Below are 230,686 nucleotides of genomic sequence, written 5' to 3' on the forward strand. Positions count from 1 at the left end.
AATTGCTGTCAAATCCATAGTAATCCCGGTATAAATTAGTTTTTTTCCGCCCGGTATCTCCGGCAACGCTAACGTGGCTTCAGCCACACTATTCAGCCCGCCAATATGCGTAACCATAACTGCCGGATTAATGAGCTTCTTTTCTGTCAGCCGCAGTGATTCGATCATATCATTTGTATTGCCACCGGTAGTCCCCACAACATGGGCCGAATTGTAATGAACATTATAATAGTTAATCAGCCCGGAAAATGACGTGTCGGTTGGTCCGGCAAAAAAGTTCAGGCAGCCGTCCCGTCCTAAAATCTGGTCAGCCTGTTCCACAACTGCTTTAACGGGAGCATAAACATGAACATCATCGAAGCCTGTGCCACCGGTCAGCTCCCGCAAATATTGCGGTACATCTTCTATATTGCTGGTATTGACGAACAATAGATCAATTCCAGCCTTTTTGGCCTCTGCCTGATCAAAGATGGCTTTCGCTCTCGTGATTCTGGCTTCATCTACATCAGTAACAACAATCAGTCCCGGCCGCCGGTCACCATGCAAGGCATAATCGACCGCCCCCAGCCCCATCGGTCCGGCACCTGCCAGGATAGCCAGTTTACCACCTGCAGCAATACCCATCCGGTGCTCATAAGCTCCCATATCGGTATGGTAGTTGGCATGAAAGGCACCAATAATGCAGGACATAGGTTCAGCGAGTGATGCTTCATAATAAGAGTCGCCTTCATATTTTAACAGGCAGCCAAGCTCCATCACTTCCTGCGGCAAAATGGCAAAGGTAGCGGCACCGCCGCAATAACGATAGGAATAGCCCGGTGAATCCATGCTCCCTTGATAGTTTAGCGCAGGCTGCATGGCAAATCTTTCACCTGCCTAAAACTGCTGCTGCCACTTGGCACCAACCTGCACAATATTACCGGCCATTTCATGGCCGATAATAATCGGATGTTTGTCTACGTCTTTGGGAACACGCTTATGTTCAGGGCCGAGAATAGCCGCCTTATAGCTGGACATGCAGATGCTGTCAGAAATAACCTGAACCAAAATCTCATCTTCTTTGATCTCCGGCAATTGAAAGGTTTCCAGCCGCAAATCCTTCTTACCATATAATCTAACTGCCCGCGTTTCCATCTTGATCACCTCTTCGCTACTTCTACTCTCCCTTTTGGGCCAGTTCAGCGACCAGCTTAGTCAAAGCTTCTGCCGCCTCGGCTTCATCAGGACCGTTAACGTTGAATTGAAAGGTGCTTCCGCCAGATAAGCCCAGCGAAAGCAGAGAAAGCAGGCTTTTTCCATCCACATCCCGTTCGCCTTTTACCAAGCGTACACTGCTTTGAAACCGGCTGGCAGTCTGTACCCACAGGGTAGCAGGGCGCGCATGCATTCCACTTTTATTGCCCATCACTATTTCACGGGTAATCATTTAGCATCACCTTCTTCGTCTATTTTAGCTAATGTCTACCTGGCACAATAATCTTGCTACTTCCTTCATCGAACCCGCCTGCGTCCCCGGTTGAATAACCGAAGCGGTAGCTGCAGCCGTTCCTAAACGGGCACAATCAGCTAATGACAAGCCCTGAGTTTGGCCGACAACAAAACCGGCAACCAGGGCATCCCCGGCACCAACCGTACTTTTTGCTATAACGGTTGGCGGTCTGACCCGGAGAGTTTGCTCTTTATCGGCAATAATTGCTCCTTGTGAGCCCAAGGTAACTACGACCTGCTTGATGCCACCGTCAAGCAGCTCTGCTATGGCTTTCGTAATTTCGCTTTCTTTTTCCAGCGATTTTCCCATCAATTGACCAAGCTCTTCCAAATTTGGTTTTATAGCATCCGGCATGGCCTTGATACCCTCGCGCAAAGCCAGCCCGCTGCTGTCGAGAAGCACCTTTACTCCCTGCTCTTTCAATATTTCAATTAGTTGCCTGTAAACAGTGTCCGCCAGTCCCTGGGGCAAACTGCCGGAGATAACAAACCATTGCCGTTCACCTGCCAGACGCCGGATGACGCCTGTCAGTTGTGCCAGGTCTGCGCCGGTACTGGTAAGACCGGGAAAGTTGATTTCCGTTACCTGGCCACTGTGATCATCGACAATTTTTATGTTCACTCTGGCGGCACCGGTCACTTCGACAAAAAAATTATCAATTGCCTGCCTGTGAAAATATTCATTGAATACCTTACTATTGTCCAGTCCCAGAAAACCGGTAACAGCAACCGGATAGCCCAGTGCCCGGACTACTTTTGCCACATTTATGCCTTTGCCGCCCGGGTCTATCCGCTGCTGCTGAACCCGGTTAACCGCTCCTGTCTGAAACCGGGGGATATGGACGGTATGATCCAATGCGGGATTGAGCGTAATTGTGACAATTTTTTGTTGTGCCTCATTTTTCACACATTATCACTCCCCGCTGGCATGCGTTGCTTTCATCACCCGGAGCAAGGACCCAAGCTGTTGTTCATCAGTTGCTGTAAGCCCGCTATCGGTAATTAGCAAGTCCAGGTCTTCAAGACCGCAGACCCGGCATAAACTTCTTTGCCCAAGCTTTGAGTTGTCAGCTACTGCGATTTTCTCTTTACCGGCATGGAGCATATATTGCTTAGTCTCTGCCTCTGTCAGATTGGGCGTAGTTATTCCAAACTCAACGTCAATACCGTTTGCTGCCAGAAACACTTTATCAAAATACATTCTCTTTAGAGCATCGTTGGTAAGATATCCTACCAGGGATCGGGTATTTTTGCGCAGTGTACCGCCAAGGAGCAAGGTCTCAACACCGGTTTCCTCGCTAAAAACCTGAGCAATATCCATACTGTTAGTAGCAACGGTTATCTTCTTCGAACGTAATAACCGGGCAATTTCCAGTGTGGTTGTTCCTGAATCAAGCAGAACCGTCTCCCCGTCCTGCACCAGATTGGCCGCTAATACTGCAATCTGCTGCTTTTCTGCTAAAAACCGGATTTCTTTTTCCTGAAAGCTCATTTCAAAACCGGTCTGAACCGAAATGGCTCCTCCGTGTGTCCGTTGGATAAGGCCATTGTCTTCCAGTTCCTGCAAATCCCGGCGAATAGTCGATTCGGAAACACCAAAATTCTGGCTTAAACTAGTCACGGTTACGGGCTTACCTATTTTAACAAGCTGCAAAATTTCTGTTTTTCTTTCTTCTGCAAACATAAATTCCTCCAGTTACCTTATCCATTTACAAGTGCTGTTTCAATATTTGCCGCTGTTATTGGTAAGGCAGGTAAATAACTCATCTTCACTTTCAGCTGCCATCAGTTGTTGCTTTTGATCCGCATCCATAAGAATGGCTGCCAGCTCGCCAAGCAAGCCAACATGCTCTTCCTCGCTGCCTGCAATGCCAAAGGCCAGATAAACCTTATTGCCATCGCTCCATTCTATACCGCGAGGAATCTTCACGACGACAATTGCCGCCTTTTTGACCAGGCGCCGGCTTGCCTCCGTTCCATGAGGAATTGCCACTCCTTCGGTAATATAGGTGCCAATATCCTGCTCCCGCTTATGCATAGCCTGCACATAATCAGGCTGTACTGCCCCGGTCTGAACAAGCTGGCCGCCTAAAAACTCGATGACTTCCGTCTTATTGAGAAAATCATTTCTGATAAAAACCAGCTTACGGTCAAATTTCATGCGATTCACCGCCTTTGCTATTAAGCAGCGTTAACGTTTGCTGCCTCTACTCACATTGGCTAATTACTTCGTCATACACCGGCGTGTTAATAAAATCCTGCACACCATAAACACTGGCTGCCGGTGCTGCAATTTTTTTTGCCCTTTCCACCAGCCCCATAGCGGTCAAAACAATATCTGCATCTTGAGGAATTTGATTGACCGGACTATGGACTACTTCGATGCCTGTTTTTCCGGCCTGGGCAAGTTTCTTCTTCAATACTGCAACTGCCATAACGGATGAACCCATGCCTGCCTCACAGGCAAATACAATTTTCTTTACCGGTCTCGTCTCGCTTGTCGCAAGAGCTTCACTTTTTGCAGAATCAATTACTTGCTCCTGAACTTTAGCCGGTTTCAAGGTCTTTACCAATTGCTGGGCTTTTGCAAAGTCTTCGCCGCTCTTATCATCTACATTGGCACTATAGGCCCGAACGAAAGGGCTGGAAACCAAAAAAGATACTACTGTGCCAACGGCAATACCTGCCATAACCCCCAGAAATCCGCCTTTCGGAGTCATCGCCAATTCAGTAAAGATACTTCCTGGCGAAGGGGTAGCGACTAAACCGGCATGAAACAGCAGGAATGTCAAATTTGCGCACAGTCCACCGGCAATAAGCCCGATGATGCACAGAGGGTTCATCAAAACGTAGGGGAAATAAAGCTCATGAATACCGCCAAAAAAGTGTATGATAATAGCTCCCGGTGCTGACTGTTTGCCCATGCCTTTGCCAAACACCCAGTAGGCCAGCAACAGGCCAAGTCCAGGACCAGGATTGGTTTCCAATAAGAAGAAGATCGACTTGCCGAACTCCCTGACTTCTGCTACCCCGATCGGTGAGAAAACGCCGTGATTAATTGCATTATTCAGGAATAATACTTTGCCTGGCTCGATCAATAGTGCTAAAAGAGGCAAAAGCTTAGCTTCAGCGATAGCTTTGGCTACAACACCTAAGAAGGTGGCAATGCTAGCCACTATTGGCCCGATAATACTATAGGCGAGCATGATAAGAATCATACCCAGAATACCTGCTGAGAAGTTGTTAACAAGCATCTCAAACCCGGTAGGAATCTTATTTTCAACTATGTTATCCCATTTTTTGATAATCCAGGCGGCAAACGGTCCAACCATCATAGCCCCCAGGAACATGGGAATTTCGCTGCCGACAATCACTCCCATTGTCACCATAGCACCCATTACGCCACCACGTATACCGTAGACCAGTCTGCCGCCGGAAAAACCGATTAATAGGGGCAGCAAATATTGAATCATCGGCCCGATAAGTTTCGCTAGTTTTTCATTTGGAATCCACCCAGTAGGAATAAAGCAGGCAGTGATGAACCCCCAACAGATAAATGCGGCAACATTTGGTATAACCATCCCGGCCAGAAAACCACCAAACTTTTGAAGCTGCTCTCTCATGTTCTCCCTCCTTACTCATTCGCAACCACTAATTTGTAATTCAAACTACAGTTCCACCTTCTCTCCATATTTTTCATTTTTGATTATTTATCGTTTCTTTTATTGATTGTTTATGCTCATTTATTTTCATTTATGCTCAAATTATAAAACCGATCGCAAGGCATTGTCAATATAGTCTGAAAAATATAAAAATAGTTAACCGTAAAATAATAAACTCCCCTTAGTCTCAAGCGACTAAGGGGAGTTACTATTTTGGGACAGCAGGGGACGGTCCTTTTTTGTCACTTTTGCTCTTAAAGCAACGCAGCATCGCCATGCAATAGATACAACAGCATGAACATTATAAGGATAACCAAATTGCTTCGGCTGAAAAAGGTGACAAATTAGGACCGTCCCCATTTGTCCATAAAGCAACGTAGCATTGCCACGCAATAGATACACAACAGGAGCATTATTAAGAATAACCAATTGCTTCAGCCGAAAAAGGTGACAAAAAAGGACCGTCCCCACTTGTCCATCATGAATAGGAACGGCTCTTAGTAATCAATTTGTCCATTACCCATTTGAGGAAGATAGCGAGAAAAAAGTAGCCTGGAACAGAGTATATGTGTTTCCAATCTATCAGCTTATATATATCAAGGTAAACAAGCATCGGTTCCGAAATAAAAGCAAATACGCAGGAAATGGCAAGCTGTGCAACAGCAAATGACTGCCATTGGGGAAAATACTGATAAATCAGCATATAACAAACTGGTAATACCGAGATATCATATGCGATAAATACATCCAGCAAGGGAAGCAGATCGTACTTATATTCCCACGCATCTGTTTCCACGCCAATCGCGTCCAATAAACCTGATATTAAAGCTACCAGCAGCCCATAGGTCATAATTTCGAATAGTCTTCTACGATCAACAAGTCTCCACCAGACTAAAATAGGAATAATGGATACGGCCACTAGCAGCCACCATTGATAAGTGAATACCACGTTGTGAAACCAGAATTCACGGCCTGCGGCGTCAGCTGCGGACTGCAGGGTATATGTCTCTTCGAAAGTTGGTATTCTCTTCATTGATTCACCCTAACCTAAAAGCTCATTATAGAATAGAACAGTATCGCTGATAGTTTCACCAATGTACAGCTGGATATGCGCTCGAAATGATCGTTTTGCTGGTGGCGCTGAAACGATAATAGAACCTTCTTTCATCCAAGAATGAAAGAGGTTCTATTATCCACGGACGGGTTGCGTTACAGTACTCTTACACTAGGCAATTCCCCATATTCTCTTTACGTCATCGGGTGTAGCCAAGTCGCGGCCGATGCTTCTAGCGATGCCGGCAATTCGCTCTACCAGCATTGTATTTGTCGCTAACACACCTTTTGTATAATAAACATTATCTTCAATCCCAACTCGCACATGACCACCCAGTGCCATAGCAACAGCGGATAGATTCACATGACTGGGCCCAATTACCGACACACTCCACACTGCATCAGACGGCAGGCTTTCCACCAGAAAAAACAAGTTTTTGGCAGTAGCCGGCAATGAACCTTTTACACCCAACACGAGATTGAAAAGCAGCGGCCCCTTTAACAGTCCCGCCTTCTGCAGATTGACGGCATTATGAATCATTGCAGCATCAAATACTTCAATTTCCGGTTTAATATGATTGTCGAGCATGATTTTTGCCATATACTCGATTAATTGTGGATCATTGGCATTAATGCTGGCAGGAAAATTGGACGACCCGGTAGCCAAACTGGCTGATTCAGGCTGTAACCCTAAGGATGCTGCGCGGGCTTCACCAGATTTTCCGCCGCGGGCACCAGTGGAGATTTGCTTGAGAATCGGGCAGCCTGACTCGTCAAGCAGTTTGACAATCTCTGCGAAATAGTGACTGTCACAAGTGGGGACTTCCTGCTCATCGCGGGCATGAATATGGGCTACGGCAGCCCCTTTCGCATAGCAGGCCACAATGTCAGCAGCAATTTCCGCCGGCCGTACCGGGACATGGGGAGTCATTGCTTTTGTCGGCACATTCCCCGTCGGTGCAATGGTAATGATCAGTCTTTCCATAAGCTCACTCCCTTTATTTTAGTGTGAAGTATGTTTGCTCAAATTCCTTAAAACCCGCTGCTAGGCCTGCCACAAGTCCATCAGCCTGGTCCTTGGTAATGATCAGCGGTGGGGCCAACAGGAACTGATCACCGTTTTCACCGTCGGCATTCCCGCTACCGGGGTATACAATGATGCCATGCTTCAGGAGCGTGACCGTCAGTTTTTCGGCCATTCCCATTGCCGCCGGATAAGGTTCTTTCGTCCCTTTATTGCGGACAATTTCTACCCCCAGCATCAGGCCTTTGCCGCGGACATCACCGACAAAGGAAAAGGGCAGCAAAGTTTCCTGCAGGCGGCCAAGCAGATAGGCACCGACAGTCCGCGAGTTTTCAGCTATATTGTCGGCAATCAGGGTTTTCACTACCGCCAGAGCAACAGCAGCTGACAAAGGATTACCGCCGTAAGTATGTCCATGGACAAATACTCCCGAGCCATGCTTAAACGTATCATAAATTTCCTGCTTGGCAATGACCGCGCCAAGAGGTGAATATCCCGCACTCATCCCTTTAGCGGCACAAATCATATCAGGTACAACACCCCAGTCATCAATACTAAACATCGACCCGGTACGGCCAAAACCGGCCATAACCTCATCATCAATCAGCAGAATATCATAATGGTCACAAATCTGGCGAATAATCTTAAAGTAATCCTTATGAGGAACAATGGCACCACAGGCAGCACCACCTACCGGCTCAGCAATAAAAGCGGCCACGTACTCGGCGCCTTCCATTTTAATTGCCCGTTCCAAATCAAGAGCACATTCTACCTCACAGGTCTCCTGCTCTTTGCCAAAAGGACAGCGATAGCAGTATGCCGGTGCAATATGGGGGAAATTCAAGAGCAGCGGGGTATACTTCTTGCGGCGTTTATCACCAGTCATGGATAAGGAGCCGACTGTATTGCCATGGAAGCTTTTCCAGCGGGAAATGATCCGGTATTTAGAGCTCTGACCGTCGCGCTCGACAAAATAGCCGCGCGCCATTTTCAGCGCCGATTCCGTTGCTTCTGAACCGCCGGATACCAGATAGAGTTTATTCAATGACCCCGGTGCCAGTTGTGCCACCAGGTCGGCCAGCTGCTGAATCGGCTGTGAGGTCCATCGCGATAAATGGCTGAACGCCACTTTCTGCGCCTGGGACATCATCGCTTCGAGAATGACAGGATGAGCATGCCCCAGATTGCTGACAGCGGCACCTGAACAAGCATCAATATACTGATTGCCGGCTGTATCATACAGGTAAATTCCTTTGCCATAATCCACTTCCAGGTACTCTTTGTTTACGGCACGATAAAATACATTACTCATTTTCCCTCACCCTTTGACTGTTTATTTGCTACCTATAGACGGATCGCTGGCCCTAGTATATCATGTAATCACATGTAGAAATAATGATTGTTTCATATGATTATAATCAGTTATACAGATAGAATTCCGGAGGGATTAAAATGGAGTTACGTCAGCTTCAGATATTTTGCGCAGCAGCCCAAACCCTAAATTTCACCAAAGCCGGTGTAAAGCTTGGCTACGCCCAGTCCAATATTACCGGCCAGATTCATCAGCTGGAAGAAGAACTGCAGGTAAAGCTGTTTGAACGGATCGGCAGGGGAATTCAGCTAACAAGCGACGGTAAAAGCTTTCTGGTGAATGCCACTCAAATACTCGCACTATGTGAAAAAGCCAAAGGCGAATTTCTCCCACAGGTAGTGCGAGGCGTATTAAATATCGGTGCCGCTGAGACGGTCTGTATATACCGGCTGCCACAAATATTAACCGAATACCGGCAACTGTACCCATTGGTAGATATCCGGGTGCAAACGGAAAGCTGTGAGCATTTTTTTGAGCTGATCAAAACCAGCAATATTGATGTCGCTCTAGTTCTGACTGATTCAGTAAAAAATCGGGAAATGACGGTACAGACATTATATCAGGAGCAGATGAGCGTAGTCGTCAGTCCCTCCCATCCGCTGGCAATGCATAAGAAAATTACGCCACATGCCTTTTCCGGTGAATGCCTAATCGTCACATTGCCGGGCTGCGGCTATCGTCCGCTCATTCTGGCAATGCTGCAAGAGTATGGTGTCAAGCCGGGAGCCCTTATGGAACTGTCCAGTATTGGCGCGATTAGGCAATGCACGATTTGCGGCCTGGGCGCTGCTATTTTGCCGAAGATTGCCGTCCAGGATGATATTGAACGGGGTAAGCTGATCGAATTGGCCTGGGAAGGACCTGCCTTTCCAGTGAAAACCCAGCTGATCTATCACCAGGACAAATGGCTGACACCTGCCATGCGAGCGTTTATCGAGCTAGCTAGTCAATGAGGCGAGATTTAACAAACCGTGAAGTCGTGCTATTTTATAGCACGACTTTTGTTGCCCCCAGAAATATGTTTACTAGTTATAAGCAATAATAGTTGACAAAGTCAAATAAAAACTTGACTTCGTCAACTATTATTGATACTGTAATATTGTAATCTTACTAACGTTTGGGAAGGGGCAGATAGCAATGGATAATCGTATTCAGGCCCAGATAAACGAAATCAGGAAGTTTAACCGGTTTTATACAAATATCATTGGTCTTGTCAATCAGACGATCCTGGAAAGCCCCTATTCTCTGGCAGAGGCACGGGTACTAGTGGAAGTGGATAGCGCCACTGCCTGCACTGCCAGCGCCTTAACGGAAATGCTGCAAATTGACCCTGGTTATCTTAGCCGTATTCTCCGGCGGTTTAAGAAAGAGGGACTCATCGAAACAAGCAAATCAGTAACGGATCGCCGGTCCCAAAACCTTGCAATAACGGATAAAGGCCGGGAGATCTATCGACGATTGTCAGAATCCTCCTCCCTTCAACTTGTTCATTTATTAGAACCAATTCCCCAAGGTGGCCAAAAGCAGCTGGTTGACCATATGATGGCAATACAAGCCATCTTATCAGGAAACAATACTTCGATTACAATTCGCGAATACAAGCCCGGTGATTGTGGCTACATCGCTTACCGTCACGGTGTGCTATACGCCCAAGAGCATGGCTTTGATCAGATATTTGAAAAGTATGTTTTACAAAGTCTCCTTACTTACCTGGAAAACCCGGCAGGCGGTAAACTTTTTGTAGCAGAGTACTGCGGCACTATTGTTGGTTTTATCGGTATCGTTACAACAGGAGATGACAGCGCCCAGCTTCGCTGGTTCTTAATCGAGCCCGGCTTCAGAGGAGCAGGTGCTGGCCGTAAGCTGTTATCAGCAGCTATGGATTACTGCCACAGCCAGCAGTACAAGCATGTATTCCTGTGGACCTTCAAAGGCTTGGATGCTGCCTGTCACTTATATGAGCAATACGGCTTTACTCTTACAGAAGAAAAAGAAAACCATACCTGGAAAAAGCAATTACGGGAACAGCGCTGGGATATTACGCTGCAGGACGATAAATAATACAATCCAGTAATAAAAAAGCTCCGGCTGAATTATAGCAATTCAGCCGGAGCTTTATTCATTTAATAAGACTTATACGCATAAAAATAGATAGATATTTTATAGGAACGGAGGGATAAAATGGGGACAATAGCATTGCAGTTAGAACGCTCAACGACTGGAGTAGTAGCAGCATCCGCCAGTGTTGTTTTTAATACCGTCTTATTTACAACAGGAAATATTAGTTATGCGCCCCTCACAGGCATTATCACAATCAATGAACCTGGCCGGTACGTCATTAATTGGTGGGCCGTCACACAAGCGGCTATTGCCTCGGCAGGCCCGGGCTTCGCCCTTTCTTCGTCACTGGGAGCCTCTATCCAGAGCAATTCACCCAATAAAATCGGACCATTCAGCGGAGCAGGCGTTATTAATATCACTTCCACACCTGCCACTATTTCCCTGGTAAATTCGACTTCCGGCGATATTACTTTTTCCTCACTGGTTCATACAAAAGCAGGCCTTACCTTGTTTAAAGATGAACCGCCAGGCGACTTAAGCGATTCCAGCCTTTGCTTCAGCTATGCTCAGCTGTCACATGTCATCGAACAGCTGATTACGTTATATCCGGCCAGCATCATGTCTGTTTTCACGACAAACGCCAATGTGGTAACAGGCACGGCAACTTCGCTCTATACATCGCCCAATGCCGATGGCGCTGGTCTGTTTATTGTGACTGACAATCTCGGTCAATCGCAGGCTGTGCCGCTTGCAGCGATTTGTGCCATTTATATTGGTGACGCTACCGTATATGATCCCGCCATTACCTATCTACCTCCGCCTTCGCCACTGCCCAAAGGCTGTGATACTGACCTGATTGCCGCAGTTAACGACTATCTGCCGATTCCCACCGAAGTCATTATTCAAATGGGAGTAACCGTTCAGGCCAGCGGCGAGGTTTACCAGAATGAATATGGCATACTGGTATTATCTGATGCGAGCGGCAATACGCCGATTTTTATTTCTGTCAGCAAAATCGCCAGAATTATTACCGCGGCTTCCGAATCAGCCGGCTCAAACAGTAAACCGGTTATTGTGAATAAGATTGCGGCAAACAGTGTCACGATATAACCTTATAAGCGCTCCAAAGGCCGGATTAGCGATAGCTAATTCCGGCCCTTTATTTTATCTTATTTTTTTAGTTTAGCAGCAATTCCAGCAACATATTTCCCTTGGAAGCGCGCACCTGCCAGTTCATTTTCACTGGGCTGCCGCTGCCCCTGTCCACCGGCTATAGTTGTTGCACCATAGGGCGATCCGCCTGTCATTTCATCAATGGTGGACTGGCCCGGATAAGTGTAGGGCAAGCCGGCAATCAGCATCCCGTGATGCAAGAGTGTTATATGAAAACTGAGTAAAGTAGATTCTTGCCCGCCATGCTGGGTGGCAGTGCTTGCAAATACACTTCCTACTTTACCAACAAGTGCTCCTTTAGCCCATAATTGGCCGGTCGCATCCAAAAATTGTCTCATCTGACCGCACATATTGCCAAAGCGGGTAGGCGTACCAAAGATAATTGCATCCGCCGAAACTAACTCTTCCACTGTGCAGACAGGGATGTGAGCAAACGCCTTTTGCGCTTCAACTGCTCCCATTTTTTCCAGTACTTCCACAGGCAGCGTCTCCGGAACCCGGCGCAGAATTGCTTCAGCTCCAGCTTCTTCCCGCACACCTGCAGCAATCGCTTCCGCCATCTGATGAACATGTCCATACATGGAATAATAGACAACCAACACTTTCATAACTTACACCCTCCTTACAGCTGAGATATGTACAAATACATTATCCTTTCTATTCTACTGATAACCATTTTTTCCCTCCTCAAAGTAATTAATATAAACTATATTTACACTCACTATGCCTGCTAAGCTCCTTATATATTTCTAGAACGCCTCTATTGATTTCACTCACATTTGTTCGCGCCACGCTAACACGTATGCCTTTTTTATAATACCGCTCATTAAGAAAGCACTCAGCACCAGGGGTAACTAAAATCCCTCTCCTTTTTAAATTCTCCACAAACTGTATCTCATTTATATAATTAGGCAGCATCAGATAGCAATAAAAACCACTCTCGCCACCTACCCATGCTGCACCATATTTTGCAGCATCTGCAAAATGTGTTTTTAGGCATTCAAGCCTCAAAGCTAATTCTTTTTTAATAGATGCAACATGCTTATGTAATAAATTGCTGCGTATATAGATTTCTAAAGTTGACTGCGATACCAGAGACGGAGAAAAATAAGAGTTGTAGTAGGAACAGCGCACTTGTTCAGTAAATAGTGGTAATAGATGCGTCGGAATGACACTTATGCCGATCCTAATCCAGGGTATTATCTTAATAAAACTTTTTAAGTAGATATGATGTTTAAAATCTCCATAAGAGTAAATAGGATCTCCATAATCACCTAATAGGACATCCCCAAAATAATCATCCTCAACAATGTATACATCATATTTTTCTGCTAATTGTGCAATGGCTTTACGCTGCTCCTTAGAATAGCAAGTACCTAGTGGGTTATGGCTGTTCGGTACTGTGTAAAAAAATTTAATTTTTTCTTTTTTGAAGATATCTTCAAGAAGATTTATATCAATTCCGGCTTGCTCTCGCGGGATACCCAGAATTTTGGCACCATTGCTTTTCAGATAATTACTATAATATCTGTATGTAGGTTGCTCAATCAAGATAACGTCCTTTTTGTTTGGGAAAGACATGTTATGTAATATATTAAGAGCTTGCTGGACGCCAAGATTAACAAAGATATTCTCAGGAGTAGTGAACACTTGAAAATCCGCCAGGTATTTGGGCAGCAATTTTCTTAAAGAAGGGACACCATATAGTTCATGCCAATCAGAGCTATTGGTATTGCATATGTCAATGGCCCTATCAAGACAATGTTTCAGATCAGGCGTAAAAACGTTCCCCAGTAATGGATTCCCACGTGAAAAGTCAATTACCGCAGCGCTCGGTTGCTCTACCTTGAAACGCTGCTCCAAAATATAGCACCCACTTTGAGGAATAGAATAAACTAAGTGTTTGCTCTTTAAAATATGATAGGCATTCACCGCTGTGTTTTTACTAACCTGGTAGGTGGCACATACTTCACGAATAGACGGCAACCTTTCCCGCGATCGAAATTTGCCTTCCCGAATCTCTCTCTCGATATCATCAGCAATTTTCTCGTATGCTGGCTTCATCACATTCAACCCCTAAACTGTATCGATACAGTTTCACTATAACACAATTGTTGGTTAACAGCCTCAACGTTATAATAGATTTAATTTAAATATACAGCTTAGAGGAGGTAAGCACGAGTGCATAATCAACAATTCCTGCTTAATACATCTCATATAATTATCGATGGTCTATTTGATAGTGTCCCGATACTCCTTTCCTTTATCGTCATTTCTTTGGGAGCTGGTGAAAAAGAAACCGGTATTATTATCTCTCTTGCTGTTATGGGAAGCACGCTTCTAGGGCTATCGACACTATTATTTTCCCGGTATTTAGGTTTGTTACGCACCCTAAGTGTAATAATCTTATTATATGGCATTGGTTTTTTTACTAGTGCCTTTTCAAAAAATATTTATCTCACAGGTTTTTGCTTTATCATAGCAGTTGCAGGTTATTGCGTGTTCCATAACATTGCATTTGCGTATCTTACAACGAACTCTGACCGCCGCTCCCTAGGAAGAAATATGGGCAATTTCACAGCTATTGGTGATATAGGTAGAATTCCATTTGCTTCACTTGCTGCTTTTATTGCTGCTTTTTCTACGTTCGGCCTTTCAGGATGGCAGATAGTGTGTTTAGCATATGGCTTAGGAGCGATATTATTTGCAGGCTATATATTTTTTTCTTCAAAAAAAGTGAAGATGACAAACTATCCTGAGGCTTTGCCAGCAGATGGACCAGCACGGCATTTCCCTTGTTTTTCGCTTCTACGCAAGCGCCAATATGCCTTGCCAATAGGTGCAAATATACTTGATGCTTTGGGCAGCGATCAAATATTTACATTTTTGCCATACCTAATCTTCGCAAAAGGTATTGATGCCAAAATCATTGCTAGTTTTGCCCTTGCTTTCACATTAGGTTGTATCCTTGGGAAAGTAGCATGCGGGCGGATGGTTGATCTATTTGGCACACGAAAAGTGTTTATCTTATCGGAGATTTTTATGGCATTACTGCTTGTAGTTCTTGTTTTAGGAGACCAACTGTTTATCATCATTGGAGCATCACTTTTACTTGGTATCGTAACCAAAGGAACCATCCCTGTTATTCAGACTATTATTACAGAGCCTGTTAAGGACAAACACAACTACGATGATGTTATTTCAATTAGCACCTTTTCTCGAGGAACTACCAATATGGTTACTCCTCTCTTCTTTGGTTTCATTGCTTCTTTATTCGGGATAAACTGGATTTATAGCATCATGGCTATTGCCGTCGTATGTGCAATTATACCTGTTCTCATAATGGATACGCCCGCTGCGAGACCGCTGGTTAAAAACATATAAACAACCCATATGCTGCATATAGAACAAAAAACCAGCACAATTGCTGGCTTTTGTTCTAATAATGTTGTACCCGCTTACTCTTTCACCAGGATTTTCGTAACCTCGGCGATATACAGAGTATGATGATCTTTATCGGGATAACATTGGTCATTCAGTTCTGTGGCAATGAAACACTCGGGCTGGTATTTCTGCGCATACAGTTTCTTGCAGAGAATAGCAATTTTTGCTTCGGAAAAATAGGGAACGCCGTCTATATGTTCAATATGCAGCCCGGTTTTGCCGATTTTATCTTCGTCTCTGCCCGATTTTGCCCCAAGATAACCCAAGGCTTTTTTAAAGCTGTCATCAAAAAACGTCAAGGAAAAGGTATCCGAGTTATCAATAAATTCTTTCGTATACCGTTGAGGGCGAATGGCAATATAGGCAACATTTTTTCCCCACATAACTCCAAGACCGCCCCAGGAAGCCGTCATGGTATTAGCCTTGCCATCCTTTTCGGCAGTAATGAGCATCCACTCTTCACCTATCAATTTAAAAGGACTATACACAAACTCTTGCGGCTGAATTTCTTTAAAATTAGCCATGATTCAATCGCCCCCTGCTTTATGCTATAACTCACTTTATGTACAAATAATAATATAAATTCCTCCCTGCGTACAGTATGCACTTTTTTGAATGTTACTTACTGAAATGATAGTAAGGGAGCTTAACGCCCCCTTACACTACTCTTCGATAAATTGTACAAGCTCTTTATTAAATTTATCCCGCTCGTCATAAAAAACCCCGTGACCACTGTATTTAAACGGGATTAGCTTTGAGTTCCGGATGCCGCGGTGTTGCGCGATTGCCAACGGGAAAAGGCAGACTTTATCATGAATGCCATGCAGAATCAGCGTAGGAATCCGGATTCTTGCGAGATCCTCAAACAGTTCTTCCTGCAGCCAGGCTTCAGCAACTGCACTTGTAGACCAGCCGGCCGCCTGTAAGCCCATTTGGAAAAACCAATCAGCGAAAGGTTCGGTAATATGCTGAAAGAAAAACATATTACCAAAGCCTTGCAGCATATTCGGACGGTCATTTAGCGTATCGTGAATAATTTTTTCTACATCTTCGCGCTTTAAGCCATGGGGAAAATAAGGACGTTCTATCAGGCTGGGAGCTGCCGCCGCAAATAACGCCAGCTTGGATACGCCATAGGCATTATGGCGTGCCACATACCGGACAGCAATTGCCCCGCCTGTTGAGTGACCGCCAAGTGTAACATCCTCTAAGCCAAGTGCCTCCATAACACAGCGGATATCGTCCGCCTGCTGATTATAGTCATAGCCGTCCCATGGCTTATCCGAGTTACCGAAGCCTCTGAGATCAATTCCGATACAACGATAGCCCAGCCGGGGAAGCTGATCAAACTGATATTCAAACATCCTATGATTTGCCGGCCAGCCGTGGATAAATACAATTGTTTTGCAGCCGCCGGGGTTCAGATCCTCTACATAAAGTTTTACGTCCGGTCCTACAGGAATATAATAGCCCATGTCAAATCACTCCATTTGCAAAGTTCTTCTCATGGTAATATATTCAAACCGGAAGTAAAATGCGCTAAGTTAATTTTTTATGTGACCTTGCCGCTATCTTTTTCGCATGCCAGTGAGATGCTCAATGCTGATTCGAATAACGGTACAATTATCCTTAAACGCCTCAATAACTTTCATGCCTTTTTCCTGAAAATCAGGACTATATTTCTTTACTAATTCCGTTAGCATTGCAATTTTTTCCTGTTCACCTGCCACATTAGCCTTACCAAAAACGATCACACTTTCGTATTTTGCCGTAAAAGATCCCGGTACTATTTCTAAATAGCCGATGACCGTGAAACACACGTTACTGTTAGCAGCTATGTTGTCCAGCTTATGGCCCTCAAGACCACAATGCAGATAAATTGCATTATCCAAGACAATATAGTTTAATGGTACACCATAAGGTAAGCCCTCTTTATCCGAGGTTGAAAGAACTCCATATTCACCCTGTTCCAGCATCTGCATAGCTGCAGCCCTTGTTACCTGCTTGTTAGCATCACGGGCGTTCCTCATCATTGCCTCCTAAAAGCTTAAAAAATTTTAACCTGCAACACTACTAAATTATTGGGGCCTCTATTTTGAAATCCATGCCCTTCACCTCTTGGCGACAGAATAATGTCTTTTTCCTCCAAACCAAATTCCTGTCCATTGATGGTAAGGACTCCGCTCCCTTCTACGATGTAAAAGACTTCGTCCATATCGGGATGGATATGCTCAGGTGTATTTTGTCCGGGAGCATATAGCAATAGCCCTACATCCAATTTACTGCCTTCATGGCCAATGGCCTTGCGCACCGATTTTTGCAGTGAGAATTCCAATAAGGAATCGGCATTAATTTTTTTCATAACTATTCCCTCCTTTTATTTCTTGTTAGATTTTTCCTAACTCTGTAATTTTTGCAAGTTCTCTTCTGATAACCGGCGGAAAAAATGTTGCAATCGGTACTGCTAAGCATATAGCAATCATCCAGTTTCTCAGCCAATGCTGCAGGAAATCCTGCAATCCATTATTCGCCAGAGTCAAAACAGCCGATATAATGAAGGATGTTAAACTTCCCATTATCATACCGAATAATAGTGTTATATATTTACCATTTATACGCATTTCAATCACCTCTCTTAAATTTCGCAGCAAGTTGGCGCATTGCCTAGCACTGCATTTGTTACTATAATAGGTAAGAAAGTTGCCGTCCGCAAGAAGGCACTATTTTGTTCGGTACCAACCATATGGTAACTATTATTGATTTTACTGGGGGATCACCATGGAAGAAATAAAAATATGCCCAATAGAAACAGCTGTGAATCTGATTGGGCACAAGTGGAAAGTTCTCATTTTGCGCAACTTGCTTTCGGCTGATCAGCAGCGGTTTCGTGATCTTCAGCGCGGAATAACTGGCATTAGTCAAAAAATGCTGACACAGCAGCTTCGTCAAATGGAACAGGATGGTTTAATTACACGGAAAATTTATGCCGAGGTGCCGCCCAAAGTTGAATATTCTTTAACGGAACTGGGATGGAGCCTGCAGCCAATTTTAGACTCGATTAGCAGCTGGGGTAAAAATTATTTAGAAAAGCAAGGAAAAGATTTGACAAATATCATTGACGACTAATTTTTTTACAGAAAAAAGGGCTGCCGCCTTAGGTTTCAAACCTAGGGAAGCAGCCCTTTCTCAATTATTCAGCGAACTCGATGCTTGCCATGATCCCATAAAATAAACAATAGGAGCAGGCTGGCAAAAAGCAAATTCAGTAAGGTAATAAAGGTTTGTTCTGTAATGCCCAGGATTGCTTGAATATGCTGGCCAATAAAAACAAAAAACACAAACGTCGGAAGGTATGCCAGGTAATACAAAAAGCAAACTCCCAAGACAAGGCCGATCAGCTTCTTCATATTCATCCCTCCAGCAGTTCTGTCCTCTACTACCATAATATGATTTTTCTGATTATTTTGTCAACACTTTCAAAAAAACAAACAAAAAAGCTGCCTCTTTTAAAAAGGCAGCTCGCAGTTTTAAAATTTGATAATACCTATTGAACTTAAAAATACAATAATGAGCAGAATAGGGGTAACATAGCGGACAAGGAAGAAGTATCCTTTTACCAGCCCCGCAATTTTAAGCTGCCCGTGATTGGATAATTCGGTCACTACCTCTTCCTGCTTGATTGAATATCCCATCAGCAGTGCAATGAACAGCCCGCCTAGCGGCAATAATATATTGGACGAAATGTAATCAAAAAGATCAAAAAAGCCTAAGCCAAAAATAGTAATATGCCCCAGAACACTGGCTTTATCAACCGACAGTGTAGCTAGTATCCCCACAGCAAACATAACGCTGGAGGTTACAATAGCCGCACTTTTGCGGGACATGCCCTTTTCTTCCGACAAATAGGCAACAGGAACTTCCACCAGTGACAGCATGGCCGTAGTAGCAGCAATTGCAGTTAAAAAGAAAAAGGCAATTAACAGAATAGTACCGAAAGGCATCTGGGAAAAAACGAGGGGAATGGTCATAAACAATAAGCCCGGACCGGCAGTGGGTTCCATCCCAAAGGAGAATACGGTAGGGAATATCGCAAGACCGGCCAGCATCGATACCAGCGTATCAGAAAAGGCTACTTTAATAGCAGTCTTAAACATATTGTTATCCTGCGTAAAATAACTGCCGTAAGTCATCATCGTACCCATACCAAGCGATAATTTGAAGAAAGCGAGTCCCAAGGCTGCCAAAATGGCTGCAGCAGACAGCTGCCCAAAATCAACATGAAACAAAAAGTAAATTCCTTCACTCGCTCCCGGTAAAGTCAAGGCGCGAATATCACAAATAATGATTAAAACAAACAATAAGGGCATTAGTGTCTTCGTAATCTTTTCAATTCCCTGCTTAACGCCCATTGCTAAAATGGCAGTAACGACTGCCAGTACAATGAACTGCCACACAATCGGTGATAAAGGCCCCATAATAACACTGCCAAACTGTGCCTTGGCGGTCTCCATGGTTACATTGGCAAAATCACCGAGTAGCGCTTTAAATAGATAAAAGTAAACCCACCCGGCCACACAGCTGTAGAAGAACATAATCAGGCAAGATGCGCCGACGCCCATAATACCAATATTTTTCCACTGCGTGCCTGGTTTAAGCTGCTCTAGAGCACCAACAGCATTTTTTCGTGTTTTGCGTCCGATATAAAATTCACTCAACATAATAGGCAGGCCGACAAATAAAATACACAAAAAATAAACCAATAGGAAAGCTCCGCCGCCATTTTGACCTGTCAGGTAAGGAAATTTCCAGATATTTCCCAGCCCAACTGCCGATCCCAGTGTCGCAAAAAATACTGCTAACCCGGAAGAAAAAGTCTCTCTTTTTTTACTTGTTGACAAACAATCCCACTCCCACTTTTAGATAGAATTTTTTAGAAAAGCCATGTCGTTTGCCATTAGAAAGTTATAACTTTTCTAATAAGGCGAAATAAACATACTTTACTATCATACCATGTTTTTGAGCCAAGAGCTTACTTTTCTTTTGCCAAACAAAAAAATACTTTATCTAGCACGAAAAATGCAAACCATCCTGTCAGAACAGTACGGTTTGCATTTGCTTCAGTGATTCGCCTGCTTTGCTAGACACCGTTTCGCGTCCTACTTTACCGGTCAATATCGGTGAGGAAGATTCGTGATACCGCATGTTTGCACGGACCCTGTCGAAGTTACTTGTGGCATAACAATAGATGCAGCCATGCGAACAACAGTCATAAGCACCAATATCGACGCTTTTCAGGCAATTACAGGCAGAGCGCTGATACTCATCTTTCAGTGGCTTGAGGCTGTAACCAGTAATTTCCTCAATCAGTTTCTGGTCAATGCAAGCCGCTTTTTTTATTGGATACAGGCTAAAATCAGCGCCTTCGCAGCAGGTTGCCAAGCTGAGCTGATACTCTTGCGCAATTTTGGCAAACCCCTGAGCAACCTTGTGCCTATCGGCCAGTAAAACCGGCTGCTTGACAATCCCCTGCATATTCCGCCTGATTTTGGGGTAAAGCTCAATAAAGCTAAATACACACTGTTCCGTATAGCTGCCAAGTGTGTTACACATGCTGCCAAACTTGTCCAGATGATAGTCTACCGAATACTCCTGATTGATGATGATAGGATCATACCGCCAAATAACCCGTCTGGGGCCGAGCAAACTGCTTAAGCGCCGGAATGTATCCATAATTACCGGCTTGTCCGGCAGATTTCGCTCTATCTGTTTCTCATAGGGCGTAATCGTAAATTGAAAGTAGTAAGGATAGTCCATAGCATCAATTAGGCCCAGCTTGCTAAGCATCGGCTGAGCGTTTTTTGTCCAAAAAACGATACAGTCAACACTTTCCCTGTCGAAGGTAATACGGGAGATATTCTTGGGATTATAGGGATTGCGTAAAAGAACACTCCCCGCTTTCAGCCGATTAATCAACCAGTCTGCATAAAAGGCAGGAATATCGGTTCGCCTGCTTGCACTAATTATCATAGTTGTCCTTCCCATTTCCTGCCGTTTTTCTATACTCCTGCGGCGTAAAGCCTATGTGTTTTTTAAAAAAATGATAAAAAGTCGACACACTGCCAAAACCGCATTGCAACGCAATCTGCAAAATAGCCTTGTCAGTTTCGCGGAGCAGTTGAGCCGCCTTTGCCGTTCGCAGTTGGTTGCTGTATTCCACCGGTGTTACATGATAATGGGTGTGGAATAACGCAATCAAATGATTACGACTAATGCCCAGCGCTTTGATTTTAGCAGCAAGCATCAAACGATCATCATAACAGGTATCCAAAATCCGCTTCACATTCTGCGCTGCTTCCAAGCCAGGATTAAACTCAATTAAATCAGGGCGGCATCTTTTGCAGGGACGCAGTCCATAATCATAAGCTTGTTGAATAGCATCAAAAAACAGGATATTATTCCGCAGCGGCACTTTTGATTTGCACGAAGGCCGGCAAAAAATTCCCGTTGTTTTTACTCCATACCAAAACAGATGATCGTATCGGGAATCGCTGCATACTACTGCATTCCATTTTTCCTCTTCTGTCAACATGCCCAGCCCTCCCTTGCTTAAGTTCCTCCCTTTATTGTAGCAAAGCTTGCCAGACCTGTCTTATGCTATTTCACTTTCTAAATGCAAAAAAGCGACCGTTTCTGGCCGCTTGTTAATGGTTAGTCTTTTACCATGCTGACGATTGTACCGACTTGTACTTTGTCAAATAGTTCCTCAATATCTTGATTATGCATTCTGATACAGCCGCCGGAAACCTCGCCTTCGACAGGGCCATTCCATGACCCATGGAGACAGGTCTTATCACTGGATAGAACCATCCGGCGAGAGCCAAAATCCAGGTCTATCTGCTCAGGTTTTGCGAACACCAGCTTTTCCAGTACTTGATAAACGCCCGGTGGCGTTGGTGTTGCTGCCCGGCCAATACCTATCGGGTATTCTTTTTGTAATTGATTATTCTCAAAATAATAAAGCCGGTATGTTGTAAGATTGACAACGATTTGATTTTTCATCCGTTCAATTTCCTTTATTCTCTTTGACTACTATACCCTTGGCACAAAAATCTTCAAACGTATCACAGAAAGTAAGCCTGCCATATTCACGACGATTATCAATGTATTGAGGAATACCTGCCTTGCGCAGCGTATCGCTGAAGATAACATAATCATAGCGGGCAGTATTGTCAATATAGCTGGCTACATCGAGAATTTCACGGCGAACCAGGTAAGTACAATGAATGACTTCTACCTGAATCAGGCCCTTAATTCTCTGATGGAAAATATCAAAGTATAACTCTGCATATTGATAATAGCCATATTCATTTACATGAAAATGATAGTTAGAATAATAGCTGTCAGCATTGTCGCAATTTTTTAGAAAAGGTCCGATAACAGGCATCCCGGTTTTAAGGAGTACTTCTAAGGTATCGGGGGCAATAAAATTATCGCAGTCAACAACAAAATAATGAGTATCTCTGGCGCGGGCCCATTCAATTGATTCCTGGCGCAGGCGCTTAAGTACAGTCAGCTTCAAATCATTCCAGTCATGCGGCGAATAGAGCTGCACCTGTTCATCAACATCACTGGAGGAGTAATAAATTTCCGAATACCGGTCTTTAACCTTCTCGATCCACTGTTCCAGTACCTTTGCAGTATTGTCATTATTATTATTTGTCCGAATATAAAGCTTGATTTTGGAAGCAGGATAGGTCTGGTTCTCAATTAGATCAAGGTAGAACGGTAAAACATGTGCTTTATCTTTGGCCAAAATGGCAATTGTAACAAAATCGTCAGCACTCATTTGATCCCAGCACTCCTTTTATTCTGTTCAATTCTCTTCTCTAATGCGGGCCAGATCAGCATCTACCATCATTTCAACTAATTGGTTCAGGTTGACTTTTGCTTCCCAGCCCAAGACCCTTTTGGCTTTAGCCGGATTGCCAAGCAAGATGTCGACTTCAGCGGGACGGTAGAATTTAGGATCAATTACCACATAATCTTCATAATTAAGACCCACATATTCAAAAGCAATTTTGCACATATCTCTGAGAGTTGTTGTTTTACCGGTAGCGACAACATAATCATCCGGACGATCCTGCTGCAGCATTAACCACATCGCCTCGACATAGTCACCCGCAAAGCCCCAGTCCCGTTTTGCATCCAAATTGCCTAACCGCAACTCTTTTTCTTTGCCTAGCTTAATCCTGGCTACGCCGTCAGTAACCTTTCTGGTTACAAATTCAATTCCCCGTATTGGCGATTCATGATTAAAAAGAATACCGCTGCAGGCAAACATGTTAAAGCTTTCCCGATAGTTTACGGTCATCCAGTGACCGAATAATTTTGCCACTCCATAAGGACTACGGGGATGGAAAGGCGTTGTTTCCGATTGTATCGGTTCATGTATCAGGCCAAACATCTCACTGCTGGAAGCCTGATAAAATTTGATTGACGGATCTGTTTGCCGAATTGCTTCCAACACATTTAATACACCGATCCCAGTAGACTGAGATGTTAAAATAGCCTGCTGCCAGGACGTTCCGACAAAGCTCTGTGCCCCTAAATTATAGACTTCACAAGGATTAGCCGCTTTTATCGCCCTAATAATGGACGCTACATCTGTTAAATCACCATTAATCAGTTCGATTTCCTCTTCCACGCTCAAATATTGCAGCCGCCATGTAGTTGCTGTTGCCCGCCGCGCAATTAAGCCATATACTTTATACCCTTTCTGCAGCAGCAGCTTAGCCAAATATGCGCCGTCCTGACCAGTAATGCCGGTTATTAAAGCAGATTTCATCCAACCACCTCCACAAGCCTACTCTACAAAACGAATCCGATGCTCCCTACTCGTAAGCCAGATGTCATATTGTATGCAGGCATGTGTCAAGTGGTGACAATCACCAATATATACCAGAAAGGGCAATAAAAGCCTCCGGCTATTTCCGCAGGCTTTGAGTCTTAACTAATGTGCACTTTGTCTCCCAGACGCCGGGCAAGCAGCTCCCAGCCCTGTTGGTCTTCCCTGGCCATTGCACCTTGAATGGCAAAAATCGGATATTGCTCCACCAGTCTAGCGTAATATTCAACCATTTCCTTTGTTGTACAAATAAAACCTTCGCCAGGGAAATTATATTCTCCATTTTCATAGTAATCGGAAGCTGCTACCTCAACGGCCAAAGCGATTTGCTCGCCCGCTTTATACCCTGCTTTTTGCACAGCCCCTACTATAACCGCTAACCCCTCTTCATTTGAAACCAAATTCGGCGTAAAACCACCATCACCATCAATGCAGGCACTGCGTCCCAGGTTATTTAAAATTTGTTCCACAGTATGGTAAACTTCCGTACACATTTGATGCGACTCAGCTGCTGTCAATTGACCTATAGGCACAATCATAAACCTGCAGAAGTCAAGAGTATTGGAAGCTTTTTTTCCTCCGCTGAAGATATTAACTGCCCCATCCATGCTTTGAACTTACCTCCTTAGCCTGCATTTTATCCTGCTTATCTCCAAATTAATAGTAGGAAGCAGATGTATGAAACTGTTTAATATGATACCATTATACTAACGATTATTTTGTGTTTCATGAACAATGTTGTTAAAATATAGCACAAAATTGTACTGGAGGCTGATTGCCATAAAGATGGCGATTGATAAAAATGGCCGTAAGTGTGATTTTAATATTAATAAAGATTTTCCGGTAGACATTCATCGCAGTGAACATTACCGTCAAGGAACGGCTTTTGAATGCCACTGGCATGAGAACTTCGAAATCCTTTATTTTGAACAAGGTGAGGCTTTGATCCATTGCAACTCCCGTCCCATTCATGTTGGCCCGGGGGAACTGATTGTCATTAACAGCAATGATCTTCATTATGGGGAGAGCTTATCCAATCAGCTGGTATATTATGTGATTGAGTTTAACCTTTCCTTTCTGCACAGCAATCAGCTTGACTTATGCCAGACAAAGTATGTCACACCTTTGGTAAACAACCGGATTCTTTTTCGCAACCAAATTGATCATAATGATGAATTGCTTAGCGAAATCCGTTATCTAATTGCTGAGTATTACCGTCAGGACTTAGGTTATGAGCTTGCCGTAAAAGCCTATATCTATCGCATCCTTGTCCTGCTGCTTCGCTTGTATGGCGAAAAAACTATCAGTGAAACGGAAAAAGAGCGTCAGCGCCGAACGCTTGACCGCCTCAATCCCATCCTGGAGTATATAGAGTATCATTATACCGAGCAGCTCAGTCTTGGCCGCTTGGCACAAATGGCAGCAATGAGTCCTCACTATTTTTGCCGTCTTTTTAAAACCCTAACAGGTAAGTCACCTACCGAATACATTAACCATCTTCGTTTAAACAAAGCAACCCTTTTACTACGGGAAACCGATCTTACCATTACTGAAATAGCAGTTGCCGTCGGCTTCAATGACAGCAATTATTTCAGCCGCCTTTTTAAAAAATATAAACAAGTGGCACCTTCACAGCTGCTGAAATAGGCAGGTTAAAACAGAAGAGCAACAAGAACTTAAACATTCTTGTTGCTCTTTTTTTAGCTCTCGTAACAAACCGACGCAGCGGCCGCCACTACATTTCCCACATAAGCTGAAACCTCCTGATGCACTGGATGAATCAAATACGTATCAAAATCAGCCATAGAAGCAAACCCGGTGATCAGCATTAAATCGTAAGAAGACGCTCCATGCCGAATATCTGTCTCTACTCGTATTTTACGAAGGACTTCAATCCGCCCCTCCATACTTAGCAGTATGCCCTTAGTCTGGGCTATGCTGGCAGTTGTTCGGTCCTGCAACTTTAACAGCAAATGATTAATAATCAATTTTTACGCCTCCTCACTCTCCATGCAGGGTAATGCATAATGCTGAAATCTTCCCAGCAGCAATAACAAAATCAAAATCAAGCGGAACCGGACTGCCGTCAAAGTTTCCAAAAACCTGGGCAGTAACGATATACCGGCTGCCCTCCGACTGCACGCCAATGACGTCCAGTCTGTCATCATATTGGGCATGGGTCCTTTCCAGCCAGCTTTTGATCGCTGCCGTTCCGCGCAATGTTTGACCTTCATCCTCCACAATAGCATCCTCTGTCAGACAAGCCAACATTGCCTCTACTTGAAAATCGTTCTTAGCCCGAACAAAATCTGCGATAATCGAAGGTAATTTTATAGACATGTTAACAGCTCCTTACTAGTATCTATTCGACACAACCTAATCATACAAAAAGAAATATGACAACAGCATGTCATATTTCTTTTACGGTTCATAGAGTGCTAGCGCGTGACGGAGCCGGTTTGTAATCAAATTCCTGATGTGTGTCGGTTCGATTACCTCTACCAGACTGCCAAAGGATAGAATATAGCTGTAAAGCCATTCCCCTTCAGGCAGGGCAGCTTCCAAGACGCAGCTTCCGTCCGGCCCGGAGGTAATAGCATTTTCCTCAAAATAATCGTATAGGCGGCTTAGGGCCTTGGCCTGAAATTGCAGCTTTACTTTGATCAGAGACTGTTGTGAAACTTCTGCAGCCTCGGGGTTTTCTATCTTTTTCCGCCCTGCAAACTGTTCATCCGTCACTTCCAGATTTTTTACCCGGGAAATACGGAAGGTTCTGCTTTCCCGCCGAAGCCTGCAATAGGCAGACAAATACCAGGAATTCCCTTTAAAGAGCAGCTTTTCCGGTTCTGCCAAACGAATGCTTTTCTGACCGTTACCATTTACATAAACAAACCGGATAACCTTGCGCTGCAGCATTGCCCTTTTTATCTCGGTAAACTTATTTTGCTCCTCAGGCAGGCTGCCCCAGGGTGAAAAATCCACTTCCACCCAGTCATGCTCAGGTATTTTCTTGAATAGGGCACTGATTTTTTCCAGTGCAGTATCCACACCCGGGTATTGTGTTGCCTGCAGTGTTTTAATGGCAAGCAGCAAGCTTTCACTTTCAGCCTCAGAAATCAATGTACGGTTAAGGGCATAACTCTCCAGCAAAGCAATTCCGCCGCCCTTGCCTTTATTCATATACACCGGCACTCCTGCTGTAGAAAGAACGTCTACGTCCCGGTAAATTGTTCTTGTTGATACCTGAAAACGTTCGGCCAGTTCTTTGGCCGTTACCGTTTGCCTGTTCAATAAAATTGTTGTAATTTCATATAAGCGATTTATTTTCATTTCCCACCAAAATTACTTTTATTATTGGGATATAATAGAAGAACCAGCTCGTATAGCAATACCGAATAGGAGAGTGCGCAAAAATGGCTTACTGGCTTGCCAAAACCGAACCTGAAAGTTACAGTTATACTGATCTTGAGAAATTAGGCCGCGACCGCTGGAATGGTGTAAAAAACTTTGCTGCCTTAAAGCATATTAGTAAGATGGTACCAGGTGATTTGGTTTTTATTTATCATACCGGTAAGGAAAAGGCTATTATTGGCGTCGCTGAGGTCGTATCCCCCGCCTACCAGGATCCTAATGAAACTGACGAGAGGTTCATCTTGACAGATGTTGAACCGCGCTACCGGTTAACCAGACCGGTAACCCTGAAGGAAATAAAAACAAATCCTGTATTTCAGGAATGGGAACTCGTCCGCCTGTCACGTCTTTCTGTCATGCCTGTTATCCCTGAGCATTGGCAGCTGATTCATGCTATGGCAAAACAATAATAGGAAGAAAAAGGACAACCTCTACCCTGCGTATCGAAGGTTGTCCTTTCTTATCTTGCAGAATTAGAACCGGATAGTTTTGGCGACACCTTGCCGGTTATAAAAGACGGCTTCAGCCTCTTCAATATAAAACAACTCAAAGCTAGGATCGTCAACACTGTATAGATTGCTAAGGAACGGAGCAGCAGCTAATGCTGCCTGCTTGGTTTCCTTGGTAGAATGAAAAACAGCTTTGCCCTTTAACCGCAGCCATTCATGTTCCTTGGACGTTGTCGATATTTCAAAATAAGGATTTTGTGTCAGCTGCTGATATACTTTCTTTTTATTACTGGTGCAAAAATACAGTTTTCCCTGATAATCCATTGCAAAGCCAAAAGGCCGCACTTTCGGTATAGTCCCCTCTACAGTTGCCAGATAAAAAGTCGGGTTTTCACTAAGAAATTGCAAAACTTCTTTCATTATAAATCTACCTTCTTTCCCTTTTTATGTTATTATGATGCTGCCGAAGAATAATATGCTCCCTACTTCCGGCTGAATAACAATGTTTCCCGGGCTGTATTGTCCCCGAATACCAAAGCTTAAACCGGCATAGCCTGCAAGCAGAACCGAATAATAAAGGTCGTGCCATCACTGCCAGTCTTAACACTAATTTTCGCGCCATGCCGTTCGGCTATCCGGTAGCACACAGGCAGCCCCAGCCCGGTTCCTTCTTCTTTCGTCGTAACAAAGGGCATTCCCAGTTTTGCCAGTACTTCTTCCTGAATTCCTGGTCCCTTGTCTTCAACGGAAAGAATCAGCCATTTGCCACGAGTATACGTACGAATTGTCACCAGTCCCTCTTGCTGCATCGCTTCCAGACCGTTTCTCACCAGGTTCAAAATCAACTGGCGGATTTCATTTTCGTCAAAGTTACTGTCCGGTATAGAATCCAGCTCGATGCCAATCTCATGCCCCCGGCGCAGGGCATCGGCCTGCAATAGCGGATATAAGGCATAAATAACCGTATTCAAATTGCCAACTTTCATATTGACCGCCTTATTTTTAGCCAGTGATAAAAATTCGGTTATGATGGAATTGGCCCGGTCCAGTTCTTCAATCATCGTATTGATTTGCTCTGCATGCTCGGCAAACTGCTGCTTTCTTTGAAACAGCTGTAGATATCCCCGCACGGTTGTCATCGGGTTACGCACTTCATGACCAATGCTGGCAGCCATATCACCTACTGAATCGAGACGGTCAATCCGGGCAATCTCCTGTAGAACTTTTTCCCGCTGCTGATGCTCCGTTTCCAGAGTATCGCGCAAACCGGCAATCTCCTCAATGAGAAATTGCAATTCAGGAAACTCACGCGTTAATTCTTCCTGCTGGTTGTGATTTTTGATATAAGCCGCCAGTCGTCTCAAGCCCCTGTACCACTTATTAAAGGCAAACCAAATCACCGCCAGTATGGCCATGTAAATAGCAGCTGTGTACAAAATCACCTGTGCCTGCACTACCTGCAGCTCAACCATAACATCCTCAGTTTTGGCAGAGGCCCAGGTATGTCCTACTACTTCGCCTTGATAGAAAATAGGATAGGCAATGTTAAGTATCGGCTTACCTCCCCAGCCGGTAGAGTTATTAAACCGGGAGTATTCTGGCTGCCTCGATGCGTATACTTTGAGTGACTCGTGACGTACTACCTTAATCAGACGGTTTTCATCAAACTCCGGCCCGATGGCTACAATCCTTTCTAATTGCTTGGAATATATACCAAAACCATAATCAGGATATTCCGCTGATAATTTCATTAATACTGGCTGGAGCCACTTATTGATAAGCAGGGCTTTTTCCTTTCCGCTAATAGCCATGTTATCAACAGTTGTTACTTGCTTGGTAAAGCTTTCCTTTTCAATATTCCGCTCTAATTCCGATGATATTCTGAGCAGCTGCAACTGCTTTTTATGAAGTAGTAAGTCTTCCTTTTCTTGTAAGAATAAATAGGTAGTTACTAAAGAGCATATTGTAGCAATTACCGTCAGGATAATGTATGTTTTTGCTGCGGTCCCCACCGAAAAGTACATTCATTAGCTCCTTATAAATACATATAAGCATAATAATTCTATTAATTCTTGCAAATGCTAAAAATCCCTTCCTTTTTTACCCATTTACAGCTAGGGCTGACACCTGTATGTCAATAAATAAAAAAACTTCTGTAAAAACAGCACAAACTTACCGCTATTTCTACAGAAGGTGTATATTTATTTACAATTTGCGCTGATAAAAACGGTTGTCTACTTTCATAACAGGGAATGCGGCTGGCAGTTCATGCTTCTCAATCTGCACGAAGTTATTTTTTTCATAGAAGCGGTGAGCAGCTAAAAACTTTTCGGTAGTTCCCAAATAAATTACTCCCATATCCTGTTGCTTTGCCCATATTAGCAGCTGCTGCAGCAACTGGTGACCCGTATTGTACCTGCTGCCTCTAAAAGCAGCTTTCACAAACATTTTTCGTAAAGCGCCTTGCCCATTACCAATATCCACTAACGCAATCGTGCCAATAACCTGATCATCATAAATCGCAAGCCAGAAATTGCCTTTCCCTTGTTGATAGAAGCCGGGAATATCACTTAAGTCTGGTTGATCTTCCCGGGTAATGGCAACATGAAATTCATCTTGCTGAATGCTCAGGATTAAAGCAATAATGTCCTCTTGATAGCTAGCTGCGTACTCGATTATCCGTATACCTTCCATCTATAATCCTCCGTATGATATGCCTATTTACCTGTTTTAAGCTGCTTCCAGTCCTGCTCAATATTCTCGCGCATTCGCTTCAGCAATACGTACACTGCTTCTTTTTCTTGTTCGTTAAAGCCGGCAAAACAGTTTTCAATATTGCGGTTTTCTTCCTCAATGATATAAGGATAGCTTGCTGTCGCTTTTGCGGCTGGATAAAGATGCCACATCCGCTTATCCTCTGCATTCCGTTCTTTCACAACATACTGTTCTTCAATTAACTTTTGAATTGCTTTTGTTGTCGTTGCTTTATCTACCTTAAGCACAGTAGAAAGCTCGACCAGGCTAATTCCGGGGTATTCACATATACGTGTCAAAAAAACAAACTGGCCTCGTTGCAGCTTCAGCTCGCGGAATTTAATATCACTAATGGATTGAATACAGCGGGCCAGCATACCAACTTCCCGCAGGACTTGATTTGTTAATTCCCTAATACCAATCCCTCCAAAATAATGATTGAAATTTCAACTATAATTAGCTTATCACATAAAAGTTGAAATTTCAACTAAATTTCCAAAAAATAATACATTGACCGCAGAAAAAAGACAAGCGTTGCCACTGGCAAGCTTGTCTTTTTTGTCCTATAGCTGGATAAGCACGGCCTTCCCCTGTTCCAGCGATGGTTTTACATCAATCATTCGCTGGTTCGAAGAGCCTTTGAACCGAAGTTCATAGCTTTTCAGGTCTTGTATGAAAGGCCCGTCAATCAAAATATCCGTGTAACAAAGCAGTTCCAGCACCGCTGGATCGGTTTTTACCTGTTCCAGCAGTTTTTCAAATGTAAAGCCCGTATAGGTAATAACATCAAATCCATTTTGCCGGGCAGCCTGCGCCAGCTGTGCCATCGCTGCACTTTGACAGAAAGGTTCACCGCCGCTTATCGTCAGGCCTTTTACCAGCGGATTCTTCAACATTTCCTCAATAATCTGCCCAGGCTGCGCAATAAAGCCGCCGTCAAATGGCCAGGACTGAGGATTGTGGCAGCCTATGCACTGATGGGGGCATCCCTGAGCAAAAACAACAAACCGTATACCGGGCCCGTCCACAATTGACTCGCGAATAACCCCGGCAAGTCTCAGTTGAATCAAAGAGTTTCCATCTCCCTGGTGTCTGCAGTTACATTAAGGTGCTTAACACGGTCTCTAACTTCGGCTCGTTTAGCATTATTGAATCGCTCCAACGTGCCGACAAGGTAACCGGTAATCCGCCGAATTCGTTCAAATGGTGGCCATTCGGTCTCGCTGCGGCCGCATTTAGGGCAATGATCACCAATAATCCCGTTAAAACCGCACTCAGGATCACGATCGACAGGATGGTTAATCGAACCATAACCTACGCCCTGCTCTTTCATGCAGCGAATAACCGATTCAAAAGCATCCAGGTTGCCTGTAGGATCGCCGTCTAATTCAATATAAGTGATATGGCCGCCGTTGGTAAACTGATGATAAGGTGCTTCCAAGTTAATTTTGTCGTATGCACTAATGGGATAATAAACCGGAACATGAAAAGAGTTTGTATAATATTCATGGTCGGTTACCCCTGGTATGCTGCCAAAGCGCTTGCGGTCAATCTCAATAAAGCGGCCTGAAAGCCCTTCAGCCGGTGTTGCAATCAGGGAAAAATTTAATTTGTATTTCTCTGCAGCTTCATCCATACGCTTGCGCATATAACCCACAATCTCCAGCCCAAGCTGCTGTGCCTTTACCGATTGTCCATGATGCTCACCAATCAAGGTTTTCAAGCATTCTGCTAAGCCAATAAAGCCAACCGTCAATGTTCCATGCTTCAGGACTTCCCGGATTTCATCATCAGGCCCCAGCTTTTCCGAATCAAGCCATACATTCGTCCCCATCAGGAACGGGAAGTTGCGGACTTTCTTCCGGCACTGGATTTCAAAACGGTCCAATAACTGATTAATACATAAATTAATCATATCATCCAGTTTTGCATAGAAATCAGTTATATCTTGATTGCTTAAAATACCGATGCGCGGTAAGTTAATCGAAGTAAAGCTCAGATTACCTCTGCTGTAGGCAATTTGCCGTTTAGGGTCATGCACGTTGCCAATAACCCGGGTCCGGCAGCCCATGTATGCAATTTCTGTTGCTGGATTGCCTTCCTGGTAATATTGCAAATTAAAAGGAGCATCAATAAACGAAAAATTGGGGAAAAGGCGTTTGGCGCTAACCCGGCAGGCAAGCTTAAAAAGATCATAATTAGGATCGCCCGGATTATAGTTTACCCCTTCTTTGATTTTAAATATCTGAATAGGGAATATGGGTGTTTCGCCAAAACCAAGTCCGGATTCGGTAGCGAGCATGATATTTTTCATTACCATGCGTCCTTCCGGAGAAATATCGGTACCGTAATTAATCGAGCTGAAGGGAACTTGAGCACCAGCGCGGCTATGCATCGTATTCAAATTATGGATTAAAGCCTCCATAGCTTGATAAGTTGCCCGATCGGTCTCTTCTAAAGCCTGTTCCAGGGAAAAAGCCTGCGCTTTTTTTAGTGTCTCAGCATCAAATTCGTCAACCAAAAGGGCATATTCCTGCTTAATATAATCGTTATCATTTGCCAGCACGGGTACCAGCTGCGTATTAGCAAAAATAGTTTTCGCAGCAGCTTTAACGGTATCAGCAACAGCTGCTGTACGACCCACCGCAAACTCAAGCGTTCTTACCAGATTTTCGATATATCGGCGGGCAAATGTTTTCCGAATGCCATCAGCAAGTCCGTAATCGAAATTCGGAATGCTTTGCCCGCCATGCTGATCATTTTGATTCGATTGAATCGCAATACAAGCAAGTGCTGAATAGCTGGCAATATCATTGGGCTCGCGTAAGAACCCATGTCCTGTGGAGAATCCATCTTTAAAAAGCCTTTGAATATCAATTTGGCAGCAAGTTGTCGTCAAAGTGTAAAAATCAAAATCATGAATATGAATATCACCGTCATGATTGGCTTTGGCGTGTTCCGGTCTCAGGATATACATCTCATTGTAGATCTTGGCACCTTCCGCACCGTATTTCAGCATGGAACCCATAGCAGTATTGCCGTCAATATTGGCATTATCGCGTTTCAAGTTACTCTCTTTCGAATCGCGATGGGTGATTTCTTCATATGTTTTCATCAGCCTGGTATTCATTTCCCGCGCCCTGGTACGTTCCGCCCGGTAAAGAATATAAGCTTTTGCCGCTCTCGAAAGATCGGCATCAATCAAAACCTGCTCCGCAATATCCTGAATTTCCTCAACCGTAGGAGCCGTTTTTCTGGAAAAACTCTCTTCACTCACTTGCTTGGAGACATCAATTGCAAGCGCGAGTGCAAGTTTATCATCGCTCATTCCACTGGCCTGAAGCGCTTTATTAATAGCATTACTAATTTTTTCTAAATTAAATGGTACTTCCCGTCCATCTCTTTTCACAATTGTTGTAATCATAACTGTCATTAGGCCATGCATAACATTCTACGGCCCCTCGCCTCCCCATTTAGATTGCTAACTACAATGTTATTACCATATATTGTGTTTGTCAATAGTAATACAACAAGATATAGTGCAAAAAAAAGCTTAACTGCGCTACAATATCTACTACATAGTATAACTGAAGCACGAAATGAAATAAGCCCTACGGCCGAAACCATAAGGCTTATTTCGCTTACTGATTATACACCGACAGTCAGAACTGTTAAATCGGCTCTAACTGGAAGGATACCTAAAAATGTTGTACTGTCAATTGCGCTCACTAATTGGAAGGTTACCGGAACAGCAGCAACAAAAATTAAAGCATTGCCGCTAAACTGGCCCGAACCAATTGGACTTGAAGACAGGAACGAACCAGCAGTAGAAGTTACAAGAGAGAAGGTAGGCATTGTAGCAGTTCCGTCACCGGCAATTCCATCTGCCGCCAGCCACCAATTAACATAATAAACACCCGTTGCAGACAGCGTCACCGTTCCCGTCACAGCGTCATATGCGATAACAGTTGACAGGTCATTGACAATCGCATCAAAGATAACTGGTGCACCTGGTGCAATTGCATCAACATCCCCTACCAATTGAACTTGGAGTCCCGCCAAGGCTACTGCAGGTCCAGTCGCGCCTGTCGCGCCTGTTTCTCCGGTCGCGCCTGTTGCTCCTGTTGCTCCGGTCGCCCCCGCTAGCCCTGCTGCCCCAGTATCACCTGTGGCACCCGTCGCCCCTGTGGCACCCGTCGCTCCTGTGGCTCCCGTGGCTCCCGTGGCTCCTGTGGCACCCGTGGCTCCTGTGGCACCTGTGGCTCCTGTGGCTCCTGTGGCTCCTGTGGCTCCTGTGGCTCCTGTGGCTCCTGTGGCTCCTGTGGCTCCTGTTTCCCCGGTCGCTCCTGTGGCTCCTGTTGCCCCAGCTAGCCCTGCTGCCCCGGTATCACCTGTGGCACCCGTCGCTCCTGTGGCACCCGTCGCTCCTGTGGCTCCTGTGGCTCCCGTGGCTCCTGTGGCTCCCGTGGCTCCCGTGGCGCCTGTTGCTCCTGTTGCTCCTGTTGCTCCTGTTGCTCCTGTTGCTCCTGTGGCTCCTGTTGCCCCTGTGGCTCCTGTTGCTCCTGTTGCTCCTGTTGCTCCTGTTGCTCCTGTTGCCCCTGTTGCCCCTGTGGCGCCTGTTGCTCCTGTTGCTCCTGTTGCGCCTGTGGCTCCTGTGGCTCCTGTGGATCCTGTGGCGCCTGTGGCGCCTGTAAACCCAGTGGCCCCTGGATCGCCTGTTGCTCCTGTTGCCCCTGTTACGCCTGCACCTGTGGCACCAGTGGCACCTGTTGCTCCCGTGGCTCCTGTTGCTCCCGTAGCTCCTGTGACTCCTGCAGCGCCTGCACCTGTTGCTCCTGTTGCCCCTGTTGCCCCTGTTGCCCCTGTTGCCCCTGTTGCCCCTGTTGCCCCTGTTGCTCCTGTTGCTCCATGCGGAACAATAATACAAATAGGACATGGGCATTGCTTGCATTGATGGCCGGAATTACATTGATGACAGGAATGGCATTGATGACATTTGGGACATTTATGATATTCATTATTCATTGCAAACCTACTCCTTTCAGAAAAAATTCAACCTGCATACTATCATACGTGCATATTAACCGAAATGTGACATATGTTAATTAGCAATTGTAGAATGCTGCAGATAAATAATCGCCATATTCCGCTAACCCAAGCAGCATAAGCTTAAAAAGGCTAAGAAATGATTGGATAGGCCCGGACTATCCAATCATTTCTTAGCCTTATATATGTTGCAAATTTATTTTTTAGCCAGTTTAGTAATGACAGCTTGAATTTTTTGCAAAATAATAATCCGCTGAATAACAGGCTGCAGCTCTTTTTGCTTATGTACGAGCCGTGAATATGTTTTATACAAGGACTCCTTGTTTCTGGACTTTAGACGGTAACCAAAAACTGCTCTTCTTTGCTGCCAGACGATTTTTAGTATCGTGCCGGCCAGCAGCAAGCTGCCCAGCATATACATCATTCCTCCACCGATTCTCAGAAACAGGTAGGGTCTCAGAAGAGCATCAGCCACCGACATGTGCTGATGAAGAACACGCAGCAAATAGGTTTGCAGCCCTCCGGCCATAACTAACCCTGCTGCCATTGTTAACATCCCGATGTGCAGCAGCAAAACTCCCCCCGAGCAGTAGCGTTCTTCTTTTTTTGTTAATTCGACACGCTCCAATAAGCAGTAGCTGGATATGGCTAGCGCAAGAAAGCCAAAAACACCAAATAAAGCAAGATGAGAGTGCGCAGAAACAATATAGGTGCCCTGGATATATTGATGTGTGGCCGGCAAGGCCAAAAACAGCCCCAGCATTCCAGCTCCAATAATATGATACACTAAACTGCTGCCAACCAGCATCAAAGAAAGCCGGGAACGGTAATCTCTGTTTTCGGTGAGCCAGTTCTGTATTCGTTGCAGCACCACTACGAAAAAGACCAGCGCCGGGACTACATGCAGCATACTGAAGCCACTGCCGGCTGCTGCAAGCAGCAGCCAGTTTTCCGGCCACAGCAGATATGCAGCACCGGCAGCTAGCAGCGCAAGTATCGCCATTCCCGCCGCCGCAAGAACAATAAAGGCTCCTTCCGGGCGTTCTATGGCTGCAAGCCTGATGAGCAGCAATACTGTAAGGCCCAGGCCGATCATTTCTGCACCGAATTCAATGCCGATATGAAAGGTAAGAAAACGGTGATACTCCGCCAGACCAGGATTCGTATAATAATAGACCGTAGAAGTATAGAAAGCCGTGAGTATCGATAATCCGGCAATAATTGCGGAAGGAATAACATGACCTTTTTCTTTTACTAGCGCCGGATAGGCTCGCAGCAAGTAACCGCTAAGCATAACCAGCGGCACCAGTAGCAAAGCCCGCAGAGTTACCGGCCCTTCCAGATATTCTCTGATTACGGTAAAATGCAGCGCCAAAATGGCCTGAATCAGCAAGGTCCCCAAGGAATAGAAAAGAAATATTGCTCCGGTAAAATACTGCGCCTGTTTATTGTTGATGGGACAAAGCAAGTAAAAAATTCCGCTCACGATCCCTGCGAAGGTCCAATAAAGGCTGATATTCACATGAAAAGTTCTGCCGTTGATATATTCAATAGGGAAAGGCAAATTGACAAACAATACCGACAATGCACCGGTATTCGACACCAGCCCCTGCACACCAAATCCGGCGATTGCAAATAAAGCAAACCAGCAGTGAACCCGCTGAAATAGGAACAATTTTATCCTCCTTTAAACGCCTTTTAGGTTATTTTATACAATATCTTTAGTATGAAAGAATTGGCAAAAAGATATTACAAAAAAGGACTGCCGGAATAGAATTTCCTCTATTCCGGCAGTCCTTTTTTTGTATATACATCTGGCTTCAATTTATTCTTGTCGACCAGCATGGCGATAAAGCATTCAACAAGGGCAGGGTCGAATTGATATCCTTTTCCTTTTTCCAGCTCACAAACCGCTTCCTCCGCAGAAAAATGATGGTTGCGATATACCCGCTTAATGGTCATGGCTGAATAAGCATCTGCGATTGCCAGAATGCGGCCTTCAATTGAAATATCCTCTTTTGCTTTTCCATAGGGATACCCAGTGCCGTCATAGCGCTCATGATGCTCAGCAATTGCCCGTATTACATCGCTCTTGACATCAAAAGACTGTAACAGGTTTAAACCGTATACAACGTGTTGTTGGATAGACTTGTATTCAGCGTGATTTAACTGCGCCGGCTTGCGTAATACCTCATTGGGAATAGCAATTTTGCCAATATCGTGCAGCCATCCGGCTAAAGCGATGTTATCTACAGCAAGAGGACTCAGACCGGAAAGCTGTCCGAGAGCCTTGCTATACCTGGCAACATACAAAGAGTGTATAAATGTGTACATATCTTTTTGCGATAAAACATTCAGCAGGTCTACAAACGGCTCCGGAATTTCTTCATTAACCTCACAGTTGAGCTGCCTGTTCTTCTGCGAGATCTTATGATAAAACAAATTTTTATCAGCAATGGTCAGCAACTGTTCAATCGTCACCGGTTCGCCCGGTGTTTGCACGGCAATACCATAAGAAAATACCACACAAATTGGAATCAGATCAGGGTCGGTAATGTAGCGTTTCTCTTTCATCTGCTCCAGAACTTCAGCAGCAGGCCTGCTCTCAATTTCTGTTTTCAGCAATATAACAAACTCATCACCGCCCATGCGGCCCACCAATGCTTCTGGTCCCATAAAACTGCGCAAAGTTTCGGCGAACTGGACGAGCACTTTATTACCGATAAAATGTCCATAAGTCTCGTTAATGTTCTTATAATTATCTAAATCAATAAGCACAGCCGTCAGTTTATGCCCTGCGTCCATTGCCTTCTGACCGCATTGAATCATATAGGAAAAGGTATGCACACCCGTCAAAGGATCAGTAATGCTGGATTTTAAAAAACGGTCACGCTCAAGCGTGATACCGCGCACAAATTGAATAACGGTTCCACTAAGCAAGCCGCATAAAATAGTGCCTATGACCTTCGTCGCCACCAGCCACCATTCTCCCTCAGCCTTATAGAAGAAAAAGTGAACCGCAAGGGTAGCCAGTGGTCCTAACGCATAAAAGGGATTTGACAATAATGGCGCATAGATAAATCCCGAGTTGATAATATATGGTGTCAAAACATCTACAGACACGGTCCGGTAACTTTGCATAGCAATAAGCAGAAAATGATGGACTCCTACCATGCAAGCTACCAGTACATAAGAGAAAGAAGCCCCACGATATTGATAAGCAGTAAATGCCAGGGCGCAAAATACCACCGACAGTAGCTGATACATATGCGATGGACTAACAGCAATAAAAGCCAGAGTAAATACAATAACAAGCAAACCATAAATAGCGCCGAACTTGCCTTGCAATTTGAACAAACTGCTCCCTCCAAATCTATTGCACAGTTGTTGTTCTGGTGATAAATGTCTGTTCGTAACCTAGGAGGGAGTAATAATACTTTTAAATCTTAATATCAACATTGAAGAGTGCTCCTCTTGTTTTTGCGCTGCCTTGCGTCAGAAGATTGCGAATAAAAAGCTGAGCATGGGACTCCATCTCTTTCTCAACTTCTTCTGTTAGTCTGCAAAGTAAATCGTTGTCGGCATCTGGCAAATTTTCTCTTATAATTTTTTGGATTTCCGCCTGATCAAGCATTGATGAAAACCTCCGCTTCCATATCCAACGGGCGTTTTAGCACTTTCAAACTGATAAAAATAAAACAGCACCAGTCATGCCCGACTGTGCTGCAATAACAATTCGCATTGAATCGGCAACCTGGCAATCATAGACAACTGTCCTTAGACCCATAGCTTTGCGTCCTTGCCTTTCGACAAGTTTGCCTATATATTTACTTAAATCACCAATAAAATTAAAAAAAATGTAGTATTTTGGTATAATTGTATTACGTTTTTACCAGATCGTCAATTCTTTTTCAGGACTACAGTCCGATGCCGGGATTTTTGTCCCAGGCAAGTGAACCAAAAAGCCTGGTTCTTCGGCAAGGGCAAATCCAATTTAAGAAAATCCCACTCTGTTCGATATATATAATATAGAGTGGAACTGATAGGCATTGTGCTTATCGCGGGAGGGAAAAAATCTATGCGAAATATAACGTTAGATGAAATACAGCCAGGCATGTACCTGTCAAAATCGCTTGTTTTGGATGACGGTACCGTTTTACTCCATGAAGGCATTGAAATGAAAGAGCGATATATTCAGTATTTGCGCAATCAGGGTATTACCTCCCTGTTTGTCGGGCAGCCGAAAGCGCAGGATTTCCCGGTAACAGAGGATTTTTACGATTTGAAACACCGGCAGGAGGCTGCAATAGCGGCCAAAAAGGTAGTTAATCAGTTCCGGGTGGGCAAAGGAGTCCAGCTGGATGGGGTTAAGGATATTGTCAGCAGCCTCATTACTCAGCTCAGCCAGCAGCCAGAGAACATGATTCATCTTTTGGACATACGCCGCAAACAGGAGTATATGTTTTCTCATGCGGTCAATACTTGTATTCTATCAGTCATGACCGGACTGGCCCTGGGCTATGATAACAACCAACTAAGCGAACTAGGTTTGGCCGCTATGCTGCATGATATCGGAAAAATTAAGTTCTCCCGGCAATTAGCCCTGCAGTTTCCAGACTATTTGTCCAAAGATGAACGCGAAGAGTACAGACGGCATCCATTTTATGCCTTGGAAGTCTTGCGGGAAAATCCTGGCCTGCCGGTTAATGTGATTAATGCCTGCTTTCAGCATCACGAACGCTGGAATGGAAGTGGTTATCCCATGGGCATTCAGGGTGACTCCATTTGCGAATATGCCCAAATCATCAGCATTGCCGATGTATATGACCGCTTAATTGCCGGACTGCCGCATCGCCTGCCTACGCCTGTCTATTATGCGGTTGCAATTTTAAACAAAGCTTCCGGCGAATATTTTAACCCAGCCCTGGTCGATATCTTTAACCAAAATGTTGCGATTTTTCCGATGGGCAAGTCGGTACGCCTTAATACACAAGAAAGCGGCGTTATTCTCGGAGTCGGCATCAAAAACAAAACAACTCCCATTGTCCGCGTCACTACTGACAAGAATGGAAATCCTGTCAACCAGCCAATTGAACTTGATTTGATAAAGAATCCCGGCCTTTTTATTCTCGATTTTGAAGATCCCTATTTTAATTATGCACAGGCCTACGCCGACAAAGCCTACAATAACATGCCGTCTCAGGAGCAATCCGTTATCTAAACAACGAATAAAGCAGCCGCTGACATGTTTGCAGCCGCTGCTTTACTTTTTCCCCAACGCTTTCTATTTTGTTATTTAACAACCATAACAGGGCAGTTAGAATGATACAATACATAACTGCTTACACTGCCTAACACTAATTGTTCAATCGTGCCAAGTCCCCTGCTGCCCATTATAACTACATCATATTTCTTCTCAGCACAAAAAGTTACCACAATATCTTTGGGCGATCCAATTTCTAAAAATCCCTTTGCCTCAACTTCAGGGGGGATTTTTTTTAATGCCTCATCAATAACGCTTTGTCCGGCTTCCTGAATATCGTCCAACACCCTGTCTGGAATATACCCCCCTGTACCTACATGCCCGATAGCTGCCACAGCGGACGATAAGTTCACAACATGCAGAACACCAATAGAGGCTGAACACTGTAAAGCCAGATACGCAGCATATGACAAAGCTCTTTCAGAATTGACCGAACCATCCACCGGAACTAAAATCGTTTGAAATTTAGGCATAACCTACCCCTCCTTACTTTATATTGTTTCCGATGCTGCAGGATCTGAGTCTCCCCTTTTCCGTCGGATAAGCAGTGCCAACAGGCTGCCAGCAAAACACAAGGCAGCAACGGTAAAAAACACGTCCTGGAAAGATAAGATAGAAGACTGACGGGAAATCATTTGCCCTAGCAGCGCTTTAAACATAACATACTGTCCAGGTAACAGACCATGCCCCGTTAACCACCCATTGGCGGCAGTCAGCAGCATGGCGCTGTCCATTCCCTGATTGGCCCATAATGCCTGCAACAGCCGGAAAACATCCTGTGAAGAGTGAATTGCCGGATTCAAATACTCATTTAATACGGCAGTATGATAAATTTCCCTGCGGGTTAACAGCGTCTCGGCAAAAACCACCCCGATACTGCCGCCAATAATTTTTGCCAAATTAAAGATTCCTGACCCGACACCGATTTTATCCTTCGGCAATGAGGAAACGGCACAATTGGTTAGAGGCGACATGGTAAGGCCTAGACCGATACCGAATAAGGAAAGGCGTGTGAAGAAACTCCAGGCTGAATAATCAGCACTGATCGTATCCAGTGAGTAAAGCGCACAGGCGATCAGGCTGATCCCGGTAAATGCCGGCAGCTGTGATCCGAAACGGTCAGCCAGTCGCCCGCCGATCGGTGAAAACAGTACCATGGCTGCCGTAAGCGGGAGCAGCATGATCCCGGCAGTAACCGAATTATAATGTAATATGGATTTCATGAAAAAGGGCAGTAAGAAATTTCCGCCGTAAAAAGCCACAAATGTGATAAAGCCAACCACATTAGCTACAGTAAAATTCATATTCGCAAACAACTGCATATCAACCATCGGCTGCTTCACTCTTAATTCAACCAGCAGAAATAAAACAAACGCGGCAAAAGCGAAATAAAATAGCACAAGAATATAAAGAGAATCCCAGCCTTCCTTCTGTCCCTGATTCAAGGCAACAAGCAGCGAACTGATGGCCGCAATAAGCATGCATGCTCCCAGATAGTCGACAGCAGCTTCCGGATTTTTTCTTGATGCGGGTATCACCGTTAGCGCAAAAATAATACTAAGCACACAAATCGGTCCAACGGAAAAGAAAATGGAACGCCAGTCAAATTTCTCTATTAAATAACCTCCGGCAGTTGGCCCGAGCGCACTGCCGGCAGCTGCCATTGCGCTCCATATTCCCAGTGCCTGCCCTCGCTCATGCGCTTCAAATGTTTCGGCGACAATTGTCATAGCATTGGGCAGCAGCATCCCGGCTCCAATCCCCTGAAGGATGCGAAAGAAAATCATTTCTGCAGAAGATGTAGCTATACCGCACAGTAAGGTGGTAATGGTAAAAAGCACCAGCCCTGTTAGGTACATGCGTTTTGCTCCATACAGATCCCCTAATTTGCCTGTCAGTGGCAGGGTCGATCCATAAGGCAGCATATATCCAAGCGATACCCAGACAACGGAGTCCATATTAAAGTTTAATGCCGCCATAATATTGGGAAGAGCAATATTTACACAACTGCTGACATAAGCACTTAGCACAGTGCCAAGGCAGACGGCGCATAAAATAGCATATTTTTTAATCATATACTAGCCTCTTTTAGTAAATTGGACACTGTAATTATTGAACCTTAACAGTAATTACAGCCGACATCCCCGGCTTTAATACAAAATCCGATTTTTCTGCTTTTACCTTAACTGGCAGCCGCTGAGTAACCTTCGTAAAGTTTGCTGAACTATTTTCTGTCGGCAGCAACGCAAACTGTGAGCCTGCAGCAGGTCCTACCTCCACTACATGACCGGTAAACGTCTTGCCCGGATAGGCATCAACAGTAAATTCGGCCAACTGACCTACTTTTATTCTACCGATATAGGTTTCTTCAATATTGGCACCAATCCATACATCTGAAAGATTGGTAATACTGAATAACTGCTGACCAAAGGAAATAATTTCACCGTCTTCCACTGATTTTAAGGCTACTACTCCCGAAACAGGTGCTTTAATTGTCGCATCCGCCAGCTGGATTTCGGCATTTTTCAAAGCTGCCTTGGCTTGTTGAACAAGAGCCTGCGCAATCAAAATATCTTCCTGGCGGGATCCTTCCCGGCTTAAACTGTATTGTTCGGTAGCAGCAATGTACTGTGCCCTGGCGATAGCAAGGCTCGTTTTACTGGAATCCCTTTGTTGAATAGAAATTGCTCCCTGCTGGAACAGGACTTCATCGCGCTCACTGTTTTTTTTAGCGTTTTCCAAATTTGCTTTTGTCTGCAGCACAGAAGCATTAGCTTGAGCAATTTCTTGCGGCCTGTTTCCTGCGATAGCAGCGGCAAGCCTAGCCTCAGCCACTGCAAGATTGGCTTTTGCCTGCTCTACCTGTACTTCAAATTCCTGTTGCTCAAGTATGGCTATTACCTGCCCAGGCGTAACATTATCGCCCTCATTTACCAATACCTTGTCTACTCTGCCACTTACCTTACTGCTAACCGCAACAATTGTTCCCTTTACCCGGGCATCATCCGTAGACACGAGCCTGGCTGCTCTCAGCCACCACCATATTCCACCGGCAATTAAAATTGCCGCCAATAAACCAATAATGATCACCATGTGCCGGTTGCTGATTGCAGGTGTCCCTTTATTCACAATTTCCCCTCGCCTTTTTCTTGTAAGTTGTTCTTTCGCTTATTGTCCCAGCAAATCTAAACGTAAGATGGCGACTTTCTGCTCTACTTGTTTCAGCCGCTCTTCCAGCATGACCTCCAGTGCCGGTATGCGCTCCCCACCTGCCTCAGTAAGCGTATAAATCCGCTTGCTGCGTGTAACGGTACTATCCCACTCACCAACAACATATCCCCGCTCCTCTAATGTACGCAGCAAAGGGTATAACGCATTCGTATTTGGTGTATACCCGCCTTGGGTACGATGTTTAATTTCAACAGCTAATTTGTTTCCGTGCGCCGGAGCCTGCTGAAGAATCTTCAGTATGTATAAACCTAACACGAGTCTTACATAACTCACGTAATTGTCGTTTGGCACAGCTGCTATTCCCACCTTTTCGCTTTTGATTAATATATCATTATTAATAATATCAATATTTGCCATCCAGTTCAATATCTTTTTGCGCTTTGTCCGCCAAAAGGAAAGGTCTGCAATACGCTGGTATTGCAGACCTTTCCTTTTGGGTATTGCGATTTTTATTAAATTCCTGCTCCATACAGGCTGCTTATATCATCCGGTTCGGTGAGTTTTTCCAAATCAAAAGGTGTACCCTGATAAACATAATAGTTTAACCAGTTTGAAAAAAGTAAATTTGCAGCGCTGCGCCAACGAACCACCGGCATTTTGGACGGATCATCATTGGGATAATAATTAGCCGGTATATTAATTGGCAGGCCTTGCAGAACATCCCGGTCATACTCAGCCTTTAGCGTAAGTGGATCATATTCGGAATGGCCGGTAATAAACAAAGCCCGGTGTTTTTTATCCGTTATTGCGTAGATGCCTGCCTGCTCCGATTCCGATAAGATGCAAAGCTCAGGTATCTTTTCAATATCTTCCCGTTTTACCTCGGTATGCCGCGAATGAGGAGCATAAAAGACGTCATCAAAGCCGCGAAACAGCATTTTTTCCTTAATATTTACGGTATGTGGAAAGACGCCAAACATTTTCTGCGCGAGGTCATGCTTGGGGATACCGTAGTGATGATACAGGGCGGCTTGCGCGCCCCAGCAGATATGGAGCGTAGAATAAACATTCGTTCTGCTCCAGTCCATAATCTCGCATAACTCCTGCCAGTAGTCAACCTCTTCAAAAGGAATTTGTTCCACTGGCGCCCCGGTAATAATCATGCCATCATATTTACGGCTTTTTACGGCTGCAAATGTTTCATAGAATTTAACCAAATGCTCATGAGGTGTATTTTTCGGTTCGTATGTCGTGGTATACATAAAATCAAATTCCACTTGCAGCGGAGAATTTCCTAAGAGCCGCAGCAGCTGTGTTTCTGTCACGATTTTTGTGGGCATAAGATTCAATAATAAAATACGAAGCGGCCGTATGTCCTGGGAATAAGCACGATCCTCATCCATGGTAAATATATTCTCTTTTTCGAGGATATTGACTGCTGGCAGGTTGTTAGGAATCTTAATTGGCATACCTTCCGCTCCTTTATACTGATCTATGTATTACGATAACTCTATTTCTTCCGAGTGATACAGCCTGACAACCGTTTTTTCGGCCAACAAAGGCAGCGACTGTTGGCGCCACAGGTAAATATGCGGCATCTGCTGATGCTTATCAAGGGCATTTTTATCCGTCCATCTCTCAACAAATAGTAAGTTCGAAGCATCATAGGGATCTTCCAGCAATTCATAGCTGATGCATTCCTCTTCCAGTCTGGTAGCAGCAATTAACGCCTTGGCATATTCAAGTAGTTCGCTCTTTTTCTCTGGCCTAACCGTCAACTTTGCCAATACAACTAACATAGCTTCACACTCCTATCTGTAACATATTTTACTATTAAACGCAAAAACCTGCAAAACAAACTTTAGTTTACACAGTCTGTTGCTGAGGCACCATCTGCGTTTTACCCGCCAGGAGTAGTTCTGTATTTTTAAAATCATCCCTGTCCACTTTTTCAATAAAAACCACATAAAAAACACACACTATGATCTCACACAGCTTTTTCTGCAGGAAAAGCAGCTTGTCCAGCGAAGCTTTTCTATAAAAAGGAGGAATGTAATTATGAATTCTACATTGCGTATCGTCTTAGGCAACACGGAGCGAACAGCCGAAGAAGTCATTTCCTTTTTTCGTCATCATGTCGATGATTTTGCCGGTTTGCATATGGAAGCGGTTGAAACTAATCCACAGCGCGTCGGCCAACTAATTATCGATGTTCAGGCTCCGTCCGAATCTGTTGATACCGCTAAGCTCCGGAAGATGCTTAACGAAACCGGCGAATGCATGTTTCAGGTTGATTCCATTGAGAAACGCTAACTAAAACTACGACCAAGGTCAACCCAGCCCGGCAATATGCCGGGCTTTTTGCTGTCTAATATTGTCAGAAAACAGCTTGTTTTAGCAAAGATATCCAAATAAGGATTTTTTTAGAGGATTATGTAAAAAAGAGTCTAATAATATATTCGTTTTGCTCATTAGCAACTGTTCTATTAGGGGGATTTTATGACCATATTGCACAAGGCATATCCAGCACAGATATTAAAGAAATGTCCTACAGGTATTCAAGGCTTGGATGATATAACTTTTGGCGGACTGCCACTCGGCCGGACAGCGCTCGTTTGCGGTGCGGCAGGCTGCGGCAAGACCTTGCTGGCGATGCAGTTTTTAGTAAATGGCGCACAATTATATAATGAACCGGGAATTTTTATGTCCTTTGAAGAAAACGAAACTGAACTGGCAGAAAACTTCGCTTCTCTAGGTGTGGATCTAAACGAGCTCACTGCACAGAACAAAATCAACCTAGATTATGTTCATTTGGATAAAAATGAGATTGCTGAAGCCGGTGACTATGATTTAGATGGTCTGTTCATCCGTCTGGATTATGCAATACAATCCATCGGCGCAAAGCGCGTAGTTCTTGACACCATAGAGGCTCTTTTTTCGGGATTATCTAACACTACTATTTTACGTGCCGAACTGCGCCGTCTTTTCCGGTGGTTAAAAGAAAGAGGGGTGACTGCAATTGTCACCGGTGAAAGAGGTAATGGCACGCTTACCCGCCACGGTATTGAAGAATATGTCTCTGACTGCGTTATCCTGCTTGAGCATAAGGTGGTAGATCAAATATCGACTAGGCGCCTGCGCATTGCCAAATACCGCGGCTCGGCTCATGGAACAAATGAGTATCCTTTTCTAATTGATGAACAGGGCATCTGTCTGATGCCAATTACCTCGGTAGGTCTTAACGCTGTGGCATCGATAGAACGAATTTCATCAGGCATCGAACGGCTTGATACTATGCTTGGGGGGCACGGTTTTTATGTTGGCTCCAGCATATTAATCTCCGGTACGGCCGGTACAGGCAAAACTTCACTTGCTGCCAGCACTGCAGATGCAGCCTGCCGCCAGGGAAAGCGGTGTCTATATTTTGCCTTTGAGGAATCGCGAAGCCAAATTGTCCGCAATATGAAGTCTGTTGGCATTGACCTGAACCAATGGCTCGACCAAGGTTTGTTGGAAATCCATGCCTCGCGTCCCACACTGTTCGGGCTGGAAATGCATCTGGTTAACATGTACAAAAAGGTCACTGAATCTAAGCCGCAGCTTGTTATCCTCGACCCAATATCAAATCTCACCGCTGCGGGAAATTGTTCTGATGTGAAGCTGATGCTTACCCGCATGCTTGACTTCCTGAAACTGCAAAACATTACCGCTCTTTTTCTTGACCTTTCCAATTTCAATCAAACCAGTCAGACCGATATCGCCATTTCCTCACTGACCGATACCTGGATTGCTTTGCAAAATATTGAAATTAACGGCGAACGCAACCGGGGCCTTTATCTGCTTAAATCACGAGGCATGGCTCATTCGAATCAAATTCGCGAGTTCGTTTTAACCGATCAGGGCATTGAACTGCTCGATGTGTATACTGGACCGGAAGGGGTTTTAACCGGCTCCGCCAGATATGCGCAAGAAGAAAAAGAGCTTGCACAAAGACTGCTGAGGGAACAGGAAATTGAGCGCAAGCGCCGTGAAATTGAGCGCAAGCACCAACAACTGACAGCAACAATAGCTAGTCTACAAGCCGATTTTGAATCAGAAAAAATGGAATTAGAAAAGATTATGGCCTTGGAAGGAGCTCATTTAACAGCCCTGGACAGCAACAGACTTCACTTAGCGAAATTAAGAAATGCTGACGATTAAATGCACATTCAAAGGGGGTATATCAGATTGGAAAGTATTGAGCAGGATTCAGAAGAATTGAGGAATGAGCATACATACAGGCTAAAGCTATATGTAGCAGGCCAAACCCCAAAATGTGTAAGGGCATTTGCCAATTTGCGCGAAATTTGTGAAACACATCTCTCTGGTAAATACAGTATAGAGATTATCGATTTAACCAAGAACCCCCAGCTAGGAAGAGCCGACCAGATCCTGGCTATTCCCACTTTAGTACGTCACCTGCCTTCTCCACTAGTCAAAATCATTGGTGATTTATCAAATACTGAGCGGGTATTAGTCGGATTAAGTATACAAACCAATTAGGAGGCGACCAGGTGGACGAACTAGCCCACTCTGTTCAAGAATTTGAACGAGCAGCTATTAAACCGGTAAATCAGGTATATGTCTTGCAGTTATATATCGCTGGGTCGTCGCCACGGTCCCAGAAAGCGGTTGTAAATGTCCAGAAAATTTGCAACCAGCTTTCGAGAAACAATTTTGAGCTGCAAGTAATTGATATCTTCCAGCAGCCCCTTCTTGCCAAGGCCGAGCAAATTTTTGCCGTACCGACATTAGTCCGAAAGTCTCCCTGTCCCAAGCGGCTATTTATTGGCGATTTGGCCGATACTGAAACGATCAAAGCAAGAATAGATTCCTAGTTACCGAAGAGTGAGGGTTACGATGATGAATGAATGTCATCCCGATGCTGCCTTATTAGCAGAAATTCAAGAACTGCGCCGGGAACTCGCGGAAGCCAACAGTATTATAAGTGCGATAAAACATGGAGAAGTCGATGCACTCCTGATCTCAAATGAATCGAGTGACCAAGTTTATGTTTTAAAAGGTGCAGACCATATTTACCGGGTTTTAGTAGAAGAAATGCAAGAAGGGTGCGCTACGATATCCTCTAACGGCGTGATCTTATTCTGCAACAAAAACTTTGCTGATATCGTGAAGCTTCCTCTTGACCGAGTCATTGGATCATCCATACATAACTTTATCAAGCAACCATACTCGGACGAGTTCACCACATTTTTATTAGCCCGCAAAGGCAGTTTGCGAGCAGAATACCATCTCAAGACAGGTGATGACTTCAGCACTCCGGTTATCATGTCAGCAATCAGCCTTACTTTGGACGGAGATACGTTCACCTGCCTGGTCGTTACCGATTTAACCGTACAAAGACACAGCGAACGTTTTGTTCAGATGATCTTCAGTCAGGCAAAGGAACCGATTATTGTCTGTGATAGAATCGGCAAGATTACCCAGGCCAATCCGGCTGCATTAGCCATGCTCAGTGGTCAGCTGGTAGGAAGCCATTTTGATACGGCAATTCCCTTATTCTATTCATCAGATGACACCCCATTCAAGCTTAGCGACGCAATACATTCTGATCATACGTATGGAATAGAAGTGCAATATGTGCCAACTGACGACAAACCATTAACGCTGCTTATTAACGCCGGTAAATTCAATTCTGAAACTGATGCATTTGGCGGCTGTGTAGTGATGTTAACCGATATTACGGACAAATGCCTGCTCGCTGAAGAATTGGCACGGTTGGACCGGCTAAATGTCATCGGTGAAATGGCTGCCGGTATCGGGCATGAAGTCCGAAACCCGCTTACTACCGTACGGGGCTATTTGCAGCTTTTTACCCGCAAGGCCAAATATGCCGACGACCACGAGCAATTTGCAATCATGATTGAAGAACTCGACAGAGCGAATTTGATTATTACCGAATTCTTGTCACTGGCCAAAAACAAATCCGTTGAGTTAAAGCCGGGAAATCTGAATGACACCATCCAGGCCCTGTTTCCCATGCTGCAGGCAGATGCCTTTCGCCTGGGACACGAGATTCAAATTGCCGCCGGTTCTATTCCTGTCTTATGTTATGACAGCAAAGAAATACGCCAGTTGATCCTCAATATCGTGCGGAACGGTCTGGAAGCCATGACAACCAGTGGTGTTTTAACGATTAGAACCTATACGGAGCATGAAAAAATCATTTTAGCAATTGAAGATACCGGACCTGGAATCTCCGAGGGCATTATCAATAAATTAGGAACTCCTTTCCTGACTACAAAAGAAGCGGGAACAGGATTAGGTCTTTCCATTTGCTATCGAATCGCAGAACGTCATGGCGCCAGAATCGAAGTGAAAACATCTGCAAAAGGCACTACATTTTTCATTAAATTTGCTGCCTGCAAATCAGAATAAAAATAAACAGGATATTCCCTGCCTTGACAGGGGTATCCTGTTTTATTTATGCAGATTATTTCGTAACTTTTGTATAAAAGAATAAATAAGTAACCAGCAGCAGCATCGCCGTACCCGTAACACCAATTGATGCAGAAACTGTAACAGAGTTTTGCGTGGCAAGCGTATACAGCCCCACACCCACACACATAAAGCTATTTTCAACAAAATTTTGCACAGCAATGGTCTTGCCTTCACCGATCGACTGCTGTCCGACACGCTGCAATACAGCATTCATCGGCACGATATAGATACCGCCTAATACACCAATCAACAGGAGAAAAGTAACAACGAGCATCAGGCTTTTGATATAGAGAAAGGTAAATATGCATAAAGCCATTGCATAACCAAACCAGACCGCCCGGTGAACCTGCTGAATGGTGATCAGCCGGGGAGCAATTGCCGCTCCAAGGGCAATCCCCACTCCGGTGACAGCAATAATGAGACTAATTGAACTGCCGCTGGTAATTCCGAGAGTAAGCGGAACCCAGGCAAAGACAATCATGCGCAAGACAGCGGACGCCAGCCAGAATGATCCGCTGCCAATCAGGGAGAAGTGGCTCTGCCTGTTGCGCAGCAGCATTACGCAGTCACTGCTAAACTCACTGATCGCCGCTTGATAGCGAATGCTGCGGTTGCCTGGATTGCTGGGAATAAGGGTGTTTACTGATACGGATGCTGCGTACAGCAGCAAACAAGTGGCCAATGCAAGTGGGATCGAAATATCGGATAAGATTCCTCCTGCAACCGATCCCGTTAATATCGCCAGGATCGTGCAGCCTTCCAAGGCGGAATTGGCACTGAGCAGCTCTTTTTCATTGCTGGTAAGATAGGGCAGTATGCCATACTTTGCCGGGCTGTAGATTACGGCCCCAATGCCAACTACAGCATAGCTTAGCGCAGGATTACCATGAAAGAGTATCAGTAACGCACCTGCCGCTTTGACTAAATTGCCGGCAACCAATACCTCTGCTTTAGGATTCCGGTCAGCGAAGCGTCCTACCCAGGGAGATAACAGGATATAGGAGGCTAAAAATGTGGTTTGCACAAAAGGCAGATAATAGGCAGGATAGCCATCCCGTTTAATTACCGCTAAAACAATAAACAATATCATATTGTCTACAAAAGCGGACAAAAACTGAGCTGTTAGCAACGCTTGCAAAGGTGATAGTTTAGGCATGGGTTTCCCCCTCTTTGCTTCTGTCAGCCTTGAGTGCCACGTAATCGGTTTTTCCGCTTCCCAATACGGGTAACTTATCCACAATGATAATCTCTGCAGGCATAGCCAGCATACTCTGCCCGGTTTGGCTGATAAATTCCCGCAGCTGCTGCTTCGTGGCTTGGGGATATTCGGTATAGAGAATGATCTTTTCTCCCTTTCTGGAATCAGGCCGATTAACGGCAGCATTACGATTAGTGCCAAAACAGCTTTCTGCCACTTTTTCCACGGCATCTAAACTAATCATTTCCCCTGATAGCTTGGCAAATCGTTTCAGCCGGGAACGAATACTGATAAAGCCTGACTCGTCAATACTAATAACATCACCGCAATCATACCACTCGGAAGCCGGTACAAACCCTCTCCCTGTTAATAAATACCCTGCCATTACGTTAGGGCCTTTTACAAACAGATTGCCTCCTTCGCTTATGCCGGGTACCTTCTCGATGCGCCACTCAATAGCCGGGAGAAATTTGCCTACGGTACCCGCTTTGGCAAACAGCGGCGTGTTAAGACTTACTACCGGCGCGGTCTCAGTTGTGCCGTACCCTTCTAAAATCCGCAAGCCAAATTTCTCCTGCCACAATTTACGTACTTCCTCATTTAGCTTTTCTCCCCCAGCCAGCACATAACGCATGCTGTAAAAATCATAATGATGGGCATATTTCGCATATCCTTGCAAAAAAGTAGGTGTTCCTAATAGCAACGTTATATTTCGATCATACGCAATTTCAGGAATCACTTTATAATGCAAAGGCGTGGGATATAAAAATACTTCCACACCATTTAGTGCAGGCAGCAGCGTCCCTGCCGTCAGGCCGAAGGAGTGAAACATGGGAAGAGCATTCAGCATTTTATCGCGCGAGGTAAAATCAATCACACTGGCGATTTGATTGATATTTGCAAGAATGCTGCGATGCTTAAGCAGTACCCCTTTTGGCTTGCTCTCACTGCCGCTGGTAAACAAGATCAGTTCCCCGTCACGCACTGCTTTTCGCCGCAGCAGGTAGTTACACACGGCCCTAAGCTTATCATACCAGCCAATTTGCTGTTTACAGTCTTCTAAATATATCAGTTTGAACTGCGACGACAACCTTGATTCCAATTCCGCTAATTGACCTTTCGCAATAAAGGCTCGTGAGGTTAAAATAGCTTTTATGCCGGCAGTTTTCACACAATCTTCATTGTTTTCTGCTCCGGCACTGAAGTTGAGAACTGCCGGTGTTTTTCCAAGGTAAAAAAGTGAAAAGAGCGTGACCAGGTGTCCAATTGAGTTAGGCAGCAGGACACCAACAGGGCTGTTATCCACAAACTGTGGTTTTAACGTTGCACCTAACGCAAAACTATTGATGATTACCTGTCGATAATTGATTGTCCCACCACTATCTTCCGCTATCTGTTTCCCCATGCCGTGAATTTGACCGGCGTTTAGCAGCTTATCAAAGAGATTCTCATAGTTGTCTTCTTGCTGCCTGGCTTCAAACATCGTGAGCTGCAGCAAAGTCAGGATACGGTCACTAATCTCCCTTTTCTGAAGCCGAAAGCTTTTGTCCGGAGCAGCGGTAAGCCGTTCTCTTGCAGCAACGTAAATGATTACCTGCGGCAGCCACTGTCTTTTAATCTGCTTTTGCCGCGATAGCATAGAACGCTCTAGTCCCCGAAAAACCACCGGTTGAATCAATGCCCCTGTTTTGATAGCAATGAAACCTAAACCACTGTAAATCTTCATCAAACTGCCTGTCGTTGTAATCCGGCCTTCAGGGAACAGAACTACCGGCTGACCGGTCTTAATGACTCCCGCGATTTTCTTGAGAGAGTAGGGATTAAGCGGGTCAACAGCAATATGGTTAACCCACTTAAGAAAAAAAGAGAACTTTGCCGCAATCGTTGTATTGACTACAAAGCAGACTTCCCTTGGTAGATAAGCATATAGAAAAATTGCATCTAGAAAGGAAACATGATTCGGCATAATAATGCTTGGGCCGCTAAACTCAAATCGGGCTTCACCAATAACCTTTGTTTTAAACAGGAATTGCAATAGTACCCGAATAATTGTTCTCACTTGTCTCCTCCATTCCGCTTTTTCTAGCATATTATCTTAGCTGCTCACTCAGGCTAAGATTGAACTTAGGTGTGACCAGTACAACAACGACGTCCTTACAAAAAAAGCACTCCTCAGAGTGCCCTTTTTGCTACTGTCTATCAGTCAATATACCGCACCTTATCTTCTATCCCCTTGCGGAAAGGTGCCTTGCCAAGCCGTTCAGGATACCCGACGCAGATGATCCCAACGGGATCTTTATCTTCACTGATGCCAAAAATCTGTCTCGCATCCGCTTTTTCATATAAAGAAAACCACAGTGTCCCTAAGTCCATTGAATGGGCAGCAAGTGACATATTCTGAATTGCAGCACTGCACGCTTCTAAATACCCCGGACTTGGTACGTCAAGGAACTGTTCCGCTCCGTTTCGGGCAGGATCGCCAACTACCACAATCAAAGTAGGCGCTTGCAATAAAAATTCAATATTAAATGCCGGTATCCACTGCCACCCGCTTCTTGCCGCCAGCTTTTCTTTTGTAATCTCTGAGGTTTCTTTTAAACGGGCGTTATATTGGGGATTATTTACGACGATAAATTCCCATGGCTGCTTATTGGCCGGAGAGGGCGCATAAAATGCCGCTTCCAGCATTTGCTTAATTTTTTCCGCTTCAACCGGCTGCTTCTTAAAACTGCGGCAGCTTCTTCTGCCCAGGATTGCTTCAATGCACTTCATGTCTCCATCCTCCAATTGTTTAGTAAGTATTTTCTTCATTATAGTAAAGAATCCAGCCTAAACATAAATCATTTTCTTGGTCATCCCGCCGTCGATCACCATGTTTTCCCCATTAATAAAGTCGTTTTTTTCATCGCTCAGAAACAGACACATTGCCGCAATATCCTCCGGTTTACCTACACGCTTGGAGGGATGCTGCTGATGATCGCTGGCAGTCAGCTGCTCATAGTAGTTATTTTCTATCCAGCCGGGGCTGATGGCGTTAACAGTTACATTCTCAGTACTGAGGGATATGGCCAGCGCATGAGTCAAGGCAACAATACCACCTTTAGAGGCTGCATAGGCTTCTGTATTTGCTTCGGACATTAAATAGCGGGTAGACGCAATATTAATAATTCTCCCGTAGCCGGTTCCTTTGGTAAAACGGGCGAATTGCTGCGCTGCAACAAAGGCAGCCCGCAGATTAAGATTGATGACTTCATCCCATTCGGCAATTGACAGTTCATACAGTGATTTGAAGTTACCCTTACCGGCATTATTAATGAGAATATCAATACGCTGATATTTGGCCATCACGGTTTGAAATAATTGTTGAATTTCCTCAACATTGCACAAGTCAATTTGATAAAAAAATGCCTTATAGCCCTGAGCCAGATACTCGTCCTGTAGTTGCCGGCCTTTGGCTTCATCAATATCAGCAAGAACTACCGCAGCTCCCTGCTGTAAGTATGCCCAGCCAATTGCCCTGCCAATTCCATTAGCGCCGCCTGTTACCAAAACAACTTTATCATGATAGTTCACTGCCTTCTTCACCTTCCATATTTTTGTGCAGCATAATATAAGTATCGAAAATTCGACCAACAAGGAGTTTTGCTGTTTTGCGATAAATTAACAACAGATAAGTATTTCTGGTATGGCTGGAGGCATATACGTTGAAAAATCATTTTTTATGGACTGATACTATATGCGGTAGTGAGATGGCCGCCTTGATGGATAAGATTGACTGGACGTTGACTGAAATGGGACCGGTCATCGATTGGCCGGAGGACTTACGCACTGCTCTGACAATCTGTCTTGGGTCCAAGTTCCCCATGGCTATCTGGTGGGGCAAAAATTACACCATGTTTTATAATGATGCGTACCGCCCAATGCTGGGACTGTCCAAACATCCTTATTATCTGGGAAAGTCGGGAAAAGACTGCTGGTCAGAAATATGGCACATCTTAAGCCCTATGTTCGAAAGTGTTTTTCTAATGAAACAAGCAACGTGGTCAGAAGACCTGCTGCTGGAAATGGACCGAAACCACTATATAGAAGAGACGTACTTCACTTTCTCCTACAGCCCGCTGTATAACAATCTGAAAGAAGTCTATGGAATTTTCAATGTGTGTACAGAAACAACCAGCCAAGTGATTGGCGCACGCCGGCTGAAAATAGCAAGAGCGATGAATCAAGAAAGCAAAACTGTTCAGGCTGCAGCAGCGCAAGTCCTGCAGGTAATAACCGAGAACCCCCTCGACATTCCCTTCGCAATATTGTACTTAGTTGATGACACTTCTGCCAGTATGACTCTCGCCGGTACCACCGGCTTTAACAACACCGCCAAATGCCCGGCAGCAATTGATCTGCTTTCACCAGTTGGCCCCTTGGCTATACTGGCGGCCTCGGTTTTCCACACGGGAAAAGCCAAAATTGCCGCTAATATGGAAGAATTATTTACAACCATTCCGTCCGGCCCTTGGCAGCAGCCGCCTGCTTCCTGTATCGTCCTGCCCATTAAGCATCAGGGACGTAACCGGATTTCTGCCATTTTAATTGCCGGAATCAGCTCCCATCAAATTTATGATGAAAATTACCGGAGCTTCTTCGAGTTATTCTGCGCTCACACGAGCACACTGTTCACAACTGCCCGGGTCTACGAGAAGGAGCATCAGTGCGCTGAATCGGAACAAAAGTTTGCCAAAGTCTTTCACAGCAACCTTTGTATGATGGCGATAATCACTGCCAAAACAGGGGCATTTGTTGATATAAATGACCGCTTCCTGGCTATTTTAGGCTTTAGCCGGGAACAAGTACCCTATTTAACCATTGGCAATTCCGGTATTGTCACTTCTCCGCCGGTCGACAGTCTGCTGGGCGCGTTCGCCAACAGTGATATGCTAACAAACTGCGAAGTTGAGTTGAGAAACGTTGCCAATCATTGCTACACTCTCAGTCTCTCCGGCAGTTTGGTCACGCTTAATAACACAAAATGCATTTTGTTAATGGCTTTGGATATAACGGAAAAAAAATGTATCTTAATGAAATTACCAAACTAGACCGGCTGAATATGGTCGGCCAGATGGCTGCCGGCATTAGTCACGAAATCAGAAATCCGCTGACTACAGTTAAGGGTTATTTACAACATTTGATAAGAAAACCGCCCCTGACCCCCTATAATGAACAATTCGCACTCATGATCTCCGAACTCGACCGGGCCAGCGGCATCATTACGGAATTCCTTTCACTTGCCAAGAACCGCTTCGTTCAACAGGAGAGCTGTTCGCTCAGTGAGCTTATCACCGAACTGCTGCCACTGATTGAAGCGACTGCCATGCTCGAAAGCAAAGTCGTTTTTCCCGTTCTGGAGTCGACTGCCGCGATTTTTGCCGATCCCAAGGAAATCCGGCAGTTGATTTTAAATATCGCCAAAAACGGCTTAGAAGCCATGGAGCCAGGAGGTATACTAACCGTTAAAACCTATGAGCAAAACAATCACGTTGTATTGGCAATCGCCGACAATGGCTGCGGAATTTCTGAAGAAATGCTGACAAAGCTAGGTACGCCTTTTATGACTACCAAGACTACCGGAACCGGTCTGGGACTGCCGATATGCTACAGCATAGCGGACAGGCATAATGCCAAGATCAGGGTAGTATCCGACTCAGGCGGAACAGAATTTCAATTTCACTTTATGCCAGTTCATCCATTAACGACGCTATAGAAACCGCATTGAGAGGCTGCTCAGCCAGCGGCTTGCCAGCCAATTGTGGTAAAGATGCTTCCAAGGTCATGCGCTCCGTACGGTATATTACCCCGATCGGTATTTTTTCTCCCCATTGCCCCGCAACGGCGGCAGCCTGCGCATAATCGGCAGCATCATAATCCGGCTCCTCCAGCCGATAAACACGTTCCTGGTACCATTTGTACGTATTAACATGATTAAAGGAAACGCAGGGCTGCAGAATATCCAGCACGGCAAAGCCCTTATGCTGTACTGCCTGCACCATATAATCAGCCAGCCTAGGATCTGCGGCAGTTGAGCGTCCAACCCAGGTTGCTCCCGCCTGCAGGGCCATTTGCACAATATTGATTGGCTGTTCTACACTGCCCAGCGGCGCAGGGGTAAATTTTGTAATTGCGCCAATATCACTGGTTGGAGAAGCCTGGCCTTTCGTCAAACCATAGATCTGGTTATTGTGAATGATATAGGTAATATCCAGATTGCGCCGGGCCGTATGAATGAAATGTCCGATGCCCAGCCCCATACCGTCACCATCTCCACCTTCGGCAATAACCGTAAGCTGATGATTAGCGAGCTTAACGCCTGTAGCAACAGGCAGGCTTCTCCCATGCAGCGTCTCAATCCGGTAAGTATTAACATATTGACTGATTTTGCTGGAGCAGCCAATACCGGTTACCAGCGCAAGCTGGTCCGGCTCAACACCCAATTGGGAGATTGCCTTTTTTAAAGCATTCAATATGCCATAATTGCCACACCCCATGCACCAGGTAGGAACATACCGCAATTTTAAATCTTCCATTAGGCGAGAACCTCCTTTATTTTTTCTACCAGTAAGGAAGCAGTAAACGCGCGGGAGTCATATTTCAGCAGGCTGGCATTTACCGAGAGCCCGGTATGCATGCGGATCATTCCAGCCATTTGGGATGTTTTATTGCCTTCGACCATTATAATCTTTTTACTTGCCTGCAAAGCTGTTTGCACTGCTTCAGCGGGAAAAGGCTGAGGATATAAAATCTGCAGGAAGTTTACATTTCTTCCTTCCTGATTTAGCTCATCGATCGCTCCCAGTACAGCACCTTTGGTCGATCCCCAGCTAACGATAGTAATTTCAGCGGTCTGAGGTCCATGCAGCTTAATGGCCGGAATCTCGCGGAGCAGAGCGGGAACTTTCGCAAACAGTTTATCAATTCCTGCTGCTGTTATCTCGGGTTCCATTTCGGCATATTCCTGGTTGCCCGAACTGTAAAACCCATCTTCACCATGCGTATAGCTTGTGACAATGTGGCGCCCTCCCTTTTGACCGGGAATGGCACGGGGAGAAATGCCATCGGCAGTATGTAAGTAGCGCTGATAAGGCTGTTGTTCGCTCAGCCACGCTTCATCTACCATTTTTCCTCGTTCAATTGTTAATCCCTGCTCCTCGAAATAGGGATGCGTAACAACAGAATCAGCCAGATATTTATCGGTCAGAATAATACCGGGCACTTGGTACTTCTCTGTCAGATTCAACACGCGAAACGTCTCGGTAAAACATTCTTCCACATCACCGGGCGCAACAATAATCCGCGGAAATTCGCCCTGGGAGGCATAGGCTACAAAATTAAGATCCGCCTGGGCAGTGCGCGTCGGCAGACCGGTGCTTGGTCCCCCTCGCTGGGCCTCAACGATAACAAGTGGGACTTCACCTATGGCGGCAAATCCCAAGGCTTCCGTCATCAGGGCAAAACCGCCGCCGCTAGTGGAGCCAATAGCCCGTACACCGGCATATCCGGCACCAATCAGCATATTCACTGCCGCGATTTCATCTTCAGCTTGTTTAAAAACCACTCCGTACTCGGCGGCATGATCAGCCAAATAGCTTAATACACTGGACCCCGGTGTCATCGGGTATCCAGCAGCAAATTTTACGCCGGCTTTTAATGCTCCCATCGCAATAGCATCGTTGCCGTTTAACAGCATTTTTTTATTGCCATCAGCCCGAAATTCCAGCGGAAACAGCATTTTACCGCTATATTGCTGCCTGGTTTGTTCATATACCCGCTTCAGCAAAGCAAGATTCTGTTCCAAAACACTTGCTTTCTTAAACTCGCTTTTCATTGTATCGGCAACCAGCGCCAGTGGAAAGTCTGTTAAGGCACAAAAAGCCCCTACCATAGCGCTGTTAGCCATTACTTTGGCCGCTTCACCGGTAAGAGCTCCAATTAATTTGACCGGATACAAATTTACTCCTGCCGGAACTTTACTTTCATCGGGTTTTACCGCATCACTGTCATAGAGAACCGCTGCTCCTTCTGCTAATTTTTCGTAATTCTGATTCAAAGCCTGCTGGGATAAAGCGGCCAGAAATTCATAGCGTTCTTCATGAGCCTTAACCGGCTGCTTATCAAAACTGACTGCACAGGTATTGAGACCGCCTTTAATTAAAGAAGGATATTCATTGACAACAAACGTCCACAGGCCATTTCGGCTTGCCGCCTTGGCAATTAATGTACCTGCACTCATGATTCCATAGCCTGCAGGGCCACCAAACATAACGGTAAATGGTTTTCGATTCATAGAAATTCCTCCGTTCTGCGTTATTGTTGAGCTGTATCCTAATCGTTTATAGGAATAATCATTATTATTTAACTCTTGTTCGACGTTTTCCACTTAGTACCTGCTTGAAGATGCTAAAATCAGGAAATTCCCGAAAATAAAAGAAAACATATGCCCGATTTGTGCTATGGATTCTCTATGGCAAGAGGCTGTCTCAAATTACTTTGAGACAGCCTCTTATAGGTCATATCGTAAATTTCCGCACAGCTTTTTGCAGTTCTGCCGCTATATTGGCCAAGGACTGACTGGAAGCAGCAATTTCTTCCATAGAAGCAGACTGTTCTTCCGTTGCCGCCGAAATATTCTGAGCCTGCCCGGCAATATCCCGGCCGATTTCATCAACTTCCTGTGTAGCCCCCAGCACTTGCTTACTGGCTTCGACAGCCTGGGTCAGGCCTTGCGCAATTTTCTGTGTTATAGCGGCAACCTCCTCAATCTGGTGCTGAATTTCAGTAAAAGAAGCTCCAGCCTGATCAACTACGGCATTGCCTTTTTGGACTTCGGCTGTGCCTGCAGTCATTGCTACAACAGCCTGATCTGTTCTGTCCTGAATATCACGAATTAATTCGGAAATTTGTTTTGCGGCTATCTGCGATTGTTCCGCCAATTTCCGTACTTCCTCTGCTACTACCGCAAAGCCCCGGCCCTGCTCACCAGCTCTGGCAGCTTCAATTGCCGCATTTAAAGCCAGCAGATTGGTCTGGGCAGCAATTCCTGATATCGTATCCACAATCACGCCAATTTCCTTGGAACGGTTTCCTAATTCAGCAACAGCCTCGGCCGAACTCTCGACCGTACGCTGGATTTGATTCATTTGCACAATTGCATTATCCACAGCATTACTGCCTGCTACGGTAGAGGCCACAGCCTCTTTCGTAATTTTGGCAGCCTGTACGGCAGCCTCTGCTCCCTCTTGCGACCCTTGCGTAATATTTTCTACTAGCGCCAGTACATTAGCAACGCCTATCGTCTGCTTTTCAATGCCTTCCGACGTTGACGAAATAGAAACCGCAACCTGATTGGCAGCTTGTGCCGATTGCTCAGCTCCGGCATGCAGCTGTTCTGCTGAAGCAGCTACTTGCTCCGTTGCTGCCGTAACCTGCCGCATAAGGCCGCGCAGATTACTTGCCATTTGTTCAAAACTTTGTGCCAGCCGTCCTACTTCGTCCTTGGATGTAATCTTTAAGGTGGTGAGCGAAAGATCGCCTTGCGCAACTTTTGCAGCTTCCTGTACCAGCACTTCAATCGGCTGCAGCGTTTTTAACAGGTAACGCCAGCCAATTAAGCCTACCAGAATCAGCCCAGCGGCAAGAGCGGCCAGCATCCAAACCAGACTGGCATAAAAGCCTGCTGTAAACTCACTGGTCGGCAGCGAAGTAATAACAAGCCAATTTGTGTTGTTAACAGTGGTTACGAGTGCAACAGAATCCCGGCCGGCAAGATCGGTATAGTGAACAAGCCTGCCAGGCTGGCCTTTCAAACGATTCATTAAATCGTCAGCTATCTTTTTTTGTTCTTTTACCAAATTCCGGTTGGTGTGAGCAATAAGCGTTCCATCCTGACTGATAATCGCAGCAACTCCCGTTGCGCCCACTTTGACTTGCCCGAGATAGTTCTGCAGAGTTTCCAGATTGACGGCCTGAAGCACCATTCCTGTCAGCTTTCCGCCCTGATCCTTTACAGGCTGAGTGACTATTACGGAAGGCACACCTGTTACTCTATTGACAATAATATCACTGACATGGGATTTTTGATCCCGTAAGGTATCTTTAAAGAAAGTCCGGTCGGCCAGGCTATCACCAATTACTTTTGTATCGTACGGAGCAATTGCCAGTCGTTTGCCGGTTTGATCTAAAAAGTTCAACCGGTCAACTCCCCAGGAAACACCAAAATAGGTATCGATCTTAGCCTGTATGCGGGCAGGGTCAGCCGATTGCAATTCGCTGTCCTGTCCGTAAACCTTGCCGCTTTTATCAAACGATTCGAATAAATCGCTAACCTGCCCGGAAAGCTGCACAGCCTGGTTCACCATCGTGATTTGCGTGCTGTTCATTGTTTGCTGGTATAAAACATACATGCCGGAGCCGGCAATAATCATGCCTACAACTAATAAAGAAATCACAAGTAAAGCAACCATTTTTGTTTTAATTGACATTGTTCTCCCCCTAATAGACATTCATAAGTTGATGATGATTACTTGTACGAACGAGATACTTGATATTAGCATGCTTTACTAAAAATTGGAATGCTTTTTTTGGAAAAGTAAAACCGCCTATTGGCGGTTTTTCTCCTGACAGATCTCTTTTATCAACTTACCAATTCTGGCAATACCTTCAACGATCCGTTCCTCTGACATATTGGAAAAATTCAGGCGCAATGTATTTTCATTGCCGCCATTCGGGAAAAACGCGCCTCCCGGAACGAAGGCAACCTGCTTTTCAAGACATTTGATCAATAAATCCCGGGCATTTAGCTCCTTCGGAAGCTCTACCCAGAGAAATAATCCCCCATCGGGCTGCGTATAGGTTACGCCCGCAGGGAATTCACTTTTTATTGCTTCCAGCATCAGATTCCGTCTTGTTTTGTATACTTTTCTAATTTTTTCAATATGTTCTTTTAGATCAAACATTTCCATGAATTTGCTTACCTGCCGCTGGGCCATTGTGTTGGTATGTAAATCGGTACTCTGTTTGAATATTATGTATTTCTGTAGAATCTCCGGCGCCGCGCACAGCCAGCCCACTCTGATTCCCGGAGTAAGAACCTTAGAGAAAGTGCTTTGGTAAATGACCCTCCCTTCTGTATCAAAAGCTTTTACCGGCGGTACACGCTCTCCGGCAAAACGCAATTCTCCATAAGGATTATCTTCCATCACCATCACATCATATTGATTGGCAAGCTCAACTAATCTTTTCCGTCTATCGATGCTCATAGTCCTGCCAGTAGGATTCTGAAAATCCGGAATGGTATAAATAAGTTTCGCCTGTGGATAGCGCTGCAGAGTCTCTTCAAGGGCGGACATGATCATCCCCTGCTCATCCATAGCAACTTCCACAAATTGAGGAGAGTAAGTTTTAAAGGCATTAATAGCGGCAAGGTAAGTGGGACTTTCGCAAATAACAATATCGCCTTCATCTAAAAATACTTTCCCTGTAAGGTCGAGTCCTTGCTGCGAACCACTGACAATCAATACATCAGTGCAGGAAGCAACCACTCCTGCCTCAGCCATTCTAGCTGTAATCTGCTCTCTAAGCGGCTGATACCCCTCCGTTGTGCTGTATTGCAGTGCTGCCCTGCCATCGTCACTGAGAACAGCTGTACACACTGCTTTCATCTCTTCTACAGGAAACAATTCCGGTGCCGGAAGTCCCCCGGCAAAGGATATCACGTCAGGCCGTTCCGTAACTTTCAGGATTTCCCGGATTTCGGAAGCCTTCATTTGTTCTACCCGGCGGGCAAAATGACCTGCCATACCTATCAACCTCCAATTTCTATATATGATGGCTCTACTATAGTCTAAGCAGTATATAATGAAACTTCGGCTTATGCTTAGCATTTACCTGCCACCCCTCCGCTTCTTTCGGCGGTACCCAGTAAACTGCACCTATTGCCGCACTGGGGCCAGTATGTTATCCTATCAATACGATTAATTAAACTAAAAACTTCAATAATTTTTTTCAATAGCGAGGTCATTATTTTGGAGTTTAGACAACTGCAAACATTTGTGACAATCACTCAAGCCGGCACCTTCGCACTGGCTGCCGAGCAATTAGGCTATACGCAGCCTACACTAACCACCCATATTCAAGCGTTGGAAAAAGAATTAAATATCAAATTGTTTGACCGTCTCGGACACCGTATTCGCTTAACCCGGGATGGTGAACAGTTTTTAGGTTATGCCGAGCGTATTTTAAAACTTACCCAGGAAGCTGCCAGTGCGGTATCACCACAGCAATCCTGCTGCGGAAAGCTGATTATCGGCGCCAGTGAAACGTTCTCTGTGCTGCGCTTACCAGCCCTGCTAAAGGAGTTTCGTCACAGCTATCCTGCCGTTGCGCTTGAGCTGCAGTTCGGCAGTATTGCCAAGTTTCGCGATGACCTGAAAAATAATGGTATTGACCTGGCATTCATCCTGGCTCAAAAAAACAGCTATCCTGATCTCACTTCCGAGGTGCTATGCCCGGAGCCAATGTCCTTCATTGTTGCACCTGATCATCGCCTGACCGATCAAAGCACCTTCAGCCTGACTGATGTGGCAGCCGAGGATTTTATTGTTACTCAGTCGGGCTGCGCTTATCGCGATTATATTGAAAATCTGCTGGCACAAAACAATATTCATCCCCGCTCATTTATGAAAGTGAAAAATATCGAGGCCATCAAACAATTTGTTATCAGCGGCCTAGGTGTAGCGATTTTACCGCGTATCTATATTGAAAAAGAACTCGCCGCTAATCTGCTTGCCGAATTACCCTGGACCGGTCCTGACTTTGGCATGTATACCCAGTTGATCTATCATAAGGACAAATGGCTGTCACCGGTTATGCTAAGCTTTCTGGAAGTAACCCGCAGCCGGTTCTTTGCTTAAAATCCTCGTTTCCTTCCTTCTGGAAAAAGGCGGTCCGCAGGATGGGAAATGCTCAGCTTACGTTAAGAAATTCGTTTGTCACAAAAGTAACAAGCCGGTCCTTTTCCGCTGTTGCCTGGATATACAAAAAAAGGCTGTCACATTATGCTTTTTAAAGCATTTTGCGACAGCTTCTTTTATTAAGAAAATATCTCCAAGCCTACCGGACAATGATCACTGCCCATAATCTCCGGGTAAATAACCGCCTCTTTAACCTGCTCCTGAAGACGGTTGGAAATGAGGAAGTAGTCAATACGCCAACCAATATTGCGGCTTCGTGCCCCCATCATATACGACCACCAGGTATAGGCATTTTCCTTATCAGGGTACAAAAAGCGGAAGCTGTCGGTAAACCCTCCCTGGAGCAATTCGGTAAACTTGCCTCGCTCCTCATCCGTAAAGCCAGCATTGCGTTTATTGGTTTTCGGATTCTTCAAATCAATTTCCTGATGGGCAACATTGATATCGCCGCAGACAATCACCGGCTTGCTCTTATCAAGCTGCTGCAGATGTTCACGAAAAGCATCCTCCCATTTCATGCGGTAGTCAAGCCGCAAAAGATCACGCTGCGAGTTCGGTGTGTAAACATTTACCAGAAAAAAATCATCAAACTCTAATGTGATCAGGCGCCCTTCCTGATCATGTTCCTCATGATTCATGCCATAGGTAACAGCCAGCGGCTTCAGCCGGGTAAAAACAGCCGTACCGGAATACCCTTTCTTTACGGCATAGTTCCAATACTTTTCGTAACCGGCAAGTTCTATATCAACCTGACCTTCTTGCATTTTTGTTTCCTGTACACAAAATATATCGGCATCGATCTGCGTAAAAAAATCGATAAAACCTTTATTTAAGCATGCCCTGAGTCCATTTACATTCCATGACACCAATTTCATTTTCGTACCTACTTTCCATTTTTGTTGCGCAGCTCTAATAGAGAATTCGAGCTAGCCTGTCGATACTCCTTGTTGACAGAGCTGCACATTGCAAAGCAGCTATGAGCGCCAGATAGCAAAGCAAAACGGTACTAGCAAGGGAGCGGCCACGGTGGTAATTAAGCCCATAAAAATCATCGAGAGACTGGCGATCGCCCCTTCCAGCGATCCCAATTCATAGGCTTTGGAGGCTCCAGTTCCATGAGCGGTGATCCCAAACATCATCCCCCTGGTAACAGGTGTTTTAATTGAGCCCCATTTCAGTGCCGAAGAAGTTAGTACGACTCCAATCACACCTGTAACGATCACAAAAACGGCGGTCATTGCCGGATCTCCCCCTAAAACCCGGGCAACATTCATGGCCATGGGGGTGGTAATGGATCGAGGAGCAAGACTTGTCACTATCTGCGGGTCAATCCCCAGCAGTTCTGCAGCTCCTACAGATGTCAAAATCGCCACGACAGCGCCAACGGTTACGCTCACCATAAGCTCAACAAGATAGGTCTTAATAATAGTCCGGTATTTGTACATCGGCACGGCAAAAGCCACTGTTGCCGGCTGCAGCATGTAGCTCAATAAATGGCCTCCCCGGTCATAAGCGGCAAAAGAAATATGAAAGCCTGTCAGCAGGGCAATCAAAACGACGGGACAAACAATCAGCGGTGATAATGCAATTGCAGACGATCGCCGGTAAAGCAGCTTCGCCAGGATATAAACAATAATCGTCAGAAACAATCCAAATAGTACTAACATGCTTTTTCCCTTCTTTCCCGGTAACGGCCGATTACCTCAGCCGACAGCACAACAGCTGCCAGGACTGCAGCAATGCTGAAACCTACAACAAATAATAAGACTCCGATCTGACTGGCAAATACACTTTCATATTGCATGACCCCAATTGCCGAAGGGATAAAAAATAATAACAGCTCAGCAATTAAAAAATCTGCACCTGCTTCAACCCACGCTAACGACAAAATTTTTGTTTTCAGCAATCCGAAAAGGATTGCCATCCCCAGCAAATTACCGGGAATCCCTCTGCCAATCAATTCCGACAGGCTATTGCCAATACTATTGATACCACATAATAATAAAACCTGCATCGTAATTTTTACCAAATGCATATATCCTCACTCCTGTCATGCATCTCAGTCTACATCGTCCGGCAGGAATAATAAAATACTTGTAATATATAACAGCTATGCGTTAAAGCTATAATGACGTCAGCATCGGAGGTTTTCCTGTGGATATTTTGCATTTACGTTACTTCCTTGAAGTAGCCCGTCAAAAGAGCTTTACCAAAGCATCACAAACCCTGCGTGTCAGCCAGCCGTCGATCAGTAAGGTCATTAAAACACTGGAGAATGAATTAAATATTACCTTGCTGGAACGGGCAGGACGGGAGGTTGAATTAACAGATGCCGGGAAAGCCGTGTTTGAAAAGGCACAGCATGTTGTTCTGGAATTCCAGGATCTTGCATCTGAGTTAAGCGAAGTATGCAATCTAAAAAAGGGGGAAATTACGATTGGACTGCCACCTATGGTAGGCGCCCGTTTTTTCCCAAAAGTCATTGGCCATTTCCGGCAGGCATATCCGCTTATCCAAATTAAATTGATCGAAGTTGGCTCCAAACAAATTGAAGCTGGTGTAGAGGCTGGGACACTGGACCTCGGAGTAATTGCATTGCCAGCAAGCCAGGAGGGCTTTGAACTTTTTCCTTTTGTGAATGAAGCTTTGTGCGTTGTTTTATATCAGGAGCACCCACTTGCCGGAAATACTGCCCTCACCTTGGCGGCCCTAAAAGAAGAGCCCTTTATTTTATATAAAGAGGACTTTTCTTTATATGACCATATCCTCAGCCAGTGTCAGGCTAGAGGGTTTCGGCCGGCTATTGCCTGTCAAAGCTCGCAATGGGATTTCATTGGCGAAATGGTAGGTGCCAGACTGGGCATCGCCTTGCTGCCGGAAACAGTTTGTAAGGAATTAGATAAGGACCGGTTTCGCTGCATCCCTTTGACTGATCCGGTCATTCCCTGGAAGCTGGCCATCATCCGCCAAAAAAACCGCTATTTATCTTTTGCGGCCCGGGAATGGCTGAGCTTCACCAAAGCGTTTTTTCTTGCGCAAAATACGAACACGAGTCTATAAAAATGATTGATTTTAACCCAATATCGCGATATGATAGAACTAGTATTAGCACTCATTACACAAGAGTGCTAACAATCACATGTGAACTCGTAATTACCTAGTAAAGGAGAATCTGCATGACTGAACAAACACTTACCAAAGAAACCCGGGAGTTTCAGGCAGAAACCAAACAACTGCTGGATTTGATGGTTCATTCTATTTATACGAACCGGGAAATATTTTTACGGGAGTTAATCTCTAACGCCTCTGATGCCATTGATAAAATCCGTTTTGAGTCGTTAACCAATCAGGATTTGCTGGAAAATAACCGGGACTTTGAAATTTTTATTGTCCCTGATGAGGACAGCCATACATTAACCATCTCCGACAACGGTATTGGCATGACCTATGCTGAGGTAATTGAAAATATCGGTACTATTGCCAAATCGGGAACCAAAGCTTTCTTCGAAAAACTAAAAGAAAATGAAACAGCCTCCGAGCATGAGTTAATCGGCCAATTCGGTGTTGGCTTCTATTCTGCTTTCATGGTTGCTGATAAAGTGACCCTCATCACGCGGGCACCTGGCCAGGAAAAAGGCATTAAGTGGGAATCAACCGGCGACGGTACATATACAATTGAAGAAATTGAAAAGCCCCAGCGGGGAACGACTCTTGCTTTAAGTTTAAAAGAAGAATTCCATTCCTCCGAAAAACCGGAACAAAATTTTCTAAATACTTCCGTTATCCAATCGCTGATCAAAAAATACTCAGATTATATCCGCTACCCGATTAAAATGAACTTTACCCGGGAAGAGCGCGAACGGGATGCCGACGGGAAAGTAATTGAAGATGCTCCGGTAAAGCAAGTGGTGGAATTGCGCACGTTAAACTCCATGACACCGCTGTGGACCAAGAGCAAGGCCTCGATTACTACCGAAGAATATCATGATTTCTACAAAAATCTGTTTCACGACTGGGAAGAACCTTTGGAAATCCTGCACAATAAGGCTGAAGGCGCCGTCGAATATACGTCCCTCCTGTTCATTCCGTCGCATGCGCCTTACGATTTTTATGACCGTGAAGCAACTGCAGGAATCAGGCTCTATTCAAAACAGATTTTCATCATGGACAACTGCAAGGATCTGCTGCCCGAGTATTTGCGCTTTGTCCGCGGTTTAGTTGATTCTCCGGACTTTTCCTTAAATATCTCCCGGGAGCTTTTACAGCACAGCAGCCAGCTCAAACTGATCGGTAAGAATCTGGAGAAAAATGTCCTGAAATCCCTGAGCAGCCAGTTGTCCAAAGACCGTCCAAAATATGAAAAATTCTGGAAGGAATTCGGACGGGCGCTCAAAATCGGCGTATATTCCGATTACCAGAGCAGGGATAAACTGAAAGACTTACTGTTGTTCTCTTCCTCCCGCTCCGCCGAGGAGCTCACTACCCTGGAGGAATATGTGCAGCGCATGAAGGAAAATCAAAAATCGATTTATTATGCTACCGGTAAAGACCAGGCTTCGGTAGACCGCCTGCCTCAGCTGGAGCTGTTGCGTGAAAAGGGAATCGAAGTTCTTTATCTCTTCGATCAAGTTGACGAATTCGCTATTGATGCTTTACGGGAATATAAGGAGAAAAAATTCCAGTCCGTCAGCCGTGGCGATTTGAATCTTGACGAAATAGACACAGAAGAAGGCAAAAAAGATACCGAGGCTCTGGCCAAAGAAAATGAAGGCCTAATTAAAGCGGTAAAAGAACATTTAGACGGCAAAATTGCTGATGTAAAAATCAGCAGCCGCTTAAAATCAAGTGCCGTTTGCTTAGTCAGCGATAATAGTGGAATCAGCCTTTCTATGGAGCAAATCCTGGCTGAAATGAATAAGACCATGTTCAAAGCCAAGCGCATCCTGGAATTGAATCCGGAACATGAAGTGTTCGCAGCACTGAAAGAACTGTATGAAACTGCTCCTGAATCAGAAGCGTTCCAGGACTATTGCGATTTGCTTTATGTGCAGGCAATGCTGATTGAAGGCCTCCCGCCTGAAGATCCGATTGGCTTTGCCGATAAGATGTCCCGCCTGATGGCTCGCAGCAAAAATTAATGAATAAAACTGCCCTGCTCTTTTGAGCAGGGCAGTTTTTATTCGTCGTTTTCCTTGTTTTGCTGTCGATTGATTTTGGCTTGATCAGGCGTCAGTTCCTCAGCGGTTTCAAACTGCAGCTGCCGGCTGGCAGTACCAGGTGCAGCCGCCGCTCTTTTCTGATAGAGCTTTTGACCAGTATAAATCGCTGAAAACAGCAATACTAATCCCATTCCGGCTGCCAGACCGGCCCCCTGCCCGGCGACAAGCGGCATGCTGGCAATGATTAATAAGCAGCTTGCCAAAGCCAGCCAGGAAGTATAGGGATAGCCGGGAAGCTGGCATTTGCCATCAGGCGAACAGCCATGCTCCTTGCGAAACTTATAATGAGAAGCCAGAATAACCACATAGGCAAAGAGCAGAGAAAATCCACCTGAGCTGACAAGAAAAAGATAGACCTGTTCTGGAAGAAAGAAACCCATTCCCAGTGCCGCCAGCATGGCAGCACCTGAAAACAAAATTCCTTTGCGCGGTATATCGCCTGTATCCTTCACCCAGTCAGGCGCATGCCCCTCTTCAGCCAGCGAGCGGATCATCCGGCCCAGGCCAAACATGGCGGCTAACATAGTGGAAAGGATAGCGGTAACCAAAACAATATTCATAACTGTACCTGCCCAGCCAAGATTCCACTGGTCTAACGCCAAGACCAACGGACTTTCAGCGGTACTTAAAGCGGCTGTGGGAATAAGCGGCAGCAAAATAAGCACTGCAGCAATATATAGACCTGCCAATCCGGCTATCGTATAGGAGATCGCTTTGGGCACGGTCTCAGCAGGATTAGCAGTCTCTGAAGCTGCCAGACCAATAATTTCAAATCCCGCATAGGCAAACATAACAATCAGCATACTTCCGGCAATCCCTGCTATTCCCCGGGGAAACCAGGGTTCGGTCAATAGAGCTCCGGCTCCTACCCGCTCCGTGCCGGTAAAAACGCCACTGATTAAAGCAGCTCCCACCACAACAAAGCCGACAATCGCGAGCAGCTTTACAGCCGCCAGCCCGCTTTCCAGCTTACTTAGTTTATCAGCCCCGAGCAAATTTAGAAAAGTCACGCTGACAATCACGCCAGCTCCCAATAAAGGCACCGATAGTGCAGGGAACCATTTTTGCAGGATAATGGATACGGCCGCGGCCTCGCTCGACATGGCAAGTACCATACCGCTCCAATACACCCACCCTACGACAAATCCCAGTCCCGGCCCATATGCTTTTTGCGCAAAGGTACGAAACGAGCCGGGAGCAGGATCGGCTACTGTCATTTCCGACAGGGCAAAGAGAATAACGTAAACCAAAGCGCCTGCCAGCAAATAGGAAATCAGGATTGCTGGACCTGCTGCCTGGATGGCTACTGCCGACCCAAGAAAAAAAGAGCCGCCAATCACCGTTCCTAATGCCATCATCGTCAATTGCCAGGCTGATAAGCCCTTATCATTTTTCTCCAAGATGAAACCTCCCGGTAAAGATACTCATGAAAAAAGTATCTCCCACCTACGGCCAAGTTATGAGAAAAGAGAGAGAGTCAAAAAACATGCACGCTTGTACGTTTTATTGCAGATGAAGCCATAAGAACAGCACCGGAAGCTCCACTAGCAGAAATACCACCGTCGTAAGCACAAAAGCAGCCATAGCAATATCGAGATTCAGATTGTGAATTTTAGCGGCTACAACAGCATTAATAGCAGTTGGCATACAGGCCAGTATTAAAATGGTATTCCGGGCGATTTCATCTGTAAAAACCAAAACTGCCAGCATATACGACAGAAGGGGCGTAATTATAAATTTAATGGGAATCAAGTCTAGAATCCCTGTATAGCAGGCGCGCATCCGGCAAAAATCAATCGAATAGCCAATAGGGAGCAAAGCCGTCCAGGCACCAAGGTGCACCAGCGGATCAACAAAAGCCCCGGCCAGTTCCGGCCGGGGAAGATCGGCAAACCTGAGCATCAGGCCTACTGCCATCCCCACAACCGGCAGCTGGGTCCGATTCAGAAACATTGATGAAAATGATGGTCCTTCCGTACATTGCTGAATGCTGCGCTGGTAATAATAATGAGCTAAGGGAAAGCAAAACATAAAGGTAATCACCGTTTGCAGCAGCACAACCAGCTGAGTATAGGCAAATCCCGTTTCACCATATAAAATAAAGGCGCATAAACCGCCGAGGGTGCCTACATTCGACAGCATCGCGCAAATAATATAAGTTCCTTTATTCAGCTCTTCCGTGTACTTTTTCTTAACCCGCAGATAAGCAATCGCTCCGGGGATAAGACTGATTAATATTCCGAACACAGGAAACCAGATTAATTCGTAATACAGGGAAAGTACCCAAAATGTCAAAACCGATAAGACCGGGTAAATGATACATATATTCCAATCAATCATTTTTTGAAAGAAACGTTCATAATCTTTTCTGTGATAACGCAATGCATAACCAAGTGCCAAAGGCAAAACCAAATCAACAAGGATGTATGCTAATTTAACTTTAATATCCACGCTGTTTCTCCTACTGCAGGATTCTGCTCTCCTAATTGTATCAATAGATAATCCGGCAGGCAATGTTTTAACAGGCGAAATTCCTTTGCAGGATATCCGAATTCACTCACGTATATACTAAAAATACTGTTTAGGAGGTTAGTCCCATGATTATCAATGAAACCTTACAAACAATAAAAAACCGGCGCAGCATCCGCAGCTTCAAAGAAGAGCAAATTACAGAGGAAGAACTCCAGACTGTCCTTGAAGCCGGTTTATACGCGCCAAGTGCTGTTAATCAACAAGCCTGGCATTTTACCGTCATTCAGAATCAAGAGCTGCTCAACCGGTTGAATCTGCATGCCAAAGAAGCTGCAAAAACCTTTGACGACGAACACATCCGGGCAATGGCCAATAATGATAAGCTCCATATTTTCTATGGGGCACCTACGGTCATTTTAGTTTCCGGTAAGGAAACAGCCACGTCAATTGAATCAGACTGCGCCGCCGCCAACGAAAATATGCTGCTTGCTGCTGAGTCAATCGGCCTGGGGGCTTGCTGGGTCAATTTAATCCTGTTTTTATTCTATCATCCTGATGCCAATAAATTCAGGCAGCAACTAGGTATTCCTGATGGTTTCAAGCCCGTCTGTTCTGTCGCTTTGGGATATAAAAAGGCCAATGCCGTCAACGCACCGGCCCGTAAACCTAACCGGGTTCATTATATTCGCTGATTCAACAACCGACAAGCAGGTATTTCAATACCTGCTTTAATTGTCGGCAACGAAAAACCCTGCGGCCAAACCGCAGGGTACTTTTGAATATTCAACAAAAATGATGAAAGAATAAGCAATAAAGAACATTACATGTCAGTGCTGCTTTTTCAGGAAAAATAACCGCATCTATACGTATTGTGTTTTAAGAAAAATCCTGTTACTATATAAGTCTGCATATTTTGCTTTATTCATAATAATCCACGTTAATTATACAGTGAGGATCAGGGTCTTGTCAACTTTGATCCTTCCATTCTGTAACTCGGAGGCCTAGCATGAACGATCAGGAACGGCAAGCCGAACTGCGGCGACTTGATTTAACGCTTGAAGAAATAGAAAAACAACTCCTGAGCAGTGACCAGGATTGCAGTGCTCAAGAAGCCGAGCTGAAAACATCTTTGCAAAGCTATTGGGATTATGGCGGCAGCAACACCGTAGACGAAGCGCAATTGGTAGAAACGGTCGATCGCCAGCGGGCGCTTACTTCCGTAACGCATAATGCGGCGCAGCGGCTTCGGAAAATGATCAATTCTCCCTATTTCGGACGAATTGATTTTGTGGAAGAAACGCCCGGCTATCAAGAGCAAACTGAGCAAATTTACATAGGAATTGCGACATTGACTCATACGGAGACAGAAGAATTTCTTGTCTACGACTGGCGGGCCCCTGTATCAGGCATGTTTTATGATTTTGGTCTGGGAAAAGCCTGGTATGATTGCCCGGCAGGCATTATCAATGGTTCGATTACCTTAAAACGGCAATATAAAATTGTAAACCGGCATATGGAATATATGTTTAATGCCGATTGGAAAATAGATGATGAAGTGCTGCAGGAAATTTTAGGGAAAAGCGCTGATGATAAAATGCACACGATCGTGAATAGTATTCAGCGTGAGCAAAATCAAATTATTCGCGACGAAACGCACCGGGCGCTATTTGTGGAAGGTCCTGCCGGCAGCGGTAAAACTTCTGTTGCTTTGCACCGCATCGCCTTTCTGCTGTACCGTGACCGGGATAAAATCACCGCAAAGAATGTGCTTATTCTCTCCCCTAATCATCTGTTCAGTGATTATGTGTCAAACGTTCTGCCTGAGCTGGGCGAAGAAAATGTACCGCAAATGACGTTTCAGGACTATGTCACCCAATCGTCAGCTAATCTTTCGCTGCAATTTGAAACCCGCTCCGCCCACCTGGAGCAGATTTTTGCCAATTCGCATGAGGAATCAGCGCAAATTCGGGCAGCTGGTATTCGCTTCAAATCCTCCGGAACTTTTGATCAGGCTCTGCAAGAATATTTAAGCTGGCTGCAAACGAGCCTGGTAAATGATTATCCGGACATTGAAGTTCAAGGTGAGATTATTTTCACCAAAAATGACTGGAAGCACTATTTTCTGGAAAGCTACTCTTCTATGCCTGTAACACTCAGGCTGGGGAAAATCCGCGAGTTACTGCAAATCCGTATGCGTCCTTTTATTCATGCCCTGCGCAATGAAAAAGAGGCCGCACTGATTGCCGGCGATGAAGAAGTAAACGAAAAAGTAATTAAAGCACTTGCCCGTATTCAAGCCAAACAGCAGCTCCAGCCGATTTTTGATAAAATTGACCGCCTTACCAGCCTTAATCCACTGGAGGAATATCGCCGTTTTTACTCCAAGAACAGTCGGCTTATTCACTATCTGGGTAATAAGCTGCCGGCAAAATGGCATGCGATCCGAAAACAAAGCCTTTCCTTTATTAATCAGGGTATTTTGCCGTATGAAGACATTCCCCCCTTCTTATATTTTCAAGGCACTCTTCAGGGCTTTGCCGCCAGACCGGATATTCGGCATCTCATCATCGATGAAGCCCAGGACTATACCGCGCTGCAATACAAAATAATGGTCAATCTATTCCCCAACTCCTCCTGGACTGTTGTCGGCGATCCCGAACAAAGGCTGCATCCTTTTCTGCATACTGCTACATTCAAGTCAGCCAGCACAATCATTAATGCCGATAAGTTTTATATGTTCCGCCTTACCCGCAGCTACCGGTCAACCAAACAAATCCAGGAATTTTGTCAGGCTTTGCTTCCCCACAAGGCTAAAGCCGACCCCATTAACCGGCCTGGCCCCTTACCGGTAGTCCATTTTGTAAAAGACCGCGATGGATTGCCAGAGCTCATCGTAACTGTCGTCAGGCAGCATTCGAAAGAAGGCTGGAACTCAATTGGGATCATCTGCAAGAGCAATAGTGAAGCAGAATTGCTTTTTGCTGCGCTCAAAGATCAGTTAAAGCTGCATCTGGTAACAAATGAAGATGACCATTTTCATCGGGGAATTGTGATTATGCCGTCTTACCTCGCCAAAGGCCTGGAATTTGATGCTGTATTGGTCATCAATGCCGATGAAGCAAACTATAACCATTCCGAAGAACGACATATTCTGTATACCATCTGCACACGGGCACTGCATCGCCTGACACTATTTTATTCGGGAACGGTTTCACCGTTTATTGAGCAGCTGGATAAAGATTTGTATAAATCGCTATAAGAAGAAAAAAAGACTAGATCTTACTTTTGGCATTGCCCCAAAAGTAACAAGAGGCATCTCAGATGAGATGCCTCCTTTTTTGCTATGAACCACCAACAGGCAGCGGCAGAACATAATAAAACACGGTGATAAAATGGGCAGCACTTCCGGCAATCACGAACAAGTGCCAAACCATATGGTTGTAAGGCAGTTTTCGCCAGAGATAGAATACAGCTCCCACTGTGTAGAAGAGCCCGCCAGCAATCAGCCAGTACATTCCGGCAGCAGGCAAAGCAGCCGCGAGGGGCTTAATAAAAACTACTATAAACCACCCCATGGCAATATAGCAGAATGTTGACAGCAAGTTAAACCGCTTAACAAAGAAGATCTTTAAAATCACGCCAATACCTGCGAGGCTCCAGACTACTCCAAAAACGGTCCAGCCAAGAGTTCCATGCAGCAAGACCAGCGTAAACGGAGTATAGGTACCGGCAATCAACAGGTAAATCGCCGCATGATCAAAGATTTTAAAAATATGTTTGAGCCTTTCGCTTGTAAAGCTGTGATACAGTGTAGAAGCCAGGTATAACAGAACCAGCGAAGTACCATATATACTGAAACTGACAATGTGCCAGACCGTACCATGAAGATAAGAAGACACGATCAGCGTAATCAGGCCGGCTAAGGCAAAAATTGCACCTACGCCATGTGTAACGGCATTCATTATTTCTTCCATAAAACCTCCTAGCCTCATTGGGACTTGTTCTGGTTCTATTATAGCATAGCTTTCCCCCAAAACTATGCTTCCCACTCAAGAAAAAACTTCCCAAGTAAGCTGAGCTGCAGAAAATAGCGGCTGGATTTTAGCTGTTCACTAGACTGCCTGTTCCTCATGTTCTTTTAGATCAAGCAAAAGAAATTCTTTTCCCGAAATGCCCGGTTTAGTCATTTCTTCCGGTGATAAAATAACATCTAACCGTTCGACCGGAAGCAAGTTCTTAGCAATAATAATCTCTTTCACCGGGATCCCGCTAGCTAAGGACTCCCGCGAGATGGCACATGCTTTTTCATACCCAATATGAGGTGAGATCGCGGTAATAATGCCGATACTATTATCGACCATTTCCTGACATCGCGCTAAATTTGCCTTAATGTTGGTAATGCAATTATAATTCAGCGCACGGATTGCATTAGTCAGAAATTCAATAGAATTAAAAAGATTATAGGCAATCACTGGCTCCATCACATTTAGCTCAAATTGACCGGCTTCAACGGCTAAGCTGATAGTTAAATCATTGCCGCACACCTGAAAAGCAACCTGATTCACCACTTCCGGTATTACGGGATTAATTTTCCCTGGCATAATAGATGAGCCTGGCTGCATAGCCGGAAGCAAAATTTCATTAAAACCGCATTTAGGTCCTGATGCCATCAGCCGTAAATCATTGGCTATTTTTGATAATGCCAGTGCGCTGACTTTTAGAGCACTGGAGAATTCGGCCAAGTCATCTGTATTCTGCGTAGCGTCAACCAGATTGGGTGACAACACAAAATGCTCCCCTGTCAGTAGCCCGATTTGCCTTACTACTTCCTCAACATATTCCGGCTCGGCATTTAAGCCGGTTCCTACAGCGGTCGCTCCCATATTGATGCAGTATAACTTAGCCATCGCCGTTTTTACCCGGTTCGCAGCCCTGTTAACAACACTCGCATACGCATTAAATTCCTGTCCCAGTGTAATGGGAACTGCATCCTGAAGATGGGTCCGGCCCATTTTTAATACACGGGAGAACTCTTCCGCCTTGCAGGATAAAGAAGCTCCTAAGCCAACGAATTCCTTAATTAAATGGTTGGCTTTTCGAATAGTGGCAATACGGATCGCGGTGGGGATAACATCATTAGTAGACTGAGACATGTTTACATGGTTATTGGGTGACACAATATCATAAGTGCCCTTCTTGCCGCCGAGCTTTTCTATCGCAAGATTAGCTATCACTTCATTGACATTCATGTTAATAGAAGTCCCGGCCCCGCCCTGTATACTATCCGCAACAAACTGTTCATGCCAATTGCCGTCAATAATCTCTTCGGCTGATTGGACAACTGCCGTGCCAACATCGGGTGATAATTGTCCTGTCAGGATATTCGCCTTGGCTGCCGCCTTTTTAATAATAGCTAAGGCAATAATAAAATCCCGGTTTATCTTATGACCGGTAATCGAAAAATTATGGACAGCACGTTTGGTTTGAACTCCATAGTATGCGTCATCCGGCAAGTCCATTTCTCCCAAAAAATCGTGTTCTGTACGCATAAACCACACTCTCCCTATTAAATATTTGAAACACTCTTGTATATTGTATATTGTATACATTATGCAGAGATATTTCAAATAAGATCTTTCCGCTTATTTAAAAAATCCTCAGAAACAGCTTCTCTGTCCCCTTGTTTTAGGGGAAAAAGCGAAAGAAAGAACAAAGCGCTCAACTATTTCAAAATAGCTAAGCGCCTTGCTGCCGTATCGATTCCGGAATTAACTCAAGAAGAGAAGAACGATGGTCGTTAATACTGCAATGGTAATTGCCGGCGGATCAACATGCGTGTTGCCGCTGTTGAAGGTTTTGCCCACAAAGTCGCCCACAAAGGCTCCTAATATGCCAAACAGTGCGCCAAACCACAGGCTGCCGGTAGCTGCAGCGGCAACCGCCGCCGGTAGTGCGAGATGATGAGTAACAGGACCCACTCCCATAAACTGAACCAGAATCAGACTTGTCGCTGCTATGCCAAAGCCCAGAATAACATTTTTCGTAACTATTGTCGCATAAGCGGAAATCAGCCCTACACCCAGCCCTAATACTAAAAGAGCTGCAGCCGAACTGCGGTCGGGCAGGGTATACGCTCCAAACAGTTTGCCATTGCCAAAAATAAGTCTCGCAACGATACCGGATAGCCCTACAGTTAAGGCAACCGTATCGGTAGGAACAGCCGCACCGGCGAGTAATTTTTGTATGATAAGTCCACCGGCACCGAATATACCGCCAATTACGAGGACAGGTCCATTATTATATTTGATTAAAGGCGTTAAGATATCGTTACCGGCAGTAAGATCTTTCTTGCCGGCATAGGCTGCTGCCGCAACGCCGGCAGCAAAGGAAATATGGGGACCAAAATAAGGGCCGAAGGCCATGTCGGGATTGTTGATTAAGACTAGAATACCGCACATGATAAAGGCCGGAAGTCCGCCCACTGCCGCAGCAAAGACACCGCCGCCAAAGGCTGCCGCCAACTCATTGAAAGCAAACACGATTCATCTCCCCCTGTTCTCTCTTCCCGATTTTAAAACAACGAGGCATGCAGGCCCTGATGGGGAGCAGCGATAACAAGCTGATCAACCAGAAATCCGCTTTCTTCTATCGCTCTGCTGCCTGCCCGTACGGCAGCAGTCACGGCACCAACCTCTCCACTTAACGAGACAACCGCCTTTCCCCCCATACCCCGGGCAAGCCGCACTTCCAAAAGGTCTACAGCTGCCGCCTTTACCGCCTGGTCGGCGGCAACGATTGCCGAAGCTACAGAATAACTTTCAATAATGCCGAGCGACCTTATTTTCTTAATTTCCGTACAGCCTGACAAGGCCGGAAAAACACTGGGGTGGATATTGGGCAGGACAAATTCATCAACAATGTTTTCGGAGCCGCCTGCTGCCAACCCACTGCGTACCGCACTTTGTACCGCCCCTACATCTCCGCTGACCATAGCAACATACTTACCCGGACACAGCGGCTGGGCCAGAATCAATTCAACATTGGCCGCCTTGAGCATAGCATCGGCGACTAAAATCCCTTTGGTTATATTCTTTATCTCCAATAGTCCAATCGCATGTTTCATTTTCTTCTCCCCCTGCCGCCTACATCGCTCTGATCACAATGCTGTCATCAACCGCCACTACCGTACCGGCAATGCTGGCGTGGACATTTGCACCAACTGCCGCTCCTTCGGGGATCACGCCAATTAATTCTCCCCGCTGTACTGCCGAGCCTGCCGCCACTACTGCCTTGGCAGGCGCGCCAATGTGCTGGGATAACGGAATTCGTACCTCATGCACCGCAATGGCCGGAGACTCTAATGGTGCCTGTACGTCATACCGGTCAAGCCCCAGCCGGTACAACAGCCGTTTCGTCGGAATTCTCCGGTGTTCACGGGTTCCTAAAACAGCAGCCGGTGCGGCATGGTGAGGGTTACGGATACCTGCTTTAGCCAGCTGACGCTTCAGCTCGCCATTTACCCGCCGGGGTGATAAGCCCATGGTGCAGCCAAACGTATCACAGGCACCACATTCGGAGCATAGGAACGCCTTTGTCAGCACTTCTGTTTCTGTTAACTGCCCCCTGCCGATTGCCTGCATGATACGGTGAGGCTGCAGGCTGTGCCCCAGCAGATGACGCGGACAGGCATCGGTACAGGCCATACAGTTGCAGCAGACTGCTTTCGCCCGGTTAGCAATAATATTCCAGGGCATGCTCTTTTCCGTAACGAGCGAGTGATCCTGCGGCAGCACGATAATACCGCCTGTTGTTTTGGTAACGGGCGCCTGAGGTGTCGTTAAGCGCCCCATCATAGGCCCGCCGTCAATCACTCGATAGTCACCGATGCAGGCGCCTCCCGCCAGGGCAATAACTTCACTAATCGGCAGGCCAACAGGTACTTTAACTGTTATCGGCCTTACCACTGCACCGGTTACGGTAACATATTTTTCGGTAACAGGAATTCCTTCCAACGCCTGCGTAACATTCAGCAGTGTTTCCACATTGGTCACAACGACGCCTACATTAAGCGGTATACCACCTTCCGGTACAATGCGGCCAGTCACTTCGTGAACAAGTACCTGTTCGTCACCGGCCGGATAAAAATCCGGTAAATAAAACAACTGAACTTCCGTTTCCTTGAGCTGCGAAAGAGCAGTTGAAATATTCTGAACTGCCGCTTCATACTTACGCTTCAGGCCGATGTAACCGCGTCTGGCTCCAGTAGCCAGCATGATCGTTTTTAAACCAATAATCAGCTTGCTGCATTCTGCCGCCATGATATGCTGATGTGCTCTAAGCAGCGGTTCACACTCGGCACCATTGGCAATCACCACATCGACAGCGGCACTCAGTTTTAAATGGGTTGGGAAGCCGGCTCCGCCGGCTCCTACTACGCCCGCTGCCTTAACGGCAGCTATAATTTCTTCTTTCATCGTTCCACCCGCTTCCTTATGTAGCCACTAAACGATGGAAAATGCATCAACAAGAACGCACCGGCGCTGCCGGGTAAAGCTGCGGGGTGAAGTCAAGCCTTCTCCCGTCGGTCCGGCAATTGTAAAGGTGGAAAATCCTTCTCCGCCAACGCCGATACCAGCAAAGGACGGGGCATTTTTAACGAAAATCGTTGTCTCTACCGCCTTGGCAAATCGGGTCAGGTGATCTACATTCTTGGAGTGCATGATGGCCGTGTGCCGATTACCATGCTCTACCTTCACCGCCAATTCAATGGCAGCGTCGATATCCTTCACTTGTACTACAGGCAAAACCGGCATCATCAACTCTTCCACAACAAAGGGATGTTCGGCCTCAGTTTCACATAAAACAACACGAATGCCGTCCGGCACTTGAATGCCGATTTTACTTAAAATAAATTGAGCATCTTTGCCGACATAATCTTTATTGATACCATAGGATTTTTTGGGTTTCTCCGTGCAGCCTTTGGCCATTTGCTCTTCTTTTTCCGTCATAATAACAGTCAGCAGCCGTTCGGTTTCTTCCCGGGTAATAAGATAGGCCCCGTATTTTTGCATATAGCTGATTAATTGGTCGGCTATGCGCCCTACAGCAATGACTTCTTTTTCCGCAATGCAGGGCAGATTGTTGTCAAAAGAGCAGCCGGCAATAATATCTCTGGCCGCTTTTTCAATATCCGCGGTTTCATCAACGACGGCCGGAGGATTGCCTGCACCTGCACCAATCGCTTTTTTGCCGCAGGACATAACAGCCTTGACCACTGCCGGTCCGCCTGTGGCAACAAGCATATTAATTCCGCTGTGATTCATCATTGCATTTGTTGCTTCAATAGAGGGCTGCGCAACGGCAGTCAGCAGATTAGCAGGCCCTCCGGCTTTCACAATTGCTTTATTGAGCAGCCGGATGGTCCTCAGGGAAGTATTCTTGGCTGTCGGATGGGGGCTGAAAACTACGGCATTGCCGGCAGCAATCATCCCGATCCCATTGCAGATAACTGTTTCCGACGGATTAGTGGTCGGTGTAATTGAGCCAATTACACCATAGGGGGCCATTTCCAAAAGTGTTAAACCCCGGTCCCCTGTCCAGGCCTCGGTGCGAAGATCTTCGGTTCCGGGAGTTTTCATTGCAGCCAGCCGGTTTTTTACCGCCTTATCCTCGACACGTCCCATTCCTGATTCGCTGACAGCCATCTCGGCCAGCTCAACGGCATGTTCACAAATGGTTTGGCGCATCGCGGCAATTAACGCTTCCCGTTTTTCAAGCGATACTGTTTTGAGTTCTTTATGAGCAATGCGTGCTGCGGCAACGGCTTCATCAATGGTGGCAAAAATCCCGCTGCCATAACAGTCGTTGGTTTCCCGGTCACGCATCTTTGCAATAACTTCCGACGTAATTTGTGCAATCAATTGTTGATTTATCATGATCCGTTCCTCCCTCCGGGTTAACCGTAATTACCACGCTGCTATCCCGGCTTTCGCTACCATACTGTCTTCCTCTACCGTCCCGCCGCTTACGCCGATTGCCGCAACAATTCTGTCCCCGGCAAAAATGGGAATTCCACCGCCAAAGACGATAAAGCGCCCATTATTAGCCGTATTCAAGCCATACAGTTCCTGTCCGGGAGCTACGGACAGCGCGGCTTGCCCGGTAGAAGTTTTGAGTGCTGCAGCGGTGTACGCTTTATCCAGCGCCAGAGAAATACTTGCCAGCAATGCATCGTCCATGCGCTGCTGTGCTATGAGATTCCCGCCAGGATCAACTACCGCAATAACCATGGGAACACCTAGCTCCATAGCTTTTTGTTCAGCCGCGGCAATTGCCCTTTTGGCCTTATCCAGCAGTTTTTCCACCCCTTCCGGCTTGGGATCACGCAGTTTGTCAACTACACCACTGGTAACTGCCGCTATCAGATCCTGCTGCTCAACACATCGTGCCAGCACAAACAGGAGATCCGATAAACGGTTTAAGTATAAGGCCACACTTTTAGGTACGGCGGCAGTACGGCTGATCTCCACTACATACCGTTCGGCACGGCGAACGATGGTACGTGCCAAATCCAGTGCAGAACTGCAGGTAGTAGCTCCCGGTGTCACAAAATAAGCTTGCTGAATGCGCCGCTCATCAAGTACGTCGATCGTTTTTTCCAGTTTATGCACATGCTCGACCGTAATCCTCGGCTCACTGCCCTCCAAACTTCCTTCTGTTGCAAGATCGGCATTTAATTGGATTAAATCCCGCTGCAGACCGTAGACAATATCACTTGCCCAGGACTTATCCGCCATATACGATCTTGCCAGTCCCATTGCGGCGTTCGCTTCGTCTACCGTGCCATAAGCATGTACCCGGATATGATCTTTACCCACGCGTTGCTTGCTCAGCAGGCTGGTTTGCCCGTCATCGCCTGTTTTTGTATATACTTTCATGCTCAGTTACTCCCAAGTAAGTCTTTATTGATCTCAATACTGTCAATAATCCCTACTATTGCCGCATCAACTGCAGCCTGAGGATTGCCGATTACATGACGGGCGGAACTGCCTTCGACAACTAGCACTGTTTCACCCGTACCGGCCCCGATTGTATCTACAGCAACCACCGGTGAACGCCTCTCCTTGGAGATCAGTTCAATCGGCCGCACAATAAGCAGTTTACTGCCTGTTAAGCTGTCATCTTTCGGTGTGGCAACAAGGGTGCCGATCACCATTCCTACCCACATATAAACGCATCCTTTCCTTTGCCTTGCTTTAGCAAGTGACAGATATGAGTTGAATGTTGCATTCCCTGGCGATATCCCGTGCCAAGGGAGTAATGATGCTGCCCTTTTGGATTGTCAGGGTTGTGGCGCCGCGTTTTGCCGCTGCTTTGACGGCTGCAGCATCAATCACTTTGTGCGCAAGCACCAGTGCTGTTTCCGCTTCTTTGGGTCTCACGATCGGCTTGCCAGCTTCTGCTGCCAACTGTCCACCCCCTGCTTCCCGGCCTGTGCGTAAGGTAACAGCATCGCCATTCTTTAACCCTGCCGCATTAGCCTCATCGGTGTCAATATGAAATTCCAATCGAAAATCTTTCCCTGTTCGCACAAGAACATTATGAAAGCTTCCCCCCCGAATACCGCCAAATTCTACCGTCACCCGGTCTTTATCGGCAACACCAAGTTTTTGGGCATCAGCTTCCTCCATGTGGATGTGCCGGGCTGCGCAAATAACTCCCTGTTTCAGCGTTACTGCACCGGCAGGCCCAACCACAACAACGCCTGCTGAGCCTTCGATATCACCGGAGTCGCGCACCGGCGGCGCAATACCCAGGCTAAATCCATCCGTCCGGGCTAATTCAATCTGAGTGAAGCTGCGTACCGGCCCTAAGATCCTTACCGCACGAATAACTCCTTTAGGACCTACTAAGGTCACAGTTTCTTTAGCAGCGAATTCCCCGACTTGTTTCAGGTCTTTATCATGAGTCAATGCGTAACCTGTGCCGAATAATGCTTCCAGATGACTGGCAGAGAGGTGGATATGGCGGTTGGAAACGCCCACTGGAATAGCCGGTATAGAGCTGCCGGCCGTTTCCGAGCCGATGGCCAGCAATACCTTTTGCACAATATCATCGATCAAATTCCGGTCCATCCTCTCACCTCTTTTACCTTAAGACTACTTTTGTTTATGCATCAAGCTTGGGAAGAATTTTTTCTATGTCCACATGAGGTCTCGGGATGACATGGACAGACATTAATTCACCAACCCGCTGCGCAGCTGCTGCGCCGCTGTCGGTAGCGGCCTTAACCGCTCCCACATCGCCGCGTACCATGACGGTTACCAGACCGGAACCGATTTTTTCATAGCCCACCAGAATAACATTAGCTGCTTTTACCATGGCATCAGCCGCTTCAATAGCACCTACCAACCCTTTTGTTTCTACCATTCCTAAAGCCTCTCCACGCATATTATTCATCCTCCTTGTTATTTTTGTCATAATGCAGGCAGGTCTGTCTTGATTCTCCTTTTCGGCGCCGACAGGCAGGGTCACCACAGAGATTGCAGGTATAACTCCACTTCTTGCTTTCAACAGCACTTTCCGGCTGATCATGCTCGACCGGCTCCTTGTCTTCTGCCAGCGGTGCCGAAAGGTCAGGGAGATCAACATCAGCAGCTACGGGCAGATTAAGAGGTACCACTGTCTCATCCGCTACTGATAAAACAAGATTTTCCTTAACCGCTCCTACCGTCTCTTTGGTGACAATCAGCGCCCCCACCTCCTGATGAGGCCGGGGAATAACATGGGTTGCCACTACCCGGTTAACCCTGGCCGCTGCTGCAGCTGCCGCTTCAACAGCAGCCTTAACAGCCCCCACGTCTCCGCTCAGCTTGACAACAACCATGCCGCCGCCCTTAGTCAGTTCATAACCCAGCAATACAATATTGGCGGCTTTTACTGCCGCATCGGCCGCTTCCACAGCAGCCGCTAATCCGACTACTTCCAATAAACCTACAGCGTTTTTGACCATGTCTTCACCTCCCCATGGTCTGAGCAGTTTCTTTCAAAATCTTCAGGACAATTTCTCGAACCACCCTGGTAAGATCAGGTTCTCCGGTTGCTGCTGGTGACGGGTCCCCATTTTTAAAAGGAATCCCTTTAATCAGTCGCGCCGCATTATAGCCGAACCGCCGCCATTCGCTGCCGTTCCCTGTCCCTTGTAACACAAACAGCGGCTCATTGGCAGGCAGCTTATGGTGATGAATGCACAGTCCGGAAGAACTAATGCCAATGCCTACCCCTAACTGAGACAGGCTGGCTCCCTTACAGGCCAGAGCAATACAATCCGGTTCAGTTTCCGGCAGCACAGTGCAGGGAACTCCTTCCTCTTCAATACCGGCCTGAATTTCCCGCAGCTTTTGCTCACAGCCTTCATGTATATGGACACACAGGGTTATACTTGGTTTCGTTACCGTTTGACCAGCCTGCATAGTATCACGCCTCTCCATCCTGGTAGGATAGCACCAGCCCGGTGGCAACGGCATTACGGGGTCCTTCCGTGCCGCGGATATTTCCTCGGCCGCAGACAATTCCGTATTCGGCCAGTGCGTCGGTCACCATATCGGCGACTTCAAAATCCATGGCCGAACCACCTACCAGCACAACAAATTCAATATGGCGGATGTTGCCGGTCGGTGCCACCCTGGCCAGGGAGCGCAGGGCATTAGTAACAAATACCCGTTTTTTTGCTTCCCGGCGGATATGCCGTATTTTATCCAGCGGGTGAGCAAAGGGAATAGGTATCATATACCCTTCTTTTAAAATCACTACCCGGGCAAAAACCTGAGGCTCCAAATGCTGCTCATAAAACCGGACCGTTCCATCTTCCAGCCGGACATGATAAAGGCTTTCTACCTTGGCCAGCGGATATTTCTTAATATCTTCCGCCAGATCGAAGTCTTCCAGACCAAGCTCGGAATTGATCAGCATGGTTACCATATCACCGGCTCCGCCCAGATGGATGGATAATACGCGCTCATCCCGTGTGATGATAGCAGCATCAGTTGATCCCCCGCCCATATCCAGAATAGCCAGCGGTTTGTCAGTTCCAGGCGTGGTCAACGCCCCGCGGATAGCCATATTGGCTTCTACACCGGCAATGATTACTCTGACACCTAATTCGGCCGTCAACTGGCTGGCAATCTGCTGCATAGGCAGACGACTGGTTTTTACCATTGCCGCTAAAGCTACTGCATTTTCCAGTGCAAACTCACCAGCTAAGCCGCCTTGTACTTTTTGGGGAACAAATGTGTCCACAGCCAGAATATCCTGAATTCTCATTTCTGCTGCCGGCTGTCCGGTAAGCTCTCCCATTACCTGTCTAACCCGCTCCAGCATGCCGCCGGCATTTGTACCGGCTTCCCCCTGAACATCACTTACCGGCTGAACGCGCTCGACCGCTTCCATAAGCTTGGCTGCTCCGGCCTCTACATCAATATCACTCTTCCCTTTTTGTCCGATAATGGTAATAAAACCGGCCGGTATAGACCTGGCTTTTACATCACCCTCGGGGGTACGGACAACAACTGCCGAGCGGTTACCGATCAGGGCCCGGGCAATAGGTACGACCATTTTTGTTTCTTCCGGTGTCAGTTGAAAGACGGTGGCAATACCATATGGATTGGACAGCGTTTGAATGGTCTGCCCGGCCTGAGCCACTTCAACTGCCGCCAGCATGCCTACCGGCACTTTTTCAATATACGTTACTTCATCAACTACAGGAATCTTGCGGGCAAGGCGGTTGCCAATTAATACGGCATCATCCTGCCTGACAATCGCACCCTGCACCTGAATGCCGCCTGCTGCAGCAGCATTAATGGCTTGAGCCGCATCTTCAAAATCAATTCCCTGAGGAACAATAACAATAACATTAGTACCACGGGTTATATTTCCCAATTCCTGCAAAGCAACGGTTACTCCGACACCTAGACCAATTCCGCCCGGTGTGGATGGGTTATGGCCAATCATAGTTGACTCGGTAATGATCGTCTCGGTAATGGTTTCCATGGCCAGATCACCGATCACCGGTGTAGCCTCATTGATTCTGATTTCTGACAAATTCTCCAGTTGCAAAGCCACTTTGCCTAGCGCCTCTGTTAACGCAGCAATAATACCCGGAACGTTGGCCGTAGTTCCCTTAATTCCGGTGGTCTTGACAATACTGCTGGCCAGGTACTCGGGTGCCTGACCGCGCGAGCAGCGGGCCAAACAAACCTCGGTTGTAGAGTTACCGATATCCACTCCGGCAATAATTGGCATATGGCTCCCACCTATTCTGCTCTAAGTCTGTTGCGGCGTTCGTAGACTCCTGCAGCCTCTCTTACAAAATCAGCATTGATTGTTGCATGATAGTGCTGCTCCAGCTCATCGGCAATTGCTAAAAGCTCCATTTTGGTTGAGCGATAAGGACGCAGCGCATTGTATATTTCTAAAACACGATTATCGGGGATCGCTGTCAATTCTGCAGCCCGGCGAAGATTGTTGGCAAATTGATTCCGTCCCACACCATCGGCAATCTGGGCCTGGAGGCGAAGCGTTTCCGGAGTGATGCGCACATCTTCTGATTTGACTTCACCTCTAATTACTTTTTCCAGAGTAATATCGGCCAGCCCCTTGCCGGACGGGGTCTTTAATAATTCAGGACGCTTGGCAGCCAGCGGATAATCCCGGTCAGGGCACAAGCCGGCCGGTGCAGCGGCTTTTACCGGCTGCGCTGCCTGCTGTCCCATCGATTTCAATACTTCCCGCACCAGTTCTTCTACCATTTTGTTTTCAATCATGTTTGTCACCTCCGTCTAGTTAAAGCTGTACTCCAGTTCTATCGGTTTGGCGCCTGGTACAACGTGTTCTGTTTCTTTAATATGCAGCACTGCCGCTTTTGCCTGAAATTTCGGCCGTGCCATTTGATCATTCCGGGTGGGCACGGGAGTTGGCGATTCCCCTTTGGCATACTTGGCGGCATTACGGCCAATCTGCCGGTATACTTCCAGATCAAGTAAGGGAGATTGGGAAAACAGCTCCAGATTGCTGAGCGGCGGCAGGTCTTTTTGGTGGATAACCGTCGTTCCTCTGGACTGAATGCCGATGGCAATACCCGAGCCGCTTAATTTTGTAGCATCATGGGCGGCAAAAGCGACGTCAGAAGAGCGCAGCACGCGAATAACCCTGGCTTTGATCCCTTCTTCTTCAATACCGGCAATCATTTCCCGCAAAACATCACTGTGAGGGATATTCACAATCGTTTTATTCTGATATTTACCAAAGGCAGGAGCAACGGCAATAATCACTTCATCTGCCTTACTGCCCGGCCTTGCTTCGCCTTTTTCCACCAGCGTCATGGAGCGGCCCAGCAGAACCGCCGGTTTAGACGCCGCCTTGGGCTGTTCCATGCCGGCCAAAACTTGCGTTACTATTTCACGAATTAACTGTTCGTTAATTTGCATCTCTGTCGCACCTCTCTTTCTCTTTTCCTCAAACGTCAAAATCAGACGGACTAATCGCCTGGCGTATATTTTTAATTTCATCCCAGCGTTCTTTGCTCATGCGATAGCCTGTTCCCGGACCGCGGTAGTCGTTGCGGCAGTTAACGGCACTGATAACATTCAGGTCTTTGTCGAGAATAGCCGAGGTATGGAGATAATCGCCCGAAATCCGCTGTTTTAATGTTCCCAGGACATTTTCGGCCACATCGGTAAAGCCGTTTTTAGCAAGTGCTTTTACAATGTCCACACCGGTAATGCCGCGTTTCATCATGTCTTCCGCAGCCTTCAAGTCTTCTACGATATTGCGCGCCGGCATATCTTTCGTGCCATGAGCATAAGTAGCGGCCTCCACTTCTTCATCGGTAATAGCCGGGAAGCCAAATTCTCTAAAAACTGCCTGCAGGGCTTTGGCCGCCTTATTACGGATGGCAATAACCTCTTCCTCCGAAGCAGGGCGCAGACCGCCATCTACCATCAGGTCACGCTGAATAATATTCCAGTCGTCATAATCGTCAACATCCCAGTTCGAACCGGCGAACATATTGTCATAGTTGGGAGAACCGCTGTAACCGGAACAAATGAAGTCCGTTCCCGGCAGCATTTGCATCAAAGTACGGGCCGTACGGCGGATATCGGAATGCGTAAAGGTCTGGTCATTGCTGGAGGCTACTTCCATATCCAGCATAGTCGTACAAAGATTCTCTGCCAAAATAGCGCGGATACCGGAAGGTACGGCTGCCGGTACACCGACGCAGCTCACTGAGCCGTTTTGCAGCCCCTGCACGCCTGCTCCCCTGGTGACCATAATGCAGCGGATCTCCAGATACAGCATGGATTTTCCCTCGGCATAACCCATTTGCACTTCAGAACCGGTCCCGGAAGTAAAGCGCATTTTCAAGCCCCGCGAAGCATAGGCCGATGCTAAAAATGCTTTTGACCAGGGAGTATCATCACCATCAACAAAAACGTTTTCTGTGCCATACACGGAAATGGTTTCGGCATAAGCAGTAATACCGCGCATCCCTAAGAGCAGTTCCGTCGCTTCTTCCAAGGCACATTGAATCAGTACGCCGCCTCTTCCTACCTGACCACCTACTTGCAGCGAAAGCGCATTAAAGGGGGCATAACGTACAACGGCTACCGTTGTCTCCATTTCGTCAAAGCCGCGCATCGCAGCTTCAGCAGCATCGGCAGCAATGAGCACAGGATTGTCCTTAGTATTCGTGATATGGCACTGATTGGACGGGATTTTGCGGGCCCGCATTTTTTGCATGGCCATCATCATTTCCACGACATTCATGGTATTAAAAACAGCGACCAGTTTAGCTGCTGTCAGGCCGCGGGCCAGTTTAACAACCTCCTGGCGGGGAATGTTGATATCCACAAGCATTTTGGCAATAGCAGTATCTTCCATTGCCATTGCCCGTTCTGCAACCGTTACGTCAATCGCATAATCAGCGATAAACTGATCGATAAAGTCGAATTTGGCACGAGGTACACCATCCATTTCAATAATGCGGCCATTTTCGATTTTAATACTGGGCTTCGGATCATTGGGACTGCCCATGGCGATGAGACCGACTTCAGGCCATTCAACGACAAAACCGTCCTGATTTACAGGGCGAGCTTCCAATACTTCAAAGCGTTTTGATCTTTTCATCTCTTTCTCCCCCCTGTCTTAGATATACGGTGTTGTAACTGAAGGAGCCGGACCAGCCATTGCTTCCAGCAGTTTTTTGCCAACTTCTCTGGCGGCGATAACCGACTGGCGAACTGCTCCGGAGTCACCTGTCACCTGCAGGATAACTTCGTTGGAATAGCTGGTTCCAGCAGCAGGACTCGCATAGCCGACAACCTCAACGTTGGCAGTTTTGACGGCAACATCGGCCATCAGCACACCAATCGCTGCCGGTGCACCGACAATCAAGCCGAAAGCCTTGCCGAGCGGGGCTCCGAAAGCTTTGTTTATGGCGTAGCTGGCGCGGGCTGTATACTGAAGTTCCAGATGACCTGCGTCATTAGCATAAACGTCGCCAAAAGTACGGTCCAGTTCTTTAAGGGCCACTTCCACAGCCCTGCGGGCATCGGAGACTTCTTCCGCACCAAAGATGATTAAGCTGCCATGACCGGCTCCGCCTTTCGTGTCGCGGGCCAGTTCGATGGCAACAATTTCCGTATTAGTCGCTTTTACCGCTTCATCAGCAGCCATAATGTGCGGTCCTGCACCGGTACGGGCTCCTAAAATGCCGATCGAGCGGTATTTAGGGTCCAGTTTCATTTTTTCATGCAGCATGGGATCTACGTTGGCAATTACCAGCCCGATCGTGTCACCGACGGCTGTTCCCACATATTCGGTAAGAGCGGGAATGGCATTACTTTTGGCCTCTTCCTTGGCCGGTGCGGCAGGAGCAGCTGTTTCCATCCGTTTTTTAATTTCATCCATTACCTTCTCGATCAGTTGATCTTGCATACAATCCACCTCCAAAAATAATCACTATTTACGTTTTGGGAGAATTTTTTCCACATCCCCATGGGGGCGGGGAATCACATGAACGGAAACGACTTCGCCAACATTTCTGGCTGCCGCGGCACCGGCATCAACAGCAGCCTTAACAGCTCCCACGTCACCACTGACCATAACGGTAACCAGGCCGGAACCGATTTTTTCGTAGCCTGTCAAAACGACATTGGCCGCCTTGACCATGGCATCGGCTGCCTCAATAGCACCAACCAGTCCTTTGGTTTCAATCATTCCTAATGCTTCACTCATCTTTTACACCCCCTCTCACTAATGTGGCTCATCAAGTTGGCTAGCCCGGCACCTGTAAAAGCAGAGACCGGGAATATTTTTTCTTTCACGCCGGCTTCTTTTAGCCGCAGCGCAGCTGTTGCCTGGTCCGTGTCAGGCAAATCGATTTTCGTAATTACCCCTGTAACCGGCCGGGAAAACATCGAGACAAACCCGGGCGGCAGCAGCACGCGCTGTTCATTGGCGGCCTGCACCAGGAGGATTAGCTCCGCTTGCGCCGCGGTCACCATCAGCGCTGAATAGAAACGGGGGATTTGCGCATATTCTCCGGGTGTATCAATGCCGCCGTCGCAAAAACGAATACTTTGGGTTTTTTCCGCTTTACCTGCCGTATGCTGCAGCACATTCAGCAACGATGTCTTCCCTGCACCGACAGGACCTATCAGTATAATCATCTTACGCTACGTCCTCGTCAGCTTGGGGGTAAAAAAGCCCAAACCTTCGCTTAGTACATTTGTTACCTGACTCAAGGCGGCTTCTACAGCAGATACTGTACCGGTGATTACCAGCGAGCCGGTAAAACGGTCCATAAAGCCAACTTGAACTGCTGCTGTTTTTGTTGCAACATCAGCAGCAATAATGGCCGCTTCACAGGGGGTAATCGTCAAAATACCGATTGCACCCGTATTGCCAATCCCCAGCTTTTCACACAAATCTTTTTTTGGATTGGCAATAAGGTGGGCAAGTGTCACTTGTTTTCCTGGTACGTATTCCTGCACCATTCTTGGCTTTTCTACCGTCATATACTCTCACCATCCACTTTTCCGGCTGAACCAAACTTAGTTTGCTGAATTATCTTGCTAGTATAAAATTACGTTTTTTTCTCCATCCACCTTGATGGATTATTGCTTATCGCCTGTACTTAATTGCACTTTTATCGCAATAGTACAATTTTTAAATCAAGCCAACGACCACCTCAATAGTACTTTTTTAAGAATCTGTAATAATTTTGCTTAACAAAGCAAAAAAGGACTGTTTTTTAACAGTCCTTTTCCATGTTTATAAGAACTTGCTTACAGCAAGCTCATGCCCGGTATTTTATTGCCGCCAAATATCACTCTCTTGTCCACAAGAAACAGCTTGGCGCTACTCGGTCTTACTTTTTCGCGAAGCTGCCCGGTATTGATTAGGCGTAACACTGACTTCCTGACGAAAAACCCGGCAGAAATAGCTGGCATCCTGGTAGCCGCACTCCAGGGCAATCCGCGCTATCGTTTGGTCGGGATTATTCAGCATCCGCTTCGCTCTGTCAATTCTTGCCTTTGTCAGGAATTCTACAAAGTTAGTTCCTTTTTCCGCTTTAAAGAGACGGCTGAAGTAAAAAGGGCTTAAATGCACCGTATGGGCGACTTCTTCCAAAGATAAATTCTTGTGGCAGTTTTTTACGATGTAATCACTGGCTTTATTAATAACCCGGGCATTCATCGTATCCCGGTTATGCAGCATATTGTCCATAAACCGGTCCAGCGCTTCCAGCACCCATTGATGAATTTCATCGTGGCGCTCGCAGTCTTCGAGAAGATTAATTGTATTAAAATTAAGCAAGGTAAGTTGTTCAAGGTTCGCCCCGCCTTCAACTGCAGCCCGCGATAGCACAATCAGCAGTTCCAGAACATAGGCTTTAACGGTCTCCATTCCTGCCTGAGACGCAAAAATTTCAGCGAGCAGCTGCCTGAGGGCCTCCTTAGCCTGCTTGCGTTCGCCGCAGCGCACTTTATCCAGCAAATCCCGTTCATAATGGAATGGATAATGAATAGGCAGCGGATTCAGGTGACCGATATCTTCAACATGCATGACATGTGTATCACTCACATAGCAGCGCTGCCTCAGCACACTAACGGCGTCCAAATACGATTTATGAGCCTCCAGCGGATCCCGGTAATAACGTCCGATCCCAATCGTAATGCCGATGCCCAGCGACTGGAGCGCCGTAGTATGCAGCTTTCCGGCAATCTCTTTGACCTGTTCGGTTGTTCGCGCCTGATTAACCCCCTCACCGCAGCCCAATAAAATGATGATGTTATCTCCCCCAAAAGGAGTGACCAGCGCAGAACTGCCCAGCTGACTGCAGATATGGCGAAAGATTTGCTGCTTGACAAACTGCTTCTTCGATTCTCCGCCATCACGGGTAATTTGTCTAAAATTATCAATATCGGCAACCAATACGACGCCCGGTTCGGCCTTCATTCCCAGAAAGGTTGCCCGCTCCTCAAAGTGATTCATATCGCTGATATTACCGGAAATAAGATCATAAACAAAAGACATTTGAATAAATGGCATTGCTTCTTGGACGCTTTTCCTAAGCTTTTCTTCCTGTTTCTGCTGTTGCTTGCGCTGCCCCACCTTTGCGCTGACCTCTTCCAGGGTCTGCAGCAAATCAGCCGGGCGCAGGGGCTTTAACAAATACTCCACCGCTCCTGCAGAAAGCGCCTGTTTGGCATAGCTGAATTCATCAAAAGCAGTCAGCATCACGATCATAACCTCTGGCAGCAGCCGGCGGATCTTCAGCGCCGCTTCCAGACCATTCACCTCCGGCATGCGAATATCCATCAGGATGATGTCCGGCTTTTGACTGTCGGCGAGCTGTATGGCACTTGTTCCGTCTCCCGTTTCCGCCACAATGCGTATATGGGGACATTTTTTTTCGATAATATAGCGCAGAGCCTGACGTTCCAATTGTTCATCATCTGCTATCATTAGTGTAACCATGCCACATTCTCCCCTGCTTTAGCGTTCTATGAATGATAACACAAGGGAAGATACATATAAACATTTGTGCCTTCACCAAGCTTGCTATCAATATTTAGTCCATATTGGCTGCCAAAATAATGCTGAATCCGCTTATGCACATTCATTACACCAATTCCTGTGGAATGCCCTTGCGTTACTGTTCTTTTTTCCGCTCTCAGCATGCTGCGAACCCGCTCCGGTGAAACGCCAACGCCTGTATCGGACACGATAATCGTCACCCGCTCACCTTCCGCTTTACCGGAAATCCGGATGCAACCTCCGTCTTTTTTCGGCTCAATGCCGTGAATAATGGCGTTCTCCACTAACGGCTGCAGACTAAGTGCCGGTATGGACACTTCCAGCAGCTGCGGGTCTATGTCGATAATAGCCTGAATGCGTTCACCAAAGCGCGCTTTTTGAATAGTCAAATAATCATTGATATATTTAATCTCATCTTCGACTGTCCTGAGTTCCTCGATATCCCTTAAGTTATTGCGCAGCAGGTCAGAAAGAGAATAGACGATTTCCTGGGTTTGACTGGCTCCTTCGAGTAAAGCCAACCGGGCTATTGTATTTAGAGTATTAAACAAAAAGTGGGGATTAACCTGAGATTGCAGCGCTTTCAGCTCACTTGCCCGGAGCATGCTCTCCAGATCGGCTTTTTCTTTCATTTCCGCCATCAGCTGCTTTTGCGCAATATTGGCAATCCCCATTTCTACTATATAGTTGGACATGATATAAATTAAATCGGCTGCTGCCTTCAATTTGTTTTCCGGTACTACTTCTATAATATCAAACAGTTCGGATAAGGTGATCTCATCCATGGCATAAGGTGCTAACCGGCGAAACATCTCCTGCTTGGCATCAAAATCCTCTTGCGGTAAGACAACCTGCCCGGCCAGAAAAGCTCCCAGATATTCATTCTGCACAATAATGGGCGCCGCCAAATCAGTTAGCCCCCCGTGGCAATGATAGACAAATGGCCGGTGCAGTTCCACCGCCTTGCGCCCGCCGCGGTCATCGCAGGCCATACAGCGCGCAAACCCCTCCGGATGAGAACGAACAAAGGTGCAAAACTTGGTAAAATTACTTGGTTTGGTAATGGGCTTGCCATCAGGATCAACGATAACAGCCGCCAAACCGGTAGCCTCAGAAAACTTATCCTGTATTTCCTGCAGCACTTGTGCATTCACAATTTCACCTAAGGAAAACTTGGTATAAAATTGCACAAAATCCCCCCCACACATCAACACAATAGGAATAAAAATAGGACTTTATTGCTCGTGTAAGGGGAATTATTGGCTACCTCCCGGCTCAGTTCCTGCGTATAGCAAGAAATCAATATTTGACGACAATTATCTAATATTCAAAATGTTCTTTTTTAAATTGCCGCTAATTGTACCGCTTCTGGCGGAGTAAGGACAAAGTCGGAAAGCCTGGCGGTATGATAAATCGCATATACCATTGTTTTCAGCATCGATACCATTAATATAGCTCCCGTGCCTTCACCAAGCGCCATATTAGCTCTGATTGGCACATCATCAACCAGAATATTGCCCAGCAGCAGCGCATAAGCCATCCCCGGCTCTTTTGACAGGTGCGACGGAATTGCATAGTTTTCCGTACGGTTATCAATTCTGGCGGCACAGGCATAAGCTACTGCCGTAATAAAACCATCGATAACAAAAGGAATCTGCTGTTGGGCGCATTCTACCATGCCGGCACAAATTGCGACAATATCAAATCCGCCAACCGACCGCAAAACATCCTCAATAGAGCGAAATTGCGGCTTATGGCGTTCAACCCCCTTAGCTACAACAAACCGTTTCCGCTTTAACACCTCGTTCGTACCACCTGCGCCCGAGCCGACGACAAATTCAGGCAGAATGCCCGTAAGTCCATGCAGGACTGCTGAGGACGTAGTCGTATTGCCAATTCCCATTTCACCAAACGAGACTAGATTTACGCCTTGCCTGGCAGCACCAGCGACTGCTTCGCAGCCAGCATTCCAGGCTGTTGTGAATTCCTCTGCCGTCATCGCCGCTTCTTTCATAAAATTCTTTGTTCCGAGGGCGGCTTTGCGGTTTAGACCTGCTGATTCCCGGTGATTAATTCCTACATCAATTACGCTGTACGGAATGTTATTGGCCTGGCAGAAACAGCTTATCGTAGCTTTCCCATCAACCATATTTTTTGCCTGTAAATAAGTGATTTCAGCCGGATAACTTACTACCCCTTCTTCTACAACGCCATTATCTGCTGCAAAAATAAAATGATGAGGTTTCATCTCGGGATGCATAGTCCCCCAGGCCAGCAGAATTTTACGAATATGTTTTTCTAATAGCCCCAAGCTTTCCGCCGGTTTTGCCGCCCCATTGATCAACTCTTCCACTCTTGCCTGATAATCCATGCTTTTCTCCCCCTATTTTCAATTTTCAGTAAAAAAGCCTAACCCCAAAAGGGCTAGGCTTTTAAAACAAATCCTATCCTTCTGGCATTCCTTCTTTCGCGGAAGGGTAATGACAGCTAAACAGGCAGGTCTCCTGGCTTACAGATCATCAGAAGCCTCAGCCTTCCCGGATTACCGGTGGCATTTGGCAGGCCTTCCTTCCTGATTACAGTGGCGCGACCGCGTCGTTTACGGACGATACGTCCTTCGAACTTCCCTATTCTCCTCTTTTTGCTAAAGAGGCACCTGTTTAGTGGCATATGCAGTTGTAAGTACCGTACCATTTCGCTCTGCGCAACCATTCTCCTATCGCATTTTTGCGCTTAGCAAGATGTTAAAGCATTTGGTAAAAAAAATGCTATTCCTGGTACTTTGCAGCCCGGCGACAGGCTTACCCGGACTAGACAGCCGCCAGATTTGTTAAGCTGTAGGATTTAATTGCCAATCTGCTGCTAAGTGCGGCACACCAGCTTGTACCATTCAACATACAATGATATCCTGTGGACAACACTATTTTTCGAAAGGATTGCAGGATGAGTAAAATACATGAGTATTTCATGACCCCCATCAGCATTTTAGGTTCGGGCTGTCTTGGGCAGATTATAACCTACATTAAGCCGCTGGCCTGCCGGAAAGCCCTTGTTGTCAGTGATAAGGCCTTAGTAGACATCGGACTGATTAACGGTCTCCTTGAACTGCTGTCTAACGCGGGGATTTTCTATGTCATTTATGATAATGTCTCCCCGAATCCTACCGTTAAGCAGGTCAATTACGGTTTAAAGCTCTTTAGCGATAACGGCTGCGATTTTTTGTTGTCTTTTGGCGGCGGTTCACCGCATGACTGCGCCAAGGCCATTGCCCTCCTTGCGACCAACGGCGGCGAGATCAGTAATTACGAAGGCTTAAATAAATCCAAAAAGCCTGCAGCCCCGCTGATTGCTATCAATACGACCTCCGGCACAGGCAGCGAGCTAACCCGTTTCTGCGTAATCACCGATGAAGAACGCCATATTAAAATGACGATTAACGACTGGCATGTTACCCCCTGCATCGCCGTAAACGATGCCGAACTGATGACCGCAATGCCCCCCGGCCTTACTGCCGCCACCGGCATGGACGCCTTAACCCATGCTATTGAGGCTTACGTATCGACAAATGCAACCCCGGTAACGGACTGCAAAGCGCTGAAAGCAGTTGAACTGATTAGCCGGAACCTGCTGCCCGCTTATAAGGACGGCAATAATCTATCAGCCAGGGAAATGATGACCTTTGCCGAATATCTGGCCGGTATTGCCTTTAATAATGCCAGTCTGGGCTATGTACATGCCCTTGCCCATCAGCTGGGTGGTTTTTATAACTTGCCCCATGGCTTATGTAATGCCATTTTATTGCCGGCAGTAATGGAATATAATCTGCCATGCGCCTTAGAAAAATATGTGGAAATCGCCGCTGCTATGGGTATTGCCGTTCCGGGAATGACGGCTGAGGAGAGTGCCACGGCGGCGATAGCAGCAGTCCGCCAGTTGAACCACAGTCTGGGTTTGCCGCAAAAACTCAGTGAAGTACGCGGATTTAAAGCAGCAGATATCCCGCTGCTGGCTGCGAATGCGCTGCGCGATATCTGCTGCCTGACCAATCCGCGCCAGGGAACGCAGGCGGAAGTCGAGGAGATTTATCGTTCGCTGTTATAAAAAAAAGTAGAAAGGGTGGCTTACACGAGGTAAGCCACCCTTTCTACTTTTTGTCACACAAAAGGGAACAGTCCCCTTTTTTATTTAAAGCTTGCGATTGGCTTAGCCCCTTCGATCTCCAGCCAGCTCCAAAGCAGCATTTTCTTCATCCGAATTACCATCGACGGATAGTCTGCTTTAGGCTGGATATTAGGAGCATAGAATACAGTAATGTCATCAATGCTAACCTGGTTGTATTGGTCAGGCTCAGTGGGCGGCCCCAATGTTATCACCGGCAGATAACTGCCGGTGATATGCCGGGCAGAGCAGGCACAGCCGCCCATTGCAGGCTCAAGCTTTAAACTGACAACAACAGAGCCTGACCGGGCATTGATATACTTTGCCGCAGCCTGTTCAATGATAAACATTACCCTATATCATTCCTTTGTCTTTAGCCTCGGCCAGCAAACTCTCGCGAAAATCGGGATGGGCAATACCGATTAAGGCTAAAGTACGCTCTCTGAGACTCTTGCCGCGTAAATTAGCAATGCCATATTCCGTAACAATGTAATGAACATCATTGCGCGAAGTGGAAACAGCAGCCCCCCGGTCAAGCTCACAGGCAATCCGTGATACCCTGCCGCCGGCAGCGGTAGACGGCAGGGCAATAATTGACTTGCCATTTTTGGCGCGGCTGACGCCGCGGACAAAATCGACCTGGCCGCCAATGCCGCTAAACTGCCTGGAGCCAATCATTTCCGCATTTACTTGTCCCATCAAGTCCACTTGCAGAGCCGAATTAATCGATACCATATTGTCATGCTGGCCAATAACACAGGGATCATTAATATAATCGACAGGCTGAAGTTCGACCAGCGGATTGCCGTCAATGAAATCATATAATTTCCTGGTTCCCATAAGAAAAGCAGCCATAAATTTGCCTGGATTGATTGTCTTCTGCTTGTTGGTGATAACGCCTGCTTCTGCAAGCCCAACTACGCCATCAGAAAACATTTCCGAGTGAATACCGATGTCTTTTTTGCCAGTAAGAAACAGCAAAACCGCATCAGGAATAGCACCTATTCCCAGCTGCAAGGTTGAACCGTCGGCAATCAGGCTGGCCACATGCTCACCAATTTGCTTCTCTATCGCTCCAATTGCCGGAGGTTTAAGCTCCAGTAACGGCTCCTCTTTTTCCACAAGGAAATCGATTGCATCCAGATGGATTTTTACTCCTCCCGTACGGGGCATTTTAGCATTAACTTGTGCAATAACGGTTGCTGCACATTCTGCCGCCGCTACTGTATAGTCCGCCGAAAGACCGTAGCTGCAAAAGCCTTCTTCATCAGGCGGTGTAATCTGAATGAGAGCGACATCAACAGGCAGCAGCTTTTCCCGGAACAAACGGGGAATTTCAGAGAAGAAGCACGGTGTATAGTCCGCTCTCTTCTCCTCTACCGCCTTGCGTGTAGATGCTCCTACAAACAAAGCATTGTGACGAAAACTTGCTTCCATTCCCGGCTGGGCATATTTAGCCGGCCCCATTGCCACCATATGAACGATTTCTACCGCTCTAAGCTCAGGCGCTCTTGCTACCAGTGCCTCGACCAGTGCCGAAGGCTCTCCACAGGCATGCCCCGTCACAACCCGGTCACCGGATTTTACAACTTGAATTGCTTGTTCGGCAGAAACGAGTTTATTTTGATACGCCATTCTCCAATCGTTCAAGATAATCCCTCACCCTGTGCATAATCTTACTTACCAGTTCGGTTTCCGCTGCCGCAATGGAATCGACAGCAGCACCAGCCACTATGATATGAGCAGCTTGCGCCTTACTATAACGCCAGGCACAATTAGCACTGCAGCCGCTGATATAGATAATAAAATCTGCATCCGGCCTGTTGAATACAACGGTACAGCCCTGTGTTACCATCAGTTCACTCACTTTTTTCGCCAAGCTGCCACGGTCAATTCGCGGATTGCAGCCGCCGCAGAAAGTAATGCTTATATTTTTAATGCCCATTTTTGTCTTTTCGCAGCAGCCGCAGTGCCTGTGAAATGAGCTCATCACTTGCCTGGTACACGGCATTCACTCCGGTAATCTCAGGGCAAGCCTGGCGCAGTTCAGTCTCCACAACCCCGGCCAGCGTTTGCTGGGCACCGGGACATGTTGCACATGCCCCGGCTAATCGTACTGTTACAAGCCCTGCACTACTTACTTCCACCAGTTCAATATCCCCTTGATGAGCCTGCAATGCCGGCCGAATCCGCTCTGTGATAATTTTCATAATACGTTGCTCGTACATACCGTTTATTGGGCCGGAATACCGGCGATTGCTTTAGCCAGTTCCTTTTTCTGTTCAATATTGCCTTGGCGGGCAATCATAATCCGCTGGGCCTGAGGTGATCCGGCACCATGCATGGATTCAGTCCGGTAACCGACAGCAGCAGTTCCGAGTGTAATATTTTCAATTAGCCGCAGGATGCGCATACGATACTCAGTTGGGACAGAAGCGACGCCACGGAAATATTTTTCCACTACTTTGCCAATCTCCGGATGGCGCAAATCTTTTTCTGACGGCATGGTTACCATCAGACCACCGGCGATGTCCTCGGCAAGACGGGCAATTTCATAAGGAAAACGGGTTACATTCTGCTTACAGACATTCGCCAGCAATAAATCAATCAAATACGTGCCTGAAGCGGTTTTGTGCCCTTCTGCCGAGCAGGCAATCCCGCAGGCATACAGCGTTTCATTCAGATGCACCATCTCAATTAATTTATCTTTCAGGTGGGAGGCCTTAGCAGCACCATTATAATCAGCCGCCAGCGCAGCAGCGCCAATGAGTACATCGCCCACTCCAACCTTGCAGCCACCATAGCTTTGACGGTGATAACCAGCAAACCGTTCTACCAGTAAGCCGCTGAACTCATATTCACCGCACATCAGAACGTTTTCCCAGGGGATAAACACATTATCAAAGACCATCAGTGCTTCGTGTCCGCCAAACTGCTTGTTGCCTACGTCAATGTCGCCTTCTTCCAGCTTGCGGGTATCGCAGGATTGGCGGCCATAGATATAAAATATCCCTTCCGCATCAGCGGGAGCCACGAAGGATACGGCATAATCCGCATCTTCCCTGCCCATGGCGATAGTAGGCATTACCAATATCCAATGGGAATTAATCGCACCTGTCTGATGGGCTTTGGCACCACTGACAACGATCCCATCCTGCCGTCTTTCTACAACATGAACAAACAGATCGGCATCTTCCTGCTTGCTGGGAGGCAGACCCCGGTCGCCCTTCGGATCGGTCATGGCACCATCTACCGTTAAGTCCTCTTCCTGCATCATTGTTAAAAACTTGATAAACCGTTTATGGTAAGTAGTGCCAAGCTTGTTATCCATTTCAAAGGTCACACTGTCAACGGCATTGATGGCATCCATGCCCACACAGCGCTGAAAACAGGCAGCCGTCTTTTGTCCCAAAAGGCGCTGCATCTTTACTTTTTTCACTAAATCCTCACTGCTCTGGTGCAGGTGGCAGAAGCGGTTCACTTTTTCACCGCTGAGGTGGGAGGTGGCGGTCATTAAATCTTCGTACTGAGGATCTTGAGCCAGTTCATAGGTCATTTTCACTGAATTCATCGAGGGTTTGATAATGGGATGATCAACGGGATTATCGACAAGTTCGCCTTGCAGATAAACCTTTAGCTTAAGCTTCCGTAAGCTATCCTCATATTGTTGTGCAGTTTTTAAAGCCATTTGCAATTCCTCCTTTTATTCGGATCCTATTCTACTGTTAAACACAGGGTCCTTTACCTTATCATAAGTGGACCAGTTGCGGAAGGTATCCTTACCGTAAATCAGCAGGCATAAAATGATGCCAACTCCAAAAGCGGCACCGGCTTCACGAGTAATGAGTACTGCCGCCACAATCCCGGCAACGCCTAGGTCATTAAAAGTCCTGGCTTTTAATACACCCACCCGTACGGCAACGTACCCCTGCACCAGCATGGTAAGCGATAAAGCAATCGGTAAAATCGGTTTTACCAAGGTTACAATAGGTGAAAAGAAGTAACCGGTAAAAGTACCCAGCCGGAAGGAAGCAACTCCTCCGAACAAGCTATCCATCGCCTCACGGCCATGCTTATACCGTTCACACTCTACTACCTGCATAGCAGCCCACATCGGTCCGCACATCGAAGCATCAGGCCCCAGCACAGACATGCCCATATTGCGCAAGCCAACAATGATATTGTTCCGGTTGGCATCGAAATGAATATCTTCATCGCCATTGCGGAATTCCCGTGCTTCATCGATTAATGCCTCTGCCTGAATTAATTCGCCGAACAACACGACATATACGGCTGCGACCAGCGGTGCAGCTTGCAGATACATACTGAGAGGCGGCCAGCCTACCCGGTCGGACAAAGGTGTCCATTCAGTAAACAGCGTATAAAACTGAGGAACGGTAAATCCCCACTGAATATCCGGCCAGGGTAATTCTTTGACCAAGGGCGCTACAATAATCGCTAGAACTAAAGCAGGCATAAGTCCAAGATCGGAAAGATGTTTTAAAAATTTGTTTTTATTGCGCAGCGTTTTAAAATGATTGGAAAAGAGAATATAAAAGGCAAAACCGATTGAGATGGTAATTGTCCAGGGATAAAGATCAAAACGGCCTCCTTGCTGAAATACCAGCCGCACTGCCGCAATCCCCGCTCCCAGTAAAATACCGGACTTTAGCGCATCCGGCACCAGATCGACAAACCGCTTGGCAAGTCCCGTCATACCAAGAAGCAGAGAAAACAGACCAAGCTCAAATTCAAAGGCAATAAGGGCATGTATCCTGGGAACGCCCTCAGGAAAAGTCTTAAGCCACAGCAATAAAAGCGGAATTGCCGGAGTAATCCAGCCAGGCACAACAGGATCACCCAAATGAGAATGCCACAAGTAAAAGAAACCATTTAATATAACGATAGTAATTGCAATTTCAAAAGGCATACCTAAATATTCCTGAAGGATAGGAATAATGCCGAGGCAGACGGCACACATGAGCAAACCCTGGATATAGTCGGGCAGTTCAAAACGGTAATGAATGAAGGGCAGTCGAAATTGAAAAGGTCCTAACGGAATGTGGGGTTGTTTTTGACCAAATTCGCGTTTGTAAATAGGTCCGAGGAATTTCATTTATTTCACCCTTTCCTTTTTTGATAATTCCGTCTTTTCTTCACAAATTATAATCGCCTTGATAACCACCTCCCATCAGTGCTGTTGCCTGATACTATTGCAACTTGTATGCCAACAAAAAACAGCCTTGAGTTTCCTGCTCAAAGCTGTTTATTCCAGTTACCTGCATATGCATTTCTACGACTTGCCCGGCTACAATGATCCGCAAGCTCTTTACATTAGTAAATAATCGCAATTTTACAACAGTCGCATTATTGATACATCTATCCTTTCAGTAACCCATAGTGTTTTGCCTTGCGGTACACGGTAGCCCGGTCAACATCTAAAGCTTCGGCAACCTTCTGCCATGACTGACAATCTTTATATGTTTCCGACAATAAAAAGGCCTCTACCTGTTCAACTGCAGTTTTTAACTTTGTACCACGCTTTGGTAAAAAGCTTTTGGTTTTTAAACTTTCCGGTAAACAATCGAAATTTAATTCCTCCACTGTTGCCGTTACCATCATTCTTTCTATGATGTTTTCCAGTTCTCGGACATTGCCCGGCCAGGAGTAGTCCGCCAATTTATCAATTACTTCCGGCCTTATTGTTTTACTATAGCCAAAACGCTTATTAAACTTCTCCAAAAAGTGAATAATTAAGAGCGGAATATCTTCTTTGCGGTCCCGCAGTGGCGGTAAATGAATCGGAACAACTACGAGCCGGTAATATAAGTCCGTACGAAAGCTGCCTTCCTTAGCCATATCTGCCAAGTTACGATGAGTCGCGGCAATAATGCGCACATTTACTTTTATTGATTTCGTACCGCCTACACGCATGAACTCTTTATCCTGAATTGCCCGCAGCAATTTGGCCTGCAGAATGAGCGGCATATCGCCCACTTCATCAAGAAATAAGGTTCCATTATGAGCCAGTTCAAACAATCCGGGCTTGCCTTCCTTTTTAGCTCCTGTAAACGCGCCCGTCTCATAACCGAAGAGTTCCGATTCCAATAAATGCTCCGGCAAAGCGGCACAATTAATTTTGATAAATGGTTTGGTAATCCCTTTGCCTCTTTTATGAATTAGTTTTGCAATAAGCTCTTTGCCGGTACCTGACTCACCGGTAACTAACACTGTTGAGTCTACTTCAGCAATTTTAGTTGCTGTAGCAATCGCCTGGGTCATGGAGTTGCTGCGAAAAATAATCTCCTGTGCTTTCAGCTGCATGGATCTGAGGTGAGATAATTCAGTCTCGTATTTTAAGGTCTGCTCTTTTGTCTTTGACAGCTGCTCCTGTAGCTGCGACAATTCCGTAATATCCCGTACGTTGGTAACCACCCGGAATAAATTACCTTCAGCATCAAAGACAGGGTTACCGGTAACCAATATTTTACGATCATTTTTGACTGTTTGATTGATCGTGATGCTTTCTCCCTTTTCCATTACCAGCAAAGTTACCGACTGGTTATAATATTGCGCTTCTACTAACTGTCGCATATCCTTACCAAGAATTTCAGCAGCTTTTATACCGGCAATCCGTTCATAAGCCTTATTGACCCTGAGAACATTTCCCTCAGCATCGGTAATGAACATCCCATCATAGGAGGAATTAATAATTGCCTCCAGTTCATACATAAGGCCTTTTACGTAATTAAGTTCCGACGAAGTATTCTCCAACAAAGAAATATCCTGAAATACACTGACCGCTCCCACTACCTCATTACCCGATATAATAGGCGAGTAGTTAGCCATTACTACCGTCTTGCCCAGCCTGATTTTCTGTCCAAGCAAAGGCTTCTTGGACTCAAGTATAACAGGCATCAGTGTATTGGATATCACCTCAGATACCTGGCGCCCGATTATACTGCTATTTTGCACTTCCAAAATTTCCTCTACAGCTCTATTGGCAATAATAATTCTTCCCTCACAGTCTACAGCCAATATGCCATTTTGAGCTGAGTTGATTACAGCGGAAAACTGATCTTTAAATTCATTGAGATTTTTTCTAAGCATTCTAATCAGCCTGGCAGCAGTTACAATTCCCACAACCTGCCTATTATCATCTACAACCACGGCTTGATGGACGGCTTCGGGCAAAGCGTCAATATCCTCTGTCTTCAAGACAACAGGAGTTTTACTGTCAATATGTGTTTGCAACGACAGACTGCCTGGCGCGTTGCAATCCTGAATTGCTAACAAAACATCTCTTTTAATCGTTCCTGCATATTCCTGCCGTTCATCTACTACAGGAAAAAAATCAATGTACTTTGGTGCCTTTATTTCTGTTCGCCCAGTGACAACATCGGCTGCCGATATAGGATGTATTCGAATCATAATATCAGAGATTTTCATACTTTCCTCCCATGCCACATGGCTCTCGATAGAGTCTGACCTGAGTGATTACTTCTGCATACAATGCTTTCTTCCTCTCTTGCGCAAAAAAGGATACATCCTGTATTGCTGCGTAAATACTATTAGAGATAATCACGCAAAGGGGGTAGAACGTGCGTTTTGAAGTATTTGCAAACATAAATAATACTTATACGTTGAAAGATCATTTATTTTTGCGATCTGCTACGTACCTTGATTACAATCAGGCGCAGCAGCTGGCTGACGAGTTAAACCAACAACACCAGGAAGAAATTGCCGCCCTGGAACGCCAATTTTTATAAGCGAAGGAAGCACTTTTATTAAGTGCTTCCTTTGCTTATAAGTCCATTGCCTGTCCTGGCCGATACATTGAAGGAATTTATATAAAAATGTAGAAAAATGACTACAATCCAAATTTTGCTATTGAGGCTTACAGCCACCTCAGAAAAACAGATAAAGACTGGAGGTAAGATCCATGGTTACTACCAAAAAGACATACCAGGCGGAAGAAATTCTCGATATGTTTGCTGCGGTGGCCCCTTATCTTAATGATGTCAGTTTTGGCGATGTTGGCATCTCAGTTGTCAAAGACGGAAAATACCTTGCTTATGCTCCTGCCGAGACACTTAACCTTGGTAACAAACCCGGTGATCCGGTAAAGGGAAAAATTAGTAAGAAATGCCTGGAAACAGGACAAGCGGTTGTAGAAATCGTAACTCGCGAAAAATCGGCCTACGGTATTCCCTACGCGGCACTTGCGATCCCCTTTAAAAAAGGCAATACAGTGGTCGGTTGTGTAACAACAACGCAAACCGTTGATAAGCAGGAAAAAATTATTTCCGTAGCCAGCAGCCTGGCTTCTGCAGCCGAGGAACTCACCGCCGGTATGGAAGAGCTTACGGCGAGATCTGTTACCATTTCTGCAGCAAGCAATGACCTTGATGCTTTAAGTAAGGACTTAGCCGCCACCGGAAAAAAAACAGACGAAATTGTCTCCTTCATTAAAACAGTTGCCAGCCAGACCAATTTGCTTGGTTTAAATGCCGCTATAGAAGCGGCACGAGTTGGTGAAATGGGACGAGGCTTCGGCGTAGTGGCGGAAGAGGTTCGTAAACTGGCAACAGCAAGCGCCGAGTCAGTCCAGCAGATCACCAAGGCTTTAACGAGCATTCAGGAATCTGTTGCCTTGCTGGCGCAAAAAAGCGGCACGATTGACAGCACCATCCATACGCAGACATCCGCTATGCATGAAATGAGTGATGCCGCCCAAAGCCTTACCTCCATGGCAACCACCCTGAACGAAATAGCAGAATCATTATTTCATCATACTCATAAATAACAGAATGACTATTTGGCAATCAGGGTGCTCATATAGTCTAAAAATGCTTGTGAAGCCTTAGAGAGATAGCGGTCCTTTTTCCAGGCAAGGCCAATTTCGATACACAATGGCTCAACAAGCGGCACGCACTGTATTTGAGGATCCTTTCGGGCAACAACGTCGAACAGGAACGAAATCCCTACACCTCTTGCCACTAAACCGCGTATCGTATCAATTTGACTGGAAGCCAAAATAATATTCGGCTCAAAATTATGTCTTTTGCACTGCTGCAGGATGACTTGCCGGTGATACGTATCTTCTTTGAGTAAAATGAACGGTTCCTGCCTGAGCTGGGCAAAATCAACTTTTTCCACTCCCGCAAGCGGATGAAAGGGCGACAGGCACACAAGAATTTCTCCGCTGGTAATCAGTTCAGACTGCAGAAGCGGAGACATGTGGCAGGTAATAACAATTCCTAAGTCAAGTTCATCCCTTTCCAGCATGCCTCGGATGGCCAGCGAGCCTTCCTCAATGACAGACAGGTCAAGCGACGGGTATACCTGCTTAAAGCCGGCAAAAATGTGCGGAAACAAATACGAGCCAATCATCGGTGGTACGCCAAGCTTAATCGTGCCTTTTCTTAATTCGCGGTATTCGTGCATTTCCAGTATGGCATCCTGTGTTCTGCTGAGTATATCTTCTACCCGCGCCAAGAAAACCTGGCCTTCCGTGGTTAAAGTGAACTGCTTTTGACTACGGCTGAACAGCTGCACACCCAATTCTTCCTCCAGCTTTTGCATAGCGACTGAAATGGCTGGCTGAGCTACATGAAGCCGCTCTGCTGCCCGCGTCAAATTGTTTAATCGACATACCATTTGAAAATACTCCATTTGGCGAAGATCCATTCAAATAGCTCCCCCGTCATATTTTGAAATTATTATAACATAAAAAGCTGCTATTTCCGTTTTTTAAAAATTCGGGGTAGACTATAAATAAGTAATTTTTTAAAAAAGATAGGGGATGATTACTGTGCAAACCTCACTCACAGCATTACTTGGTATCAAATATCCCATTATTCAAGGCGGTATGGCCTGGATCTCGGAAGCTGCCCTGACAGCAGCAGTATCCAATGCCGGCGGCGCAGGCATTATCTCAACAGGCGGCCGCTCGGCCGACTGGGTCCGCGATGAAATCCGCAAAACGAAAACGCTGACTACCAAACCTTTTGGTGTGAATGTTATGCTAATGGCTCCGAATAAGGAAGAAGTAGCCGATGTGATTTGCGAAGAAAAAGTGGCGTTTGTAACCTTAGGTGCCGGCAATCCTGTACCGATGTTTGAGAAATTCCACAAAGCAGGTATTAAAGTAATTCCCGTTGTACCTTCCGTAAAACTTGCCCAACGGGTCGAAGCAGCTGGTGCCGATGCTCTGGTCATCGAAGGTATGGAGGCAGGCGGACACATTGGTACATTGACCACCATGGCACTGCTGACCAACGTAATTCCGGAAATTAAAATACCTGTGGTCGCAGCTGGCGGAATTGTTGACGGACGCGGCATAGCAGCCGCGCTGCTGATGGGTGCGGCAGGCGTACAAATGGGCTCCCGCTTCCTGCTGGCAGAAGAATGCACCGTTCATGCCAACGCGAAAAAACAGATTATTGCTGCCCAAGATACCGATTCTGTGGTGACCGGCTATTCCCGCGGCCACGGCGTACGCGGCTTAAGAAGCAAGTTTACCGAAAAATTCCTGGAGCTTGAACGCAGCGGCGCTCCCGACGAAGTGTTAAACACGCTGGCCACCGGAACCAATAAGCTGGCAGCCGTCGACGGTGATGTTGAGAACGGTCTTGTCCAGGTAGGCCAAAGTCTCAGCAGACTGACTAGCATTAAATCGGCTCAAGCTATTATTGACGAGGTAACCGTTGAAGCAACCCGCCTGCTCGCCAATGCTCCCGGTCTGGTAAAAACCTGGTAAAAACACAGGACTAAAGGAGCCGGGTAATATGGATGTTTATCAAAGGTCCTTGGCACTCCACAAGCAAATGAAAGGTAAATTGACCATTGCTAGTAAAATATCTGTGACCAGTCAGCAAGACTTAAGCCTGGTCTACAGTCCGGGAGTGGCCGAACCATGCCGCCGAATTGCCGCTAACGCTGAAGAAGTGTATGACTATACTTCCAAGGGTAATCTGGTTGCCATTGTTTCCGATGGGTCGGCCGTCCTGGGACTGGGTAATATTGGCCCCAAAGCAGCCCTACCAGTCATGGAAGGCAAAGCCTTATTATTTAAGAATTTAGCAAATGTTGATGCGATTCCAGTGTGCCTCGATACACAGGATACGGAAGAAATTATTAAGACTGTAAAATACCTTGCCCCCACGTTCGGAGCAATTAATCTTGAGGATATAAGCGCCCCCCGCTGCTTCGAAATTGAATCGCGCTTAAAACAGGAGCTGGATATCCCCGTATTTCACGACGATCAACATGGCACCGCGGTTTGTGTTCTGGCTGGCTTGATCAACGCCCATAAGCTTGTTAATAAAGACCTCACGGAAAGCAGAATTGTCATTAATGGTGCCGGTGCTGCGGGAATAGCCATCGCCAAGCTGCTGCTTGCTTATGGCGCCACCACCCTTATCCTGGTAGACCAAAAAGGAATTTTAAGTCTGCATCATCCCGAAACGCTGTTAAACGAAGGCCATAAAGAAATTGCAGCATTGACAAACATGCTGTCAGAGACCGGCAGCCTTGCTGATGCGCTTCAAGCTGCTGATGTGTTTATCGGGGTTTCCAGGCCTGGCCTTGTCACCAAAGAGATGATAGCAGCCATGAATTCACAGGCAATTGTTTTTGCCATGGCCAACCCTGAGCCGGAGATTACTCCTTCTGAAGCGAAAGCCGGTGGCGCAGCGGTTATAGGCACAGGTCGCTCGGATTACCCAAATATGATCAATAACCTGGCTGCTTTTCCCGGGATCCTGAAGGGTGCCCTCTCAGTGAGAGCCAGTGACATTAACCAAAGCATGTGTTTAGCTGCCGCTATTACGATCGCCAACAGTATCAGCGCTGGTGAGCTAACTGCGGATCGTGTCTTTCCTGAACCACTCAACCCCAAAATTGCCTGTCTTGTTGCGAAAGCAGTTGCACAAGCAGCCCGACAAACCGGTATAAACCGGATTTAATATGCTGGAAGGAGAAAATCATGAAATTTGAAGGCATTGAACCTACCCGTGATCCCAAAACCTTTATCGCCGACGGCGCAAAGGTAATCGGCAAAGTAACGATGAAAGAGTTTAGCAGCATTTGGTTTAACTCCGTTGTCAGAGGTGATGTTAACCGCATTGAAATCGGTCGTTATTCCAATGTTCAGGATAACAGCGTAGTGCATGTTGCCGACGACTGCCCTACTATTATCGGCGATTTCGTTACCGTTGGCCATAACTGCATTATTCACGGAGCAACCATCGAAGACAATTGCCTCATTGGTATGGGAGCAATCGTACTGAATAAAGCGGTTATCGGCACCGGCAGTATTGTCGCCGCAGGAGCGGTAGTAAAAGAAGGCCAGATTGTACCGCCCCATTCGCTGGTAGTAGGCATACCAGCCAAAGTTATCAGACAAGTACCTGAAGATTGGGACAGTATCCACGCCCAGGCTGTCAAGTACAAAACGCTCTGGACAGAACGTTATGGAATTATGCCTGATGCAGGCGGCGAACGGTACCATGGCGAAAAAATAATCTAACTTAGCTTCATAAAAAAACTACACTTTTTTATATTGGATGGAAAACCATTCAACATAAAAAGTGTAGTTTTTTTTATTTATTCTTTTTACGAATACAGTATATAGTAAACAAGAATTTTACTTTCCCCTACCGCAGATATACGATAAGCATGACTATTTGGAATATTTCACTTACTAGCAATAGTCAACCAATTTAAAATGAAAGAAGGTTAAAAGCATGCTACCAGTATTGACTGAGGGTACTTTCCTGTCTGCATTTATTGCCTTAATTCCTATTTTATGGCTTCTTGCTAGCTTAGGTATTTATAAAATGCCAGCTTACAAGGCATGTACGATTGGCTTAATTTTAGGCATACTAATTGCAATTTTTGTTTGGCGCATGCCTTATAACTTAGTACTGCTCGCCGCATTGGAAGGCATTGTACTCGCACTAATGCCAATACTATGGGTAATTCTGGCAGCCATTTTCCTTTATAATATCTCTTTAAAAACTGGAGCTATGGATAAAATCAAACACTTAATGTCGAATCTGTCCGGTGATCGCCGGGTGCAGGTACTGATTATCGCCTGGGGATTTGGCGGGTTTTTAGAAGCTACTGCAGGCTTTGGCACTGCAGTGGCTATTCCTGCCTCAATTCTAATTGCGTTAGGCTTTGATGCATTTTTTGCAGCTATTTTATGCCTGATAGCCAATACAATTGCAGTCGCCTTCGGAGGTGTAGGACTCCCCGTAACTACTCTTGCTAAAGTTACAGATCTCTCGGTAATGCAGTTAACTTTTGACGTAGCATTACAACTTTCGCCGTTTGTGCTGCTTGTCCCATTTTTACTGGTGTTTACAATTACCAAAAGTATTAGAGCGTTCTATGGTGTTTGGACAGCAACCATAACTGCTGCCTTGAGCTTTGCAATAACACAGTTAGCAGTTGCTCGCTTTATCGGACCTGAGCTTACTGCTATTTTAGGATCAATTGCCGCGATTGTCAGTACCGTAGTTGCGGTAAAACTATCTCCGCCTGCCGAAGAATGGCGTTTTCCGGATGAAGCCGCGCAACAAGATGTTATTAGTAGCACTGCACAGGTTGGAACGTTTAAAGAAATTCTAATCGCTTGGATACCTTACATATTGCTGCTTGCCCTTGTATTAGTTACTAGTAATTTAATTCCCTCAATTAATATCCCGCTCAGTAAGCTTAGAAGCGATCTACTGATTTATCCAGGGCCTGGCAGCAAAGCATTTTACATCGAATGGTTTCTGACCCCAGGCACGCTTATTATGATATCCGCTATTATCGGCGGCCTCTGCCAAGGTGCCTCCGTCCGCACCCTGGTTACTATTTTGGGCAGTACTCTTGTACAACTGCAAAAAACTTTTATTACGGTCCTGGCAATCGTTAGCATGGCCAAAGTACTTGGGTATAGCGGTATGATCGGAGCTGTGGCAGTAGCATTGGCTAGTGCTACAGGTAAGACATATCCGGTTTTTGCGCCTTTGATCGGGGCTCTTGGTACGTTTATTACTGGCAGTGATACAAGCAGCAACGTATTATTTGGCGCTTTGCAAAAACAAACTGCAATCAAGATTGGCTCTAACCTTACGTGGATTACCGCAGCAAACACAAGCGGTGCCTGCGCTGGCAAATTAATTTCTCCGCAAAGTATCGCTATTGCAACCTCGGCAACGGGCTTGATAGGCAGAGAGGGTGATATTTTAAATATTACTTTTAAATATCTACTTCTTTTTATCGTTGGTTTAGGTTTGATTAGCTACTGGTTTGCTTATTAAGCAAGAACCTGCAGCTGACTGGAGATACCCATAAAAAAACAGTAAGAAAATAACCCCGTATGCTGTAAAACACTGCGACATACGGGGTTATTTTAAACGAACATAGTAAGAGCAGAGGCATAAAATATGACTTGTTCTTCTTATTATACCGACAGTTCTTAAGACTCCGCTTCTTAAACTTGCTTTAATAGTGATAACCCCCCAGGCCATTTGGCCTTGGGGGTTATCACTACTGCTGTCTTTTGAAAAACGTATTGGTTCTCACTGCAAGAAATGCTTTAACAAAATTAAGCAGTTCGCGGGCCGCATGCGAGAGATACCGTTCCTTCTTCCACACCAATGCTAATTCTAAATATATTTGAGGATCATTAAATGACCGTGAAACAACTGTATTGCCATCAAGATTTTTACATACAGCATCAGGCAGCAGTGCAATGCCTAAATTAGCTTCTGCCAATTGTACCATTAGCTGAAATTGCGCCGTTTCAAAAATAATTTTTGGATAATATCCTGCTTCCTTACAACGATCAAGGACCATATCATGCAGTCTAAAATCCGGATGGTACAACACGAACTCCTCATTTTTCAGCATCGTAAAATCAAGCGAATCATACTGCGCTAATGGATGCTCAGGACTCATAATCACCTTGAGAGAATCCCGTGAAAAACTAAGACTATCAAATTTATTGGTATCTTCAGGAGGAAAAATGATGCCAAAGTCCAACAGTCCATCGCAGAGAGCAGGTTCAATTTTTTTGGCACCATATTCAAAGAATTGAATAGTTATATTGGGATATTCTTTTTTGAACAACCCCAGCAGTTTAGAGAATGGAGTAATGCCTGTTATTGGCGGTAAGCCTATATGGACCTTCCCTGTTTGCAATTTAGTCAGCCCATCTAACCGGGCAGTAATATTGTTAACAGATGATACTATTTTTTGGGCTTGCTCAAGTATTATCTTTCCTGCATCAGTCAAATCAACAAATTTCGTATTGCGATAAAATAAAGTTACTCCGAGCTGAATCTCTAAATCTTTAATGGCTTTACTAACAGAAGGCTGAGAAATATGCAATATTTCAGCAGATTTACTAAAGCTTTTTTGCCGTGCAACTTCAATAAAATACTCCAGATGCATTGTATCCATAGCTTTCTCCGTTCCACTCTTTTTATCTAACAGCTAACGACTGCTTTAATGACCAATGCCTTATTATTTCAAATGCAAAAAAAGTAATTACCGTGACTGTTTCCATGCAGTCATACGAAAATCCTTTGACAGCACAAATCACATTAGTCTCGAACTCTCAAATCGAAAAAACATAGCCCCGGAAAGTGGTTATACCATTTTCCGGGGCTATGTTTTTTTCGGGAGGCAAGTGGCAGATTATAACCAGTTTACCTCCAGCGGATTTCGCTCTACCAGCCGGTGATACTTGTATTGGCTATACCCGGCCATAAGAGCACCTGCCACTTTCTTATCTGCTGGAATTTCAAGCACTTTAAGTAAAGGAGCATAACCAGTAAAGGCACAGGCCTGAAAATAACCGGCCCAACAAGTACCTATGCCAATGGTAGGAGCAAATAATTCCGCATAGGCGAAGGAAAAGTGCGCATTTTCCTGCCCTCTCAAAAACTTTTCATCACAAAGAGCAACAATGAGATGAGGTGCTCCGCGCAAAATCATATCTTCTCCTGTTGCCCGGTACTGGCGAACTACATTGCGGTAGTAAGCAGCCGAAGGAACACCACTGCTTAATTCCTGCTCCATCCACTGAATTGTCAATTCCGTTATTTGCTGCAGCTTTTCTTTATCACTAATGACCAGATACGATAAGCCCTGCCCATTTCCACCTGTTGGTGCATAGCGGGCTATATCTAAAATCTGCAATAGCTTTTCCTGCGGGACTGTTTCTTGCTTATACCGGCGAATAGAACGGCGGGAACGCAGAAAATCACGTGCGGCCTGCACATCCCATTTCGATGGATTAATGGGCTCCTGCTGTGCCAGCGGGGCACGCTCATTATCCAGTGCACGATGCGGACAGACTGCTACGCAATGCCCACAGGATATACAGAAACGAAATTCATTCTCCTGCGGTCCCTCTTCCGTCATTTTGATAAAGCTGGCTGGGCACACCTTGGCGCAGATACTACAGCGGGTACATTTTTCCTGGTCTACATGTAAAATTTTCATTACAACCACCTAGCTACAAAGTTTAGTATATCTTGTTCATTATACTGTAATAAGTTAAAGTTTTGTTTATTTCTCGCTCAAAAGCGTCACAGCCCGTGACGCCCAAGTAGAATCATTAAAAATAGCCCGGGCCACACCAATGAGATCTGCTTTGCCTTCTTCCAGCAATTTCTCGGCAGCCAGTGGTTCTGTAATACCGCCCGTAAGCAAGACCGGTACGGTTACAACCTTTTTAATTGCCTCTGTCAGCGGAGCGAAATAGCCTTGACTGTTATTGCCGGGAATGCTGAACCCGTTGAAGCCGCCCGATATATCAATAAGGCTGACTCCGGCTTTTTCAAAGGCCTGTGCGGCAATTTGACTTTCTTCAAGCGTCGTTCCGCCTGCAGTATAATCAGAAGCTCCCAGCCGCAGTAGTACCGGGAAGTCTTCGCCAACCGCTTTGCGAACTGCTGCAATGACTTCCAGGTGAAGGCGAATGCGGTTATTAATGCTGCCGCCATAGCCATCCTGACGCTGATTGGTTAGTGGAGACAAAAATTGATTGAGTAAATAACCATGGGCAGAATGAATTTCCACACCGTCAAAACCGGCTGCTTTAACGCGGCCGGCTGCCGCCGCAAAAGCGTTAACAATGCCGTTCAGTTCATGCTGAGCAAGTTCCCGCGGCATTGTCCCTTTACGGGGATTTGCAATGGCCGAAGGCCCTACAGGGATAGATCCGGTGATTTTCTCATCCGCACCGCTGCCGGCATGATTGATCTGCATAACGGTCTTCGAGCCATTACGATGAATAAGCGCCGCCAGCTCCTTCAATTTCTCCACAACACTGTCATCGGCTATGGAAAGCTGATTATGGCTGGCTTTACCTGCCTGCTCGATAAAACTGTGCTCGATAATAATCAGACCAATATGCCCGCCTGCCGACTTTTCATGATAATAATTCAGGATATCCTGGCTCACTTTACCGTCTGCTTCGGCTTTCGAAGTTGCCATTGGCGGCATGACTAAGCGATTATGCAATTGTAACGTCCCGGCTTGTAATGGTTCCAGCAAATAAGACATACGCGATACCTCCTCAGTGGTTGGCTTGTTTTAACAGCTTAGCCATATTTTTCCCCAGAGTCTGAAATGTTTGTATTCCTTCCTCATCTTTCTGAACATCGCCTTCCTCGAGCGCCAGCGTAATATTCCAGTAGCTGGACCCGGCAATTGTCATTTCTGCAATGCCAAAGAAAAAGTTAATGGCCGAATAAGTAAAGGTTGCTCCAGCCCTGCGCACTGCAACCACAGCAGCACCAACTTTGCCGCGCAGCATATCGCCGCCGTTTGCTTTGGCAACAAAGCCGCAGCGGTCAATCAACGCTTTTACCTCAGTACTCACATTACTGAAATATGTAGGTGAGCCGATTAAGATACCATCTGCCTCCTGCATCTTTTGAATAAATCCATTAATTTCATCATCTTGCCGTATACAGCGGTTATTTTGCATTTCCCAGCACTTTCCACAGGCGAGACAGCCAAAAACCTTCCGACCTCCCAATTGGACAAGCTCTGTCTCAATACCCTCTTTTCGTAGTTCAGCCAGTACAAATTCCAGACTTTGAGCTGTATTGCCATTCTTTCTGGGACTGCCATTAAAAGCAACTACTTTCATTACGAACACATCCCTTATTTTATTACAGGCTTGCTCTTGCCTATTCCCGGCAAACCAATTCCCTGCTATAATAGTAGCTAATACTATATTTAATAGCAAGTACGCACTTATAAGTACCATAGTATCCATTTGTATACTATATATATTTTCCTTATTAGCGGATAGGAGTGAAAAAAATGATCACTTACAAGAATACCCACTATCAATGTTCCATGGAATTAACATTAGACTTAATTGGCGGTAAATGGAAATCGCTGATTCTCTGGCATCTGGGTGATACCACCTTACGGTTCAGCGAACTAAGAAAAACGATACCGCAGATAACACCAAAAATGTTGACTCAGCAGCTCAGAGAGCTGGAGGAAAGCGGACTGGTCAGCCGGTATATCTATCCCCAGATCCCACCTAAGGTTGAGTATTCCCTCACACCGGCCGGCAAAAGTCTTATTCCCATTCTGGCAACCATGTGCGAATGGGGAATGTCTTACGCTAATTCTGTTGCCCCTAGCGGCGCTTCCCCTATATGTCCCGCAGCAGAAGCAACCATTCCAAAATAAATTCTGCCAAAAATCAATCGTCTTTTGATAAACAACACCCGGGCTTACAACTGATGCAAACTCAGGTGTTCTTTTTTTTGCCTATTTATATATATTTTACCCAACTCCACTTATGACACAAGCAATGTGAACAAGGCTTGCTGTTACCAGTAAATAAAGCCATTTCATCCAAAGGATGAAATGGCCTATTCAAAAGAGCCCGCAACGATCTTCGCTACAGCCCATACCGATCATTACATACCTATACGCAGACTTTCGCCTACCCACAAGCATTACACAACCGGCACACACCTTTGCTTGACCGCTATAGATAGCTACTGAACCGCCTGCAATCTCCCGACTGCAAACGACCCCTTATGATTCACAACCCATAACGATCGTAGCTCGACCAACATACATCATTTGGGACCACACGACAACAGTTGGGCTGCCGTACAGCCTTTCACGACCCATGCCAGTCTGCCCGCTGACTAATACCGAGCCTTTCGACCCGATACCACTCGTTGGCCGACTAATACCGAACACCAATGATATCCGGCACCAATCTAGGCACAACCGTTACAGACCCCTTACACTCATAGTATCAACTGATCCGCTTCTTTCATACCTGGCAAATTTAGTTATTTGTCTTTTGCACTGACTGCCCTGATTTTTTCCACAAACACTGCTGCTGCCGGCAAAACATCCACAGCCCACCATGGCTGGCAATCTTCCAATTGAGCAGTTGTATACGCACCTGTTGCGATACCGACAGTATAAGCGCCGATTGATTTCCCACAATCAATATCATTCGGTGTATCACCAATGACAAATAAATTATGCTGTTCCTGACTGCCCCAGTTACTTTGCGCAACCGACAAGGCACTGCGGGCAATATCACCCCGGCGATAATGATCTGCTGCAAAAGCGCTGCGGGAAAAATCGAAATAATCGGCGATACCAAAGTGTTCCAGCTTAATTTCAGCGCCTTTTCTGCTGTTTCCTGTCAGCAAGAGCACTCGGCAGTCATTGCATTCTTTGAGGGCGGCCAATATTTCACGGACCGACGGTAAAATAATCCCCACCCGGGAACGCAAATGTTCAAGCAGCAAAGTCTCATAGTACCGGCATAAGTTAGCAACCTCTTCATTGGTCGGCTCACGGCCTGCAATCGATTTGATTACTTCCCTGCAGATATAATTATCAGTCATACCTGCGGTCGGTATAGAATCAAAATTCACAGCCTGCCCCCAAAGTGCTTCTGCCGCTTCACTTATCGCGTATAAGCCCGCCCTGGAAGTCTTGATCAACGTTCCGTCTATATCCCAATATAATAAATTCATTTCTCGTCTCCCCTCCTGATAAGCTATATATTATTCTTTTTATCGTCAATCTCCTTTACACGACGCTGTTCCTCCCACCACCACAGCAGAGAAATGGTAAAAGTCAGCCATACCGCCCCGGCAGCAAAACCGGCAGCAATATCGCTCGGATAATGAACGCCAAGATAAATCCGGCTTACCCCGATGGCAGCAATAAAAAACATTGTCAGTATGGCAATACCATATCGGTACTGCCATTTTTTTACTCGCCGTGCTATGAGAAAGGCCAGCATCCCATAAAAACAAAGGGAAACCATTGCGTGACCACTGGGAAAACTATAGCCTGTTGCTACTACCATAGTAAATTGATCAGGCCGGGAGCGTTCGAATAAGTTTTTAAGCAAAGAATTGAGCAGCGCACCACCTGCCAAGCAAAGTGCCAGTCCGGCAAACTCCAGCCATCTCCGATAAAACAACAAAATGAGGAAGGAGCAGACAACAATTACGCCATACGTGAAGCCATACCCCAGGTTCGTAATCGTAATCATAACAGGATCAAGCTGCTCAGTCGCAAAATAACGGACAAGCCAGATAACGGTATTGTCAAACAGTCCCATCGTTTGCCGGAAAATAGTTTTCCAGGTTAATTCAAAAAACACAACCAGCATGCTGCCGCTCACTGCCAGAGCCAGAATAATCGCTAAAACAGGCCAGTGATGCTCAAAATGCAGCAGTTTCTTTTTAATTGTTGAATAAATAGGAATGGATTCGGCGTAACGCAAGATAAGCAATACCACATACGGTAATACGAGGAGGCCGAACAGAGTTACCAGTAAAATCCCACCCACCAGCCAGTTAACAATCGGCACCTGCACAGGTCCAGTCACCAGCAGGCTGCCCTCAGTCTGCGCGCCGTTTTGCTCAGTAATTCGGCCTCCCAGTATCAAAATTCCGCCTTTTACCTTGGCCCCTGTTCCAAGGACTACATTGCCATCGACGACCACGATCCCATCATGCACTGTACCATATACAAGAGCATCACCTTGAGCAACCAACAGTCTGCCGATCCGTTGATCCGCCTCAATCCGGATACTTTTATGGACAAAAATATCTGCAACCTTTTCCGTATGTCTGCCTTCAGCTGCAGCAAAACTGCTGCCAAGCAAACATAGAAGCAATATGCTGATGAAGCGCTTTAAGCTAATCAATAATCCAGTCTCCTGCCATGTTATTTTTTAAGTAGTATATACCAAAGTTTACATCTGCATAATTTGACTTTATCATACCATTCGCAGCTCATTGGAACAATACGATTACCAGCTAAAAGAAGGTGCCAGCTTATTCAGCCGGCACCTTCCCTCATTATCCTTGCTTAAACTCTGGTATTGATGTCCTTAAATGAGCGCACCTGCGCGGCAATTGCCCGTTCCGTCGGCAGCCGTTCCATACTGGAAGCACCATAGAAGCCGATAACACCCTTGGTACGGCTAAGCACATAGGCTGCATCCTCCGGTTCAGCCAATGGTCCGCCATGACAAATAACAAAAACATCGCGGTTAATTGCTTTAGCAGCATCATGAATCGCTTGTATTTTCTTTACGCAGTCATCCAAGGTCAACGCAGTCTTTGCTCCAATTGTCCCTTTCGTGGTCAAGCCCATATGAGCTACCAAAATGTCCGCACCGGCTCTGGTCATTTTTTCTGCTTCTTCTTCATTAAAAACATAAGGTGACGTCACCAGATCCAGTTCATGAGCCTTGCGGATCATATCAACCTCCAGATCAAATCCCATGCCGGTTTCTTCCAGGTTCTGCCGGAACATGCCATCACAGAGTCCTACTGTGGGAAAGTTCTGCACCCCGGAAAACCCCATCTCTTTTAACTGCCGCAGAAAAACCTCCATAATGCGGAAAGGATCTGTTCCGCATACGCCTGCCAGCACAGGAGTATCTTTAACGACCGGCAATACTTCGCTCGCCATTTCAACGACAATTGCATTGGCATCTCCATAAGGCATCAAGCCTGCCAATGAACCGCGTCCAGCCATTCTGTACCTGCCCGAGTTATAAATGACCATCAAATCAACGCCGCCTGCCTCGGCACTTTTGGCAGAAAGACCGGTACCGGCACCGGCACCAATAACAGGAATTCCTTTCTCTACCTGCTCTTTAATTCTCCGTAAAACCTCTTGCCTGCTGATTGCCATTTTGCTACCTCCAAACTTATGATTTATTCTCCATTAGCTGGATCAGTTTATCTGCCATTGCTACGGCAAAATGTTCATCATTAATATCTGTATTCATTTCCACCAATTCTATTTTATCCCTGTTCAGCCGGGAGCGAATAGCTGTAAATAGAGCTTGGTCTTCCTCCGGTCCGTAAAAAGGTTTTCCTGCCACATCAATAAGCGACACTCCCTTTAACGGCAGGAATACCGCAGCTCTTCCGGCAGTACGATTGATTTTATCTGCAAGAATTTCACCCAATTGCCTGCATTCTTCTGCAGTTGTTCTCATTAATGTAATCGTAGCATTATGGTGATACAGATTGCGGTCTTTAAACTGCTCAGGAACAGTGTTGGCCGGCCCAAAGTTCACCATATCGAGGGCCCCGACAGAAACGACCTGAGGAATTCCCATCCTGGCGGCTGCCTCCAGGCGATGCGGTCCTGCCGTAAACACGCCCCCGACTAATTCATCCGCCCATTCAGTAGTCGTTGCATCCAGTACACCTTTAATGTAACCGGACTCAATCAAGCTCTCCATTGCTTTGCCACCTGACCCGGTGGCATGGAAAACGAGCACTTCATATCCTTTTGCCTCCAGATATTCCCGTGCAGCAGTTACACACGGAGTCGTTACCCCGAACATAGTAGCACCAATCAACGGTTTGTCTTCACCGGCCTGCGGTACTTCCCCTTTAGCCATACCGGCTATAGCAAAAGCTGCATTAGCCATAATGCGGCGTGATAAGCCATTCAGACCAGCTACGTCAACGACTGAGTACATCATCGTTATATCTTTTTCCCCAACATATGGCCGGGTATCCCCGGAAGCTACGGTAGAAACCATCAGTTTAGGCAACCCTACAGGTAATACCTGCATAGCGGCAGTACCAATTGTAGTCCCGGCTGAACCGCCAAGGCTGATAATACCGGCGATTTGCTCTTCATGCCACAGCTTTGTTACAACAATAGCGGCCCCCTTCATCATAGCATCAATTGCTGCGCCCCGGTCGTCTGCCCGAATTAGTTCAGCAAGTTCACTGCCCGCCGCCCTGGCTACCTCCTCACTGGAGATATGGGGAGAAAAATATGCTTTTCCTTTTATGCCGACATCAATTACAATCGTCTGTACTCCCAAGCCTTCAATAAGTTCTTTAATATACTGAAATTCTTGCCCTTTCGTGTCAAGAGTCCCCAGGATAATAACTTTCTTCGCCATTATTCCACTCCTCTTCCCAGCTGGATTACTTCCGGTTTTAGTATGCTTCGCTGAGGCATCGTCAAATCCTGCCGGAATAATCAGAATATTACCAATGTCAACCACTGATCAGACGAATGCATTTGTAGTGCAGCTATAATACCAAAAAATTGCCAATCTGTTATAATTAGGAGAGGTGCTTCTAGAACTTCGCAAAAAGGAGTGATTGTTATGGTTAGACAGACAAATCAGCCTTTTATCCTGGAGGAAGCGACAGTCGCCAGTATTCACAGTGCCTTTCGCTCCGGCGAGCTGACTGCCGTCCAGCTTGTCCGCATGTATTTGCAGCGCATCGAAGCCTATGACCAGCAGGGGCCAAAGTTAAATGCCGTCATTGCAATAAACCCTTCGGTCGTTGATGAAGCTGAGCAATTGGATCATCAATGGCAAACCTCCGGTATGATGGCAGGTCCCTTACACGGCATACCGGTGCTGGTAAAGGACAATGTTAACACAGTCGACCTGGCAACAACAGCCGGTTCGATTAGTCTCAAAAGTTATTATCCTCCCGCCGACGCTTTTATTGTGCAAAAACTGCGGTCTGCAGGCGCCCTCGTTCTGGCAAAAGTCAATCTTCATGAATTTGCCATCTGGGGTGAGTCAATAAGCTCCATGCTTGGACAGACTGTCAATCCTTATGATTTAAGCCGTAGTCCCGGCGGCTCCAGTGGTGGCACCGGAGCTGCCCTTGCCGCAAATTATGGTGTTCTAGGCATCGGAACAGACACGGTAAATTCTGTACGTTCTCCTGCATCCGCCAACAGTATTGTCGGCCTGCGCCCCACACTTGGACTCATCAGCCGTACAGGCATTATTCCCTATTCTTATACGCAGGACACTGCCGGACCTATGGCCAGAACGGTGGAAGACACTGCCCGCATGCTTAACTGCATGACCGGCTATGATCTTTGCGACCCCCTTACCGGCAAAGCGCAGAACCACACCGAGTCGGATTACACTCAATTTCTTCATATCAATGGCTTGCAGAAAAAAAGAATCGGCATTCTCCGCAGTTTCTGGGGAACAAGTGAAGTCCACCAGGAAGTTAATTCGCTTTGCGAAGCTGCGCTTAGGGACATGCAGAATTTGGGAGCCACGCTGGTGGAGGTTGACCTGGACCTGCAGGCAGAAGACGTTTTGGCGGCCAGTGTCCATTTAATGGATCTCAATTCGCACCTCAGTGCTTACTTGGCAGATCCTCTTAATCGCTTCCCGGTTCACTCCCTTACCGAGATCCTGGAAAGCGGTTCTTTTCATCCAAGCATTGAAACGAATCTGCGGGAAGCTTTATTGTTAAGTGCCCAAACCGCTTCCTATCAGGAGCGCCTGAATCAGCAGTCCCGTCTTCGGCAACTGCTTACAAATCTAATGGAGCTCCAGCAACTAACAGCTCTTGTATTTCCTCACCAAAAACGTTTGGTAGCCCCAATTGGCGAACAGCAGCTGGAACGAAACGGCATGTTAGCTGCCGTGACCGGGTTCCCTTCCCTGGTAGTGCCTGCAGGTTTTTCAGCCGCTTCTCCAGCGGCCCCCGCTGGAGTTCCAGTAGGAATTGAGTTTTTAGGCTTACCCTGGCAGGAAGGCCTGCTGCTCGAAATCGGCTACGCTTTTGAACAAGGTACCCTGCATCGCCAGTCACCGCCTTTTGCCCCAGCATTAAGCTTATGTAACTACTAGGAGGATTTATGGTCAGTACTTTCTCTATCGCAGCCATGGTAGCTGCAGCTACCCTTTCCATTCTTTTACCCATTATTCTGTTCTTTTACTACCGCCGCAAAGAGCAGTTATCGCTAAAAGTAGCATTTGCCGGTATGGCAACCTTTATCATTTTTGCTATGATACTGGAAAGAATTCTTCACACCTATCTCCTTACAATCAATCCTACTACCCAGCAATGGCTTTCAGGGACAGCGGCCTATGTTTTATATGGCAGCCTAGCTGCCGGTTTGTTTGAAGAAGGAGGCCGGTTCCTCGTTTTCCGCTTTCTTCTCAAAAGCAGGCGTTCCTGGTCCGACGGCCTGGCTTTCGGTTTAGGCCACGGAGGGATTGAAGCTATTTTACTCGGCGGAACTACCACCATTCAAAATATCATTTTTGCGCTCAGCTTAAACGCCGGTACCTTGGAACAAAGCCTAGCCGGTACTGTCCCTCCTGAAATAATAGCCGGGATAAAGGCAACGCTCCTGACAACTTCGCCATTTCTCTTTCTGGTCAGCGGAGTTGAACGAATGATGGCCCTTATTATGCAAATTTCGCTGTCATTGCTAGTGCTATACGGCGTACGTACAGAGCGGATCCGCTATCTTTTCTGGGCTATTGGACTTCATGCCTTATTTGATATTCCTGCTGGTTTATTTCAAAAGCAAGTGCTTGGCCTTATGTCGACTGAAGCAATTCTGGCGGTTTTTGCTATCTTGTTACTGTTGTTGCTGCGCAAAGGAAAACACTATTTTACAGATGAGGCAGAAAAAATTCACTAAACGAAGAAAGGAACCCGGAAAGCCGGGTTCTTTCTTCGTTTTATATCTATGGCCGCAAAACAATCTTGATTGCCATATCATCTTTATCAGCTAATTCAAAAGCAGCTTTAATTTCACTTAACGGGAATTCATTCGTGATCAGGGGCTTGATATTAACATTACCCTGAACAACAGGACGCAGGGACGGAGGCGTCCACACGTAGCGTTCCCGCCAGGTGTGGTGCACCAAACAAGTATTAATAAATTCTAAGCCATCATCATGCCACCGGCTGATATTTAATGTTATCGGCTGAGTTACCCAGCTGTAGAAAACAAACTTGCCATTATGCTTGATAATTTCAGAGGCCGTATTAAATGAGCTTTCACCACCTGCCGCCTCTACGACAACATCTGCGCCCCTGTCTCCGGTCATTTTCGCAACAATATCCTTAAGATCCGTTTTTTTCAAATTTACCGTCACATCAGCACCAAGCTGTTTAGCCAATTCCAGTTTGCCATCAAGGACATCGGCGACAATTACTTTGTCGGCTCCTTTTTGTTTTGCACATTGGGCGATAATTTGCCCGGCAAAGCCTCCGCCCATAACAACTACCACATCACCCAGCTGCACTCCCGAATGAAGGCCTGAGTACATGGCGCAGGCAATCGGTTCTCCCAGGCTCACCAGATCCATATCCAACCCCTCCGGAGCCGGCTGGAGCTGAAACTCTTTCGCTACAAAATAATCGGCATAGTTATTGCACCAGCCAAAGGCGATAACCTTATCACCAACCTTGTATTCGCTGACTCTTGAACCAACCTCTACAACCGTTCCGCCGCTCTCATGCCCCAGCCAAAAGGGGAACTTAGGCTCCTGCCGGAATTCAGCCGTTTTCGGCGGCATTTGCCCGCGGTAAAATGCTTTATCAGATCCGCAAATTCCAATAAGATGATTTTTAACCAGTATTTCATCTTCACCGCAAACTAATTCTTTTTCTACCAGTTCAATATCATGGGGTCCTTTTAATAATGCTGCTCTTGTTACAACTGCCATGATAAATCCTCCTCAAATTTAATGGTATTAGGGAATCGCCAATAAGGTAAAAGATATCCAGGCAATAACTGCCCCTCCTGCCGCCATACTTAGTCCCCAGATGAGCAGTTTTTTAAATAAGACAGACTTGTTCTCACTGGCATGAGCATTCGCCAAGTAAATGGCACCGCTTGTCGACAAGGGGCTCATATCAACGACAAACCCGCAGGATACAATTGTAGAAATTAACGGTATCAGTTCATTGGAACTGGCTCCTACTTTTTCCAGTAGAATTGGCGCCATTGGTACGAAGGTGGCGAGGATAACCCCTGTTGTACTGGCATAAGCCGAAATCAATCCGGCAACAAAGCCGGTCACCAAAGATATGGTTGATGTCGATGCCAATTTGGCAATCAGCGCCGCAAACAGGTCAATACCGCCTACCTTAGTCATGAGGGTTATCATCACTGTAACACCGGTAACCATAAGAATAGCGCCCCAAGGCATGGACTTAACTGCTTTATCCTCATCGGCTGTTTTTAATAAAATCAGTATAGCGCCAATCAAAAAGGCTCCCAGCCCAATATCCATATTAAAACCAATGACGCTGACAATATAAACTGCCAGACCGATTAATGTCAGCCATTGCTCTTTGCTAAAAGGCTCTACTTTCATGTTGGCAAGAAAGGAGCTTTCAGCAGCAGAACGATTTTTGAGCAGCTTATGTCCGCCGAAAACAAAATAGGCTATAACAGAAGCGGCAAAGTGAACCCACACATTATTAAACCAGATCAGCATGCTAATATCACCCAGACCAAGCTTATTGGTCAGACCGGTCGTAATAATGCCGCCAATGGCAATTGGCGACATGCCGCCGGCATGCCCCCCGTTTCCAGCCATTACAGCCAAGAGCAATGGATTTACTTCTATCTCTTTCGCGAGCAGCATGACTGTTGGCGCAAGCAATGCAGCCGTTACCGTCGGCCCCGGCCCTGCAGCCCCGATCACTAAAGCAATGAAAAATAATAGAATAGGTAAAAGGGCTACTTTGCCTTTTACTCCTTTAATGACATACTTGGTTACTTTTTCCAATGTTCCGTTGTTCTGCGCAATAGAAAAGAGGAAGGTAGTTCCTGCAAGCATAATAAAGAGGCTCGTCGGATATCCTTTTAAAATTTCATCAACTTTTATATCGCCCAGATAGTGTCCGATTACCAGAGCAACTCCTAACGCCATGATACCAATGTTACGGGTTGAGATACAGCTTACAATTATGACGACAATAAGGGCCAGCAAAGAAATAACCGCTAATGACACACTATTCCTCCTCCTGCGTTCGATAATGGCTGATGGGCACCGCTTCTACTTCCTCCAATCTCATCTAATTTTCACAATATACTAACTAAGCAACTTTCATGCCAAAGAAAAGAACTTCACCCCTTCCGGCCTACGCTGGCCGCAAAGGATGAAGTTCTTCGCTATTTCGTTTCAATGTTACGTTTCATTTGTTGCATCTACAGTTTCATGAAACACCTAGAAATGGTCATCAGGAAGGGACAATTTTCTCCATAAGGTCGTTCTGCTAATCCCCAGGAGACGGGCGGCCTGCATTTTATTGCCACCTGTTCTCTGCAGGGCGTCGTGAATGGCCTTTTTATCTGCAACAGCAGTTTCCGGCTTACTGTTGTGTTCCAAAGCGGCTTCTGTTCTTTCCAGAGACAAAATACGCAATATAGCCGCTTCAGTAATCATTGCCCCCTCCGCCAAAACTGCTAAGCGTTCACAAACGTTGCACAACTCCCGTACATTGCCAGGCCAGTTATAGCTTGCCAACAAACGCTCTGCCGCTGGCGACAGCCGTACTGGATTCTTTTGAAAACGGTTTGTGTAAACAGCAAGGAAATGTTCTACCAGCAGCAATATATCCCCATGTCTTGCGCGCAGCGGCGGTACATGAATATGCAGAACATCCAGGCGGTATAAAAGATCGCGCCGGAAAGCATTCTCCAGGGCAAGCTGCTTTAAATCCTTATTGGTAGCGGAAATGACTCTCACATCCACCGGAATAATGCGGTCATCACCTAGCCGCATTATTTCTCTTTCCTGCAGTACCCTAAGCAGTCTTCCCTGCAATTTTAAAGGTATTTCCGATACTTCATCCAGAAAAATTGTCCCCTGATGGGCTAATTCAAACAGACCCGGTTTACCGCTTTTTGCTGCCCCGGTAAATGCTCCCGGCACATAGCCGAACAACTCACTCTCCAGCAAGTTTTCCGGAAGCGCTGCACAGTTAACAGCCATAAACGGTCCTTTGCGCCGCAGGCTGTTATTGTGACAGCTTTGTGCAAATAGTTCTTTCCCGGTACCGGTTTCACCAATCAGCAGGATATTGGAATCGACTTTGCTGAATTTCCTTGTCATTTCAATTGTCTCAGTAAGAGTTGTGCTTGTCCCAATAATATCAGGAAAGGAGTATTTGGCCTTTAAACCGGTATAATGGATTTTTTCCCGTATCCGACCTTCCAATTCCTGAAGCTTCGAAGCATGCTGGAAAGTAGCCACCGCTCCTACCACTTTATCTTTTACCTTTACAGGAACCCGGTTTTTAACGACTAGGGCACCGCCAATCGTCTCCAAATCACCCAGCTCAGCTTCCCCGGTTTCCAGTATTCTCAAGAGTCCGGTATTGGGAAGCACGCTTCTAATATGCCTGCCGAGCGCTTTTTGTGTGCTGACTTTGGTGATTGCTTCAGCCGTCTTGTTAAATACCGTAACATAGCCTTTCTCATCAATAGCCAGAACGCCTTCGTAAGCGTGATCCATAATCGCCTTTACTCGCTCGGCGATTTCCTGGTTATGCTTCGCTACCCGGGCTGTTCGCACCGCTTCGCCAAGGGCCTGCAGAATTGCTTCTTTCCCTGATTCAATCAATATCGCATTTAAGCCATGCCGTTTGGCAATTTCCACAGTCATTGCACCGCTAATTATCGCATCGGCGCCGCTTGCAAGCGCTGTTTTGACACATTGTTCAGCATCCTCTTCTTCCATAACCCGGTAGCACTGAATCTCAACCCCCAGCGCCCCGGAGATATTCTGCACACCGTAAATCATAGAATCGGAGCCCATAATGGCGATATGCTGCGCATTAAATTGTTTGCGACAGGACATGACGGCATTAATGACATCGTAGCCTGTAACAGGCAGATTTATGACAGGAATGTGCGGATAGGCCGTCTGCAGCGCCGAAGCAGTCACTCCCCGGGCAATAATTGCATCACAGTCAAAATACAGTTTTTCAATGATTTTTACGCCCGTTGCAGACACGATCTGCAACAGAACATTCATTTCCCGGCTTTCGGTAGCGACAGCCTCAGCAAGCTGTTTGCATTCTTCATAGGGCGCAACCAGTGATACGTTGATCATTCCCGCACCTCCTTATGCATCATCACTTTCCTTCATTATGCCTGTCTTTCCTGCTTGGGACAAACTATTTTAAAGTTCTGCTTCAAAACTAAGCGTAGGGCTGGAAGGGGCTTGCTCAAGTATTGCTGAGACAGCCCCGGTCAACATAGACTACGCTGCCAAGGCCACCTTTCTCCTGCTTTTTCTTACCCAGTAAGACGCCAGCAGACTGCCGCTGAAATTGTGCCACACACTAAAAATTGCCCCCGGAACAGCCGCCAGAGGATCAAGATGGACCAACGCCAGCGCTACTGCAAGGCCTGAATTCTCCATGCCGATTTCATAAGAAATTGCTCTGGCCTGAGACTCACTCATCCCCAGTGATAACGAGGACCAATATCCCAGCAGCAAGCCCAATACATTATGCAGTGCAACTGCCACCAGAGCAAGAACTGCCACACCTGCCAGCTTGGCTGCATTAAGAGCCACTACGGCGCTTACGGTTATCACGATTGCCAGTACCGATACAGCCGGAATAACCGGCTGCAGTTTTTCTACCCACTCGTTCGCCCAATAGCGGATTATCATTCCTGCGATAATCGGAACAACGACGATTTTCATAATATCCAGCAGCAAAGCTGCCGCATCTACCGGAATAACCGCACCGGTAATAAAAAGAAACAACAGCGGTGTCAAAAGAGGGGACAACAGCGTATTAACGCTGGAAACGGTTATCGACAGTGCCGTATCTCCCTTGGCAATAAAGGTCATTACATTGGACGCCGTACCGCTGGGGCAGCAGCCTACCAGCAGCACTCCTGCAGCGATGGCCGGGTCAAGTGCCAGTACCTTAGTCACTGCCCAGGCAACGCCTGGCATTATAAGATAACGCAGCAAAACACCATAGCATACATCCCTGGGCCTCGTCAGCACCATTTTAAAGTCAGCGGTTGTCATGGTAAGTCCCATCCCAAGCATAATCAGCCCCAGCAAATAAGGGATATATTTCCCCAATGGCTTAATCACAGCCGGTTGGAAGAAAGCGATTCCTGCTCCCAGCATAACCCACACCGAAACAGTACTGGTAATAACGCCCGCAAGCTTAACTAACTTCACCATGGTGCTCATGCCCTCTGCATTTTAAGATTTGATTATGTTGATCGACATGAACAACGATTGGTTCCAGTGCTTCTGCTTCTTCCCTGCTGCACAGGACATAGCTGATAATAATAACCATATCCCCCGGCTGCACCAGTCTGGCTGCAGCCCCATTCAGACAAATAATGCCGGACCCGGCCTGACCGGGAATGACATAGGTTTCCAATCTCGCTCCATTATTGTTATTGACAATTTGTACTTTTTCACCAGGTAAAATGCCGGCTGCTTTTATCAGTGATTCATCAATTGTAATACTGCCCATATAGTTAAGTTCGGCCTGAGTAACGATAGCGCGATGTATTTTGGATTTCATCATAGTTAACAGCATATTGTCGTTTACTCCCTTTCCTCAAGAATAACATTATCGATCAGGCGTGTTGTGCCGAAGCGCCCGGCTACCGCAAGCAGCGCTTTGCCGTTGATAGTTGTAATTTCCTGCAGCTCGGGAAAAGCATAAATTTCCACATATTCCAATACAGCTAATGGTTCTTTCATAATTGTATTGCGAACTTCACTTACAATCAGCCGGCAGTCCTGCTCCCCTTGCATAACCAGACTGCGGGCACGCTGCAAACTATGGCTGAGTACCAGCGCCGCAGTCCGCTGTTCAGGTGTCAGGTAGCTGTTGCGTGAGCTTTTAGCCAGTCCGTCCGAATCACGGACAATCGGTACCATATGTAACTCCACATCCATATTCAAATCACGGACCAGCTTCATCAGTACGACAACCTGTTGTGCATCTTTTTGTCCAAAAAAAGCTTTGTTAGGCTGAACAATATTGAATAGCTTTGTTACTACAGTTGTTACACCGCGAAAATGACCTGGCCGGGTTTTCCCACACAGTTTTTCTGTAATTCCTTCCACATTTACCCATGTGCTCCACCCCTCGGGATACATCTCAGCAACAGCCGGATGGAAGACAACATCTACTCCGGCCCTCTGGCAGGCGGCAAGATCTGCTTGCCAAGTCCGCGGATAAGCACTATAGTCTTCATTTGGTCCAAATTGGGTAGGGTTAACAAAGATACTGGCCACTACAATATCGCAGCAGTTTCTTGCCTCTGCCATCAGGCTCAAATGTCCCTCATGCAAAGCACCCATTGTAGGAACCAGCCCTACTTTTTTCCCTTGTAGTTTGGCCTGTCCAATAAATTCTCGCATCTCGGATACTGATTCAATAACGGCAACCACTTTTATCTCCTCCTAAAATGCGACAATAAAAACACCTCCCTGCCCGCACGAAAAGTGGACAAGGAGGTGTGAAAATAGCAAAACTAAATACACCTTCCGTCTCAGTCCGCAGCGGATCTAAGCGGCAGTAAGGTTATTTCTGTTGTCGTTTAATGAAAATGAACAGCTCGCTTTCGGTATGACTCACAAAGATATCATCCTACCAGAGCAATTCAACATCACTATCATACTAAAAAGCCCTATAATTGACAATATAAAAATTCAGGTTATTTCCTTAACGCGCAAGCCTACCCAGGCTGCTGTAACAGCAAAGAAAAGTGCTGTGCATAAAAAAACCGATCCTATGCCGAAGTGCAAAGCGATAAAACCCCCGCTAAGCGGCCCAATAACATTGCCCATAAGCGATGCCCCGCTAGTAACACCATAAGCGACGCCTCTTTTTTCCGGTGGAATTAAGTAAGTTATAATGGTATTGGCACTGGGAATCATGGCTCCAAGGCAAAAACCGCTTAATGCTCTAAAAGCACCTAAGGTGAGGACATCGGCAGCCAGTGTTTGCAAATAGAAAAAAACGGCTCCCAGTGAGGCAGCCGTACACAGGATCATGCGATGGCTGAAATGTTTTCCCATTAGCCCCATTGATGCGGAAGAAATCGAGCTGGTCAGGCCCGCCACAGCAATCACCGTTCCGGAAATACTCGCAATATATGTATTATCGGCAACCATGGTTTGTACATACAATGGCATAATAGGCGCAATAACCTGAATGGCAAATTGGATCAAAAAAAGTACCAGCAGCATACTTTTTATCCCCGGGATGGTTACTACCGACTGGATATCCCGCCATACGGATGGTTTAGCTGTTTGGGGCGCTGGTTTGAAATGCTCGGGGACAGCTAAATGAATAACAGTCAGGGCAAGCAAACACAGCAGCCCGAAAACCACAAATGTCTGCCGGTAGCCCACATGATCGGCAACAATCCCGCCAAACATCGGGCCAAAGGCTCCGCCAACAACCATTGCCGTCTGAAAAATTCCCATTGTGAACCCGATTTCCTCTTCCGGGGTAACACTGGTTACCAAGGCAAGCGCTGCTGCGGTAAATCCGCCAAAAATCCCCTGTACGATTCGTAAAACAAGCAGCTGATAAACATTGGTGACAAACGCCATGCCAATCATGACAAGACTGAACATCAGCATTACCCGTTCCACCATTGGCTTGCGCCCTTTACGATCGCCAAGTGCTCCCCAGTATGGACCGGAAATTCCGGCAAATAAAGCTGCCACGCCCATAAGAATACCAGCCCAAATTTCTGTTTCTTCCAGGCTGGTTACTCCCAGATGTGTGATATAGAGAGGCAAAAAAGAAACAACGCCGGTAATAGCACTCATCCCCATAACCTGAGCAAACCACATAACGGCCAGATGTTTCTTCCATTCAGCTATAGTAAACACAAATTTATCCTTTCTTTAGGCTTTTCGAAAGTTCATCAAGACGTTGTCCCATAGAATTGGCCTGCTGAACTGCCTCGGTTAGTTGTGAAATAGCATCTGTAATATAAGAGATCACAGAATTCATATTATTTACTTGTTGTGCTGTACCAGTACTTTGTTCCTGAATTCCCTTGATAATTAACTCGCCTTTTTTTATTGATTCGGCACTGCTTGTCGCCAGCTTGCGTATTTCTTCGGCTACAACACCAAATCCCCTGCCTTGCTCGCCAACTCTGGCGGCCTCTATTGCCGCATTTAAACCAAGCAGATTGGTCTGACTGGAGATAGCTTTAATCATATTCAGGACTTCATTGGTTTCTTTCGCCTTATTTTGGGACCCCTCTGCATATTTGGCCAGTTCGGTGCTTGTGCCTGACAACTGTTCCGCTTGCGCACTTATCTCTTCTGCCGTGCTGGCTAAAACACTAATACTGGCAGTTAATGCGGCAGCAAGCTCTTTGAGTGCTTCTTCCTGCTCAATTGTTTCATAGGCGCAAACAGCTCCGATCACTTGTCTGGCATCATTGAAGACAGGTACGGATATCGCAATTAATACTTCCCCATAAATTGCCTTGTCCAGTCTGGCAGTTATCATCCGTTTTTCCTGAATAGCACGGGAAATTGCTCCACCTGGTTTGACAATTAATCCTGGTGATATCCTTAAGTTCATTCTGCTGCCGGCCTTATAAAAAAGAAATTGTTCCCGGTCAGTCAGGCTAACACCGACCCCACTGATAAACAGCTCACTTATTTGTTCAAGAACACTGCGAAACCGGTCAAGAATAACCTTGTCCTGTTCTGACATGCTATGCACTCCAATCACTGAAAGATTTACCATAAATGAATTCGGAATAAAACTAACTTCTTCCTGCCGTAATCGAAGCGCCTTTAAGTAAAAAAAGGATAACGAAAAAGTCCGGGAACTTATCCCGGACTTTCGCTAGGTATTAAGGATTTACTTTTTCTTTAAATGTTTGTTTTCCATCTTTCATTTCAATAATAACCGCACTCTTGATCGGATCATGATTAGCATCTAAGGATAGAGTACCGGTAAGCACTTTCAGATCTTTAGTCTGCGCTAAAGCATCTTTTATTTTTACAGAATCAGTGCTGTTAGCCCGTTTGATGGCATCGATCATCATTAAGGCGCCGTCATATCCCAGTACAGCGAAAGCATCCGGTTCCTGGCCGTACTCTTTCTTATAGGATTCAACAAATTTTTGTACCATCGGGTCCTTATCCTGAGACGAATAATGATTCGTAAAGAATGTATTGTTTAAAGCAGCAGCACCGGCGATTTCTGCCAGTTTAGGCGAATCCCAGCCATCGCTGCCAAGCAGGGGAGCGGTAATCCCAAGTTCTCTGGCCTGTTTGATGATTTTACCAACTTCTTCATAGTAAGCAGGAATATAAATAACGTCCGGGTTAACCGCTTTTATTTTGGTTAAAGCAGCCTTAAAGTCCTGATCTTTTTGCAAGAAAGCCTCTTTTGCAACAATTGTTCCACCATTTTTCACAAAAACTTCTTCAAAGTTTTGCGATAAGCTCTTAGAATAATCGGAAGAGCTGTCGATGTAAATAGCTGCTGTTTTCGCTTTTACCGTTTTTTGAGCAAAGCTGGCCATTACCTGTCCCTGGAAAGGATCTATAAAGCACGAGCGGAAAGCAAAATCTTTTACCTTGCCGTTATCTACAGTAATTTTTGTATTAGTGCCGGTTGGAGTCAGAAGAGGAATTTTATTATCCTGTGCGATTTGGGTGGATGCTAAAACATTCGAGCTTGCAGCTGGACCAAAAATCGCAATGACTTTATCCTGAGTAATCAACTTGGTAGTGGCATTGCCTGCTTCGGCAGGTTCCGATTTGTTATCAGCTACAACCAGCTTTATTTGCTTGCCTAGTACACCGCCGGCAGCATTTGCTTCTTTAATAGCTAACTTAATGCCATTCGCGGCAGACTGGCCATACTGCGCAACACCACCGGTAAGCTCAAAGTTCGCTCCCAATCTGATTTCATTGGTTGTTGCGGCCTCTTTACCTCCACAGCCGGCTGCAACAAGAGTGCTTACTGCCATTGTAGCTGCCATTAGCGCCAACTTCCACTTTTTCATGACTCATCCTCCTAAAAGTATCACTGAACCCATGTGCAACCGATACACTCTTTAGTATGCCAGCAATGCACATTCCGTTCTATGAATTTTGTATACATGTTAAGTATATAAGGCGTTTCCCCACCAGTCAAAGTTCTAAATTGAGCAATTTTGCAGATTTACATTAAAATATCAATCATTCTTGCTATTATGCTCTCTTTTAATGTGTATTCCTGCAGTAGACTACATAAGCAACAGGCATTTCTTAGATGTTATCAAGAAAATTGTATATTTGTATATTTTTTTAATTTTCTTAATCAACTTCCTATTTCGACTTATTGCTTTGCTATTTACAAACTATTTTTTTCCTTGTTATTATTGGTAATGGAAATAACTTGTAGAGGTGCTTGGCAAGTGGAAAAGATTGAATTGATTACCCGTATCCGTGCGTTATCGGAGCTATTACACAGTGACGACCTCCATAAATACAGTTTTTCGGAGGAAACGCTTACCGAGATGAAGCAAAAGCTTGATGAAATCACTGAAGAATATATCGCAGCTTACTGCTAATCAGCAGTTTTATACAGCACAAAGAAAACCGGCATGGCTTAAGCCATGCCGGTTTTCTTTATGTTGTTCATCCTTTGGGCTTTAAAGGCAGCTTGCCATGATGCATACCTGCATGATATCCCCCATGCTGCTGTAACAGTACAGGCCGGTTTCTAAATACTTTGGCCGTAACCCTAAGAACGACTGTTACATCACAACGTCGGGCCCCTTTCTTTTTCCAGTGATGATGGTGGCCATGATCACAGCTGCAATGATCATAGTCATGACCGCAGTGGTCGCAGTGATCATGGTCATGGCCGCAGTCACAATGATCATAGTCATGACCGCAGTGATCGCAGTAATCATGGTCATGATCGCAGTCACAATGATCATAGTCATGGCCGCAGTACTGACAGTACTTTTTCTTTTTATGGTGATGAGGCTTGTAAGGTTTGCAATGATCGCAGTCGCAGTCATGATGATGGCCATGATCGCAATCATCCTCGTCGTCACAATCACAGTCATGATCCCAATCATCGTCCCATTTCCAGTGACTCTTTCTATAATCCCAGTCAGGATTATGTTTATACCAGTGAGCCCGGGTGCATTCATCACAGTCATAATCTATAAATTCAACTACGACATCCGCTTCGGCATCCATACCTGACGAGGCCCCCCAGATATCAACGTCGGCAGTAAAGCGGATATTGCGCACTTCTATGGCATGTACCGGCTTCTTCGGTTCACAAGCCGCATATAAGACTTTTACTTCATAGCAGCCACGAACGATAACTTTATCACATATAGCATTAACATATGTCAGTTTTAAGTCTTTTACATAAACATCAATAATTTGATCTATAGCCGGATTTCGTCTGGGAACACGAACACAAATGTCCATTGACTTTTGTGTTTGGTTTTCGCCAACTAGCTGACAAACAACCATGGCTGGCGATATTGGCTGTATACAATTACCAATGTATTTTCCCCGATCTTCCTCTTCTGCCACGATACCCTCACCTCCCTAGAGTTTTCGTACTGCAATATATGCAGTACATAACAATAATGACACAATAAATTAGCTCACCAGCAGAATGTTTTTTTGCCTGATCTTCCATACTACTCTTAGAAAAGGAGCTGAATGTAATGGCTATCGTAAGTAATCCCTTTGTTGCCAATCTGCCTAAGCAATTGTCCAATGAAGAGTTATTACAGGCACTGCGCATCGATATTATCGGTGAATATGAGGCAGTAATCGGCTATGAGGCACATGCTCAGGCAGCTGCCGATCCGCGTGTAAAGCAAATTCTTCTTAAGCTTGCTGATGATGAACGAAAACATGTCGGACAGCTCCAGCAATTGCTGATTCTGTTGAGTCCTAGAGAAGGACAGCTGCTGGATCAGGGAAAACAGGTTGTTGCACAGCAAGAGCAAAATCCTCTGCAAGCTGTCAATCCATTCGTCAATTAAAATGCAAAAGAGCCGGAACTTAAGCGTTCCGGCTCTTTTGCATTTCATTAATCCACCATTGATTCAAAGTTTCCGGTCTCTTCCAACTCTTCAATAGGCACATCACACTTATCCTGACTGCCTAGGATCACGATTTCCGCCCTATTTTGTACCTTATTAACACTTTCAATCCAAACCGGTTTGCCATGCCAAGTTACTTCAAAGTTAAAGGATGAGCTGATTATTTCGGCTGCACGATTTTGTTGCATTTCCACACCCCTTTCAAGAGTAGTATGGGAGAAAGCACCATAACCTATGCGTTATTTGGAGCGTCTTTTTTCCATTAAGAGGGAATACGCCATCCATTTTTCCTGCTGCTTGCGCTTCAATTTCAGCTTATCCTGCTCATCGGGGCACTTTCCAATCAGCTCTTCCAATAATGCAATTTCTTTCCTTATTTCCATTTCAGCAGGAATCATACCTGAATTTTTCAAGACCTTATAAGCCATTCGCAAATCGGGGGGAATATGGCGGGACTCTGTTAAGTCAAGCGGCTTTCCCTTACCTGACAGGTTTTCAAATTCCCCGTTCTTTATAGCGTCCTGAATTTTTTGTTCTGCCAGTTTAGCAAAGACATCCATAGCGCTGTCCGTTCTCCCTTGCTCTATAAATTGATCGCCATTGCTTTTTTGCGGCATCCATGTACAATAAAGGTAAGACTACTCTCTTTTTTAGAAAAGGAGACAAACTATGGTATACACTTCAACAAAACGCCTGGTATATTTAGCTCTTCTCATGAGCTTATCAATTGTGCTTACCCGCATTGCCAGCATTACCATTCCGTTTGAAGGCGTTATTACACTGCGACTCGGACTAGGCCAATTACCGATAATGCTTGCCGGCTTATTATTTGGTCCTTACTGGGGATTCACTACCGGGATTTTAGCAGATATTATTGGCTTTAACTTAAATCCTCTCGGCATTTATTTGCCCCAGTTCTCCTTGATAGCCGGCTTGCATGGCTTACTACCGCCGCTTATTATACGCTTGTTCGGCAAAAACTATCCAGCCCATTCTCTAACAGGGGCCATCGCCCTTACCCAGATCGTAACTTCACTGCTGCTTACTCCCTATGTGCTAAAAACGGCCTTTGGCATTCCCTGGCTGATAAGTATGCCGGGACGACTTGCTTCCCAGCTGCTGATCATTCCGGCCTATATCTTGTTGACAAAAAAAATTATAACAGCCCTTAATTTACCCCTTTTTCCCGCAAGAAAGGGCCATATTTCTTATCATTGACCAGAATATGATCCGTAAGCCAGTCACGTAAGAATTCAAATGTGGAAAAAGATAAAGCTATTTCACCGGCAGACAAGCGACTGGATAAAGCGGTAATTTTCTCACGAAATGCATCATGTTCGGATAGATGCTCTGTATATTCGGAAAAGTGATATTCACTCATCAATTGTTCTTCCACTGTAAAATGGTACTCGGCATAATCCTCAAGCTGCACTAAAATACTAGCTGTCAAAGCCCGTTCCTGCTCAACATCCTCACAGGCGAAAACACCCGCATAGAGTTGATTGATCAATGCAACCAGGCGCTGGTGATGCTTATCCATTAACGCGATTCCTGTAGAATAGCTGTCCTTCCATTCAATAAAATCCATTTGTTCTTCTCCCCACATCTTCATTTATTTTGGGTTATTCCACAGCCGTCACCAATTCCCTGCCTGCCGGAACCGGCAAACGATTCAACCACAAACAAGACCGTCACGGAACCGTGGCGGTCTTGTTTTGTTTTTCTTATTTGATAAAGCCTGTTATCTTTTTAAAGTGTACAGTCCTGGCTGGGGAAAAAACCCTGAGACGCTGGGGAAGTGCTGTAATTGTTAAAGGTAAGGCTGGTCCCAGTTCTCCATCTAAATCACTTTCAACCAATTCATCACTCTCAATGCTAATCCGCGAAGCTTGCAGATACTGAACTGCCTTATGATTAATATGCGCTCCTGATAAAAGACTGATCAAAATACGGGCAAGTTCGGGTAAACTGCAGCGATGAACAATAAGCAAGTCAAGCTTGCCATCATCAATGCGGGCATGTGGTGCGATGCGGTCAAAACTGCCGACTGTTCCGCCATTCATGACCAGAAAAAGCATCACTTCACTGTCGATAATCACATCATCCGCACAAATAGTCATGCGAATGGCCCGGAACCGGGGCAGCTCTTCAATCCCCTTTAGATAATATGCCGCTTTGCCCAATGTATTTTTCATTGTCCGGTCAGCCGTATGCGCTACTCCTGTCAGCAGTCCGGCACTGGCCACATTCAAAAAATATCGGTCATTTACAGCGCCAACGTCAACTAATCTTGTCAAGCCACCGGCAAATAAAGCAGCACAAGCTTCCACATCTTTTTCCAGACGCAAAAATGAGGCTAAATCATTAGAAGTTCCACTGGGTATAATGCCTATCGGCAGATCGATGCCCAACGTAAGCATTGCATTGATTATTTCATGCACTGTGCCGTCGCCGCCGGAAATCAGGATTCCGTCCAGTGCATACTGTCTGGTCAAGGTCAGCAGCGAAAGCGTGTCATTCTTATGTCCCGTCCTGAGTGGTATAATCAGGCACTGCTGCTTCTGCATGTGTTCAACAAAACTGTCCAAGCGGTATTTAAAATAAGAATCACCTGCAGCGGGATTATAAATTAGGAGAAAGATTTTCACGCCAAATCAGCCTTCTTTTTGTACTTTGGCCCAAGAGTCTCGCAAGCCGACAATACGGTTAAATACTGGCTTGCCGGGTTTCGAATCAGGATCAGCGACAAAAAAGCCTTGCCTTAAAAATTGATAGCGCTCGCCACCGGCGACATTGGCCAGCGAAGGTTCTGCCTTGGCTTGTCGTACGACCAGCGAATTGGGATTAAGCTTGGCAATGAAATCGTCGCTGTCGCTTTCCTCTTCTTCCTCATTTGTCAGAAGATATTCGTATAAACGGACCTCTGCATCAACTGCATGCTCGGCAGAAGCCCAGTGCAAAACACCTTTTACTTTCTTGGTGCTTGTCCCTGCTCCACTCTTCGTTTCAGGGTCATAAGTGCAGCGCAGCTCAATAACCTGGCCCTGCTCATCTTTAATGACTTCTTCACACTTAATAATATAAGCATATTTCAACCGTACTTCTTTACCAGGCGAAAGCCGAAAATACTTTTTCGAGGGGTTTTCCATGAAATCGTCCTGCTCGATATACAGGACGCGGGAAAAGGCAATCTTCCGTGTTCCCATTTGTTCGTTTTCCGGATTATTTTCTGCATCCAACTCCTCAACCTGTCCTTCAGGATAGTTTGTCAGAACTACCTTTAGCGGTTGAAGTACCGTCATAGCACGGGCAGCATTTACGTTCAGATCCTCACGAATACAATGCTCTAACAGAGCAATATCAACCGTGCTGTTGCTTTTCGCCACTCCAATGCGCTCACAAAAATCCCTGATCGACTCAGGCGTATAGCCTCTGCGTCGCAACCCGGAAATTGTCGGCATCCGCGGATCATCCCAGCCACTGACCAGGCCTTTTTCCACAAGAGTGCGCAATTTGCGCTTACTCATTACGGTATTAGTCAAGTTAAGCCTGGCAAATTCTGTCTGCTGCGGTTTTTCCGGTGATTCCCAATCCTGCAGAACCCAGTCATAAAGAGGGCGATGATCCTCAAACTCCAGTGTACAAATAGAATGTGTGATGCCTTCGATTGCATCAGACAGCGGGTGGGCATAATCATACATGGGATAAATGCACCACTGATCGCCGGTGCGATGGTGATGAGCCCGCATAATCCGGTATAAAACCGGGTCACGCATGGTTAAGTTAGGTGACGCCATATCAATTTTAGCTCTTAGTACCCGGGAGCCGTCAGGAAATTCCCCGTTTTTCATGCCTTGGAACAAAGCAAGGTTTTCTTCTACAGAACGGCTGCGGTAAGGGCTGTCCTTGCCTGGCTCAGTTAAATTTCCCCTGTATTCCCGCATCTGCTGGGCTGTAAGATCACATACATAAGCTTTACCCAAGGTAATTAACTTTACCGCATACTGATACAGCCGCTCAAAATAATCGGAAGCATAGAACATGCGGTCATCCCAGCTAAAGCCCAGCCATTTAACATCTTCCTGAATGGAATCAACATATTCCACTTCTTCCTTGCTGGGATTTGTATCATCAAAGCGCAAGTTGCATAACCCGCCGTATTCCCGCGCCAAGCCAAAGTTAAGGCAAATGGATTTAGCATGTCCGATATGCAGATATCCGTTAGGCTCGGGAGGAAAGCGTGTGTGCACTCTCTGGCCGTATTTATTGGTTTTCTGATCCTCATTAATGATATTTTGAATAAAGTTCGAAGAGGTAGGTGTATTCGTAATACTCATTCATCCGGCTCCTTTGGCTGCTGTATTGATAGTCAAATATTCGTCGCAAATTGCCGATTCCCTGCTCATAGTGTAATTTCTAGTAATATCCAGTATTTTTACCCGATATGCCGGCAGATAAACATGAAAAACAGCTTAAGCCGCCAAAATTTGACACCTAAGCTGCCGCATGCGATTAAATGATGCCAATTTCTTCATCAGTGAGATAACAAGCCGGATCGGACTCCCAGAAATCGCCGCTTACCGCTTCTGCCCTGGAACGGAAATTACCGTTGCATACTGCAAGCCATTGGCAACGGCCGCAGCGGCCTTTCAGAAGCGGCTTCCTGTCTTTCAGCCCTGCAAGAATCGGGTGACTCATTTCCGTCCAGATTTCGCCGATCTTACGGTCCCGCACATTGCCGAAAGTATGATTCTGCGTAAACTGGTCAGGATGGACATTGCCATTCGGATCAACATTGCCAAAAGCAATACCGGAACGATTGCCACCGTTCACCTGCATCAGTTCCCATATTTTTTCCGCTTGTGCAGCATCCCTTTTGCGAGCCTGCAGATATAAGTAAACAATATCGGTATGATTATCGACGGTAAGTATTTCGCACCGTTCACCCAGTTCAAGAGCTTTGCTGCTGATCAAATCCATGGCCTGGCGTGATTCTTCATGCGAAATATCATGCTCCATCATCGCTGAGCCGCGTCCGGAATAAACGAGGTGATAAAAGCAGACGCGGGGAATCGCTTCTTCCTTAATTAAGTGAAAAATGTTCTCCAGGTCATGAAAGTTATAGCGGTTAATGGTGAACCTGAGACCCACCCGTTGTCCAATACGCAGACAGTTGCGAATCCCTTCGAGTGCCCGGTCAAAAGCACCCGCTTGCCCGCGAAATTGATCATTCGCATTCCCTAGGCCATCAAGACTGATACCGACATAGCCTACTCCCAGTGACTTAATTCGTTTGGCCGTTTCTTGATCAATCAGCGTACCGTTGGTAGAAAATGTAGTGCGTATGTTGACTTTTTTGGCATGTTCAACAAGTTCGTATACATCAGGGCGTATAAGCGGTTCCCCGCCCGATAACAAAAGCACAGGCACCTTAAAGGCAGCACAATCATCAATGAATTGTTTTGCTTCTTGAGTAGTCAGCTCACCGTCATATTTTTTGGCATCTGAATTGGAATAGCAATGAACACAGTTTAAATTGCAAGTTCGGGTAATATTCCAGGCTATAACCGGTCCCATACCGGCTACTGCCCCATGGCGCTGTCCGTGAGCGCCCTTGGCATAGCGTAAGCTATCACCATAATTATTCGTACCACAAAGCAATTTACTTACACCAATCATATATACGCTCTTCCTTTGTGCAAAATTTTCCGGCTTACTCTCCTATTTATTGTATACCCTGCCTTACTGAAAAGTCTACTGCCACTGGGGATATAATCAATAAATACTTATCAGCCATCAGCAATCTTTACGACCATTTTTTACACCTTGGCAGGATGAGTTATCAAAACGGCGAAAACTTATAATACTATTATTGTAAGGAGTTTATTATGAAACATATTACGCCCCTTCGGCTGGTTATTGCTTTAGTTGCCATATTTCTTCTGGGAAGGACAATTGAATTATTTGATAATCCTGCAGAACCGCAATTTGCCGGTTTTCAGATGCTGCTGGCCCTGGTAGCCGCTGTTTTGTTTGGCCTTTATATCTATCTGGTTATCAAAGAGCGGCGTAAATAAGTGGAAAAACATAAAGAGGTGAACAATATGGATTTTAATTTACAGATTGGCATGACGGCCGAAAAGAGCGAAAAGGTAACAGAAAATAACACCGCCATCAAATATGGCAGCGGCGGCGTTGCTGTTTACGCCACGCCTGCAATGATTGGCATTATGGAAGGAACCTGCCTGGCAGCGGTAGATCCCTTTTTACCAGAAGGAATGTCAACAGTGGGCATCCACCTTGATGTCAAGCATACCGCTGCCACGCCTGTAGGCATGTCAGTACGGGCGACAGCAAAACTTATTGAAATATCCGGCAAACGCCTGACTTTTACCGTTGAAGCTTACGATAATAAAGAGAAAATTGGGGAAGGCACCCATCAGCGCTACATTATTGATTTAGCTAAATTCTTGCAGAAAGCACAGGAGAAGCAGGCTTAAGCGTAAAGAAAGTAACTTCTGCCGGACACCCGATCCGAAAGGGCATCCAATGACCGGTACCGACACTGACATAACCGTAATTTCCATTTTGCTGATAGAGACCGCGCATGTACTTATATTGCACAGGCAGCAGTGATTTTCCAAAAAGCGCCACCTGTCCGCCATGCGTATGCCCTGCTAGCGTAAGGGGAATATTATTTTCGAAGCTGTTATCAAAAAAATCAGGATGATGAGCGATCAGTAAGCGAAATGCTTCCTCCGGTACTCCGGATAAAGCACGGTTGATAAAACCGCGGCGTTTCGTTTGCTGATCTTCTTTTTTATCGGCCCACGGATAATCTACGCCCAGCAGATAAAAGGGCCGCTTACCGTCTACAACTTTCCGGTTATTGTTCTCCAGCACAAAAACGGGCGACTGCTTCCAGGCCTCTCGGATGGCTGCAATATTCCGGAAATACTCATGATTCCCCCAGCAATAATAAATGCCCTGTGGAACAGTCGGAAAAAAGCGGTTAATTCGTTCCATTGTGGGTGTCAATAAACTGAGATTATCAATCAGATCGCCGGTAATGACCAGTAAATCCGGTTTTTCCTGGTCAATCATAGTTAAGACACGATCTAATTTCCCCATGCCAAAAAAGGGCCCAATATGCGTATCACTAATTTGCGCAATTTTATAATTCGTTAATTGTTCCGGTAGATTGGCAAACGATAAAGTAAGCCGCTGTTGTGTTATATAGTTATCTCCAACAAATACTCCACCTGAACTGATTGCGAGCGACGCCAGCGGTGCTGCAGCAGTAACGCCCCGCAAAAAGTCACGGCGGTTGATGGGAGAGCCATCCTCCTGGCTCACAGGTCGTACATTTTGCTGTTTTGCTCTTATTTTTCGCAGTACAAAGCGTACACAATACAGGCCAAACATAACAGGCAATAATACGATTAGGCCCATAACCCATGCATAAACTGCATAAATGAGTACCTGCAGATAAAAGCTCAGCTCGCCATTAACAGGACGGAAGGTACGGCTAGCGGACATTACCAACAATGCCGTTATGGATACCAGCCAATAGCCGTATGCTATGCCCTTGCGGCGATAGCCCTCATGCCAACGGGTCAACAGGCGGTATCCCAGCCAGGTAATAAACAAAAAAACAGCTGCTACTAGTAAGTAAAAGTAAGAGTTAGGACTATGTTGCATAACACCCTCCTTGGTTTTATCTTACCCAGTTTACGATTCAGCCATGCCGTCAGACTCCAGGTAAGCAGCCATCTTGCGGTGAGGACCGGCAAAGGATAATTCGGACCATTCATTAGGGCTAACCCATCTGCAGTGTGCCAGGTCAGGCAATTCCTGCCTCATCACTGTTTTGCAGGGATAAAAAGCAATTTGCCATTGCCGGTGGCTGAAAGTATGAATTAATTCCATGACCGGCAGCGGCTCAACAAACACTTGCTGACCTAACCGGCAGAGCAAGCTTTCCAGCTGGCTCGGACCATCCTGCTTATTTTCGATTTCAACAGCCGGAAATTCCCACATGTTGGCTAAGATGCCTTTACCAGGCCGTTTACATAAGAGAAACTGACCTGCCGATTGTACAATTGCCGCTGCAACCGGGATAATGCGCGGTGGTGCATTTTTCTTGCGCAGGGGCAGCTCCCGCTGTCGGTCCTGCTGATAAGCCAGGCAAAACGAATTAAGCGGGCAATGAGTACAGTCCGGATTTTTCGGGGTGCATAGTAGAGATCCCAAATCCATAATAGCCTGATTGAAATCACCGGGCCGGTCAAGAGGCAGCACCACTGAGACTAGATCGGTTACTTGTTTTTTTGCTGCCGGTTTCGTTATATCATTTTCGAGACAATACAGACGACTGAAGACGCGCAGCACATTTCCATCCACAGCAGGTTCCGGTTTGTTATAGGCAATACTTAAAATTGCACCGGCAGTATAATCTCCCACACCGGACAAGGCCAGCACCTTGGTCCGTTCCTGAGGAACCTGACCGTCGTAGGTTTCAGCCACTTCCCGTACTCCCCGGTGAAGATTGCGGGCCCGGGAATAATATCCCAGGCCTTGCCAGTATTGCAGTACTTCCTCTTCTGAAGCCTGCGCCAAATCCTGCAAGGTAGGAAAACGCTCCATCCAGCGTTCATAGTAAGGTCTAACTGCTTCGACCCGTGTTTGCTGCAGCATTACCTCGGACACCCAGATTTTATAAGGTTCCTGATCCTGCCGCCACGGTAATTCACGGTGATTTTCATCGTACCATTTCAGAAGTGATTCTGCTAAATTCATTTTTCTAATCCATTTCTCCTTTAAAAAGAGCTTACGGCTGTAATGGTTACCGCCCGCACACTTTCATTATCGGCAGCGAACTGTACCTCGCCTTTTATTTTTTCTCCTTGCAGCACCTGCGGCAGCCAATGAATATCATCCTGCCACATGGTGGCATACGGAACTGCCGCAACAGGAAACCATTCCGGTTTCATTTCCTCCGTTTCCCGGATGCCCCCCTGCCAGCGCTTTACGATATAGATGTGTACATCATGATCCCAAGCGGGCTGTTCAGGGAAAATAAAATCCAGCTCCCCTACTTTTTCGAGGTCCTGCTCCGCAGCAATCAGCCCACACTCTTCCTCCAGTTCACGCAGTACGGCTGCCTTTATTCCTTCATTCTGTTCTATTTTACCGCCAAAACCGTTATATTTTCCTTTGCCAAAGCCGTTTTTCTTCATGCCTAACAGCACATTGCGTGCCGGTAAGCCGTCAACGACAAAACAGAGCGTTGTCGAATACATACAAACCCACCCTTTCGGCTAAAAATAGGCTCGTAGTTTCCTTGGAGCCATGTCTTTCTCGGCACTAGCTTTTCCAGCTCAGTCCGGGTATGATAGAATAGTACTACCTTAGCACATATACGAGGTGACCATCCATGTCAGCATCCAGCCATTTGGTCTTTAATGTTACGATCGGAAAACAAAAACCGGAAAATATTATTAATCGAACCGCCAACTGTCCTTTCTGTCACAGGGAGACCTTAGAAGACATTATTGAGAAACGAGGATCTATCTGGCTGATAAAAAATAAATACCCTGTTCTGGAACAAACGCTGCAAACCGTATTAATCGAAACAGAGGACTGTAATTCTGAGCTATCCCTGTATCCGAAAGACCACCTGTATAACGTGATTCGCTTCGGGGTGGAAAAGTGGCTCGAAATGTCTGCCAGCGGTCAGTTTGCCTCAGTTCTTTTCTATAAAAATCACGGTCCCTGCTCAGGTGGTACCATTCGCCATCCTCATATGCAAATTGTCGGTCTCGAAAATGTGAACTATTTGGAACATGTCCAAGCAGAGCATTTTACAGGACAGCTCATTGACAGCCGCCAGGGTGTTGAATTTAATTTGTCTACTCAGCCGCGCGTGGGTTTTTTTGAGTTCAATGTTTTGCTGGATAATTTGGCCAATCTGGAAATTATGGCTGATTATATCCAAATCGCGGCCCACTATGCTCTACATAGCTTTCACCGGGCTTGCAAAAGCTATAATCTATTTTTCTATCAATACGAAGGAAAAATTATCGTAAAAGTCATTCCCCGCTTTGTCAGTTCCCCTTTATTCATCGGCTATTCCATTCCCCAGCTCGCAAATGAAGAACGGGCTAAAGAAGTCATTACGCAAATCAAAGAGGGCTATTTATAAAGCATGCTGTTATTTTAGCATATTCTTACTTTTGAGCAAACAGCCTCTGTCAATACTTCACCCACTGCCCGTTTTGTGCATAGAATGCATAAGTAACAGTGGAATTACCGTATTGAACAGGAGGATGTTTTCATTATGCCTAAGCGAAGCAGATATAAAATCCCCAAATGGGGTACACCGGAGATTATGGACTACAGCGACCGGCCCGATCAGCCAGATCAGCCCATTGGCTGCTCACCTACCGGTACGCCTTGTGCACCGAATTGCAGCCCTCTCTGTGATCCAATCTGTCCGCCCCCTTGCACGCCATCTTGTCCGCCTTCCTGCAAACCATTTTGTGCCCCGTCCTGCCGCCCCCGCATGTCCTGTGAACCGGCCTGCCGTCCTAGCTGCTATCCCACTTGCCAGCCGCGGACCAAATGCCAGCCTTACTGCACGCCAAGCTGCCGACCAACTATCTATTAGAAAAGACTTGGCTTGCACCAATTCCTTTAGGACGCAGGTGGAAGCCTATGTCGTTCTTATGCACACCATCAGAAAGTTAACCTTTCTGATAAAATTAAAAATGGGACAGTCCCCTTTTAAAAAAGGGGACTGTCCCATTTTCCTCACAATTTTATTCTTCGTCTTCACGCGGATAATTATTAACGGCCTGAGTCCGGATGATATCTGGTGCAACATTCGTTGCTCCGCTGAAATCATGCTCATGATCTTCGACTTCCGATGTGGTGCCCGTATAATAATGAATATGTGTTCCATCCCCCATGGAGACAGCAGGTCCGGTATAAACATCATATGCATGCCAGTGGCCTTCCACAAAACTCGTCCGGCCTTTTAAACAATGCACATGTGTTCCGTTAGTCATGCGCGCCGGAGCAGTAACGCCGAGAATGTTATGGTTATGGCCATCCGCTACCTGCGTAAATGTTTGATATATGTGTACATGCACTAATTCCCGGCAGGTATCGCGATCCTCTGTTACGGGTGCTTTACGGTCTTCTTCTTTCATAAATGAATCAACACCTCCTTATGTTCTATTGTATGCATACCCAATAGGGATGGTGAACACAAAACAAAAAAGCGGGGGATTTCCCCGCTTTTGGATTAAATACTTCTCAGTAGCTGAGCCAGCACACCGTATTTTGCATTTTGATAAATTTGGTCAAAGGCTACAATATACCATTCACCCTTAATCCGTTCCAACCCTACCGGCTTCACAGTAACGTTAAAGGTATTTTCCTGCTGCAATGTTACAACTACGGCAGCGTAATCTCCGGATTGAGCAACCACTTTCACTGCCGCTACATTGGATTTTTTAAGTACCTTTAAATCATCACCGCTGATAAACTCGGCAATTGCTTTGGGATCACTGGCAGAGGTAGGTGATACGTAAAGACCGGCTTCATTTAATTTGCCATCTTTGGCAGCATTTACAAAAGTCTTAACAACACCATCGGGTGACAATCCGGTAATACGCTTTCCGCCACCGCCGCCACAGCCAGCGATTACAGTTAATAAAGTTATCATGGCCACTACTGCAACCATTGTCGTTTTCTTTTTGAACATGATAATCCCCTTTCTATGTAATCTTAAGATTACTTTATGTAAATTATATAACAAACTGACTATTTAGTCACCGACCTATATTTTCCAACTGCGAATCGGTGTTTTCTCCTAGCAGGTAAAGAAGAGGCTGCCGCACGATATAAATTCGTGCGACAGCCCCTTCTTATATCACTATTTTAGCCCGCTTTGCTCAACATCAAAACTATCTTGCACTTCCATAGTTCCGTCTTTACTAATTGCCCTGTCGCCAAGATCAAGCTTTTCCTGCTGATCCCAGATCATGCGGTGCACCAAGTAGTTAACGGTCCGTTTATCTCCCGGTTTTAATGAACCGTCGGTAGATTGATTAACGGTATAGTCCAGAGCATCTTCAAATCCCATCGTTTTAGTGCCATCCCCAGCTGCTGCCAAACCTCCACTAGCGCCGGTTTGCTCATTTGAACGACCAACGGGCATACTAGAATGATTAGGAGGGCTGGTTTCAACACCTGCAGCCTGCATTTGGCTTTGCGAACTATCCTGGTTTTCAGCGTTTGTTTGCGAAGCTTGAGCTGCCAACTGCTCGCCGTTCACAGGAACCTGCGTTTGCTTGCCGTCATAAGCGGAAACAATTTCATTATCAATAGTCATTATAACACCTCCTGCGCCTGTATTAGTAATAGCGTTGCCAACAGTTACCGTGCCAATACAGGAAATTTTCCCTAAAGATCGAAATAATAGTAGAAAAACCAGGTATATTACCTTAAAGGATTGAAATTATGAAGATTTTTGCGATAGCCGATACGCACTTATCCGGTGAACCGCCAACAAAACCAATGGACATTTTCGGTGCCCACTGGCATAATCATTGGGAAAAAATTAAAGCCGACTGGCTTGACCGGGTAGCTGCTGAAGATACCGTATTACTACCCGGCGACATTTCTTGGGCAATGCGGCTTGACGATGCCTTGGTGGATTTAAATGCCATCAGACAATTGCCCGGCAGAAAAATTCTTATTCGCGGCAATCATGTTATCCTTAGTGACGAGTGTAAATATAGATATATAGCTTAATAATACTGTAATGGCTAAGTTTCCTTTACATTTTGTGTATATTACGCTTATCTAGAATAAGCCAAATCGGAAACATTATTTTAAGTTATTGAAATATCCCTGGAAAAACGTTACAATAGTGTATGTATACTGGTTTTTTTCGGTTTGTACACTGTAAAATGCGTTAAGGGGATATTTTTTTATGTACTTATATAGGAAATATGAAAACGGAAAGACAACCGCAGCATTGTTTGATGACAATATGGTCCTTATTAAACCAGTTTACTATTATTTTAAGAAACTGCAACTAGAAGATAAAGCACCATTGACAATTTTCAACTATGCACTAGATTTGAAAGAATACTTTCAGTTTTTAAATCGCCGCCATATAAACTATGAATTTTCTACCCCCGAAACTATTGAAGATTTCGTTTCTTATCTTAAAGGAGTAGACACGCAAACGGGCGGGAATCTAAAAGTTCGCTCAAACAAGACAATCAAAAGGATGCTTGCCGCAATTCGCGATTTTTATGAACACGAGGCTCTTCATCGTAACTTTAAGAATCCAATAATTATGGAAGATGATACACGAAAGCCGGGGATGTATAAACCAATATTAGCGCATGTTAATAGTCTTATTAGCCGAAGTGCCTTTCGCATAAAAACTTCTTCTAACGGCCCTGAAACTTGGCGAATACTTGATGACGATGAAACTGAGTTGATTACAAATACGCTTAATAACAAAAGGGACAAGCTAATTTTTAAACTATTGTATTTTACCGGAATGAGGATTAGCGAACTTCTGGGGTTATGCACAGAGGACATTCCTTATCCTAATGCAATGGACCCGATCACATCTTTTGAATTAGTTCCTCGGGATGAAAACGACTTGGATCGTCAACACAAATCCGGACCGCGTACTATTTATTTACCAACATCGGTGGCTATTGAGCTAGATAACTATATTGTCGAAGAACGGGATAAATTCAACGTAAAACACAGCTATATCTTTGTTAGTTATCAAAAGCAACACCTTGGCAAGCCGCTGAGCCAGGCAGCAATTAGTGATTGCTTTAGGCGGGTAGGGAAAATGTGCAACATCTCATTCACCCCACATGACTTACGGCATACCTGCTGCACAAACTATGTCCAGTTAGGACTCAATCTCAAAATAGTTCAAGAAATTATGGGGCATAAGCAATATTCTACTACCGAAAAATATACACACCTTACAGACAAATATGTAAATCGAAAGATATCAGATTTTTGGATGTCGAATGCTGAACGTGTAAATAGAATTGGAGGAATATAATGCTTATCACTCCCCCATCTAGCGATGAATGGAGTCTCAAGGATAACGATGTTAATTCGGCTAATTACGAAAGGGATTTTAGATTTGAATTTTCAGAGTTTCCTGATGACTTAAAGGTTCTGCTGAAACACTACATCTGGAATAACTACCATAAAAAAGAGAGCGCGGTATCGACTATCCATCTCATCTTTCTTAATCAGCAGTTCGCCCGGCGTTACATGAGCGATTTCAACATAACGTCAGTAAAACACTTAAAAGCAACACATATGAAAAAATTCAAATCTTACTTAAAGACATATGTGTCCCAAAAGACGGGGAAGAAAATTGCTCACAATACTCAGCGGGCCGCCTACTCTAGTTTAAAAACACTTATTTTATGGGGGCAAAAGGAATTACCTCATCTTGTACCTTTGGACAATATTTTTCCCAATAACGCCTTCAAGGCACCAGCAAGGCTAACTATCGATTACATTCCTGATGAGATTGTTGAAAAAATTAACGATGCATTGCCTAATGAACCAAATCTGTATCTTAGGTGTGGCATCATAATACTTCAGTGCGTCGGAATGCGAATAAGCGATTTGCTCAAACTCCGAATTGATTGTTTCGACAACCATATAATCTCAAAAGAACCTATGATAAAGTTTTTTAATCACAAAAAACGGAGCTGGACTAAGCCAAAACCTATTCCAGAAATTTGCAAGAAGGCAATTGAGAGGCTGATTGAACTGACACAGCCTTTGAGGAATGAAGCACCGGAAAAACAAAAAAACCTGTTGTTTCTTCATCGCCTTAATAAAGGTGGAGACTTCAGCGGACGAGTAAAGAATATCCCAAATGATACATACAACGATTGGTTACATAAGTTTGCCGTAAAACATAACATTACAGACGCGAATGGCGATATTTACGATCTTACGAGCCATATGTTTCGTAGGACTTTAAGCACAGATATGCTGAGCCAGGGAGTAGACTTGTTAGTAGTTCAGGAGATGCTAGATCATGGTTTCGCCGAAACTACCGTTCGTCATTATGCCGATATCAAGGATAGTGAAAGAGCAAGAGAATTTAAACGTATAGGCATAATTGGTAACATCAATCAGTTAAACGAAGATTTAATCAAGGACCATAATGAACTTATCTGGTTTAAGAAAAACAAGGATACAAATGCACGTCTGGAAGATGGTTACTGTACAAAACCTTGCGAAAAAGACCGCATATGTGAACACCTGTTAAAGCGCAGGCGATGCTATTCTTGCGCACGCTATATAACAACTCTTGAGTTTTTAGATCAACACAAAAAGCATCTTGCTGAGTTAGAGCTAGAACTTGAGAACAATGTTTATGGAGAACACTATGCGTCACATCTTACTCCAATAATCGCTATGTTAAAACAAATTGTTGCCAGATTGGAGGGGCTAAAATGTCAATAGAATTGCCGCCAATTGTTGGAACCGAGGACTTATCTACTGTAAGAATTGGAGAATCTTATTTTACAGACGACATCTGGGACATCTCATTACTTATTGACGTGAAGGGCATAGATAGCACTGTAAAAAAAATCGATTTCACCAAATTCGGGATTAAATTCAAGCCGGTTATCAAGTTGTTTGCGTACCATAAACTCGGCGAGATTAAACCTCAAACGGTTTCATACAACATCATCGATTTATCAGCGTTTATGAACTATGCGGAAAAAAATCTCGTCCGAGATTTTGCCCAACTGGACTACGAGACATGGACCGATTTTAACCGATGGCTAAAGGACGATTACCGTACACAAAAGGGCAAAAAGATAGCAGCACATACAGGTTACACCTATGCTCATGTAATTGAACAAATTATCCGCATTGGGCAGGTCGAAGGTTGGGACGTGCCTAAGCATAACATTTTCTTGGACAACACGTCTGCAAGTATATGGGTATCATCAAAAAAGGCCCGGTTGCAAAAGCTCTGGTCGAAGTTCCCGCCGATCCCCGATAGCGTTTTCAACAAGATACTGTACTTCGCTATAAACAAAGAGACTGACATCATTACAAAATCGTGCATAATAATTCAGAGTCAAACCGGCCTGCGAATAAACGAGATATTAGGCTTAAAAGTTGGTTGTTTAAAAGACGGTAAAGACGGAACTTACATGGAGGTCATGGTCCCCAAAACCGATCAAGGTGTACCAGTTGAACACAAGGTTTTCGTTAACGAGCTGGTAATTACAACGATAGAGGAACTTGAGATAGCAACGCAACAACTCAGGGACAGAGCAAGACAGGATACTTCTGATGCGATTAACAGGCTCAGACTTAACACTAAGTTATCTACCGAAGAACTTACACTGAAAATTGCCAAAGTAAAGCATAATGACCATTCTGATTATATGTTTTTAGCGAAATCCCCTCATAGAAAGACTGGAAACATGGTAGAAGTATATACCTCTAGAGGGATTGATAAAAAGCTAAAAGATTTTATTACGCTCTGGAATATTCACGGAGATGACGGTGAGCTTTATCCTTTAACTTCGCACCAGTTCCGCCCCACTTTCGTTCTAGACTTAATACGAAAAAAAACACCACTCGCGCAGGTAAAAAAGCACTTCAATCATTTATCAATAGAAATGACTGCGTGGTATGCACAACTATCAGTAGAAGATATAAAAAAGCAATTAGCTAGAGACTTGCTAGGTCCAGATGCAAAAACTGCTGGCATCCGAGCCAAAGAAATACAAGCGACTTTAAAGATGGAGTTTGCCGGTAAAACAGCAGCGCAGATTGACGAAATTGTGAACAACCTGTATTCCTCCATGAATTTCAACCCCCTCCCTGCCGGGGTCTGTATGCACGACCCAAGAAGAGGAAATTGCTCTAATGGCGACGGATGTTTCATGTATAATTGTCCAAACTACCTTACGTCCGTTGGGTTTTACCCTATCTTAAATGATGAATTGATTATGCTTGAGAAGTCGATGGCTAGATGTAAAGAGCAGGGATGGGAACGAGCCTATCAAGTCCACTATGTAAAGTGGCAATATCTGCACCCTCTCGTAAAGGGATTGGAGGAACAAATCAATGTCGAAGCGGGGTAAAAACACAACCGGCCTAACTATTCACCAGAATGAAACACATGCACAGCATTTAACCGACGTAGATGATGCTATTTCAACATTGAAAAAAAACAAGAAACAAATATCTGTTTTAGCCATTGCAAAGTTTGCCGGTTTGTCCCGCCAAACTATCTATAACAATCAAGATTTGCATGAAAAAGTATTAGGCGCAATGCTTATTCAAAAGTCCGCAAGCAAGCAAACGACTGATCCTAAAAAAGTCGAACGCGCAAATCAAAAAGACGCTAAAATTAAGGAATTACGCCTAAAAATTGTAGAACTTAACGCAAAACTTGAAAGCTCAGCAGCCCAACTAATTCGCCTTGAAGACCTGGAATCTGAAACTAATAGACTACGTGTAGTCGAAACGAAGTTGCGAGACGAAAATGCCGAGTTACAAAGGGAATTGATAAAGCTGCGTTCAAAGTAGCGTGGGTTAAGTTGAATTTTAAAACCGCCCTGAGCTAGTCCAGTGTGGTAGATTAGAAAGGATCACTTATGAAAATTTTTGCGATAGCTGATACCCATTTATCCGGCTTCCCACCTTCCAAACCAATGTCTGTCTTCGGCGCGCAATGGCTGAATCATTGGGAAAAAATTCAGTCCGACTGGATTTCCAGAGTAAACTCGGATGATGCCGTTCTTTTGGCAGGTGATATCTCATGGGCTATGAAACTTGAACAAGCGATAGTTGATTTAGATGCCATAGCCTCCCTTCCCGGACGAAAGTTTCTAATTCGTGGTAATCATGAGCACTGGTGGCAATCACTAAGTAAAATGAACACCGCAATCGGTAATCGCCTTACTTTTATTCAGAATAATTACGCTGATCTTGGAGATTTCGCCGTTTGTGGCAGTAGAGGATGGCTATGCCCTGGGGACCCCGCTTTCAAACAGGCCGACGAACATATTTATCAGCGTGAACTTGGACGGGTTAAAAACTCACTCGAAGCCGCCCGTTCCGCTGGTCACAAGCGTATTATACTAATGCTGCACTATCCCCCACTCTATAAAAACGAGCCAAGTGGTTTCACCCAGTTGTTCACAGAATTTGCGGTAGAAATCTGCGTCTATGGTCACTTACATGACGAGGCCATAAAAACCGCTCCTCAAGGTAATTTCAACGGAACCATGCTCCATCTTGTGTCCTGCGACGCACTGGATTTCAAACTCAAGCAGATTGTCTAATAATAGGGTGGTCTGTTATTTAAACAGTTCAGTTTGGGAGTTAAAATGCAAAAGAGGTGTTAACTGGCACCTCTATTCTAACCTGATCAAAAAATATTAGTGGATCACCTTAGGTTTACTGAGAGGAATTACACTCATTAATAGCATTATCGATTATTGCCCTTATCGGGGTATAAAGCTCGTTCATCTCACTTCCCCGCATTCCAGGATAGTATTCTACTTCTCCTACCCTTTGGTTAAATATTACCGCAACATTCATAGCGTCAGCCCTCCACCAGAGAAAACTACGTGTTCCATCCAAGGAGCCACCATGAATGCCCACCACTCTGTCCTTCTAGGCGTGGCTGACCGCTTACCCAGAACTTTTGAGCGAACTTAACCAGACTTTCCGATGAAGCAATTAATGCACCATGCGAGTCCATTGCTTCCAGATAAAAGCCACCATCCGGTGGGGATACAATCCGGGAATTTATGACCGATGCCATAGTTCCAGGATGATAATAGAATTTAATTTCTTTGGGATTACGGTCTTGGGGTAGTGTTCTTCCGATCTCGATGTCATTAATTCCAGCAGGAATAAGCACAGACTGCTTCAGGTACTCAAAGTAAGACATTCCAGTAACCTTTTCAATCACACGACCTAAAATTGAATAGCCAAAATTGGAATATACGTACTTCTCGCCTGGATTAAAGTCTAGGGGTTTGCTCATCATGTATGAAATTATTTGAGTAGGGTTAGGCGGACCTGGCAATTGCATCTCTCTTTGGATGAATGCTGATTTGAACATTGGGTCAAATTCTACGCTTGTACTATTCCTATCCCAGCCACCCCTATGACTAAGTAAGTTACCGACAGTTATACTATACCATCTAGGATCAATCACTGTTCCTCTGAATGGTTTAATATCAAGGACATCTAATATCTTTGTATCTAAACTAATCTTACCTTCGCGAACTAGACTTCTTACTGCTGCTGCGGTGAACGGCTTGGTCACACTGGCTATACGCATCAATGTATTAGGTTCAACAGGGATCGTTCCTTTGCGGTCTGAATATCCGTAACCATGATTGAGTACGATGATTCCGTCCTTCATTATTGCTACACTAGCGGCTTTGATCTGATGTATCTTCATAAACTGTACAACCTTGTCGTCGACAGTTTTATATGTGGTCTCTTGACCCACCACTGGTATTCCGTCGATATAACGTAAGTCTGTGGCTGCAAATGTTACTGAGTTAATGATTAAGAAAATCATTACGAAGACAAGTAATACCTTCGCCTTCATTTGTACACCTCCGCTCTTTTGCTATTAAGTAATATACTATAACTTCCAGTAAATTCCTCCATAAAAAACAAGCATCGAATTTATCGAACCCTAGCATTTTCTTATGTCCTAACACCAATCTGGCGCTTCACAAGGGCTGCAATGCACAATGGCAAATCTGTTTAAATCTTTATGTATTCGTCCCGAAATAGTAAATTGCATATAGTCTGCGAAAAACAGAAGGGATATTTTTATTAAGTTTGCAAATTGGTTGGCTTGAAATCGTCTGCTTCAAAATATAATTACCCTGCTAGAATTTTTTTCATTTAGTGTTAGCTTCTCTTTTACGTTAGAAGGTATAATATTATCAATAATTTCATAAGATATTAATTTGGACACCAATCATTGTCTACCACGTAGCAAACCAGCATAAACACTGGCTTTGCATCTTCTAAGACACAACTGCCACTAAAGATAAATCACGATTACTGGTGGCAAACGATCAGTAAAATGAATAAGGCCGTGGAAAACGAGCTGACCTTTTTGCAAAATTCCTTTGCCATTGCCGGTGATTATGCAATATGTGGCAGCCGTGGCTGGCTCTGTCCGGGAGACCGTTCCTTCACTGCTGAAGATAACAGCATTTATCAGCGGGAGTTGCTCAGAGTACGCGCTTCTCTCGAAGCGGCGACCGCAGCAGGATTTGAGAAAATCATTCTCATGCTTCACTACCCGCCTATCAATGATAAACATGAACCTAGCGGCTTTACCGAGCTAATCGGCGAATTTAAAGTAATGCTCTGCCTCTTTGGCCACCTTCACAGCGAATCGGCCGCCACCGCACCGTCCGGTATAATAAACGGCGCCGCCTGCCACCTGGTAGCCTGCGACGCCCTGGATTTCAAATTAAAGCTTATTCTACAAAGCGAACCTTATAGGCCCTGAGCCAGGTATCCATCTGAATAAGATAAGCAAATAACTGTGGTCCGCCCATTAATTGACCAAACCAAGGTATATTGGAAGCTGCTTCCGGCGACTGGGCAATCTCGCGAATTTTTCCGGAATCGATCAGACCGTGCAGCGGTGTTGTCTTATCATTTAAAATAGCCAGCAGCCGTTCTCTGACAGTATTCAAATAAGCAGGATTATGTGTCTTGGGATAAGGACTCTTCTTGCGCCAGAGTACATCATCAGGCAGCACACCGGTTAAAGCATGCCGCAGCAATCCTTTCTCCCGGTCCTGGTAATTCTTCATTTCCCAGGGTACATTCCATACATAATCAACAATCCGGTGATCACAGAAAGGTACTCTTACTTCTAAACCAAATGCCATGCTCATCCGGTCTTTGCGATCAAGCAGTGTTGGCATAAAGCGGGTAAGGCTTAAGTAGAAAATTTCCCGCATACGGGCCGCTTTTGCTTCCTCACCGGGCAGGCGTGGTACTTCGTTTAGAGCATCACTGTAGCGGGAAGCCGCATAGTCCTGGAAATCAAAGCTAGCTCTGATCTGAGGCGCCAGCCACTCGGCTCTCCCCTGAATAAAGCGCGACCACGGAAATGTATCGGCATTAATTAAGTCTTCCCGGCGAAACCAGGGATAACCTCCGAATACCTCATCGGCACACTCTCCCGACAGGGCAACAGTGGCGCCTTTTTTTATTTGCTGGCAAAAGAGGTATAACGACGTATCAACATCTGCCATGCCCGGTAAATCACGAGCCAGTGCGGCAATTGGCAGCGTATCTGCCAAGCTGACGTTTTCCAGTTCCACCAGATGGTGGCAGGTAGCAAAGTATTCGGATACCCGTTTTACCCAAGGACTATCGGAGTTAGGCTGAAAGGCATTCGCCTGGAAAAACAAGTCATTATCCACATAATCGACAGAATACGTATGAAGGCATTCATACCCTTTCTCTTTATATGCCTGCGCAGCAAAAGCGGTTAAAGCACTCGAGTCCAGTCCTCCAGACAGCAGCGTACACACCGGTACATCCGCAACAAGCTGTCTTCTGACCGCATCCTCTAAAAGTTCCCGCACAGTGGCAATCGTAACATCAAAAGGTTCCGTATGCGGTTTCGACTCCAAGGCCCAGTAGGTACTGATTCGCTTTCCGCTGCGACTGACAAGCATCGAGCAGCCAGGCTTTAATTCTGCAATATTTTTAAAGACACCATGCCCGGGAGTCCGTGCCGGTCCAATCATAAATATTTCCGCCATACCTTCAAGACCAACTTCCGGTTCAATCGCCGGATGAGCCAGCAAGGCCTTTAGTTCAGAGCCAAAGAAAAATGCGCTGCCCCGCTCGGCATAAAAAAGCGGCTTAACCCCCATCCGGTCACGGGCTAAATACAGCTGTTCCTTTTCTTCATCCCAAATTGCAAAAGCAAAAATGCCATTAAAATGCTCTACGCAGGATGGCCCATATTCGATATAGGCGGTAAGCAAAACTTCCGTATCAGAGTGTGTACTGAAACGGTAGCCTCTGGCTTCTAAGTCTGCTTGTAATTCCGGCGTATTATATAATTCACCATTATAAGTAATCGTATAGGCATGACCGCCGCGTTTGCGCGTCATGGGTTGGCGGCCGCCTTCCAGATCGACGACGCTCAGCCGGCGATGTCCCAGAGCGGCGTGAGGGGTAATATACGTCCCAAATGCATCTGGTCCTCTTGTGGTAAGCGTCTCTACCATTGCATCCAGTATGGGTTTTTGCGTTGTTAGATCAGCCTGCCAGTCAATCCAGCCGGTAATACCGCACATAGTTTTCTCCTCCTCAACAATACAACGCCAACAGAAGTTTCCCCAAGCGGGCTCGTTGGCGTCATTGCCTTTGTATGCTTTTACAAGAGTAGAATATGCGCAGCACAATGATTTGGTCACTATTTGTGATGATTGTCACAGAAAACGGATATAGTAAAGAGTAATATAAAGGTAAAGAAGCGAAGAAGGTTCGCTAAGGAGGGTTCTTATGGAAAAGAAATTCATTAAAAATATCGAATTCAGCAAAGCACTTGATTTTGCCAGTTTAGTTGATTACAAACCAGGCCAGGTTATCAGCCTGACACTGGCGCAAAATGATTCGGTTACGCTCACACTTTTTGCTTTCGGCAAAGGTGAAGGCGTAAGTACTCACTCGGCACCTGGAGATGCAATGGTGTATATGCTTGATGGCACAGCTGAAATTACTATTGGTGAGGAAAAAATCACTGCCTCGGCCGGTCAGACCGTAATTATGCCGAATAATATCCCTCACGGTTTAGAAGCCGTCGAGAACTTTAAAATGCTGTTAATCTTGGTGAAATAACACTACCTGCCAGCTAAACAAGAGCCCTGCTTTCAATCTCCCGATGAAAGCAGGGCTCTTGCGTTGACTATCTTTCAATCCCTTTACGCTCTTTATCAATATACATATTTTTATCGGCTATCTGCAAAAGCGTATCCACATCTGTGCCATCCTGAGGATACATAGCAACGCCCACACTGGCGCTGACAATAAATTCACGACCGGCAAAAATTAAAGGCTCCTCGATGGCCCGCACTACTTTTTCGATTACCTGGTCAATACTCCCCCGGTCCGGCACACCGTACAAAACCAGCGTAAATTCATCCCCGCCCAGGCGGGCGACTACATCACTTTTCCGTAAGGCCGCCTCCAAACGCTGAGCAATTACTTTAAGCGCCTTATCACCGATATAATGCCCCAAAGTATCATTAATTTCCTTAAAACGATCTAGATCAAGGAAAATTACCGCCAGCATCTGCTGATTGGCTCTGGCCTGATTCAGTGATAGTGTCAGCCGGTCCCGGAAGAGCATTCGGTTTGGCATACCGGTCAACGAATCGTGATAAGCCATATACTTCATTGCTTCTTCATAGCGCTTACGCTCTGTAATATCCACAATCTGACCAATATAATACAGCGGCTGGCCGTGTGCCCCCCGCACAAGTGCCATGTGGAGCATAACATGAATGATTTCCCCACCGCTTTGAAAAAAACGCGATTCCACTACCAGCTGCTGCTCATCCCCTGTCAGCAATTTGTCAACAGCTGCAACAATGAGCTTAAGGTCATCCTCAGACACAATATCGCTTAACTTAAGCGATGTGAAAGTTTCAGCAGCATAACCTACTAAATTACACATCGCCTGATTTACCCGCATAAAATGGCCCTCCAGGCCAGTGATTGCCATACCAATAGGTGCATAATCAAACACCAGGCGGAAACGTTCTTCACTTTCTTTTAAACCTTCGATAACTGGAGAGCAGTCAGCCGCACAAGCGTTCACTTGCACTCACCTCTATTCGTATAAACAAAACTACAATGTCTAGTGTGATTAAAAAAGGGTTGACTATTATATATTCGTCAATAATCCCTATATCCCTACTGGATTTTTTTAATAAACGCTTAAACTTCAACATTATAAAATCTTATTCTTAGTATTCCAATAATATCAAATTAAAAACACAGCAGCAATGGTAGTAGCTAACAACCCGATTGCTACCGGAATTAAATTCCGCCTGGCAAGTTCAAAGGGATCAACCCCGCAAATAGCCGCTGCCGGAATCAATGCCCAAGGTACGACCGTCCCTCCCCCTACCCAAATTGCCGCAATTTGCCCCAGTGCCGTCAAGGTAGCAATGCCTGACCCGATTGCCGTGGAAAAAAGATGCGCAATTGAGCCCGCTAATGAAATACCGGAAAAACCCGATCCATCAAGGCCGGTAATCGCTCCGACGATCGTTAGGGTAACCGCACCAATCCCAGGATTCAGCGGGACAGCCTGAGCCAATGCCAGACCTAAGTCATTAACCAAACCTTGTGATCCGGGTGGTAAGACTTTCCCATAGATGCTTACAAATGCCGAATCTCCCAGATAAAAAAAAGCGGCAATCGGAATGACCGGACCAAAAACTTTAAAGCCGAATTGAAATCCTTCAATCAAGTAGGCTGTCATTTCTTCCAGCCCCTTATCTTTATGAGCAAGTAAAGCAATAGTGACCAATATTAAAACCGACGTTCCGCCGATAAGCGCAGTAGCATCACCGCCCTGCAAATGCAAGACAAACATCGTTGCTACATCAGCCAAGTACAGCATCGGAACCGCAATTGCCAGGATTAGCTTTTTCCTGCCTGACAATGCCGACTTTAAATCAATCAGATTCACGTTTGGAGAATTTGCCGTACCTGTAGTAAGCTGTCCGCTATGAAGAGCGCCCTTTTTCATATCCCGCTTTAGCATCAGGAAGGCAGCTGTCGTTGTCACAATCCCCATAATAAATACTAGCGGTACACTGGCGGCCACGACATCCCCTACAGGAATCCCTGCAGCAGCAGCCGTAAGTTTCGGCGCGCCCTGAATAACGAAATCTCCCGATAATGCAATTCCGTGACCAAATAAATTCATCGCCATTGCTACGCCTATTGCCGGTAAGCCGGCACGGACCGCTACAGGCAGCAATACTGCTCCCAGCAGCGCAACAGCTGGCGAAGGCCAAAAGAACCAGGAGATGACCATCATGAGAACGCCGGTTATCCAGTAAGCCAGCGCAGGAGTCTGTATAAATCTGGTTACAGGTGAAATCATAACTTCATTAATGCCAGTTTGCAGCAAAACCTTACTCATGGCCACAATAATTGAAATAACCAGGATTGTCCCCAATAGTTCAGTAATAGCGAAAATAAAACTGTCAAATATGCCGATTATAGAATTGGCTATTGACCCTTTCGCCATCAGGCCAAGCAAACAAATGCCAACAATACAAACAAGCGTAGTATCCCGCCGCATGACCATAAAACCAATGATCAAAACAATAAACGCTAAATATACCCAATGCAGTGCAGTTAAATCTACCGGCATGCCAACTCCCCCCTTCAATTCCGGGGCATTACCCCAAAAACTTACTACAGGATATGCAGGGCTGTTCATAGTGTTCATACAAAAAAGAAAAACCGCCTCGCGGCGGTTTTCATGTTAAATCCTTTTGCAACAAAGTTGATTGTGCTATAATGAAGCCGAAAACTGAAGAAATGCAGGTAAGAAAAATGAGTCAGGTAGTCAGACAACATTTAATAGCCGGTTTTATATTTGGTGATTGGCAGTCAGGAGAATATGTTTATCTCCCGGGAGGGGAAGTAGGGCTTGAAGAGCCGCTGTGCGTTTTGGAAACGCCCTCATCCCGGCTTGATATATCGCTTGATGAAGCCGTGCAACTCATCACTAAGCTGAGCTTAAAGCCGGTAAAGCACCCACGTTTAGGGGCAAAATCGTGTTAAACAAAAATACTGCCAGCCGGATCGGTGAAATTGATGCATTGCGGGGAATGGCCATTATTCTAATGGTCATTTTTCACACTATCGTTGATTTACGGGATTTCTATCATTATCAGGTTGATTATCACAACGGATTCTGGTATTACTTAGGAAAATTATCGGCTTCCCTATTTATATTTGTGTCCGGCTTAAGCGCAACGCTTGCCACTGCAACCTTTAGCAGGGGTATCCGGATTTTTGCCTGTGGCCTGGCCTTAACGGTCATAACCTGGTTTTATAGCCCTGACTGGTACATCCGCTTTGGTATTTTGCACTTCTTAGGGATAAGTTTATTAACATATCCCTTGCTTAATAAACAAATGCCAGGCCCTTTATTGGGCCTGGCGTTCATTGCTGCAATGCTGGGCTACTGGGCCACCCGGCAAGTTGTACCGTGGTCATTTTTAATTCCCTTTGGGTTTCTGCCGGCCGATTTTCAGACCATAGATTATTACCCCTTGTTTCCCTGGTATGGGCTCTTCCTGCTGGGAGCTGCTGCCGGCAAACAGTTGTATAAAACAGGCACCAGCCTGCTTCCCGGTATTGCCTTTCCCAGATCACTCACGTTTCTCGGCAGGCATTCGCTAACTGTTTACCTCGTTCACCAGCCCCTGCTGTTACTATGGCTTTACATCCTTCACCAGCTTAAATAAGGCCGGCCTTTTTATACAGAGCATAAAAGTGGTGTATAGGCCCCACGCCTTTCCCTAACGGCAAAGCCTGCTCAATTGCCACTGTGATAAAATCTTTGGCTTTACGAACGGCATCAAAGATTTCACAGCCCTGCCCGAGATTGGCAGCGATAGCCGAAGAGAGAGAGCAGCCCGTACCATGCGTATTATTGGAGGGAATCCGGACTGACGGGAGATAATAAAAATCCTCACCATCATACAGGATATCTGTAGCATCGGTCTGACGATGACCACCTTTAATCAGCACATTTTTTGCCCCCATAGCATGTATATTCTGGGCAGCTTGCTGCATGTCCTCAAAAGTTTCAATCTTTTGCCCGGTAATCACTTCCGCTTCGGGAAGATTCGGCGTAACAATTGTTGCGAGCGGTAATAACTTACTGATCAAATGAGCTTGAGCCTCCGGCTGGAGCAGCCGAAAGCCGCTCTTAGATACCATAACCGGATCAACGACGATATTGGGGGCCTGATAGCCTTTCAGTTTAGCAGCAATTGTATCTATTGTTTCAACTACTGAGACCATTCCAATTTTTACAGCATGAATTTCAATATCTTCAAAAACAGCTTCGAGCTGTTGGGCAATAATAGCAGCACTAATATCCTGTACGGCTAACACACCCTGCGTGTTTTGTGCAGTTACAGCCGTGATAACACTCATCCCATACGTTCCGTGTGCCGAAAATGTCTTTAGATCAGCCTGAATACCTGCTCCGCCGGAGCTATCCGATCCGGCAATCGTCAACACGTTTTTCATAAGTCACCAGTCACCTCTTTCTCATTATAACACCTATCAGCCTTTGGAAAACCGCGGCTGTATATACCAAAGCAGTTCTGCTTCGGTCCTGCTGTTAACTTGAGTGCCCGTCAAAAAGCGGACTCCCGCAGCAGTTGATTTGCGAAAAGGCAGCTGCATTCCTGTCAGTTGTTCCGTCCATTCCCCTAAAAAGGGCTGATGACCTACAATCAGGATACAGTCATCTTCGTGGCAAACTGTTAAATTAGCACGAAGCGTTTCAAAATCTCCATTTGAAATTGCATTATGTATTTTGACTTTTACTCCTACTTGCTCTGCCAATATTTCGGCTGTCTGCAAAGCACGCAGCAATGGACTCGACCAAATCTGGATTTTGCATTTTCTGGGAAGCAGCTTATTGACGATTTTTGCCATTTTTTTAGTTCGTTTACGACCTTTAGCCGTCAAACTACGCAAACCGTCGTCTCTCAAATCAGCCCTGTCTTCTGCCTCTCCGTGTCGAAATAAAACAATTACCATGCAAGTCTTTCCTCCGCTTTGCTTTGGATAGTCATGACAAGCATACCATATTGGCAGAGTCTTTGCCTAGTACAGGTGCAATAAAAAAAGACAGACAACTTCGTCTGCCTTTGCGAAAATATTAGTTAACGCCCAAAAGTGATGAAAGCCTGACAGCCTTGTGAATATCACTGCTGCGCAGTTCAGGCTTATATGGAGGTAAATCACGTAAAAGCTCAGCTAATTCCTCTTCTGTTAATTCTACTTGAATTGGCTTTTGTTCACCCATGCTTATACTCCATTTCGCTAGGGGATTTTGCATCTGTCATTATTCGACAGATTACTACGACGGTTCGACATATTAAAACAAATTCCTGCTGGTTATTCCAAAAAAAATAAAAACTAACTCCTGCCAAACCTTCGCTTGACAGGAGTTGGTTTTTTATTTAATGGTACGCACCAAACGCATACCATTCAAGGTGACCAGTAAAGATGCGCCAGTGTCGGCAAATACAGCAAGCCACAGATTGACAAACCCGGCAAATGTTCCAATAACAAACAGCGCTTTTACTGCCAGTGAAAACGTAATATTTTGCCGGATAATTGACATCATCTTTCGGCTTAGCCCAATCATATAGGCTAATTTCCCTAAGTCATCGGACATAAGGGCAACATCAGCCGTTTCCAAAGCACTATCTGATCCTGCTCCCCCCATGGCAATACCGACGTTAGCTACAGCGAGCGCAGGCGCGTCGTTAATACCATCACCAACCATCGCTACACTGCCGTGCTTATTGGCTAATTGCTGTAAGGCCGCTACTTTATCCTGGGGCATGAGCTCGCTGAATACCGTATCTACCCCCGTCTGTCCGGCGATATTCTGCGCAGCCCGTTCATTATCACCTGTAAGCATGGCAATACTCTTAACTCCGGCTTTACGAAGCGCAGCTATTGCGGCTGGAGCGGAAGCTCTTACCGTATCCGCTAAGGCAATTAGCCCAATCAGCTGCGACTGTCTGCCAATTAGTACAACCGTTTTCCCTTGCTTCTCCAGTTCCCTTACAGCCGTACGGGCATGCTCAAGCGGGAAGTTCAAGTCTGCGAATAACCGCATATTGCCAACATATACCGTCTCTCCCTGTACGGTAGCTTGAGCACCGCGGCCAGGCAATGCTATAAAGTCAGCTACCGAATCAAGCTTAAGTTCACCGGCACGAGCTAAAATCGCTTTGGCCAGCGGATGTTCCGACCGTTGCTCTATTGTTGCGGCTAGTGCCAGCAGCTCATCACTATCAGAACCGCCTAGGGGAATAATATCGGTTACGGATGGTTTGCCTTCTGTCAGTGTACCGGTTTTATCAAAAGCCACGGCCTGAATGATTCCCATTTGCTCAAGATAGATCCCGCCTTTAATTAAAACACCGTTGCGGGAGGCATTGCCAATGGCAGATACAATCGAAACAGGGGTGGATATAACCAAGGCACAAGGACAGGAAATAACCAGCAATACAAGAGACCGGTAAAACCATTCATCAAACGGCTGGTTAAACACCAGCGGCGGCACAATTGCAATGCCGATAGCCGCAGCAATCACTGCCGGTGTATAGTATTTTGCGAATACGTCAATGAACTGCTGCATCGGAGCTTTTTCTGCCTGTGCTTCTTCCACCATGTGCATAATGCGGGAAATCGTAGAATCCTGGGCCAGCTTGGTAACCAGGACTTCCAATACACCTTGCTCATTGACCGTACCGGCATAGACAACATCACCCGGCTCTTTTTCTACAGGCAAGGACTCGCCGGTAATAGCAGCTTGATTGACACTGGACAAACCTGCTGTAATCTGGCCGTCCATGGCGATACGCTCACCAGGAAGAACAAGGATAGTATCTCCTACGACGATTTCCTCGACAGGCAGGCGGATCTCCTGCCCGTCACGGCGAACCAGGGCATCTCGCGGAGCCAGTTCCATCAGAGCACGGATGGATTGGCGGGTTTTATCCATTGTATAGGCCTGCAGCGCATTTCCCAGTGAAAAGAGAAAAACGACTGTTGCTCCTTCACTCCATTCACCAATAGCAACCGCACCAATAGCCGCTATCAGCATTAGGAAGTTCGTATCCATCGTCATGCTCTTCAGGCCATATAGGCCGCTTATGGCAACATGATATCCACCAACGATCATCGCCAGAGCATAAAGGGGAATAACTGCAGTCTGGGCAAGATCCATCCATTCCAGCAGCATTGCAGCACCCAAAAATATCCCCGCTAGCGCAGTTGCCATTGTCTTGGGATTGCTCCACCACCGCCCTGATTGCATCGCAGCCGAAGCAGCCTGCTGGTAATGCTCGGCCTGATAACCGGCTTGGCGGACAGCCTCTATGATATCCGTATCCGTAAGATAATGACTGATCGTAAGCTTAGCCGCCCCAAAATTAACTACAACCGACTTTACACCCGGTAAAGCGTTAAGCCGCTTTTCGAGATGAGCGGCACAATCGGCACAATCCAGTCCGGCTAAGCGAAAAATACTGGTAACGGCTTCTGTTCCTGCTATCATCGCAGCAGTGCCATTTCCTGCGTGAACCCCATGGTCGCTGCAGCAATGACAGCCGGATGCTGTTGTTACTTCCGGTTTTTCCATTACACCATTCCTCCTAACTGTGACTAATATGTTCCAGCCCCTGACAAAGAAGTGCTACTACATGGTCATCATCCAGTGAATACCAGGCAGTCTTGCCATCTTTGCGGAACTTTACCAGACGGGCATTGCGAAGAACCCGTAGTTGATGGGAAATAGCAGACTGCCCCATATTCAGTGTTTCAGCAATATCGCAGACACACATTTCACTTTTACTCAAAGCATGCAGAATCTTGATGCGGGTAGGATCGCCTACGACTTTAAAGGTTTCAGCTAACTGAAGTACTGTATTGTCCGTCAATAATTGCTGACGGGCCAGGCAAATCCGTTGAGGATGATAATTGCACTCTTCACACAGCGCAAAATCTGAGTCATGCATTTTTCTCACTCCAATATATGAATATATGTTCATATATTTATGATAAAAGATTTTGACAGCACTGTCAATAAAAAAATTGAGGGTGTCGCAAAAAATGCTTTTTGTTAAAGCAAATGCGGCACCCTCAACCCATCCAGTGCATAGGAGTTATTCTTTCATGAACATGCGGTAAACCGGTAAGGCCACCCCTACCATAACTACTGCAAAAACAACATATCCACCTTGTTTATTGCCCTCCTGCATCAGCCAGCGGGCAAATGTCAGCGCGTAAAAAGCTGCTACAAATGAAGAAAGCAACAAAATTATATCAAACATTCTTGACCTCCCCACTATTTAGTAATTGGTGATGATTGCCACATAAGCGCACTACGCCGGATTTTAGTAGTCACCTTCAGGCGGAAATCCGCATTGCTGTAAGCTTCACTCCAATTAATCTCCCGCCACTCGTCAAAGGTACGGAACATAGCACGAGCCGGGTAACCGAACCCGACCGGATCAGTACCGAGAGACCTGGTCTTATCCAGCATATTCATCATTTCTCCGTGTACAACCTGTGAGATCTGTTCCTCCAGCTGCTCTTTGTAACCGGCCATCTCATAGTTGATCGCACTGGGAATTGATGTAACCTCCGCCTCCAGCAAGACATCAACGTCCACAATAAACTGACCGTCCTGCAGCGTAATTTTCGTATTAGGCTTACGGCCAAGGCGGAAGATAATATTAACCGCTTTATCTGGAATATTGGGATCGGCTACGGCAAAAAAACAATTTGGTGCATTTTTCCCTTGCAGCAAGCTCACCATCCGGCATTCCTCATTTGTCAATGTCCCTACCATTTTATCGGCTTTAAACAGCGCCAAACCGGCAAAATTAGCTGCAGGTCCTTCTCCCATCAATGGAATATTGCCAGCCGTATACTCATCATTTTTTTCACCTGCTCTTTTTTTGTCGGTTGGCAGATCCTTGCCATCCATTGGGTTTACAGCCACCAGCGTAGCATATGGTGCTGCACTGCCCCCCTTGAGACGGTTGTAAAAATCATGCAGAAAGCTTCGTCCATAATAGCCATTCTCGGTACTGCTTAACATCATTGTTTCAACATATTTAGACGGCAGGATTTCCAGGCGGGGAGTAAGTTTTTTAATAAAATCTTCCGCGGTTGACTCGTGAGCAACAACAACATACATAGAACCCCGGAATTCGCGAAAACGTTGCAGCGGAGCAATAAAATCCCCTACCCCCTGGCGGGCAATATCTTCACCGATAATAATAACTTTAATATGCGATAAATTCGGCACCCTGGCAACACTTGTATTTAATAAATTCCGTGCTTCCACAGCGGTGTTTGCCGTAATGGTAATAATCTCGGTTGCTTCTTTGCTGTCGCTGTCACTTGTACCGGACAACGCCCGGGGAATTGCCATTTGGTACGTAACATTGATCTTATCCTTTTCCGGTGCCTTATCGATCCCCATGGCAATAACATAGCCTACTTCATCCGTCTCACGGGCACCCGAGCAGCCCGCCGTAAACAGCAGAGCAGCCGACACCAACAGCACAACCATCAGCCTGACGCCCATAGCTTCACCTTCTTTCTTTTTTTCCAGACCAAGGCTGCCAGCAGCAAAAGGGGTACGATATAAATGCCAAAATTGAAATATGTTTTGCCCACATAAACATAATCATTCATTACACTGACCACATCCTCAGGAATCATGGCGACCTGAGCCAGCAGAAGGGTAACTACCGGTATCAGCGGGCGCATCGTTGGCAGCCGTCCCAGATAGGTAAGGCAGTATAAGCCAAAATACAAGCTTAAGGAAATATCCAGCACTCCATTAATGACCCAGAGAATAATAAACAGCGATTCCAGACGCTGCACATAACGCCCTAAGTAAACCAGGCGAACCATTTCAAAAAAAGGCAGCATCTTCTCTCGTCCAACGGTAACACCAAACAGTAATGTATAGAAAAAGACGACCATTGCCCGCAACACAGCACTCAATCCCACTCCAAACAACGCAATTTGCCACCTTGTCCGGTTATTTTGAAAGGAGGAGGCTAAAATGACTACCGCGGCAACACCAAAGTTGATACCGGCAATTTTAAGACCGGTAAAAACTGCTGTTCCCACTCCCAAGCTTAACCAGGGAGCTAAGCGGTACACTTCATAAAAAGGGTTCAGCAGGGCAAAAACGATTACAAGCGTTATGCCGATAAACGGCATGACAATATATCCGGCCCTGGCCATGCCTTCCAGGCTGAAGGCTACAAGGATTGCCCCGACCAGGGCATACGCCACAATGATAAAAGAGAATTCAGCCGAGGGAAGTGCCGTAAGCAGAGTATTCTCGGCATATTGCCGCAGCATCAGCACGTAGTTGGCAAAAAAAGCTGCCGCATAATATAAAGCAATCAGCCATGCCAGGACTTTCCCCAGCAACTGCTCACAAATTTCAAACAGATTGCCCGGCACGTACTTGCAGACGATCAGGATGGCAGCGATTGATACGACAGACACAAGTCCGTGAACTAAAGCAGACAGCCATCCTAAGCTACCTGCTTCGTTAATCAACACGGCCGGTGTGGTGAGAAAGGTGGTGGGAAAGGTCAGCAGAAATACAATCGCCATCCCCTCTGCTGTCCCCATTTTACCAGGCTGGTAGCTCCTCATTCCTCCTCGTCCCCCTCTTTCTTTCCTATCGGCTTATCCTCTGTCCACTTACGGCTAATAGAGGGCTGGCGCCGGTTATCCTGAGTGTTTAACTGATCAGGCCGCAGTTCCTGACGATATACCGGCCCCCTGATCAGGGTATCATAACCAGCAATCGTCTTGGGTGCCACTGGCGCCATATAAGGTACACCGAACGATTTCATGCTGCACATGGCAACAGTTAAAATGAGGAGACCAAAAGACAAGCCGACCAGCCCCAGCATGGCAGAAAGCAGCAAAAAGGCAAACCGGGTTATCCGCAGGGCAAAAGCCAGCCGGTAATCGGGGATGGAAAAAGAAGCCAGTCCGGTCACCGCAATAATAACTACCATGATCGGACTGACCAGATTGGCCGCAACCGCTGCCTGACCTAAGATGATTGCTCCAACAATGCCGATGCTGGAACCAAGTAAACCAGGTACGCGCAAGCCAGCCTCCCTGATCAGTTCAAAGGAAAATTCCATCATTAGAATTTCAATCAGTGCCGGAAAAGGAACTTTTTCTCTCGCTCCGGCAATAGCCAGTGCTAATTCCGTCGGCAATGCCTCCTGGTGGAAGTAATTGATCCCCAAGTACATCGATGGCAGGATAACAGCTACCAGCGTCCCAACGATGCGCAGCAGCCTCATAAAAGTACCTGCCGGCGGCTTTAATGAAAAATCTTCTACGGAATGAAAAAAGGAATAAAAATTCACAGGCACAATGTGTACGAACGGAACGCCCTCATAAAGCAGTGCAACCCGTCCTTCGGCAATATTGATTGCTGCCCGGTCTACCCGCTCAGTGGACAGCATTTGGGGAAAAATCATCCCCGGATGATCCTCAATAAATTGCTCCAGAATCCCCAAATCTACAATATAATCAGTGGTAACTCCTTTCAGCCGTCGTTTCACCTCCGCAACCAAATCAGGGTTAACGAGTGATTTCAAATACATAATGGCGCATTTTTGCGGCACTCTGTCACCAATCATGAGTATTTCGGTAACTAAGTCATTCGTAGGCAGCATGAGGCGCAGCAGCCCTGTATTGGTGCGCAGACCTTCGCTAAAAGCAGCCTGACTGCCCCGGATGGACTGCTCAATCTGCGGCCTTTCCACACCCCGCTGCTTATACCCTTTAGTCCCAAGAGCTAGGGCCTGATCAACACCTTCAATAAACAGTACCGTATCGCCGCCGTTAATTGCATCCGCTACATCTTTATATTTATCTACCGGTGTTGCTTGATTGCTCGGCAGACATTTTTCCACAATTGCAGTAAGCAACTCACTGCCAGAAGGCTTTATTACCCCTGTATCCAGCAGCATGAGTGGCTGCAAAACAGCCAAATCAAGGACCTGCTTATCAATCATACCGTCCAAAAACACCAGCAAGGCCTTAATAGGCTGTTTTCCGCCAATCTCAAAGCGGCGGATCAAAATGTCCTTATTTACATCGCTGCTATACATCTGATCAATGATGGCTTTGTTTTCTTCCAGCAGCGGACTTACCAGTTTGTCCAACGGCCGAACAGCCGTATCATAGGCGAGCAATACGGGCTCCGTATTCTCCTTGATTTTTTTCAGCGATGCCATATCCTCTGGCAATCGTTCAATAGCAGTTCCATCATTACTGCGAAAAGCAGCAATGCTTTTTTCCAGCATTTCCTCCAAACGGTGAGAATAAGCAACTAATGTTTTTAATTCCCGGACTGCATTCGTTAGGCCCGCTTGCGCATCTGATCCAGAATGACCGCTTCTGCCTTTTTCTATCTCATCTAAGACAAAAGGCTTGGGATTTTGGGGCGGCTTATAAATCAAGAGCTTTTTCAGGCTCTCATATACTTGTGTAATAATTGTATTACCCACCCGGAACACCTCCTCAGCCTGGTAATAATAGATAGTATTTCAAAAAACAGGAAATAGTATTTACCTTTCCAGTGCTTTTTCTTATGTGCCATACATATACATAATTAATCATATAAGTTGAGGTGGCTCTATGACTGTCAATGATGATACGGCACTAGAAAATGATGTGCTCCAGGCTTTTAATGCACTCAGCTCATACATACCGCACTTTTTTGAAGAGGAAGTTTCCTTGGGGATTACTGACCGGTTCCGTTATTTGCGCTTTATCCCCAGTCCCGGCCTTCAGCCTAATATCCAGGAAGGCGATCCAATTCCGCCCGGAGATGCTATTTACGAAGCACTCAGGCTAGGCAGACCGGTAACAAAGATTATTTCGGAGGACGTCTATGGCATTCGCTTCAAGGCCGTAGGCATTCCGGTCAAAGATAAGTATGGTCAGGTAATTGGCGGCATTGGGATCGGCCGCATAATATAAAATGGCACTGGATGCTTTGCATCCAGTGCCATTTTATATTATGCTTTGGGCCGGAAAGTCTGACAGTTAGTTTCTCTGCTCTTGCTGGCAGTATGGCCCCCGTTATCGACATTTACTTCGATTGCAGATGCCGAACACTTATAGTTCTCTTCCCAGTAATTACAGTTTTTCACGCTGCATTTTACGCCATTGAGTATATTTGCCATATAATCCACTCCTTTAACTTGATACATTTAGTTTGCCTGAAAGGAGGCTAATCATACAAAAATTCCGGGTAATTGCAATGTTATTTACTGTTCAATCTACCTGGTATTGCCGGAAAAAGACGATTTAAACAGTTGTAATATAACGTGCAGTCCGGCGATTACCGCACCAATTGCATCGCCTATTAAATCAAGGTCCGTATCCAGCAGGCTAGGCTGACTGGGATGATCGGGATTACCGATCTGATCGCCGATAAATTCACTGATTTCATATACAGTTCCAATGGCAAGCCCCAATGCCATAACCAGAATAAACGTAAATAAGCGGCTTACCGGCCTTGTGAGCAGTTGGGCAACCAGTACATAAGCAAACAGGGAAAAAGCATACGTGCCAAATGCATGCTGTATTTTATCAAACACAAAGGAACTCTGATAATAGCTTAAAAAATAGCCAAAGAAACTATCGCTTAGACAGGCTGTCATTGCGACAATCCTCACATAATTGCTCATATAAAAACCATAACGCAATTCCAGCAGCGTATAGATAATCCACACAGCCGCCAGGCCTGCAACATTGGGAATAACTCCCGTATTGCCATTGGCAATTAAGGCAATCGTAATGATCATTTCCAGCACTAAAAAAATCAGGGTAATTGTTAAGATTGCAACTCTCGAATTCGGCAAAGCCCAAATCCTCCTAGACAAGAAAATCCGTAAAACTTGCCTTACACAACATCTTATCTTTTCCTTATTCGTGAGGATTGATGCAGACAAACTGCTGCTATTCATCGTTTACAGGCAAAAACAGCCGAAAAACCGTCCCTTCTCCCGGACTGCTGTCAGCCTCGACCATCCCGCCGTGAGTTTCTATCAGTTGCTTAACAATAGCCAGCCCAATCCCTGAGCCACCACTTTTTTTATCCCGCGATTTATCCGAGCGATAGAAGTGGTGAAAGATAAACGGCAAATCCGCTTCGCAAATACCGATTCCGGTATCGGCTACCGCTACTTCCACCCAGGAGTGATTTCTTCTATTGACAACGTCACTGGTTATGGTGATGGTCCCTGTGCCGGGCGTATACCGCAAGGCATTTGTCAGCAAATTGTTTAACACTTGATTGATCCGGCTGACATCAACTACTACCGGGGGTATGGTTTGTAAATTCATAATAAGGTCAATTTTCTTTTCATCAGCTAAAGGCTTGAGAAGTTGAATCGCTCTGACAATGACGGTATTGATATCTGTAGATGTTTTTTCGAGCTTCAGCTGTCCTGCCTCGGCCAGTGACAAATCCCGTAAATCTTTAATCAGCCGGTTTAGATAGACTGTCTCTTCATGAAGGGAACGAAGCTGCTCATCGCTTTTTTCAACAACACCGTCAATCATTCCCTCCAAATTTCCCTGAATGATCGCTAACGGCGTGCGCAGCTCATGTGCAATATCAGCTAATAAGCGCTTACGCAATTGAATGTTTTCCTCCAGTGAACGGGACATACGATTGAAAGCTTTGGCCAGCCGTCCTACTTCATCTTCCGATTCAACCAGTACCTGCTGACCATAGGTACCGCTGCCAATCATATCAACTGCTGTGTTCAATTGCCTGAGGCGAACGGTGATGGTCTGCGCAAACAAATAGCTGGCAAGCAGCCCGGCAAGCAGCATCGCCCCTCCGACCCAGTACAAAGAACGGTGAATCGATTCCAGGAAAACTTGTTCCGGTAGTCCCATCATGGCTGCCATGGCCTGGCCATTACCATGCATTGACTTCATCATGTATTCGCCGCTTGTTCCCTCCGTTTGCTGCCCGGCTACGTAATTGGTAAAGTGCACCATCATTTGATATTCGGCCAGGTACACGAGCAGCAGCACAGTAAGCAAAATAGACAAAAACATCAAGCCTGTAATCCGCCACGTCAAACTACGCATAATCTTCACCGGCAATTTTATAACCGATACCATAAACAGTTTGTATCGGCTGGGGACTGCGGGAAGTACCGGTTAACTTACGGCGCAGGTTTTTAATATGAGCATCAACAGTACGCTCATACCCGTCAAAGGAGTAGCCCTGCACCTGTTCGATGATCTGGAGTCTGGAAAAGACCCTGCCCCGATTAGCTGCAAGCAGTTCTATAATTTTAAATTCAGTTGGAGTCAAATCCAATTGTTCACTGCTCATCAATACCAAATGCCTCTCCCGGTCGATTGTTAGATCACCGACTTTGATTTGCTTTTCCCTTGCACTGCTGCCTTTATGGGTACGTCGTAAAATTGCTTTTGCTCTGGCAACAACCTCTCGAGGGCTGAAGGGTTTGGTCACATAATCATCTGCCCCCATTTCCAGGCCAATCAGCCGGTCATTCTCTTCATCGCGGGCTGTCAGCATGAGGATGGGAACATCACTTTCTTTTCTTATCTGGCGGCAAACTGCCCAGCCGTCCATGCCAGGCAGCATTAAATCAAGGATAATCAAATCCGGTTTCTTCTCTTGCACCAATTGCAGTGCCTGATAACCGTCATGACCAATATAGGTGCTAAACTTCTCTTTCAAAAAATAAGTTTGTAACAGTTGAGTCAACTTACTATCATCATCAATAATTAACACGGTTGGCTGTAGCATACCTTCCTCCTTTTTGATGATCCACTACTTTATTATACACCGGAACTGCCAGTGAACACGCTTGTCGTATGCCATCGCAGGAAAGATCAAAGAAAAATCTAAAAAATGGCTGTTACAATCGAAACTATTAACAAATTAGGGAGGATACACCCTATGGAATTCGGAATTTTGTTTCTGGCAGGTTATCTTTTCTTTTTATATCGCGTTAACCGTATTCTGCAATTAAATTAGAACTACTGACAAGAGGGAAAATCACCCCCGGGCCGGGGGTGATTTTCTGTCTAATTGCTGTGGTGGTCACTGTGGCCGCTCATTGGTGTTCCGCTTTCCGTCATACTGTGGTCACTGCTCATATCAACTGAGTTAACCAAATCAGACATTACCAGATGAAACTCCATGTCCTGCTGTAGCATTTGCTTCATTATACCTTGCATTTGCGGTGTCTTCAGCATATTTTTCATCGCCTGCTGCATTTCGGGACTTTGCAGCATAGCAGCACATTGCTCCTGCATCTCAGGTGAGTTCATCCTGTCAGCCATTGCTTTGGTATCCATAGTACCCATATGCTCGCTTTGCATCGCTGCCGGCAATTGACTTTTCTCTGCTGCATTTGTCATACCGGAAAAGCCAAAAGCAACGGATGAAATGACTAGCCCCCCTATTACATAGGGAATTATTTTTTTATTCATGCCTAATCCCTCCTGCCACTTACTTTGTTTTTTTATTAGTATACCAAGCACTTTTGAATTTCCGATGAATTTTACAAAATATCTGCAACTATTTTTAAAGCTGCTCAACCATAGGTTGAGCAGCTTTTATTCTTGCCAGTTACTTGTTAATAGCCAAAATTCCATACCGGTACAGCAATTCGTCAGACTGGGTAAACCAGATTTCACCACCGCCCACCATAACGCCCTTGTAGTTAACAAAGGTTTCCTTTACTTTCTGTTTAGCAAAAGCATCTTTTACTTTAGCCGTAAAAACAGTATCATAGTTTTTTAGCAATTCGTCTCGGGACGGATAGATTGTTGGTACCCCCTGAGCATAAACATGCAAGGGATAGAGAATATAGTCCGCTACAGCCTCTTTATTGCCTGCAGCCACCAGGCCCTGCAGCCTGGTAAAAACTGTTTCAAATTGGGCAGCATCATCTACGCCGGCTACATAATAACGGTTCATCGCCATCGTAATTTCTTTGGCGGATTGATTCTGAAATTCCCGTACCTGGCTTGATAAGCGATAATCATATTTCTTCAATACCGCTACATATTCTCCCATTTTTTTAGAGAAAACACCGTTTTTCTCATCCCACGCAGTTTCAAGATAGACTTTTTGGGCCTCACCGGCCAGCTGCTTAGTATCATAATCAAATAATGGCGTATTATTGGTACCATATAAAGCAAACATCGCGTACTTATCAAGCAGCATTTTTATGTCCGTAGTTTTCGATGAGTCCGGATACGCTATCAGATACTGCTCCTGTGCTAATGCCCGTTTGACTAATTCATCCCAGCTTATGCGCAGCGCCGCATCTTTGGCCGGAGGTTTTTGCGCTTCTACCGCCATAATATCAATATACGCAGCAAGCTCAGGAGTTAAGTTAGGCCGGTATTTTTGATACATTTCATAGTCAATTACCGGATAATACATTCCTTCGGCAGTTTCTATTTTATAACCACTATTTTTAATTGCCTGTAAACGCTCTTTTACAGCAATGTCTTCAACGGCATTCAGATAATCTGCTGAGCCGCTCTTTTGCTGCGCCTTCGCCAAGGCTGCCTGCAAGGCTTGATCTGCGGCAAAACGCTTCTCAATATCAGGAAGTCCAGTCTTTTGCTTCTGTTCAAGGGCCATAACCATTACTGCTGCGTTTTCCTTCGACACCGCAGTAAGATTTGCATCAACATACTGCACAACCTGAGCAACTGTACTGCCGGGATCTTCCATCAGCTTCGTAAATTCTGCCATAATAGCAGGCTCCTGATTGGCAGTATCCTGAGCAGGACTGGGGGCTTTGCCCGCACAACCACTCATTAGGCTGGCGAAAATCATTAGCAAGGCTGCGATCAGTATAATTTGATTCCGTCTGCTCATTTGGTTCCTCCATGTAAGTAATTTGCTTTAAAATAAGTAACGCTGTCCTAGTGTAAAAGTAACGCGCTATCACTAGTAATAGCTTTACCTGTTCAAGAAATATTACCATAAGAAAAACTGTCTCTTATCTGTTTTATACTAAGATACCTTTTAGGTAAATACCCGATCCCTCCTTTTGTCATTGCCACAAAAGGAGCAAAAAGGCTAGGCCTGTCTTCCAATACCCTTGGAAAATTGCCAGCTTACTAAAATCCGTGAACTCGCTCCGCTCAAACAAACGGATTTCTTAACGTAAGCTGACAATTTTCCATCCTCCGGACCGGCTATTTCCAGAAGGGCCAATCAGAACGAGGATATTACCTGAACGGTTTCCTTCGTTCCTTCTTTCGTCTCCTTACGACCCTTACGGAAATTGCTGTCCCGCAGGGTGGAAGCAGGCCTTTCTTGCGTAAAGAAATTCCGACTGTCTGAGCGCAGCGAGTTTTGGAATTTTAGCAAGAGAAGGTCTGCTTCCAAGGCCATTTCCGTACAGGTCTTGACTTTTTGGTACTTTTGTATCAAGACAAAAGTACAGAACCGTTCTTATACTCATTATTGGAAAGCTAAAAATCTTCTACACGCTTTTCTGCAAGGGCTTCCCTTTTAAGGAAAAATACACGTTATCTCCTTTTGTCATTGCCACAAAAGGAGCAAAAAGTCTAGGCCTGTCTTCCAATACCCTTGGAAAATTATCAGCTTACTAAAATCCATGAACTCGCTCCGCTCAAACAAACGGATTTCTTAACGTAAGCTGACAATTTTCCATCCTCCGGACCGGCTATTTCCAGAAGGGCCGATGAGAACGAGGATTTCGTATCCTTATGACCCTTACGGAAATTGCTGTCCCGCAGGGTGGAAGCAGGCCTTTCTTGCGTGAAGAAATTCCGACTGTCTGAGCGCAGCGAGTTTCGGAATTTTAGCAAGAGAGGCCTGCTTCCAAGGCCATTTCCGTACAGGTCTTGATTTTTTGGTACTTTTGTATCAAGACAAAAGTACAGAACCGCTCTTTACCCTTTTAATAAAAAAGGCTATCGCTTATTGTTGTGTTCAAAAAATAAGCTGCTGAGGTAATAATATAGTCCCTGAACAGCAAAAATCAAAAGGAACTATGGCAAACTTACGTTTGGCCATAGTTCCTTTGCTGCCTACATCATTCCCCAACCCCGGCTATATTCCAGATGAATTTGAAAATCCTGATCCTGAAATCCCTTTGCCAGCAAGTACTCTTTGGCCTCACGGGCGCCAACAGTTTCCGACTTGGCATAAAGATAATTTTTATCTGTAGAGAAAACAAACTTCAATTCAGTCAGCTCTTCCATTATGGCGGCAAGCTTATCATAATGTGCTTTTGCCAAAACACCAGCTTCCCGCAGAAGATAAGGACCTTCGGCAAGGCTGCTCGGATCAATCGGCAGACTGGCGGACAACCTCATCCGGATCAAAGTAACATGGTTAACAATTGGCTGCTGCATTACTTAATTCCCAGCCAATACTCGACGAATACTAAATTGGATAAAACATAACCTAGCGGTACATTAATCGCTACCCCTACGGCAAAAGCCGCCAATGGACGCCAGCCGAACGTAGACAGTTCCCGAAAGCGGGTAGTAAAACCGATTGACAGAAAAGTCCAGGTGAATGCCCAGCCGCGGAAGGTCTTTAACGGCCCAATTGCATCCTTAGAAAACTGAGCAGCTTGTTGCGGGTCGAGACTGGCAATAATGAAGCTGACAAAAACAGATGCCGCAAAAAAGCCCAGGATAAATTTCGGGAATCTTTTCCATATCTCTGCCACATCAATTTTTTCCGCCTCCGCCTTGCTCTTGTTTTCCCATACAGTTACAGACAGCACTGCTACCAGCAGCGCCCAGACGCCGACAAACATATCCCGCCCGATTACTTTCATCAGCGTAAACGCTTTTACAGCCCGTTCATCACCGATTGCTTCTGCAGCTGCAAAGCCGGCTGCATCGGCAAATTCGGAAGTTCCGATCCAGGCTCCTGCCGGACCGGGATCAAGCCCCAGCAGCTTCGCCCATAAAGGCAGCAGAAATATCATCGCTACAGCCCAGATAATGACCATTGTGATCGAAACAGAAACATGTTCTTTTTCGGCCCGGCAAGCCCCGCCAATCGCAATAGCAGCAGATACACCGCAAATCGACCCACCGGCTGCCAGCGTTGCGCCAAACCGGGGATCAAGCCGAAATAGCTTGGTGGCAGCAAAATAAATCGAGCCAAAGGTAATGATGGAAACAATTGCTGCCTGCAGAATCGCGACCGGGCCAGCCTGCAGGATTAAAGTCAGTGGCAGTGTGGCCCCCATTAAAACAATGCCTGTTTTTACATACAGTTCCGTACGCAAGCCCGCATGAAACCAGTCAGGCAATTGAAAGACATTACCGACAATCAGGCCAACCAGCAGAGCCAGCACTGGTGTTTCCAGCTGCCAGTCCTTGCTATATTGATTCGCTCCCAATACAGAAATAAGTACAGAAAAAAGAAATAAGGCCGTAAATCCTTTGCTAAACTTTGAAACGCTCTGTCCCATCGCCTTCACACCGAGTGAATATACAAGCAAAAAGAACGCCAATAATGTGATAAGACCAAATGAAGACTTGGAGAGACCGGCTGTTAATTTGGCTAAATCTGATGACCAGCCGCCAATGGAAACAGCCATCGTTTTAAACATACCAATGCTGCCGGCAAAAAACGCCAGTGTAACAAAACCAATAAGACCTAAGCCAATTACGATTGCCCAATAGTCTTCCTTTTTGTACCACTTGCTTCCGCTCATTTTACTACCTCCTTATTGCTGAAAAAAAATAAACCAAAGGTCCCAAAACAGCCTGCATCTGCAGACAGTTTTAAGCCTTTGGTTTTTCCAATCAGCCGCTTATTATTTAAGTTATCTTAGAATAACACGAACGACTTTTATAAGTCAATAGGTTGATTTTTATATCTGATAATCATATACCGGTTTCGTGCAGCGGATCGCTCTGCCTGCCCGGCTATCCTTTACTTCTCCCTTGGCTAAAGCTAATTTGCCGTTAATGACAACATAATCAATGCCTTCCGGCGAGGCATCCGGCAGACCAAAATCCGCTTTATCATTAATTCCGTGAATATCAAAAACGACAAGATCGGCATCCATGTCTTGCCGCAATCGGCCCTTAGAATTAAACCCTAACGTTTCAGCAGGGAGCAACGTAGCTTTACGAACAGCTTCCATCAGGTTGAGTTCATACCGTTCTACCACCATTTTGCGAAAATAGCGGGGAAAACTACCGGCAATTTGCGGATGTCCCTCACCAGGATCATAAGCACCGGTATCAGTTGAAGGCATAGCAAAGGGATGATTAAGCGCCATATAGATTTCTTCTTCAATCCCGGTGAATACCACCACAGCCGTATGAGGTGCATTCGTCCTGAGTTCACGATAAATATCCATCGTTAAACGGCGCCCATTATACTTTCCGGTGATTACCAGTATATCTTCCGGTTTCCAGCCATTTACTTCCATATAGTCCTCGTCAAACAAAACCGCACCGATATGAGTAGCCCACTGGGTATACATACCGCTGTCAAAGCGAATATCCAAGCCCTGTCCTCTGGCTCTGTTAATTACCGCCAAGGCTTCCTCCATCATGCCTGTACCATATTGGTATACAAGATGAGAAACCTGAATGCGGGCACCAGTCTCGCGGGCTATCGCCACAGCTTCAACCAAGGAATACATATCACTGCTGGTAATCATGCGTGTATCAACTGCCACAACACGGCCGTATCTGGCGGCAAGCTGGCTGAGCCGCATCACTTCATCATTGGAACTGCCCGGTGCATAGGCTAGCCCCAGCGAAAGGCCGCAGGCGCCATCTTCAAATGCCTGCTCCACCAGATATTCCATCCGGGCCAATTGTTCCGGTGTAGCTGGCAGCAACGGATCCCCAGCGCCTACCGCTTCCCGCAGACTCATAGAGTGGCCGATCATTTCCGCCTGGTTAATGACAAAGCCATGCAGCTCATGGGCGGCAAAAAAGGCGTTAATATCAAGCGGGCTTGCACCACAATTGCCGCCAACCGTAGTCGTAATACCCTGACGCAGTGACAGCTCACCACAATAATGGTCTTGGTCGACATGGCCATGTATATCAATAAAGCCTGGGCAGACAATCCTGCCGGCAGCATCAATTTGCTGCTTCCCGCAAATCTCATCTTTCGTTATCAGTGCAATTTTTCCATCCGTAATTCCTACATTGCCAACCATCCGGGTAAGCTTCTCAGGATCAATAAGTATTCCATTCACAATCGCTATGTCGAACATTAAGCTCCACCACCCTTTTTTCCCATTTGCAACCGCTGCTTTTCCGTATATATTCGGCAAAACATACTGGTTCTCCTTGGAAAGGGAACTGGAAATATCCCCCTAGGCAGGGCTTACTTTAATGCTGGTCCTTTCTTCAGCGCATAGCTTGGCAGTTCAACCGCAGGCGGCGCCTGAACAGGAAAAGGGGCCTGGTCATCAGGACTTTCCAGTCTCTCTACCAGCGTGGTTACATAAGTCTTAATCGGTGTCCGGCTGATGCTAAAAGAGCTCATTTGCACTGCAGGTTCCGTTGCATATATAATTGCGGCTACCGGTGATGCCATAACCAGAAACGTCATTATCAGGCTTAGGATTCCCTGGACCAAACGCTGCAAACCCTTTTTCATCAAGCTTTCCTCCCAATACGTTAATTTTTCGCTCCAGAAACTTTCACTACACTTAGTATGCCAGTGCTCTTTTAGGATTCTTTTAGAAAAAGGAAAATCACCCTCTGGGGTGATTTTCCTTTAAGGTAAACCTGTCAGCATATGCTCCGACACGCTCGATAGTTCGCCTGCCATTTCAGCTAGTCCCTGACTGTTCTTGGCCATTTCGCCAATGGAAGCAGCCTGATTTTGCGCAGTTCTATCAATACTGACTACTTTTTCATTCATTCTGACGATAGATCCCTGCGTCTTTTGTAAAGATGTATTAATATTTTTAACCGATTCAGCACTCACCGCCGCTAATTTACGAACTTCTTCAGCCACTACGCTAAAGCCTCGACCCGCTTCGCCAACACGGGCAGATTCAATTGCTGCATTCAAGCCAAGTAAATTGGTCTGCTGCGATATATTGCGAATAAAGGCTACTATTTCATCCGTATGGCGAATCGTTGCTGCCAGCTCTTCCCCCAGTTTACTTAACTCCTTACTGACTGAAGTTAACTGCTGCGCTCCTGCTGCCAATTCTTCCATGCTGGCGCTGAATTCCTGGGAGGACGCTGCTAAATCACCGGCAATGGAATGAATTTTTTCTTGATTGGTAATGTTCTGGGTTGTAATAACACAACCAATCGCGGTATTTCCTTCTTTAATCGGATAGGCGCAGGCAATATAGGGAATATCAAAAGCGGATTGCTCCCGGCTGATCATGCGGATTACCCGGGAGCCGGTTTTCATACATTGCTCGCTTACCTGGCCTTTCATCGGTTCCCCCGCTTTAAGACCCAAATCAAAGGACTTTCCCGGAACATAGGCCGTATATATTCCGTCTTTGATCACCGAGATACCTACATCTTCAATGATGATATCATTAAGATAGGGAGCTACTTCCGTAAATAATTTTACAATCTCTTCGCCAGAGTGCCGCTGCTGCATATGACCTCCTTATACTCCTCCAAAAAGCGGGTATTAAAAGCCCCGCTGATAAATACTTCATGCTCCAATAAATTTTGATGAAAGGGAATGGTAGTTTTAATACCTGCTATGACAAATTCACCTAAAGCCCGTTTCATTCTTTGCACAGCGTCTTCGCGGTCTTTGCCCCAGACAATTACTTTGGCCACCATTGAGTCATAAAAAGGCGTTATATCATAACCGGTATAAACGGCACTGTCAACTCGCACACCAAATCCTCCCGGCGGCAGATAACTTACAATCCGTCCCGGTGCCGGCATGAAATTTCTCTCCGTATCTTCCGCATTGATCCGGCATTCAATAGCCCAGCCGTTAGTCACGATATCCTGCTGACAAAATGACAGCGCTTGCCCGGCTGCCACCGCTATCTGCTCGCGGATCAAATCGATGCCGGTGATCATCTCTGTTACGCCATGCTCGACCTGAATACGAGTGTTCATTTCCATAAAATAAAAACGTCCGTCTTTATCGAGGAGAAATTCTACCGTACCAGCACCGCAATACTGAACAGCCGCAGCCGCCATTACCGCCGCATTGCCCATCTGCTCCCGCAATCCTTGATCAAGTGCAGGGGAAGGGGCTTCCTCAATCAGTTTCTGATGGCGGCGCTGTATGGAACAATCACGTTCTCCCAGGTGAACAACATGCCCATATTGGTCCGCCATAACTTGAATTTCGATATGCCGGGGCTCTTCTAAATACTTCTCCAAATATACGCCTGCATTGCCAAAAGCGATTTCTGCCTCTTTCTGAGCCTGACGGATTGCTTTGCGTAATTCCTCTTCATTATTGGCAACCCGCATACCTTTTCCGCCGCCACCGGCTGTAGCCTTGGCAATGACGGGATACCCAATAGCCCGGGCAACACGAACAGCCTCTTCCAAATCTTCAATAATCCCCTCCGTACCAGGTACAGTTGGCACACCTGCCTGTTTCATCGTCTCCCTGGCAATCGCCTTGGCACCCATTTTCCGGATTGCTTCAGGTGAAGGACCGATAAACGTAATGCCCCTCTCTTCACAAAGCTGTGCAAAATCTGCGTTTTCAGCAAGAAAACCATAGCCGGGATGAATGGCCTCTGCCTGAGAATGAGAGGCAATACTAAGCAAGTTGGGGATATTCAAATAACTGCTCTTGGCCGGAGCTTCCCCTATACAATAGGCCTCATCGGCAAGTTGTACATGCAGCGCATTTTTGTCAGCGGCAGAGTAAACTGCCACCGTTTTAATTCCCATTTCGCGGCAGCTGCGAATAATGCGGACGGCGATTTCTCCCCGATTGGCAATTACTATTTTTTTAAACATAATTGTCTCCTTATACACGAATCACTGACGGCAAGCTTCCTTACCGTCAGTGATTATCTCTTAAAATACCAGGAAGTACATCAAAAATACGTTTACGGTCAATAAGAGCAGCGCGGTTGGAATTTGAGCCTTTATAACGCCATTTTTATCAGGCAAATCCAGTAAAGCGGCCGGTACAATATTGAAGTTTGCGGCCATAGGAGTCATCAAAGTTCCGCAGTAACCAGAGAACATACCAATTGCTGCTAAAACAGCCGCATCTCCGCCATGAAGATTAATAATCAACGGCAAGCCAACACCTGCAGTCATTACGGGGAAAGCGGCAAAAGCATTTCCCATTACCATGGTGAAAAGCGCCATCCCTACTGTATAGGCAAGAACCACCATAAACCGGTTATCGACCGGAATTGCGGAACTTACCAGTTGAGAAACTACCTGCCCTACACCCGCGGCAGCAAACAAGGCTCCTAAAGTAGCCAGCATCTGGGGCAATACCGCCGCCCAGCCAATGGCATCCATTAACCGGCGGGATTCCTTAATCGGCCGAAGGCCGCCCTCCTTGGTCAGCACCATAGCCGCCAGTAACGCAATAATGCAGGCTACCCCTAAACTAACCAGGGTCACATTTGCTTTATCAAGCAGTTGCAAAGCACCAATCTTAACATCTTTCAGGCCTACTGTACCGATAATGGTAATAACCGGAATGAGTAAGGCGGGCATAAACAGCCAGTTCCCCAGTTTCTTCGATTGTCCCATTCGCTTTTCGGCAGTGGCTTCATCATGTTTCCCCATGCGTACACCGCCAACACCGGCAATTACAGCCATGATAATAATCATTATCCCGATATACATAGGTTTGATACTGTTACCGAATAAAAAGGAGATGGCATAAAGGCCCCAAAAAGATCCTGTCAGTATTCTTTTGGAATTGCCTTTGTCATTAAACGCCAGGAGCGCAATAATTACGACAAACAAACCGGCTACATAGTATATATAATCAAGACTGATAATCATGTTTCTTCAGCTCCTTTAGTTCTGTATTTCCCAGAGAACCCGCCCGCACTTCCTGTTCAATTGTCTTATCGAGTAAGTACAGCCGGATACCATGGATAATAAATGCCGCAATCGCGGTAGGAATCCCCCACATTGCAATGTGCAGCGGTTCCAGAATGATTCCGTTTTGCTCGAAGAAACTCTTCATCAGTAGAATCGCACCAAAGGCAATAAAAATGTCTTCTCCAAAAAATACGCCCACATTATCGGCAGAGGCGGAAAACGCTTTGATCTTGTTGCGGGTACTCACCGGCAAAGTGCCGTGTTTGTTTTCCGCTGCAGCTTCTGCCATGGGGGAAATCAGCGGACGCACCATTTGCGCGTGCCCTCCCAAAGCGGTTAGCCCTAAAGCTGCCGCAGCTTCCCGGATGAACAGGTAAAGAATCAGGATACGCCCGGTAGTAGCAGCGCTAACCTTTCGGATTAAGGCCTGAGCTTGTTCTTTTAGGCCATTGCGCTCTAACAGGCCGATTACGGGAAGCGTTAGAATGAACAAGGAGAGATACCGGTTTTTAACAAAAGCTTCACCAAAAATAGTTAAAATTTTCTCTACCGGCAGGTTGCCCGCCAGACCAGTTACAATACCAGCAACAACTACAACAAGCAGCGGATTAAACCGTAAAGCGAAACCGGCAATAACCACAACAATACCCAGAAGTGTCAACATAATCCTTTACTCCTTCACATGTAAATTTTTATCAGGGAAATGCTCTGGTAGTACACCTCCTTCAAACCAAAGCGGATGATATAAAGGAATTTGCTGATAGAATCAGGTCATTCCGGTTTAACGATAAAGAGGGGCTGACCATATTCCACAAAATCGCCATCTTTAAGCAAAACCTCAACAATTTCTCCATTGATGCCTGCTTCGATTTCATTGAACAATTTCATAGCTTCCAGCACACACACAACCGTATTGGCCGTAATTGTCTGTCCAGGCTTTACGAAAGGCTCAGCACCAGGTTCAGGAGCAGCATAAAATGTGCCTACAGAAGAAGCTGTAATGGCTTCCAAGCCGGATAATTGCTCCGCTTGCTGCGCTTGCAGCGGAGCGGACACGTTTATTTCCTCCTGCGCGGCCTGTAGTGTAATACGTGCCGGCTGACTTTCATTCAAGCGATCAATAACAATTTTGGTATCGCCTTGCTCCCAGGCAAAATGCTGTACCGGCGATTCAGTTACCAGCTTAATAATTTCTTTTATATCAGCAATTGTAAACATGTCGTTACCTCACTTTTTACTGATTGATCCATTCAAGGTTATTGCGTTTTTAATTGAATTGCTTTCGCCAGTTGGCATAAGTGCTCTTCTCGCGCTAAATAAAGCTGTTCCGCTTCATTTAAGGAGATTTTAACAAAGCAAATTTTCCGGCCTGGCTTGATTTGAGCTATTATTGCAATATCGACAGCAGCTACCTGCCCAATTTTCGGGTATCCGCCTGCCGTTTGCCTGTCAGCCAGTAAGATAATCGGATTCCCATCCGGCGGCACCTGGACAGTTCCCAGGACAACCGCTTCTGAAATCATTTCCAGCGGCTCCGTTAACTGTAATGCCGGACCGGACAAGCGGTATCCCATTCGGTCGGCTTGCGGCGTAATCTGATATTCGTCCTGTAAGAACCGCTGTCTGCTCAGCTCGCTAAACTGCGCAAACTGGCTGCCGGCCATAATCCGGATGCTAACAGCCCCACCTGGTAATGGGATATGCGCTCTGCCTACATACCAGCTGGTGGTGAAGAAACTGCTTCCCTTGGCTGCAGGCTGCTTAACCAGGTATTCGATCAGCTTACCCGCCCGTCTCCCAGGGAGATCAAGCGCAAGTTCATCGCCTGCTTGCAAGGCCCTTCCTTGATAGCCGCCAATTCCGGCTCTCAGATACGTGCTTTTGCTTCCCATAATGCGGGGAACGGCAAAGCCTCCTGCGATAGCAAGGTAACAGCGGCAGCCTGACTTGCAGGCACCAAACTGTAATATTCCTTCTTGCTTAAGATATACCGGTCTTCCTAATGGTACAGGCTCTCCGTTGATAGTCGGCGATAAATCACCGCCGGTTATAGCAAATAGTGTTGCTTTTCTCAGCTTGAGCGATGGCCCTGCTAAGCTAATTTCCAATACGCCCTCATTCTCCTCATTGCCTACGAGCAGATTAGCCAGCCGTAAAGAATAGGAGTCCATGCCGCCACTGACAATGACACCGTATTTTTGATACCCGTATCTCCCCAGATCTTGAATGCTCGTAAGCAAGCCGGGATGTAGTACTTTAACTGTCATTTTCCTTCCCCCTTATGCTGAGCATATTCTGCAGGAGAAATTGGATAGAAGGTAATTAAATCGCCTGCTTGTAAAAGGGTAGGCGGCTGCTTATCGGGACAAAACAAGTCAAGCGGAGTGCGGCCGATCAACTGCCAGCCTCCGGGAGTTGCAATGGGATATACACCTGTTTGCAAGCCTGCAATACCTACTGATCCTGCCGGAATTTCCATGCGCGGCGTTTGCCGCCGTGGAGCGGCTATTTTTTCTGACATCCCCCCCAGATACGGAAAACCCGGGGCAAATCCAAGCATATATACGAGATACTGGCCGCCTGAGTGAATATCGATAACCTCTTGCTCCGTACACCCATTATGTTCAGCGACAAATGCCAGATCAGGGCCGAACTCGCTTCCGTAGCATACGGGAACCCTCACCTGCCGGGGCTGCTCTTCCCGGCCCTGTTCCAACTTGGCAATGATCTCTTCTAATAAGGCGGTCACCGTTTGATAGCTGGCAGTTTCAGGCCAGCCATGACTGCGTTGAAAGCAGCGCACCTTTACGGGGTCATAAGAAATGGTAACGCTGGAAAATGCAGAAACATATTCAATCAGCCCGGGAAACGGCTGCCTGTCTAAATAATTAGTCAGTGCTTTAACTTTTCGATGGGTTTCGGGGTCAATGCCCCGGCCAAATTCAATTAAAACGGCCGTCTCACCAAAAGGCAGCAGTTCAACTTCGTTCAAATTCATCACCCCTCATCATCCCTATCGCCTGCTGGGTAACACCTGGTCAGCGCTCACCGCAGGAAGCAACAGACCGTACCATAATATTTTCCTGCCCGAGAATATCACGGATATGCCGGGCAAAGCTCAGTGCATGTGCTCCGTCACCATGCAGGCATACCGTGTCTGCTTGGATAACAACCTTTTCTCCCTGCTGCGAAAGCACTGTACCTTCCTTAACCATGCGAATTACCTGTTGTACAGCATGTTCGTGGCTGGTAATCAACGCATCCGGCTGAGTGCGCGGTGTCAGGGATCCATCACTCTGATAGGTTCTATCGGCAAACACTTCATGCGCCGTCTTAAGGCCGAGCCTTTCCCCAGCCCGGACTAATTCACTGCCCGAGAGTCCAAACAAAATCAGTTCCGGATTTACCTGATACACGGCTTCAGCAATCGCTTCCGCCAGTTCCTGTTTCTTGGCCGCCATATTATAAAGCGCACCATGGGGTTTAACATGCTGCATTTTTCCGCCTGCAGCTTTTACAAAGCCGTCGAGGGCACCGATCTGATAAAGAACCATATCATAGGCTTCCTGAGCTGTTATTTCCATATTGCGCCTGCCGAACCCGATCAAATCAGGCAGGCCGGGATGTGCACCAATCACTACCCGATTGGTAAGAGCCAATTGCACAGTTTTGCGCATTACCCCCGGATCACCGCCATGAAATCCACAGGCAATATTCGCAGATGTGACAAACGGCAAAATTTCTTCGTCCATCCCCATTGTGTAGGCCCCAAAGCTTTCTCCTAAGTCACAATTTAAATCAACCCGGTACATAGACACTCCTCCTCACTTGGCTTTACGATCTGCTAAGATAAAAAGGCGCTCCAAACAAAGAGAAATCTTTGTCTGAAGCGCCTTTGCCTCATTCACTATTAACATTAATCTGCTTGCCACTCATCATATACTAACCAACGGGAAATGTAAATTTGAAAAAATAAATAGGCCACTTCAATTTTATTGAAGTGGCCTGTTCATAGAAAGAGGGTGTGCTTAATGACAGCATAACACCGCTGTTCTTCCTGTAATGCCTGAATTGCCTCGTCTTCCTCAATAGAAGAAAAGCGAATCGTATCTCCCGGCCTTGCCTGGGCCAGTTTAGACAGGTCAGCGCCAATAACCGATCCGATTTTAGCAAAGCCGCCGGTAGTCTGATGATCTGCCATCATAATAAACGGCATGCCATTAGAGGGTATTTGAATAGCCCCCGGCCACATAGCGTCAGAAACAATATCCGCTTTATCACGGTGAACTACCTTTGGTCCTTTCAGCCAATAGCCGATCCGGTCTATTTGATTGGTTACAGCATAGGTGCTTTTAAAAAATTTTTCAATCACTTCCCGGCTGAACATTGCCTGCTGGGGGCCAAGTAAAACACGCAGGATAATTGCCCCGGTATATGCGGGAATGTACGCATCCCCGACCTGAGCTGCCGCCGCCGGGAAATCACAATCCTCGCCAACATAGAGAACATCTCCTTGGCGGAGAGTACGCCCTTCATACCCCCCCACTCTTGCCCGCGTGCAAGTTGAACGGCTTCCTAAGACTACGGGAACGGCAAAGCCGCCGCGGATTGCCACGTAGGTGCGGTAACCTTGTGCGGCAGACTCAAAGCGAAGTTCTCCGCCTTTAGGGACAACAAAAGAAGACCAATTGGTAACCGGCTCGCCGTTTACCCTGCCCTGCATCTGGGCACCGCAAACTGCTACCAGCTGCTCCTGATCAAACCGGAAGGCTGCGCCTTCAGCAGTCATTTCCAGAACGGCCGCTCCTGGTAAGTTTCCTGTCAGCAGATTCGCCACCTGCATAGCATAACGATCCATTGCTCCGGCTATCGGCATACCATAAGCCTGATATCCCCAGCGGCCTGAATCCTGCACAGTTGTAAAATAACCAGGCTGAACTGTTGTAATCACATTGATCACCATCCTAATTGATCTGACTTACTTGCGGAATATAATTTCCACTCTCCACCGCACGCCTGATAGCAAAATATTCTTCTATCGATATCGCATAAAAGCGCAGATAATCCCCTGCCGAAATTAAAAAAGGATCCTCACTGGCGGGCTGAAAAGTTTTTAACGGCGTACGGCCGATTAACCACCATTCACCCGGACTTTCAATCGGATAAACGCCGGTTTGGTTGCCGCCAATGCCGACTGAGCCTGCCGGAACTTTGGTACGTGGCTTTTCCTGGCGCGGTACTGCAATCAACTCGGACATTCCTCCTAAATAAGGAAAGCCGGGGGTAAAGCCAAGCATATACACCAGATACGGTTTTGCAGTATGCAGACTAATCACCTCATGTGGTGCCATTCCTGCATAGCGAGCCACAAATTCCAGGTCAGGCCCGAAGACACCCCCATAGCAGACGGGGACATGAACCATTCTCGCTGTCAGGCATTTTGTCGCTAAAGGCTCAATTTTACTCAACAATGGCCGGATCAGTTGCGTGATCCTCTCCCGTGACGTTAGTAAAGGATTAAAATAGATCGTGATCGACTTATACGTCGGTACAACTTCTATGATTCCCGGAGGAGATTCTTGCTTCAGCAGTTTCATAAGCTGTTGAACAAGCCCATTAATTTCTGGAGAAATTATTGCTGCAAATTCCACAACCAAGCCTGCTTCTCCGGCCATTAAGAGTTTGACTTCATTCTTATCGTCTTGCACAACTGCTTCAACTCCTTTGGTATCACGTATTCTTCCCAATAACAAAAAAAGGGCATAAATGTGGTAAACATTTATAGCCCCTTTGCTAAAACCGTATTATTTTATAAAATAACTTTATCATATTGTCTTTCTAAAAACAATCCCTTCAGCTAAAACCTTTATTTTAATAATCGTTCGTTCACTAGCTTAAAAAATGCCTGAATACCATGAGAAAGCCATTTATCTTTATGGTACACCAAATACGTATTTGTCTTGAAGGTAATACCGGGACATTGCAGCTCTACCAGGGTGCCGTTAGCAAGCTCCTCTTGCACAGCTACTTTCGGCAATACGGTTAATCCTAAGTTAGACCGCACAAATTTTTTGATTGTTTCAATGTGACAAATCTCCAGAATGGTCCGGGGATGAACAGCCGCCTTCGTTAGAGCAGCTTCCAAGTGAGACCGGTATATGCTGCCGGACTCAACAAATAACAGGGTTTGATCGTGAAGATCCTTTAATCCCACCATGTTTTCCTTGGCCAGTTTATGCTTCGGCGATACAACCATGGCAATCGGTTCAGGCCATAGTATTTTACTAACTAAATCGGTTTCTTTGCTATTACCTTCCAGAATAAAGGCCAGATCCATCATATTTTTACGCAGCAAATTTCGAAAATCGCTGCTGATACCAAACTTCAGCTTCAACTCCACATCCGGGTACAATGCCGCATACTCTGCTAAAAGATCAGTTAAGTAGTAGACGCACAAGGATTCCGGCATACCGATAATCAACGGTCCCCGGGGAGTAGCGAAATGCTCCAGTTCATTCTTAGCATCTTCGGCAAGCCGAATAATACTCTCTGCATATTCGTAGAGCTTTTCTCCGTCGGTTGTCAGCATCAGCTGATGTCCGAAGCGTTCAAACAGCAGCGTGTTGAATTCCTTTTCCAACAGCTGAATATGGGTTGTCACTGTTGACTGTGTGTAACCTAAAAAGTGAGCAGCCTGTGAAAAATTTCCCAGCTTTACAATGCTCATAAATGTCTTTAATTGTCTGATTTCCATAGAGCTGCCACCTCACTTTTGCGGTTAATTACTCGTCAAATAAAAAACGAAGGTAGTCATAGTCTTAGTATCCTATTAACTACCTTAATTAAACATACTGCCGCCTCACTCAGGCGTTACTATTCTTTTTATCCGCTCCATAAGGCAGCGGGATGTACTGCACGGATGGGCGCTGCTGAGCCGGCTGCGGATAAAGATCCATAAGCTCGTAGACTTCAAGAGGCATTTCATTACAAATTGTCGGAAGCCCCATTTCCCGCAGCTTATCGCAGGTAATCGGATAGTCGTGCGTCCACCGGCCGTCGGAAAGAGTTTTAGCTAATTCGTCAGCTTTATCAGGAGGCATTTTATCTAATAAAATGCTTTTCAGAAATTCTTTCACCTGCATAATTGCTTTTTGTGCCAGATCCGCGAGAATCAAGGTATTATCATCAACCCGGTTAATTTTCTTTTGCTGGACGACTTTCAAAATAGACGCTGCCGGATACTGACCTAATTGAGGGTCTACCGGTCCCAGGACAGCATTAGGATCAAGGATAATCTCATCAGCAGACAGGGCAATCATCGTTCCGCCTGACATGGCATAATGAGGAACAAATACCGTTACTTTTGCTTTATGCTGCTGCAAGGCCCTCGCAATCTGCTCAGAAGCGAGCACTAAACCGCCGGGAGTATGCAGCACCAAATCAATCGGCATATCATCAGGGGTCAGCCGGATAGCCCGCAGCACTTGCTCGGAATCTTCCACATTAATATAACGGCTGATGGGAATCCCTAAAAAGCTGATGGACTCTTGACGGTGAATTAGACTGATTACCCGGGAGCCGCGCTTACTTTCGATTTTTTGTAGGATGTTTATACGCCTCATGGCAATACTTCTTTGCTGCAGCATCGGTAATACGGTAACCATTAAGAAAAAAATCCAGATAATATCCGTAAAATTAAAATTCACCCTTATTCCTCCCTTTTCCCGCTTCTTTTTACATAATTGTACATTATTTGCAAGAATCCTTTAAAGCGGTGAAAAGGTGTTAAAAATTCCTCTGAATATGTAGCATTGATTATCTAGCTTTACCATATAATTATTTAAATAAATATTATTTTTTGGTAAAAAATCAGTAAAAATCTGCCACATTGGTTTTATGTATCATATGCGTTATAATAAACTAAAAGGATTATTTTACTTAAGGGAGGGGTTTTAATGAAGCGGTCTACCTTTATTCGCATTACAAAAACAATCAGGCAGGCATCAAATAACGTTACTGTTGTCGAGAATTTTAATAACAAAGCCCTTGTCTTAATTAGAATCCCTTCAATTATTGGGGAATCGCCGCAGCAGCAAAAGTCCTTCCGCAAGCTTTTAGCTTATGCGTCTTATTATAGTATCGTCCCGGAGAATGAGGCCCTGCTCATTACACTGGAATTTCAATTAGACTCATAAACAAAAAAGCCTACAAAAGCAGAGGAGATCATCGCCAGCGATGATCTCCTCTGCTTTTTCTGTATTAGTAGCGGTTACGCCTGGGAAACAATTTGATCAGAATAACACCGGCGGCAAACCCGCCGACATGAGCCCACCATGCCACATTAGTACCGGTCATATAAAGAGAAGCAGTGCCGCTTTGCAGCTGCAAGAAAAACCACAGCCCCAAAAACAGCATCGCCGGTATTTCAATAACGGTTACAAAGAAAAATATCGGGATCAGTGTGCTTACTTTTGCCAGCGGAAAGCTGATAAAATAGGCACCAAGTACACCGGAAATGGCACCGCTTGCTCCGATGGTAGGAACGGTTGAGGCAGGATCAACAAAGACCTGAACGAGATTGGCAATGACCCCGCACAGCAAATAAAAAAGCAAGAACCTGCCATGCCCCAGGTAGTCTTCCACATTATCGCCAAATATTTTCAAATACCACAGGTTTCCTATGATATGCAGCCAGCCGCCATGTAAAAAAAGATTGGTAATCAAGGGCAGATAAACGGCAATATCGGCCGCATTACGCTCCAGTCCCGCTAAAAATGCGGCAGGAACCAAGCCGTATGTGGCAACTGCCTGATTAAGCAACCTGTCTTCCAGCATTAGCTCTTTGATAAATACGATAGCAGTACCAATAATGAGAATATAGCCGGTGATGGGGACAGACCGGGAACGAATGTTATCGCGGATAGGTATCACACTATCACCTCCAGCCACATCAGGACCGGGATTTTTTGTCATCCTATATCCTCTATCATAATCGATTTATCTCGTTTTTGCGAGCATTTGTTAGTTATATTTTAACATAATGCGCCCGAATAATTCCTTCAATACCGCCTACAAATTCCAGCGTTTCTTTCGAAACGGGCGAATCAATTGTTAAAACCATCATTGCCCGCTGATCGGCAATTTTGCGTCCCAGCTGCATGGTAGCGATATTCACTTTGCCAACTCCGAGCAGTGTTCCCATCTGCCCAATGACACCAGGCTTATCAATATTTTCTGCTATCAGCATATAGGGTGATGGATTCACATCAAATTCATAGCCGTTAATTTCAACAATCCGTAATTCACCTTTACCGAATACAGTGCCGCTAATAGTAAACTCTTTATTCTTTGATACAACTTTAACGGTAATTAATGTCAGGTAGTTATCTATTGCCGATTCTTTACTTTCCGTTACCCCAACACCCCTGCTTTTCGCAATCACATTAGCATTGACATAGTTTACCCGTTCTTTCAAAATCGGTTCAAACAGTCCTTTTAATATGGCAAGAGAAATCACGGAGGTTTCCAGGGCTGCTACCTCACCGCGGTACAGAATTTCGACTTTTTCAACTGCTTCTTTTTCCAGCTGGTAATAAAGCTTACCTAACGTTTCACCCAGCTTCAAATACGCTTTAACTGCCTCAAGATCCTGGGTATGAAGAGTCGGCAGATTAACAGCATTGGGCACCATCTCACCGCGCAGCGCGGAAATAACTTCCTGTGCTATCGTAATGCCCACATTATCCTGCGCTTCTTTTGTGTCAGCCCCGGCATGGGGTGTTACAACAACATTGTCAAAATCCAGCAGCGGGGATATTGCGCGCGGCTCGCCTTCGGGCACATCAATACCTACACGGGCGACTGTTTTGTTCTGCAGTGCTTCCACCAGTGCATCTTCATTGACAATCCCGGCACGGGCACAATTAATTACGACCAGGCCTTTTTTCGCTGCTTTGAATTGACTTTTGCCAATAATCCCATAAGTTTCTTCCGTCTTAGGTGTATGGACGGTCAAAATATCACAAGCCTTCATTAAATCTTCCAGCTTTTCTTTTTTCTCTACACCAAGATGCTTGAAACGGGTATCACTGATATAAGGATCGTAACCAATAATATTCATGCCAAATGATTTCAGACGGGTTGCCACTAATGAACCAATCCGACCTAACCCTACTATTCCAACTGTTTTTCCCTGAAGCTCAATTCCTTTAAGCCCTGCGCGGTCCCACACTTTCTCTTTCAGGCGTTTTTGTAGTTGGGGAATATTGCGGCAAGTTGCCAGCAGCAAGCCAATCGTAAGTTCCGCAGCTGATACAACATTAGATTCAGGAGTATTGACCACAATAATCCCTCGCTTGGTTGCACCTTCCATATCAATATTGTCTACACCGTTGCCGGCCCGTCCCACAACTTTCAGACGAATGGCTTTTTGATATAATTCTTCATTGACATCAGTGTTGCTGCGGACAATTAAGGCATCATAATCACCGATAGCATCCAAAAGTTCCTGCCTGGTCAGATTTGGTTTTACATCAACTGTCGCGCCTGCTTGCAGAAGAGTTTCAACGCCCTTTTCGGCTATCGCTTCAGAAACTAATACTTTCATTGTTATACCCCCATTAAAATAATTATGAAATCATGTGAGAAATAAAAAAAGCTCACCCCAAAATTGGGGCGAGCTTTTAACCCGCGTTGCCACCCAGATTAGACCAAAACAGCCACATTGTGTCCGCAAAATAAAAAAAGCACCCATCCCTGTAGGGACGAGAACTATTCCCGCGTTGCCACCCATGTTGCCTTCCGGCCAACTTTAGCCGCTATATCGGGCGGATCCCCTGCTGACTCATCACCAGCCACTCCCAGGCGGAACTTTCTTGCTTGGTAGAACGGCTCGCACCAACCGCCGTCTCTCTGAACACCTTACATGTAGGCTTCCTGTTCATCATGTATTAAATATTTACTTGTTTTGATTATACTGTGTACACATTTACAAGTCAAGTGTCTTTTCCAACAAATACAGCTGTTTTTTTACCACTGTTTTGCTAATCCATAAATAACTTTAAATACTCACCATAACCTGCTTCTTCCATTTTTTCTTTTGGGATAAAGCGCAAAGCTGCAGAATTAATGCAATAGCGTAATCCGGTGGGCTGAGGACCGTCGGTAAAAACATGTCCCAAATGAGAATCAGCCTCGCGACTGCGCACTTCCGTACGGATCATCATATGACTTTTATCCAGTTTTTCCTTAATTTGCTCTTTTTTAACCGGCTTAGTAAAACTAGGCCAGCCGCAGCCAGAGTCAAATTTATCTTTTGAACTGAATAAAGGCTCACCGGATACAATATCGACATAAATGCCTTCCTGTTTGTGGTTCCAGTATGCGTTTTGAAAAGGTGGCTCGGTGCCATTTTCCTGCGTGACTTTGTATTGCAGCTCGGTTAGTTTCTGTTTATTGTGATTATCAGTCATCGTCTTCACCTCCAGTCGTTTTTTAATCAGGCCGTTTAATCCATTATTTCAAATTGACGCCGGCTTTATGCACAGCAGTCTCGTCTCGATAAAATCAATCGCAGCCGCTGCCATCACGTTATAGCCTGCTTCATTAGGATGAACCCCATCGCAGTGCAGCCCCGGCTTAATGCCCTGGCAGTCCGTACCGGACATAACAGCAAAAAAATCAAGCACATCAATGACTTGCTCCTGCGCATATTCCCGGATTGCAGCCCGGTATTCGCGGAGCCTTCTTTCTGCCTCCGGTTCATTGCAGGGTATAGGCAACCCCAAGACGGGAACTATCCCGTTCGCCCTGGCCAATATAGTCATCTTCACCGTATGCTCAACCATTTCTTTGCCACAAAGTGATTCGAAAACGTCATTGGTTCCTCCCATAATCATGACATGCGAAGGCTGCAAACGGCAAACATCCCGGGAAAAGCGCTGCAGCATTTGCCCGGTAGTATCGCCGTTGATACCGCAGTTTTGATAATCAATCCCACAATGCCGTGCTGCTATATCCAGCCAGGAAGCAGACGGAGAGTAGGGAAATCCATACGTTATAGAATCACCGATAGCAATCAGTTTCATTTCTACTCTCCTTTGTTTTTACCTGGATCTGTCACTTTACTAGATTCACTGTTCCCGGCTTACGGAAAGGTGCCGGAGGCTGCGGCCCATCGGGATACCCTACCGCAGCAGCTCCGCAAACAAAGTGCCCCTCCGGTATACCAATATCAGTCAGTGCAGCCCTGATTTCCGGCTCATCGGAAAACCACGCTAATTGATTAATCCAACAGGTACCCAGGCCTAAGGAATGAGCTGCCAGAAAAATATTCTCCAGCGCCAAAGCACTATCTGCCATTGCATTCGGATAACTGCGCTCATTGGTAACCACAATCAGCGTCGGCGCATGATAGTAAAAACAGTATTGCTCCTTTACCGCCGCCTGTTTACCTCTTAACTTGGCCGGATATTCATCTTGAGCAAACGAAATTCTCGCAAAGACCTGTCGCACAAGTCTGTTCAGTTCACACAGCACTGCGGGATTTTGAATGACAGTAAACAGCCAGGACTGGCTATTGCTGCCGCTGGGTGCATATTGAGCGGCTTCTACAATGGATTGCAGTTCTTCATCCGTTATCTGCCGCTGCTCATATTTACGAATGCTTCTTCTCGTTTTAATATTGTCAAGGATACCAGGCATTCTGTAACTCCTCCAGTCGATACTTACAGGTTATGTTTTTACAGCAGGCATTTTACAATATCAGCCCTGCTGATAATCCCGATAATCCGTTCACCTTCCATAACAGGCACCCGCTTGATGCCGTGCGCAAGCATCAGCTTCGCTATTTCCGGTACTTCTTCTTCCGGTGTAACGGTGATTACCTTTTCTGTCATAATATTTAAAGCCTGGCTGGCCATCATTTTTTTAAAATCTTCATTGTATTGTTCTATACCATGATAATAGATAATTGCTCCCAAAATATTGACAGCATCAGGCAGGCGAGGATTGGTTTCTTTGTGCAATAAATCGCCTTCTGTCACCATTCCCATCAGATGACCGGCTTCATCGACTACAGGTACTCCCGAAATTTTGTTGTCAATCAGCACTCTGGCGATTTCTTTAATCGTCGCATGCTGCTTGACTGTAAGCACTTCCGTGACCATAATGTCCTTAGCTTTCATTCCTCTCACCTCGATCTATGTATTGGAATAGATGAATAGCATATGCCACTAATACCCAGTTTCGGTATCTAAGACTATTATCCTGCATTTTGCCGCTCGGGCACTTAGCCTGGCAGTCGTTTTTTTCATCTATAACCAAAAAACGAATCTATTCATTTATGCTGTGTATTCCTTTATAATAGAGAAAATACGATTAGGAGAAACAGCATGATACAAGCCTTTCTACACGGACTCATCTTAGCACTGGGATTAATCCTGCCGCTCGGAGTACAAAATTTATTTGTCTTTCAGCAGGGTGCAGCACATAGCAGCTTTGTTCATATACTGCCTGTGATTTTTACTGCTGCCCTGTGCGATACCGCCCTTATTCTCCTGGCAGTCCAGGGTGTATCCTTATTTTTGCTTAAATTCCCCTTATTTAAGCTTATTTTATTGTCAATCGGTGTAGTTTTTCTAACATATATGGGCTGGGTTACCTGGAACGATAACCACGTTCCGGACGAAGAGGCACCTGCTCAAAAAACCTCCCCCCGCCAGCAAGTCATCTTTGCCGCCTCCGTTTCCTTGCTTAACCCCCATGCCGTAATGGATACGATTGGCGTAATCGGCACAAGTTCCAGCAGCTACGAAGGACTGGAAAAATCGCTGTTCGCTTTCGCCTGCATCTTTGTGTCCTGGGTCTGGTTCTTCTTTCTGGCGGCAGCCGGCAGAATGATCGGCCGACAGGCCAAATTTTCTACGTGGCGCAAGAAAATTAATCGAGTCTCAGCCTTCTTTATGTGGCTGTCGGCAGCCGCAATGGCCTATAGCGCTCTATAAACAAAAACTCCCGGATAGCTGTCTAGTCTATCCAGGAGTTTTTTATATTCACACAGTTTCTAAGGACTTAATAACTGGAGCTTCAAAAGTTGCAGGCGCTTCCAGCACTTCTGTCGGCAAGCCCATTGTATCCAGCAGTTTGATAAAAGGAGTAGGGTCCAGTTCTTCGACATTTACCATCTTCTTAGCGTCCCAATCGCCGCGGGCGACGAGAATAGCTGCCGCTACGGCAGGCACACCTGCCGTATAGCTGATGGCCTGAGACTCTACTTCCTGATAGCATTCGGCATGATCGCAGGTGTTGTAAATGAAGATTTGCCGCGGCTTGTTGTCCTTGGTTCCGCGAATAAAGTTGCCGATGCAGGTTTTACCGGTATAACCCGGTGCCAGTGAGGCAGGATCAGGCAGCAGTGCCTTTAAGACTTTAATCGGTGCAATTTCTACGCCTTCAGCAATTTTGATCGGCACTTCCGAAGTAAGGCCGATATTGGTTAAAACCGAAAATACATTCAGGTAATGGTCGCCAAAGCCCATCCAGAAACGAATCGAGTTTGCATCGATATTTTTAGAGAGGGAATGAAGCTCATCATGGCCGGTCAAATACACCGGGCAGCTGCCCACTACCGGGAAATCATAGTCGACTCTGATGGAATGAACCTTCTGCAGCACCCATTTCCGGTCTACCCAGGTCCAAACCTTCTTAAACTCGCGGAAATTAATTTCAGGATCAAAGTTTGTGGCAAAATATTTGCCATGGCTGCCCGCATTTACGTCCAGAATATCAATTGTATCAATAGTATCAAAATACTCTTTTTGAGCTAAAGCGCACCAGGCATTTACCACACCGGGATCAAAGCCAATCCCTAAAATTGCGGTAATTCCATTTTCCGCACAACGTTCTTTGCGCTTCCACTCGTAGTTAGCGTACCATGGGGGATTTTCACAAACCTTGTCCGGTTCCTCATGAATAGCGGTATCCATATAGACAGCACCAGTTTGAATGCATGCTTCCAGCACCGACATATTAATATAGGACTGACCTACATTAATAACAATTTCTGATTTCGTCTCTTGAATTAATTGAACTAAAGCAGGAATATTCAATGCATCCACTTCGCGTGAATATAATTTTTTCGACGAATCTTTCACGTGATTTTTCCGTAAAATGCTTTCAATGATGGCATCACATTTTTGCTGGGTAAGTGAAGCTATGCAGATATCGCCCAGGATATCATTATTCATCGCACATTTATGGGCGACCACATGACCCACTCCACCAGCACCTACAATTAAGACATTTTTTCTCATTTCTTTCCTCCTGTACCTGTATAAAATATTTAAGATAGACTATTTAGGAAATCTGTATAATCAAACTTGCGGATCACTTCAACAGTGCCGTCCAGCCTTCGCACGGCAATAGAGGGCATCTGCAGTCCATTGAACCAGTTTTTCTTAACCATCGTGTAACCGGCTGCATCGGCAAACCGGATTTCACTGCCAATCTCCAGCTTATCGGCAAATTGGAATGTGCCAAAAACATCTCCTGCCAGACAAGACCGCCCGGCTACCATATACGGATATCCGCCAGCCTCAGTATCAACCTTTGCGGACAGGCGATAAATTAACAGATCCAGCATATGCCCTTCCACTGATGCATCAACAATGGCAATATCCATCTCATTATGCACCAGATCGACTACCTTGGTTACCAGTTCACCACAGCCTGTTATCGCACTTTCACCTGGCTCCAAATATACTTGTACACCATATTTGCCAGCGAAATCGGCCAGCTTTTGGCTGAACTGTTCTATCGGATAGCCTTCTTTAGTAAAGTACAAACCGCCACCAAGGCTAACCCACTGCAATTCTTTCAACAGGTCTCCATATTCGTCCCCAATAGCGTCCAACTGCCGGGAAAAAGCATCAATATCATCATTCTCGCAATTGTAGTGAAACATCAGGCCGCTCAATAAAGGGATTTGCTTGGCCAGCTCCGTCTTATCCACAACACCTAGGCGCGAAAACTTACGGGCCGGATCAGCTAAATCAAAATGAGAATGACTAATTCCCGGATTAACGCGCAAACCAAGTTTGGCTGGTTTGACAATGTCATAATAGCGTTTTAGCTGCGAAATGGAGTTGAAAATAATTTTATCGGCATACTTGCTTACCGCGATAACATCCTCTTCAGAATAGCCCACGCAATAAGCATGCGTCTCTTTGCCGAATTTTTCATAACCCAGACGGGCTTCATATAGAGAACTGGAAGTCGTGCCATCCATATATTCACGCATTAGGTCAAATACACACCAGGTTGAAAAGCACTTTAGCGCCAAAACTGATTTGGCTCCTGAAAGCTGGCGAACCCGCTGAATAATCTCTAAGTTACGCAGTAGTTTTTTTTCATCAATAAGATAATACGGGGTTGTAATCTGCATTTTTCATCTCCTCCGGTCAGGCATACCAATATCAAAATAAGCTCCCCAGCCCCTCAGACCTTCCCGCAGGCAGATCGGACGAGACAAAGCAGCAGAGAAACCTTCGTCTGTGATTGCTTTCTTAAACTATAAATTTTCTACGACATTAATAATACCAAAAATGTTACCGTTTGTCGATTATTCTTTAAAAACATTCAAATTTTCTTATAAAAACTCATTTACAGCGAAAATATTGTATTTTTACACCAAATGTTTTAAAAAAACTGTGTTTTTTGTTAAATTATTGCATTACATTGCGATATGGTATGAACAAAAAGGCTTAAACGCTTACCTTATCAGTGCGTTTAAGCCCCTTGCTTCACACAACAGCCATATCCATTGTGTGTCCGGTTGATTAAAAGTGATGATCAACAATCTGCTGGGCCTTTTCCAAAAAGACAGTAACTGCCTCTCTTTCCTGCTCATTTAACCCTTCTAAGTAGGAAAAAATATAGTCATCCTGCTTGTAATGGAATTCATTATGGGCCTGATAGGCGGACTCTCCCTGTTGCGTTAAATACAACTGAACCCGTTTCTTATCTTCGGGATCTACAGCTTTTCGTATATATCCGCCCTCTTCCAATTTTAAAGCGCTTTTGGAAATAACGGCCCTGGTAACGCCAAAATACCGGGCAATCTCTGAAATATACATCCCCGGATGATCCCCAATCGCTCTAATCATATGAATTTCACCGCGAAACAGAATCATCCCATTGCCAAAGTCTAGTTTTCTCATTTTACTGTTGGCAATCGTTTCGATTAATCTGCTGAACTGGCTCATAATAAAGTAAGAGTTTTTCATACTTCTATTGTAACGAATTTGCATCCTTATAACAACCAGCCCGACTCTCCGGCACCGTTGACAAAAATAGGATTACTTGCTACTATGAAACTGAATTTCATAGTATTGAGACAGGTGCCCTGCGGGGCTTAATAGGGAAACCCGGTGAAATGCCGGTGCGGTCCCGCCACTGTAATGGGAAGCGAAGCCAATTATACCACTGGAGCACAATGTTCTGGGAAGGTCGGTTTAGCAATGATCCAGAGCCAGGAGAACTGCCTGTCTAGCAATCACCGTTCAACCTACGAGCGATAGGGAGGGGATTTATGAGACGTTTCTTTCATTTTCCCGGCTAGTAGAGGCCGTTTTTTTTATTGGTGTTACCATTATTTTTTTTGAAAACTTTGTATGTCAGGCATACAAACATAATCCGGGAGGGGAAAAATATGCAATATCCAGAGCAAAGTCCAAAGATTCTCTTTAAAATGGTGCAGCAGTATAAGGAAGCGCAATTACTGCTTGCCGGTATTCAGCTAGATGTGTTTTCCTACCTTGGCAAATTCACCTCAGCTTGCGATGTTGCTTTGCTAACAGGTTATAACGGGAGAAACCTTGCCCTATTTCTCAACAGTTTGGCTGCAATCGGACTATTGGAAAAACAGCAGCAGGAATTCCGGAACACAAAACTAACAGAACTATTTCTCAGCCGTAACAGTGCTTATTATATGGGTGAATACCTTGTATTCTGGAATAAAATGACTAATCTTGATACTGTGGAAAGCGCAGTCCGCTATGGCCCGGAACGAGCAAATAATACGATGTCACCTGCCGGTGCTTATGATTTTCAGAAATTAGCCCGCTTGTCGGCTACCGAAATTCGAACAGGCCGTGTCCAATCTTTTTTACAGGGAGTTTCACAATTATTTCAACCGAACGAACCAATACGGTTTCTGGATTTAGGTGCAGGCTCAGGAGTTATGTCTATGGAATTGGCAAATCACTTTCCGGCAGCCTCCGGCACTTTATTTGAACAGCCGTCGGTCGCCGACGTACCCGAGCAGCTCATCAGCGAACATCAGTTGCAGCATCGCTTAGCAATTATCCGGGGTGACTTCACCACCGATCCGCTTGGCGAAAATTATGACCTGATCATTGCTTCAGGAATATTAGACTTTGCCAGAACGGATTTAAACGCAATGACTGCAAAGCTGGCTGCAGCACTTGCTCCTGACGGCTATTTGTATCTGGTAACACATAAAGTAAGTGATGATTATTTATCTCCTAAAGAATCCATTATCGGCTGGTTATCCAGCCATCTTGCCGGCCTGGATATTCTGCTTACCAAAACCGAAATTGAAGCGGCGCTCGCTGCAGCAGGTTTTACAAAAATGGCAAAAAGCACCTTAGACGGTGCAATGGAAAGTCTAACGGGCGAATTTTACACCGTGGCAAAGTAACCATATGGAGGAATCAAAATTTATATGAATAAAAAGTATGTATTGCTCTCAATGTTACTGTTTTTGTCCGCTCCCCAAGGTTATGCCGAACCTGCTGACCCAGCTACCTTTGAAATGCCCGAACTGGTCGTTACAGCTACTAAAACCAGGATGGATGCAAAAGAAGTACCGTCGTCGATTGAAGTAATCACTCAGCAGGACATCCAGTCGCTCGGTGCCCACTCCTTAAAAGATGTGATCGGCTCTATTGCCGGTGTTGGCATTACCCGGGCAAACGGGCGTGAATCTTTATCGATCAGGGGCTTTGATGCCCGCTATTCCATGATTTTAATTGACGGGCGGAGGATTCCGGCAGAGCCTGAGCCAGTTTATGAACTGGACCGACTCTCGCTGTTGAATGTGGATAGGATTGAAATCGTTCGCGGCCCGGTCAGCTCTCTCTATGGTGCTGATGCGCTCGGCGGTGTAGTGAATATTATTACGAAATCTGCTGATTCCCACTCGCTATCCTTAGAGCTTGACCAGGGAATCTTATCGCGAACAGGAGATCAAAATAAGCGCTACAGCGTAGCTTATGATTCGGGACAACAAGGAAAGTATAATTTGCATTTTTCCGGCTCCTATAATGATTACTCGCCAGCCACCAAAAGTAACGGAACCACCTATTCTCCTTTTGGTCAGCGAAAATATGTAAACAGCCGCATTGATTATTATCCTACTTCCCAGGAGGCAGTCACCTTCTCATCCTCTTATCTGCGTGAGAATACGCGTGAATATTCACTTTTGCAAACACCTGCCGGAAGCATGCCAGTCAGCATCCATGATACCAACGACCGGAGCGACTACTCCCTGAGTTACAGAAAGACATTATCGGACGGTGAGATTTACTTTAATACCTTTCATTCAATCTGGGATAAATACAATGACACGGTTAACCGGACAAGCGGTCTATATACGAACTCTATCTATGGCTACTACACCATATCCGGCGTGGAAGCCCGCATTACTAAGCAAACAGGCGATAACCATCAGCTCACTTTGGGCAGCGAGTTTCGTCCTGAACTATTCCGTGGTACGGGAATCCAAACAGGCAAAGGAACTTTTGTTAAAACTTATCATGGCAAGCAATATACTGGCTCTGAAGTAAAAACCAACTATTCCGCGTTTTATCTGCAGGATCAGTGGAATCTATCACCCAAACTTCTGGCTATTACCTCCGCCCGTTATGATGACAGCAATAATTTCGATAGCAATATAAGTCCTAAAATCGGCTTAACCTATACCCCCAGGACAGACCTTCGCATCAAGTTCAATGCCGGTCAGGGCTTCCGGGTTCCTTCTCCCAATCAATTGTATTTAAATCTAAATGTTACTCGAAATAATCAGCTAGTTAATCTTGTCGGCAATCCAAATTTAAAACCGGAAGAATCCACCTCCTATGACTTATCTGTCGAACGTGATTTTGGCACGATCAAAAGTAAACTCACCTTCTTTACGAGCAAGATTACGGACATGATCGATGAAGTGTGGGTAAATTCGTCTAAGGTTGAATATCAAAATATTAATAAAGCTACCATTCAGGGCATTGAAAGCGATATCTCTGTTCCTTTGTCCAAAAACTTACTTTGGTCAGGCAATTACACCTACCTTGATGCAAGGAATGATTTGACGGACAGCCGCTTGTACAACCGGGCACGCCACAAGATTTCATCTCGGTTGACTTATCACCCGGAAAACAAGTGGAGTGCCACTCTCTGGTCAGACTCTTATATTCATTATTGGTTTCAGCCCACTGCCACTACATCCACCAATAAATCCTACACATTATGGAATGTCAACGCCCAAACGAAATTAAGTGAAAATCATTTTCTGCAAATTGGCATTGATAATTTCTTTGATCATAGAGATGATTCCTTGTCTTTGCCTGGTGCAATTGTACATATGAATTTAAAAATAAAGCTATAGTTATATCAATCAGCCTAGGAGGCGATTTACTATGCACCGTAACTTTGTACGTGCCGCTATGCTGCTCGCACTGATGATTGCCTTGCAGTCACTTCGGCTGCTTGTTCCCGTGCCGCCTTTCATTTCTTTGTTCATTATTGGCAGTGCAATAAATGCCTGCCTGCTAATCGCACTGGAAACCACAGGTACTAAGGCGGCTTTGCTGCTCGCTATGCTTGCCCCTGTAATAGCCTTCCTGCAGCAAGCCCTGCCTCTGCCGGTTTTTATGGTGCCTGTCGCTGTAACAAATATTTGCTATGTACTTGTTTACCAAGCTATCGCCACTTACAATCGCTGGCTGAGTATCGGAATCGCCTCTCTTACACGTATGGCAGTTCTTTATTGCTCAAGCACCTGGGCATTTGCCATCGTTGACCTCCCTGACAAACAGGCCTCTATATTAAAAGCTGCAATGAGCTGGCCCCAGTTGATAACCGGAATCGCCGGGGGACTCCTTTGCCTATCCATAATTAAACGGATACCGCTTAATTCGAAACGCTAATTAGATCTAAACAGGATAAAAAAACAAACTCCCTAGGCGAACACGCTAGAGAGTTTGTTTTTATCTTACATATGATGATTCTAATATTCTTTTGCAGACTCTTCCCCTCTCAGCACTCTCAAGGCCCCCTCTGTTAAGGCAATCATTTCGTGCTCGCCGGGTACGACTTTTACTTCTGCTATAAAGCGGACCCGCTCGGTGATCCATTTGACGAGCATTTGGTCATACGCAAGACCGCCTGTCAACACAATGGCATCGACATTACCGGACAGAACCGCTGCATTTGCAGCAATTTCCTTAGCAATCTGGTAAGCCATTGCCTCATAGATCAGCTTCGCTTTCGTATCGCCTGCTTCGATTCGTTTTACAACTTCTCTGCCATCGTTTGTTCCTAAATAAGCGACCAGCCCGCCCTTACCGGCAATGATTTTTTTCACTTCACTTAAGGTATGCTGTCTGGAAAAACACAGATCGAACATATGACCAGTTGGAACTGTGCCACTCCGTTCCGGTGAAAAGGGTCCTTCCCCGTAAAGCCCGTCGTTTACATCAACAACTCTGCCGCTTTGATGTGCTCCTACTGTGATACCGCCGCCCATGTGAGCAACAATTAAATTGGTTGTCTCATATGACTTGCCCAGCTCTTTAGCAATCTTTCTTGCAACAGCCTTCTGATTTAAAGCATGGAATATGCTTCCCCGGTCGCACCCGGGTATTCCGGACACTCTTGCAACATCTGCAAGTTCATCGACCACCACAGGATCGACTATATAGGAAGGAATATTCAGTTTGTCACCAATCTCTTTGGCGATCACTCCGCCAAGATTCGAAGCATGTTCGCCCCTTTCAGCAAGCCGCAATGCTTCCAGCATCGCTGTATTAACCGCATATGTGCCGCCGGAAATTGGTTTTAAAAGTCCGCCTCGCCCCACTACGGCATCAAGGCTCTCCAAGGCTATGTCTTTATCCGCCAGCATTTGCAGGATACCATTTTTTCTGAATTCATATTGGGCAATAACGCTGTCAAAAGGAGCCAGTTCTTCGTTGGAATAGCGGACTACCTGTTCAAATAACAAATTTTCATTATCATAAACAGCTACTTTGGTTGATGTTGAGCCAGGATTAATTGCCAGTACTCTAAATGTCTCTTTCATTATTACTCCTCCTATTTACTCGCCATGAGAACACCGATTGCAATCGAGTTAAGCTTTGCCTCATCAGAATCCGCTCTGGAAGTTAATACAATTGGCGCTTTTGCACCAACAACAATCCCTGCCAGTTTACCTTTTGCAAAGAACACAATCGACTTATACAGCATATTGCCCGGTTCAATAAAAGGCATTACCAATATATCGGCATTCCCGGCAACAGGATTGGTTATGCCTTTATGCTGCGCCGCTTCCAGAGACACTGCATTATCCAGAGCAAGCGGTCCGGCTACCAGACAGCCGCCCAGTTCACCGCTCTCGTTCATTTTTACCAAAGCAGCCGCATCAACCGTTGCCTTCATTTTGGCATTAACCTTTTCGACGGCACAGATACAGGCTACCTTAGGATGATCATTACCTAAGGCGTTGGCAACCTGTATGCTATTTTCAATAATTTGCTTCTTCGTTATCAAATCAGGTTCTATATTCATTGCCGCATCTGTGATATAAAACAGCCTGTCATAGCCGGCTATCTCCGCTACTGCTACATGAGACAACACATTTTCCGTCCTGAGGCCGATTTCTTTGTCAAGTACAGCCTTTAAAATAACAGCAGTATCTACCAGGCCCTTCATAAGAATCTGGGCTTTTCCTTCGGAAACAAGCTGCACTGCCGTCCTGCAGGCTTGCGCAGCATCGGCTTGATCAATGATGGCAACGCCAGTTAAGTCCAGTTGATTCGCTTGGGCGATTTGCCGTATCCGGCTGGCATCGCCTACTAATATCGCCTCAGCAAGCCCTAAATCTCGGGCATTTTTTACAGCAAGCAGAACTTCCAGATCCTGGGCAGCAGCTACTGCAATTGTCTTGGGCCCCTTTTGCCGGGCAGTTTGCATAATCTCAGCAAAATTAATCATTTTTGACAACCTCGCTTGTAAAAATTTCCCTAAACCATATGTTCTATTATCATTCTACAGTACAAAAAGAACGACGACAAATAAATTAAAACTATAAAAGAATTAGTTGTACACTAACAAAAACGCTTTATTGTCAGGTCGTATAGGTACAGCTCCCGCAACTGTACCGTAAACTGGCAGACATGCTATAATATAAGCAACTCTTCAAATCAAAGGCGGCTGTTAGCGTGGAATATCACATAGCAATGGCAGTATCCGGGTTTATCCTGGCTGCTGTACTCATCATCTTCACATTGGGCAAGAGCCCTATTTTCCGAGTCGACCGAGCGGGTGCCGCCATTATTGGCGCGGTAGCCACCGTAGGTTCAGGAGTACTGTCCTTCGAGCAAGCAGCTGCGGCTGTCGATTACGGGACAATTATTATCCTGTTTTCTATGATGATCGTTGTCGCTAACTTAAAGTTAGCAGGTTTCTTCGAGTTAATGGGAAATGCCGTGTGCCAGCAGGTGAGCAGCAAAAAACAATTGCTGTTCGCGATTATTATGGCTAGCGGAATTATGTCGGCACTAGCCATAAATGATATCATTTGTTTATTGTTTACGCCCGTAGTGCTTTTAATCTGTAGAAAAACCCACTGCAATCCCTTGCCCCATTTACTAGGTGTGGCGATGGCATCCAATATCGGCAGTGCCGCCACTCTGTTAGGAAATCCACAAAACATTCTAGTAGGAAGCTTATCGCAATTATCCTTTAGCTCCTATTTTTTAACAGCCAGCCCGGTAGCGCTGCTTGGCTTACTTTTTACCTATATCGCTATTGCCTACTGTTACCGCCATGAACTGGAGGGCAGCTATTCTGTCGCCCCGCTTACTCATGCCAATGTTCATATGTACTTAATCGTGAAAACGCTGCTAGTGTTACTGTTCGTATTAATTGCCTATATGTTTGGATTTGATTTGGCACTGTCGGCCAGCCTGGGAGCAGCTTTATTGCTCATTACCAGACGGGTAAAGCCAAATAAAATCTATACCAGCGTTGATTTCAATTTGTTAATTATCTTTATCGGCCTTTTTATTATTGTAGCCGGTGTCGAACACAGCGGCCTAATGAACTTAGTTCTGGACAAACTGCTTTCTTCGGAAATTACCCATATGGGCCTATTTGCAAGTTTGACTCTAATTGTTTCGAATGTAGTAAGCAACGTGCCCGCCGTTTTGTTGTTAAAATTCTTTATACCGTCAACAAATCCCGAATATTGGTGGAAAGCATTAGCTTTGTTTTCCACGCTGGCCGGCAATCTTACCATTACAGGATCTATCGCTAATTTAATTGTCGTAGAAATTGCCAAAGGGGAACATGTTCAAATAACTGCAAAAGACTACTTCAAGGTTGGCTTTCCACTCACGCTCATGACAACAGCGCTAGGCATACTATGGCTATAGATTTTAATCCCCCCGTAGGAAGCTTCGGCTTCCTACGGGGGGATAACTTTAGGTGGATTAATAATGAGTAACAGTATTTGCTTTCTGTATCTTCTCCCTCACTCCTTGCCCTTCTGCAGACTGAAAAAATGCATATGTTGTCGCAGGAACTAAAGGTTTTATCTGTTCTAGCTGCCCGTCATGTATAAATTGCCGCACCTGAGAAGCACTAATTGGCACCGCACCGATCTCCTTGCGGGGAATTACAACGCAAGACATCCCGGCTTTCTCCAGTTCCTTTTTCATAATTGCATTATAAATACCTGTTACATGACTGAACGGTTCTTCTCCCACATACCGCTTGGTAATGCCCAGTGATTTTGCGATTTTATTCTTGAAGATTTCTAGATCCAGCCTGGCATGAGCCTCAATCACCGAGTCAGCATCTTTCAAAAAGTAAGAAGGAAATGTGGCATTGGAAATGAGATAGTTCCCGGTTTCATGAAGTACGACATTGGTTAAATGCGCTGTGCCTTTTTGAATTAATTGATATCTTACAGCAAAAGGAATAAGCGATACATCCTCGGAGACAACAAAAATATGCAGTATATCGTTCTCCCGTGCTGCCTGTTCCACTAGTTGCAAATGCCCCAGCGTAAACGGATTGGCATTTAATACAACTGCAGCAATCGAAGCACCGGGCCGCCGCTTCCTGGCCAGGCCTGACAAATAATCAGCAAAGCCATGTACACGATTTTCCATAAAGACCACAACATTTTCAACACTGGCAACTTCATAAAAACCAAGGTCTGCAAAAAACTTGGCCTTATCCCATTTCGTATACAAAAAAACTTCCGTATTGCCTTTGGCAAACTGAACATTCAATAAATGCGTCACCACTTTATTCAGCAGACCTTCGCCTTGATAGTTGGCATCAACAGCTAAGCACCGTAAGGTATTTTTGAAAAATGATCCGGTTGCAACAAGCTCTTCGTCGTGAAAAAGTCCCATTGTATACTCTAAATTATCATCTCTCTGTATGCCTTCTTTTGCTAAAAGCTGTTCAACCTTGTGCATGGCTTTTTTATCGCTGTAAAAAAGGCGCGCTTCCCGATATTCCTGCATACTAATCATCCTTTCCGCTGCGAAGATTTACCTGGTGATAGCAAAATAGACTGCTGGCAAACAGTCTATTTTGCTATCATGCTATTTTACTTTTTTAACAACATCAATAATCGTACCGTCTCTGTACTCGACAAGGGCTACTACTTGATTATCAAATTCAATTTCTTGCGGCGCACCGGCCAGAGCATACGCCTCATCTCTTAGTTCTTCGATGGTACGCAGTGGCAGCGAAAGCTTAGCCTGCTGCAGAGCAGCCAGTAAATCCTGGCGTTTCGGATTAACGGCAATGCCCACCTCAGTAACAACCACGTCTACACTTTCACCAGGCGTAGTAATCGTCGTTACCCGGTCACGAATGGTGGGGATGCGGGTTCTCAGCAGCGGCGCAACAAGAATAGCGCACTTAGCGCCTGCCGCAATATCGACATGTCCGCCCGGAGCACCTCGTAAAATCCCATCTTCCGAGCCGGTAACGACATTCACATTGAAATCGGTGTCAATCTCCAGCGCAGCAAGTATGCCAAAATCAAGTCGATTGACAAAGGCCCCCTTATTAAAGGGATTTGCATACTGGGATATGGAAATTTCAAAATGTCTGGGATGCGTATTGACAGATGCAATCGAAGGCAAATCAAAGTCCTGCGCATCAACGATGGTCCTGATCAAACCATCATTCAATAAATCAAGCATAGGCTGCGTAATACCGCCAAGGGCAAAGCCCATTTTTATCCCCTGTTTTTGCATGTAAGGTCTTAGAAAGCGGGTAACGGCCAGCGACGGGCCGCCGCCTCCTGTTTGAAATGAGAAACCGTCTTTAAAGTACGGCGTATGTACCAAAACCTGCGCTGCAGCTTCGGCAATAATCAGCTCCCGTGGGTCCTGGGTGAAGCGCAGCATGGCATTGGCGATTTTCTTAGGATTGCCGATTTCGTCAACGACCACTACATAATCGACATCGACTTGTTCAATACTGGGGGGGAAATTAGGAAAATCCACCAGACAATCGGTAATAACAACCACTTTATCGGCATATTTTGCATCCACCATCGAGTACGACAGCACACCGCAGTCCGATTTACCGCCTTTGCCGCGGGCATTGCCATAGGCATCGGCTGTCGGTGCACCGATAAAGGCTACATCAATATGAATATCTCCAGCTTCGATAGCACGCACCCGCCCGCCATGGGAACGAATATACGCCACTTTTTGCAAGAGTCCTTTGGAAACGGCTTCCCCGATTTTTCCTCTGATACCGCTTGTTGAAAGGCCTGTTATGACACCACTGGCAATATGCCTGACAATCGGGTCATGAGCATCTCCCAGCGAACTGGCGCATATCGTAATATCTTTTATTCCCAGCGCAGCAATTGCTTCCACTACCATATTGACAATATAATCGCCATCGCGGAAATGATGGTGAAAGGAAATGGTCATTCCATCCTGTAAGCCGCTTTTTATAATAGCTTCCCGCAAGTCCGGTACCAGCTTCTCCTGATAGGGATCGACAACTGCCCTGACAGTGGGACTTGCTTTGGTATATGCTTTATTATGATAATAATATTGGCCCTGAAAGACTTCGACGCCATCCCTTAAAAACTCTTCAGGAATATCTCGTCCTGCCTTGTTAATCATGCTAAGTCCCCCTCATAAATACCGGATGCCTTGGCCAGCTCTATCGTACGTTTGGCGCCTTCCAGCATGGCAATATCAATCATTTGGCCATCTACGGTAAACACGCCGATACCATCCTTAGCATATTCACCAATGGCCCTGATGGTTGTTTCCGCTTTGGCGATCTCAGCCTGAGTCGGAGCAAATATCTGGTGGGTAATCGGGATCTGTTTGGGACTAATAATCGATTTTCCGTCAAAGCCAAGCTGTTTAATAAGCTTTACTTCCTCCGCAAACCCTTCCATATTGTCGACATCAAGATATACGGTGTCAAAGCACATGATCCCCGCTGCTCTGGCAGCAATAACAACCTGTGATCGGGCTCCCAGCAGCTCAACGCCTTCAGGTGAGCGGGTTGTGCGCATTGTCCTGACGTAATCCCCTGCGCCAAACGATATCCCCATCAGCCGTTTACTGCTTTTGGCAAGCTCGTAAGCCTTCATAACTCCCAGCGGTGTTTCAATAGCAGCCATCATCAGCGTTTTTCCAACCGGTACGCCAAATTCCAGTTCAGCCTTGGCAATTTCTTTTTCAGCAACCCAGACATCTTCACAGGTTTCAGTCTTAGGTACGCGTACGGTATGGATTCCGCCTGCCACGGCGGCCCGGATATCTTCTTTAAAATGCGGGGTATCCAGGCCATTGATGCGTACTACCAATTCAATGCCTCTGTAATCAATGCTCTTTAGCGCATTATACAGGGCAATTCTTGCTGAATCTTTTTGATTTTCGGCAACGGCATCCTCCAGATCGAAGATAATGGAATCCGGTTTGTATATGTAAGCGTCCTTGACCAGACTGGCCTTTTGGGCGTTAAGAAACATCATGGTGCGTCGCAATCTGTTCTTCATTACATGTTAACCCCCCACGGCAAGTTTTCTTTTATCTCAGCCGCCCGGAATACGGCACATTCGACTCTTGCTTTTATGGTGCAGTCAACAGCACCTTTGTCTACAACCGTGAGCCTGGCATTTTCGACTCCCAAATTCGCAAGCGTCGTCAAAATGGTGCTTTTGATTTGCTTGCCATAGAGATTCATCACACTGCTGGTGAGGAATAGTTCAATGCCGTTCTGGCTTGGTTCAATCATAATTTGTACATCGCTTGATTCTAACGTACCGGCAATTGCGCTTTTTTTTAATTGCATTTTACACCCCGCCTTGAATTTTACTTGCATTTCTCCTATTTTTATAGTATTACATAGTTATTATAAGTCAAATACTAATTTATCTATGATAAACATAGATATAATCCTATATTAAATTGAGGTGTCTATGAATAGCAGACATGCACACTATATTCTTACTGTTTTAGAAGAAGGAAGCATCTCTAATGCTGCCAAAAAACTATACATATCTCAGCCTTCCTTGAGCCAAATGATCCAGGCAATCGAACAGAATTTAAAAATAAAAATCTTTAACAGGCATACCAGTCCGATTTCGCTGACCTTTGCCGGAACAAAGTATGTTGAAGCCGCAAGAAAAATTTTGACCATCAACAGAAATTTGACAACTGCACTCAATGAAATCAAGGATGAAACCCACGGCATAATCCGGGTCGGTATTTCCATCCATCGTTCGATGTATCTGCTGCCAAAAATTCTGCCTATTTTTACAGAAAAATACCCGGATGTTGAGCTTCAGTTAATTGAAGACAGTTCGAACAAAATTGAAGAATTAGCACGTAATGAAGAAATTGATTTAGCATTCGTTAATCCGGAGCAGCAGCTGGAAGAACTGGAGTATATCCTTCTTCAACAGGAACGAATGGTACTGTTCGCCAGTATGGATACGGAGCTGGCTAAAAACAGGGCTCCTGAAAGCGAAATTTTTATAACAGATGCCGGGCACGAGAAATTTATTGCCTTGCACCGGGGACAGGGAGTCAGAGTTATCCAGGATAAAATGTTTCATGAGGCCGGCATTTCTCCGAAAATCATTGTTGAGACAAAAAGTGTGGAGGTTGCCAGGAGGCTGGCGATTGCCTGTAAAGCGGTTACAATTTACCCGGAAACAATGCTGAATAAATTGGAGAATTTTAATAGCTGCTCAACGTATTTTCCAATCATTGGCGAACAATTTAAACGAAATTTTTACTTATGTTATAACAGGGATTTGTATTTATCCAGATTTATGCAGGAATTTATCAGCATTGCACAAGCTGCATCCCAATAAACAAAGGTGTCGCAAATGCTCTTGTAAGCATGCGACACCTTTTACTTTTCTTAACGTAAACTTAACCATCATTTAACATTTCCTTCCATAATGAGTGCCATAATGAAAGCGATGGTACCTGTTTGACAACATATTATGGAGGTGCAGTTTGTGTATACCCAAAAAATGTTTTTCGATCAGTCTCATTGGAGTCGAGCGTTGGTAGCCCTGCTTGTACTAATTTCGCTTGTGTCCAGCTTGACAGTATCTTATGCCGCCTACAAGGCTCCGGAAACATCGGCTATCACCATCCTGCCGATTGATAGGGCAAAATTTCTGGCAGGGCAAAAATTTGATTTTGCTGTCGAAGTAAAAACCGCTACCCCTGTTACTGCTATTGAGGTTACCGTAAATGGCGTAGACGCCGAAACCTATTTTGCCAAAACGGCAATTGTCAAATTGGACAAAATAGGCACCTACCGCATTAACGATGTTGCTTTTGTTAAAGCTGGCAAGGCAGTTGTCACCGTAACGGTCAAAACTGCTCAAGGTCTGGAAAAACGCTCTGTCGACTATGAAATTACTGCTGATAAAATCAACAAACCAGCTAAAAACGTCATCCTCTTTGTCGGCGATGGAATGAGCCTGCAAGCCCGGCAAATCGCCCGCATTCTTTCCAAAGGCATGACGGAAGGCAAAGTTAACGGCCTTCTTGAAATGGATCAACTGTCCAATCTGGCTTTAATAACCACTTCCGGCAGTGATTCGCTGGTAACCGACTCGGCCAATAGTGCTTCGGCTTATGCCACTGGCCATAAAAGTGCGGTAAATGCTATGGGAGTATATGCCGACAGCACCGAAGACCCCTTTGATGATCCGAAAGTAGAAAATATCATTGAACTGGCTAAGCGCACTCGCGGCATGTCTACCGGCATTGTATCCACTGCGAATATAACGGATGCAACTCCGGCCGCAATGCTGACACATACGCGCAAACGGAGCGAGCAGAATTTTATTGCCGCCGATATGCTTACCCCTCAGCACCGCCCGGATGTAATATTAGGCGGTGGTTCACGCCACTTTCTGCCGAAGAACGTGCCTGGCTCCAAACGTACCGATGAACGCAATCTGATTGAAGAGTTTAAAGCACAAGGTTATGCCGTGGCAACAAGTAAAGCGGAATTGAAGAAACTCACTTCACCCGATAAAGTACTTGGCTTGTTCCAGCTTGATAATATGGATGTTTACGTAGATCGGGAAGTAACCAAAAATCCTGCGGTTCTTGGCAGCTTTACCGATCAGCCGACCTTGATGGATATGACCCAAACCGCACTTGATACCTTAAGCCAAAATAAGAACGGCTTCTTTCTGATGGTAGAGGGAGCTTCGGTTGATAAACAGCTTCATACCATGGATTGGCAGCGGGCCGCTTACGATACCATTGAACTGGACAAAGCAGTCGGTATTGCCAGACAGTTTGCGAAAAAGAATGCTGATACTTTGATTATTGTTGTGGCTGACCATGCACACGGTGCCAGCATAACAGGCACCTATCATGAATTAGACGGCAAGACAGGCCGCGAGGCTGTCCGGATTTATGCGGATGCCGGCTGGCCGACTTTCGCTGATACTGACGGCGACGGCTTCCCCGATGATCCCAATCCCAGCATAACCCTGGCCGTTCAATTTGCCAATCATCCTGATTACTATGAAAATTACCGCTTCCAGGCACGTCCTACTGTACCGGCAATTATGGCCAACGGCAAAGCGGTTGCGAATCCCAAACGCGCAGAGCAGGACGCAACCTTGCAGGAAGGAAATATTCCTGCCTCTGATCCATCCGAAGTCCACGCTGCCGATGACGTCCCATTGACCGCGGAGGGGCCGGGTGCAGACTATTTCAAGGGCATTATGGATAACACGGAAGTGTTTTATGGAATTGTGAGGGCCTTAGGCCTTGATGGACGCAGAAGCCTGCAATAATCACCCTTACTATCGTCCTGGAGGCAACCTTATGACCAACTTAGCCAAGCGCGCAAGTATTCTTATGCTGACCATTGTGCTGGCCGGGTTATTGCAGCCCTGGACGATGCAAAACAGGACGGTTCCTTATCAGGAGTCGTCCTTGTTTTACTCTCGCGCCCAAGCGGCTCCTGCCTGGCTCCCCTGGTTCAGCGAGCAGGTTTCCGATCTCGATTTTCAAGAATTCTATAGCGGCGCTTCACCGCTGGGGCTGGAAATGTCGTCAAAGCTGCAAAGTTTGGCCGGAAAAAAAGTTCGTATTAGTGGTTTTATGGCCCCGCCGCTAAAACCAACGCTTAGCTTCTTTGTCTTAACAAAAGTTCCCATGTCCATCTGCCCCTTTTGTTCCACCGATGCCGACTGGCCTAATGATATTGTGCTGATCAAGCTTCAGCAGCCGGTTACTGCACTGCCGTTTGATCGTCCGATCACTGTGACTGGTCAATTGGAACTTGGTTATCAGCTGGATAATGAAACCGGTTTTGTCAGCCTGGTGCGAATCATGGCAGATACCCTTGCAGAGGCGAATTAGTTAGGAGGAGTTACAATGCTGGAAGTCAATCACGTACGCAAAGAGTTCCGTGACGGCCATCAAATTAGAACAGCCGTTGCTGTTGACAGCCTTACCGTAGACAGCGGCGAACAAATGGCACTGGTTGGACCAAGCGGTTCAGGAAAAACGACTCTCCTGCACCTGTTGTCTGGTTTGCTGACACCAACCAGCGGTGAAATATCTTACGATAATATCAACATTTCTGCGATGCCGGAAAGATGGCGCGATACCTGGCGCTCCCATACGGTCGGTTATGTTTTTCAACGCTTCAACCTGCTCGACAGCCTCACCATCCTGGATAATTTGCTGGCAGCAATGAGTTTTGCCGATGTTATTGACAAAAAAGAACAGCCGCTCTGGGCCTGCCATTTGTTGGACCAGGTAGGTCTGGCGGACAGGCGGGGCAGCTTTCCGCATCAGCTCAGCATGGGTGAACAGCAGCGGATTGCAATTGCCAGAGCTGTTGCCAACAGGCCCCGGCTTATTTTGGCCGATGAACCAACTGCCAGCCTTGATCAGGCTAACAGCCAGCGAGTGATTACCCTGCTGCGCCACTTAGCAAAGAATACCAATAGCATCTTGCTGGTTTCGACTCATGACAATCACATCATCAATCAGTTCCAGCGGGTTTTTCCCTTAAGGCAGGTGAACGGTAATGCGTCTTATCATAGCCTGGCGTAACCTGCTCGCAAAGCCGGCCCAAAGCAGCCTGACGGTACTGGTCATATCCGCCGTTATCAGCATGATGCTGATCATAACGTTATTATTTGACAGTCTTCATAACGGGCTTGTCAAAGCCACTGAACCGTTTGATTTAATTGCCGGCGCCAAAGGCAGCCCGCATCAGCTGGTCTTAAACACTGTTTTTCTGCAAGACACGCCAATTGGCAATATAAGTCATGAACTATATGAAAAGCTGGCAGACAATCCCTTAGTGGCATCCGCTATTCCCCTGGCCTTTGGCGACAACTACAAAGGGTATGCCATTATCGGGGCAGGAAGCAATATCTTTCAGCACCAGCCGAAAGCGGGTCAGCAGGAATGGCTGCAGTTTGCCGTAGGACGTCCATTCACACAGGCTTTTGAGGCGGTAATCGGTGCCAAAACAGCCAGTGAACTGGGACTACAACCTGGCGATACCTTTCAGTCCATCCACGGCTTGCTGCCAGGAGGAGAAGGCCATGCTCACCCCTATCAGGTTGTTGGCATCTTACAAGCTGTAAACGGCCCATATGACCGGTCTATCTTAGTTTCCATTGAAAGTATCTGGGAAACGCACGAACATCATGAAAAAAGTGTTGCAGTTGCAGCACAAGGAGAAAATAAGAAGACTGAACACGAACAGGAAGTAACGGCTGTCCTGGTAAAGCCCAAAGGCTATAGTGAGGCAATGCGCCTATACCAGCAATTTCAGCACGAGCAAGCTGGGCAGCTTGTTTTCCCTGCACAGGTTATTGTCCGTTTATTGACCCTTATGGGACAGGGTGAGCAGGTACTTCGAACAGCCGCTTACCTTGTCATTGGCCTTGGTCTTATGATTATGGCCCTTTCCTTGTACTGGTCAGCCTTAAGCCGTGCCCGCGAACGGGCTATCCTGCGTGCCTTGGGAGCAGGCTCCCGTGATATTTTTATCATGATCCTGGCCGAAGCAGCCCTGCTTACAGGTTTGGGAACAAGTATCGGCGGGTTATCCGGTTTCGGCCTATATGCCTTGCTGGCAAAAACGCTGGAACTCAAAGCAGCCTTAGTGTTTACGGTTGCGCTCACTCCGGCCAGCGGCTGCATACTTCTCAGCAGCCTGCTGCTGGGACTGGCAGCAGGCTCTATTCCGGCAGTATACGCCTGTAGAGAAAATGCATCACAGCATTTATAGCTATTCCCCATTTCGTACAAAGCTTCTCGCAATATCATACATCGTATCGGCGAAAGTTTGGGGTGTGACAGGAGCAAACCTACCATCTTGTTTTCTCTCTTCCAGACTGACTCCCTGTTCACTCCAAACTTTCATTCCCACTATTGCATAGGTTTTCTGCCGGATTTGAAACACCATCTCTATTTCACTGGCCAACACCTTGTCATTTGCAGCAAGCTTTTCTATGTACTTTTTATTTAAGCTGCTAATCACTTTCTGATCAGTAAAAATTGTTTTGGTAAGAACATGAACTGCATTCTTATCCATTTCATCAATACAAAGCGATTGCTTGTCAAATGCATATTTGCCGATATCATTGGAAAACACATACGACCAGCGTTGTTTCTCAAGTTCCTCCTGATTCGGTTTGGGAAGAACACTGATCTCCCACTCCAGCGGCGAGGATTTTGTTGGTTCTGCCGCCTGTACCGGCAAGAATACAGCCAGCAATAAAATTAGAATGAAGAATCCTGTTTGTTTTTTCATAACACACTCGCCCTTACTGTTGTTATACTCTTCCGCCAGGTCATTGCTACCTTTTCGCCAAACCGCCTGCCAATCCTTTCTACGGCTGCTCTAAGATTTGTTAGTTTTGGCATGTCCGCAATTCCGCATACTGAAATTTCTCATTAGTAGGAAATTTCAAGCAGGTTTTAATTGAATTTATGTAGTAACGTTATAACATTTCCTGCGATACAGCAGCTATAGACAGGAGGGCTTGAGATGAACGTAATGAATCAATTTTTACTAAAAGACAAAATTGCCTTAGTAACAGGAGCATCTTATGGCATTGGTTTTGCCATCGCCAGTTCCCTGGCCAATGCCGGTGCAACTATCGTTTTTAATGACATCCGGCAAGATTTGGTTGATAAGGGTTTAGCAGCATATAAAGAGGCTGGTATCCAAGCTTACGGTTACGTCTTTGACGTAACCGATGAAGATCAGGTCAATGCCGCTATTGCCCGCATCACAGAAGAAGTCGGCATTATTGACATTCTCGTCAACAATGCCGGAATTATTAAGCGGATTCCGGCCATTGAAATGAAAGCCTCCGAGTTCCGCCAGGTAATTGACGTTGATTTAAATGCCCCTTTCATTGTTTCCAAAGCAGTAGCTCCGGGCATGATAAAAAAAGGTCATGGTAAAATTATTAATATTTGCTCGATGATGAGCGAATTAGGCCGGGAAACAGTGAGCGCGTATGCCGCAGCAAAAGGCGGACTAAAGATGCTGACCAAAAACTTTGCCTCTGAGTGGGGTGGGCTGAATATCCAGTGCAATGGCATTGGCCCCGGCTATATCGCAACTCCCCAGACAGCCCCTTTGCGGGAAGAAGGCCACCCCTTTAATAACTTTATCATTGCCAAGACTCCTGCCGGGCGGTGGGGAACACCGGAAGATCTGATGGGTCCAGCCGTTTTCTTAGCCTCAGATGCCTCTAATTTCGTGAATGGCCATATCCTCTATGTTGATGGCGGGATTCTGGCCTATATCGGCAAACAGCCGTAAGAAAGCAATGTCATCTCTGCCCAGAATTAAACCCCTTATTCATCAGTGAATAAGGGGTTTTCGCTATTTCAGTACCTATCTTTCGTTTTTTAACGCAACCTCATAGTTTTTGGGCTGACCAGCCAGGCGGCTAAGTTTTATACTCGATAAAGAAAACACCAGCAATGCAGTCCAAATTAGGCCAAAAGAAACCGAGTGCACAAAGGTAAATTTTTCGTGGTACAGAAAAACGCCAATCAGCAGCGAAATAGTTGGTGCCAAGTATTGAACAAATCCAATTATCGTCAGCGGTAAATACTTAGCACTATTGGCAAACAGCAATAAAGGAACCGGAGTTACAATGCCGCTGCCGACTAAGAGAGCCAGGGATAGTGATAAGCCGTGAACGCTGGCTGTTCCCTCAAAGCCTATATATAGAAGATACAGCAGGGCGAATGGTGCTACGATCAGCGTTTCTAAGGTAATGCTGGTTATCGGTGACAAAACCGCTATCTTTTTACATAAACCGTACAGCCCGAAAGACACTGCCAGGCTGATTGCAAACCAGGGTACACTGCCAAAATTCGCAATCATAAACAGCATACCACCGGCTGCTAATAAAACAGCAAGCCCCTGTCCCTGCGATAACCGCTCCTTATAGACAATAACGCCAAGCAATATACTAACAAGCGGACTAATGTAATATCCGAGACTTGTTTCGATCACCCGGTTATCATTCACTGCCCAAATAAAGATAAACCAGTTCAGCGTAATCAAAACCGTACCCGCTACCAATGCCAGCAGCTTTCCAGGACTCAACTGTAATTGCCGCAGCTCATCATACACCATTTTCTTGTTATTCGTAACTGCCACCAGTCCCAGCATAAAAACTAGCGACCAGAAAATGCGATGAGCAATAATTTCTTGTGCCGTTACGTTAGCGATTAACTTCCAATAGATGGGTAAGATTCCCCAGAGCAGATAGGCACCGACTGCTGATAAAAAGCCTTGTTTCCTATTTTCATTGTGCTTCATTTTTATTATCGCCCTTATTTCCAAATTTGTTTTGACAAGAATTGCTTTTGCCTGTACTGCCATGATATAATTCAACACAGGACAACTTGTCCTGTGTTGAATTATATCGGACAACTTGTCCTGTGTCAATAGAACCATGCCACTTCTTTTTAAGGAGAATGATAGATGAATAACGAACGAGGCGAAACCATCGGGCAGCGGATTCTGAACGCAGCGCGTACACTGTTTATCGAGCAAGGCGTTGAAAATGTAAACATGCACCAAATCGCTAAAATGGCTGAAATTGGCCAGGCAAGCTTATACCGCCGCTATGCGGAAAAAGGTGATATTTGTATTGAAATCGTACGCAATGAATGCCAGCCTCTATTTGACGAGGTGCAAACTTATCTTGACAGTTCGGCCAATCTGCCTGTTTTGGAACAGCTTTATCAGGTAATCGTTAAATTTGTTACCTTTATTGAGGCCAAAGCACCTTGGCTGTGCAGTGTAAGCCGCTCGACTTCCGGTTATCGTCCGCTCCAGTCACCACTGTACCAATGGATGCGCAGCACGTGCCAGGATTTGCTAAACAAAGCTGTCAGCCAGAATGAAATTGCCGATATAGACATTGTCTATACTACAGAAATATTACTAGCAGCACTTCACAATGTGGACTTCCACCAAAAGGATCAGGAATTCTCCACACAACAGATGTTAAGCGGTCTGCACCGGGTCTTTATTGAAGGCTTAAAAAACAAATAAGAAACGAGGAGCGAAGTATCGCTCCTCGTTTTTTCCTGCTTATTCCACTGTAACTGATTTCGCTAAGTTACGGGGCTTATCAACGTCTGCACCGCGGGTTACAGCCGCATAATACGCCAGCAGCTGCAGCGGAATGACTGCAAGAATCGGGGCAAGGTATTTATCGGTAGCCGGAATGAAAATAGTATGGTCCACATATTTTGCGATTTGCGTATCACCTTTGAAGGCCATACCGATTACAACAGCATCACGCGCTTTGACTTCTTTAATGTTGCTGAGCGTTTTCTCATAAACATCATGCTGAGTTGCCAGAGCAATTACCGGTACACCCTCAATAATCAGGGCCAAAGTGCCATGTTTGAGTTCACCGGCAGCATAAGCTTCCGCATGGATATAGGAAATTTCTTTCAGCTTCAGTGATCCTTCCAGGGCAACGGCGTAGTCCAGCGAGCGTCCAATAAAGAATACGTCTTCACTGAAACCGTATTTCTGGGCAAAAGTCTTGATTGATTCCACGTCTTCCAGCAGCTCATGGCATTGAGCAGGTAGGTTTTTCAGTCCTTTAATGAGCTCAACTGTTTTTTCGTCTGATAGTGTACCTTTCAACTGCCCCATATAAATTGCCAGCATTAAGAGAGTTACGAGCTGCGTCGTATATGCTTTGGTTGATGCTACTGCAATCTCGGGACCTGCCCAGGTATATACCACCTGATCAGCTTCGCGGGAAATGGAGGAGCCGACAACATTCGTAACGGCCAGTGTTCTGGCACCCAGGCGTTTGGCCTCTTTAAGAGCTGCCAGGGTATCAATGGTTTCACCGGACTGACTAATCGTAATGCACAGGGTATCCGAATCAGTCAGCGGCAAACGGTAGCGGTATTCGGAAGCAATATCTACTTCCACCGGTATACGGGCTAGTTGTTCAAAATAATATTTTGCAACCATTCCCGCATGATAAGCAGTACCGCAGGCTGTAATAACAATTTTCTTAAAGCTGCCAATGTCGTCAGCAGTCCATTTTAATTCATCAAACACGATGCTGCTGTCATCTTTGGCCAAGCGTCCGCTGGTAGTATCACGCACTGCTTTCGGCTGCTCATAAATTTCTTTAATCATGAAATGCTCATAGCCGCCTTTTTCGGCAGCCTCAGCATCCCAGTTCACTTCAAATACTTTTTTGGTTACCGGCACTCCCTGACGGTTCGTAACCCATACCGAATCCTTGGTTACTACAGCCAGTTCACCATCGCTCAAGATATAGGTCTTACGCGTGCGGCTGATAATGGCAGGAATGTCAGAAGCAATAAAGTTCTCTCCCTCACCCAGACCAATAACCAGAGGATTATCCTGTTTTGTGCAAATAATTTTATCCGGATCGTCCTGGCTCATAAACACCAATGCATAGGAGCCTTCAATTTTGGACAATACCTTTTTAACAGCCGCCTCGAAATCCCCTTCATAGAACTCTTCCAGCAAATGGGCCACCACTTCGGTATCTGTTTCCGATGCAAAATGATGCCCTTTCGCAATCAGTTCTTCTTTGATATGCATATAGTTTTCAATTATCCCATTATGAACGACAACAAATTTCCCGGTACAATCGGTATGCGGATGTGAATTGACATCTGACGGACGGCCATGAGTCGCCCAGCGGGTATGGCCAATGCCAAGTGTTCCGGCAACAGGATTGTTATCATTAATTTTTTGCAGATTAACCAGACGGCCAACACTTTTTTGCACCGTAATTTTACTTCCGTCATATATAGCAATGCCAGCGGAATCATAACCGCGATATTCTAATTTGGAAAGTCCTTCTAATAAAAATTTGGCTGCTTGATTAGAGCCAACATAACCGACGATACCACACATGTGATATTCCTCCTAAATTACAAAATGAAGTATTTTGGCTCTGCAACTGAATTTGTCCTGCAGGTCACCCTGTAGTTTTGCCAGTTGCTCTCGACTGAAGCTAGCCGAGAGGTATCCGCTGAAGTACATCTCGATAAACCTCTCCCTCGTCTACTTGCCAGGCAGCAAGTACCAGCGCTTATTTTAGTGTCTCTCAAAACGAAATGTCTATCCCTATGCCTTTCTCATCACCTCCTGCGATATGTTTATACATATGCAAAGGAGCACAAAACGTGCTCCTTTGCATACTTCATTCATTGTAATATAAACTGGCGATTTGGTCAACTACGCCAGCTCGCTCTTCACTATTTCGGCAATGCCGTGTACGATGCGCTGCAGTTCTGTCTGACAAGGCCCTTCGGCCATCACGCGGATTAAAGGTTCTGTCCCGGAGGAACGAACGAGAATGCGTCCGCTGTCGCCCAGTTCGGTTTCCCCGGCAGCAACTGCAGCAGAAATTGCCGTGTTATCCTGCCAGCCGGTCTGTGATTTTACCCGTACATTAACCAGCAGCTGCGGATATTTTGTCATGAGCTTGCCCAGCTCTGAAAGCTTCTTGCCAGAGGATTGCACTGCACTGATTAACTGCAAAGCCGTGAGGACACCATCACCGGTAGTATTGTAATCACCGAAGATGATATGTCCCGACTGTTCGCCTCCCAGTACCAATCCCTTTTCTACCATAGCTTCCAGCACATACCGGTCACCTACCGGTGTCACCAGCACCTTGCCGCCGGCCTGCTTAATTGCCTTGTGCAGGCCAATATTGCTCATAACGGTAGCCACCAGGGTATTGTCTTTGAGCTGGCCGGCTTTCATCAAATTAAGCGCGCACATGACCATAATCTGGTCACCATCCACTACCTGCCCCTGCTCATCAATTGCCAGACAACGGTCAGCATCACCATCATGGGCAATACCAATGTCCGCCTTATGCTCCAGCACCGCCTTTTGCAGGCCTTCAAGATGAGTTGAACCGCAATGATCATTAATATTTATGCCCGTAGGCTGGTTGTTTAAGACAACGACCTCAGCCCCTAAACGTTTGAGCAGCAGCGGTGCCACTTCATAAGCTGCCCCGTGGGAGCAGTCAACTACCACTTTGAGCCCTGTAAAATTAACAGGAACAGTTCCGGCAATAAAATCCATATAGTCCTGAATAAGGTCATGCCGATAGGCGATTGTTCCTACAGCGTCGCCTGTTGGCCGGGGCATAGTATCCGTCTCGGCCTGCACCAGCGACTCCAGACGGTCTTCTACGGCATCAGGCAGCTTATAGCCGGTACCGGCAAAAAATTTAATTCCATTATCCGGATACGGATTATGAGAGGCGGAAATTACAACGCCAGCCTGAGCATTGAGCTTGCGCGTAAGGTAAGCCACTGCCGGAGTTGGAACAACTCCCATCAGCACAGCCTGTCCGCCGGCAGAACAAATCCCGGCAGCCAGCGCTGCTTCCAGCATTTGACCCGATATACGGGTATCCCTGCCAATTATAACTACCGGATTGGCATGTTCTTCGCCAAAGAGAAATGTTGCTGCCCGCCCCATTTTATAGGCCAGCTCCGCTGTTAACTCCGTATTTGCCACACCGCGTACGCCGTCGGTGCCAAAAAGTCGTGTCATGTATTTGTCTGTCTCCCTTCGTCTTTAGCTGATACAAACGTAACATTTGCCGTCAGCTTGGTTTATATTCCTTCATCAGTGCCAAGGCCCCATTAACCCCATCGAGAGCCGCACTCATTATGCCGCCTGCATAGCCAGCGCCTTCACCGATCGGATAGAATCCCCGGGTCGAAGCCGACTCACAGTTGTCATTGCGTACAAGACGCACCGGGGCAGATGTCCGGGTTTCCACACCCGTCATCCGCGCCCCCGGATCATCAAAGCCACGTATCTTGCGGCCGAACTCCGGTAATGCTCCGGCAAGCGTATCTGTTACGAATTCAGGTAAGCAGCGGCGTAAATCGGCCGCCACTACACCAGGGCCATAAGTAGCCTCAGTGGAAAACTGCGTGCTGCCGCTTTTGCCACTTAAGAAATCGCCAACACTCTGCACCGGGGCGAAATAGTTCTTCCCGCCCGCTGCAAAAGCCAGCCGTTCATAACGCCTTTGAAATTCAATACCGCTTAGAGGATGATCACCGCAATCAGCAGGATTAACATTAACCACTACAGCACTATTGGCAATCCCGCTGGCTCTGGCATGAAGACTCATACCATTGGTGACGACTCCGCCCTCTTCCGATGCTCCAGCTACTACCAGACCGCCGGGACACATGCAGAAGGAATACGCTGTTCGGCCACTGGCCTTGTCATGATAAACTAAGGCATAATCAGCAGCCCCCAGCTTCGGATGACCTGCCAAGGCCCCATACTGAGCCCGGTCAATGAGTTCCTGAGGATGTTCAATGCGCACACCAATGGCAAAAGGCTTGGCTTCAATTGCAACGCCCCGGTCGTAAAGCATCTGGTAAGTGTCGCGAGCGCTGTGGCCGGGGCCGAACAGTACTGTCTGGCAGGGTATCTCTTCACTGCCGTTAACAATCAGGCCCTCCAGCTGGCCGCTTCGAATCGTAATATCCGTCACCGTTGCTTCAAACCTAACCGTTCCGCCAAGCGCAATAATACGCTGACGGATATTCTTTACTACCTGACGCAGTAAATCGGTCCCCACATGAGGCTTATGCTGATATTTTATTTCCGGCGGCGCACCAGCTTCTACCAGGATACCAAGTACCTGCTGCATGCGCGGGTCATTGACCCGGGTCGTCAATTTGCCATCGGAAAATGTTCCCGCCCCGCCTTCGCCAAACTGCACATTGGAATTAGCGTCAAACTGACCTGTTTGCCAAAACTGCCTTACATCCAGAGCGCGCCTGTCCACATCACGGCCTCTTTCGAGCAGCACGGGTCTGTAGCCCTGCTGGGCTAGTGTCAATGCTGCCAGCAAACCGGCCGGACCGGCTCCAACCACCACGGGCGGATGCGCTAAACTTTTTTGGCCAATTTGAACCGGCTCGCCAGCAGCCTCGATTAGCTGCACTACGTCTTTATCATTGCCCAGACGGGCTAAGACTGCTCCTTCGGCGCTGTTAATATTAACATGAAGCGAGTATACAAAGGATATATTATTTTTACGCCGGGCATCGATAGCCCGGCGCACAACATAGACCTCATTTATGCTTTCAACCGGCAACCCAAGCCGCCTGGCAGTCAGCCTTTCAATCGGTGTCTCGTCTGTAACTGGAATACGAAAATTAGTAATACGCAGCAACGCTACTTCCCCTTTTGAGAGTTAATTATTTTGATGTTCTTCTATATTGTGCACCCCATAAGGGGAGCTATTCACCACAAACTGCCGCAAGCTTGTCCCCATTGCCTGAAGGCTCAGGTCAACTCCAATGCTTGGAAGCTAAAATGAGATTGCCATGTAGGCTGCACTCCTCGCAATGACAAATGGCCGCTCTTGCTTAGCTCTAATCCACCTGTGCACCCCGCAGGGGAGCTTCTCACCGACCAACCGCCGCAAGCCCCGTTCCCCTTCGTCCCTCATGCCGCAAAGCTCAGGCCGTCGAGAAGGCTCCAGCTGCTAGGCGGGGAAAAAGAGGCGAGTGAAGACAGTACAGCGGCGGTACGGCAAGCTCGCCTCTTTTTCCCTAACAACGCAGATGGTGTCTTATCGGCGGCCGTCTCTATTTGGGTTGGACTTGGATGTTGACGACAACAGTCTGCTGTGAAATAACCAGGCCTTCTTTGGCCTGCAATTTAACTTCCCGTTTCGTATCATGGTTGATACCGCTGAGATTAATCGGCTCTGTATAAATGAACTCCAGTTTCTCCAGTTGTTCGGCCGAACCGGTTACTTCAATTTTGGTCGGATCGGTAGTAATCCCTCGGAGGACATGTCCACCTGCCAGTTCACCATAAATGAGTGGCCGGATATCGACCATTTTTCTAACGCCCTCTTTAGAAAACACTACGGAAATCGTTACTTTATCGGGAAAGACAGTGAGACCTTCCACTTCTTTACCTGACTTATTTACCGGAACTAACGGAATTGCTGCCTGAAAATCGGCATTTTTATTGGTTACATCAGCAAGTACATATACTTGTTCGACATTCTCAACTATTGTTTTCGGACCTTCAATGGTTACTTTCTCATGACTGGACGTAACTTTGCCGACAGCGGCCCCCGCCGTAGCCGTCCCGGTCAGGCGAATGTCTATCGGCAATTGACGGCTCACCGCCGTATCAATCCGAATCGTAGCTTTGTCCGGATTTATTTCCAATAGCTCCACGCTGGAAGGAATCTGCGTATTGATTTTAACGGTATTTCGTCCCTCCGCTAAGCCTTTCACATCGATATACGCGACCATATCTTTTGCCAATAGACCGGCAATAATGCTTCTGGGGCCTCTCAGCTTTATTCTAACCGTATCCGGAAGATCAGACACAACCAAATTCGTTTGTCCGTTGCGCACTTCCAACGGGAGAGTAAAGCTTGACTCTATCGGTGGATTTTGTTCATTCATAACATAAAGCCACAAAATAGCGGCCAAAATGAGCGCTACAATTTTAGCCGTTAAATTATTGCTGGTAATTTTACTCATTGCGATGGCCTCCAGTTAAAGAAGTCGGTGAATGACACTTGCTTGCTCACCAGGAAAGGCCGCAATTTGTCTTTTAGCGTTTCGCTGTCAAGATAACGTGTCAACCGCCCCCCATAGACATAGGAGATCGTGCCTGTTTCTTCGCTTACAACCACTACTACCGAGTCAGTTTGTTCAGTCATACCGATTGCCGCCCGATGCCGGGTACCCAATTCCTTATTCAGCGTCCGGTCCTCAGTCAAAGGCAGCAGGCAGCCTGCGGCCATTACCCGGTTACCACGGATGATAACGGCACCATCATGCATCGGCGTATTAGGAATGAAGATATTGGTCAGAAATTCACTGGATACCAGTCCGTCAATTTTCATCCCCGTCTCGATGTAATCATTCAAAC

At 45.8% G+C, this 230,686-nt stretch carries 237 protein-coding genes and 3 riboswitches (2 of these 240 only partly in view); of the genes, 60 read left to right on the top strand and 177 right to left on the bottom strand.

Going from position 1 to position 230,686, the window contains the following annotated elements:
- The 10 genes from EV210_RS03295 to EV210_RS03335 form a co-directional block, all read right to left on the bottom strand.
- A protein-coding gene (locus tag EV210_RS03295; protein WP_243650416.1) for a zinc-binding dehydrogenase crosses the window boundary here: on the bottom strand, positions 1 to 858 show its 5' portion. 123 nt of this gene lie to the left of the window's left edge; only the first 858 of its 981 coding nucleotides appear in the window; it begins with the start codon at positions 856 to 858; its stop codon lies beyond the left edge, outside the window.
- An 18-nt stretch (positions 859 to 876) separates the two neighbouring features.
- On the bottom strand, positions 877 to 1,134 hold the full coding sequence (locus EV210_RS22965; protein ID WP_243650417.1) for an alcohol dehydrogenase catalytic domain-containing protein: 258 nt from the start codon (positions 1,132 to 1,134) through the stop codon (positions 877 to 879).
- A gap of 22 nt (positions 1,135 to 1,156) precedes the next feature.
- Entirely contained in the window at positions 1,157 to 1,426 is a 270-nt protein-coding gene (locus tag EV210_RS03300) for an HPr family phosphocarrier protein (RefSeq protein WP_132075534.1), read from the bottom strand.
- Between the two features lie 24 nt (positions 1,427 to 1,450).
- The gene (gene pfkB / locus EV210_RS03305) at positions 1,451 to 2,395 is read right to left on the bottom strand and encodes a 1-phosphofructokinase (protein WP_132075537.1); all 945 of its coding nucleotides are present in this window, start codon (positions 2,393 to 2,395) and stop codon (positions 1,451 to 1,453) included.
- A 6-nt stretch (positions 2,396 to 2,401) separates the two neighbouring features.
- A complete protein-coding gene (locus tag EV210_RS03310) occupies positions 2,402 to 3,172 on the bottom strand; it encodes a DeoR/GlpR family DNA-binding transcription regulator (protein WP_132075540.1) in 771 nt (256 codons plus the stop codon).
- A 39-nt stretch (positions 3,173 to 3,211) separates the two neighbouring features.
- Positions 3,212 to 3,649, bottom strand: coding sequence for a PTS mannitol transporter subunit IIA (locus EV210_RS03315; protein ID WP_132075543.1), 438 nt, complete (start codon positions 3,647 to 3,649; stop codon positions 3,212 to 3,214).
- Between the two features lie 46 nt (positions 3,650 to 3,695).
- Positions 3,696 to 5,111, bottom strand: coding sequence for a PTS mannitol transporter subunit IIBC (locus EV210_RS03320; RefSeq protein WP_132075546.1), 1,416 nt, complete (start codon positions 5,109 to 5,111; stop codon positions 3,696 to 3,698).
- 517 nt (positions 5,112 to 5,628) lie between these two features.
- Entirely contained in the window at positions 5,629 to 6,183 is a 555-nt protein-coding gene (locus EV210_RS03325; RefSeq protein WP_132075550.1) for a CBO0543 family protein, read from the bottom strand.
- Between the two features lie 192 nt (positions 6,184 to 6,375).
- Positions 6,376 to 7,188: a beta-keto acid cleavage family enzyme gene (locus EV210_RS03330; RefSeq protein WP_132075553.1), complete on the bottom strand. Its 813-nt coding sequence runs from the start codon at positions 7,186 to 7,188 to the stop codon at positions 6,376 to 6,378.
- 13 nt (positions 7,189 to 7,201) lie between these two features.
- A complete protein-coding gene (locus EV210_RS03335) occupies positions 7,202 to 8,539 on the bottom strand; it encodes an aspartate aminotransferase family protein (protein ID WP_132075556.1) in 1,338 nt (445 codons plus the stop codon).
- Between the two features lie 140 nt (positions 8,540 to 8,679).
- Between EV210_RS03335 and EV210_RS03340 the strand changes: the two genes are divergently transcribed.
- The 3 genes from EV210_RS03340 to EV210_RS03350 all read left to right on the top strand — a co-directional run bounded on the left by EV210_RS03340 (position 8,680) and on the right by EV210_RS03350 (position 11,770).
- Positions 8,680 to 9,552, top strand: a complete 873-nt coding sequence (locus EV210_RS03340) for a LysR family transcriptional regulator (RefSeq protein ID WP_132075559.1) — start codon at positions 8,680 to 8,682, stop codon at positions 9,550 to 9,552.
- Positions 9,553 to 9,736: 184 nt separating this feature from the next.
- Entirely contained in the window at positions 9,737 to 10,660 is a 924-nt protein-coding gene (locus EV210_RS03345) for a bifunctional helix-turn-helix transcriptional regulator/GNAT family N-acetyltransferase (protein ID WP_132075562.1), read from the top strand.
- A gap of 120 nt (positions 10,661 to 10,780) precedes the next feature.
- Entirely contained in the window at positions 10,781 to 11,770 is a 990-nt protein-coding gene (locus EV210_RS03350; protein ID WP_132075565.1) for a hypothetical protein, read from the top strand.
- A gap of 59 nt (positions 11,771 to 11,829) precedes the next feature.
- Here EV210_RS03350 and wrbA read toward each other — a convergent pair whose 3' ends face one another.
- Positions 11,830 to 12,441 (bottom strand): NAD(P)H:quinone oxidoreductase, encoded by a 612-nt coding sequence (gene wrbA / locus EV210_RS03355; protein WP_132075568.1) that lies wholly within the window; start codon positions 12,439 to 12,441, stop codon positions 11,830 to 11,832.
- An 88-nt stretch (positions 12,442 to 12,529) separates the two neighbouring features.
- Positions 12,530 to 13,897, bottom strand: a complete 1,368-nt coding sequence (locus EV210_RS03360; RefSeq protein ID WP_132076343.1) for an aminotransferase-like domain-containing protein — start codon at positions 13,895 to 13,897, stop codon at positions 12,530 to 12,532.
- Positions 13,898 to 14,014: 117 nt separating this feature from the next.
- On the opposite strand from EV210_RS03360, the gene EV210_RS03365 reads away from it, so the two are divergent.
- Positions 14,015 to 15,217 carry an MFS transporter gene (locus tag EV210_RS03365; protein ID WP_132075571.1) on the top strand — a complete coding sequence of 401 codons (1,203 nt, stop codon included), beginning with the start codon at positions 14,015 to 14,017 and terminating at the stop codon, positions 15,215 to 15,217.
- 74 nt (positions 15,218 to 15,291) lie between these two features.
- Here EV210_RS03365 and EV210_RS03370 read toward each other — a convergent pair whose 3' ends face one another.
- From EV210_RS03370 to EV210_RS03390, 5 genes are all read right to left on the bottom strand, one after another.
- Positions 15,292 to 15,801, bottom strand: a complete 510-nt coding sequence (locus tag EV210_RS03370; RefSeq protein WP_132075574.1) for a flavin reductase family protein — start codon at positions 15,799 to 15,801, stop codon at positions 15,292 to 15,294.
- A gap of 138 nt (positions 15,802 to 15,939) precedes the next feature.
- Positions 15,940 to 16,752, bottom strand: a complete 813-nt coding sequence (locus EV210_RS03375; protein ID WP_132075577.1) for an alpha/beta fold hydrolase — start codon at positions 16,750 to 16,752, stop codon at positions 15,940 to 15,942.
- Positions 16,753 to 16,845: 93 nt separating this feature from the next.
- A complete protein-coding gene (locus EV210_RS03380) occupies positions 16,846 to 17,310 on the bottom strand; it encodes a pyridoxamine 5'-phosphate oxidase family protein (RefSeq protein ID WP_243650418.1) in 465 nt (154 codons plus the stop codon).
- A 14-nt stretch (positions 17,311 to 17,324) separates the two neighbouring features.
- On the bottom strand, positions 17,325 to 17,639 hold the full coding sequence (locus EV210_RS03385) for a cupin domain-containing protein (RefSeq protein WP_132075579.1): 315 nt from the start codon (positions 17,637 to 17,639) through the stop codon (positions 17,325 to 17,327).
- A gap of 25 nt (positions 17,640 to 17,664) precedes the next feature.
- A complete protein-coding gene (locus tag EV210_RS03390) occupies positions 17,665 to 17,898 on the bottom strand; it encodes a DUF2798 domain-containing protein (RefSeq protein ID WP_132075582.1) in 234 nt (77 codons plus the stop codon).
- A 157-nt stretch (positions 17,899 to 18,055) separates the two neighbouring features.
- Here EV210_RS03390 and EV210_RS03395 point away from each other — a divergent pair, with 157 nt between their 5' ends.
- A complete protein-coding gene (locus EV210_RS03395) occupies positions 18,056 to 18,403 on the top strand; it encodes a winged helix-turn-helix transcriptional regulator (protein WP_132075585.1) in 348 nt (115 codons plus the stop codon).
- Between the two features lie 68 nt (positions 18,404 to 18,471).
- On the opposite strand, the gene EV210_RS03400 is transcribed toward EV210_RS03395, so the two are convergent.
- From EV210_RS03400 to EV210_RS03435, 8 genes are all read right to left on the bottom strand, one after another.
- Positions 18,472 to 18,684 carry a hypothetical protein gene (locus EV210_RS03400; RefSeq protein ID WP_132075588.1) on the bottom strand — a complete coding sequence of 71 codons (213 nt, stop codon included), beginning with the start codon at positions 18,682 to 18,684 and terminating at the stop codon, positions 18,472 to 18,474.
- Between the two features lie 120 nt (positions 18,685 to 18,804).
- Positions 18,805 to 20,175 carry a sodium-dependent transporter gene (locus EV210_RS03405; RefSeq protein ID WP_132075591.1) on the bottom strand — a complete coding sequence of 457 codons (1,371 nt, stop codon included), beginning with the start codon at positions 20,173 to 20,175 and terminating at the stop codon, positions 18,805 to 18,807.
- 193 nt (positions 20,176 to 20,368) lie between these two features.
- Positions 20,369 to 21,304, bottom strand: coding sequence for a DUF1848 domain-containing protein (locus EV210_RS03410; RefSeq protein ID WP_165898769.1), 936 nt, complete (start codon positions 21,302 to 21,304; stop codon positions 20,369 to 20,371).
- Complete coding sequence (locus EV210_RS03415; RefSeq protein ID WP_243650419.1) at positions 21,294 to 21,866, bottom strand: bifunctional transcriptional activator/DNA repair enzyme AdaA; 573 nt, start codon at positions 21,864 to 21,866, stop codon at positions 21,294 to 21,296. The genes EV210_RS03410 and EV210_RS03415 overlap by 11 nt, the downstream gene beginning before the upstream one ends.
- Positions 21,867 to 21,985: 119 nt before the next feature.
- Positions 21,986 to 22,336: a L,D-transpeptidase gene (locus EV210_RS03420; protein WP_132075600.1), complete on the bottom strand. Its 351-nt coding sequence runs from the start codon at positions 22,334 to 22,336 to the stop codon at positions 21,986 to 21,988.
- A gap of 4 nt (positions 22,337 to 22,340) precedes the next feature.
- Positions 22,341 to 23,123, bottom strand: a complete 783-nt coding sequence (locus EV210_RS03425) for a glycosyltransferase family 2 protein (protein WP_132075603.1) — start codon at positions 23,121 to 23,123, stop codon at positions 22,341 to 22,343.
- Positions 23,124 to 23,150: 27 nt separating this feature from the next.
- Positions 23,151 to 24,122, bottom strand: coding sequence for a GDP-mannose 4,6-dehydratase (gmd, locus tag EV210_RS03430; RefSeq protein ID WP_132075606.1), 972 nt, complete (start codon positions 24,120 to 24,122; stop codon positions 23,151 to 23,153).
- A 161-nt stretch (positions 24,123 to 24,283) separates the two neighbouring features.
- Positions 24,284 to 24,790 carry a phosphopyruvate hydratase family protein gene (locus tag EV210_RS03435; protein ID WP_132075609.1) on the bottom strand — a complete coding sequence of 169 codons (507 nt, stop codon included), beginning with the start codon at positions 24,788 to 24,790 and terminating at the stop codon, positions 24,284 to 24,286.
- 178 nt (positions 24,791 to 24,968) lie between these two features.
- Between EV210_RS03435 and EV210_RS03440 the strand changes: the two genes are divergently transcribed.
- The gene (locus EV210_RS03440) at positions 24,969 to 25,829 is read left to right on the top strand and encodes an AraC family transcriptional regulator (protein ID WP_165898770.1); all 861 of its coding nucleotides are present in this window, start codon (positions 24,969 to 24,971) and stop codon (positions 25,827 to 25,829) included.
- A gap of 53 nt (positions 25,830 to 25,882) precedes the next feature.
- Here EV210_RS03440 and EV210_RS03445 read toward each other — a convergent pair whose 3' ends face one another.
- From EV210_RS03445 to EV210_RS03455, 3 genes are all read right to left on the bottom strand, one after another.
- The gene (locus EV210_RS03445; RefSeq protein ID WP_132075614.1) at positions 25,883 to 26,170 is read right to left on the bottom strand and encodes a Dabb family protein; all 288 of its coding nucleotides are present in this window, start codon (positions 26,168 to 26,170) and stop codon (positions 25,883 to 25,885) included.
- A 13-nt stretch (positions 26,171 to 26,183) separates the two neighbouring features.
- Positions 26,184 to 26,522, bottom strand: a complete 339-nt coding sequence (locus EV210_RS03450; RefSeq protein ID WP_132075617.1) for a nuclear transport factor 2 family protein — start codon at positions 26,520 to 26,522, stop codon at positions 26,184 to 26,186.
- A gap of 81 nt (positions 26,523 to 26,603) precedes the next feature.
- Positions 26,604 to 27,512: a helix-turn-helix transcriptional regulator gene (locus tag EV210_RS03455; protein WP_132075620.1), complete on the bottom strand. Its 909-nt coding sequence runs from the start codon at positions 27,510 to 27,512 to the stop codon at positions 26,604 to 26,606.
- A gap of 83 nt (positions 27,513 to 27,595) precedes the next feature.
- Here EV210_RS03455 and EV210_RS03460 point away from each other — a divergent pair, with 83 nt between their 5' ends.
- Positions 27,596 to 28,003 (top strand): EVE domain-containing protein, encoded by a 408-nt coding sequence (locus EV210_RS03460; RefSeq protein ID WP_132075623.1) that lies wholly within the window; start codon positions 27,596 to 27,598, stop codon positions 28,001 to 28,003.
- Between the two features lie 63 nt (positions 28,004 to 28,066).
- Here EV210_RS03460 and EV210_RS03465 read toward each other — a convergent pair whose 3' ends face one another.
- From EV210_RS03465 to EV210_RS03510, 10 genes are all read right to left on the bottom strand, one after another.
- On the bottom strand, positions 28,067 to 28,462 hold the full coding sequence (locus tag EV210_RS03465; protein ID WP_132075626.1) for a pyridoxamine 5'-phosphate oxidase family protein: 396 nt from the start codon (positions 28,460 to 28,462) through the stop codon (positions 28,067 to 28,069).
- A gap of 119 nt (positions 28,463 to 28,581) precedes the next feature.
- Positions 28,582 to 30,066: an ATP-binding protein gene (locus EV210_RS03470; protein WP_132075629.1), complete on the bottom strand. Its 1,485-nt coding sequence runs from the start codon at positions 30,064 to 30,066 to the stop codon at positions 28,582 to 28,584.
- Between the two features lie 181 nt (positions 30,067 to 30,247).
- The gene (locus EV210_RS03475) at positions 30,248 to 30,736 is read right to left on the bottom strand and encodes a GNAT family N-acetyltransferase (RefSeq protein ID WP_132075632.1); all 489 of its coding nucleotides are present in this window, start codon (positions 30,734 to 30,736) and stop codon (positions 30,248 to 30,250) included.
- Positions 30,737 to 30,759: 23 nt separating this feature from the next.
- Positions 30,760 to 31,173: a MarR family winged helix-turn-helix transcriptional regulator gene (locus EV210_RS03480; protein ID WP_132075635.1), complete on the bottom strand. Its 414-nt coding sequence runs from the start codon at positions 31,171 to 31,173 to the stop codon at positions 30,760 to 30,762.
- Between the two features lie 186 nt (positions 31,174 to 31,359).
- Entirely contained in the window at positions 31,360 to 31,866 is a 507-nt protein-coding gene (gene nrdG, locus EV210_RS03485; protein ID WP_243650420.1) for an anaerobic ribonucleoside-triphosphate reductase activating protein, read from the bottom strand.
- A complete protein-coding gene (locus EV210_RS03490; protein ID WP_424218032.1) occupies positions 31,863 to 34,241 on the bottom strand; it encodes an anaerobic ribonucleoside triphosphate reductase in 2,379 nt (792 codons plus the stop codon). Before EV210_RS03490 ends, nrdG begins: the two co-directional genes overlap by 4 nt.
- Before the next feature lie 203 nt (positions 34,242 to 34,444).
- On the bottom strand, positions 34,445 to 35,821 hold the full coding sequence (locus EV210_RS03495; RefSeq protein WP_132075638.1) for a hypothetical protein: 1,377 nt from the start codon (positions 35,819 to 35,821) through the stop codon (positions 34,445 to 34,447).
- A 217-nt stretch (positions 35,822 to 36,038) separates the two neighbouring features.
- The gene (locus EV210_RS03500) at positions 36,039 to 37,517 is read right to left on the bottom strand and encodes a cbb3-type cytochrome c oxidase subunit I (protein WP_165898771.1); all 1,479 of its coding nucleotides are present in this window, start codon (positions 37,515 to 37,517) and stop codon (positions 36,039 to 36,041) included.
- A 107-nt stretch (positions 37,518 to 37,624) separates the two neighbouring features.
- Positions 37,625 to 39,199, bottom strand: coding sequence for a bifunctional diguanylate cyclase/phosphohydrolase (locus EV210_RS03505; RefSeq protein WP_132075644.1), 1,575 nt, complete (start codon positions 39,197 to 39,199; stop codon positions 37,625 to 37,627).
- Between the two features lie 82 nt (positions 39,200 to 39,281).
- On the bottom strand, positions 39,282 to 39,476 hold the full coding sequence (locus EV210_RS03510; protein WP_132075647.1) for a hypothetical protein: 195 nt from the start codon (positions 39,474 to 39,476) through the stop codon (positions 39,282 to 39,284).
- A gap of 111 nt (positions 39,477 to 39,587) precedes the next feature.
- Positions 39,588 to 39,672: riboswitch (cyclic di-GMP riboswitch) on the bottom strand.
- Positions 39,673 to 39,920: 248 nt separating this feature from the next.
- On the opposite strand from EV210_RS03510, the gene EV210_RS03515 reads away from it, so the two are divergent.
- Positions 39,921 to 41,063, top strand: a complete 1,143-nt coding sequence (locus tag EV210_RS03515; RefSeq protein ID WP_243650421.1) for an HD-GYP domain-containing protein — start codon at positions 39,921 to 39,923, stop codon at positions 41,061 to 41,063.
- Positions 41,064 to 41,134: 71 nt separating this feature from the next.
- Here EV210_RS03515 and EV210_RS03520 read toward each other — a convergent pair whose 3' ends face one another.
- From EV210_RS03520 to EV210_RS03545, 6 genes are all read right to left on the bottom strand, one after another.
- Positions 41,135 to 41,578 (bottom strand): universal stress protein, encoded by a 444-nt coding sequence (locus tag EV210_RS03520; protein ID WP_132075650.1) that lies wholly within the window; start codon positions 41,576 to 41,578, stop codon positions 41,135 to 41,137.
- Between the two features lie 18 nt (positions 41,579 to 41,596).
- Positions 41,597 to 43,180 carry a DHA2 family efflux MFS transporter permease subunit gene (locus tag EV210_RS03525; protein ID WP_132075653.1) on the bottom strand — a complete coding sequence of 528 codons (1,584 nt, stop codon included), beginning with the start codon at positions 43,178 to 43,180 and terminating at the stop codon, positions 41,597 to 41,599.
- A 34-nt stretch (positions 43,181 to 43,214) separates the two neighbouring features.
- Positions 43,215 to 44,234 carry an HlyD family secretion protein gene (locus tag EV210_RS03530; RefSeq protein ID WP_243650422.1) on the bottom strand — a complete coding sequence of 340 codons (1,020 nt, stop codon included), beginning with the start codon at positions 44,232 to 44,234 and terminating at the stop codon, positions 43,215 to 43,217.
- 39 nt (positions 44,235 to 44,273) lie between these two features.
- Positions 44,274 to 44,693, bottom strand: coding sequence for a PadR family transcriptional regulator (locus EV210_RS03535; protein ID WP_132075656.1), 420 nt, complete (start codon positions 44,691 to 44,693; stop codon positions 44,274 to 44,276).
- Between the two features lie 95 nt (positions 44,694 to 44,788).
- Complete coding sequence (gene metA / locus EV210_RS03540; protein ID WP_132075659.1) at positions 44,789 to 45,745, bottom strand: homoserine O-acetyltransferase MetA; 957 nt, start codon at positions 45,743 to 45,745, stop codon at positions 44,789 to 44,791.
- Positions 45,746 to 45,775: 30 nt separating this feature from the next.
- A complete protein-coding gene (locus EV210_RS03545) occupies positions 45,776 to 46,075 on the bottom strand; it encodes a putative quinol monooxygenase (RefSeq protein ID WP_132075662.1) in 300 nt (99 codons plus the stop codon).
- 259 nt (positions 46,076 to 46,334) lie between these two features.
- Between EV210_RS03545 and EV210_RS03550 the strand changes: the two genes are divergently transcribed.
- From EV210_RS03550 to EV210_RS03570, 5 genes are all read left to right on the top strand, one after another.
- The gene (locus tag EV210_RS03550) at positions 46,335 to 46,589 is read left to right on the top strand and encodes a hypothetical protein (protein ID WP_132075665.1); all 255 of its coding nucleotides are present in this window, start codon (positions 46,335 to 46,337) and stop codon (positions 46,587 to 46,589) included.
- Between the two features lie 186 nt (positions 46,590 to 46,775).
- Positions 46,776 to 48,476, top strand: coding sequence for a circadian clock protein KaiC (gene kaiC / locus EV210_RS03555; protein WP_132075668.1), 1,701 nt, complete (start codon positions 46,776 to 46,778; stop codon positions 48,474 to 48,476).
- 27 nt (positions 48,477 to 48,503) lie between these two features.
- Positions 48,504 to 48,818, top strand: coding sequence for a circadian clock KaiB family protein (locus tag EV210_RS03560; protein ID WP_207900639.1), 315 nt, complete (start codon positions 48,504 to 48,506; stop codon positions 48,816 to 48,818).
- Between the two features lie 11 nt (positions 48,819 to 48,829).
- Complete coding sequence (locus tag EV210_RS03565; RefSeq protein WP_165898772.1) at positions 48,830 to 49,153, top strand: circadian clock KaiB family protein; 324 nt, start codon at positions 48,830 to 48,832, stop codon at positions 49,151 to 49,153.
- 22 nt (positions 49,154 to 49,175) lie between these two features.
- Positions 49,176 to 50,714: an ATP-binding protein gene (locus EV210_RS03570; protein ID WP_132075677.1), complete on the top strand. Its 1,539-nt coding sequence runs from the start codon at positions 49,176 to 49,178 to the stop codon at positions 50,712 to 50,714.
- Between the two features lie 55 nt (positions 50,715 to 50,769).
- Here the strand turns inward: EV210_RS03570 and lplT are convergent, their stop codons facing one another.
- From lplT to EV210_RS03590, 4 genes are all read right to left on the bottom strand, one after another.
- On the bottom strand, positions 50,770 to 51,933 hold the full coding sequence (gene lplT / locus EV210_RS03575; protein ID WP_132075680.1) for a lysophospholipid transporter LplT: 1,164 nt from the start codon (positions 51,931 to 51,933) through the stop codon (positions 50,770 to 50,772).
- Positions 51,926 to 54,034 carry an AMP-binding protein gene (locus EV210_RS03580; protein ID WP_243650423.1) on the bottom strand — a complete coding sequence of 703 codons (2,109 nt, stop codon included), beginning with the start codon at positions 54,032 to 54,034 and terminating at the stop codon, positions 51,926 to 51,928. Before EV210_RS03580 ends, lplT begins: the two co-directional genes overlap by 8 nt.
- Positions 54,035 to 54,174: 140 nt before the next feature.
- The gene (locus EV210_RS03585; RefSeq protein ID WP_165898773.1) at positions 54,175 to 54,747 is read right to left on the bottom strand and encodes a nitroreductase family protein; all 573 of its coding nucleotides are present in this window, start codon (positions 54,745 to 54,747) and stop codon (positions 54,175 to 54,177) included.
- A 57-nt stretch (positions 54,748 to 54,804) separates the two neighbouring features.
- Positions 54,805 to 55,548 (bottom strand): SDR family oxidoreductase, encoded by a 744-nt coding sequence (locus EV210_RS03590; protein WP_132075688.1) that lies wholly within the window; start codon positions 55,546 to 55,548, stop codon positions 54,805 to 54,807.
- Between the two features lie 131 nt (positions 55,549 to 55,679).
- On the opposite strand from EV210_RS03590, the gene EV210_RS03595 reads away from it, so the two are divergent.
- Together EV210_RS03595 and EV210_RS03600 are read left to right on the top strand one after the other, a co-directional pair.
- Positions 55,680 to 57,065, top strand: a complete 1,386-nt coding sequence (locus EV210_RS03595; protein ID WP_132075691.1) for a GAF domain-containing protein — start codon at positions 55,680 to 55,682, stop codon at positions 57,063 to 57,065.
- Positions 57,038 to 57,730, top strand: coding sequence for an ATP-binding protein (locus tag EV210_RS03600; RefSeq protein ID WP_165898774.1), 693 nt, complete (start codon positions 57,038 to 57,040; stop codon positions 57,728 to 57,730). The genes EV210_RS03595 and EV210_RS03600 overlap by 28 nt, the downstream gene beginning before the upstream one ends.
- Here the strand turns inward: EV210_RS03600 and EV210_RS03605 are convergent.
- From EV210_RS03605 to EV210_RS03620, 4 genes are all read right to left on the bottom strand, one after another.
- Complete coding sequence (locus EV210_RS03605) at positions 57,699 to 58,550, bottom strand: thiamine pyrophosphate-dependent enzyme (RefSeq protein WP_132075697.1); 852 nt, start codon at positions 58,548 to 58,550, stop codon at positions 57,699 to 57,701. The genes EV210_RS03600 and EV210_RS03605 overlap by 32 nt on opposite strands.
- Positions 58,550 to 60,307 carry a 2-oxoacid:acceptor oxidoreductase subunit alpha gene (locus tag EV210_RS03610; protein ID WP_132075700.1) on the bottom strand — a complete coding sequence of 586 codons (1,758 nt, stop codon included), beginning with the start codon at positions 60,305 to 60,307 and terminating at the stop codon, positions 58,550 to 58,552. The genes EV210_RS03605 and EV210_RS03610 overlap by 1 nt, the downstream gene beginning before the upstream one ends.
- A 223-nt stretch (positions 60,308 to 60,530) precedes the next feature.
- On the bottom strand, positions 60,531 to 62,501 hold the full coding sequence (locus EV210_RS03615) for a methyl-accepting chemotaxis protein (RefSeq protein WP_165898775.1): 1,971 nt from the start codon (positions 62,499 to 62,501) through the stop codon (positions 60,531 to 60,533).
- 117 nt (positions 62,502 to 62,618) lie between these two features.
- Positions 62,619 to 63,818, bottom strand: coding sequence for an aminotransferase-like domain-containing protein (locus EV210_RS03620; RefSeq protein WP_132075706.1), 1,200 nt, complete (start codon positions 63,816 to 63,818; stop codon positions 62,619 to 62,621).
- 225 nt (positions 63,819 to 64,043) lie between these two features.
- On the opposite strand from EV210_RS03620, the gene EV210_RS03625 reads away from it, so the two are divergent.
- Entirely contained in the window at positions 64,044 to 64,931 is an 888-nt protein-coding gene (locus EV210_RS03625) for a LysR family transcriptional regulator (protein ID WP_132075709.1), read from the top strand.
- A gap of 179 nt (positions 64,932 to 65,110) precedes the next feature.
- Here EV210_RS03625 and EV210_RS03630 read toward each other — a convergent pair whose 3' ends face one another.
- The 3 genes from EV210_RS03630 to EV210_RS03640 form a co-directional block, all read right to left on the bottom strand.
- Entirely contained in the window at positions 65,111 to 65,866 is a 756-nt protein-coding gene (locus EV210_RS03630) for an exodeoxyribonuclease III (RefSeq protein ID WP_132075712.1), read from the bottom strand.
- A gap of 99 nt (positions 65,867 to 65,965) precedes the next feature.
- Positions 65,966 to 66,658, bottom strand: a complete 693-nt coding sequence (locus EV210_RS03635) for an LrgB family protein (RefSeq protein ID WP_132075715.1) — start codon at positions 66,656 to 66,658, stop codon at positions 65,966 to 65,968.
- The gene (locus EV210_RS03640; RefSeq protein ID WP_132075718.1) at positions 66,652 to 67,026 is read right to left on the bottom strand and encodes a CidA/LrgA family protein; all 375 of its coding nucleotides are present in this window, start codon (positions 67,024 to 67,026) and stop codon (positions 66,652 to 66,654) included. Before EV210_RS03640 ends, EV210_RS03635 begins: the two co-directional genes overlap by 7 nt.
- A gap of 119 nt (positions 67,027 to 67,145) precedes the next feature.
- Between EV210_RS03640 and EV210_RS03645 the strand changes: the two genes are divergently transcribed.
- Positions 67,146 to 68,051: a LysR family transcriptional regulator gene (locus EV210_RS03645; protein WP_132075721.1), complete on the top strand. Its 906-nt coding sequence runs from the start codon at positions 67,146 to 67,148 to the stop codon at positions 68,049 to 68,051.
- 116 nt (positions 68,052 to 68,167) lie between these two features.
- Complete coding sequence (gene htpG / locus EV210_RS03650) at positions 68,168 to 70,129, top strand: molecular chaperone HtpG (RefSeq protein ID WP_132075724.1); 1,962 nt, start codon at positions 68,168 to 68,170, stop codon at positions 70,127 to 70,129.
- A 38-nt stretch (positions 70,130 to 70,167) separates the two neighbouring features.
- Here the strand turns inward: htpG and EV210_RS03655 are convergent, their stop codons facing one another.
- Together EV210_RS03655 and EV210_RS03660 are read right to left on the bottom strand one after the other, a co-directional pair.
- On the bottom strand, positions 70,168 to 71,610 hold the full coding sequence (locus tag EV210_RS03655; RefSeq protein ID WP_132075727.1) for an amino acid permease: 1,443 nt from the start codon (positions 71,608 to 71,610) through the stop codon (positions 70,168 to 70,170).
- Positions 71,611 to 71,713: 103 nt separating this feature from the next.
- Positions 71,714 to 72,661, bottom strand: coding sequence for an AEC family transporter (locus EV210_RS03660; protein ID WP_132075730.1), 948 nt, complete (start codon positions 72,659 to 72,661; stop codon positions 71,714 to 71,716).
- Positions 72,662 to 72,807: 146 nt separating this feature from the next.
- Between EV210_RS03660 and EV210_RS03665 the strand changes: the two genes are divergently transcribed.
- Together EV210_RS03665 and EV210_RS03670 are read left to right on the top strand one after the other, a co-directional pair.
- Positions 72,808 to 73,374, top strand: a complete 567-nt coding sequence (locus EV210_RS03665; protein ID WP_207900640.1) for a nitroreductase family protein — start codon at positions 72,808 to 72,810, stop codon at positions 73,372 to 73,374.
- Positions 73,375 to 73,688: 314 nt separating this feature from the next.
- Positions 73,689 to 75,941 (top strand): HelD family protein, encoded by a 2,253-nt coding sequence (locus EV210_RS03670; protein WP_132075733.1) that lies wholly within the window; start codon positions 73,689 to 73,691, stop codon positions 75,939 to 75,941.
- An 82-nt stretch (positions 75,942 to 76,023) separates the two neighbouring features.
- On the opposite strand, the gene trhA is transcribed toward EV210_RS03670, so the two are convergent.
- The 23 genes from trhA to EV210_RS03785 form a co-directional block, all read right to left on the bottom strand.
- Entirely contained in the window at positions 76,024 to 76,656 is a 633-nt protein-coding gene (trhA, locus tag EV210_RS03675; RefSeq protein WP_132075736.1) for a PAQR family membrane homeostasis protein TrhA, read from the bottom strand.
- Positions 76,657 to 76,794: 138 nt separating this feature from the next.
- Positions 76,795 to 78,231 carry an aspartate ammonia-lyase gene (locus EV210_RS03680; protein WP_132075739.1) on the bottom strand — a complete coding sequence of 479 codons (1,437 nt, stop codon included), beginning with the start codon at positions 78,229 to 78,231 and terminating at the stop codon, positions 76,795 to 76,797.
- A gap of 219 nt (positions 78,232 to 78,450) precedes the next feature.
- A complete protein-coding gene (locus tag EV210_RS03685; protein ID WP_132075742.1) occupies positions 78,451 to 79,221 on the bottom strand; it encodes a DUF7973 family transport facilitator in 771 nt (256 codons plus the stop codon).
- A gap of 32 nt (positions 79,222 to 79,253) precedes the next feature.
- Complete coding sequence (locus EV210_RS03690) at positions 79,254 to 79,805, bottom strand: BMC domain-containing protein (RefSeq protein WP_132075745.1); 552 nt, start codon at positions 79,803 to 79,805, stop codon at positions 79,254 to 79,256.
- Between the two features lie 19 nt (positions 79,806 to 79,824).
- Positions 79,825 to 81,156 (bottom strand): 4Fe-4S dicluster domain-containing protein, encoded by a 1,332-nt coding sequence (locus EV210_RS03695; protein ID WP_132075748.1) that lies wholly within the window; start codon positions 81,154 to 81,156, stop codon positions 79,825 to 79,827.
- A 27-nt stretch (positions 81,157 to 81,183) separates the two neighbouring features.
- On the bottom strand, positions 81,184 to 82,617 hold the full coding sequence (locus tag EV210_RS03700; RefSeq protein ID WP_279388476.1) for an aldehyde dehydrogenase family protein: 1,434 nt from the start codon (positions 82,615 to 82,617) through the stop codon (positions 81,184 to 81,186).
- Between the two features lie 30 nt (positions 82,618 to 82,647).
- Positions 82,648 to 83,619: a cob(I)yrinic acid a,c-diamide adenosyltransferase gene (locus tag EV210_RS03705; protein WP_132075754.1), complete on the bottom strand. Its 972-nt coding sequence runs from the start codon at positions 83,617 to 83,619 to the stop codon at positions 82,648 to 82,650.
- 2 nt (positions 83,620 to 83,621) lie between these two features.
- A complete protein-coding gene (locus tag EV210_RS03710; protein WP_132075757.1) occupies positions 83,622 to 83,909 on the bottom strand; it encodes a EutN/CcmL family microcompartment protein in 288 nt (95 codons plus the stop codon).
- Between the two features lie 28 nt (positions 83,910 to 83,937).
- On the bottom strand, positions 83,938 to 84,816 hold the full coding sequence (locus tag EV210_RS03715) for a phosphate propanoyltransferase (protein WP_132075760.1): 879 nt from the start codon (positions 84,814 to 84,816) through the stop codon (positions 83,938 to 83,940).
- Between the two features lie 34 nt (positions 84,817 to 84,850).
- The gene (gene eutM, locus EV210_RS03720) at positions 84,851 to 85,132 is read right to left on the bottom strand and encodes an ethanolamine utilization microcompartment protein EutM (protein ID WP_132075763.1); all 282 of its coding nucleotides are present in this window, start codon (positions 85,130 to 85,132) and stop codon (positions 84,851 to 84,853) included.
- A 1-nt stretch (position 85,133) separates the two neighbouring features.
- Positions 85,134 to 85,694, bottom strand: a complete 561-nt coding sequence (locus EV210_RS23495; protein ID WP_132075767.1) for a BMC domain-containing protein — start codon at positions 85,692 to 85,694, stop codon at positions 85,134 to 85,136.
- 4 nt (positions 85,695 to 85,698) lie between these two features.
- Positions 85,699 to 86,208 carry a glycerol dehydratase reactivase beta/small subunit family protein gene (locus EV210_RS03730; protein ID WP_243650424.1) on the bottom strand — a complete coding sequence of 170 codons (510 nt, stop codon included), beginning with the start codon at positions 86,206 to 86,208 and terminating at the stop codon, positions 85,699 to 85,701.
- The gene (locus EV210_RS03735; RefSeq protein WP_132075770.1) at positions 86,159 to 87,982 is read right to left on the bottom strand and encodes a diol dehydratase reactivase subunit alpha; all 1,824 of its coding nucleotides are present in this window, start codon (positions 87,980 to 87,982) and stop codon (positions 86,159 to 86,161) included. Before EV210_RS03735 ends, EV210_RS03730 begins: the two co-directional genes overlap by 50 nt.
- 11 nt (positions 87,983 to 87,993) lie before the next feature.
- On the bottom strand, positions 87,994 to 88,503 hold the full coding sequence (locus EV210_RS03740) for a diol dehydratase small subunit (protein WP_132075773.1): 510 nt from the start codon (positions 88,501 to 88,503) through the stop codon (positions 87,994 to 87,996).
- Between the two features lie 15 nt (positions 88,504 to 88,518).
- Positions 88,519 to 89,166: a propanediol/glycerol family dehydratase medium subunit gene (locus tag EV210_RS03745; RefSeq protein WP_132075776.1), complete on the bottom strand. Its 648-nt coding sequence runs from the start codon at positions 89,164 to 89,166 to the stop codon at positions 88,519 to 88,521.
- A gap of 28 nt (positions 89,167 to 89,194) precedes the next feature.
- On the bottom strand, positions 89,195 to 90,865 hold the full coding sequence (locus tag EV210_RS03750) for a propanediol/glycerol family dehydratase large subunit (RefSeq protein WP_132075779.1): 1,671 nt from the start codon (positions 90,863 to 90,865) through the stop codon (positions 89,195 to 89,197).
- An 18-nt stretch (positions 90,866 to 90,883) separates the two neighbouring features.
- On the bottom strand, positions 90,884 to 91,675 hold the full coding sequence (pduB, locus tag EV210_RS03755) for a propanediol utilization microcompartment protein PduB (RefSeq protein ID WP_132075782.1): 792 nt from the start codon (positions 91,673 to 91,675) through the stop codon (positions 90,884 to 90,886).
- Between the two features lie 24 nt (positions 91,676 to 91,699).
- The gene (gene pduA, locus EV210_RS03760; protein WP_132075785.1) at positions 91,700 to 91,975 is read right to left on the bottom strand and encodes a propanediol utilization microcompartment protein PduA; all 276 of its coding nucleotides are present in this window, start codon (positions 91,973 to 91,975) and stop codon (positions 91,700 to 91,702) included.
- Complete coding sequence (locus EV210_RS03765) at positions 91,972 to 92,409, bottom strand: EutP/PduV family microcompartment system protein (RefSeq protein ID WP_132075787.1); 438 nt, start codon at positions 92,407 to 92,409, stop codon at positions 91,972 to 91,974. Before EV210_RS03765 ends, pduA begins: the two co-directional genes overlap by 4 nt.
- 6 nt (positions 92,410 to 92,415) lie before the next feature.
- Complete coding sequence (gene eutS / locus EV210_RS03770; RefSeq protein WP_132075790.1) at positions 92,416 to 92,757, bottom strand: ethanolamine utilization microcompartment protein EutS; 342 nt, start codon at positions 92,755 to 92,757, stop codon at positions 92,416 to 92,418.
- A 343-nt stretch (positions 92,758 to 93,100) separates the two neighbouring features.
- Entirely contained in the window at positions 93,101 to 94,723 is a 1,623-nt protein-coding gene (locus EV210_RS03775; RefSeq protein WP_132075793.1) for a response regulator, read from the bottom strand.
- Positions 94,724 to 94,749: 26 nt separating this feature from the next.
- Positions 94,750 to 95,973: a sensor histidine kinase gene (locus EV210_RS03780; protein WP_132075796.1), complete on the bottom strand. Its 1,224-nt coding sequence runs from the start codon at positions 95,971 to 95,973 to the stop codon at positions 94,750 to 94,752.
- A 152-nt stretch (positions 95,974 to 96,125) separates the two neighbouring features.
- Positions 96,126 to 97,154, bottom strand: coding sequence for a nicotinate-nucleotide--dimethylbenzimidazole phosphoribosyltransferase (locus EV210_RS03785; protein WP_132075798.1), 1,029 nt, complete (start codon positions 97,152 to 97,154; stop codon positions 96,126 to 96,128).
- A 106-nt stretch (positions 97,155 to 97,260) separates the two neighbouring features.
- A riboswitch (cobalamin riboswitch) is annotated at positions 97,261 to 97,458 on the bottom strand.
- A 268-nt stretch (positions 97,459 to 97,726) separates the two neighbouring features.
- Here EV210_RS03785 and EV210_RS03790 point away from each other — a divergent pair.
- On the top strand, positions 97,727 to 98,884 hold the full coding sequence (locus tag EV210_RS03790; RefSeq protein WP_132075801.1) for an iron-containing alcohol dehydrogenase: 1,158 nt from the start codon (positions 97,727 to 97,729) through the stop codon (positions 98,882 to 98,884).
- An 80-nt stretch (positions 98,885 to 98,964) separates the two neighbouring features.
- Here the strand turns inward: EV210_RS03790 and EV210_RS03795 are convergent, their stop codons facing one another.
- From EV210_RS03795 to EV210_RS03825, 7 genes are all read right to left on the bottom strand, one after another.
- Positions 98,965 to 99,291 (bottom strand): CC/Se motif family (seleno)protein, encoded by a 327-nt coding sequence (locus tag EV210_RS03795; RefSeq protein WP_132075804.1) that lies wholly within the window; start codon positions 99,289 to 99,291, stop codon positions 98,965 to 98,967.
- A 4-nt stretch (positions 99,292 to 99,295) separates the two neighbouring features.
- The gene (locus tag EV210_RS03800; protein ID WP_132075807.1) at positions 99,296 to 100,591 is read right to left on the bottom strand and encodes an acetyl-CoA hydrolase/transferase family protein; all 1,296 of its coding nucleotides are present in this window, start codon (positions 100,589 to 100,591) and stop codon (positions 99,296 to 99,298) included.
- Entirely contained in the window at positions 100,560 to 100,886 is a 327-nt protein-coding gene (locus EV210_RS03805; protein WP_132075810.1) for a hypothetical protein, read from the bottom strand. The genes EV210_RS03800 and EV210_RS03805 overlap by 32 nt, the downstream gene beginning before the upstream one ends.
- Positions 100,876 to 101,151, bottom strand: a complete 276-nt coding sequence (locus EV210_RS03810; protein WP_243650425.1) for a NifU family protein — start codon at positions 101,149 to 101,151, stop codon at positions 100,876 to 100,878. The genes EV210_RS03805 and EV210_RS03810 overlap by 11 nt, the downstream gene beginning before the upstream one ends.
- A 23-nt stretch (positions 101,152 to 101,174) precedes the next feature.
- A complete protein-coding gene (locus tag EV210_RS03815; protein ID WP_132075815.1) occupies positions 101,175 to 102,629 on the bottom strand; it encodes a 4-hydroxyphenylacetate 3-hydroxylase family protein in 1,455 nt (484 codons plus the stop codon).
- A 15-nt stretch (positions 102,630 to 102,644) separates the two neighbouring features.
- Positions 102,645 to 104,057, bottom strand: a complete 1,413-nt coding sequence (locus tag EV210_RS03820; protein ID WP_132075818.1) for a hypothetical protein — start codon at positions 104,055 to 104,057, stop codon at positions 102,645 to 102,647.
- A gap of 263 nt (positions 104,058 to 104,320) precedes the next feature.
- On the bottom strand, positions 104,321 to 106,390 hold the full coding sequence (locus EV210_RS03825) for a sigma 54-interacting transcriptional regulator (protein ID WP_207900642.1): 2,070 nt from the start codon (positions 106,388 to 106,390) through the stop codon (positions 104,321 to 104,323).
- A gap of 152 nt (positions 106,391 to 106,542) precedes the next feature.
- Between EV210_RS03825 and EV210_RS22470 the strand changes: the two genes are divergently transcribed.
- Together EV210_RS22470 and EV210_RS23245 are read left to right on the top strand one after the other, a co-directional pair.
- On the top strand, positions 106,543 to 106,710 hold the full coding sequence (locus EV210_RS22470; RefSeq protein WP_165898776.1) for a hypothetical protein: 168 nt from the start codon (positions 106,543 to 106,545) through the stop codon (positions 106,708 to 106,710).
- 173 nt (positions 106,711 to 106,883) lie between these two features.
- Positions 106,884 to 107,747 (top strand): methyl-accepting chemotaxis protein, encoded by an 864-nt coding sequence (locus tag EV210_RS23245; RefSeq protein ID WP_132075821.1) that lies wholly within the window; start codon positions 106,884 to 106,886, stop codon positions 107,745 to 107,747.
- 8 nt (positions 107,748 to 107,755) lie between these two features.
- Here EV210_RS23245 and EV210_RS03835 read toward each other — a convergent pair whose 3' ends face one another.
- Positions 107,756 to 108,631: a LysR family transcriptional regulator gene (locus EV210_RS03835; RefSeq protein WP_132075824.1), complete on the bottom strand. Its 876-nt coding sequence runs from the start codon at positions 108,629 to 108,631 to the stop codon at positions 107,756 to 107,758.
- Between the two features lie 124 nt (positions 108,632 to 108,755).
- Here EV210_RS03835 and EV210_RS03840 point away from each other — a divergent pair, with 124 nt between their 5' ends.
- The 4 genes from EV210_RS03840 to EV210_RS03855 all read left to right on the top strand — a co-directional run bounded on the left by EV210_RS03840 (position 108,756) and on the right by EV210_RS03855 (position 113,259).
- Positions 108,756 to 109,703: a nitronate monooxygenase gene (locus EV210_RS03840; RefSeq protein WP_132075826.1), complete on the top strand. Its 948-nt coding sequence runs from the start codon at positions 108,756 to 108,758 to the stop codon at positions 109,701 to 109,703.
- Positions 109,704 to 109,731: 28 nt separating this feature from the next.
- A complete protein-coding gene (locus EV210_RS03845) occupies positions 109,732 to 110,910 on the top strand; it encodes an NAD(P)-dependent malic enzyme (RefSeq protein ID WP_132075829.1) in 1,179 nt (392 codons plus the stop codon).
- 20 nt (positions 110,911 to 110,930) lie between these two features.
- Complete coding sequence (locus EV210_RS03850) at positions 110,931 to 111,473, top strand: gamma carbonic anhydrase family protein (protein ID WP_132075832.1); 543 nt, start codon at positions 110,931 to 110,933, stop codon at positions 111,471 to 111,473.
- Positions 111,474 to 111,690: 217 nt separating this feature from the next.
- Complete coding sequence (locus EV210_RS03855) at positions 111,691 to 113,259, top strand: L-lactate permease (RefSeq protein ID WP_132075835.1); 1,569 nt, start codon at positions 111,691 to 111,693, stop codon at positions 113,257 to 113,259.
- Positions 113,260 to 113,488: 229 nt separating this feature from the next.
- Here the strand turns inward: EV210_RS03855 and EV210_RS03860 are convergent, their stop codons facing one another.
- From EV210_RS03860 to EV210_RS03875, 4 genes are all read right to left on the bottom strand, one after another.
- Positions 113,489 to 114,394, bottom strand: coding sequence for a LysR family transcriptional regulator (locus EV210_RS03860; protein ID WP_243650426.1), 906 nt, complete (start codon positions 114,392 to 114,394; stop codon positions 113,489 to 113,491).
- A 246-nt stretch (positions 114,395 to 114,640) separates the two neighbouring features.
- Positions 114,641 to 115,450, bottom strand: coding sequence for a nitroreductase family protein (locus tag EV210_RS03865; RefSeq protein WP_132075841.1), 810 nt, complete (start codon positions 115,448 to 115,450; stop codon positions 114,641 to 114,643).
- Between the two features lie 66 nt (positions 115,451 to 115,516).
- On the bottom strand, positions 115,517 to 116,515 hold the full coding sequence (locus EV210_RS03870) for an NADH:flavin oxidoreductase (RefSeq protein WP_132075844.1): 999 nt from the start codon (positions 116,513 to 116,515) through the stop codon (positions 115,517 to 115,519).
- Between the two features lie 13 nt (positions 116,516 to 116,528).
- Complete coding sequence (locus tag EV210_RS03875; RefSeq protein WP_132075847.1) at positions 116,529 to 117,107, bottom strand: flavodoxin family protein; 579 nt, start codon at positions 117,105 to 117,107, stop codon at positions 116,529 to 116,531.
- 176 nt (positions 117,108 to 117,283) lie between these two features.
- Between EV210_RS03875 and EV210_RS03880 the strand changes: the two genes are divergently transcribed.
- Positions 117,284 to 117,664, top strand: a complete 381-nt coding sequence (locus EV210_RS03880; RefSeq protein ID WP_132075850.1) for a winged helix-turn-helix transcriptional regulator — start codon at positions 117,284 to 117,286, stop codon at positions 117,662 to 117,664.
- 354 nt (positions 117,665 to 118,018) lie between these two features.
- On the opposite strand, the gene EV210_RS22980 is transcribed toward EV210_RS03880, so the two are convergent.
- From EV210_RS22980 to EV210_RS03905, 5 genes are all read right to left on the bottom strand, one after another.
- Positions 118,019 to 118,219, bottom strand: coding sequence for a hypothetical protein (locus EV210_RS22980; RefSeq protein WP_243650427.1), 201 nt, complete (start codon positions 118,217 to 118,219; stop codon positions 118,019 to 118,021).
- A gap of 65 nt (positions 118,220 to 118,284) precedes the next feature.
- Entirely contained in the window at positions 118,285 to 118,986 is a 702-nt protein-coding gene (locus EV210_RS03890) for an HAD family hydrolase (protein ID WP_132075853.1), read from the bottom strand.
- 23 nt (positions 118,987 to 119,009) lie between these two features.
- Positions 119,010 to 120,173: a phosphatase PAP2 family protein gene (locus EV210_RS22985; RefSeq protein ID WP_243650428.1), complete on the bottom strand. Its 1,164-nt coding sequence runs from the start codon at positions 120,171 to 120,173 to the stop codon at positions 119,010 to 119,012.
- Positions 120,174 to 120,337: 164 nt separating this feature from the next.
- Complete coding sequence (locus tag EV210_RS03900) at positions 120,338 to 121,171, bottom strand: phosphoenolpyruvate hydrolase family protein (protein ID WP_132075856.1); 834 nt, start codon at positions 121,169 to 121,171, stop codon at positions 120,338 to 120,340.
- Positions 121,172 to 121,187: 16 nt separating this feature from the next.
- A complete protein-coding gene (locus tag EV210_RS03905; protein ID WP_132075859.1) occupies positions 121,188 to 122,408 on the bottom strand; it encodes a Tm-1-like ATP-binding domain-containing protein in 1,221 nt (406 codons plus the stop codon).
- A 210-nt stretch (positions 122,409 to 122,618) separates the two neighbouring features.
- Here EV210_RS03905 and EV210_RS03910 point away from each other — a divergent pair, with 210 nt between their 5' ends.
- Entirely contained in the window at positions 122,619 to 124,124 is a 1,506-nt protein-coding gene (locus tag EV210_RS03910) for an amidase family protein (RefSeq protein ID WP_132075862.1), read from the top strand.
- A gap of 8 nt (positions 124,125 to 124,132) precedes the next feature.
- Positions 124,133 to 124,927 (top strand): YhfC family intramembrane metalloprotease, encoded by a 795-nt coding sequence (locus EV210_RS03915; protein WP_132075865.1) that lies wholly within the window; start codon positions 124,133 to 124,135, stop codon positions 124,925 to 124,927.
- A gap of 46 nt (positions 124,928 to 124,973) precedes the next feature.
- Here EV210_RS03915 and EV210_RS03920 read toward each other — a convergent pair whose 3' ends face one another.
- From EV210_RS03920 to EV210_RS03960, 9 genes are all read right to left on the bottom strand, one after another.
- Positions 124,974 to 125,960 carry a zinc-dependent alcohol dehydrogenase gene (locus EV210_RS03920; RefSeq protein WP_132075868.1) on the bottom strand — a complete coding sequence of 329 codons (987 nt, stop codon included), beginning with the start codon at positions 125,958 to 125,960 and terminating at the stop codon, positions 124,974 to 124,976.
- 27 nt (positions 125,961 to 125,987) lie between these two features.
- Entirely contained in the window at positions 125,988 to 127,256 is a 1,269-nt protein-coding gene (locus tag EV210_RS03925; protein WP_132075871.1) for an SLC13 family permease, read from the bottom strand.
- A 216-nt stretch (positions 127,257 to 127,472) separates the two neighbouring features.
- Positions 127,473 to 129,362 (bottom strand): sigma 54-interacting transcriptional regulator, encoded by a 1,890-nt coding sequence (locus EV210_RS03930; protein WP_132075874.1) that lies wholly within the window; start codon positions 129,360 to 129,362, stop codon positions 127,473 to 127,475.
- A gap of 150 nt (positions 129,363 to 129,512) precedes the next feature.
- Positions 129,513 to 130,460 carry a bile acid:sodium symporter family protein gene (locus EV210_RS03935; RefSeq protein ID WP_132075877.1) on the bottom strand — a complete coding sequence of 316 codons (948 nt, stop codon included), beginning with the start codon at positions 130,458 to 130,460 and terminating at the stop codon, positions 129,513 to 129,515.
- Positions 130,444 to 130,827, bottom strand: coding sequence for an aspartate 1-decarboxylase (gene panD / locus EV210_RS03940; RefSeq protein WP_132075880.1), 384 nt, complete (start codon positions 130,825 to 130,827; stop codon positions 130,444 to 130,446). Before panD ends, EV210_RS03935 begins: the two co-directional genes overlap by 17 nt.
- Positions 130,828 to 130,835: 8 nt before the next feature.
- The gene (gene panC / locus EV210_RS03945; RefSeq protein WP_279388478.1) at positions 130,836 to 131,690 is read right to left on the bottom strand and encodes a pantoate--beta-alanine ligase; all 855 of its coding nucleotides are present in this window, start codon (positions 131,688 to 131,690) and stop codon (positions 130,836 to 130,838) included.
- A 261-nt stretch (positions 131,691 to 131,951) separates the two neighbouring features.
- Complete coding sequence (locus tag EV210_RS03950) at positions 131,952 to 133,145, bottom strand: MFS transporter (RefSeq protein WP_132075883.1); 1,194 nt, start codon at positions 133,143 to 133,145, stop codon at positions 131,952 to 131,954.
- Between the two features lie 4 nt (positions 133,146 to 133,149).
- Positions 133,150 to 133,989: a methyl-accepting chemotaxis protein gene (locus EV210_RS03955; protein WP_132075886.1), complete on the bottom strand. Its 840-nt coding sequence runs from the start codon at positions 133,987 to 133,989 to the stop codon at positions 133,150 to 133,152.
- A 142-nt stretch (positions 133,990 to 134,131) separates the two neighbouring features.
- A complete protein-coding gene (locus EV210_RS03960; protein WP_132075889.1) occupies positions 134,132 to 135,295 on the bottom strand; it encodes an ABC transporter substrate-binding protein in 1,164 nt (387 codons plus the stop codon).
- A 393-nt stretch (positions 135,296 to 135,688) separates the two neighbouring features.
- On the opposite strand from EV210_RS03960, the gene EV210_RS22475 reads away from it, so the two are divergent.
- Positions 135,689 to 135,844 carry a hypothetical protein gene (locus EV210_RS22475; RefSeq protein WP_165898777.1) on the top strand — a complete coding sequence of 52 codons (156 nt, stop codon included), beginning with the start codon at positions 135,689 to 135,691 and terminating at the stop codon, positions 135,842 to 135,844.
- Positions 135,845 to 135,911: 67 nt separating this feature from the next.
- Here the strand turns inward: EV210_RS22475 and EV210_RS03965 are convergent, their stop codons facing one another.
- On the bottom strand, positions 135,912 to 136,832 hold the full coding sequence (locus EV210_RS03965; RefSeq protein WP_132075892.1) for a DUF3794 domain-containing protein: 921 nt from the start codon (positions 136,830 to 136,832) through the stop codon (positions 135,912 to 135,914).
- Positions 136,833 to 136,969: 137 nt separating this feature from the next.
- Here EV210_RS03965 and EV210_RS03970 point away from each other — a divergent pair, with 137 nt between their 5' ends.
- Positions 136,970 to 137,293, top strand: a complete 324-nt coding sequence (locus EV210_RS03970) for a demethoxyubiquinone hydroxylase family protein (protein WP_132075895.1) — start codon at positions 136,970 to 136,972, stop codon at positions 137,291 to 137,293.
- A gap of 47 nt (positions 137,294 to 137,340) precedes the next feature.
- On the opposite strand, the gene EV210_RS03975 is transcribed toward EV210_RS03970, so the two are convergent.
- Together EV210_RS03975 and EV210_RS03980 are read right to left on the bottom strand one after the other, a co-directional pair.
- Positions 137,341 to 137,541 carry a small, acid-soluble spore protein, H family gene (locus EV210_RS03975; protein ID WP_132075898.1) on the bottom strand — a complete coding sequence of 67 codons (201 nt, stop codon included), beginning with the start codon at positions 137,539 to 137,541 and terminating at the stop codon, positions 137,341 to 137,343.
- Positions 137,542 to 137,592: 51 nt separating this feature from the next.
- Positions 137,593 to 137,913: a DnaJ family domain-containing protein gene (locus tag EV210_RS03980; RefSeq protein WP_132075901.1), complete on the bottom strand. Its 321-nt coding sequence runs from the start codon at positions 137,911 to 137,913 to the stop codon at positions 137,593 to 137,595.
- 109 nt (positions 137,914 to 138,022) lie between these two features.
- On the opposite strand from EV210_RS03980, the gene EV210_RS03985 reads away from it, so the two are divergent.
- Positions 138,023 to 138,571: a folate family ECF transporter S component gene (locus tag EV210_RS03985; protein ID WP_132075904.1), complete on the top strand. Its 549-nt coding sequence runs from the start codon at positions 138,023 to 138,025 to the stop codon at positions 138,569 to 138,571.
- Here EV210_RS03985 and EV210_RS03990 read toward each other — a convergent pair.
- The 4 genes from EV210_RS03990 to nirJ1 form a co-directional block, all read right to left on the bottom strand.
- Positions 138,522 to 138,941 (bottom strand): bacteriohemerythrin, encoded by a 420-nt coding sequence (locus tag EV210_RS03990; protein ID WP_165898778.1) that lies wholly within the window; start codon positions 138,939 to 138,941, stop codon positions 138,522 to 138,524. The two genes, EV210_RS03985 and EV210_RS03990, sit on opposite strands and share 50 nt — an antisense overlap.
- 136 nt (positions 138,942 to 139,077) lie before the next feature.
- A complete protein-coding gene (locus EV210_RS03995) occupies positions 139,078 to 140,001 on the bottom strand; it encodes a diacylglycerol/lipid kinase family protein (RefSeq protein WP_132075910.1) in 924 nt (307 codons plus the stop codon).
- Between the two features lie 6 nt (positions 140,002 to 140,007).
- Complete coding sequence (locus EV210_RS04000; protein WP_132075913.1) at positions 140,008 to 141,690, bottom strand: glutamine--tRNA ligase/YqeY domain fusion protein; 1,683 nt, start codon at positions 141,688 to 141,690, stop codon at positions 140,008 to 140,010.
- Between the two features lie 175 nt (positions 141,691 to 141,865).
- A complete protein-coding gene (gene nirJ1, locus EV210_RS04005) occupies positions 141,866 to 143,032 on the bottom strand; it encodes a putative heme d1 biosynthesis radical SAM protein NirJ1 (protein WP_132075916.1) in 1,167 nt (388 codons plus the stop codon).
- Positions 143,033 to 143,241: 209 nt separating this feature from the next.
- Between nirJ1 and EV210_RS04010 the strand changes: the two genes are divergently transcribed.
- Together EV210_RS04010 and EV210_RS04015 are read left to right on the top strand one after the other, a co-directional pair.
- Positions 143,242 to 143,430: a hypothetical protein gene (locus tag EV210_RS04010; protein ID WP_132075919.1), complete on the top strand. Its 189-nt coding sequence runs from the start codon at positions 143,242 to 143,244 to the stop codon at positions 143,428 to 143,430.
- Positions 143,431 to 143,457: 27 nt separating this feature from the next.
- On the top strand, positions 143,458 to 143,853 hold the full coding sequence (locus tag EV210_RS04015) for a thioesterase family protein (protein ID WP_132075922.1): 396 nt from the start codon (positions 143,458 to 143,460) through the stop codon (positions 143,851 to 143,853).
- Here EV210_RS04015 and EV210_RS04020 read toward each other — a convergent pair.
- The 3 genes from EV210_RS04020 to EV210_RS04030 are packed head-to-tail and all read right to left on the bottom strand — an operon-like array spanning position 143,816 to position 146,655.
- Entirely contained in the window at positions 143,816 to 145,054 is a 1,239-nt protein-coding gene (locus tag EV210_RS04020; protein ID WP_132075925.1) for a metallophosphoesterase, read from the bottom strand. The two genes, EV210_RS04015 and EV210_RS04020, sit on opposite strands and share 38 nt — an antisense overlap.
- 30 nt (positions 145,055 to 145,084) lie before the next feature.
- Complete coding sequence (gene mutY, locus EV210_RS04025) at positions 145,085 to 146,152, bottom strand: A/G-specific adenine glycosylase (protein WP_132075928.1); 1,068 nt, start codon at positions 146,150 to 146,152, stop codon at positions 145,085 to 145,087.
- Between the two features lie 20 nt (positions 146,153 to 146,172).
- The gene (locus EV210_RS04030; RefSeq protein WP_132075930.1) at positions 146,173 to 146,655 is read right to left on the bottom strand and encodes an 8-oxo-dGTP diphosphatase; all 483 of its coding nucleotides are present in this window, start codon (positions 146,653 to 146,655) and stop codon (positions 146,173 to 146,175) included.
- Positions 146,656 to 146,789: 134 nt separating this feature from the next.
- On the opposite strand from EV210_RS04030, the gene EV210_RS04035 reads away from it, so the two are divergent.
- Positions 146,790 to 147,557 carry a DUF4931 domain-containing protein gene (locus EV210_RS04035; protein ID WP_132075933.1) on the top strand — a complete coding sequence of 256 codons (768 nt, stop codon included), beginning with the start codon at positions 146,790 to 146,792 and terminating at the stop codon, positions 147,555 to 147,557.
- 218 nt (positions 147,558 to 147,775) lie between these two features.
- Here EV210_RS04035 and EV210_RS22480 read toward each other — a convergent pair whose 3' ends face one another.
- From EV210_RS22480 to EV210_RS04050, 4 genes are all read right to left on the bottom strand, one after another.
- Complete coding sequence (locus tag EV210_RS22480; protein WP_165898779.1) at positions 147,776 to 147,919, bottom strand: hypothetical protein; 144 nt, start codon at positions 147,917 to 147,919, stop codon at positions 147,776 to 147,778.
- Positions 147,920 to 148,173: 254 nt separating this feature from the next.
- A complete protein-coding gene (locus EV210_RS04040; protein ID WP_132075936.1) occupies positions 148,174 to 148,566 on the bottom strand; it encodes a YmaF family protein in 393 nt (130 codons plus the stop codon).
- Positions 148,567 to 148,661: 95 nt separating this feature from the next.
- On the bottom strand, positions 148,662 to 149,123 hold the full coding sequence (locus tag EV210_RS04045; protein ID WP_132075938.1) for a hypothetical protein: 462 nt from the start codon (positions 149,121 to 149,123) through the stop codon (positions 148,662 to 148,664).
- A gap of 171 nt (positions 149,124 to 149,294) precedes the next feature.
- Positions 149,295 to 149,753, bottom strand: a complete 459-nt coding sequence (locus EV210_RS04050; RefSeq protein ID WP_132075941.1) for a hypothetical protein — start codon at positions 149,751 to 149,753, stop codon at positions 149,295 to 149,297.
- Positions 149,754 to 149,881: 128 nt separating this feature from the next.
- Between EV210_RS04050 and EV210_RS04055 the strand changes: the two genes are divergently transcribed.
- From EV210_RS04055 to EV210_RS04080, 6 genes are all read left to right on the top strand, one after another.
- A complete protein-coding gene (locus tag EV210_RS04055; protein WP_132075944.1) occupies positions 149,882 to 150,175 on the top strand; it encodes a metallophosphoesterase in 294 nt (97 codons plus the stop codon).
- A 181-nt stretch (positions 150,176 to 150,356) separates the two neighbouring features.
- Positions 150,357 to 151,466, top strand: a complete 1,110-nt coding sequence (locus EV210_RS04060; RefSeq protein WP_132075947.1) for a tyrosine-type recombinase/integrase — start codon at positions 150,357 to 150,359, stop codon at positions 151,464 to 151,466.
- Positions 151,466 to 152,899, top strand: coding sequence for a tyrosine-type recombinase/integrase (locus EV210_RS04065; protein ID WP_132075950.1), 1,434 nt, complete (start codon positions 151,466 to 151,468; stop codon positions 152,897 to 152,899). The genes EV210_RS04060 and EV210_RS04065 overlap by 1 nt, the downstream gene beginning before the upstream one ends.
- Positions 152,890 to 154,545, top strand: coding sequence for a tyrosine-type recombinase/integrase (locus EV210_RS04070; protein ID WP_132075953.1), 1,656 nt, complete (start codon positions 152,890 to 152,892; stop codon positions 154,543 to 154,545). The genes EV210_RS04065 and EV210_RS04070 overlap by 10 nt, the downstream gene beginning before the upstream one ends.
- A complete protein-coding gene (locus tag EV210_RS04075) occupies positions 154,529 to 154,993 on the top strand; it encodes a DUF6262 family protein (protein WP_132075956.1) in 465 nt (154 codons plus the stop codon). Before EV210_RS04070 ends, EV210_RS04075 begins: the two co-directional genes overlap by 17 nt.
- A gap of 68 nt (positions 154,994 to 155,061) precedes the next feature.
- Positions 155,062 to 155,751, top strand: coding sequence for a metallophosphoesterase (locus EV210_RS04080; protein ID WP_132075959.1), 690 nt, complete (start codon positions 155,062 to 155,064; stop codon positions 155,749 to 155,751).
- A gap of 284 nt (positions 155,752 to 156,035) precedes the next feature.
- On the opposite strand, the gene EV210_RS04085 is transcribed toward EV210_RS04080, so the two are convergent.
- Positions 156,036 to 157,037 (bottom strand): serine hydrolase domain-containing protein, encoded by a 1,002-nt coding sequence (locus EV210_RS04085; RefSeq protein ID WP_132075962.1) that lies wholly within the window; start codon positions 157,035 to 157,037, stop codon positions 156,036 to 156,038.
- Between the two features lie 489 nt (positions 157,038 to 157,526).
- Between EV210_RS04085 and EV210_RS04090 the strand changes: the two genes are divergently transcribed.
- A complete protein-coding gene (locus EV210_RS04090) occupies positions 157,527 to 157,961 on the top strand; it encodes a hypothetical protein (RefSeq protein ID WP_132075965.1) in 435 nt (144 codons plus the stop codon).
- Here the strand turns inward: EV210_RS04090 and asnB are convergent.
- Positions 157,930 to 159,777, bottom strand: a complete 1,848-nt coding sequence (asnB, locus tag EV210_RS04095; protein ID WP_132075968.1) for an asparagine synthase (glutamine-hydrolyzing) — start codon at positions 159,775 to 159,777, stop codon at positions 157,930 to 157,932. The two genes, EV210_RS04090 and asnB, sit on opposite strands and share 32 nt — an antisense overlap.
- Before the next feature lie 208 nt (positions 159,778 to 159,985).
- Here asnB and EV210_RS04100 point away from each other — a divergent pair, with 208 nt between their 5' ends.
- Positions 159,986 to 160,321, top strand: a complete 336-nt coding sequence (locus EV210_RS04100; RefSeq protein WP_132075971.1) for a cupin domain-containing protein — start codon at positions 159,986 to 159,988, stop codon at positions 160,319 to 160,321.
- A 67-nt stretch (positions 160,322 to 160,388) separates the two neighbouring features.
- Here EV210_RS04100 and EV210_RS04105 read toward each other — a convergent pair whose 3' ends face one another.
- Together EV210_RS04105 and EV210_RS04110 are read right to left on the bottom strand one after the other, a co-directional pair.
- Positions 160,389 to 161,303, bottom strand: coding sequence for a GGDEF domain-containing protein (locus tag EV210_RS04105; RefSeq protein WP_165898780.1), 915 nt, complete (start codon positions 161,301 to 161,303; stop codon positions 160,389 to 160,391).
- Between the two features lie 165 nt (positions 161,304 to 161,468).
- Positions 161,469 to 162,875: a hypothetical protein gene (locus EV210_RS04110; protein ID WP_132075977.1), complete on the bottom strand. Its 1,407-nt coding sequence runs from the start codon at positions 162,873 to 162,875 to the stop codon at positions 161,469 to 161,471.
- Between the two features lie 185 nt (positions 162,876 to 163,060).
- On the opposite strand from EV210_RS04110, the gene EV210_RS04115 reads away from it, so the two are divergent.
- Together EV210_RS04115 and EV210_RS04120 are read left to right on the top strand one after the other, a co-directional pair.
- Positions 163,061 to 163,291 carry a hypothetical protein gene (locus tag EV210_RS04115; protein WP_132076373.1) on the top strand — a complete coding sequence of 77 codons (231 nt, stop codon included), beginning with the start codon at positions 163,061 to 163,063 and terminating at the stop codon, positions 163,289 to 163,291.
- Positions 163,285 to 163,980, top strand: a complete 696-nt coding sequence (locus EV210_RS04120) for a heparan-alpha-glucosaminide N-acetyltransferase (RefSeq protein WP_243650429.1) — start codon at positions 163,285 to 163,287, stop codon at positions 163,978 to 163,980. Before EV210_RS04115 ends, EV210_RS04120 begins: the two co-directional genes overlap by 7 nt.
- Here EV210_RS04120 and thiD read toward each other — a convergent pair.
- The 9 genes from thiD to EV210_RS04155 form a co-directional block, all read right to left on the bottom strand.
- Positions 163,973 to 164,773 carry a bifunctional hydroxymethylpyrimidine kinase/phosphomethylpyrimidine kinase gene (thiD, locus tag EV210_RS04125; RefSeq protein ID WP_132075980.1) on the bottom strand — a complete coding sequence of 267 codons (801 nt, stop codon included), beginning with the start codon at positions 164,771 to 164,773 and terminating at the stop codon, positions 163,973 to 163,975. The genes EV210_RS04120 and thiD overlap by 8 nt on opposite strands.
- 36 nt (positions 164,774 to 164,809) lie before the next feature.
- Entirely contained in the window at positions 164,810 to 165,292 is a 483-nt protein-coding gene (gene sixA, locus EV210_RS04130; RefSeq protein ID WP_132075983.1) for a phosphohistidine phosphatase SixA, read from the bottom strand.
- 121 nt (positions 165,293 to 165,413) lie between these two features.
- Complete coding sequence (locus EV210_RS22485; protein ID WP_165898781.1) at positions 165,414 to 165,560, bottom strand: hypothetical protein; 147 nt, start codon at positions 165,558 to 165,560, stop codon at positions 165,414 to 165,416.
- Between the two features lie 153 nt (positions 165,561 to 165,713).
- The gene (locus EV210_RS04135) at positions 165,714 to 167,915 is read right to left on the bottom strand and encodes a heavy metal translocating P-type ATPase (RefSeq protein ID WP_132075986.1); all 2,202 of its coding nucleotides are present in this window, start codon (positions 167,913 to 167,915) and stop codon (positions 165,714 to 165,716) included.
- Between the two features lie 13 nt (positions 167,916 to 167,928).
- On the bottom strand, positions 167,929 to 168,291 hold the full coding sequence (locus EV210_RS04140) for an ArsR/SmtB family transcription factor (protein ID WP_132075989.1): 363 nt from the start codon (positions 168,289 to 168,291) through the stop codon (positions 167,929 to 167,931).
- Between the two features lie 147 nt (positions 168,292 to 168,438).
- Positions 168,439 to 168,606 (bottom strand): hypothetical protein, encoded by a 168-nt coding sequence (locus EV210_RS22490; protein ID WP_165898782.1) that lies wholly within the window; start codon positions 168,604 to 168,606, stop codon positions 168,439 to 168,441.
- A 14-nt stretch (positions 168,607 to 168,620) separates the two neighbouring features.
- On the bottom strand, positions 168,621 to 169,871 hold the full coding sequence (locus tag EV210_RS04145; protein ID WP_132075992.1) for a Ger(x)C family spore germination protein: 1,251 nt from the start codon (positions 169,869 to 169,871) through the stop codon (positions 168,621 to 168,623).
- Complete coding sequence (locus EV210_RS04150; protein WP_132075995.1) at positions 169,856 to 170,965, bottom strand: GerAB/ArcD/ProY family transporter; 1,110 nt, start codon at positions 170,963 to 170,965, stop codon at positions 169,856 to 169,858. The genes EV210_RS04145 and EV210_RS04150 overlap by 16 nt, the downstream gene beginning before the upstream one ends.
- Entirely contained in the window at positions 170,962 to 172,848 is a 1,887-nt protein-coding gene (locus EV210_RS04155; RefSeq protein ID WP_243650430.1) for a spore germination protein, read from the bottom strand. The genes EV210_RS04150 and EV210_RS04155 overlap by 4 nt, the downstream gene beginning before the upstream one ends.
- A 130-nt stretch (positions 172,849 to 172,978) precedes the next feature.
- Between EV210_RS04155 and EV210_RS04160 the strand changes: the two genes are divergently transcribed.
- A complete protein-coding gene (locus EV210_RS04160; RefSeq protein WP_132075998.1) occupies positions 172,979 to 173,323 on the top strand; it encodes a hypothetical protein in 345 nt (114 codons plus the stop codon).
- 38 nt (positions 173,324 to 173,361) lie between these two features.
- Here EV210_RS04160 and EV210_RS04165 read toward each other — a convergent pair whose 3' ends face one another.
- The 22 genes from EV210_RS04165 to EV210_RS04270 all read right to left on the bottom strand — a co-directional run bounded on the left by EV210_RS04165 (position 173,362) and on the right by EV210_RS04270 (position 194,067).
- Positions 173,362 to 173,529, bottom strand: coding sequence for a DUF1540 domain-containing protein (locus EV210_RS04165; protein ID WP_243650431.1), 168 nt, complete (start codon positions 173,527 to 173,529; stop codon positions 173,362 to 173,364).
- 96 nt (positions 173,530 to 173,625) lie between these two features.
- Positions 173,626 to 174,210, bottom strand: a complete 585-nt coding sequence (locus EV210_RS04170; RefSeq protein ID WP_243650432.1) for a DUF2238 domain-containing protein — start codon at positions 174,208 to 174,210, stop codon at positions 173,626 to 173,628.
- Positions 174,211 to 174,307: 97 nt separating this feature from the next.
- On the bottom strand, positions 174,308 to 175,453 hold the full coding sequence (locus tag EV210_RS04175; protein ID WP_132076001.1) for a sensor histidine kinase: 1,146 nt from the start codon (positions 175,451 to 175,453) through the stop codon (positions 174,308 to 174,310).
- Entirely contained in the window at positions 175,446 to 176,144 is a 699-nt protein-coding gene (locus tag EV210_RS04180; RefSeq protein WP_132076004.1) for a response regulator transcription factor, read from the bottom strand. Before EV210_RS04180 ends, EV210_RS04175 begins: the two co-directional genes overlap by 8 nt.
- Positions 176,145 to 176,425: 281 nt before the next feature.
- Positions 176,426 to 176,833, bottom strand: coding sequence for a hypothetical protein (locus tag EV210_RS04185; RefSeq protein WP_132076007.1), 408 nt, complete (start codon positions 176,831 to 176,833; stop codon positions 176,426 to 176,428).
- A gap of 139 nt (positions 176,834 to 176,972) precedes the next feature.
- Entirely contained in the window at positions 176,973 to 178,238 is a 1,266-nt protein-coding gene (locus tag EV210_RS04190) for a hypothetical protein (RefSeq protein ID WP_132076010.1), read from the bottom strand.
- A 1,184-nt stretch (positions 178,239 to 179,422) separates the two neighbouring features.
- Positions 179,423 to 179,749 (bottom strand): hypothetical protein, encoded by a 327-nt coding sequence (locus EV210_RS04195; RefSeq protein WP_132076013.1) that lies wholly within the window; start codon positions 179,747 to 179,749, stop codon positions 179,423 to 179,425.
- On the bottom strand, positions 179,749 to 181,074 hold the full coding sequence (locus tag EV210_RS04200) for a YeiH family protein (protein WP_132076016.1): 1,326 nt from the start codon (positions 181,072 to 181,074) through the stop codon (positions 179,749 to 179,751). The genes EV210_RS04195 and EV210_RS04200 overlap by 1 nt, the downstream gene beginning before the upstream one ends.
- A 159-nt stretch (positions 181,075 to 181,233) precedes the next feature.
- Positions 181,234 to 182,601: an N-acyl-D-amino-acid deacylase family protein gene (locus EV210_RS04205; protein ID WP_165898783.1), complete on the bottom strand. Its 1,368-nt coding sequence runs from the start codon at positions 182,599 to 182,601 to the stop codon at positions 181,234 to 181,236.
- Positions 182,602 to 182,714: 113 nt separating this feature from the next.
- The gene (locus EV210_RS04210; protein WP_132076019.1) at positions 182,715 to 182,990 is read right to left on the bottom strand and encodes a hypothetical protein; all 276 of its coding nucleotides are present in this window, start codon (positions 182,988 to 182,990) and stop codon (positions 182,715 to 182,717) included.
- 120 nt (positions 182,991 to 183,110) lie between these two features.
- Positions 183,111 to 183,962: a methyl-accepting chemotaxis protein gene (locus tag EV210_RS23250; protein WP_132076022.1), complete on the bottom strand. Its 852-nt coding sequence runs from the start codon at positions 183,960 to 183,962 to the stop codon at positions 183,111 to 183,113.
- A complete protein-coding gene (gene accC / locus EV210_RS04220) occupies positions 183,929 to 185,305 on the bottom strand; it encodes an acetyl-CoA carboxylase biotin carboxylase subunit (protein WP_132076025.1) in 1,377 nt (458 codons plus the stop codon). The genes EV210_RS23250 and accC overlap by 34 nt, the downstream gene beginning before the upstream one ends.
- Positions 185,306 to 185,365: 60 nt before the next feature.
- On the bottom strand, positions 185,366 to 186,319 hold the full coding sequence (locus tag EV210_RS04225; protein WP_132076028.1) for a DUF979 domain-containing protein: 954 nt from the start codon (positions 186,317 to 186,319) through the stop codon (positions 185,366 to 185,368).
- On the bottom strand, positions 186,303 to 187,025 hold the full coding sequence (locus EV210_RS04230) for a DUF969 domain-containing protein (protein WP_132076031.1): 723 nt from the start codon (positions 187,023 to 187,025) through the stop codon (positions 186,303 to 186,305). Before EV210_RS04230 ends, EV210_RS04225 begins: the two co-directional genes overlap by 17 nt.
- A 107-nt stretch (positions 187,026 to 187,132) precedes the next feature.
- Positions 187,133 to 187,579, bottom strand: coding sequence for an acetyl-CoA carboxylase biotin carboxyl carrier protein (accB, locus tag EV210_RS04235; protein ID WP_132076034.1), 447 nt, complete (start codon positions 187,577 to 187,579; stop codon positions 187,133 to 187,135).
- 38 nt (positions 187,580 to 187,617) lie between these two features.
- On the bottom strand, positions 187,618 to 188,628 hold the full coding sequence (locus tag EV210_RS04240; RefSeq protein WP_132076036.1) for a 5-oxoprolinase subunit C family protein: 1,011 nt from the start codon (positions 188,626 to 188,628) through the stop codon (positions 187,618 to 187,620).
- On the bottom strand, positions 188,625 to 189,353 hold the full coding sequence (gene pxpB, locus EV210_RS04245) for a 5-oxoprolinase subunit PxpB (protein ID WP_279388480.1): 729 nt from the start codon (positions 189,351 to 189,353) through the stop codon (positions 188,625 to 188,627). Before pxpB (EV210_RS04245) ends, EV210_RS04240 begins: the two co-directional genes overlap by 4 nt.
- A gap of 46 nt (positions 189,354 to 189,399) precedes the next feature.
- Positions 189,400 to 190,173: a 5-oxoprolinase subunit PxpA gene (gene pxpA, locus EV210_RS04250; protein WP_132076039.1), complete on the bottom strand. Its 774-nt coding sequence runs from the start codon at positions 190,171 to 190,173 to the stop codon at positions 189,400 to 189,402.
- A gap of 197 nt (positions 190,174 to 190,370) precedes the next feature.
- A complete protein-coding gene (locus tag EV210_RS04255) occupies positions 190,371 to 191,312 on the bottom strand; it encodes a 5-oxoprolinase subunit C family protein (RefSeq protein ID WP_132076042.1) in 942 nt (313 codons plus the stop codon).
- A 13-nt stretch (positions 191,313 to 191,325) separates the two neighbouring features.
- Positions 191,326 to 192,069 (bottom strand): 5-oxoprolinase subunit PxpB, encoded by a 744-nt coding sequence (pxpB, locus tag EV210_RS04260; protein WP_132076045.1) that lies wholly within the window; start codon positions 192,067 to 192,069, stop codon positions 191,326 to 191,328.
- Between the two features lie 158 nt (positions 192,070 to 192,227).
- Positions 192,228 to 193,115, bottom strand: a complete 888-nt coding sequence (locus tag EV210_RS04265) for a LysR family transcriptional regulator (protein WP_132076048.1) — start codon at positions 193,113 to 193,115, stop codon at positions 192,228 to 192,230.
- A 109-nt stretch (positions 193,116 to 193,224) separates the two neighbouring features.
- The gene (locus EV210_RS04270; RefSeq protein WP_132076051.1) at positions 193,225 to 194,067 is read right to left on the bottom strand and encodes an SDH family Clp fold serine proteinase; all 843 of its coding nucleotides are present in this window, start codon (positions 194,065 to 194,067) and stop codon (positions 193,225 to 193,227) included.
- A 249-nt stretch (positions 194,068 to 194,316) separates the two neighbouring features.
- On the opposite strand from EV210_RS04270, the gene EV210_RS04275 reads away from it, so the two are divergent.
- A complete protein-coding gene (locus EV210_RS04275; RefSeq protein WP_132076054.1) occupies positions 194,317 to 194,556 on the top strand; it encodes a hypothetical protein in 240 nt (79 codons plus the stop codon).
- Between the two features lie 64 nt (positions 194,557 to 194,620).
- On the opposite strand, the gene EV210_RS04280 is transcribed toward EV210_RS04275, so the two are convergent.
- From EV210_RS04280 to EV210_RS04305, 6 genes are all read right to left on the bottom strand, one after another.
- Positions 194,621 to 195,334, bottom strand: a complete 714-nt coding sequence (locus EV210_RS04280; protein WP_207900643.1) for a rhomboid family intramembrane serine protease — start codon at positions 195,332 to 195,334, stop codon at positions 194,621 to 194,623.
- Between the two features lie 52 nt (positions 195,335 to 195,386).
- Entirely contained in the window at positions 195,387 to 196,967 is a 1,581-nt protein-coding gene (serA, locus tag EV210_RS04285) for a phosphoglycerate dehydrogenase (RefSeq protein WP_132076057.1), read from the bottom strand.
- 436 nt (positions 196,968 to 197,403) lie between these two features.
- Positions 197,404 to 197,832, bottom strand: coding sequence for a peptide-methionine (R)-S-oxide reductase MsrB (msrB, locus tag EV210_RS04290; RefSeq protein ID WP_132076060.1), 429 nt, complete (start codon positions 197,830 to 197,832; stop codon positions 197,404 to 197,406).
- Positions 197,833 to 197,880: 48 nt separating this feature from the next.
- Complete coding sequence (locus EV210_RS04295; RefSeq protein WP_132076063.1) at positions 197,881 to 198,447, bottom strand: GDSL-type esterase/lipase family protein; 567 nt, start codon at positions 198,445 to 198,447, stop codon at positions 197,881 to 197,883.
- Positions 198,448 to 198,478: 31 nt separating this feature from the next.
- Entirely contained in the window at positions 198,479 to 199,063 is a 585-nt protein-coding gene (locus EV210_RS04300) for a nitroreductase family protein (protein WP_132076066.1), read from the bottom strand.
- A gap of 38 nt (positions 199,064 to 199,101) precedes the next feature.
- Complete coding sequence (locus tag EV210_RS04305) at positions 199,102 to 199,545, bottom strand: CBS domain-containing protein (RefSeq protein WP_132076069.1); 444 nt, start codon at positions 199,543 to 199,545, stop codon at positions 199,102 to 199,104.
- 207 nt (positions 199,546 to 199,752) lie between these two features.
- On the opposite strand from EV210_RS04305, the gene EV210_RS04310 reads away from it, so the two are divergent.
- Positions 199,753 to 200,364, top strand: coding sequence for a LysE/ArgO family amino acid transporter (locus EV210_RS04310; RefSeq protein ID WP_243650433.1), 612 nt, complete (start codon positions 199,753 to 199,755; stop codon positions 200,362 to 200,364).
- Positions 200,365 to 200,412: 48 nt separating this feature from the next.
- On the opposite strand, the gene EV210_RS04315 is transcribed toward EV210_RS04310, so the two are convergent.
- From EV210_RS04315 to EV210_RS04325, 3 genes are all read right to left on the bottom strand, one after another.
- Positions 200,413 to 201,672 carry a saccharopine dehydrogenase family protein gene (locus EV210_RS04315; RefSeq protein WP_132076072.1) on the bottom strand — a complete coding sequence of 420 codons (1,260 nt, stop codon included), beginning with the start codon at positions 201,670 to 201,672 and terminating at the stop codon, positions 200,413 to 200,415.
- A gap of 29 nt (positions 201,673 to 201,701) precedes the next feature.
- Positions 201,702 to 202,802 carry a carboxynorspermidine decarboxylase gene (gene nspC / locus EV210_RS04320; protein WP_132076075.1) on the bottom strand — a complete coding sequence of 367 codons (1,101 nt, stop codon included), beginning with the start codon at positions 202,800 to 202,802 and terminating at the stop codon, positions 201,702 to 201,704.
- 394 nt (positions 202,803 to 203,196) lie between these two features.
- A complete protein-coding gene (locus tag EV210_RS04325; protein ID WP_243650434.1) occupies positions 203,197 to 203,667 on the bottom strand; it encodes a MarR family winged helix-turn-helix transcriptional regulator in 471 nt (156 codons plus the stop codon).
- 71 nt (positions 203,668 to 203,738) lie between these two features.
- Positions 203,739 to 203,919, top strand: a riboswitch (cobalamin riboswitch).
- A 149-nt stretch (positions 203,920 to 204,068) separates the two neighbouring features.
- On the opposite strand from EV210_RS04325, the gene EV210_RS04330 reads away from it, so the two are divergent.
- The 3 genes from EV210_RS04330 to EV210_RS04340 are packed head-to-tail and all read left to right on the top strand — an operon-like array spanning position 204,069 to position 207,585.
- Positions 204,069 to 205,079, top strand: a complete 1,011-nt coding sequence (locus EV210_RS04330) for a class I SAM-dependent methyltransferase (protein WP_132076077.1) — start codon at positions 204,069 to 204,071, stop codon at positions 205,077 to 205,079.
- A gap of 24 nt (positions 205,080 to 205,103) precedes the next feature.
- A complete protein-coding gene (locus EV210_RS04335) occupies positions 205,104 to 207,044 on the top strand; it encodes a TonB-dependent receptor plug domain-containing protein (RefSeq protein ID WP_132076080.1) in 1,941 nt (646 codons plus the stop codon).
- A 31-nt stretch (positions 207,045 to 207,075) separates the two neighbouring features.
- Positions 207,076 to 207,585, top strand: a complete 510-nt coding sequence (locus EV210_RS04340) for a hypothetical protein (RefSeq protein WP_132076083.1) — start codon at positions 207,076 to 207,078, stop codon at positions 207,583 to 207,585.
- Positions 207,586 to 207,665: 80 nt separating this feature from the next.
- Here the strand turns inward: EV210_RS04340 and buk are convergent, their stop codons facing one another.
- Together buk and EV210_RS04350 are read right to left on the bottom strand one after the other, a co-directional pair.
- Entirely contained in the window at positions 207,666 to 208,739 is a 1,074-nt protein-coding gene (gene buk / locus EV210_RS04345) for a butyrate kinase (protein WP_132076086.1), read from the bottom strand.
- Positions 208,740 to 208,750: 11 nt separating this feature from the next.
- Complete coding sequence (locus EV210_RS04350) at positions 208,751 to 209,659, bottom strand: phosphate butyryltransferase (RefSeq protein ID WP_279388481.1); 909 nt, start codon at positions 209,657 to 209,659, stop codon at positions 208,751 to 208,753.
- Positions 209,660 to 209,877: 218 nt separating this feature from the next.
- Between EV210_RS04350 and EV210_RS04355 the strand changes: the two genes are divergently transcribed.
- Complete coding sequence (locus tag EV210_RS04355; protein ID WP_207900644.1) at positions 209,878 to 211,092, top strand: ArsB/NhaD family transporter; 1,215 nt, start codon at positions 209,878 to 209,880, stop codon at positions 211,090 to 211,092.
- A 57-nt stretch (positions 211,093 to 211,149) separates the two neighbouring features.
- On the opposite strand, the gene citC is transcribed toward EV210_RS04355, so the two are convergent.
- The 4 genes from citC to citD all read right to left on the bottom strand — a co-directional run bounded on the left by citC (position 211,150) and on the right by citD (position 215,014).
- The gene (gene citC, locus EV210_RS04360; protein ID WP_132076092.1) at positions 211,150 to 212,196 is read right to left on the bottom strand and encodes a [citrate (pro-3S)-lyase] ligase; all 1,047 of its coding nucleotides are present in this window, start codon (positions 212,194 to 212,196) and stop codon (positions 211,150 to 211,152) included.
- Between the two features lie 81 nt (positions 212,197 to 212,277).
- Positions 212,278 to 213,828 carry a citrate lyase subunit alpha gene (citF, locus tag EV210_RS04365; protein WP_132076095.1) on the bottom strand — a complete coding sequence of 517 codons (1,551 nt, stop codon included), beginning with the start codon at positions 213,826 to 213,828 and terminating at the stop codon, positions 212,278 to 212,280.
- Positions 213,825 to 214,718, bottom strand: coding sequence for an aldolase/citrate lyase family protein (locus EV210_RS04370; RefSeq protein ID WP_132076098.1), 894 nt, complete (start codon positions 214,716 to 214,718; stop codon positions 213,825 to 213,827). The genes citF and EV210_RS04370 overlap by 4 nt, the downstream gene beginning before the upstream one ends.
- A complete protein-coding gene (citD, locus tag EV210_RS04375; protein WP_132076101.1) occupies positions 214,718 to 215,014 on the bottom strand; it encodes a citrate lyase acyl carrier protein in 297 nt (98 codons plus the stop codon). Before citD ends, EV210_RS04370 begins: the two co-directional genes overlap by 1 nt.
- 127 nt (positions 215,015 to 215,141) lie before the next feature.
- Here citD and EV210_RS04380 point away from each other — a divergent pair, with 127 nt between their 5' ends.
- The 5 genes from EV210_RS04380 to EV210_RS04400 all read left to right on the top strand — a co-directional run bounded on the left by EV210_RS04380 (position 215,142) and on the right by EV210_RS04400 (position 220,468).
- Complete coding sequence (locus EV210_RS04380) at positions 215,142 to 216,041, top strand: LysR family transcriptional regulator (RefSeq protein WP_132076104.1); 900 nt, start codon at positions 215,142 to 215,144, stop codon at positions 216,039 to 216,041.
- Between the two features lie 150 nt (positions 216,042 to 216,191).
- Complete coding sequence (locus EV210_RS04385) at positions 216,192 to 218,003, top strand: alkaline phosphatase (protein ID WP_243650435.1); 1,812 nt, start codon at positions 216,192 to 216,194, stop codon at positions 218,001 to 218,003.
- 31 nt (positions 218,004 to 218,034) lie between these two features.
- Positions 218,035 to 218,574, top strand: coding sequence for a hypothetical protein (locus EV210_RS04390; protein WP_132076107.1), 540 nt, complete (start codon positions 218,035 to 218,037; stop codon positions 218,572 to 218,574).
- 15 nt (positions 218,575 to 218,589) lie between these two features.
- Positions 218,590 to 219,276, top strand: coding sequence for an ABC transporter ATP-binding protein (locus EV210_RS04395; RefSeq protein WP_132076110.1), 687 nt, complete (start codon positions 218,590 to 218,592; stop codon positions 219,274 to 219,276).
- The gene (locus tag EV210_RS04400) at positions 219,251 to 220,468 is read left to right on the top strand and encodes an ABC transporter permease (protein ID WP_132076113.1); all 1,218 of its coding nucleotides are present in this window, start codon (positions 219,251 to 219,253) and stop codon (positions 220,466 to 220,468) included. The genes EV210_RS04395 and EV210_RS04400 overlap by 26 nt, the downstream gene beginning before the upstream one ends.
- Here EV210_RS04400 and EV210_RS04405 read toward each other — a convergent pair whose 3' ends face one another.
- Entirely contained in the window at positions 220,469 to 220,993 is a 525-nt protein-coding gene (locus tag EV210_RS04405; protein ID WP_132076116.1) for a hypothetical protein, read from the bottom strand.
- A gap of 237 nt (positions 220,994 to 221,230) precedes the next feature.
- On the opposite strand from EV210_RS04405, the gene EV210_RS04410 reads away from it, so the two are divergent.
- The gene (locus EV210_RS04410) at positions 221,231 to 222,016 is read left to right on the top strand and encodes a gluconate 5-dehydrogenase (RefSeq protein ID WP_132076119.1); all 786 of its coding nucleotides are present in this window, start codon (positions 221,231 to 221,233) and stop codon (positions 222,014 to 222,016) included.
- Positions 222,017 to 222,091: 75 nt separating this feature from the next.
- Here EV210_RS04410 and rarD read toward each other — a convergent pair whose 3' ends face one another.
- Entirely contained in the window at positions 222,092 to 223,030 is a 939-nt protein-coding gene (gene rarD / locus EV210_RS04415) for an EamA family transporter RarD (RefSeq protein ID WP_132076122.1), read from the bottom strand.
- Between the two features lie 165 nt (positions 223,031 to 223,195).
- On the opposite strand from rarD, the gene EV210_RS04420 reads away from it, so the two are divergent.
- A complete protein-coding gene (locus tag EV210_RS04420; protein WP_132076125.1) occupies positions 223,196 to 223,771 on the top strand; it encodes a TetR/AcrR family transcriptional regulator in 576 nt (191 codons plus the stop codon).
- Between the two features lie 39 nt (positions 223,772 to 223,810).
- Here the strand turns inward: EV210_RS04420 and glmS are convergent, their stop codons facing one another.
- The 5 genes from glmS to cdaA form a co-directional block, all read right to left on the bottom strand.
- Positions 223,811 to 225,640, bottom strand: a complete 1,830-nt coding sequence (gene glmS / locus EV210_RS04425) for a glutamine--fructose-6-phosphate transaminase (isomerizing) (protein ID WP_132076128.1) — start codon at positions 225,638 to 225,640, stop codon at positions 223,811 to 223,813.
- 324 nt (positions 225,641 to 225,964) lie between these two features.
- On the bottom strand, positions 225,965 to 227,305 hold the full coding sequence (gene glmM / locus EV210_RS04430) for a phosphoglucosamine mutase (RefSeq protein ID WP_132076131.1): 1,341 nt from the start codon (positions 227,303 to 227,305) through the stop codon (positions 225,965 to 225,967).
- Positions 227,306 to 227,357: 52 nt separating this feature from the next.
- The gene (locus EV210_RS04435) at positions 227,358 to 228,956 is read right to left on the bottom strand and encodes an NAD(P)/FAD-dependent oxidoreductase (RefSeq protein WP_132076134.1); all 1,599 of its coding nucleotides are present in this window, start codon (positions 228,954 to 228,956) and stop codon (positions 227,358 to 227,360) included.
- A gap of 418 nt (positions 228,957 to 229,374) precedes the next feature.
- Entirely contained in the window at positions 229,375 to 230,292 is a 918-nt protein-coding gene (locus tag EV210_RS04440) for a CdaR family protein (protein ID WP_132076137.1), read from the bottom strand.
- On the bottom strand, positions 230,289 to 230,686 hold the final stretch of the coding sequence (gene cdaA / locus EV210_RS04445) for a diadenylate cyclase CdaA (protein ID WP_132076140.1). 421 nt of this gene lie beyond the right edge of the window; the window shows 398 of its 819 coding nt (coding positions 422-819); its start codon lies beyond the right edge, outside the window; its stop codon occupies positions 230,289 to 230,291. Before cdaA ends, EV210_RS04440 begins: the two co-directional genes overlap by 4 nt.

The sequence above is a fragment of the Anaerospora hongkongensis genome (genome assembly GCF_004339805.1).
In the GTDB taxonomy this organism is placed as follows: Bacteria; Bacillota; Negativicutes; order Sporomusales; family DSM-15969; genus Anaerospora; species Anaerospora hongkongensis.

Coding starts and splice junctions, on each gene's coding strand:
- EV210_RS03480 (WP_132075635.1), bottom strand. CDS start 31,173: ATGCTGGCCCGCTGTATTCAATCCATTAGTGATATTAAATTCCGCGAG.
- serA (WP_132076057.1), bottom strand. CDS start 196,967: ATGAAAGTATTAGTTTCTGAAGCGATAGCCGAAAAGGGCGTTGAAACT.
- EV210_RS03775 (WP_132075793.1), bottom strand. CDS start 94,723: ATGGTTACACTAATGATAGCAGATGATGAACAATTGGAACGTCAGGCT.
- EV210_RS03745 (WP_132075776.1), bottom strand. CDS start 89,166: ATGCAAATTAACGAACAGTTAATTCGTGAAATAGTAACGCAAGTTTTG.
- trhA (WP_132075736.1), bottom strand. CDS start 76,656: ATGGAAGAAATAATGAATGCCGTTACACATGGCGTAGGTGCAATTTTT.
- EV210_RS04060 (WP_132075947.1), top strand. CDS start 150,357: ATGTACTTATATAGGAAATATGAAAACGGAAAGACAACCGCAGCATTG.
- EV210_RS04195 (WP_132076013.1), bottom strand. CDS start 179,749: ATGCAGCAGCCAATTGTTAACCATGTTACTTTGATCCGGATGAGGTTG.
- EV210_RS03350 (WP_132075565.1), top strand. CDS start 10,781: ATGGGGACAATAGCATTGCAGTTAGAACGCTCAACGACTGGAGTAGTA.
- EV210_RS04315 (WP_132076072.1), bottom strand. CDS start 201,672: ATGAGAAAAAATGTCTTAATTGTAGGTGCTGGTGGAGTGGGTCATGTG.
- EV210_RS03740 (WP_132075773.1), bottom strand. CDS start 88,503: ATGATTGAAAACAAAATGGTAGAAGAACTGGTGCGGGAAGTATTGAAA.
- EV210_RS03630 (WP_132075712.1), bottom strand. CDS start 65,866: ATGAAATTGGTGTCATGGAATGTAAATGGACTCAGGGCATGCTTAAAT.
- EV210_RS03600 (WP_165898774.1), top strand. CDS start 57,038: ATGTATCTTAATGAAATTACCAAACTAGACCGGCTGAATATGGTCGGC.
- EV210_RS03665 (WP_207900640.1), top strand. CDS start 72,808: ATGATTATCAATGAAACCTTACAAACAATAAAAAACCGGCGCAGCATC.
- EV210_RS03640 (WP_132075718.1), bottom strand. CDS start 67,026: ATGCATTTGGTAAAAATTACGATGCAGGTTTTATTATTATGTGGTATC.
- EV210_RS03880 (WP_132075850.1), top strand. CDS start 117,284: ATGATCACTTACAAGAATACCCACTATCAATGTTCCATGGAATTAACA.
- EV210_RS23495 (WP_132075767.1), bottom strand. CDS start 85,694: ATGGTCAAAAACGCTGTAGGTTTATTGGAAGTAGTCGGATTAGCGGCT.
- EV210_RS04340 (WP_132076083.1), top strand. CDS start 207,076: ATGCACCGTAACTTTGTACGTGCCGCTATGCTGCTCGCACTGATGATT.
- EV210_RS04145 (WP_132075992.1), bottom strand. CDS start 169,871: ATGGGCGTCAGGCTGATGGTTGTGCTGTTGGTGTCGGCTGCTCTGCTG.
- EV210_RS04175 (WP_132076001.1), bottom strand. CDS start 175,453: ATGCGTAGTTTGACGTGGCGGATTACAGGCTTGATGTTTTTGTCTATT.
- EV210_RS03765 (WP_132075787.1), bottom strand. CDS start 92,409: ATGATTATACTGATAGGTCCTGTCGGTGCAGGGAAGACATCGTTGCTG.
- EV210_RS03310 (WP_132075540.1), bottom strand. CDS start 3,172: ATGTTTGCAGAAGAAAGAAAAACAGAAATTTTGCAGCTTGTTAAAATA.
- EV210_RS03320 (WP_132075546.1), bottom strand. CDS start 5,111: ATGAGAGAGCAGCTTCAAAAGTTTGGTGGTTTTCTGGCCGGGATGGTT.
- EV210_RS03750 (WP_132075779.1), bottom strand. CDS start 90,865: ATGAAAAGATCAAAACGCTTTGAAGTATTGGAAGCTCGCCCTGTAAAT.
- EV210_RS04390 (WP_132076107.1), top strand. CDS start 218,035: ATGACCAACTTAGCCAAGCGCGCAAGTATTCTTATGCTGACCATTGTG.
- EV210_RS04280 (WP_207900643.1), bottom strand. CDS start 195,334: ATGACAAAAAATCCCGGTCCTGATGTGGCTGGAGGTGATAGTGTGATA.
- EV210_RS03820 (WP_132075818.1), bottom strand. CDS start 104,057: ATGAAATTCCTCGGACCTATTTACAAACGCGAATTTGGTCAAAAACAA.
- EV210_RS03440 (WP_165898770.1), top strand. CDS start 24,969: ATGGCGATTGATAAAAATGGCCGTAAGTGTGATTTTAATATTAATAAA.
- EV210_RS03460 (WP_132075623.1), top strand. CDS start 27,596: ATGGCTTACTGGCTTGCCAAAACCGAACCTGAAAGTTACAGTTATACT.
- EV210_RS03380 (WP_243650418.1), bottom strand. CDS start 17,310: ATGATGAGGAACGCCCGTGATGCTAACAAGCAGGTAACAAGGGCTGCA.
- EV210_RS04035 (WP_132075933.1), top strand. CDS start 146,790: ATGTCAGCATCCAGCCATTTGGTCTTTAATGTTACGATCGGAAAACAA.
- EV210_RS03680 (WP_132075739.1), bottom strand. CDS start 78,231: ATGCGTACAGAACACGATTTTTTGGGAGAAATGGACTTGCCGGATGAC.
- EV210_RS03415 (WP_243650419.1), bottom strand. CDS start 21,866: ATGTTGACAGAAGAGGAAAAATGGAATGCAGTAGTATGCAGCGATTCC.
- EV210_RS04405 (WP_132076116.1), bottom strand. CDS start 220,993: ATGAAAAAACAAACAGGATTCTTCATTCTAATTTTATTGCTGGCTGTA.
- EV210_RS03585 (WP_165898773.1), bottom strand. CDS start 54,747: ATGAAGTGCATTGAAGCAATCCTGGGCAGAAGAAGCTGCCGCAGTTTT.
- EV210_RS03395 (WP_132075585.1), top strand. CDS start 18,056: ATGGAAGAAATAAAAATATGCCCAATAGAAACAGCTGTGAATCTGATT.
- EV210_RS04410 (WP_132076119.1), top strand. CDS start 221,231: ATGAACGTAATGAATCAATTTTTACTAAAAGACAAAATTGCCTTAGTA.
- EV210_RS03550 (WP_132075665.1), top strand. CDS start 46,335: ATGAATTCTACATTGCGTATCGTCTTAGGCAACACGGAGCGAACAGCC.
- EV210_RS03315 (WP_132075543.1), bottom strand. CDS start 3,649: ATGAAATTTGACCGTAAGCTGGTTTTTATCAGAAATGATTTTCTCAAT.
- EV210_RS03345 (WP_132075562.1), top strand. CDS start 9,737: ATGGATAATCGTATTCAGGCCCAGATAAACGAAATCAGGAAGTTTAAC.
- EV210_RS03610 (WP_132075700.1), bottom strand. CDS start 60,307: ATGAATCGAAAACCATTTACCGTTATGTTTGGTGGCCCTGCAGGCTAT.
- EV210_RS03700 (WP_279388476.1), bottom strand. CDS start 82,617: ATGATAAATCAACAATTGATTGCACAAATTACGTCGGAAGTTATTGCA.
- EV210_RS04000 (WP_132075913.1), bottom strand. CDS start 141,690: ATGAGTATTACGAATACACCTACCTCTTCGAACTTTATTCAAAATATC.
- EV210_RS04165 (WP_243650431.1), bottom strand. CDS start 173,529: ATGGCAAATATACTCAATGGCGTAAAATGCAGCGTGAAAAACTGTAAT.
- EV210_RS03810 (WP_243650425.1), bottom strand. CDS start 101,151: ATGAAAATTATCACAGAGCGGATTCGGCCGGCATTGCAGGCTCATCAA.
- EV210_RS03325 (WP_132075550.1), bottom strand. CDS start 6,183: ATGAAGAGAATACCAACTTTCGAAGAGACATATACCCTGCAGTCCGCA.
- EV210_RS22965 (WP_243650417.1), bottom strand. CDS start 1,134: ATGGAAACGCGGGCAGTTAGATTATATGGTAAGAAGGATTTGCGGCTG.
- EV210_RS04330 (WP_132076077.1), top strand. CDS start 204,069: ATGCAATATCCAGAGCAAAGTCCAAAGATTCTCTTTAAAATGGTGCAG.
- EV210_RS04020 (WP_132075925.1), bottom strand. CDS start 145,054: ATGCAACATAGTCCTAACTCTTACTTTTACTTACTAGTAGCAGCTGTT.
- EV210_RS03545 (WP_132075662.1), bottom strand. CDS start 46,075: ATGTTAGTTGTATTGGCAAAGTTGACGGTTAGGCCAGAGAAAAAGAGC.
- EV210_RS04045 (WP_132075938.1), bottom strand. CDS start 149,123: ATGTTCAAAAAGAAAACGACAATGGTTGCAGTAGTGGCCATGATAACT.
- EV210_RS23250 (WP_132076022.1), bottom strand. CDS start 183,962: ATGCAGCAGCGGCACTCTGGCGAAGAGATTGTAAAATTATTTACGGAA.
- EV210_RS03340 (WP_132075559.1), top strand. CDS start 8,680: ATGGAGTTACGTCAGCTTCAGATATTTTGCGCAGCAGCCCAAACCCTA.
- glmS (WP_132076128.1), bottom strand. CDS start 225,640: ATGTGTGGTATCGTCGGTTATGTTGGCTCTAATCAAGCAGCCAAATTT.
- EV210_RS03905 (WP_132075859.1), bottom strand. CDS start 122,408: ATGGCGAAGAAAGTTATTATCCTGGGGACTCTTGACACGAAAGGGCAA.
- EV210_RS03845 (WP_132075829.1), top strand. CDS start 109,732: ATGGATGTTTATCAAAGGTCCTTGGCACTCCACAAGCAAATGAAAGGT.
- htpG (WP_132075724.1), top strand. CDS start 68,168: ATGACTGAACAAACACTTACCAAAGAAACCCGGGAGTTTCAGGCAGAA.
- EV210_RS03710 (WP_132075757.1), bottom strand. CDS start 83,909: ATGTGGGTAGGAATGGTGATCGGCACCCTTGTTGCCACACCGAAAGAT.
- EV210_RS22480 (WP_165898779.1), bottom strand. CDS start 147,919: ATGCGGGGGCGGCAGGACGGGGCACAAAATGGTTTGCAGGAAGGCGGA.
- EV210_RS04440 (WP_132076137.1), bottom strand. CDS start 230,292: ATGAGTAAAATTACCAGCAATAATTTAACGGCTAAAATTGTAGCGCTC.
- EV210_RS03850 (WP_132075832.1), top strand. CDS start 110,931: ATGAAATTTGAAGGCATTGAACCTACCCGTGATCCCAAAACCTTTATC.
- EV210_RS04185 (WP_132076007.1), bottom strand. CDS start 176,833: ATGAATAAAAAAATAATTCCCTATGTAATAGGGGGGCTAGTCATTTCA.
- EV210_RS04295 (WP_132076063.1), bottom strand. CDS start 198,447: ATGAAACTGATTGCTATCGGTGATTCTATAACGTATGGATTTCCCTAC.
- EV210_RS03690 (WP_132075745.1), bottom strand. CDS start 79,805: ATGAAACATGCGATTGGACTATTGGAGATAAAGAATATAACCAAAGGG.
- EV210_RS22490 (WP_165898782.1), bottom strand. CDS start 168,606: ATGTTTGATATAATTTTGTTGCTTTCTTCATTTGTAGCAGCTTTTTAC.
- EV210_RS03930 (WP_132075874.1), bottom strand. CDS start 129,362: ATGATCAACGTATCACTGGTTGCGCCCTATGAAGAATGCAAACAGCTT.
- gmd (WP_132075606.1), bottom strand. CDS start 24,122: ATGAAATCTGCTTTAATAACCGGCATTACTGGTCAGGACGGCGCATAT.
- EV210_RS04040 (WP_132075936.1), bottom strand. CDS start 148,566: ATGAAAGAAGAAGACCGTAAAGCACCCGTAACAGAGGATCGCGATACC.
- EV210_RS03370 (WP_132075574.1), bottom strand. CDS start 15,801: ATGGCTAATTTTAAAGAAATTCAGCCGCAAGAGTTTGTGTATAGTCCT.
- EV210_RS03790 (WP_132075801.1), top strand. CDS start 97,727: ATGAGTAAAATACATGAGTATTTCATGACCCCCATCAGCATTTTAGGT.
- wrbA (WP_132075568.1), bottom strand. CDS start 12,441: ATGAAAGTGTTGGTTGTCTATTATTCCATGTATGGACATGTTCATCAG.
- EV210_RS03535 (WP_132075656.1), bottom strand. CDS start 44,693: ATGGCAAATATTGATATTATTAATAATGATATATTAATCAAAAGCGAA.
- EV210_RS03730 (WP_243650424.1), bottom strand. CDS start 86,208: ATGCCGTTGCCACCGGGCTGGTGCTATCCTACCAGGATGGAGAGGCGT.
- accB (WP_132076034.1), bottom strand. CDS start 187,579: ATGTTTACAATTGCTGATATAAAAGAAATTATTAAGCTGGTAACTGAA.
- citF (WP_132076095.1), bottom strand. CDS start 213,828: ATGATTAACAAGGCAGGACGAGATATTCCTGAAGAGTTTTTAAGGGAT.
- EV210_RS03890 (WP_132075853.1), bottom strand. CDS start 118,986: ATGAATTTATTATATTGGGATATAGACGGAACGTTGATCAAGACTTCC.
- EV210_RS03875 (WP_132075847.1), bottom strand. CDS start 117,107: ATGAAAGTAGTTGCTTTTAATGGCAGTCCCAGAAAGAATGGCAATACA.
- EV210_RS04030 (WP_132075930.1), bottom strand. CDS start 146,655: ATGTATTCGACAACGCTCTGTTTTGTCGTTGACGGCTTACCGGCACGC.
- glmM (WP_132076131.1), bottom strand. CDS start 227,305: ATGACACGACTTTTTGGCACCGACGGCGTACGCGGTGTGGCAAATACG.
- EV210_RS03490 (WP_424218032.1), bottom strand. CDS start 34,241: ATGCATGGCCTAATGACAGTTATGATTACAACAATTGTGAAAAGAGAT.
- EV210_RS03635 (WP_132075715.1), bottom strand. CDS start 66,658: ATGTTAGTACTATTTGGATTGTTTCTGACGATTATTGTTTATATCCTG.
- panD (WP_132075880.1), bottom strand. CDS start 130,827: ATGCTGTTAACTATGATGAAATCCAAAATACATCGCGCTATCGTTACT.
- mutY (WP_132075928.1), bottom strand. CDS start 146,152: ATGAATTTAGCAGAATCACTTCTGAAATGGTACGATGAAAATCACCGT.
- EV210_RS04230 (WP_132076031.1), bottom strand. CDS start 187,025: ATGTTGACACTTCTGGGTATTGTTGTGGTTATTGCCGGTTTCGCTTTA.
- pduB (WP_132075782.1), bottom strand. CDS start 91,675: ATGCAAGATCAACTGATCGAGAAGGTAATGGATGAAATTAAAAAACGG.
- EV210_RS04300 (WP_132076066.1), bottom strand. CDS start 199,063: ATGCCTGGTATCCTTGACAATATTAAAACGAGAAGAAGCATTCGTAAA.
- EV210_RS04070 (WP_132075953.1), top strand. CDS start 152,890: ATGTCAATAGAATTGCCGCCAATTGTTGGAACCGAGGACTTATCTACT.
- pxpA (WP_132076039.1), bottom strand. CDS start 190,173: ATGTACCGGGTTGATTTAAATTGTGACTTAGGAGAAAGCTTTGGGGCC.
- EV210_RS03375 (WP_132075577.1), bottom strand. CDS start 16,752: ATGGGCTATTATATTCCTGTAGGACCGGACGTAAAACTTTATGTAGAG.
- EV210_RS03570 (WP_132075677.1), top strand. CDS start 49,176: ATGATGAATGAATGTCATCCCGATGCTGCCTTATTAGCAGAAATTCAA.
- EV210_RS03705 (WP_132075754.1), bottom strand. CDS start 83,619: ATGAAAGTATATACAAAAACAGGCGATGACGGGCAAACCAGCCTGCTG.
- EV210_RS03910 (WP_132075862.1), top strand. CDS start 122,619: ATGGTTAGACAGACAAATCAGCCTTTTATCCTGGAGGAAGCGACAGTC.
- kaiC (WP_132075668.1), top strand. CDS start 46,776: ATGACCATATTGCACAAGGCATATCCAGCACAGATATTAAAGAAATGT.
- EV210_RS03515 (WP_243650421.1), top strand. CDS start 39,921: ATGCGAAATATAACGTTAGATGAAATACAGCCAGGCATGTACCTGTCA.
- EV210_RS04275 (WP_132076054.1), top strand. CDS start 194,317: ATGAAGCGGTCTACCTTTATTCGCATTACAAAAACAATCAGGCAGGCA.
- citC (WP_132076092.1), bottom strand. CDS start 212,196: ATGCAGGAATATCGGGAAGCGCGCCTTTTTTACAGCGATAAAAAAGCC.
- EV210_RS04075 (WP_132075956.1), top strand. CDS start 154,529: ATGTCGAAGCGGGGTAAAAACACAACCGGCCTAACTATTCACCAGAAT.
- EV210_RS03470 (WP_132075629.1), bottom strand. CDS start 30,066: ATGTACTTTTCGGTGGGGACCGCAGCAAAAACATACATTATCCTGACG.
- EV210_RS03605 (WP_132075697.1), bottom strand. CDS start 58,550: ATGGAAGATTTAAAATTGCGGTATGTTCCTACCTGGTGCATGGGGTGT.
- EV210_RS03960 (WP_132075889.1), bottom strand. CDS start 135,295: ATGAAAAAGTGGAAGTTGGCGCTAATGGCAGCTACAATGGCAGTAAGC.
- EV210_RS03860 (WP_243650426.1), bottom strand. CDS start 114,394: ATGCATCTGGAGTATTTTATTGAAGTTGCACGGCAAAAAAGCTTTAGT.
- EV210_RS04050 (WP_132075941.1), bottom strand. CDS start 149,753: ATGACTATTGATAATGAAATTGTTTCCGCTTATGACGGCAAGCAAACG.
- EV210_RS04085 (WP_132075962.1), bottom strand. CDS start 157,037: ATGAAGGCGAAGGTATTACTTGTCTTCGTAATGATTTTCTTAATCATT.
- EV210_RS03420 (WP_132075600.1), bottom strand. CDS start 22,336: ATGAAAAATCAAATCGTTGTCAATCTTACAACATACCGGCTTTATTAT.
- EV210_RS04115 (WP_132076373.1), top strand. CDS start 163,061: ATGAGTCAGGTAGTCAGACAACATTTAATAGCCGGTTTTATATTTGGT.
- EV210_RS03865 (WP_132075841.1), bottom strand. CDS start 115,450: ATGAAAATTTTACATGTAGACCAGGAAAAATGTACCCGCTGTAGTATC.
- EV210_RS04420 (WP_132076125.1), top strand. CDS start 223,196: ATGAATAACGAACGAGGCGAAACCATCGGGCAGCGGATTCTGAACGCA.
- EV210_RS04395 (WP_132076110.1), top strand. CDS start 218,590: ATGCTGGAAGTCAATCACGTACGCAAAGAGTTCCGTGACGGCCATCAA.
- EV210_RS04100 (WP_132075971.1), top strand. CDS start 159,986: ATGGAAAAGAAATTCATTAAAAATATCGAATTCAGCAAAGCACTTGAT.
- EV210_RS04225 (WP_132076028.1), bottom strand. CDS start 186,319: ATGATTATCAGTCTTGATTATATATACTATGTAGCCGGTTTGTTTGTC.
- EV210_RS22485 (WP_165898781.1), bottom strand. CDS start 165,560: ATGGGTGAACAAAAGCCAATTCAAGTAGAATTAACAGAAGAGGAATTA.
- EV210_RS04205 (WP_165898783.1), bottom strand. CDS start 182,601: ATGTTCGACATAGCGATTGTGAATGGAATACTTATTGATCCTGAGAAG.
- EV210_RS03900 (WP_132075856.1), bottom strand. CDS start 121,171: ATGGCAATCAGCAGGCAAGAGGTTTTACGGAGAATTAAAGAGCAGGTA.
- nirJ1 (WP_132075916.1), bottom strand. CDS start 143,032: ATGATTGGTGTAAGTAAATTGCTTTGTGGTACGAATAATTATGGTGAT.
- EV210_RS03385 (WP_132075579.1), bottom strand. CDS start 17,639: ATGAAAAAAATTAATGCCGATTCCTTATTGGAATTCTCACTGCAAAAA.
- EV210_RS04200 (WP_132076016.1), bottom strand. CDS start 181,074: ATGAGCGGAAGCAAGTGGTACAAAAAGGAAGACTATTGGGCAATCGTA.
- EV210_RS04305 (WP_132076069.1), bottom strand. CDS start 199,545: ATGAAAGCTAAGGACATTATGGTCACGGAAGTGCTTACAGTCAAGCAG.
- EV210_RS03335 (WP_132075556.1), bottom strand. CDS start 8,539: ATGAGTAATGTATTTTATCGTGCCGTAAACAAAGAGTACCTGGAAGTG.
- EV210_RS03425 (WP_132075603.1), bottom strand. CDS start 23,123: ATGAGTGCTGACGATTTTGTTACAATTGCCATTTTGGCCAAAGATAAA.
- EV210_RS03805 (WP_132075810.1), bottom strand. CDS start 100,886: ATGGGCATTAAAAATATAAGCATTACTTTCTGCGGCGGCTGCAATCCG.
- EV210_RS03715 (WP_132075760.1), bottom strand. CDS start 84,816: ATGGACCGGAATTTGATCGATGATATTGTGCAAAAGGTATTGCTGGCC.
- EV210_RS04010 (WP_132075919.1), top strand. CDS start 143,242: ATGAAACATATTACGCCCCTTCGGCTGGTTATTGCTTTAGTTGCCATA.
- EV210_RS03920 (WP_132075868.1), bottom strand. CDS start 125,960: ATGGCAGTTGTAACAAGAGCAGCATTATTAAAAGGACCCCATGATATT.
- lplT (WP_132075680.1), bottom strand. CDS start 51,933: ATGCCTAAACTATCACCTTTGCAAGCGTTGCTAACAGCTCAGTTTTTG.
- EV210_RS03970 (WP_132075895.1), top strand. CDS start 136,970: ATGGCTATCGTAAGTAATCCCTTTGTTGCCAATCTGCCTAAGCAATTG.
- EV210_RS04055 (WP_132075944.1), top strand. CDS start 149,882: ATGAAGATTTTTGCGATAGCCGATACGCACTTATCCGGTGAACCGCCA.
- EV210_RS04080 (WP_132075959.1), top strand. CDS start 155,062: ATGAAAATTTTTGCGATAGCTGATACCCATTTATCCGGCTTCCCACCT.
- EV210_RS03935 (WP_132075877.1), bottom strand. CDS start 130,460: ATGGTGAAGTTAGTTAAGCTTGCGGGCGTTATTACCAGTACTGTTTCG.
- EV210_RS03450 (WP_132075617.1), bottom strand. CDS start 26,522: ATGTCTATAAAATTACCTTCGATTATCGCAGATTTTGTTCGGGCTAAG.
- EV210_RS04265 (WP_132076048.1), bottom strand. CDS start 193,115: ATGGAAATCAGACAATTAAAGACATTTATGAGCATTGTAAAGCTGGGA.
- EV210_RS04135 (WP_132075986.1), bottom strand. CDS start 167,915: ATGGAAAAACCGGAAGTAACAACAGCATCCGGCTGTCATTGCTGCAGC.
- EV210_RS04065 (WP_132075950.1), top strand. CDS start 151,466: ATGCTTATCACTCCCCCATCTAGCGATGAATGGAGTCTCAAGGATAAC.
- EV210_RS03670 (WP_132075733.1), top strand. CDS start 73,689: ATGAACGATCAGGAACGGCAAGCCGAACTGCGGCGACTTGATTTAACG.
- EV210_RS04400 (WP_132076113.1), top strand. CDS start 219,251: ATGCGTCTTATCATAGCCTGGCGTAACCTGCTCGCAAAGCCGGCCCAA.
- EV210_RS03735 (WP_132075770.1), bottom strand. CDS start 87,982: ATGCCAATTATTGCCGGAGTGGATATCGGTAACTCTACAACCGAGGTT.
- EV210_RS03525 (WP_132075653.1), bottom strand. CDS start 43,180: ATGATTAAAAAATATGCTATTTTATGCGCCGTCTGCCTTGGCACTGTG.
- EV210_RS03980 (WP_132075901.1), bottom strand. CDS start 137,913: ATGGATGTCTTTGCTAAACTGGCAGAACAAAAAATTCAGGACGCTATA.
- EV210_RS04090 (WP_132075965.1), top strand. CDS start 157,527: ATGAATAAGGCCGTGGAAAACGAGCTGACCTTTTTGCAAAATTCCTTT.
- EV210_RS03360 (WP_132076343.1), bottom strand. CDS start 13,897: ATGAAGCCAGCATACGAGAAAATTGCTGATGATATCGAGAGAGAGATT.
- EV210_RS03815 (WP_132075815.1), bottom strand. CDS start 102,629: ATGGCTTTAAAAACTGCACAACAATATGAGGATAGCTTACGGAAGCTT.
- EV210_RS04160 (WP_132075998.1), top strand. CDS start 172,979: ATGACTGTCAATGATGATACGGCACTAGAAAATGATGTGCTCCAGGCT.
- EV210_RS04210 (WP_132076019.1), bottom strand. CDS start 182,990: ATGAAAAAGGGTTTGCAGCGTTTGGTCCAGGGAATCCTAAGCCTGATA.
- EV210_RS04310 (WP_243650433.1), top strand. CDS start 199,753: ATGATACAAGCCTTTCTACACGGACTCATCTTAGCACTGGGATTAATC.
- EV210_RS03785 (WP_132075798.1), bottom strand. CDS start 97,154: ATGGATTATCAGGCAAGAGTGGAAGAGTTGATCAATGGGGCGGCAAAA.
- EV210_RS03825 (WP_207900642.1), bottom strand. CDS start 106,390: ATGAAAATCTCTGATATTATGATTCGAATACATCCTATATCGGCAGCC.
- EV210_RS04325 (WP_243650434.1), bottom strand. CDS start 203,667: ATGCAAATTCGTTACAATAGAAGTATGAAAAACTCTTACTTTATTATG.
- EV210_RS03695 (WP_132075748.1), bottom strand. CDS start 81,156: ATGAAAGAAGAAATTATAGCTGCCGTTAAGGCAGCGGGCGTAGTAGGA.
- sixA (WP_132075983.1), bottom strand. CDS start 165,292: ATGGTAATTGTTTTATTTCGACACGGAGAGGCAGAAGACAGGGCTGAT.
- EV210_RS03465 (WP_132075626.1), bottom strand. CDS start 28,462: ATGAAAGAAGTTTTGCAATTTCTTAGTGAAAACCCGACTTTTTATCTG.
- EV210_RS03390 (WP_132075582.1), bottom strand. CDS start 17,898: ATGCGTATAAATGGTAAATATATAACACTATTATTCGGTATGATAATG.
- EV210_RS03915 (WP_132075865.1), top strand. CDS start 124,133: ATGGTCAGTACTTTCTCTATCGCAGCCATGGTAGCTGCAGCTACCCTT.
- EV210_RS04150 (WP_132075995.1), bottom strand. CDS start 170,965: ATGAGGAGCTACCAGCCTGGTAAAATGGGGACAGCAGAGGGGATGGCG.
- EV210_RS03495 (WP_132075638.1), bottom strand. CDS start 35,821: ATGAATAATGAATATCATAAATGTCCCAAATGTCATCAATGCCATTCC.
- EV210_RS03615 (WP_165898775.1), bottom strand. CDS start 62,501: ATGTCAATTAAAACAAAAATGGTTGCTTTACTTGTGATTTCTTTATTA.
- eutM (WP_132075763.1), bottom strand. CDS start 85,132: ATGCGTGGAGAGGCTTTAGGAATGGTAGAAACAAAAGGGTTGGTAGGT.
- EV210_RS04380 (WP_132076104.1), top strand. CDS start 215,142: ATGAATAGCAGACATGCACACTATATTCTTACTGTTTTAGAAGAAGGA.
- EV210_RS04370 (WP_132076098.1), bottom strand. CDS start 214,718: ATGAAGAACAGATTGCGACGCACCATGATGTTTCTTAACGCCCAAAAG.
- thiD (WP_132075980.1), bottom strand. CDS start 164,773: ATGAAAAACGTGTTGACGATTGCCGGATCGGATAGCTCCGGCGGAGCA.
- EV210_RS04190 (WP_132076010.1), bottom strand. CDS start 178,238: ATGAGCAGACGGAATCAAATTATACTGATCGCAGCCTTGCTAATGATT.
- accC (WP_132076025.1), bottom strand. CDS start 185,305: ATGTTTAAAAAAATAGTAATTGCCAATCGGGGAGAAATCGCCGTCCGC.
- eutS (WP_132075790.1), bottom strand. CDS start 92,757: ATGACGGTAGAAAAGCCAAGAATGGTGCAGGAATACGTACCAGGAAAA.
- metA (WP_132075659.1), bottom strand. CDS start 45,745: ATGCCAATTAAGATTCCTAACAACCTGCCAGCAGTCAATATCCTCGAA.
- EV210_RS03795 (WP_132075804.1), bottom strand. CDS start 99,291: ATGTTTATCATTGAACAGGCTGCGGCAAAGTATATCAATGCCCGGTCA.
- EV210_RS03855 (WP_132075835.1), top strand. CDS start 111,691: ATGCTACCAGTATTGACTGAGGGTACTTTCCTGTCTGCATTTATTGCC.
- EV210_RS04015 (WP_132075922.1), top strand. CDS start 143,458: ATGGATTTTAATTTACAGATTGGCATGACGGCCGAAAAGAGCGAAAAG.
- EV210_RS23245 (WP_132075821.1), top strand. CDS start 106,884: ATGGTTACTACCAAAAAGACATACCAGGCGGAAGAAATTCTCGATATG.
- nspC (WP_132076075.1), bottom strand. CDS start 202,802: ATGCAGATTACAACCCCGTATTATCTTATTGATGAAAAAAAACTACTG.
- rarD (WP_132076122.1), bottom strand. CDS start 223,030: ATGAAGCACAATGAAAATAGGAAACAAGGCTTTTTATCAGCAGTCGGT.
- EV210_RS03870 (WP_132075844.1), bottom strand. CDS start 116,515: ATGTCTTATTTGCTGGAACCATTACAAGCCGGGACGTTACAATTGCAT.
- EV210_RS03435 (WP_132075609.1), bottom strand. CDS start 24,790: ATGGATGGGGCAGTTAATATCTTCAGCGGAGGAAAAAAAGCTTCCAAT.
- EV210_RS03835 (WP_132075824.1), bottom strand. CDS start 108,631: ATGGATCTTCGCCAAATGGAGTATTTTCAAATGGTATGTCGATTAAAC.
- msrB (WP_132076060.1), bottom strand. CDS start 197,832: ATGACTGATAATCACAATAAACAGAAACTAACCGAGCTGCAATACAAA.
- EV210_RS03620 (WP_132075706.1), bottom strand. CDS start 63,818: ATGGCAGGTCATTTTGCCCGCCGGGTAGAACAAATGAAGGCTTCCGAA.
- EV210_RS03400 (WP_132075588.1), bottom strand. CDS start 18,684: ATGAAGAAGCTGATCGGCCTTGTCTTGGGAGTTTGCTTTTTGTATTAC.
- EV210_RS03300 (WP_132075534.1), bottom strand. CDS start 1,426: ATGATTACCCGTGAAATAGTGATGGGCAATAAAAGTGGAATGCATGCG.
- EV210_RS03955 (WP_132075886.1), bottom strand. CDS start 133,989: ATGTCAGAACAGGACAAGGTTATTCTTGACCGGTTTCGCAGTGTTCTT.
- pduA (WP_132075785.1), bottom strand. CDS start 91,975: ATGAGTGAAGCATTAGGAATGATTGAAACCAAAGGACTGGTTGGTGCT.
- EV210_RS04180 (WP_132076004.1), bottom strand. CDS start 176,144: ATGCTACAGCCAACCGTGTTAATTATTGATGATGATAGTAAGTTGACT.
- asnB (WP_132075968.1), bottom strand. CDS start 159,777: ATGTGCGGTATTACCGGCTGGATTGACTGGCAGGCTGATCTAACAACG.
- EV210_RS03510 (WP_132075647.1), bottom strand. CDS start 39,476: ATGCTTGATCAGGCGGAAATCCAAAAAATTATAAGAGAAAATTTGCCA.
- EV210_RS03330 (WP_132075553.1), bottom strand. CDS start 7,188: ATGGAAAGACTGATCATTACCATTGCACCGACGGGGAATGTGCCGACA.
- buk (WP_132076086.1), bottom strand. CDS start 208,739: ATGAAAGAGACATTTAGAGTACTGGCAATTAATCCTGGCTCAACATCA.
- EV210_RS03410 (WP_165898769.1), bottom strand. CDS start 21,304: ATGATAATTAGTGCAAGCAGGCGAACCGATATTCCTGCCTTTTATGCA.
- EV210_RS04110 (WP_132075977.1), bottom strand. CDS start 162,875: ATGCCGGTAGATTTAACTGCACTGCATTGGGTATATTTAGCGTTTATT.
- EV210_RS03990 (WP_165898778.1), bottom strand. CDS start 138,941: ATGGATTTTATTGAATGGAAGGACAGCTATTCTACAGGAATCGCGTTA.
- EV210_RS03475 (WP_132075632.1), bottom strand. CDS start 30,736: ATGGAAGGTATACGGATAATCGAGTACGCAGCTAGCTATCAAGAGGAC.
- citD (WP_132076101.1), bottom strand. CDS start 215,014: ATGCAATTAAAAAAAAGCGCAATTGCCGGTACGTTAGAATCAAGCGAT.
- EV210_RS03975 (WP_132075898.1), bottom strand. CDS start 137,541: ATGCAACAAAATCGTGCAGCCGAAATAATCAGCTCATCCTTTAACTTT.
- EV210_RS04240 (WP_132076036.1), bottom strand. CDS start 188,628: ATGACAGTTAAAGTACTACATCCCGGCTTGCTTACGAGCATTCAAGAT.
- EV210_RS03520 (WP_132075650.1), bottom strand. CDS start 41,578: ATGCCTAAATTTCAAACGATTTTAGTTCCGGTGGATGGTTCGGTCAAT.
- EV210_RS03985 (WP_132075904.1), top strand. CDS start 138,023: ATGGTATACACTTCAACAAAACGCCTGGTATATTTAGCTCTTCTCATG.
- EV210_RS04335 (WP_132076080.1), top strand. CDS start 205,104: ATGAATAAAAAGTATGTATTGCTCTCAATGTTACTGTTTTTGTCCGCT.
- EV210_RS04140 (WP_132075989.1), bottom strand. CDS start 168,291: ATGCATGACTCAGATTTTGCGCTGTGTGAAGAGTGCAATTATCATCCT.
- EV210_RS03455 (WP_132075620.1), bottom strand. CDS start 27,512: ATGAAAATAAATCGCTTATATGAAATTACAACAATTTTATTGAACAGG.